Raw genomic sequence first — 230,686 nt, 5'->3', positions numbered from 1 at the left:
TTTTCAAAACCACTGCGGGTCATAAACACTTCACCGCGCACTTCCAGCCTGGCCGGATAACCTGCGCCTCTGAGCATTAAGGGTACATTGGCGATGGTTTTTACATTAGCGCTGATATTCTCGCCGGTACGCCCATCTCCACGGGTGGCACCGCGCACCAGTTGGCCATGTTCATACAGTAGACTGACCGCCAGTCCGTCTAACTTGGGTTCGCAGCAAAAGCCGCCTTGTAAATCACGTTTTAATCTGTCGCCCATGCGTTTTACAAAGGCATGAAACTCATCATCGTCAAAGGCATTATCCAGCGACAGCATCGGCACTTCGTGTGCCACTTCACCAAAGGCTGACACAGGTTCACCGCCAACCTTCTGGCTGGGTGAATCAGGGGTAATCAGATCCGGATGCTGGCTTTCCAGCGCCTTGAGTTCCTGCATCAGCCTGTCGTATTCGGCGTCGGGAACCGTAGGGGCATCCAGTACATAATACTGGTAGTTATATTCGTTCAAACCGGCCCTGAGTGTGGCCAGTCGTTCAATAATAGCGGATTGGGTCATGCTTCTACTACGCCTTGCGAATCATGCGCTTTCGCTCGAATTCGCGAATTTTCTCTACATATTGCTGCAAACTTTGCTTAGTTAACACCGCGCGGCGTCCATCCAGTACCTGCGCACCGAATTCATCTGCCAGCTTTCGCGCCGCGTTATGCATCATATTAAAAACCTGATGGGGATCCCCTTCGATAGGCAGGATCATAAACAGTGACAAGCCCTGAGTGGAGAAGGTTTCCAGATTGTCGACGTCGAACACGCCCGGCTTAAACATATTGGCCAGACTGAATAGCACCGGGCCTTTACCATTGCTGTTTACATGTCGATGGAAGATATCCTGGTCGCCAAATTTAAACCCCAAGGTCAGCAAAGCCGGTAACAGGGCAGCACCGGAAATCGGTTTATTATCAGGCGACTTGATATTCAGCACTAACACTTCCTGGCCAACCGCTTTGTTGCTGTCTTTAGTTTCCTTGGGGGCCTGCGGTGCTGGCGTTTCCAGCTTAGGTTCGTCGTCAAAATCAATGCGCATTTGATCTTCACGCACTTTACTGCCACGCATTTGTGGCTCACGGCGTTTGGGAGCATCCGGCTTTTTGCCCATCACCAGATTTCTTGCCTGCTCCGCCAGACCAGGGCGAGGTTCAGGTTGAAGCGACGCGTTCGCTGTTGGTGTCGCCTGCTGATTCGGCACCTCATCTAAGCTTGGTTCCCGTCTGACAGGCTGAGCAGCAGGCGCTGTTGGCGCAGAATCTGTCGATTCGGCATGTTGACTGCTCTGCGCGGATTCAGGTGGCATATCTTTACGCAATAAGGAAGCCGGAGGCTCGGGAACAACAGCGCTGACATCGCGTTGCTCTTCACGTTTTTCCGGGCTTTTCCCTTGCGGCTCACAAACCGCGGGTTCAATATACGTTTCGCTTGAATCGGCAGAAAGTGACGGCTCATCAGCCTTTTTACTCTGGTTTTTAACCACCCGAACCGGTCCCAGGCCCAATTCATCAAAATCATTAAATTGCGGTTCATTGCGCTTGTGCGGGGCAAAATCAGAATCATCTTCATCCACCTGGTCCTGTGACTGCTGCTGGCGATGATTCAGATAGGCGGGCTTGCTTTGCCGTTTTTTGCTGTTCTTCTTACGCACGGTCCAAAGGCCATGTACCAGGATCCCTGCAATGGCCAGGGCACCAAAAATGAGAAAAGTCAGACGTAATTCTTCCATCTTATCTTTTTATAATTCTGCAAGAGCGACGGCTTCGTCCACATCCACAGCGACCATGCGCGAAACACCAGGTTCAGCCATGGTCACGCCGGTGAGGTGGGTTGCCATTTCCATCGCGATCTTGTTATGGGTGATATAAATAAACTGCACTGTCTTGGACATTTCTGATACCAACTTACAAAACCGGCCAACGTTGGCATCGTCCAGAGGTGCATCCACTTCATCCAGCAAGCAAAAAGGCGCCGGATTCAGCCTGAAAATTGCGAACACCAATGATAAAGCGGTCAGGGCTTTTTCTCCACCGCTAAGCAGATGAATGGTACTATTTTTCTTGCCGGGTGGCCGGGCCATGATGGTGACGCCGGTTTCCAGCAGGTCATCATCGGTGAGCTCCAGATATGCCGCCCCCCCGCCGAAGACTTTAGGAAACAACATTTTCAGGTCATCGTTGACCTTGTCAAAGGTATCGCGAAAGCGACTGCGGGTTTCCTTGTCTATCTTACGAATGGCGCTTTCCAGGGTGTCCAGGGCACCCACCAGATCTTCATGCTGTTCATCAAGGTGCTGCTTACGCTCAGCCTGAATATCGTACTCTTCCACCGCAGTCAGGTTCACCGCCCCCAGACGCGATACTGCGGCCTGAGTTTTATCCAGCTCCTGCTGCCACAGATTTTCCTCGGCCTGTTCGTCCAGACTCTCCAGCACTGGCTTCAAGGGCTGATTCATGTCCTGCAACTGCTCAAGTACGGCGCTGGCTCTGACCTTGGCCCCTTCGGCTTCCAGTTTCAGGCTTTGCTGCAGGTCGCGCATCTTTTGAATCTGCTCCTGAATACCTTGCTGTCCTTTGTGACTTTGTCGAAGTTGCTCTTCAGCGTCATGCAACTGGCTATGGATCAGACTTTGCTGTTCCTCCAGCAATAAACGCTGGGCCAACAGTTCCTGCAGTTGCTCCCCCTGTTCCTCTATGGGTGATTGCCATTGCCCTTGTTCCTGCTGAAGCTGCAGATAACGTTCTTTCAGGCTATGCAGCGACTGTTGCAGACGTTGCAGATGCTGACTACCAGCATGCACCTGATTCTGCAGGTTTTGTACTTGTAAGGCCATTTGATGACAGCGATTGCGCAGGGCATCATGCTGGGCGCGCTTGCTGCTAAGGTCTTGTTGTAATGACTCTCGCTGGCTCTGAATAGATTGCATGGCGTCGCTCTCATCATCCAGACGCATCTGCAATTCTTCCAGCTCGCCAGCCAGCTCCTCGCGACGCAACTGATCTTCTTCCACCTGTTGGCGCTGCTGGTCAACTTGGGTCTGCAATCTGTCAATCTGTTGCATTTGTTGTTGTTGCTGCTGCTGAAGGGCAAGAACCTGCTGCTGATACTCTATACACAGTCTGTCCAACTGCCTGACATCCTCTCCAGCCTGTTGCCAGGCATGATCGGCCGTCGCCAGGGCGTGCTGGTCAGCAGCGATTTGTTCAGCTAATTGGTTCAGTTCCTCATCAAGCACCTGGCATTGCCCACTCAGGTCGTTTATCTGTCTGGCTCTGTCAAGTACACCGCTTTGACCGGATTGACTGCCTAAACAGGCCCAACCCCGTCCCAGCCAATGACCTTGCCGGTTAATCAGGCTTTCCCCCTCTGCTAATCCATCAAGCTGTGGTGCCAGCGCCATATTCTCATCGCTGAGCCTTATTCTGGTCAGCCAATCTGGTACCTTGTCGGCATTGACCTTGGTGGCCAGGGTACCGACAGGTTTTTCGCTTGTCATATGCTCAGCCAGCAACCAGAGCGTGCCGTCAATCAGTGGATACTCACCAGACTCAAGCACCAGTGCCGCCAACCAGTCGGACATCGCGGTTTCAACCGCCTTTTCCCATTCAGGGTCGACATTGAGCCACTGCCAGGCAGACTTAGGTGGCACAGTTTGTTGTGCCAGCCATTGCTGGGTAGCGCTGGCTCTGTCTGAGCTGTTTTCCTGCAACTGACTGAGCGCCTGCAGGCTGGCTTGCGCCTGGTGCAAACGACCTTTTAGTTGCAACTGCTGCTGCTGGCGGTTTTCCAGAGCGAGCCGGGCGTTTTCCAACGTGGTTTTGGCCAGGTCCTGCTTTTCTTTACTTTGTTCAAGTTCAGTTTGCTTGCTTGCCAGCACTTCCTGCATTTGCACCAATTGCTGGTGAAGGCTTTGATTGTTAAGGGCCTGCAGCTCCTGTACCGTTTGCTCCAGTCGCAAACTGTCCCGTTCCAGCATGGTCTGTAACGACTGAATCTGGCTTTGTCTGTCTTGCACCTGCTGTTTTAACTGATACAGGCCCTGCTCCTGATGCCGCCAGTGATCCTGCTGGTCCTGCCACTGCTGTTCAGCACTAAGCAATAGAAAATTGGCTTGTTGTTGCTGCTCTTCGAGCATCGCCAGCTCTGGCTGTAGCTGGTCAAATTGCTCGGTCAACCTTTCCTGTCGCTGTGTTTCTTCACTCTGCTCGACTTCTAAGCTGGCCAGGTTTTCTTGCAGTTGCGCCAGTTCCTGTTCTATCTGTTGCTTACGCTGACGGGCATGAATTTGGGTTTGTTCCAGACGGCTGATCTGATTACCCACCTGAAAGTACTGATTCTGCAGGTCACTGGACTGCTGTTTTAAGTCATCCACTTGTTCCTGAAAGGCCAGCATGCCTCTCTCATCGCCCCGTTGGCGGGCGATAAATTCCTCTATCTCAGCCTCTTTGGCCGCAATACTTTGTTCCAGTTCGTTAATATGTTCAGAGTGCTTTAGCCAGCGCAGCGCGGCCAGTTCAGACTTGAGCTTACGTTCGCGGGCTTTTAATTCCTTATACCGCTTGGCGGCAGCGGCCTGGCGCTGCAGTTTTTCTAATTGTTGACCCAACTCACCGCGCACATCTTCAAGGCGTTCCAAGTTGTCACGGCAATGGCGAATGCGGTTTTCCGTTTCCCGACGTCGCTCTTTGTATTTGGAAATACCCGCCGCTTCTTCAATAAAAACTCTTAATTCCTGGGGCTTTGACTCAATCAATCTGGAAATCATGCCTTGTTCAATAATGGCATAGCTGCGTGGCCCAAGGCCGGTACCAAGAAACAGATCGGTGACGTCGCGGCGGCGACATTTACTGGCGTTCAGAAAATAGTTGGATTGGCCATCACGGGTAACCAAGCGCTTAATAGAGAGTTCATTGTACTTGGCATATTCACCCTGAATACGACCGCTGGAATTGTCAAATACCAGCTCAACACTGCATTGAGAAACCGGTTTTCGGGCAGTGGAGCCATTAAAAATAACGTCGGTCATGGCATCGCCACGCAGGTTTTTGGCTGAGCTTTCGCCCAGCACCCAGCGCACGGCATCAATCACATTGGACTTGCCACAGCCATTGGGACCCACAATGGCTGTCATATCGTCCGGGAAAGGGATACTGGTGGGATCCACGAAGGATTTGAAACCGGCCAGTTTAATTTTCTTTAAGCGCATGGGTCCTTGTTATAGTTGTCACGTCGTGGGCGCGAATCGACTGTACCAAAACTCAATAAGTGTAACAATTAAGGAATTTTCTCCCCAGGCACAATTACGTTACTCTGTGCTAAAACCCATATCTGCCTGGAGTGTCATGCAAGGCCAACAACCCAAAAGCGGTGCTGCTTATTTTTTTCAGGGATTTCAGTTAATCCAAACCAAAGGTCTGAAGCGGTTTGTGTTCATTCCGCTGATGGTGAATCTGATGCTGTTCGCTCTGGCCTTTTATTTTCTGTTGCAGGAAATTGACACCGCCATCTTGTGGCTGATGGATCAGGTGCCAGACTGGTTGTCATGGCTAAGAGACTGGTTAAGCTTCTTTTTGTGGCCACTGGCCGTGATTGTAATATTGGTCACCTTTTCCTTTATTTTCAGCAGTATCGCTAACTGGCTCGCAGCACCATTTAATGGCCTGCTGGCAGAAAAAGTAGAACAACACCTGACCGGACAACGCCTTGATGATGGCGGTATGTTGGCGGTCATCAAAGATATTCCCCGCACGCTGGGCCGCGAATGGACCAAGCTGGTTTACTATATTCCCCGTGCTTTGGGCTTCTTGATTGTGTTTTTTCTGCTACCGGTATTTGGTCAGGTTATCTGGTTTTTGTTTACCGCCTGGATGATGGCCATTCAATATTGCGACTACCCCTTTGACAACCACAAAGTGGCCTTTCCACTAATGCGCGAAAGACTGGGGCAAAACAAAGGCAGTGCCTTTAGTTTCGGCATTACTGTCACCCTGTTTGCCATGGTTCCTATTGTTAACTTTCTGGTTATGCCTGTAGCAATTTGTGGTGCCACGGCCATGTGGGTGGATAAGTATCGCTCAGAGTTTCGCCGCTGAGCTGTTCTGATTGGCCAGCAACCGCTCAAAGTCAGCGGCTGGCAAGGGTCGGCTGAAATGATAGCCCTGCATCAAATGACAGCCATTTTCTTGTAGAAACCTGACCTGATCTTCTCGTTCCACGCCCTGGGCCACCACACCAATGCCCAGGGTTTTAGACAATTGAATAATCGCCTTGATAATGATCTTGTCTCTGGGCTCGTCGTCCATATTGGACATATAGGAGCGATCTATCTTGAGTGTATCTACCGGCAATATTTTCAGTTGCCGTAACGATGAGTAGCCACTGCCAAATTCATCCAGCGCAATACTGAAACCAGCGGTTTTCACCCAGGCCAGGCGTTCCAGCAAATATTGACCGCTATCCATCAGTGAGCTTTCGGTAATTTCAGTTCTGAGCATATTAGCTGGCAGGCCCGAGTCTTTCAGCAAGTTAGACATCTGCTGAATATTCTGCTGATCGCAAAACTGATAACCGGAAATATTCACTGAAACCTGGATCTCCTTTTGGTACAGGCTTTTCCATAGATTGATATGGGCCAGCGCCTGTGCCAGTACCTGTAAAAACACTTCCTGTATCAGCCCTGAACGTTCTGCCACGGCAATAAATTGATCCGGTGGCACTATACCGCGTTTGGCATGTTTCCAGCGAGCCAGACATTCCACCCCGACAATGTCGCCACTGAGGCTGTCCACCTGCGGCTGGTAATACGGAATAAACTCGCCGCGTTTCAGACCATCTTTAATCTGTTGTTCGGTTTCCTTGTAGTACACCAGTTCCTGATTAAGATCCTCACAATAAAAGACAAACTGACTGTGTCCGTCTTTTTTGGCCCGGTACATAGCAATATCGGCCTGATGCAAGAGTTCTTCTGACTGTTCGCTGTTGTAAGGAAACAAACTGATACCGATACTGGCGCCAACTTCCACCGGGGTATTTTTAATCACAAAGGGTTCTTCCAGGCATTGCAGCAGTTTTTCGGCTACTCTGGCCATGGATTCAGGCCCCGAAGCATTACCCACCAAAATCACAAATTCATCACCGCCCAAGCGAGCCACGGTATCGCTGTTTCTCAGCACGTTGCAGAAGCGTTTGGCGACCAGACGCAGCAATTCATCACCTGCTTCATGGCCAAGGGTGTCGTTGACCTGCTTAAATTTATCCAGGTCCATAAACATCAGGCCAAAGCCATTATTATCGCGTCGGCACTGATTAATCTGATGGGGAATTAACTGCATTAACAGGGCGCGGTTAGGGAGCCCGGTTAGTTCATCCTGGTAAGCCATTTCCCGCAGTTTATGCAGACGGCTGTCCTGGGTGGCCATGTCGGTATAAACCCCAACGAAATAACAGGGGCGGCGATATTCATCCACAATGGCGCTTAACCGTACCTGACAGAGAAAATCCACGCCCTGCTTGTTCTTGTCCCACAACTCACCACTCCAGAAACCTTTTTCCATTAATTGCATGGTGATATCCAGAAAGAACTGATCATCCTGTTTATCTGAACGCAGAATTCGAATGTCGCTCCCCACCAATTCGCTGGTGTTGTAGCCGCTCATTTCACAAAAGGCCCGGTTGGCATAGGCAATTTGCTGATGTCTGTCGGTAATAATCACCGCTTCGCTGGAAGAGTCGAAAACCTGTTGATAGAGTTGCAGTTGCAATGCCGCGCTGGGGCCAAACTCGTCCAGAATACGTAAACTGGCGTGCAGATAGTCGCCATCCGCCAACTGAATACGGGTGAAGTGACATTCAACATTAATCCAGTCTTCGCCATAGGTCAGCCACTCCCATTGCCCCTTCCCCTGGCCATGTTGTTCAAATTTTTTGAGGCTAAGGGCAATATCCATGTCGTCCGCAGAATTCTGGCACAGTTCGGTCAGGGCCATGTGTTGAAGTGCGGTATCGTTCTGATAACCAAGTGCTTTAATCAACGCCTGGTTAGCTTGCACCACCCGCCCTTCCCTTAGTAACAACATAGGTTCCGTAGAGCGGTGGATAAACTGCTGAAAATCAGAATGGAACGGAGAATTGGCTTGCATCAGAAACAACCTAATGATCTTGTCAGTCAGCAAACGCACAAAGTCGTCGCATGGATGCTTTCCGTAAGCATCGTTACCACCCGGGGCACATCCAATGCCCCATGATGAAAACTGCACATATCACCATTTGTTCAAAAAGAAGCCTACATGATCAACCTAAAGTTTGTCAGCTAATTATAGGTAAAAGTGTCTATACAATTATTTAATCGTGACACTGATATCTGCTTTGCATTTCTGCGTTCATATCTGACTTCCTTTTATGTGCGGTTAGGGTTAGCTTGATACCCTCTACTGACTGGTTAATTTAAGGACTCCCATGGCTGGACTCACCCTGGTTATCGGCAACAAAAATTACTCCTCCTGGTCTTTACGGCCCTGGTTGCTGATGAAGGTCAATGACATTGCTTTTGCTGAAGAACGCATCGCGTTGTACCAACCCAACAGTAAAGACGCGCTTTTGCAGCGCTCGCCTGCAGGCCTGGTGCCAGTACTGAAACAGGATAGCCTGCTGATATGGGATTCCCTGGCAATTATGGAATATCTGGCTGAAGCCTTCCCTGCGATTCATGCCTGGCCAGCAGACAAGGCTGCCAGAGCCAGGGCTCGCAGTATCAGTGCGGAAATGCACAGCGGCTTTTCGACGCTGCGCCAGTTAATGCCGATGAACTGCCGAAAAGTGGCGGTACATGTGGATATCACCGAAGCGCTGGCTGCCGACATCGAACGGGTGCAGGATATCTGGCAGAGCTGCCTTGAATGCCACGACGGCCCTTTCCTGTTCAACCAGTTCAGCATTGCCGATGCCATGTATGCACCGGTTGTCACCCGCTTTAAAACCTATGGCGTGGCACCCCGAAATGCCAGAATTAAACGCTATCAGGAACAGATACTGTCTCTGCATGCCATGCGACAATGGTACGAGGATGCACGGGCAGAAAACGAAGTCATAGAGGGTTCAGAGCGCTAAAGTGAGTGTTTGAGCAGACAGAAATCCGTGATTGCTTGAATCTGAACAGGAAATAATCAATTTTTGCGTAAATCTTTGTTGCTCTTAGTGGTTGTTTGCCTCAAACTAGAAATGAACCAAGTGGCAGGCAATGGTTGCCGGTCACGCGACATCGGGCGATTCTGGCTGTTGGCTCCCTTGATGGCGTAGATACTTAACAGCCGTGAGAAAACTTGCAATGAAACTATATGTTGGAAACTTGTCATATCAAATGACAGACGCTGATTTGGAAGCAGCTTTTGCTGCGTTCGGTGCCGTTAGCTCCGCCAAAATCATCACAGACCGTGAAACCAATCGCTCTAAAGGCTTTGGTTTTGTCGAGTTCGAAAATCGTGCTGAGGCTGAAGCTGCCATCGAGAGTCTGAACGGTAAAGAAGTTTCCGGTCGTGCCCTGGTAGTTAACGAAGCTCGTCCACCTAAGCCAAGAACTGGTGGTCACTCTAACAGCCGTGGTCGCTTCTAATACAAGGAAGTGAATCCCGAAACCCTGGTTTCGGGTAACTGCGTAAAATTAAGCCCCTGTTCGGGGCTTTTTTATTTTTTGCGGTATGGCGTCTTAGATGTTGAATCTAGACCGCATAAGCAGACTTCCGACTGAACACGCTACGTATATCATTCAGAATCAGATATAAACAAGGCACCAGCAGTAAGGTGATAACCGTGGCAAACAAGATCCCAAATGCCAGTGAAATCGCCATGGGAATCACAATCTGCGCCTGCAAACTGCGTTCAAACACGATAGGCATTAACCCCATAAAGGTCGTCAGTGAGGTCAGGACGATAGCACGGAAACGTTGAGTTCCAGCCTGAATGGCAGATTCCAGCAATGAGTGCCCTTCCGCTCTGGCGCGATTAACAAAGTCCACCATAATCAGGCTGTCGTTCACCACCACCCCAGACAAGGCAATAATGCCGCATAAAGATAAAACACTCACCGCATGCCCCAGTAACAAATGGCCAACGATGGCACCGACAATACCAAAAGGTATGACCGACATAATAATAAGTGGCTGCGAATAAGATTTAAGTGGTACGGCCATCAGGGCATAAATAGCAAACAAGGCGAAAATCGCGCCCTGAGCCAGGCTCATCAAGGCCTCGCCTTCTTCCTTGGAAGCGCCTTCCAGGCCAAAAGACACTGACGGGTAGCGTTCCAGCAATCCAGGCACATAGTGACTGGTAACCTCACTCACCACGTTACCTGGCTCAGTCACGGCTTTATTCACTTTTGCAGATACCGTAATTGAGCGCACGCCATTAATACGTACAATAGAACCATAGCCCTGCGCCAGTTCAATCTCTGCCACCTCAGAAAATGGCACCTCATGTCCATCTGGGGTGCGGATACGCATATTTTCCAAGTGCCCGATGGAGCTGCGTTCATCCTTTGGATAGCGCACCATTACCTTGACTTCCTCATCGCCCCGTTGAATACGTTGTGCTTCAGCACCATAAAAACCGTAGCGCACCTGCCGTGCCAGATTTTCCAGACTCAAGCCCATAGCCTCGGCCTGGGGCTTTATATGCAAACGGATCTCATCACTGCCGCCGGAAAAATCGTCCTGAATATCCACGACACCGTCATAGCTTGCCAGGTGTTGCTTGATTTCTTCAGTAGCGGCGCGCAGTTCGATGAGATTGGTGCCGCTGAATTGCAGTGAAATATCAGAGCCACCGCCCGGCCCTCCTGGGTCGCCCACATCGACGTTTTTAACCCCAGGCAGATCGGGAATAAATTGCCGCCATTTATCCTGAATCGCAAAGGCGTCCAGTTCCCGGGTTTCCCCTTTTGACAGCTCCACAAACACCTGGCCGCCCAAATTACCCTGGTCAAACGCCATGGAGTGCTTTACCACACCGGCACCATTTTGTTCAGCGACGGCTTTGTCCATATCATATAGGGCATCCAAAATTTTGCGGATGGCCAAGTCTCGTTGACTAATGGATGAACCAGGTTCCATTTGCACTGTGGCCGACATAAAGTCGCTTGGAATGGTGGGAAAGAATACAAACCTGACCAGTCCACTGCCAAACAGCCCCACGGTTAAAATCAGCGCGGCAATAAAGCAAGCCAGCGTGGTATACCTGTTGCGCACGGCCTTTTCCAACAAGGGCTGATAGCGATGCTGTACAAAACCTTTAATACCTTCGGCAAAAAAGTCGCGGAATCGTTGAAAACGATTGGCCTTGGCCGGGTCATATGGGGTGGTTTTCATATGCACCAAGTGAGCAGGCAGAATTAGCTTGGATTCAATTAAAGAAAACAACAGGCAAAGAATCACCACCCAACCAATAGTTTTCCAAATCACCCCAAAGGTGCCAGGCACCATTAACATCGGCGTAAAAGCCGCAACAGTGGTTAGCACACCGAAGGTTGCAGGCATCGCGACTTTTTTCACACCGGCAATCACATTGCCGGCATTGTGTCCTTTGCGATCAATCTCTGAGTAGGCCGACTCCCCCATCACAATAGCATCGTCAACCACTATGCCCAGCACCAGAATAAAGCCGAACAAGCTGATCATGTTAATAGACAGGTCAAAGAATGCGGATGGCATTAACAGCAGCGTGCCCAGAAAACACACCGGCAGACCCACAATGACCCAAAAGGCCAGGCGAATCTTTAAGAACAAAGACAACACCAAAAACACCAGCAACGCCCCCATGGCCATATTGCTCAGCATCATATTGAGGCGATCAGCCAGGTAAAAAGAGCTGTCACCCCAGGTATCTGCACTGATACCGGGCGGCCATTTGTCTTTTTGCTCTGTTAAATACGCATTAACGGTTTCCGAAATCTTCAGGGCATTCTGATCACCTATGGCATTAACCCTGACATTCACCGCTGATTTACCATCAAACTCAGCAAAATTAGGATCTTCCACAAAACCGTCGCGAATCGTCGCAATATCGCCCAGGGTTAAACGGGTACCATCCGGGCGGGTTAACAGCACAATTTCGGCAAAGTCCCGACCATTGTAGGCCTGGCCTTTCGCCCGCAGCAGAATGTCACCATCTTCAGAGCGAATACTGCCACCGGGTAAATCAATTGATGTGCGGCGCACCGCATTGACTAACTCTGTGAACGTCAGACCGTATTGCTGTAGTTGCAACTCTGATATTTCCACTGACACTTCGTAATTGCGGGCTCCTACCACCTGAACATTTGTCACACCGGGCAAATTGGCAATATTGTCACGTAGCCCCTTGGCCAGCTCTTTTAATATGGTTTCGGATGTATCACCGTACAAAGCCACCCACAGCACTGTCTGGGTGGATTTTTGCCGGTAAATAACAGGTTTTTCTATGTTCTCTGGAAAGCTGGGAATGGCATCTACTTGAACTTTGACCTCATCCAACACCAGCAGCGGATCGTAATCTTCTTCCACTTCAATACTGACTGTGCCCATCCCTTCGGTGGCGGTGGCGGTAATCTTTTTAATGCCTTCGATATCCTTGATGGCTTCTTCAATCTTAATCAACACCCCTTCTTCCACTTCCTGTGGCGCAGCACCAAGATAAGGCACACGAACATTGACAATGTTAAATTCAAAGGTGGGGAAAACCTGTTTACGGATGCTGAACGCCCCCATTAATCCGCCAATGATGATAATCAGCATCAACAGATTGGCAGCCACAGAATTGCGTGCAAACCAGGCAATAACCCCTTTATGGGTGTCGATACGACTCATTGCCCGTCTCCACCAGGCGCCGTGCTATCTTCCGCCTGAGATCCTTTATCGCTGTTCAATCTGACCGGCATGCCATTGACCGGGTTGGGCACAGCACTCACGGTGACCTTTTCACCTTCCTGCAACCCGTTGTCGATATACACATGGCGTTCGTCTGCACGTACTATGTTAACCGGTCGTATTTGCAGCTTAAGCTCTTGGTCCACCACCAGAACCGTGCCGTCAAGCCGTAAAACATGACGTGGCAATACCACCAGGTCTCTGGCATGGTTTCCGCGAATGGTGGCCGAGACAAAACGCCCGAATTTAAGCGCTGCAGCATGCTGTTCTTGTTTTCTAAGGTAGGGATCGCTGACTTCAGCCACTGCGTAAATAACCCGACTTTGCGGGTCTAATACCCCTTCACTGCGCACCAGCTTTGCCTCCCAGCTAAGTGGCTGTCCGGCGACGACAGATGTCAAACTCACTTCTGATACGTCCTGATGTGAAGGTAACGCCAGATAGGCCAGGTCATTGTCACTCAGGGGTAAACGGACTTCGGCAACATCAGTGCCATAAATCACCCCTAATTGGGTACCCACACCAACAAACTGGCCAATATCCACCGTTTTACTTTTTACCAGGCCATCATAAGGTGCGCGTATTAATGTTCTTTCAAGATTGCGTTGGGCCCGCTCTAATTGTGCTTCAGCAGCCAGGACATTAGCCTTTTCTTTCTGCAACTGTGGCTTTCTGAGGCCTAATTCCGGTGCGATACTGTTTTTAACAGTTTTCCAATCCTCCGCTGCCACCTTGCCCCTGGCTTGTTCTTCCTGCAACGCTGCCTTAGCACTGGCCAGCTGTGCTTCGGCAGATTTGAGTTCCGTGAGGTGGTCGGCTTGTTCCAACTTGATCAGCACATCACCTTTGTTGAACAAGCCACCTTCAATAAAGTCAGCAGATAATTCCACAATCTTGCCACTGACCTGGCTACTCAACATAGTTTGGGTTCTGGGGATGACGGTGCCCTGCGATTTAACCTGAAAATCCACATCCCTTTTGCTGACTTGTATCACCTCTACCAGAAACGCCTGCGTTTCATGTGCCACTTTTGCCGGTGGTTTACGGCTGAAGATCATAATGGCTGCCACAACCCCGGCCAGCAGAATAATACCAATAGGTAACACCACCTTTTTCAAGCGACTACTCATGGACAACCCTTTGTAATAAGTCACGATACAAACGCTAGTTTAATTGCTTAATAACGCGAATGCGCTATTGATTTTGTTAAGTTTTCAGCTTCGCCATTATTGACTGTCAGCTATGTGCACGACGTTAAGTATATAGCCATCAGTTTTAACCTTATTCATTCTAAATTGCTGTAATTTCGCTCAACTCTGGTATAGATGATAAGGATACAGCAAACAAATGTAATTTTATTACAAAGAAAGGAGCATCCGCGATGAGTTTTAAAAAGCAATATCTCAAATCCAAACCTGTATGCAAAGTTACCTTTAAGCTGTCCAAAGAAGAAGCCCAACATGCTGACAGGGTTCGGTTATTGGGTGACTTTAACGCCTGGAACACCAGTGCTGAGCCCATGAAAAAGCTGAAGAACGGTGACTTTACCACTACTCTTGATTTGCCTAAGGACAGTCAATATCAGTTTCGCTATCTGCTGGATGACAAAACATGGGAGAACGACTGGGATGCCGACACCTATGTGCCCTCGCCGCTATCTTTGGAAGATAACTCTGTGATTTCAGTATGAATTAAGTGTTTCCCCACCAGGGCTGCAATCCCGTAGCCCTTCCTGTTATTTTATTTTCTGCACAACATATCAGGCAAAGTTTCGACAAGTAGGTCGATTCGGGTTATTGTAATTAAATTACAAAATAGACGGGATGACCCGCTTAATCTGCAACAAGTTGGAGGACCGCATGTCAGCGCCAATCGATCATCAGTTGATGGAAACTGTCAGAGAACTAGGCAGTATTCTGGGTGAAACCATCGAAGCCCAATTGGGCAAAACCTGGTTAGACAGGATCGAAACAATTCGCAAGCAAGGGCGCAGTTCGTCTCAGGGCGATGAGCAGGCCCGACATGAATTGCAGTCGCTGTTCAGCGAGCTTGAAGACACAGATTTACTCACTGTTGGCCGTGCTTTCGCCCAATTTCTGAACCTGGCCAATATTGCCGAGCAGGAATTTAACAGCTCCCAGCCGTCGGAAGACCCACTGGATCAGCTTAGCAGCAAACTAAAAGGCACCAGCATGGCGGGGCGCAGTTTCCAGCAAGCGCTGGCCCAACTGCGAATAGATTTAGTACTAACCGCGCACCCCACAGAAGTGACGCGACGCACCCTGATTCACAAATACAGTGAACTGGCCAACTGTCTGGCCACTATTCATGGTTATGATCTGAACAGCGAGGACCGCGCCAAACTGTTGAAAAGAATCTCAGCACTGATTTGTCAGGCCTGGCATACCGAAGAAATCCGCTCGGTACGACCTACCCCGGTAGATGAAGCACAATGGGGATTTTCGGTTATAGAAAACTCCCTGTGGGACGCTGTTCCGCAGTTTTTGCGCGAAATGGATGATAAGTTTCGTGCCGAGTTTGACCAGCCCATGCCGTTGGATGCTTGCCCGGTAAGGTTCTCATCCTGGATGGGCGGTGACAGAGATGGTAATCCCTTTGTCACGGCCAAAGTGACCGAACAGGTGTTGTTGCTGGCCAGAAAACGCGCAGCCAGGTTGTTTTTCAATGATCTGAATAAGCTCCAGGCTGAATTGTCAATGAGCCACGGCACACCGGCATTGATGGAAGCTGCCGAGCATCACAGGGAGCCTTATCGTCATATCCTACGCAAGTTGCGCGATAAACTGGAGGCAACCCATGATGGTATTGATGCCTTTATTAACGATCAGGGCGGCTCACCTGCCACTTGGGTAAACAGTCAGGCGGAGCTGATTGAGCCATTGCTGCTATGTTATCAGTCGCTGGTGGACACCGGCCTGGCCAGTATTGCCAACGCTGAGCTGCTGGATACTATTCGCCGAGCCCACTGTTTTGGTATTCACTTGCTAAAACTGGATGTCCGTCAACATTCAGAACGCCACAGTCAGGTATTAAGTGAACTGACCCGCTACCTTGGCATCGGCGATTATTTAAGTTGGAGTGAGGAAGACAAGCAATCCTTCCTGTTACGGGAATTGTCGTCGCGTCGCCCACTGTTGCCACGCAAATGGCAACCAAGTAAAGAAGTGCAGGAAGTGCTGGATACCTGTGCGGTTATCGCATCGCAAAGCAAAGATGGTTTTGGCATTTACATTATTTCCATGGCCAGTCAGCCCTCCGACGTATTGGCAGTGCAATTGCTACTACAAGAAGCGGGTATCAACTGGCCAATGCCGGTGGCACCTTTGTTTGAAACCCTGGATGACCTGAATAACGCCGCAGACGTTACAGGTAAGCTACTGGATATTGACTGGTATCGCGGTTATATCCAGGGTCGACAGTACATAATGATTGGCTACTCGGATTCAGCCAAAGATGCCGGAGCGCTAGCCGCTGGCTGGGGGCAGTACCAGTCTCAGGAGCAATTGGTGGCGCTGGCCGATAGCAAAGGCATTGAACTGACCTTATTCCATGGTCGGGGCGGTACTATCGGTCGGGGCGGCCTGCCGGCTCATGCAGCGATTTTGTCCCAACCGCCAGGTTCACTAAAAGGCGGTTTTCGGGTCACCGAACAGGGCGAGACCATTCGCTACAAGTTTGGCATGCCAGCGCTGGCCAACCGCAGTCTGAAACTTTATGCCAGCGCCATTCTGGAAGCCATGTTGTTGCCGCCGCCAGCGCCAAAAGCTGAATGGCGCAACCTGATGAACGAGATGGCCGCACAAGGCTGTGATAACTACCGTGCAGTAGTGCGTGAAGACGCCAATTTTGTGCCCTACTTTCGCGCGGCCACCCCTGAAGAGGAATTAGGCAAGCTGCCACTTGGCAGTCGTCCGTCCAAGCGTAAACCCGACGGTGGGGTGGAAAGCCTGCGCGCTATTCCCTGGATATTTGCCTGGGCACAAAATCGTCTGGTGCTGCCTTCATGGTTAGGTGTAATGAAAGCGGTAAAATATGCGCTGGACAATGGCACACAGCAGAAAATACTGGATGAGATGATCAGCGACTGGCCCTTTTTCAAAACCCGTCTGTCGATGCTCGACATGGTGTTTGCTAAGGCGGATGCTCGCATCAGCGCTGAGTATGACAAACGCCTGGTACCCGAATCGCTGCAGTACTTCGGCAAAGCGCTACGCGAAGAGCTTGAGCAAAGTCAGGCGATGATCTTTAAACTGATGAAACAAAGCAGTGCGCTGGAGCAGGACCCACAAGGCAAGGAATCCATGCAAATCCGTGCTGCCTATCTGGAGCCATTACACCTGTTGCAAATAGAATTACTGGACCGGGTGCGTAAGCAGCAAGGTGAAAACCCAACCCTGGAACGGGCAATGATGGTGGCTATTGCCGGTATCGCTGTGGGAATGCGTAACACTGGGTAACAGGTAGCGGACCGGTGCTAAGCCGGTCTGCTTTTCCCCTACCTTATAACACTCGAATGGCACAAAAGAGTCGGCTAAACTGCTGCCACTTTTATTTCGCAATATCTAACTATGAAGCACAGGGAAAAGAAAAGCAGGACTTGATCAAGCTCCTTAACGCTGCCATTGCCAGCGTACAAACCAGCCATGATTATGCGAGCATCTTAGCTGAATATGAAAGTAAGCTGACAGGCAAACAACGCATCGGCTTTTATGATAAAAATCCACCGCCCTACCCCGACTTTCTGGATAATATGCTCAGCCACAGCCTGACCGAATATCAGCGGGCAAAGTTTGACTGATCTTAACGAATTGCTAATCAACTTAAAAAGAAGCCGGGTACATGATGTTTTGTTATACCAACACCTGCTGCAACAGGCTAAGGTTAAAATACAGCCCTGACAATCAGCGCAGACAGGTAGAGTCCGGCACCAAATACCAGGTGGGTTATCAGGCTTTTCACTCTGGCCAGCATGGGATTAGGGGTTTTGGCTGCCGCAATCCCCATACCCAGCGCAGGCTGCATCACCAAGTAAGGAATCAACACCGTGATCGCGCCAAATACCAAAGCGGGAAGCAGGGTTGGCGCATTCAGCCAATCCGGCACGCCTGTCAATACCAACGCAAAGGCAACGCCGATAACATAGTGGGCAGTCCACCCCACCGCACATTCGCCACTCTTCGGTGCTGAGCGTGCAATTCCCTGATGGTAGAATTGCCCATCTGGTATATGGCATAGCCAACGCCCGACCATACAGAAGTTCAACGATGCGACATTAAATCCGCGTTTTAACAGCAGCGCCCACAAATCCATTACCAGGGTAGCGCCAATGCCAATCAGTAACACATCAACTATATACTGCATTTTTCATTATCCCTGCACTTAGGCCATGTGTTCCTGACGAATAACCATACCGACCAGACGCCTTACCAGTGGTGTCACCAAATTAATGGTGGGCAGCGCCACCGCAAAGGCAAACAACCAGGCTTTTAGCCACATCAGCAGCAAACCGTCGACGGCACCCACGTTAAAGACGGTAATCACCAATGACATAATGCAGGACATCAGCAATGCCATGAAGAAGGAGAACACGTATTGGGTATATTTGGGATGAATCATCGATACGCTCCAGAGACGGTTGATATTCCCGGCAATGCCACCTAAAACTGGCCTTGCCGAATTAAGTTGCTGCATCATAATTCACCTGCCAAAATAAAAACATAAGCACTTTTTCAATCTTAAATTGCATATTTGAAATCATGTTCGATGACATTCGCTTATTTGTGCACATTGTGCAGCAAGGGGGGCTTTCTGGCGCGGCCCAGTTTATGGGACTACCTGCCGCAACCGTAACCAGACGATTGCAAAAACTGGAACAACAGTTAGGCAGCCAGTTATTGCATCGTTCTGCCAGGCAATGCGTATTGAGCCAGGAAGGGGAAATCTACTATCAAGCCTACGCTGATTTGGTCAGCCAATTTGAACAGACACAACAGCAGTTGAGCGAATCGCATAAATTGCTGCACGGCAAACTCAAGGTGCTGGCGCCCATCAATATATCCCACGGCTTTCTGCGCCCTATGTGGTTGGGATTTAGCCGGCAGTTTCCACAGATTCAGCTTGAATTGATACTGGCTAATCAGCGCGAGGATTTAATTAACAGCAAGGCTGAGCTTGCACTGCGGGTAGGACCGCAGCCCGACTCTCTGCTATACCAGCAGAAACTGGGGCAAATCCCCAAACTGCTGGTAGCTTCCCCTGACTATCTGGCTGAAAACGGCATACCCGAACATCCAGGACAACTTAAAGAGCACCGACTCGTTGGCACTACCTTGTGGAGCAAATGGCAACTTGTCCACCAGTCTGGCACTGTGCAGGAGCTATTCCCGCGCTTTAACGCCACATTCAATGACACCGAGATGATGAAACATTTAGCCTGTGATCATCAGGGAATCAGCCTGTTACCCCTGACCGAAGTGCAGCCACAACTGGAAAACGGTGAGTTGGTAAGAGTCCTGCCACAGTGGCAAGGGGACAAACGTGATATTTATCTGGTATGGCCAAGTGGCAGATTATTGAGTGAACGGGCGAAATGTCTTAGGGACTTTATAGCCGACTATATTGAAAAGAATATGCCGAGACTGCAATAACCCCGGCGAATGCTCCTGCAACGCCGACATACCATCCATCCCTGGATATAAAAAGCCGGTCAGAAGACCGGCTTTTTGTCATGCAAGGTAGTTAGGCCACAGATTTGTCTTTCTGCGTGTGTGCCTTATGTCCTTCCAGCACGCCGGGCGCGAAGCTGTCCACACTCAGGGCTTCTTTGCGCAACACATCCGTACGCTTAAGCTGTTCAGCTTCGTGCTCGGAGATAATACCCTCCTTAAGAGCCAGCTCCAGCATGGTCGCAAAAGGCAACTTACGTGGAATTACTTTTTGTTTTTGCGCCTTGAGAATTTTCTTCTCAATTGGCACGACATCATGCATGGCAATAAAGGCGTTTTCGACGATTCCAACCGGATCATCAGCTTTTTCACCGATATAGCACAGGTGGGTCAGGCGGTCACGCATCACACCAGGCTGCATCAGGCTGTCACTCACTTGCTGAGTAATATCGTCATGCGGCATGCGATAGTTGATCCCCCAGGGGAACACCACACGTTTAAGCATCACAGCTACCAGTCGATTGGGGAAGTTCTGGAAGAAACCGTTAAAGGCTACGCCGATACGCTGCAAACAACGTTGCACGGCATAATGCACAAAGGGTAAGTCGGCCACCTGACGACCATCAGATTCATAGCGACGCAGCACAGCCGAGGCAATGTACAACTGACTGAGCACATCGCCAAGACGGGCCGAAATCATCTCCTTACGTTTAAGATCACCGCCCAGGATCAGCATGGAAAAGTCTGCACAGAGTGCCAGCCCTTTGGACATACGTGAAAGCTGCTGATAATACTCACCCGTTTCACCTGATACCGGGGCACGATTAAAGGCACCGGCCGTAAGCCCTTGCCACAACGCGCCAAAGAAATTGCCGGTAGCAAAAGCCACATGCTTAACCAGCAACTGGTCAAAGTCCTTCAGGCCTTGCTCAGTATCGGGATTGGCCGCCGCTTCCATTTCGTCAAACACATAAGGGTGACAACGGGTTGCGCCCTGACCAAATATCATCAGATTACGGGTCAGGATATTGGCGCCTTCCACGGTAATTGCCACAGGGGTACCGAAATACTGATGCGCTAGGTAGTTTTTAGGACCAAGCTGTACACCCTTACCAGCATGAATGTCCATGGCATCGTTAATGATTTCGCGTGACATTTCCGTCATATGGTATTTGGCAATCGCTGTCACTACTGACGGGCTTTCACCCAAGTCAATGGCGCCAGCCGTCATGGTACGCATGGCTTCTAACGTGTAAGTCAGACCACCGATACGCCCCATGGCTTCCTGAATACCCTCAAACTTACCGATAGATAAACCAAACTGTTTACGCACCGCCGCATAAGCACCCGTGGTGCGAGCCGACAGATGACCATTGGCCGTTGCCAGGGCCGGCAATGAGATCCCCCGTCCTGCCGATAAGCATTCCACCAACATGCGCCAGCCACGCCCAGCGTAATCCGGGCCACCGATGATCCAATCAAGGGGGATAAACACCTCTTCACCCGTGGTGGTGCCGTTCATAAAGGCCATTGCCACTGGGAAGTGACGATCACCTACGTTAACACCAGGGTGGCTGGTGGGAATTAAGGCACAGGTAATACCAAGGTCTTTCTTGTCACCCAACAAAGCATCGGGATCGTACATCTTAAATGCCAGCCCCAATACGGTAGCAACAGGTGCCAAAGTAATATAGCGCTTGTCCCAACTTAGCTTAAGGCCTAGCACCTCTTTACCTTCGTGCACACCTTTACACACGATGCCGGTATCTGGAATAGCGCCAGCATCAGAGCCCGCTTCAGGACCGGTTAAGGCGAAACAGGGAATGTCAGTACCATCGGCCAGGCGCGGCAACCAGTAATTTTTCTGTTGCTCGGTGCCATAATGCATTAACAGCTCACCTGGGCCCAAAGAATTGGGTACCATCACGGTAACTGCCACGCTCAAGGAGCGGGTGGAGATGCGTGACACGATGGTGGAATTGGCAATCGCCGAAAATTCACGTCCGCCAAAAGATTTCGGAATAATCATGGCAAAGAAACCTTCTTTGCGCAGATATTCCCATACCGCTTTGGGCAGGTCTTTGTCTTCATGCACAATCTTGTGGTCATCCAGCATTTTCAGCAGGGTTTCCACCTGATTGTCCATAAAGGCTTGTTCTTCCTCGCTTAACGCAGGTTTTGCATAGCCGTGCAGCTTGTTCCAATCCGGTTTGCCGCAAAACAGCTCACCTTCCCACCAAATAGAGCCAGCTTCCATGGCTTCACGTTCGGTCGTGGACATGGGTGGCAGAATCTTCTTGAAGATCTGGAACACCGGTTTGGTGATCAGGTTACGCCTGATATCTGTCACGCCAAGCACAACGGCGAGAACTACCAGCAGAATCAATAAAATAGACATGACTACACCTTCTATTAAGCAATATCCATTAAAGGATGTGGGGAAACTTCGGTTCCGGGTGCACCAACACCTGCTGAGATGTAAGGCATCAGGCGGGCGATTATGCCCTCAACCGTCACTTCCTGATCATAATCAGCCAGGGCAATTTCACTTAGCGCCTTACTGGATGCCATGGTGAACACAAAAGTGCCGATGGCAAAATGCAGACGCCAGAAGATTTCCGCCGGCGATAACTGTGGAACGGCAAGATGCACAGCATGCACGAACGCACGCAGCACCGCTCCATAATGAAACGTGATATATTTGCGCAGGTGTCCTTGGGACTCTGAGTAACCACGGCCGAGCAAACGGACAAAAATTGCCGTACCATCCGGATGCACCAGATTAAGACTCAACAATGGCTTAACCAGGCAGGAAAATACCTGGCCCACATCAGGACTCGGCTGTCTTCTCAGCAAGTTTTGCAATTCATCATCCACGGCCGGCATCAACACGGTCAGGTAACGCTGCAATACCTCCTGAATAAGCTGCTTTTTGGAACCAAAATGGTAATTAACCGAGGCCAGATTAACTTTGGCCTGCGTGGTAATCGCCCGTAACGAGGTATCACCAAAACCGTGCTCAGCGAACAAACGCTCGGCGGCATCCAGAATTTGTACTTTGGTTTCTGCGCTCATATCAAACAACCAATTCAAACAACAGTTTGAAATCTATGTTTAAATCAGGGGAATTTCAAGTACTAGTTGCTACAGTGTTCCAGACACATGATTTTTAAAGAGATTTTTTAATGCGACGAATTGGGAACTTGCTTAGGTTTTGACAGTCAGAGTATATGAGAGTTTTGTTTCCCTTCTCCCTGGACCCGATTTCACTAGCGCTTTTTGAAACCGGGTCTTTTTTATTAGCTGCTCCTATGTTGTTCCCGCTAAATGTGTCTCAGGGTATCTTCTACCTGGCCGAACTCTTATAATGGAGAGACCCCGAAAACCAGCGATTCAATTAAGAATAAACGGGCCAACAACGAACAATAAAAGGGACAATCATGCCAAATAAACTTACCCTGTCTGCCATTATGGTAGGACTTTCTATGAGCCTGGCAGCCTGTCAGCAAGACCAGGCCGCTAGCAACCAAAGCCCGGCCAAGGTAGAACAAGCCGCCCCCCCCAGTGCGCAGGACGCCAGGGACTTTATCGAAAGTGCCCAGGCTGAAATGGAAAAACTGCAGTTTCCTGCCTCTCAGGCTGCCTGGGCCTATGCCACCTATATCAATCAGGATACCGCCGCAGTGTCTGCCTACCTGAGTGAAAAACTGTCAGTCCGCACTGCCGAACTGGCCAAGGAGGCAGCCAAATTCAACCATGTTGAGGTGGATGCAAATACCCGTCGTCAACTGGACTTATTGCTTAACTCCTTTGTCCTTGCCCCTCCGTCAGCGCCAGAGAAATCCGAGCGCTTGTCGCAGATATCCTCGGAACTGGACGGGATGTATGGCAAAGGTGAGTACTGTCGTAAGGACGGGGAATGTTGGGATCTGGGGCAGATGACCGCCAAGATGGCCAGAAGCCGGGATCACGAGTTGCTGCTGGAAATCTGGCAAGGGTGGCGACAAATCTCTGTGCCTATGAAGCCCCTGTACGAAGAAATGGTCACACTGGCCAATGAAGGCGCCAAAGAACTGGGCTTTGCCGATACCAGCGAACTATGGCGTGGCAAATATGATATGCCGGCCAAGGATTTTTCTGCAGAACTGGACCGTACCTGGGAACAGGTCAAACCTTTCTATGAAGCACTGCACTGCCATGTGCGCGCCAAGCTCGGTGATTACTACGGCACAGACGTTGTTCCGCAGGACAAGCCCATTCCCGCGCATTTGCTGGGAAATATGTGGGCACAAAGCTGGGGGAATATTTATGATTTAGTTAAGCCTGAGCAGAAAATGCAGGTGCCGGATGTCACGGCGGCACTGAAAAAGCATGGCTATGACGAAATAAAAATGGTCAAGCAAGCCGAATCATTTTTTACCTCGCTGGGATTTGAGCCCCTGCCTGAAACTTTCTGGGAACGTTCGCAATTCGTTAAGCCGCAGGACAGAGACGTTATCTGCCATGCATCTGCCTGGGATCTGGATGACAAAGACGATCTACGGATTAAAATGTGTATCCAGAAAACCGGTGAAGAGTTCAATGTTATCCACCATGAATTGGGACATAACTTTTACCAGCGTGCCTATAAAAACCAACCTTTGCTGTACCGCGGCTCCGCGAACGACGGCTTCCATGAAGCCATTGGCGATACGATTGCCTTGTCTATTACACCCAAGTACCTCAAGCAAATTGGCTTAATCAATGAGATCCCGGATGAATCCAATGACCTGGGTATGCTGTTACAGGTGGCACTGGATAAAATTGCGTTTGTGCCCTTTGGCCTGATGGTGGATCAGTGGCGCTGGAAGGTATTTTCCGGGGAAGTGACACCGGAAAATTACAACCAGGCCTGGTGGGAACTGCGTGAAAAATATCAGGGTGTGATGGCACCCGTAGCGCGGGATGCTAATGCCTTTGATCCAGGTGCAAAATACCACGTACCTGGCAATACACCTTATACCCGTTACTTCCTGGCCCATATTCTGCAATTCCAGTTCCATAAGGCCTTATGCGAAATTGCCGGTGATCAGGGGCCTGTGCATCGCTGCTCTATTTACGGCAGCAAAGAAGCAGGTAAAGCGCTGAATGATATGCTGGAAATGGGTATGAGCAAACCCTGGCAGGAAGCATTGCAAACCATGACGGGGTCAAACCAGATGGACGCCACAGCTATTCTTGATTACTTTGCTCCGTTGAAAACCTGGTTGGATCAGCAAAACCAGGGCCGTCAGTGCGGCTGGTAAGCTTGTCAAAAAAGCAGGCAGCGCATAGCGCTGCCTGCTCCTCTAAGCTATTGCTTTTGCGGAGCATCAATCCCTATTAAACGGGCCTGGCCATCTTGCAATGCTTGCCAGTCTTTCACCGGCCATTGCAACTGCACTCTGGCACCGGTCACAATATTGTCTACGGCTTGGCCTGTAGCCAGTTCCACCAATTCATTCAGACCTGGGTTATGGCCAAATAACCAAACACTTTGCCAACTGTTATCCAGCGCCAGTAGATAACGCATCAACCTGTCACCACTGGCCTCATAAAGCGCCCAGTCCAGATGCAGAAGTTCGAGTGGCATATCCCGGTTACGCAGATAAAACATGGCAGTGCTGTAGGTGCGAATCGAGGGTGAACACAAAATCTTATCCGGTAGCCGCCCTCGCAAGGTTTCTGCCATCACTGGCGCGTCCCGGTAACCCCTGGCATTCAAAGGGCGAAACTCATCGTCCACCACATGTTTCCAACTGGATTTGGCATGGCGTAATAAAAGCACTTGTTTCATCAATACCACTCGCACAACGATTTAATGCTGACTGACAATAATATTAACCCGATGTTGCAGCAGGAAAACAGGCCCCGTTAGCGGGCCTGTTTTGCAGCGTTTAGATTTGAATCATCGCCCTATCATCAGGCTATTCTGATTAAAACCTTGCCCGCAAAGTGACACCAAAGGTGCGTGGCTGATTGGTACGATACGCCAGCCTGGCACGCCCTCCCCGCTCCCGGTCAAAGGACAGATTGGCATTTTCATCCGTGACATTATTGATATACAACACCGCTTCCCAGGTATCGTAAACCAAACCTGCGCTGAGATTCAGGGTATTGTAGGCATCCAGTTCCAGATCCAAGGCCGTCAGCTCATTACCCGAGGCACCACCAAAGGGCAAGCCGGACACAAAGTTGCCCGCCCCCGCCACCTGATCACTGGGCTGAGTAATTCTGTCACCCACATATTGAAAGGATGCAGAAAGGTATGTGTCATTGGCACCCAATATGGCGGTATCAAAGTCATAGGTGCCTGCCAGGGCAAACTGAATCTCAGGCACCGATGCCAGACGATTGCCATCTTCTACCCCGCCTAGTACATTGCCGTCACCGTCACGCACGGTGGAGTCAAATTCGGCCTTTACAAAACTACCAGACAAGGTGACAAACAGATTATCGGTAGCACGGCGGGTGAGTTCATATTCCAATCCAACCGTATGCGCCTCTGGCACATTAAAGGAAATGCGCGAAGAACAAGAGCCGGCATCCAATGTCACCTGCAAATCACTGATATCAGTGTAGAACACAGCCATATTAGCGCTCCAGCGCCTGGCATTGGCCTTCATACCCACTTCATAGTTAACCAGCTTTTCATCATCGTAGTTCTGAAAGCTGCCGAAAGTTTGCAGATCTGAGCCCTGGCAAAGTGTTTCGTTCAATGGGTCATTGACCCCCCCCAAACGGAAGCCCTGCGATATCTGCGCATTCAGATTCACCGTCTCGTTTAGCTCATAATTGGCAATAAACCTTGATGTAAAACCATCTGATGAGGTGGCATCCACCTGGTCATCCGCGTTTGAAAATAACCCGCCGGTGGTAAAACGCCGCTCTTCTTCATAATCGTAAAAACGACTGCCAAGGACCAGATTGAGTTTATCGTTTACATCGTAAGTCAGCTCACCAAACACCGATTTTTGTGTCAGGTCGTAGGGTAAATCCGCGTTATACGGCGAATCCGGGCCAAAACCATTTGCAGCAGCGGCGGCTTGCCCCTCGCCTAATACAGCGTCGGTAAAAGCATCATAACCGGGAGTCGGCAAACGTTGACTGTACTGACGTTGGGTATCAGAGTAAAACACCCCAGCCAGCCACTGCAGTGCATGGTCAGTGTTCGAACTAAACCGCAGTTCCATGGTGTCCTGCTCAACTTCTGTGCGATCATGCAGGTTCGACGGCAACAATACTGCTTGCTCGGGGAAGCCCAGGTCCACGCTAACACTGCCGGACAGCGCACTGGCGTCGCGACTCACCAGAATGTCCCTGTCGGTGTAGCTATACACAAAGGTCATATCCACACTGTCTAACTGCCACTCTGCTGTGATATCGGCAATCAGTGTTTCGTCCTTAAAACCTTCATCCAGCAGCAAGTATTGTTCCCGCTCGCCTAACTGTATGGCCGGACGGGTCGTGGTATACGGATTGGCAAACAGATTAAAGACTTCCTGACGGTTAAACCCATCTACATCAATTTCCTGGTATACCACCCTTGGGGTGATGGTCAAATTGTCAGTCGCCCACCAGGTCAGAGCCAGTCGCCCGCCGGTGCGATTGCCACCATTTACATCCTGTTTGCGACTGCCATTTTCACCCAGTGCATCAATAAACCCGGCATATTCTGTTGTATAAACCACCGCGCGCATGGCCAGTTTGTCATCCACTAACGGCAGATTCACCATGCCTTTAACATGCCCGCCGGTATCGCCGTCGGTCAGAGTATTCAGGTTAAGCTCCAGACTGCCGGTCAATTCATCTGCTTCAGGTTGATTGGTTATGTAGCGGATAGTGCCACCAATAGAGCCTGAGCCAAACAAGGTGCCCTGTGGGCCACGTAAGGTCTCGACCCGGTTCAAATCATAAAGATCCAAATCCGGGGTAAACAGTGATAGTGAAATCACACTCTCATCCAGATATACCCCCACTTGTTCCTTGACCCCCGGTTGGTCACGCACCACCTGCCCGGCGGATACACCGCGAATAGCCACCTGACTTTGGCCAGGCCCCAGATTCTGAATCGATAACCCAGCCACATTCCTGGACAACTCTTCTAAATTTGTCGCCCCGGCCCTTTCAATATCCGCCTGGGATTGGGCATTAATGGAAAACGGCACTTCCTGCAAGGTAGAGGCGCGTTTGGTGGCGGTGACCATAATCACCTCTACGTCCTGCTCCTCCTGTTCCTGCTGATTCTGTTGTTGTTGCGCTATAGCCTGAGTCCCACCTAATGTCAGCATGCCGTAAAGTGCATATCGAATAGTGGTGACCAAGGGTTTTATCAGTGTGTCCATGATGCTTCTCCTATATTTTTATATAGGTCAATATGTCATCAAGTTGTATAAACCTGACTGCTCGATTGACCCTATCTAAAGCTAGAAGAGCCAGTTAAGGAATGCCAATTAGGCAAGATTGAATGTTTAGTTTATGAGCAGAGAATAAAAAAGGCCGCATTAAGCGGCCTGAGATTAAATTAACAAGTTAGAAATTATAGATGCCTCTGATGTAGTAGAAACCACCGTTAATTCCCATAGGTGCCGTGGTTGGGTAAGCTGAGCCAACCCAATCCGCTAACGGGTTATCGTCCGGAGTGTTGTCCAGGGCATTTTGGGCGCCAACCACCACACTCAAATTGTCGGTAAAGTTATAGGCCATTTCCACATCCAGCGTGGTCTCTGCTCCCGGGTAAATTCTGGCATCCGGCGTACCATCATCCACGTGATCTTCGAAGTAATCACCAAAGTAGTTGATTCTTGCCAGGAAGCGCCAATCACCGTTGGTATGATCGGCCGTCACACTGAAGCGGGTATCAGGCAGGTTATCCTCCAGCATCATAACCTTGTTGGCGCCAATGTTCCCTACGGTTCCATCAGGGCCGACATTTAACACTTCGGTATCCGTATAGTTGGCAGCCAGCGACAGCTTGGTGTCACCACCAAACATGTCCATACTGTAGTTCATCACCAAATCAACCCCTTGCGTGCGGGTATCGAAGTCATTGGTAAAGTAACGAATACTGGTGAAACTGGTAGCATCACGTTGCCCCAATGCCAATAATGCTTCGATATCTGCTGGCGTTAAGGTCAGGCTGGAAGTCTGGCTAATCCGGTCTGTGACTTTGATATTGAAATAATCAATCGTCATATACAGACCATTGTCAAACTCACCCACCAAACCAAAACTCAGGTTAACAGACTCTTCAGGCTCAAGTTGTTTACCGCCTTTTTGCAACGAAATAGGATGTGTGGGTGGTAAAGTAGCCTGATCTTGTAATCGTCCACCAACAAAGGCGGTGGTCACGTTGCGTACGTTACTCTGGCCAACAGATGGTGCACGGAAACCTGTACTGGCTGCGCCACGTAATGCCCAGTCATCGTTCAGTTGCCATCTGGCTGCCAGCTTACCGTTAAAAGTGGAACCAAAGTCGGTGTAGTCTTCATAACGGGCTGCAACCCCTACCATAAAGTTGTCACTCAGGTAGGCTTCCACATCCACATAAGCGGCCACGTTGCCACGACTCCAGGTACCAGCATCTTCGGGTTTAAATCCAGGGAATCCATTTGAACCAATGCCAAAACCCTGGGACTCCCCGGTGGCAGGATCATAGGCTAACAGTCCCACTTCATAGGAAGCCGGATTGCCAGGCTGAATCTCAAATGACTCACGCCGCCATTCCAAGCCACCGGCTATATTAATTGGCTCGTCCCAACCGTCTACCTCCATCGGATAAGACAGATCCAGGTTCAAGCCTTTTTCGGTCTGATTATATTGACCAGGACTGAAACTATTAGGCGTGTCTGGGCCGAGCGAGGGGTTGACGGTGTTGCTAATGGAAAACTCTACTTCACTGCGGGCAAACGAGGCGCTGACATCATACATAATACCATTGGACAGCTCGCCCTTAGTGCCCATCACAATAGAAGCATCGAATACCACCCCACCAAAACTAGGAGTAAAACCACCCGGGAACATCTCATTGAATGCCCAGCAGTTGGGGTCATTTGCTACCTGCTGATAAGCCGCTGACGTCAGGACGTTAGCAGTAATAGGTACAACAGGGCAATCAATACCATCATTAGGGGTCAAATCCCCCACCAGCAGTGTTTCACCACCATCGTTGGAATAGACTCCGCCACGGGTATGAGGGTGACGATAGTAAAAACCACCTTCAACTTCCCGCTCAGACCAGGATGTCCACATGTAGGCTTCCTTGTCATTGCCCAGATCCAATCCGGTATTCAGTAGCATCTTATAGTCATATTTAATTTCCGGGTTACCCCAGACTTGTGCCGGATTAGCAACAAACTCGTTACCCGCATCAGCAATAGCGGCAGCATCGGGACGCTGAATACTGCGGCTGGTGGGGTCGGCTTCACGGTATTCAAAACTCAGATTAGCAAAACCATCATCGGTGAGCGGCAGCCCCACATTGCCTGAGTACTGCATCATATCGCCGTCGCCCTCGTAATAAGAGCCGTAGCGCGCCTCAAACTGGCCACCATCACTGTCATTTTTCAGTGAAAAGTTAATCACCCCGGCAATGGCATCTGAGCCGTACTGTGCCGCAGCACCGTCTCGCAACACTTCTATCTGGCGCAGCGCAATGGCGGGAATAGTGGAAATATCCGGTCCCTGGGCACCATCCGATAAACTGCCGCCCAGGAAAGTAATGACAGCCGAGCGATTTTTACGTTTGCCATTGACCAGAATCAGCGTTTGGTCAGAAGCCAGACCTCGCAAGTTAGCCGGTCGAACCAAGGTAGAGGCATCATTGATCGGCTGTTCGTTTACGGTAAAAGACGGGACCGCCGACATCATCATTTTGTCGATGTCCGTAGCTCCTTGCCGGGCAAAATCGTCACCGCCGACAATATCCAGTGGTACCGCAGAATCCCCTACCGAACGGGGCGCTGCACGGGTACCGACAATAGCAATTTTTTCTACCGGCGCGTCGGTATCTGCGCCCTGAGATTGATCCTGAGCGTTAACACCAAAGGTGGTGACCACTGTCGCTGCTGATGTGAGTGCAATCCTGATACTTCTAGATAACTTATTGATATGGGTAGGCATTAACCTTCTCCAACTTGTTGTTATTTTTACTTGCTGCTTTCACCTCAAGGGTGAAAATCATGCACAGTTCCGTTGTTGCATCGCCTCTGGTGCACTGCTACACCAAAATAGCGATTTATTATTGAGCGTTGTTTGGATGATTCCTTGCCTGTTTGTTTTTTCTTGTGCTATCTCTTTCTAAAACTTAAGGAAAAGTAACAATCAAGAAAGCGGCATAAACTATGCTTCCAGACGGATTATCTCCGTCAATAAACGCATGAAATCACCCATCTAACGATACAAACATATAACCTGAACCGATATTTAACAAGTTGAAAAAACGGATAAACCTATCAAAGCGTATCCGTTACAAAAGACTTAAAGGGCGAAGAATGTCGCGCAGGTCCAAAGCAAGGCTGCCGCGCTGGCAGCCAGTCCAGCCGGAAACAACTGGGACTTGACATGGTCCATCAAATCGCAACCTGTGGTCATGGAACTGAGTATAGTAGAATCTGAAATTGGCGAGCATTGGTCACCATAAACACTGCCATTGAGTACGGTGGCAAAACAGATGGCCATATACAATTCGGGGTTGGCTAATTGTTGATCCTGGGTAATCATCCAGGCCAGCGGCATCGCCAGTGGAAAGGCAATGGCATAGGTGCCCCAACTGGTACCTGTCGAGAATGCAATCACCATAGTAATCAATTGCAAAATCACCGGCAGCGCCCAAAAGGGTATTGTTTCTCCCAATAAGTCAATCAGATACAGTCCGCCCCCAATCTGTTTACTGATCCCCCCTATGGTAATCGCCAGCATCAAAACCACCGAGGCGACCACCACGGATTTTAGGCCATCACCAAAACCATCCAGCAGGTTCTCTAGGCTCATGCCTTTGCATAAGGCGATGGCTGATGCCACCACCAGGGCTGTGCCAAACGCCCAGTTTACCTTAGGGCTGCCAAGCCACATAAAAGTGCCTACCGCAATGCCCAGCAAGAGTAACAGTGGTAACAAAAACTCCCACATATTGGCCTGATAATGGGCTGGCACTTGCACTTTATGTAGCTCGCCACTGCTCATGGGTCTGGCGGAGGGAGCATCAAGTTGTCCGGTCTTAGCTGCACGTTCATGGGCTTTTCTCAGACGTTTCCCCGAAAAAGTGAAAATATTTAAGCTCATCAACAAGGTACCCAGTACCGCTAAAATCGCGTAAAAGCTGAAAGGAATGCTGTCAAAGAAAAACGCAATGCGATCGGCCTCGGTGGCCAAAAAGGCCACGCCTGGCACAAAAATAAAAGCCTGCACGTAGGCGGGCCAGGCATTGAAAGCCAATACAACGGCGATAGGCGATGCGGTGGAGTCCACTACATAGCTCAATTCTTCGTGGCTGACCCCGGCCTTATCGGCAATCGGCCTGACGGTCGTGCCTACCAGCACGGTACTGATGGTGCCGCCCTGAAAAAACATCGCCCCCAACAACCAGGTAACTAATTTGGCAGAGCGCGGGCCTCTGACAAAGTGGCGAGTCATGGTTTGGGCAAACGCTTGTGCCGCGCCAGTTTTGGCCCAGATGCCGGTTAAGCCCCCCAGCAACCATAAGTACAAGACTAAAATGGCGGCCGCACTTTGTGTGCCCAGACTAGGAATTAACACCTTATCGACTATATCAAACTGACCGATTAAGAATGCACCTGTGACGATACCGGCTAATAGCGCCACTATGGGTTCGCGGCAGATCAGGCACAGGGCAATAGTGACAAAGGCGGGCAATAAGGACCAGATGCCATAATGAAAATCGGCCTGTAACAACATGATTTGGCCGTCTTGTTTTTCCACCCACTGACGCTTAACGGCAGGCTCTTCCTGCAACCTGTCCAGGTTGACTTGTCGCAGCGGTGAATCCTCATAAGCCACCAGGCCATCCACCGGCAGCACCTCACCTTGATAGCGGTACATCAGACGGCCTTCGGCGGTATAAAAGGTCTCATACAGGTAACTTTGCTCTTTCCATACCGGATGCTGGGCCTGATTGGCGTACAAGGCGGCCATCAGCGCCAGCAATAAAAATCCCCAGGTTGCAAGATTTCTGCTCAACACCTGCGCTCCTATTTACTCAAAAGTGCAAAAACTAACATTCAGCTAACAGCCTTGGCGAGCATCTAAGTTTATCTTCCCTATACCCTTTTGTTATCCAGGCGGCTTACTTGCCGCAGGCAGCTGTTTGCAGGTAGTCTGGTAGCAGAGATTAATTGCCGGACAGGCTATGCACGACCATCACCACCACCATCATGCCCATGGCAGTCAAGATAACATGGCTGTGGCGTTCTTTCTTAACCTTGGATTTGCCATTATTGAGTTTATTGGTGGTCTGCTGACCAACAGTACCGCCATTATGGCTGACGCTGTGCATGATCTGGGTGATGCCATGTCCATCGGATTTGGCTGGCTGATGGGTAATGTCTCAGGTCGCCCGGCCAACAGCAACTTTACATATGGTTTCCGGCGCCTGTCACTGTTGTCAGCCATGATTAACGGCCTGGTGCTGATAGCGGGCACCAGTTGGGTGTTGTATCAGTCTATCCCCCGTTTGTGGGACCCACAAATGCCCCATACCGCAGGTATGCTGGGTCTGGCGATATTGGGCATTGCCGTGAACGGTTATGCCGCCTGGCGTATGCAAGGGGGCAAAACCCTGAATGAGAAAGTACTGAACTGGCATCTGTTGGAAGATATGCTCGGCTGGGTCGCCGTACTGATTGTCAGTCTGGTGATGATGGTTGTGGAGCTGCCAATACTTGACCCGCTGCTGGCCATTTGTTTCAGCCTGTTTATTTTATTTAATGTGCTGCGCCATACCGCCAGCAGCCTGGGGCTGTTCCTGCAACGCAGTCCGGATGTCAAAATGCAGCAAGAGGTTGAACAGGCCTTGCTGTCTCTGCCGCAGATTACCGGATTTCATCATTTGCATTTCTGGTCACTGGACGGTGAAAAACATGTGCTGACCGTACACCTGGTCAGTGCCCAGATGTTATCAGCCACGCAATACCAAGCCCTGAAACAGGCAGTTAATGACCAGTTGAAACCTTTTGAGCTGGCCCATACCACCATTGAAATTGAACATCCTGAGGAAACCTGTCGGGACCAGGAGCCCACACCACACGACCATCATGGGCACTGCGAGCATTCACACTAACCCCGTCCGGGCCCGGAAATAAAACGGCGCCTGTGGGCGCCGTAGCATATTTCGGATCAGGCCTGCTGACTGGCCAGATATTCTTCGTAAGGACCCTGAAAATCGATGATTCTGTCAGCCTTGATATCCAGCACCCGGCTGGCCAGCGACGAAACAAATTCGCGGTCATGAGAGACAAAAATAAGGGTCCCCTCAAAGTGCTCCAGTGCCAGGTTAAGGGCTTCAATAGACTCCATATCCAGGTGGTTGGTGGGTTCGTCCATAATCAGAATATTGGGACGCTGATTAATCAGTTTGCCAAACAACATACGACCTTTTTCACCACCAGAGAGCGATTTTACTGACTTTTTAATGTCATCCTGTGAAAACAACATTCTGCCCAGTAAGCCACGCACGGTCTGTTCATCATCGCCCGGGTTTTTCCATTGGCTCATCCAGTCAAACAGCGTCATGTCTTTGGCAAAGTCACTGCTGTGATCCTGGGCATAATAACCAATACTGGCATTCTCCGACCATTTAACCGTACCGGTTTTAGCCGGTAACTCACCGACCAGAGTTTTCAGAAAGGTGGTTTTACCAATACCGTTGGCACCAATCACCGCCACTTTTTCACCCACTTCAAGGATCAGATTAAACTGCTTGAATAACAATTCGTCGTAGCCGTTGCCCAGATTTTCCAGTTCCAGGGCATTACGGAATAACTTCTTGTGCTGGGTAAAACGAATAAACGGGCTGACGCGGCTGGAGGCCTTAACTTCTGCCAGCTCGATCTTTTCAATCTGTTTGGCTCTGGAGGTGGCCTGTTTAGCCTTGGACGCGTTAGCCGAAAAGCGGCTGACGAAGGTCTGCAGTTCCGCGATCTGGGCCTTTTTCTTGGCGTTTTCATTGAGTAACAACTCACGGGCTTGGGTGGCGGCCGTCATATACTCGTCATAGTTACCAGGATACAAGCGCAGCTCACCGTAATCCAAATCTGCCATATGGGTACAGACCTTGTTCAGGAAATGCCGATCGTGGGAAATAATAATCATGGTCGCATTGCTTTGTGCCAGGGTGTCTTCCAGCCAGCGGATTGAGTTTATATCCAGGTTGTTGGTCGGCTCATCCAACAGCATGATATCCGGCTCGGCAAACAATACCTGGGCCAGTAAAACCCTCAATTTCCAGCCTGGTGCCACTTCGCTCATCAGGCCAAAGTGTTGTTCAACCGGAATGTCCAGCGCCAGCAATAACTCACCGGCCCGCGACTCCGCGGTGTAGCCATCCATTTCCGCGAACTGGGTTTCCAGCTCTGCTACCAGCATCCCATCTTCTTCGCTCATTTCAGGCAGGGAATAAATTCTGTCACGCTCCTTTTTCACTTCCCATAATTCCTTATGGCCCATGATCACGGTATCGATAACAGTAAAGTTTTCAAAAGCGAATTGATCCTGCCCCAATACGCCGACTCTGGCGTTCGGGTCGAGCATCACATTGCCTGCCGACGGCTCCAGCTTGTTGGCCAGAATCTTCATAAAGGTGGATTTGCCACAACCGTTGGCCCCAATCAGGCCATAGCGGTTACCGCCGCCAAACTTGATGGAAATATTTTCAAATAGCGGCTTGGCGCCGAACTGCATGGTGATATTGGCGGTAGCGATCATAGAAACCTGTTAGCAAATAGATAAAAGCCGAAAGGGCCGAACAAAAAAGCGGCGCAGTGTAGCTTACTTTTGCCTGAATGTATGCCGTTTTCACTGTTCTTCTACAGATAAATGCCCAAGGCCCAGGCATTTCTTATCCTTCAGCTATTGTGCCTTAAGAAAACCTTAAGTTAGCGCCTCTATGCTGAGCAAACAGGCAATATTTCAGCATGAATTGCAATGATCGAACTATCCGTCGTCGTACCCATAAAAAACGAACAAGACAACATCCATCCCCTTATTAGAGAGATCTGCCAGAATCTCGAAGGTCTAATCAGCTATGAGATCATTTACGTTGACGATGGCAGTGATGACCAATCTTTTCAGATATTGGAAAGCCTGCAGCAAACTGGCGATGTTGCGCTACGGATTTTAAGAAACCCGCACAGCAGAGGCCAAAGCACCGCAATTCATTTGGGTATTCACGCCGCCAAGGGCAGGTTAATTGCCACATTGGATGGCGATGGCCAGAATGATCCGGCCGATATTCCTGCCATGCTGACGCTGGCCAAAGATTTTGCACCAGAGCAGGATTTCCTGATTGCGGGCTATCGTAAAAACCGCCATGACAGTGCCTGGAAACTGCTCCAAAGTCGCATAGCCAATAAGATCCGCGCCACCCTGCTCGGCGACAACACCCCCGACACCGGCTGTGGCCTTAAACTGTTCCCACGCCAGACCTTTTTGAAACTGCCCTATTTTGATCATATGCATCGTTTCCTGCCTGCATTGGTACAACGATGCGGCGGGCAGGTAAAAATTTCGGTGGTTAATCACCGCGCCAGAATGGCCGGTATATCCAAATACGGCATGCTGAATCGCGCCTGGGTGGGTTTGGTTGACCTGTTTGGTGTGATGTGGCTACAGCGCCGCAATCGTCTGACTACCGAATGCAGGGAGTATCGGCATGACCAGTCAGGCGCATAGATGTTTACCTAAGAGCCTGCTTCCAGCCCTGCTATGGCTTGCCGCACTGCTTGCTGTTGGCTGGTTTGTCGGCAAGTCACAATGGCTGAGCGAATGGCAACCAGCACGCTTCGGCCAGTATTTAACTGGTAATCTGTATCTGGATGCCTGCCTGTTTGTGGCGTTGTTTGCCGGACTCAGTGCGGTCGGTTTACCCAGGCAAATACCGGCCTTTATCGGTGGTTACTATTTTGGTGTGCTGGCCGGTGTTGTATTGTCAACCTTGGCCGTTACCATCGGCGCGGGTATCACCTTGCTCACTATCCGGCTAATAGGTGATCACGTTATTCATAAACGCTTGCCGGGTCTGCGACTGCGTCAGTTTCTCTCGCATAATACCTTTAAGGCCACGATTGCGGTGAGGCTGTTTCCCATAGGCAACAACCTGGCGGTGAATCTGCTGGCCGGGTTGATTCGCCTGCCTTTATGGGCCTTTCTGACGGGGTCCTTTATCGGCTACTTACCGCAAATGCTGGTGTTTGCCCTCTCCGGCAGCGGACTAAAATTTAATGCCCAACTGCAAATCGTTGTTGGCGTGGTATTGCTGCTTATCTCCAGCGCACTGGGCGCCTGGCTTTACCGACGTAGCCGCATAGAACAGGAAATCGCCACGCAGCAGGACATTCATGCCCATGTTTAAGTTGTCGTTACGAGGTAATGAGGCCAGGCTCAAACTGGCGCTGCTGGCATTTGTGCTGCTTTTTACCGGTTTGGGACTGCGCGATCCCTGGCCTGCCGATGAACCGAGATTTGCTCAGATCGCTGTCGAAATGGTGGACTCAGGACAGTGGTTTTTCCCGATGCGTGGAGGTGAGCTGTATCCAGATAAACCGCCAGTATTTATGTGGAGTATTGCCCTGTTTTACTGGTTGTTGGGCAGCATTAAACTGGCCTTCATGCTTCCTTCAGCGCTAAGTGGCTTGCTTACCTTGTACTTAGTTTACGATCTGGGTAAGCGTTTGTGGAATGAACAGACCGGCATGCTGGCAGCGGCGTTATTGCTGTTAAGCTTTCAATTTACTCTGCAGGCCAAAACCGCCCAAATCGATGCGATGGTGTGCGCCTGGATCACGCTGGGTTGTTATGGCTTACTGCGCCATCTTCTGTGTAAAGACGGTTGGCATTGGTATTACCTGGGCTTTGCAGCCATGGGATTGGGAGTGATTACTAAAGGTGTTGGCTTTTTACCACTGCTGATGTTGATACCGTTTTTCCTGGCCAGGCACTTCCAGACTCAGCCTGATGAAATCCAGGGTAATTGGCGTTGGTGGACCGGCCCTCTAACCATGTTGTTGGTGATTGCGCTGTGGTTTGTGCCCATGCTGATACTAGTGGCAAACCAGGCCGATGGTGCTTATGAGGTTTACCGGGATAATATTCTGCTTAAACAAACTGCCAGACGCTATGCCGATTCCTGGCACCATATTAAACCATTCTGGTATTACCTCACCTCAGTGATCCCAGTGTTCTGGCTGCCCCTGAGTTTACTGTTGCCCTGGCTCATCCCCAATTGGTGGCGTGCCATTCAAGCTGGCGATAGACGCATTTTACTGCCTCTTGTCTGGATCGGGTTGGTGGTTTTGTTTTTCAGCCTGAGCCCAGGTAAGCGTGGTGTGTACATCTTACCTGCACTGCCGATGCTGGCGCTTATCAGTGCCCCTTTTGTACAAGGTATTCTGCAAAAGCGCTGGCCAAACCGCCTGATAATCGCCACTGTTGCCCTATTTACCCTGGTGTTTATCACATTAGCTATTGCCGGTCTGGCTGGCCTGGATAAGGTTCAGCAACTGGTGCTGGATTACCCTGTACAGCCCTGGTGGTTTTTACTTTGTATCGGCGTCTTCGGTCTGCTTAGCTTATTTGTCAGCCGACGCTGTCAGCACTTAAGTTGGCTGCTTTTTATGTCTTCGTTCTGGTTACTCTACAGTTCCTGGGGTTATGTGCTCTTGACGCCGGTTAAAACCCCTAAACTGGTAGTGGAAAACCTGCAATTGCATGTAACACGCGATACGCCGCTAGTAATGCTGGGCCTGAAAGAGCAGTTTCTACTGTTTTGGCCATATTCAATGGGGCATTTTGGTTATCACAGCCCCATGTCAGCACAGCAACAATCGGCCTGGCAGTGGCTGAGTGACCATCCTCAGGGCAAAATTCTGGTCGCCCGTCAGGAAGCACTAAGTTGTTTTGACCTGAACAAAGGGTTGGATCTGGGTTTTGCCCATCGTCAGGACTGGTTACTGCTGGACCAGTCAGCCAGAACAGCAGATTGTCAGATTACCTCACCAACCTTGCCGATTTTCTATCCGGGCCAGCAAAGGGGCGAATAGTCGCCCCTGTTTCAGCGCCGTTTAGCACGCCAAAGTAAACAGCCAACATCATCCCAAAAAAAATGCCCACCTTCAGACTTCCTTAAGGTTCAGGCAATAGTCTTAAAACAAGCCGTATTTTTCAGGAAATGCCATGCGTTCTAAATCCCAGTGCCGGGTGGCAATCCCCCTTAGTCTGAGCATTATACTGGCCTGTAGCGCCTCAATCGCCTGTGAGCAACCTACTGAGATTGAGCTCAATATTCACAGTATTTTTGATGAACAGGACCCGGATACCACCTGGCTACATAAACTGGCCAATAACCTGCATGTGGATACGCAACAAGCAACGCTAGAGAATGAACTGGCGTTTTTATCTCCTTGTGAGGCAGATCCGGACAAATTGTATGAGGTGGAAAGACACCTGCGTGCCCGTAACTATCTGCGTGATGCCAAAGTGCAGTTGGTTAAGAACGAACAACAATCCCGTATCCAAATCGACACCTGGGATACCTGGTCATTAATGCCGATCCTCGATTTTGGCCGAAAAGGCGGTAAAAACCATTTTGAACTGGGTTTAAAGGACCGCAATTTGCTCGGCCTGGGAGTGGATGCAGAGCTTGCCTATTTTTCCGATCCACAGCGCAGTGGATATAAGCTGGATACCGAGTTCCCGCTCTTTCTGGGTTACAACAGCAACGCCCGCATTCGCCTGATAGACAGCCCAGACGGCTATCAGCGCAGTGTATTTCTGGACAAACCCCTGGTCAGCGTGGATAGCAATTTTGGCGGCAGCGTGGGCTTTAACCGCGAAGATAGAGTAGATACGCTGTTCCACAATAGTCAGGATGAATTGCTGTTCAGACACAAGATTAATTACCAAACCCTGAACCTGGGTTGGAAAATCGGCAACTGGGATGATCAGCATCTGCGCATACTGGCGGGCTGGACCAAAGACGAACACATCTTTAGTGAGCCGCAATCCGACTACCTTCCCACCGATCGGCGATTTAACTATCCCTGGGTTGGCGTTGAGTGGTTAGAGGACGACTATGTTACGTTGCGCAATTTGCATCTTATCGAACAAAAAGAAGACATTAATCTTGGTTGGCATATACAGGCTAATCTGGGCCATAACCTGGTCAGCGGGCCGCAACAAGGTGCCTGGCTATGGAATATGTCGGCCAGCAAGGGACTGGCCTGGAATGCTGATACCTTGCTATTGGGGCGCTTTCAGGCCGGAGGATTTAACGGCGGTGCGCAAGATCACAGCTCCCTGACCGGGCGTTTCAGCGGTGAACTTATCCATCGCCTCAATCAACGTTTCGCCTGGTATGCCAGTGCAGCCTGGCAATTTTCAGATAATCCGACCCTGGATAACCCCGTAAATCTGGGCGGCGATACGGGTATGCGCGGCTATCCACTGCAGTATCAGTATGGCGAACAGAACCTGCTGCTCAGCACCGAGCTGCGTTATTACCCCGGCATTAACCTGTTCAAACTTTTCGAACTGGGCGGTGCGGTCTTTTATGACGTGGGCAAGAGCTTCGGCGACACCCCAAGAGCCAACGAAGATAGCGGTTTACTGCAAAGCGTGGGTATTGGTGCCCGCTTTTACTCCACTCATTCCAGTGACCGGCAGGTTATTCATATGGATCTCGTGCATCCTTTTTCAGATCAGGACGATGTTAGCGGCCTGGAGTTTCGCGTAGAGGTAAAACATGCATTCTGATATGTTTTCTGTACGAATCAGGCCATGGCAGAGCCAACTTTTATTGGTGTTTTTCCTGCTTATCAGCGCCAACTTAAGCTTTTTTGCTGAGTTAACCGCCCATTATCCTCTGCCGCAGCATTTGGGTTTTGTGCTCTCAGTGGCGTTGCTGCTTGGCTTTTTACTGCTTTTGATGATCCAGCTTCTAAGCATATTGATTACACCTCGCTGGTTGTACCCAATATTACTGTTGATAGCCGCCATTACCGGTTATTTCACCGATGAACTGGGTACTGTGTTTGATCGGATTATGCTCACTAATGTGCTGCAAACTAACCCTGACGAAGCGAAAGATTTACTCAGTGCCGGTTTAGTGTGGCGGATCATGTTATTGGCCGTGCTGCCTGGTTTGCTGCTTTCAGGCAGCAAAGGGCTGCAGCGCCCGGCTATAAAAGCGTCGGTTATTTCCCTATGCAGCATCTTCGCCCTGACGTTGCCAAGTATGCTGCCTTTTAGTGACCAATACGCCAGCTTTTTCCGTGAACATAAGTCGGTTCGCTATCACGCTAACCCTATTTACCCAATATATTCGGCGGTGGACCTTGTGGCCCGGCAGTTGCGAAACCCAGCCCATAAGCAATTGGTGAAGCTGACGGGTGAGCACCTCGCCCCCAAACCAACCGGCCACTCCGAACTGGTAATTGTGGTAGTGGGAGAAACCGCCAGGGCCGATCACTTCGCCTTAAATGGCTACAGCCGCCAGACCAATCCTATGCTGAGCAAACAGGCGAACCTTCTAAGCTATGCCAATGTGAGTTCATGCGGCACTTCTACCGCCGTCTCTGTCCCTTGTTTGTTTTCATTCAGTCACCGTGACGCTTTTGATTTGGATAGTGCCAAATACACCGAGAACGTGCTGGATGTATTGCATAAAGCCGGCGTAAACGTGCTTTGGCGGGATAATAATTCGGACTCCAAAGGCGTCGCTACCCGGCTGCCTTATGAAGATTTCCGCTCGCCAGACCACAACCCGGAGTGCGATAAAACCGAATGTCGGGACATCGGCATGCTGGCTGGATTGCAGGACTATATTAACCAACAGCAAGGCGACATTTTAATAGTGCTGCATCAAATGGGTAGCCATGGGCCAGCTTACCACAAACGCTATCCGGCAAATTTTGAACACTTTGTACCAGCCTGCAAAAGCCAGGAGTTGGCCGAGTGTTCTACACAGGAAATCATCAATGCCTATGACAATAGCATTCTTTACACCGATTATTTTCTCAATCAGGTCATAGAACTGCTCAAACGCAATACTCCCAAATTTGAAACCGCGATGCTGTACATGAGCGATCATGGTGAATCACTTGGGGAAAATGGCCTTTACCTGCACGGTATGCCTTACTTCTTAGCGCCCCGTTCCCAAACACATGTGCCTTTTCTGGTTTGGGTGGGTGAAAGCTCCGACATTCTGCTTGAGCCATCCAGAGGATTGACGCACCAGGCATATAGCCACGATGATTTCAGTTGCAGCTTATTGCAGTCATTTGAAATTGATAGCCACATCATTGGCAACACTCCTTGTGTTCCTTACTTCGTGTATCGTGATGAATAAGTGCTTAGCCCGCCATCTGCTGGTAACTTGCCTGGCCCTGATATTGTGCATCCTGATCTTTGAGCTGACCGCGTTGGATATGCAAATACAACAACTGTTGTATAACCAAGGCAGTCATCAATGGTGGTGGGACAAGCAGGAATTCTGGGCCAGATTATTGTTTTACGACGGCATCAAAGTGGTGCTGCTGGTGTTTTTTCTCAGCTTGCTACTGATGTTTGTTGTCAGTTTTATCAAACATGCCATCAAACCTTTACGGCCGGGTCTACTCATTGTCATGCTATCGATGCTGTCCGTCCCTGCCACTGTCGGTCTGCTTAAAGCCACCACTAATATGGCCTGTCCGGTGAATCTGCTGCAATTCGGCGGTAAGGTTGAACATGTGCCATTGTTTAGCGCTTATCCGGCGGACAAACGCCCGGCAGCACCGCAAAAGTGCTTTCCTGCTGGACATGCCAGCGGCGGATTCAGCTTGCTTGCCTTGATATTTTTGATGCCTACCGACCGAGCCAGGCAGTGGGCAATAGTAGGCGCATTGTCACTGGGCTGGTTGATGGGCGGCTATAAAATGCTGATTGGTGATCATTTTCTCAGCCACACCCTGGTGTCTATGTTGCTCAGTTGGGGCATATGCTGCCTCAATGCAGCATTGGTATACCGCTTTTATCCTGCCCCAACCAATTTGTGGAAACTTCCGGAGAGTAAAAGCATACAAAATGATGCGCCCCCGCTGCCTGCCAATTCATACCAAGCTTGATTTGGATCAGGTAGGGTGGGTAAACCTTTAACGTAAAATTTTATCGCAGTTTGTGGTGTTTTTATGCCGATTATCGTCACCAGATGGCGTTAAGTTTGCACAATATTCACCGCCGAAGAGCGCAGCCTAATCCCATTGTGTCTGAGTAAGTAAAAAGGAGCCTCGTTATGTCTGAGAAGTATCATCCGGTTAGCATCAGCCTGCATTGGCTGATGTTATTGTTGATCGTCGCGGTGTACGCCTGTATTGAGTTAAGAGAGCTCTACCCGAAAGGCAGTGATCCCCGTGAAGCACTCAAACAATGGCACTTTATGCTGGGGTTACTGGTTGGCATACTGGTTGTTTTGCGCCTTTACTGGCGACTGACAATACGCTCTCCGGCCATACAACCGCCACCTTCTGCGGTCCAGAGCAAGGTAGCAGGCCTGATGCATGTACTGCTGTATTTGCTGATGCTGGGCTTGCCACTGGCTGGTTGGCTGATATTAAGTGCGGCGGGCAAACCTGTGCCCTTTTTTTCGTTCAGTCTGCCGCCCCTGATCAGTGAGAATCGGGAATTGGCAGGCATGATTAAAGAATGGCACGAGAGCATTGGCAAGGCAGGTTATGGCCTAATTGGATTACACGCCTTGTCGGCCCTGTGGCACCACTATGTGAAAAGAGATAACACGCTTAAACGTATGCTGCCGGGAAAACCCTAGCTGGCCCAAACGACGGGCCGGGCTGTGGGTTCAAACTGCTAACCAGAGCCCTTGTCCCGTCTGCCCTTAAAACTCATACTCCAATACAAATCTGAGCGTATGATCTTTCGCGATGCCGCTGACTTCGGAAATAAAACCCAATTCCCATTTTAGCTGACGCTGGCCATCAAAGCGCTGCACCCCCATCAGAGCAGGTCCAATGCCAACAAAGTCTTCTCCCAGATACATTTCTAACGAGGGTTGCACCTGAGGCTTCCAGCGGAACCGGTATTGCAGGCGAAATTCACTTTCAAATTCATCGTGCAGCGCCTTACCCCATTCGTATACCAGGAACCAGTTCATGGTTAAGCTATTGCGGCCAAACTCCTTTTCCATCACCAGGCCGGAGGTGGCTTCCCACGCATCCTGCTTGTGCTGTTTTTCCAGCTCAAACACCAATCCCCAGTCGGCCCAGTATTTACCCTGGTCGGTGAGCATCCAGCGGCTTTCCAGCTCATATGCCTGCAAGCCAAAGTTATCCTCGTGATCGCGCTCCCCCACCACATAGGCTTCAAGAGTCACATATTCAGACAACGAGCGCCCATACCCGATACGCTGTGCCAGCACATTACGGTCATCCGTCTGGCGCGACATAAACCGCCATTCCAGGCGCTGCTCTCCAGGTAACACTATAGGGTGATAAACCTTGTCTACCACATAACCATCTGCCAGCACGTTGAGACTCAGCAATAAGCCTACAGTGGCAATAAGTGACTTTCTCATACCTCCCCCTTAACCGCGGGCGTCGGGTAAGCGTGACGATTCAGGCGGTACAGCCAGATAAATGGCAATAGCACAGCCAGCATATAAACAATAATTTGCAATAACCCCGGTGCGGCTTCATAACCCATTAATGAATTAAGCAGGTGTCCCAGCTCTGAATTATCGGCAATCCAGTCAGAGGTATCCCAAACAGGTCGCATAGGCGGCAGCAAATCAACCTGACTGAGTAAATTCAGGGAGTAACTTAGTTGCCCCGCTCCCCAGAGCAACATTAACAGTGCACACAGCAATGGATAACCGCTGGCCAGCCAATGCTGGCAGCCAATGTAAAGCAGTACGGCCAGACTCATGCAAACCGTACCACCAAGAATAGTGCCCATAACCAGGGCCATCGGGGTTTGCTCATGCGACCAGTAACTGAACAGATAAACCAGAAAATTGGCACCATCCAGGGTCAGCACCAACCCAACCATGAGCACAGCAGTGGCAACCCAGGCATTCTGATAACCTTTAAACTGGCAATGTAAATTTGTCAGCAGCAGCGCATAGATTATCAACTGACAGGTAAAGATAAACACCTCTACGCCCGCGCCTTCCAACCATTCGCTTAAATTGTCGACCTGATGGGTAAGCAACATACTGCCCGCCAGTCCCATTAGTAAAGCACCGCCCAGCCAATACCAGCGTCGTCCTGCAAAATTGGCAAAAGCCAGTAGCAGACTGATCAGAACGAATACCGGTAAGGCATCACGCAAAAACAGAATCACCGAATTAATCAGCACCATTGCCCTCCCTGTCGATGGCCACTACCTGGCCTCTGGCACTATTGGGATTAAACTCACCGAAAAACTCATATACACCGGGTTTTAATGGCCCGATATAGACAGTGGCCTTACGGTTAGGGAAGATGACTTTCTCACGGTTGAGATCAAAACTATCAAACTCTTCGGGGGTATCATCCTGATTATGAATAACCAGTTTAACTTTACGGCCAGCGGGTACTTCGAGTTTTGACGGATAAAACAAATGCGATTTCAGCACTAACTCAAATTCTTCCACCTCGGCTTTGCAGGGCAGAGCCAGTAACATCAGCACTGCCAGTTTAATGCTGGTTTTTGACATGCCCTCTCCCTTGCCTGCTGAATTCCACTTTGACACTGAGACCACCAAGATGCACGGCGCGGCCAAGACTGATGCTGGCATCGTACAGCTCAACAATATGCTTAACGATTGCCAGCCCTAAGCCACAACCGCTGACACCAGACTGGTGCCGGTCACCGCCGACCCGATAAAATCGTTCAAAAACCCTTTCATATTCAGACTCTTCCAATCCTGGGCCAGAATCTTCCACCAATAACACCACTTTTTCTGCCGATTGAGCAATGCTGACTTCAATCTGACTGTTTGGTGGACTGTACTTACTGGCATTTGAAATCAGGTTCTGCAACAACACATTCAATGAAAACGCATCGCCTGCCAACAGACAGGTTTCACCACTGAGACTGATTTCCTGCTGCCTGGCATGAATCTGCGGATAGAGACTGGCAATACATTGCTGGCAAAGAACGTAAAGATCCAAGGGTTTCATTTGCAAGCTGAAATGCTCAGGATTGGTGCGATTGAGCAGCAGAATCTGATCGACCACATGGCTCATTCGCTCGACGCCATCCTTGAGTAAGTTCAGATTGACAGATTCTTTGCCTAATTCCAGGGCCAGATTATGACTGTTGATTTTAAGCACACTCAAGGGCGTTCGAAGCTCATGCGCGGCATCTGAAGCAAAACGTTTCTCCCGGGAAAACGCCGCATCCAGCCTGGCCAGCAGGCGATTAATGGTAATGACCACCGCTTCCAGTTCTGCCGGGGTACGCTTCAGGCTGATGGGGCGCAAGTCGTCAGCACGTTTCTGGCGCAGTGCATCAGACAGTGACACCAATGGGCGTAAACCCTGCTTAACCGCCAGGGAAATCAGCAGCGCCAGAACCGGCAGGCTGAATACCAAAGGCTGCACTGCTGCCAGTACCAGCTCTTCGGTCAGTTCATAACGGTGGCTAAGGGGCTGGGCGAGCATCAGCCAGTGTCCGGATTGCGGGTAGTAACGTGCCAGGGTACGCCAGCGCTGTCCGGCAAGATTTTCATCACGAAATCCCTCAGACTGTAACGTAATAGGAGTAAGGGGACCATTGATCGAATGTAACAGCAATTCATCCTGATGCCAGATTTGCAAAATCATCTCGGCATCCTGATTCAACTGCCCGACGTTACCGGTAAGTTGCATCGATTCCAGAGTATCTGCCACGGTCACCAGTTGGCTGTCAAACAAACGGGTAGCACGCTCCATACTGCTTTTATAGCCCTTGATTGCAGCAAAAAACAGTACAATAGTTATCACCGATAACAGCAGTAGCACCAGATAACGTCGGATTGAACTCATTTGTTTACGGTGTAACCTACGCCACGAATGGTTTGTATAAAGCCCTGCGGCAGTTTTTTGCGCAGGTGATGAATATGCACTTCAATAGCATTACTGGCCACTTCTTCTCCCCATTCATATAAACGGGTTTCAAGTTGTTCGCGGGATTGTATCCGCCCCGCATTCTCCATCAATGCTTTGGCAAGCATATACTCCCGACGGGATAACGCCAGTTGTTCACCTTCCACCAGAATTTTATGCGCCAGCGTATCCAGCACTACGTCACCTATTTTAACTCTGGCGTCATCTGAGGTGCCAAGACGACGGGCAATCACCCGGATACGGGCGAGCAGTTCCTCAACCTCAAAGGGTTTGGCCAGATAATCGTCGGCGCCCAGATCCAGACCTTTAATTTTATCGGCGGTGCTGTCCCGGGCGGTCAGCACCAAAATAGGTATCCCCAGTCTCTGCTGCCTGGCAGTTTTTAGTATCTCAATGCCGTCCATATCCGGTAAGCCAAGATCTAAAATAGCCATATCGGCTTGCTTGGCCTGTAAGGCGGATAATCCCTGACGCCCACGATTAAGATGGTCGACTGCAAAACCTTCACTGCGCAACGCCAAAGACAAGGCACTGGCCAGTTGACTATCGTCTTCAATAAGTAAAAGTCTCATTGTTCCAATAACTTATTATTAATTTTTGTCAGCATGGTTGAGGCTTGCGTTATTTTCAAGTGGTGCGTTAAAGCGTTATTCATCGGCTCAGTATCTACCACCATTTGCAGGTATCGTCTGGCTTTGTCTGTTTGCCCCAGTTCAAGATAAAGCTGGCCGGCCACTAACAAAACACTAATGTTTTGCGGTGCAATCACTAATGCCTCTTCAAGCAATTGCCTGGCTTTATGTTTGTCGCCAAATGACAGCGGCCAGGAGGGCGTTTCAAGGTAAAGCTGGGCCAGATTTGCCAGGGCATCGCCCTGAGCCACACGGATGTCCAATCTTGCTGCTCTTGTCAATGCATTTTTGGCAAGCCGTGCCGCTTTCAACTGCGCCAGCCCACCACTTTTGCGAGCAATTTCATGCTCGATTCTTCCAAGAACATACCAATCGAATGGGCATTCAGAGCACTGGTATGTCAATTGCCGGGCTTCATGCTGTAAGGACGCAAGCTCTCTCAGTATTGTAGTGTTATCATGACTGGACAAAAGTATTGACAGCTTATTCAGCAAGGCCGACTCTGAAGACGGGTAGGCACATTGCTGGTAACCACCTGCAATGACGAGAATCAGAAAAACCGGCCACCTGAACATCAACCTTTCCTCTTTAAAATCTGCGATACAGAGTAGAGGAAAAGCCTTAAGAGAAACTTAACGCTGCTGGGCCGCTTGCATACGGCGCTCCTGTGCCATCGCCTCAACCAGTCCCTGATACAGGGCTATTACATCATCCGGCGCCTCATCCAGTATCATCACCGAGTACTGGGCCGATAAATTGACCCCCTGCCCTGACACCGTATCAAAAGTTGACTCAGTCAGCGCCAAATACAAGCGTTCAAGATGATTCTTGGCACGAACTTCGTCAATGTCATACAGGCAAACCAAAAATTCCTGACTGCCCATTCTGCCTATTACATCGCCAGCCTGACTGGCTTGCTGAAGTTTCTCGGCAACCTGCTGCAACACCACCTCGACGCTGCCGGGTCCGTATTCAGGATTAAGCGCCTGAATACCATCCACATTAAACAGGGCTAAGGCATGCACTCTCAGCACCGACGGCCGACCAAAGCGTTTGAGTCGCTCCACTGCCGCACTGCTGCTGAACAATCCCGTCAGGTGATCCCGCTTAAAATGACTACGCTGGCGACGGTATATAAGCCAGACCAATAGGCCGAGTAATGCCCCCACCAATGCCAACGCGAAGACCAGACGCATGGTCGCCAGAGCCTTCTCCTGCCGGGCCTTTTCAAGGTTTGATTCGAGCTCGACAATATCAGACAGCATTTGTGCTACACCCAATATTTTCGACGATGATTGCTGCATTTCAATTAAGTGTTTATTGACTCTGTCGTATTGATCAAACACTAATAGTGCATTTTCTGGCTGGTCCAGAAGGCGATAACTCTGAATCAATAAACGCAGGTATGCCAGATCTTCAGATTGTTCAAAGGGATGATCCTGTAACTCAAAGGTCAGATAATCCTTTAAACACCGTTCGTCTCGCTCATGCAGACAGGCTTGTGCCTGCATACGACGGTACATAGTATCCATATCCGGGTGGGAAAGATCAGGTAAAAAGACCGCCCATTTCACCAAACTGTCTTTAAGCAACTGAAAATTTCCCATATGCAGTGCATAAATAGCTTGTGCCTGCTGCACCCAGGCGTTGGTTAAGGGGGTGTTGACCTGAGCGTTTTGCTGAATGAGCTCGTCCATCGCGCTACGCGCCTGATCAATACGACCACTTTTGAGGTAAGCGGTCACGGCATTAAACAGTGGGGTCAGCAATGTCTCGCCAGTGTAATTACCTTGCGACATCTGATAGGACTTAAGGTACTGATCACCTGCCAGTTCATGCTGCCCCAGAATGGCGTAAAGGTTGCCGATATTATTGAATATATCGGAGCGAATCGCCTGATCTTCCACTGACGAATGCTTTTCCAACAAGGCATAGAGTTTAGCCAGACTCTTGTCGATGTTGTCCTCGTCGATATCACAGGTTGAGGTCAGTTCAAGTTGGGCCCCCAGCAAAATCGACGGGGCGTCGACGCGCAGCGCCTCCTGCTCTGCGGCCCGGTAATAATCACATCTGCGGGTTTGCTCGGCGTTACTGGTGACAATGCCCGCTAAATACAGGGCGTAGGCCAGATTTTCGCTATCATCTGATGGGTATGTCACGCTAAGAAGCGCATCCAAAATTTCTGCTGACTCTTCCAAACGCCCACCACAGGCCAGATACTGCGCCTTACGAACTTTTAGATAGAATGCCTGCTGAATCGGCAATGCCTGGCCAATAAATGAGTCAATCTGCCTGGCATGTTGGTCACTCGGACATTCATAACCCTCCGCTTTTAGAGAGCGGATCAGTTCGTCCACTGCCACCGGCTGGGCAGCGGTCACTACGGGTAAGCAAATGCCCCCCAACACACCAATAAGACGTAATACGCCTGTGGCCATCAATCTCTCGAGCCTGTTGCATCAATAAGGTCCCCATTGTAGCCACACAATCCTCAGATGAGAAGCAAGTACTTGATGGGATTAATATTTGTTCTCTGTATCGCGGTGTTCATGTGGTGTCTGGGAACCATCGGAATATGGGTGTTGTGGGTTCTGCTGCCATAAATCGCCAATTAGCGGGTCCTGGCTGTCTTCTTCATTTTCCCATTGATAGGTCTTCTCTTCTGGCTTGGGATCGCGGTGTTGAAACAACACCGATGCCACGCAACCGGCCACGGCACCGAAAAAGTGATACTCAAATGAGATTTGCGGTTCTCTGGGGAAAATGGTCATCAGCATGCCGCCATATAAAAAGAACCCCACCATCATCAGGGCGACGGATAATTTGTCCCGTCGCAGAATGCTGGACAGTAGCAGATAAAAAAACATGCCGTGCACCACGCCACTGACCCCCACGTGAGCAGCCTGTCTGGCAAATAACCACACTCCCAAACCTGACATTAGCCAAATTAGCAATAGTGCCGGTTTGCAGGAGCGCGGATACCCATAAAATAGTAAGGTGCCTAGCACCAGTACCGGCAAACTATTGCTGAATATATGCAAATACGATGCATGCACCAATGGCGCCGTGATAATACCCAGCAAACCACTAAGTTGCAGAGGGACCACTGCCAGATTGCTTAAATCCAGCCCCAGAAATGACTCTGCCAGCTTAACCCACCATAACAGGCATAAAAACAGGCAGGCCATCAACATAGATTGCCCTAAACCGGCAGATGGACGAGATGCAAACATGGGGCGTTCCAATAATCAGTTACTTACTGACTTATATTGGGTCCAATATTCAGGGTTAAATACCTATGGACAAGAATTCCTCTCGTAACAGGCCATATAAAGCAGAGTCGGACTTATGCCCGGCTATAATCCAGCGCTGACGCAAATAGCCTTCCTGTTTAAACCCCAGCCGTTCCAAGGCCTTGGCCGAGGCCTTATTGTCCGGATCAATCTCGGCTTCCAGTCGATTTAAATCAAGATGGTTAAAAGCAAACTGCAACAATGCCATTCCGGCTTCCTGTATATACCCTTGTCCCCAATAATCAGGACCGAGCCCAAAGCCGATTTCAGCCCGCCGGGATTGAGCGTCATAATGCCACAAAAGACATTTCCCCATTACTTCACCACTGTGGCGGTGTTCAATAGCAAAAGTAAAAGCCTTACCTTCATCCCAGGCGACCTGCTCGTCTGAAATATAATTCTGGGCATACTCAACGGATGGCCATGCCGGTGTGTGCCAATACGTCATAACCCGGGGATCGGAAAAAATGCCAAACAAGGCTTTAGCATCACGATGTTGCAAGCGTCTGAGCTTTAGTCTGTGGCTTTCAATTTCTGTGTTTGCTGGTTTCATGTCGCTTATCTCCCGATACAAACAGCCATTGATATGGGCGACCCGGTATTTAACAAGTAAGGCCTTAAATATTAAATATTTATGAACCTATTGCCTAAGCCTAAGCAGCTGTTAGCTTAGCTATTTATAGCTTGGCAATTGAGCGAGTTGGACAGCCATGACCAGCCGGCAAATGCACTTATGAAGCAGATGGATCTGGCCAGACTGTTGTCAGGCTTTACACGCTTGCAGACCCTCGATGCCAATGAAAGCGGCAAGGACTACTTTGTCGGTGATCTGGCGGGGCAATTCAGCCTGCTACAGCGGGCCATGCACAAAGCCGATTTTAATCCACAGCAGGACAGGCTTTTTTGTACTGGCAACCTGATTGACCACGGTCAGGAGAGCCTGGAGGTACTGGAATTGCTCAGTGAAAACTGGTTTTACCCGGTGCTGGGCTTGCATGAACTGATGATGCTGGATGCCCTTCAACGGGGACATTATCTGAACTGGTATGTGGCTGGCGGCCACTGGGCCTTTGATGAAGATATCAGGTTAAAATGGGATCTTGGCAAAGCCTGCAAAGCATTGGCTAAACTTCCTATTGCTATGATTGTCAGGCAGAAAAAGCACTCCCCCATTGGCTTAGTCAGTCGTTATCCCCTGGATGATTTCAGTCAGCAGGGATTTGAGCTGGCAAGCTTACGTGAACTGCTCGACTGCCTGCTCAACCCTTCTGTGCCTCACCGTAAAGGACGCCGATATGACCAGTTTGATTGTATTGTGACAGGCGGTGAGCCTGCCAGTAAGATATGGTCAAAAGGCAACGTTGTGGGGATTAACCTGGGCGGCGCCCTGCTTCCTAAGCACGGCAGCTTGGCGCTGTTTAAGCGTAAAAAGCTGCATAAAGCCATTGATAAAAGTATGCAATTTCACGCCCTAAACAAAGATTAAGGGGAAATCAGCGAAAAGCGATATTCCTTTTGCTCAGGATGGTGAAACAGACTGTATTTGCGAAAGTCTGTATTTTGCCAGGCAGGCGTATCCAACAGCGGGGCCATCTGATTGACATTATCCTTATGCATTAAGGCCAGGCTGAAAAGTGGGTTAGTTCCCTTAACGCTATCAGGCAGAGCTTTATGCAAATGGTCATAAACCATTACCATGGCCCAGGCGCCTATCATAAAATGACCACCAACGCTGGCAGTAAGCTGGCCGCTTTCAATAGCGCCAACCACTTCAGGTAACCAGTCAAATCCACCAATGCAAAAGGGCTGGCCTTCCCGCATCAGGGGAGCCAGGGTATCTGCCACACCCAACGCCATCCAGTCAGATGCAGACCAAATAACGCTGGTGTCCGGATAACGCCCCAGTAATGCCCTGATCTGCTGCTGAGCAACGTCACGCATCCACTTGGCATTGACGACTTGGTGCAACTCATAAACAGGGCTTCGATCCACAGCCTCAACCAGTCCAGCTTGCCTTTGCAGGGCTTCCTGACCATGCAGACCATTAATACCTACCACCCCGTGTCGTCCAGTCTGAGCCAGCTTGTCACAGCTCTGCAGCAGATAATGACTGAGTAATTCACTGGCGGCCTGATTATCAAAGGTGATTTCGGCGATCCAGTTGCTATATTGCTCACCAGGGCGTCCCACTTCCTCAGCCTCATGATTCAGCAATAAGTGCTCAAGGCTGATAACTTTAACTTTTGGGTATTTCTTCAGCAGATCAAACAGAGCCTTTCCAGATCCCGAATAGACTTGCACCAACAGATAATCAGGCTGTTCATTGGCCAGACGTTTTTCCAATTCTGCGTGCTGATAAATGCGGTGTGCATCGCCATACACAACGGTCAGATCTAACTGCAGACTCTGCGCCGCCAAACGGGTGAAAAGCTCAACCCGACTAAAGAAGGGATCATCAGCTGTAGAGGGCGAAACAAACATGACAGAGGTTGCCAGCGCCGGGAAACAGCAGGCATACAAAAGTACCAAGCTGACAGCCTTTTTTATCATCTCTATGCTCCAGATTTACTGCGGCGCTTAGGTAGCATCCAGACCAGTAAAGCAACCACAAAATCAAACACGGCGGCAAACAGAATGCCACAGGTCAGTCCCCAGATAATAGCAGTTAGGTTTAAAGGCACCCTGTAATCGTAGTAACTTTGTACTTCTGCAAATAGCTCAGAATCAGGTTGTAATAAAGCGTACCAGCCACGGACCAATGCATTGGCTTGCAGTTGTTCGGCCATTTGCTCCAGGTATATGACCCGCTGCTGCAACTGCTGAATACTGGCCGCACCATCCCGCACGGCCGCATCACTGTTTTGCTGATAGCGTTTTATCAGTGCCGTGACATCACCCTGAGTATGAATTCGGGCATCTCTTTCAAAAGGTGCCAACGCCAGTCTGGCTTCTGCCAGATGGGCTAACACCGCATCTTCATATTGCTGAACAAAACCTGGAAGCTGCACACCGGCCAGAAGTGCAGCCATAAACAGCATCAAACGGAGATACTCGTTACACTTCTTCAGCAACCCAACCAGAACAACCATTTTACCAGCGCCCTATGGCCAATCCGATACCCATTCCCGCACCGGCCAGCAGCATGGCGAATGTCATTGCCATGCCCAGCACCCTGAGTTTGAGGTTACGATTCGGAATGGCGTAAGCATGGATCAAGCGCCCGATCAGTAACAATCCCCCCAGGCCATGGATCACCCAAAATGCCAGATTAGCCTGCTCCAACATAAACAGTATCAGCAACGCCAGAGGCAGATATTCCAGCGCATTGCCATGGGCACGAATCGCCAGTTGCAGGTCTTTATGGCCACCGTCACCGATGGCAACCTGGTGCTGTCGTCGCAGACGAATCACCTTAACCGACAAGGTGACCACCAGTAGCACCAGCCATCCGGCATAGAACAGCGTAATCATATTGTTTCCCCACTTAATTTTTTAACAGCATTAACAAAAACACATTTTTTTACAACATGGATAACAACCATTTTCCTCTATGGCTCGACTTAGGCAGTGATTGTTCTTATGCCAAACTCAACGGGGAAACAACATGATGATTACTGATACCAGCGGCCAGGATGTCAGGCTAACGCCACGCAAAAGCCGCAAACCGCTTTATGTATTGGCGGCGGTGTTGTTGCTGACAACCACAGGCGCACTGCTGATGCCGACATTAAGCAACTGGTCCAGTGCGCAGGCTTCAGTGCCATTGCAGCGCTTAAGACTGGCACAGGTGACCCAGGGCGATTTCGTTCGCGATCTGTCAGTGCAGGCGCAGGTGGTCGCCGCCGTCAGTCCAAGGCTGTATAGCCCTGCTCAGGGCACCATTAGCTTTGCGGTAGACGCGGGTGCTCAGGTTCAGCAGCATCAGGTACTGGCCAGTATCGATAGTCCGGAACTGACCAATGAGCTGAAACAGGAGGAATCCAGTTTACAGAAACAGAAGATGGAACTGGACAGAAAGCGTATTCAGGCCAAGATCCAGCACCTTGAAAATCAGAAGTCAGTGGATATGGCCAAGGTCGCCCTGACGGCTGCTGACCGGGAAAAACGCCGTGCCGACAAAGCCTATCAAAGCAGTACTATCAGTCAGATAGACTATGAAAAAGCACAGGATGATTTACAGAATGCCAGGCTGGTCTATCAGCATGCCATTCAGGACGCAGAGCTGGATGAAGAAAGCCTGGCCTTTGATATTCAGTCACAGCAGTTGCAGGTAAACCGTCAAACCCTGTTGGTAGCGGAACTACAACGCAAAGTGGATGAACTGACCCTGCGCTCACCGGTGAACGGTATAGTCGGAAACCTGGCCGTACAGGATAAAAACCAGGTTACCCGTCATCAAGCCATCCTATCAGTGGTGGATCTCAGCCAGTTTGAACTGGAAGTGGCGATACCAGAAAGCTACGCCGATGATTTGGCCATCGGCATGGATGCCCAGGTCAGCTTTAATGGTGAAACGCACCCCGCAACCCTGGTCACCCTCTCCCCGGAAATTGAGAACAATCAGGTGACCGGGCGGGTGCGTTTTGCCACCACCGCCCCATCCGGCCTGCGCCAAAACCAGCGTCTGACCACCCGCATTCTGATGGAAAACAAACCTAATGTCCTGATGGTACAGCGGGGGCAGTTCCTGGAGAGTGGCAATGGCCGAATTGCCTATGTAGTCAAAGACGGCATGGCCAGACGACAACGTATAGAAACCGGGGCTCGCAGCCTATCCAACGTTGAGATATTGGCAGGCTTGAGTCCCGGCGACACCATCATTGTTTCGGGCACAGACCAGTTTGACGGGGCCCAGTGGGTGCAAATTACCCAATAGACGACACAAATTCGCCAGCCAATAACAGTAAAAAAACAGCAACGAGGATATCCCATGCTGACCATGCAAGAACTGACCAAAACCTATCGTACCGAACTGGTTCAAACCCACGCCCTAAGCAACTTTAACCTGCAAGTTGAAGAAGGCGACTTTGTCGCGGTGACCGGCCCTTCCGGCTCTGGCAAAACCACCTTTTTAAATATTGCCGGATTATTGGAGACCTTCGATCAGGGAACATACAACCTGGATGGCGAGAATGTGCGCGGCCTTAGCGATAAAGCACGCAGTAGATTACGCAATGAAAAAATCGGCTTTATCTTTCAGAGTTTCAACTTGATCCCCGACCTCGACCTTTTCGATAACGTCGATGTACCGTTGCGCTATCGCGGTTTTAACAGTGCCGAGCGCAAACGCCGCATCGAGCGTTGTCTGGAATTGGTCGGCCTGGCTAATCGAATGAAACACCTCCCCTCGCAATTATCCGGTGGGCAACAACAACGGGTCGCCATTGCCAGGGCACTGGCCGGTGAACCCCGGTTTTTGCTGGCTGACGAACCGACCGGCAATCTGGACAGTAAGATGGCCCATAGCGTGATGGAATTACTTAAAGACATAAACGACCGGGGCACCACCATCGTGATGGTCACCCACGACCCTTTGCTGGCCCAACAAGCCAAACGCAATATTTATGTCAAAGACGGCAAAGTCAGTGAGCTGCCATCCCTTACCACAGCCGCGATTTTCACCGCCCAAGCGGTAAATGCGGACTAGGGAGGCCGACATGTTTAGTTATTATCTGCGACTGGCTTATTTAAGTATCCGCCGTAATCCGATACTCAGCGCCTTGATGGTAGCGGCTATTGCGCTCGGCATAGGCGCCAGTATGACCACCATAACAGTGAACTATCTGATGTCGGCCAATCCGATTCCGCATAAAAGCCAACAACTTTTTTATGTACAAGTGGACAGTTGGGATCCTAATGAACCGGCCGAAGAACCCAATGAGCCCCCCGACCAACTGACCTGGACAGATGCCACCAACCTGATGGCCGCCCAAAAAGCACCGCGCCAAGCAGCCATGGCTTCCTCTGCTGCCGTGGTGGAGCCCCCGGATCAGGATGCAAAACCTTTTAACGCTGGTATCCGCCTTACTTTCAGTGACTTTTTCAGCATGTTTGATACGCCATTTTTGTATGGTGGACCCTGGGATGCTCAGCAGGATGCAAACAAAGAACAGGTTGTAATCTTAAGTCGCGAAACCAATGACAAGGTGTTTGGTGGTGAAAACCCGGTTGGTCGTTCACTGCGCATTGCCGGACGCCAATTTACTGTCGTCGGCGTACTGGCTGACTGGCAGCCGGTACCCAGGTTTTATGACGTCACCACCGGTGCGTTTCACGAAACGGAAGAATTGTTTATGCCCTTCTTACTCAAGCAAGCGTTGCAGCTACCCAATGGCGGCAATACCAGTTGCTGGAAAACCCCGGAAGAGGACAGTTTTGAAGGGTTTCTGCGTTCAGAATGCGTTAACTACCAAATGTGGGTAGAGCTACCAGATACCCAGACTAAACAGGATTATCTGACCTTTCTGACCCATTACGTCAATGAACAAAAAGCCCTGGGGCGCTTCCCCCGACCATTGAATAACCGCTTATCTGACGTGATGCAATGGATGGAAAACCAGCAAGTGGTAGCAGATGATGCCAAAGTCATGCTGTGGCTGAGCTTGATGTTTTTAACCGTGTGTCTGCTCAATACCATTGGTCTGCTGTTGGCGAAATTCAGCGGTAAATCATCGGAAATTGGTCTGCGCCGGGCCATAGGCGCGTCCAGAACAGCCTTGTTTTACCAACATTTGGTGGAAACCGCCTGTATTGGTTTAGCAGGAGGGATTGCCGGACTGTTGCTGGCGTTGTTGGGCCTGATGGGGATCAGCAGTTTGTATGGTGAGTTTGCCGACAATCTTACCAGCCTGGATTTGAATATGGTGGTATTTGCGCTGCTGCTGTCTTTGGTCTGCAGCATATTGGCCGGTCTCTACCCCACCTGGCGGGCCTGCAATATCGCCCCGGCCAGTCAACTGAAAAGCCAGTGAGGAACATGATTATGCAAGCATTCTCTTGTCTGGAAATAGGTCCCATTTTTCGTGCTTTAAGCCGCAATAAGGTCAGTGCTTTACTCATCGCCCTGCAAATTGCCGTGACACTGTGTATTGTGGTTAATGCAGTACATATTCTACTGGAACGACGAGCTCAGATGGCCAGGGACAGTGGTATAGACGAAGCCAACAGCTTCTATATCAGCAGTACCGGATTTGCCGCTGATTTTAATCAGCAAGTCACCATCCAAACCGATCTTGATGCTATCCGTGCCTTGCCTGGTGTTAAGGATGCCATGCAGATAAATGCCATACCCATTAGCGGTGGTGGCTGGTCGATGGGACTGCAAACCCAACCGGGTACTGAATTTGATGGTGTCGGTACCGCCGTTTACATGGTAGACGAGCACGTACTTCAGACGTTGGACCTTGAGCTGATTGCTGGTCAGCCCTTCCAGGACACCGATATTCGCTGGCGTCAGGGTACCCAGCGTGACTGGCCAGCGCAGACCATCGTCACCAAGGCCTTGGCGGAGAACCTGTTCCCCGATGCGCAATATCAGGATGTTGTTGGCAAAACCGTATATATCAACGACGACGAACCCATACTGATCCAGGGCATAGTGGATAAACTCCAGGCTCCCTGGGTGGGCTGGAACCGGGTTGAAAATGCCATGCTGTCTCCGGAAAAAACCTTGTTCAGTACCAGTACCTATATCATTCGTACCGAACCAGGACGCTTAGACGAACTGATGCCCAAAGTGGAACAACTGCTGGCTGACAGCAATAAAGGTCGGGTGGTAAGGGGCATGCGCAGCATGAATGAGACCCGGGAGCGCAGCTATCGTCGCGATCAGGCCATGATCAAAGTGCTTAGCACGGTAATGATAACCCTGACGCTGGTGACGGCCCTGGGAATTGTCGGTCTGGCCAGTTTCAGTGTAAATCGCCGACGTAAACAGATAGGTACCCGCCGTGCGCTGGGCGCCAGTCAGGGCAGCATTCTGCGTTACTTTATGCTGGAAAATTTCATCATCAGTTCAGTCGGTGTGCTGCTTGGTGCGTTACTCAGCCTTGGACTGAATGTTGTTCTGGTAGAGTCTCTCGGACTCACCCGTCTGCACTGGTACTTGCTGCCAATAGGTATGCTGGCCCTTTGCTTGGTAGGGTTACTGGCGGTATTGGGGCCGGCCAAGCGCGCCGCCGCTATCTCCCCTGCGATGGCCACCAGAACCGTTTAATCAGGCCTGCAGCCCGGCGTCGTGACCAGAAGCGGTTGGATTTGAACAAAACCTATACATGAAAGACAAACAGCCCCTAGCTTTTGTTTACCTGGCTTACCGGTTCTCAACCGGTAAGCTATCCAGCCATGTTTGATAATCTTGTTCAGAATAGCGATAACGCTCAAATAACTGCCTGATATCCGGGCGTGTCGCTAACAGCCGGATCTGCTGATCGATTCTGTGACTTAGGGCAACGGCGTCCGGGTTATCCAGGGGAGCGGCAAAACGAATATCCGTATGTTGCAATACCGGTAACAAAGGTTTGAGACATGACGATGAATTTGCCATTGCCGTCTTACAAAAATACCCCACAAAAGCTTCACCAAAAATCAGGTAATCCAGACGTCCACTGCTTAGCATCTGAAACAGATTGCCACGCTCACGAATCGCATAAATGTGTTTGAACCCTAATGCTCTGGCATGTTGCTCACTGACTGACTTGGCCGATACTCCGACTCTGGCGGTAGTAAAATCAATGTCTTCGACTTGGTTGATGATGTTCTCAGGGCCAGTAAAAACCCTGATTTTATCCTGCCCCAAGGGCAGGCTGAATTGCAGCCAGCTTTGACGTTCCTTGGTCTTTAATACCCCAAATATCATTTTGACTTTGCCGGCATGCAACCGATTTAATGCACCGGTCCATGAGCTTTCCTGCGGCAGAAGTACAATATCGGCTTGTTCAGCGGCCAGTTCCAGAATTTCCCAGGCAAGCCCATACCCTGTATGGGTTACCAGAAACTCACTATGCTCATCAAACACCGCAATCCTGACCCGCTCTTCGGCAATTACAGCCAGCGAAGTCAGCAATAAACATATTACCAGTAAGACATGATGCATCAGGCCGACCTTATTGATGGGCGCATACTGTCAATCTACTCATTTTCCCACTTAGTGCAAGAATCAACATTAGTGAGTTCAACGAATTATTAGTTTCATTGGCTAAATCCTGGCTATTACAGTTCCGAACAGAAGTATTAACCTTCTGTTTTTAAAAGTAAAAAATAGTGGTGTAAATATTGCTGGCAAATAACTCTGTGTAAACCTTAGTTTATACACCAATCTCGCACTGACGTTTCATAAGAAGGATTAAAAAATGGAAGGCCCGGAATTTGTATTGATTATTTTATTCTTGTTTGTTTTACCCATTGTGTTTACCGCGATGTGGATGGGACATAAGAAAGAAATGGCCAAGGCCAATGCTAAATTAGATAACTCAGAGAAGCAGGGCCTAAAAGAAGAACTGAACGGGGTTAAGAAACGCCTGGAAGTGTTGGAGGCCATAGTGACAGACAAAAAATATCAACTCAATGAAGAAATCGCCTCGCTTCGCGTGGTAGATAAGTAGGGCTGCTTGTGGCAGCCCTGTTTTATTTGTGCATGGGTTAAATAGTCCAGCTAGTCAAATTGACCGACCTGGTAGGAGCCCACCTCAGCCCCCAAACCCACGCAGAATCGATTCCAGCCATTAATGGCGTTAATGGCCAGGGTTAGATCCGCCATTTGTTTGTCGGAAAAGCACTGTTTTACCTCGTGATAGCAGGCATCACTCACCTCTGTTTGCGACAAATTCGTCAATACCTCGGCCCACTGCAGCGCGGCACGCTCCTGCTCGGTATAACAAGGGGATTCACGCCAGGCACTGAGCAAGTAAAGGCGCTGCTCGGTTTCACCAGCGGCACGACTATCTTTGCTGTGCATATCCACACAAAAGGCACAGCGGTTGAGCTGGGAGACCCGCATCTTAACCAGTTCCAATAAGGTTTTAGGTAGGCCCTGCGGTTGATCTGCAATAGTCGCCAGATACTTTTCCAATGCCATCATAGCCTGAACAGCACCCGGCGCCTGCTGATAATAATTTACGCGTAGTGACATCACATCTCTCCAATTTGCAGTTGATTCGCTATGCAGGCTAACCTGGGTTGGTTGAAAAAAATTGTATAAATTCGACCCGGTATTCTTTTGGCTGGCGGGGTGGTAAGGACTTAACCGGATCCAGTACACTGAGCTGACAACAAAGCCGGTACATCACTATGCATAACCTTGCCCATCTGGGCTTTAAACTTCATCCCCCCTGCCCACAGTTGCAGCCACATATCAGGTGTTACTGGACCATGCAGGCGCCCGCTGACCCGCATCCGACTCAAGCCGAATTTATGCATCCTGAGGGAGGCTGCGGTGTTATTTTCAATTTTGCCGATGCACTGCTGTTTGACGGCCAGCCCTACCATAGTCCCTGTCTGTTGACCGGACCTACCCGGCAGACCACCAGATTACATATAACCGGACAGGTGGATGCACTAGGCGTAAGATTTAATCCAGGTAAAGGCATGGCGCTATTTGGCTTACCGCTCAGTGATGTTCTGGATATTCAAGCTTCCGCACTGGACATTATTCCAAGCTTCCCGGGGCTGGCACTTGCAGAGCGTCTGGCGCCACTTTCTATTGCGCAACGAATCAAACGGTTGGATCAGGAACTGCTGCATTTACTCAGCATGGATCTGGGTGCACAACAGACATTCACTTACGCGCTGACCCGTATCCAGCAAAGCAACGGCTCGCAGAATATTCAGGCCATGACCCAGGACATGAATATCAGTCAGCGCCAGTTAGAGCGCCAGTTTGGTCGCTGGTTGGGACTTTCGCCAAAACAATACAGTAAACTTCAACGAATCCAACTGGCCAGACAGCTGATTAAAGCAGCAGGGCCAGCCAGTCTGACCGAACTGGCCTTGCAAGCCGGGTACTATGACCAGGCACACTTTATTCATGAGTTTAAGCAGGTGGTGGGGTTAACTCCAGGGCAATACCTGAAGCGTAAACGCAATGCCTGAATCACAAATAGTATTAACCCGGCATCAACGTGACACCGGGCTCATGCATATTACAAACGACCGCGAATACCCAATGTCCAGCGACGTTCATACACGTTTTGTGTGACTACGTTATCCTGCCACTGTGCATAGATATTCTCGAACTCTTCGGTAATATTACTGCCCTGTAGATATACGCTGAGGTTCTCTGAAATATCGTAGCTGGCTGACATATCCACATACAATGTGTCATCGGCCCACACCGGCAATACGCCCTCACCCACGGCAAAGCCCAGGCTGTCGAGACGATCGCTGCGGTAGTTAGCGGCGAGTCGGAACTGCAATCCGTCTTGGTCATACCATAAAATAGCGTTAGCGGAGCGCTCGGAGTTATCCTGAATCGGCAGTTCTCCACCATAGACATCAACGTTAGCACTGTCGCTTGGCGCATACGTCAGGTTTAGAGTAGTGCCAAAGCCACCCCACACGCCCGGCAAAAAGTCAAAGGCCTGGTGGTATGCCAGTTCCACACCGTCAATACTGCCGCCTTCACCATTGATTTCGGTGTTTACCGGTACTTCGCGGCGCACCACACCGTCGATATCCGGCAAGCCCATAATCACCTGACCACGTTCAATAAAGGATTCGATATCCATCTTAAACAAGCCCAGGCTGACCAGACTGGAATCGTCAAAGTACCATTCTGCCGACAGGTTATAGTTGCTGGCACGCCACGGCTCCAGATCCGGGTTACCATTGCGGCTACCGTTGATGGCCACCAGCAGATCCGGGCTGACACCCAGCTCAGCCGCCAGTACGTCCCCAGCGCGGGTGCGCCCGACACTGATACCGCCGGATAACTGGCTCATGTTCAGACTGGTCATGGTCTTGCCATAGGCAGCACGAATAAGGAAATCATCGGTAATATTAAAGGTAATATTTGCCGCAGGCAGGAAGTCAGAATAGCTACGCTCCAGCACTTCATAGCCGGTGCTATTGGCAGCGGTACAGAGCGAACAAGGTCGGCCATCGCCAATAATATACTGGCCAATATCCAATTCTGTTCTGATGTATTTGCCGCCCACATTGGCTTTGTATGGAATGCCCAATAGCATGCCGTCGAAGTTGGCCTGCAAATAGGCGGTCTGGGTCACTTCCTTGATATCAAATGAGCGAGAAGGTCTGGATAAGTGCTTATTGCCGGGGTAAAGGGCATTTTGGAAGGCAAAAGGATCATCCAGTACTTTGGGATTAATCATATAGAAGCTGTCGCCACTGGCTGGCCCGAATCCGTCTACCTTATGTACCCAGCCTTCGGGCAAATCGGTGAAGAAATTGGTGTTGCCAATGGTCAGATCGCCCTGCGACACATTTACCGTACCGTCGCCGTTAGTATCACCTAATGCGGCACTGGAATCTTTCCACATCACATCGGCGGTAAACTGCCCGCCGGTCATGGGGGCGACCAGAATATAAGTGTCGCGCTCAACATCACGTTTACCCCAGCGTACCCCGAACTCCACATTGGCCAGATGATCGCCCTGGAACTCATAGGTACCATCGGCGCGCAGCACATCCAGTGTCGCCTCTTCATCGAAGTTATTCTCTGAATAAGTTGATACCAGATTGTACTTGCTCACATCAGAGCCAAAGCCCTGATCATAACCAAGGGTGATGTACTCGCCAGTGCGGTCAAAGTCAACCTTGATGGGATCCGGGCCATAGCCATTAGGGTTGACCGGAGTCGCCGTACCAGTGTTATTGGTAAAGGCTGCGTGCTGGGCACCACTGGTCAGGTAGGAGTGCGCCACATTTTCGGTGTGTGAACGTTCCGCATCACCACGTAAATACCTTACCGAGCCGCTCAGCGGGCCATCACCCAAGTAATTCAACTGCAAATTGATATTCGTGGACTGACGGTCATTGGTCAGACTTTCAGAATACGAGCTGACCCTGCGGACTAACAGCTCGGCCTGGTTAACCGTATATATGTTGCCACCTAACGGGCCCGGGGCACGCTCAATAAAGTTATCGGAATAGGCCCAGATATTGCCACGGGCGTTGTCAATCATCAGCCCTTGCTGACGATCGGCATCATCCATATCGGTGTAGAACACATCGGCAATGAATTCCAGATTGTCACTGACTATCGCCTGAAAGCTGGCGCTTAAACCGAGGCGATCGCGTTCGGTTTGTTTGTCCATCATGCCGTGAAAACGCTGGCTCAGATAGCTGTCGTTATTGTCACCATCAGCATTGAAGTCACGCTTGTCACCGGTATTTTCGCCTTGCAGATCGAACGAGGTCAAAATTGTGCCATAGCGATAATTAGCCAGGGTATTAGTGTCGTATGAGGCGGTAAACATTAAACCCATATCGTCACCACGATAACCGGCAAAGGCCACCAGTTTGTGATCATTTTCCTTGGACAAACTGCCACGGGTGGTTTCCACCACGCCGTTCAGGGTCATTCCCTGCTCAAGGTCAAAAGGACGCAGCGTTTGCAAGTCCAGGGTACCGGAAATGCCACCGGCTAACAGACTGGCGGTAGGAGACTTATGCACAGCAATGGCCGACACTAAAGGTGCCGGGATATCACTGAAATCAGGTTGCACTGTGGTAATGGAGCCGGCACTTAGCAGTTGTTCACCATTTAACAGGGTTGTGACCTGTGGCATCCCCCTTACATTCACCGTTGAACCTTCACCGGCCGAGCGGCGAATCTGTACACCAGGGATACGCTGCAAGGTATCGGATATAGTCACGTCGGGTAACTTACCGATGTCTTCTGCAGTAATGGCGTCGGTAATACCGTCGCTAAAGCGCTTCTCGTTAAGATTACGCTTATGACTGGCTGCTATGCCACGTACTTCCAATATCTCCACATCGTCCGCCACCTGCTCCTGCGCCAGCGCGGCAGGCACAGCCATTCCGCTGAGGATCAGAGAAATATTGGCCGCCACCAGGTGTTGCTTAAACCTTTGTGGTCTCATTTGTTGGTCTCCTGTTTTTGTTTTGCTCACTTCTTGGGTTGACAAAGTTAGTAAGGATGATTAACTTTGCCTGGCGTGTTACTTTTTACCAATGCAATTTACAGAAGACAGGTATTTTTTAACATTGTTATCCCTACGCATGCAATGGTTATTTTTTAGCAAAACGCGAATGCTGGGATATCAAGGTTAAACAGACAGAGAGTTGCTGCATGAGTTTGTCATCCGAGACCGTTGCCGCCTTTACTAAAGGCACTGGCGACCATCAAAGCCTTGATCAGGGTTGGAGTATACTGGCCGAGCAAGTCAGCCTGCCAACAGCGGTATTAAGCCGTCAGGCCTTGCAAAATAACCAGGCCTGGATGACGGAGTATGCAGCCAGGACCGGTGTGCGTTTAGCTCCGCATGGTAAGACCAGCATGGCCCCTGAGCTGTTTTCCCTGCAGTTGCAGTCCGGCAGTTGGGCCATGAGCCTTGCCACCGCGCCGCAGGTCGTTGCGGCCAGCCTTGCTGGCGTGTCGCGCATTATTATGGCCAATCAACTGGTGGGTAAACACAACATGCAGTTGATTGCCGGGCAACTGCAAAAAGGCCTGGAATTCTATTGTTTCGTTGATTCCATCGACAATGCCAACGCCCTGAATCAATATTTCCAGGCGCACGGCTTACAACTCAACGTATTGCTGGAGATAGGCGTTAGCGGTGGCCGCTGCGGTGTTCGAGGAATAGTACAAGCCGATGCCCTCGCCGAGATAATAACAACCCTTCCGGCGCTGCGCCTGCGCGGTGTCGCTTTTTATGAAGGGGTTATCCATGGCATTGATGCCCCACAGCAAATTCGCCGTTTTGTTGGTGACATCCGCACCATGGCCTTAACCTGGCACAAGCAAAAACGCTTTGCTGAAGGCGAGGTTATTCTGACCGGTGCCGGCTCTGCCTGGTACGATCTGGTTGCTGAGCAAATGGATAGTAACAGTTTGCCGCAAGATATGGCGGTGGTGATCCGCCCTGGTTGTTACCTGATTCACGATACCGGTATTTATCAGGATGCCCAGGCCGGGGTAAAAAGCAGAAGTCGTATGGCCTGTGATATTCAGGGCGACCTTGTCAGCAGCCTGCAGGTATGGGCTTATGTACAATCAGTGCCCGAGCCAGGTATGGCCATTATTGGTCTTGGCAAACGTGATGCCGCCTTTGATGCCGGTCTGCCAACCCCGATGCTGCATTACCGTCCTGGCGATAAGGCTCCCGTGCCGACACCGGCCCATTGGCAACTGACCCGCATCATGGATCAGCACGCCATGCTTAAGATTTCTGCCGAAGATAAGTTAACTGTTGGCGATATCTTGTGTTTTTCCACTTCACATCCCTGCCTAACCATGGATAAATGGCGTTACCTGGGAATTGTCGATGCTGACTATCGCATCCGGCAATTGATTCAAACCTGCTTTTAACGCCTTAGGGAGTGAAGATTGGATATTGTATCTCGTATCAACAGCCGCCTGGCCCACCTTCGACCATCAGAACAGAAGGTCGCCCGCTACATTTTAAGCGATCTGAATTTTGCAGCCAGTGCTCCTATCAATGAACTGGCCGACAAGGCCGGGGTCAGCCATGCCAGTATTACCCGACTGGCCAGAGCGCTGGAATGCACTAATGTGCGAGAATTGAAACTGCTGCTGGCACAGTCCGCCGCTGTGGGTGAACGTTTTATTAATGACAAGCCGGTGCAGCGCACCGATATGCCAGCTATTTATCAGGCTATTCACGAAATTCTCGATCTGAATGCCGGTTTGATCCGCGATGAAGATATTGAGACCGCCAGCCAACTGGTTACCCAGGCCGATCATGTGTTGGTATTCGGTGTCGGTGGCGGCAGCACCGTGATGGCACAAGAATGTCACAACCGGCTGTTCCGCCTGGAAGTAAAAAGCAACGCCTATTCTGACCCGATGCTGATGCGCATGACCGCATCCACCGTCAATAAAGGCGATGTATTGATCTGTCTGTCGTTAAGCGGCGTCAGCCCGGATGTGCAAGCGGCGGCGAAAATTGCCAGAGAATATGAGGCCCATGTTGTGGCCATTTGTCCCCAGGGCCCGCTGGCTGCCGTGGCGGATATTCACCTGCCCATCCAGACCCGTGAAGCGGATTACATCTTCAACCCCAGTGCTTCCCGATACGTGATGCTGGCGGCCATTGACATGCTGGCTGGCGAAGTGGCAGTGAAAAACCAACGTAAGTGCCGTGAAAAACTGCGGCGTTTAAAACACCACCTTGATGAGCACCGCAAAGGCTCGGAACGATTACCCCTCGGAGATTAATTTGTCGCACGCCACGGATATATTGATTCGCAATGCCTGTTTGTATGACGGCACCCCAACCCCACCCAAGCAACAAGACGTTGCAATCCGTGGCGACAAGATTGAAGCAATAGGCACGCTGGACGCATGGTCGGCAGATGTCGTAATAGATGCCGAAGGATTGGCCCTGGCACCGGGCTTTATCGATGTACACACCCATGATGACATTGAGCTGATCCGTAACCCAGGCATGCTGAGCAAGCTCAGCCAGGGTATTACCACAGTAGTGGTCGGCAATTGCGGGATCAGCGCCGCGCCGGTGGCGGTCACTGACACTGTCCCGGACCCACTCAACCTGCTGGGCCGGGCCGATGAGTTTTGTTTTCCAACCCTTGCCGCCTACCGACAGGCGTTTGAAAAAGCTCAACCTGCGTTAAATGCCGCGTTTCTGGTCGGTCACACGGCGCTACGCGCCCAGGTAATGGACAGACTTGACCGCCCGGCCAGCAATAAAGAAATAGCGCAGATGCGCGATATGCTGACGCTGGCCCTCAAGCAAGGGGCAAAAGGCATGAGTACCGGCCTGGCCTATCAAAGCGCGTTTCATGCACCTTCACAGGAAATCGATGCATTATCGGCGCTATTGGCTGAATATGACGCCTTATATACTACCCACCTTCGCACCGAATTTGACGGCATTCTGGATGCCATGGATGAAGCCTTTGCCACGGGCAAAAAAGCCGGGGTGCCGGTGATTATTTCCCATCTGAAGTGTGCAGGTAAAGCCAACTGGGGGCGTTCCACCGAAGTGTTGGCGCATTTACAGTCCGCTCAGGCACATCAGCATGTGGGCTGTGATTGTTATCCTTACAGTGCCAGTTCCAGCACCCTGGACTTAGGACAGGTCACCACCGATTTCGAGATATTTATCACCTGGTCAGATCCGCATCCGCACATGGCAGGGCAAACGCTGCAGAGCATTGCTGACAGTTGGCAATGTTCACTGCTGGACGCGGCAGAAAGGTTGCAACCCGCTGGCGCGGTTTACCACGGCATGGATGAACAGGATGTGCAGAACATTATCCGCTTCCCTAAAAGTATGATTGGTTCAGACGGTTTGCCCTGTGATCCAAGCCCTCACCCCAGATTGTGGGGCAGTTTCCCCAGAGTGCTGGGCCACTACGCCAGAGACAAGGGGTTACTGCCAATGGCACTGGCGGTACACAAAATGACCGGATTATCCGCTCAGGAATTTATGCTGCACGGTCGCGGACAGGTTAAACCAGGCTACCAGGCTGATCTGGTGTTGTTTGATCCTGCCAGAATCCGCGACAAAGCCAGCTTTATTGAACCTAAACAAGCCAGTGACGGCATTCTCAAGGTATGGGTCAACGGCCAACTGAGCTACGAAAATTTTCAACAACCCACACTGACCGGGCTGCGGGCCGGCCAGTTTCTTCAACATACAGGTAAACAAGCATGACAATTAAGCGTTTTGGCATCAGTGGCGGCACAGGTACAGGCGGACAACATCTACCCTTTGCAAGAGCAGTGGAAGCCGGTGGTTGGCTGTATGTGTCCGGCCAAACTCCCATGCGCGACGGCGAGGTGGTAGAAGGCGGTATTATTGAGCAATCAAGGATCGCCATTGAAAACTGCCTGAACATTATGCAGGAAGCGGGCTATGGCCTGCAGGATGTCGTGCATGTTTCAGTGATTCTGACCGATGCCCGCTACTTCCAATCTTTTAATAAGGTTTTCAAGGAATTTTTCGGTGAGCATCCGCCTGCCCGTATCTGCGCCGTGGCCGATTTGGTGGTGGACTGTAAAGTAGAAGTGGACGTGACCTGCTACAAAGGCGCCTAAAACCGGGTACCGCCCGTTTTTCCGGCGGTGTCACAGCCGCCCCTGTTTTCTGAGGTATTCAACACCATGCAAATGACCTTTATGCTGGCCTTTGGCCTTTATCTGCTGGGTATGATTGCCCTGAGCTGGTTTGTTTCCAGAAAAAGTCAGGGCGGCGAAGATTTTCTGCTGGGCGGGCGCAGCCTGCCTCTGTTGCTGACCCTGGGCACCACCGTTGCCACTATGGTCGGCACCGGCAGTTCCATGGGCGCCGTGGGATTTGCCTATCAGAACGGTTGGGCCGGGACTTTATATGGTATTGGCGGTGCCATCGGCATTCTGTTACTGGCCTGGTGGTTTGCACCGGTACGCAAATTGCGGTTTATGACCATGAGTGAAGAGCTGTCTTATTATGTGGGTGCCAATCCGCTGATAAAAAATCTGATTGCTCTGGTCATTTTTATCGCCAGCATTGGCTGGCTGGGTGCCCATATTATTGGCGGCGGCATGTACCTGTCGTGGCTGACGGGTATGGATATTCAATGGGCCAAGGTACTGATTGCACTGAGCTTTGCCATATACGTGGTGATCGGGGGCTATACCGCCGTGGTGTGGACCGATTCGATTCAGGCGCTGATTCTGTTCAGCGGTTTTATTTTGATGGCGGTTTTTGCCTTGCATCAGGTAGGAGGCTGGGATGCGATGTTAGCTGCCCAGCCAGCAGGCAACCTTTCCTGGTTTGCCATAGACAACATTGGCCTGTTACCGGCTATCTCTCTGTCATTGGCGATTTTGGTAGGGATCCTGGCTACCCCTTCATTCCGCCAGCGAATTTACTCCGGCAGTGATGTGCGTTCCATACGCCGTTCATTTACGTATTCCGGCGTTCTGTATCTGATGTTTTCCTGTATTCCCGCCATTATCGGTATGGCAGCCTATGCAGCGGTAAAAGACTTAGACAATCCGTCGTTCGCCTTCCCGCATATTGCTCTGCACTTTATGCCACTTGGACTGGGGGTACTAATAATCATCGCCGGTATCTCCGCCACCTTATCCAGCGCCAGCTCTGACGCCATTGCTGCAGTGAGTGTGGTACTGCGCGATCTCTATGTACTGGTAACAGGTAAGATGCCCCAGGCACACAAGGTGGTGCTGCTATCACGTTTTGCCCTGGTGCTGACCATCAGCCTGGCGCTGGGTTTTGCCCTGACCTCCAACGATATCATTGCTTATATCACTAAAATGATCGCGATTCTGATGTCCGGCATGTGCGTATGCGGTTTACTCGGGCGTTTCTGGCCGCGTTACAACTGGCAAGGTGCGCTGGCCACCTTAGTGACAGGCACCGCTACAGCACTGTATATCAGCCTGACACCCACATTAAACAGCCTGTTTGGCAACCCGGTGCTGCCCTCACTGTTCGGCGCATTGACTGCCGGGGTCTTGGTCAGTCTGCTCACGCCGGCCTGCCAGATCAGCCGCGAGCAAGCCCTGGCTATATTAGATGCAGAACGGCAGAAGATGGAAAGCCCTGCTCCTGTGCTCAATAGCGCTGCGCAGGAGTCATAAATGCGCATAGTGTTTTTTGGTGAATGTATGCTGGAGCACTGTGACAGCGGTGCGTTTCGTTATGGCGGCGACACGCTCAACACGGCGCTGTATCTGGCCAGAATGGCCGAGCCTGGAAAACTACAGGTACGTTACGCTACTGCACTGGGTGATGATGCAGACAGCCAAACCTTACTGCAAAACTGGCAATTAGAAGGACTGGACACCGCGCTGGTATTGCAACTTGCCGACAAGCTCCCCGGACGCTACCGCATCTATACAGATGACAAAGGCCAGCGCCGCTTTCAGTATTGGCGCGATGACAGCGCCGCGCGTCACTACCTGCGTGAAGCGAACAATCCGCTGCTTAGTCTGCTAAAAGAGCAAGGCTGCGATTATGTCTATCTGAGCGGCATCAGCCTGGCCATTCTCAGCCCAGAGCACAGACAACGTTTGCTGGATGCACTGACTGAATTTTGCCGCAGCGGCGGCAAGTTGATTTTTGACAATAATTTTCGCCCGGTGCTGTGGCGTGATGACCCGTTACCCTGGTACGAAAAAGCCATGCAGTTGGCCTACCTGGCGCTGCTGACCGATGAGGATGAGTACGCACTGTATGGCGGTGATAGTGTCGATGCCATACTCGCCCGTACAGCCCATATTCCCTATGTACTGATCAAACGTGGCGCACAGCCCTGCATTATTCGCAGTCGTAAGGAGCTTAGCCATGTTGCCGGTCAGCGGGTAGCTAAGGTTGTGGATACCAGCGCTGCCGGAGATTCATTTGCCGCCGGTTTTCTGAGCGCCTGGCTGTGCGGTGTAGATGTTGAAACCGCGGTGACCACCGGCCATCGGTTAGCAGCAAGAGTGATTCAATACCCCGGTGCCATTATTGCCGCAGAGGCGATGCAAGACCTGATGCCCATCAAGGAGTAATATGATGAAAAACAAACTGATACTGGCGGCAATGCTCATTGCGGGCATAAGCCTGCCAGGTCTAGGGCAGACATCGCCATTGGCACTTATGCCCTACCCTGCTGAGTTAGAGCAACAGTCTGGTTACTTTCGCCTGCCCACTCAATTGCACTTAACAGTGCAAAACCTCAGTGAGAATAGAGCAGCAAAGCTGAAGCAACAGCTGCAGGCCAGCCTGGGTGTGACCTTTGGCCACAGCGACCAAAAGCTGCAGATTGAGATTGCGCAATCCACACCTGGCTACCCAGCACTGGGGGAAGATGAATCCTACCTGTTAGGTATCAGCGAGGATGGCATCCTGATACAAGCGCAAACCGAGCTCGGCGCGCTACGCGGCGCGCAAACCCTGCGCCAGTTGGCCTTTGACCATCAGGGTAAGTTACCTTTTGTGCACATTCAGGACAGTCCCAGATTTCCCTGGCGCGGACTGATGATCGACAGCGTCCGGCATTTTATGCCTCTTGAGGCCATTTACCGTCAATTGGACGGTATGGCCTCAGCCAAACTCAATGTGTTTCATTGGCATCTGACCGACGATCAGGGTTGGCGGCTGGAATCCACAGCCTATCCAAAGCTGCAGCAGCTGGCGTCAGACGGTTTGTATTACAGCCGCGAACAGATCCGCCAGGTGGTTAACTATGCCAACAGCCTGGGCATACGTGTGGTCCCGGAATTTGATGTACCTGGTCATGCAACGGCCATTGCGGTGGCCTACCCAGAGCTTATCAGCCAACCCGGTCCATATGCACTGGAACGCCACTGGGGGGTATTTGAACCTCTGCTGGATCCCAGCAATCCAGAGGTTTATCAATTTATTGATACCCTGGTGGCAGAAATCGCCGAACTTTTCCCTGATCCCTACCTGCATATAGGCGGCGATGAAATCAATCCAACGCAGTGGCAGCAAAGTCAAAAGATACAGGCCTATATGCAGGCACATGGGTTGGAAGACCACCATCAGTTGCATACCCATTTCAATGCCAAAGTGCAAAAAATCCTGGCCCGACACGGCAAGAAAATGATGGGCTGGGATGAGATATTCCATGCCGATTTACCCAAGGACATTATGATTCAGTCCTGGCAGGGACTGGATTCTTTAGCGCAAACCGCCATGGCGGGTTATCAGGGCTTGTTGTCCACCGGTTTTTATATCGATCAGCCGCAAAAAACCGCCTATCACTATCGTAATGAGCCGGTGCCTGCCAATGATTTTGTTGGGCCAGATTGGCATGCAAAGAGCCAATGGCAACACTGGCAGTTTAAGATGCCCAGACTCAAAGGCGCCGCTGTCAGCGGCGATTTAGTGCTGATTGAACAGCCCGATGGCCATCAACAAGGCTATGTGCGTCTGAACAAGCAGCAAACCCGTATGCTCAAGGACGTCACGAAACAAGGCAAACTGACGCGTTTCTGGCTGGATACGTGGATGGGTCCTATGCAGTTTGAAGTGGATCTCAGCGACAGCACCCAGCTCCAGGGGCGTATACTGATTGGCAACAGTCCCTATAAGATCACCGGAACACAGCTGGCGGCCGACCAGGGCAAGGCCAATACCCCGGTTGTCACGGCACCCAGCCACTTTGCCCCGGCCTTTGCAGAGAATATCCTGGGCGGGGAAGCCACCATCTGGTCCGAAATGATCACCGGCGACAACCTGGACTTACGCGTGTGGCCGAGACTGTACGCTATTGCAGAACGCCTGTGGTCGGTCAAGACGCTGACCGACGAACAGGCCATGTACCAGCGGCTAAAGGTGATGGATGATTTTGCCACTGTGGTGGGCCTGGCTCATCAGTCGCAACAGCGGGACGGTTTTCAGGCGCTGCTGGACCAACCGGGTGATATCCAGCCCCTGTATACCCTGGCGGATCTTCTGGAGCAGGCACAGTATTACACCCGTCATCATCTGAAATTTCAGGCCGATGCCTATCACCATGGCGAGCGGTTGGATCGCTTTGTCGACTATTTACCGACCGAAAGCCTGGCACTGGTTGCGCTGAATCAACTGATTGCTAAACAATCGCCAGGTCAGCGCAACTCATTGCAACAGGTTGAGCAAAAATTCCTTGCCTGGCAAAAGCAATTGCCGGCCGTTAGAGCGCTGATTGCTGAGCATAAAGCACTTAAGCCGCTTGCGGCACTGATAGAGGATATCGAACACAGTCTGACATTGGGCTTGGATATCACCAAACTGTGTCAGGCAGGCCCAATACCTAAGGAAAAAGCCGATACGTTACGCCAAATCTTATGGCAACTGGCTGAAGTTAAACAGGAAATGGTGATAGGTAGTGCACACAGCGCCAACTTATTGCTGGATCGCTGCTTAGCGTCCTGAGTCAGTAGAGCCCATTCGGCATAGCCGAATGGGCGGCTGGCGTTATTCTTCTATTTGATAATGGGCTTCACGAATACGGGTAAAGGCCCCCGTTTCAACACCATGGGCGATAACCTCGGCAAATTTGTCCTTAAGATAAAGCAGCCTGGAATTGGCGCTGATGGTGACATAATAGTCATTGTAATGGGTAGGTTGGTATCTGGCCTTAACCACCTCGTCCTTCAGACCCATTTTATCAAGCAGTGGCAGGGTGCTCTCCTGATAATGGATAAAGGTATCAATGCGGCCTTTCATCAATAGCTGGATTTTTTGCTTAAGGGTGGATACCCCCACCAGGGCAAAATCTTGTTTACGCTCAAAGTTGTCAAAATACTTGGCATAAATTGTCACCCCCACTTTCATATTACCCAGGTCATCCAGACTGGATAAACGTTGCTGATCTTTCTTGCGAACAAAAAAGGTGTGACGCAGTTGCTCGTAACTGGGGCTAAGGTAGATAAATTCATCCTGCTTTTCACTATCGCGGGTCACCCCCACCATAATGTCAATATCGCCATTTTTCAGCGCCAGTAAACGCCTGGCAAAGGGCATGGGGCTCAGATCCAGCTGCATATCCATCTGACTGGCAATATATTGCAGATACTTGGCATGCAGCCCCTGCATAAACTCAGGGGAAACCGATGAACGAATCACCTCTTTCGCCTCTACATGCATGTTCAGGCAAGAAAAAATAACAAACAGTACCGAAAGAAAACGCATAAACCACCTAGCATTCCGGGGCCGGAATCCCCTTCCAACCCATCCTTTTTCGGCGCGAGATCATATCATTGGTATCCATTGATGTGAGGAAAACTTTGCTTTTTTTATACCCAGCCCGTGTAAGCGCTTTACCCACATGGTAAATCTGAGCTAACATTCAAGCAAATGATAACCCTTATCATTTGTTTTATTTAATCCAAATATTTTCGAGGTAGTCTGACATGTCCACTCATCCCACTTTCCGCACTTTGCCAGTGACCGCTGCTGTGGCGTTTGCCCTGTTTGCCACGGCCCCCAAGGCAACAGCTCAGGAAGTTGAGGAAAAAGCAAGCGCCAGGGAAGACATTGAAAAAGTCCAGGTTGTCGGCTCTTACACCGTGGCCGAAGTGATAGATACCGCTACCGGCCTTGGCTTAACACTGCGCGAAACACCACAGTCGGTCAGCGTGATAACCTTGCAGCGTATCCAGGATCAGGCCCTGGATACCATTACCGATACGGTCATCAACGCCGTTGGCGTAGCCAGTAAAGAAATCGACAATGTGCGCAACACACTGCAAGCCAGAGGCTTTGATATCAGCAACTATCAGATTGACGGCGTGCCCTTGTCCTGGAGCTTAGCCGGTGATTCGGGTGAAACCATTGCCGATGTAGCAATCTATGAGCGGGTGGAATTTGTGCGCGGTGCCACAGGCTTGTTAACCGGCGCGGGCGACCCATCCGCGTCTATCAATCTGGTGCGTAAGCATGCTAATGCGGTGGATTTCAGCGGCTATGTGAATGCTGCGATAGGCAGCAGAAACAACCGCGAACTGAGCACGGATCTGGCTTCAGGCCTTAACCAGAGCGGTACGTTGCGCGGCAGGCTGGTGGCCAAATATGAAGAAGGTGACGGCCATGAAGACAGATTTGAGACCCAAAGCAGCGTGCTGTATGGCGTAATAGAAGGTGATCTGACTAGCAACACATTAGTGCGCCTGGGCGCCAGCTATCAAAACAACGATCCGACCTCCCCCACCTGGGGCGCCCTGCCAAGCTTCTTCAGTGACGGCACAGCAACAGACTGGCACAGGTCTGTTTCCACCTCGGCGGACTGGACTAAATGGGAAACCACCAATACTAACCTGTTCGCAAACGTCCATCATTTGTTATCCAATGGCTGGGAACTGGTGGCAAATTACAACAGGTTGAAGTACGAGCAGGACACTAAGCTGGTATACATTTCCGGGGTGTTGGAAAAAGACAGCGGTGCGGGCTTAACCACCTGGTCCTACAAAAGCAGTGGCGAAAGCATACAGGACAGCTTTGATATTCAGCTCAAAGGCCAGTATGGCCTGCTGGGGCAAACCCATGACTTTGTATTAGGTTACTTGTACAGCGAACAGGACGCCGACACATACTCCTTTGATGTGCTACCAGGTGCTATTGCCCCTATTGATAACTTCTATGAGTGGGATGGCAGCTTTGCCGAGCCACAATGGGGAACAACACCCAGCGTGGCTCAGGCCATGGACACTGAACAAAAAGGCTTGTACGGCGCAACCCGTTTGTCGGTCAGTGACAATTTCAAACTGATTGCCGGTGCACGGCTGGCCAGTTGGCAACGCACCGGTGTCAGTTACGGCACAGCCACCGACTTTGGTAACGATGATGTGCTGATCCCTTATGCCGGCGCGCTGTACGATATAACCGATCAGCATCGCCTGTATACCAGCTACACAGAGATCTTCCAGCCACAGAATCTGCAGGATAAAAATGGCGAATTTTTAAAGGAAGTAGAAGGGAAAAGCTACGAAATAGGACTAAAAAGCAGCTTTCTTGCTGATGCGCTAAATACCACAGTGGCACTGTTTCGGATTGAGCAGGACAACCTCGGTCAGGTCGACCCTGGCCAGTTTATTCATGGCGATCCAACCAAGCAGGCTTATGTTGCTGCGCAGGGCGTCACCAGTAAAGGCTTTGAGCTGGAAATGGTGGGTCGTCCGCTAGCAGGCTGGAATATCCATGCCGGTTATTCTCAGTTTGATGCAGAGGATGCCGCGGGTGCAGACGTTAACACCGACCACCCGCGTAAACAGCTTAAGCTCTTTACCACTTATCAGTTTGTTGACAGTTTGCCACAACTGACCGTGGGTGGTGGTGCCAACTGGCAGGACAAAACCTACTCCATCAACGGTCCGGTTGAGTTACGTCAGGGTGCCTACACCCTGGTTAATCTGATGGCCAAGTATCAGTTGCTGGACAGCACCTACTTACAGTTGAACGTGGATAACCTGCTGGATGAAACCTACTACAGTCAGATTGGCTTTTTCAGTCAGTATCGTTATGGCGCCCCTCGCAGTGTCAACCTGAGTCTGCATCATAGCTTCTAATGGCACATCCGCGGCAAATTCATGTTGACTGAAGCCTTAGTGGTATAGTCCCAGGCGGTCAGAAGAGGTATAACATCTCCTCTGACCGCAAAAAGATAATGCCGTGTTTAACGTTGTCAGAGCCATCTAGGACGGAAAGTAAAAACCCTGCGGATAACTGTGATAACCGTCAAAGTCCCCCTTGCCGACTTCAACACCTTTTGTCCTGGCGATGGCATATACCATGCTGATATGAAAAAAGAAGTTTGGCAGGATATAGTGATAAATAAACTCGGGCTGCGGTAAACTCAGCAGGGTAAATCCAGCCTTATCATCATGCAGAATTTCGTTGTCCAGCACTGGCGCGTCAGGTAGCTGCTCAAGACAAGCCAGCGTTTGCGCCACTTGCCGTTCAATGGCCTGTCGCTCGATACTGTCACGATCAAAGGTTACCACCGGCTTACCAACTAATGGGCAATACCCCCGCAAGGCAAAGTTACTTGCCACCCTGGCATGTACGCCCAGAGGCAACATGCCCGCGGCCAAGCTTTCAGCAAACAGATTGTCCGGCACTTTGTGCAAAATTCCCTGTAGTTGCTCAAGATAGCGGACAAAAGGCGATTTAATCGGGCAACGCATAATACGTCCTTGATAAGATTCGGCGGCTTATCATAACCACCTATAGGCAGCGGGCATATGATAATTTGGTGAAATAGGGGCGCTTAGGCGCCCCACATCAGGCTATTTGCAGTGCGTCGATGCACAAGCCGGTAAAGTGCCGGAAGCACCAGTAACGTCAGCAAAGTAGAACTGATGATCCCGCCAATTACCACCGTCGCCAGCGGCCTTTGTACTTCAGCCCCTGTGCCGGTATTTAGCGCCATGGGCACAAACCCGAGACTGGCCACCAGTGCTGTCATCAATACCGGTCGTAAACGCTGGCTGGCGCCCTGCCAAATGGCGTCATAGATGCTCTTACCTTCATCCTTAAGCTGACGAATAAAGGTCAGCATCACCACACCATTTAGCACCGCCACACCGGATAAGGCAATAAAACCCACCGCGGCGGATATCGATAAAGGCATACCGCGCAGGCTGAGCGCCAGCACGCCGCCGGTCAGGGCCAGCGGCACACCGCTGAAAACAATCAGCGCATCGCGCAGCGAGCCAAATGCGCTAAACAGCAGGCCCAGAATCAACAACAAGGTCACTGGCACCACCAGGCTTAATCTTTGACTGGCAGACTGCAACTGCTCAAAGGTGCCGCCATATTCCAGCCAGTATCCCGGCTCAAGGCCTAATTCGCTGTTCATCAAGGTGCGGACCTCGGCAATAAAACCACCTAAATCCCGGCCCTCGACATTGGCGGTGACCACCACATTGCGTTTACCGTTTTGCCGATTGACCTGATTTGGCCCTAATGCCAACGAAATGTCAGCCACCTCCCCCAATGGCACATAGGCCAGCTCAGCATTCTGGCTGGCATTTAGGGTGACCGGAATTTGCTTTAAGCGCTGGACATCCAATGCCAGGTCTTTATCCATTCTGACCAGCAATTTAAAACGTCGGTCTCCTTCGTAGATAAGCCCGGTTTGCACCCCTCCTACTGCCACGGCAACGGCCTGTTGAATATCAGCGACAGTCAAGCCCAACAGTGCCATATGGTCGCGTTGCGGAATAACCGACAAGGTCGGCAAGCCAGACAACTGCTCAAGGCGGACATCGGTTGCACCGCTGACCTTTTTCAACAGCGTCTCGGCGCGCTGACCGCTGTCTTTCAGCACCTCAAGATCATCACCATAGATGCGCAGCGCCACATCGGCTCTGACCCCGGCAATCAGTTCGTTAAAGCGCATTTCAATGGGCTGGGTAAACTCGTAGTTATTGCCGGGTACATCCTCTACCCGTTCGCGTATACGCTGCACCAGTTCGGCTTTGCTGAGGCTGGCATCAGGCCACTGCGCTTTTGGCTTAAGCATAATAAAGGTATCGGCCACATTGGGCAGCATCGGATCACTGGCCACATCCGGGGTACCAATCTTGGAAAACACCTCTTTAACTTCATCAAACTCGCCGATGGCCTGCTCTACCTGTAATTGCATTGCTACAGATTGCTGCATACCGGTACCGGGGATCCGCAAGGCGTGCATGGCAATATCCCCTTCATCCAGTTGAGGTAAAAATTCGCTGCCAAGCCGGCTGGCCTGCCAGATACTGAATGCCATTAACACCAGCGCCATCAACACCAGTTTCAGGGGATGTTTTAAGGATAATCTCAACAGCGGCAGATACAGCTTACGCGCCCCGGCCATCAGAGGATTTTCCTGCTCCACCACTTTACCGCGCACAAATACCGCCAAGGCGGCCGGTACAAAAGTAATGGCGAACACCAGCGCCCCCAGCAGAGCAGCGACCACGGTAAAGGCCATAGGGTGGAACATCTTGCCTTCCACACCACTTAAGGCAAAGATGGGCAAATACACCAGCATAATGATCATCACCCCGAAAACCGCGGGATTAAACACTTCCCTGGTACTTAAGTACACTTCCTGCAACCGCTCCTGCAGGCTTAGCAATCTGCCGGCCCGATGCTGGGCCAGGCCCAGGCGGCGCAGGGCATTTTCCACCACAATCACCGCACCATCGACAATAATGCCAAAATCAATGGCGCCCAGGCTCATCAGATTGCCAGACACCCGGTTAGCAGCCATGCCGGTGATGGCAAACAACATACTCAGCGGGATCACTAAAGCGGTAATCAGGGCGGCCGTAATATTACCCAGCAGCAGAAACAGCACCACGATAACCAGCACCGCCCCTTCAAACAGGTTGGTTTGCACCGTTTTGATGGTTTTATCCACCAAACTGGTTCGATCGTACACGGCTTGAACCTTGACGCCCGTCGGCAGACTCTGCTGCACCTCAACTAATTTATCGGCTACCCGCCGGGCAACGATGCGGCTGTTTTCGCCCAGCAGCATCATGGCCGTGCCCAGCACCGCTTCCTGGCCATTATGGCTGGCTGCCCCGCTGCGCAGTTCCCGGCCCAGACTAACCCTGGCCACATCCTTGATACGCACCGGCGCATCATCGCGTTTAGCCACCACTAACTGTTCAATGTCGGCTATGCTCTTGAGCTGCCCGGGTGAGCGCACCAGATACTGCTCCCCCAATCGCTCGATATAACCGGCACCACTGTTGAGGTTATTTCGTTGCAGCGCGTCGATGACATCGACAATACCCAACTTGAATGCCAATAACTTGCCGGGGATCGGCGCGACCTGGTACTGGCGTTCAAAGCCACCAATACTGTTGATCTCAGTAATGCCACTGACCTTGAGCAATTGCGGCCGGATCACCCAGTCCTGTAAGGTACGCAAATCCTCAGCACTATAGGGTTGACCATCATCGCGCAATGCCCCTGGTTCGGCCTCCACCACATAGGTAAAGATTTCGCCTAATCCGCTGGCAATGGGACCAAGAGCGGCCTCAACATTGTCCGGCAATTCGGCACTGACACTTTGCAGGCGCTCGCCTATTTGTTGCCTGGCCCAGTAAATATCCGTACCTTCTTCAAACACCACGGTCACCTGCGACAGTCCGTAGCGGGATAAAGAGCGGGTATAGTCCAGGCGGGGAATGCCAGCCATGGCGGTTTCCACCAGATAGGTCACCCGCTGTTCAACTTCCAGCGGGGTAAAACCATCGGCCTTGGTGTTAATTTGCACTTGCACATTGGTAATATCCGGCACCGCATCAATGGGTAAACGCAGGGTGTTATAGACTCCATATCCTGCCACCAACAAGGTCAGCGCCAGCACCAGAAAACGTCGCTCAATGGCGAACTTGATCATTGCATCAACCATAGTTCACCTCAATGCGCATGGCTTGCGCCGGCTTTTTGAATATCGGCCTTAAGTACAAAGCCATTGCGGGTCACATACTGCATTCCCGGTCTAAGACCAGACAGTACCTCTACCTGCTGACCGTCATTTTCGCCCAGCACCAGGGGCCTTGCTTCAAACTGATTGCCAACCCGCACAAAGGCCACAGGGCGGCTTTCCAGGTCCACCAGGGCGTCGCTGCTGATAACCACCTCCGCCTCGCGACTCCCGGTAATAACATCGGCTTTTACATGCATGCCTGGTCGCCAGTGTCCATCCTGGTTGTCTATCAGCAATCGCGCCCTGGCGATATGCCCGCCTGACATCATCGGGGCAATGTAAAAGACCTGCCCTTCGGCCTGCAGATGCTGGTGCAGGTCCTGCACCAGGGCGCGCTGACCAACCTGCATTTTTTCAATGTTTTCTGGAAAGGCCGATAATTCCACCCACACCTTCGTCAAATCTGCCACTTCCATCAGGACCTGAGCTGCCGCTAACTGCCCGAGGCTGACAAACTGTTCGGTGACCACGCCCGTGGCCGGGCTGGGTAAATGGTAGCTTTGCAAGGTCTGGCTGTTGCGAATACGCAGCAATGGCTGACCTTTTTCCACTTTGTCCCCCACCTGTACCAATAAAGCCTCCACCACGCCGGGATACGGCGCCATCAGGGAAAAACGCCGGTCAATAGTGGGACTGATCACACCAAACAAGCTTTCCTTGAAATTCAGTATTCCTGATTCGGCCACATCGGTCTGTATATCGGCTACCTGGATGGCCCGGTCTGACAATTCGGTACGATCGCTAACGCTGTCGTAATGCCATTGATAGTCTTTACCTTCGAAGCGGGCTTTGACCTCCACCTCAAAAGAATGGGGTTCAGCAACCTTTTGTTTACTCACTAAATAGCGCCCCTCAACAATAAAATCGAGGCTGTCTATGGGTTCCCCCAGTCTGTGCAGTTGTACCTCAAGGGTTAGCTCCTGCACCGCCAGCGGCTTGCCTTGCCAGTAGGCAAATATGCGCATTTCGGGGGGCAGCCCATTTTCATATATCAGTACTTCCAGGGCCAGCGGGCCGTCTTCCAACCAACGCCCCCCATTAGGCCCGGTGTTGTTTGGTGCTTCTTGTTGCGGCCCGTGACCGTGGTCATCAGACGCCATACTGGCCGGGATCCATAACATAGCCAATGCCAGACAAATCGCGGCGAGTCGTTGCATAATCAGATTGTTCATTTTACGTTTCCGCTAAGTTGCTGCTGAATTGCAGCGTCTGAGACAAGAGCAAGGGTTGGCGTATCAATAAGCGGCTGGCCGCTTAAACGCTGCATTGCCAGTAAAAGTTCAAACACCTCAAGTTGGGCGTCTAGTCGCTGCCGCTCGGCACCGAACAACACTTCCTGGGCATCAAGCAGTTGCAGCACAGAGATTTGCCCATGTTGATAGCCTGCCCGGCTTGCCTGTAAAAGTTGTTGGGCCTGTGGCAGCAGTCTGGTTTGCAGTTCCGCCAGGCGTTTTTCGCTGCTTTTAGCCTGACTTAACAACAGTTGTAACTGCGTGCGCAGTCTCTGGCGGCGCTGCGCCTGCTGCATGTTCAGGCCATCCATTGTGGCCAGAGCGGCGTCGATATTGCCTTGGTTTGGGTTTTGCCAGTTAAGCGGCATGGACAGGCCAAATACCAGCCCTGTATCGGCATTGGCACGATTGTGCCGCACACCAGCATTCAGTGTGATATCTGCCTGACCATTGGCTTGCTCAAGATTGAGCCGGGCTTGCTGCACAAGGTATTGTTGTTGCAATAGCCGCAATTCAGGGGCACTGTTGACCGCCTGGTCCAGCGCGATCTGCGTTGGCAACGCCGGTAAACGCGCCATATCCCCTGCAACCTCAGTAAATGTCGGTGCTTGCAGCCACAACTGACTCAGGGCAAAACGTGCCTCCTGCCATTGACTGTCCAGACGGCCCTGCTCCAGCTCCACTTCGGCCAGACGATAGGCCATACGTGATACATCAGCATCGGACACCGCCCCCGCCCCCGCACGCTGGCGTATTACGTTCAGTGAATCGGCAATTTGCTCAATACGGCGGCGATTCCACAATCGCAACTGCTGGTATCTGAGTACCTGGTAGAATTTTTCCGCCGTGTCGGCCAGTACCTCCAGACGATCCCATTCATAACGCAGCGTGGTACTTTGTTGTTGCCGGTCTTGCAGGGCCAGCCGCATGTCACGCTTGTCGCCCATTTCAACCAACTGGCTGAATGTCAGGGTCAACTCAGCCCCCGCTAAACCGCGGCTGTCGCCGCTACCCAGCACATTTTCCAGTTCGACACTGACATTGGGGTTAGGCGTCAATCCTGCCTGCAGGCGTTCGGCCTCCATGGCCCGTATTTCATAGGGGTATTGGCTAAGGGTCGGGTGATATTTCAAACTGGCTTGCAGGGCATCCTTCAGTGACAACGCACTTTGTCCCAGAGCGGCAGTAGCAGGCCTGGCCAGCAGACACAATAATCCCACCACCGCAATACGGGCGCGGAAATTCTCAAAATTCATAATTTGCTCTCTTATTTCAATACATTATCTGAGCCCAAAAGGCCCGGTTAAATGGATTTCAGAGCAAATAATTGGGGGGCGGTACCGGCGGTTGGTAATACAGATTGAGATAATGTCTGGGTGAGTACAGCGCATTTCCCGCCGCATAAACCGGGAAGTTCAGCGCCGTCTCATAGCCACTGTGACAGGACAAATGTACGTGAATTTGGTGTTGATGGTCAGTACCGGGGTCATCGGCGCCAGGTTGGTGATAGTCCGGCGCCTCCATATGACTTAAGTGGGTATAGCCCGGATGTTCAGGATCCGGCACGTGAAAAGGCGACGCCACACAGCTAAAAAAGCTGTGTGTCATTATCAGCAGTAACGCGTAGATAATTTGTTTCGCCTTCATCCTTGCCTCTTACACCTGACAACAGGTTGCTTTACTTTGTGCGCTGATCTGCCTGGCGTCTTTGATTACCCTGGATGCTGAAAGCATAATAGTCAGAGCAATCAGGCTGCCTATCAGCCAATCCGGCCAAGCTTTACCCAGCCAGGTCACCAGCGCGGCTGACAGTAACACACCACCATTGGCCAGCATATCATTACGTGAACAAATCCAACTGGCTCGCAGGTTAATATCGCCACTGCGATGCTGATACAGCAATGAAAAACACAGTACGTTCACCATCAACGCCAGAAACGCGACAGAATACATCAGGTTCACATTCGGGCTGGCGTCGAGCCAGATGTTTTTTACCACATCCACCAACACCAGGCCACCCAGAATCAATTGCAGCGTACCATTTAACATGGCTGCCCTGGCTTTATAGCTCATGGCTTTGCCCACCGCATACAGGCTGACCCCGTAAACCAGCGCATCCGCCAGCATATCCAGAGAGTCAGCCATCAGACCACTGGAGCTGGCCAGCCAACCAGCGATAAATTCCACTACAAACATCAGTGCATTGAGTACCAGCACCAGCCATAAAAGTTTACGTTGTTGATCATCTGCAGCATTCGGGGCACAACAGCCTGCCATAAGGGTTCCTTTGTAAAACATAAAAGTCCATGTACCCTAGAATAAAGGTTCCAGCAACTGGAAGGTCAAGATGCAAATTAATCAATTGGCTAAACAAGCTGACGTACCGGCCAAAACCATTCGTTATTATGAAGATATTGGCTTGCTTAATCCGCCGGTACGTGCCGCCAATGGCTACCGTCAATACAAATCTGACGATGTGCACCGGCTGGTGTTTATCCGCCGCTGCCGAGATTTACAAATTTCACTGGACGACATCAGACAGATGCTGGCGGTGCAGGCAGATAACAGCGCGCCCTGCGCGCAGGTAGACCAGATTATTCAGCAGCAATTAACGCGGGTTCAGGTGGCACGACAGGAGCTGGAAAAGCTGGAGCACAGCCTGACGACGCTTGCCAATAGCTGCAAACGCAACAGAATTGATGAATGCGGGATTTTACACAGATTAACCGAGGAATAAGTTTTCAGTGGCATGCCAAACCTTTGGCGGGTTGCTGCCGGACTTAAGTTCTGCAGACCTGAATATGCTGTGCTGACAGACAAAAAAGCCGGGCATCCCCGGCTACGGTTCAAATTTGTGCCAACCTATTCTTCGTCACTGCTAAAAATACAGTGCTTGGTGAAATCTTTGGCTTCATTGGCTGTCCAGTCACCTTTGGGTTTTTCTTTCATATTCTCACACCAGTCTTTGCTACCCACTTCCGGGGCACAAGCCGTTAACATGGCGCTGCAAGCCAGTAATATTGCCACTTTTTTCATCGTTATCTCCGTTACCGGGCCAGAACTGCCCACAAGTGAAAGTGATTGGCCTAAGAGCATATCGTTAATTGTGCAGGCATGGTATCAAAAAGCCGTGTGACGACCTGTCGCATTTATTCAATACCCGCCCACTGAAAAGCAGGAAGATGGCAGAAAAACAGGAGCAAAAATATGATTTTCCGATACACCATCCTATATGTTGAGAATGTGGCCGACACGCTGGGGTTTTATCAGCAGGCATTTAACCTGAAAACAGGTTTTCTGCATGAAAGCGGCGATTACGGCGAACTGCAAACCGGTGACACCAAACTGGCCTTTTCCTCTCAGCAATTGATGCGTAGCCTGGGTAAGAACCCGCAACAGCCCGATCCGCAAAGACCGGTGTTTGAAATCGCACTGGAAACCGACAATGTGCCAGAGGCCCTGTCTCGCGCCCTTAAGGCAGGCGCCATATTAGTGCAGGACGCCAGACAGGAACCCTGGGGACAAACCACCGCCTATGTGCGCGATCCCAACGGTTATCTGGTGGAAATATGTTCGCCGGTCCAGTTGCCTAACCCGGCATGAGAAAGCATCGCCAGCACCTCCGGTGATTGTTTTAGCTGGTTTGGGGTTTTACCAAACCAGCGCTTAAAGTCACGGGTCATATGGGCCTGATCACTGTATTCAAACTCAGCAGCCAAGTCAGTGATGGACGAGCTGCTATTGAGCCTGGCAGCGGCACGCCTGGCCCGGCCAAGTAACCGCCAGTATTCAGGCGTTGGCAGTGCGGCCCGCTTGAAATATCGCTGAAAAGTGCGTTCAGTCACACCGGTCTGCAACGCCACCTGACGAACCGAATATCGCCCACTGCTTAGCGCATCAATGGCGCCTAGAAGGTCCCAGTCAGGTTTAAGCAGGCCAGGTATGGCGCCGTGTAAATCGGTAGTTTCGTGCTCAATACTTTGCAGTGCCTGATGCTCTAATACCAGACCGGGACGCAGCCGGTAGCCGAAAAACTGCTGACCCGCCGCAACGCAAACCTGTCTGGGGCAAAAATCCCAGTCACTAAAAAACCACCTGTCTGCTTTGCCATTTTGGCGAACCACAATCAGATCCCGACAACCGTCAGGCAATACCAAAGTGCTGGCATCTTCGTTTACCGCAAAAGACCAGCGGCTATATAACACGGTCATACTCCATACTGACGTTACCAGAGCAATTTTGTTCAATACAGCGCGTCTTGTCTGTCACAGACTAACGCCACCCCAATCAATACGTTTTTTACCATGTCATTTTCACTGATTCTACCTATGATGGCCTTTGCCCTGGCCGCGTCGATTTCCCCCGGTCCGGTCAATCTGGTCTGTCTTAGCAGCGGTACCCGTCATCCCATCGCCACTGGGCTGATTTTTGTCAGCGGTGCCACCCTTGGCTTCATATTGCTGTTTATTGCCATCGGCCTGGGGCTTTACTCTGTGTTAAGCCTGCTCCCTGGCCTAAACAGCGCCTTAAAATGGCTGGGCATCGCCTTTTTGCTCTATCTCAGTTTCCAGCTTTTCAAAGATAACGGTCAGCTTACGCAAGAACAGGACAGCAACAGACCGGGCTTTATGACAGGGGCGATAATGCAGTGGCTAAACCCCAAAGCCTGGTTGGCGTCGGCTTCCGGTATCGGCGCTTACACCAACAACGACCTGCAGCATATCCTGCTGTTTGCTGCGATTTATCTGCCAGTATGCTGGTTGTCTTTGAGTTGCTGGGTTTATGCCGGGGCCTATTTAAGACGTTTTATGCAAACACCCGGCACGCTGATTATCATCAACCGCAGCCTGGCCATATTACTTGCGCTCAGCACCCTGTATCTGCTGATTGACTAAGCTCTGCTGATATTGCCGGGGCGTGGCGGCCAGCAGTTTTTTAAAGGTACGCTGAAAATGCGGCTGGTCAGCAAACCCGGCCTGTAAAGCCGTTTCAGCAATAGGCTGGCCCTGCTTCAGGGCCTGCTGGCCAAGTTGGATACGACAATTAACTAAATAGGCATGCGGCGTCAGTCCGAAGTACAGCTTGAATGCCCGCACTAAATGGCCAGGACTATAACCTGAACGTTCACACAGCCCGTCCAGGGAAATCTCCTCATCAGCATGCGCAGCAATATAGTCAGCCAGTTCCTGCATATTTTCCGGCGCAGCAGCAACCAAAGGCATCTGATTATCAGCTAATTCACACAGTAAGGCGGTCAGATACTCAATTACCGCGACCTGCTTATCCAGTAGCGCACTATCTGTATCCAGCAAACAGTCAGCTAATTGGCAATAGCCTGCATACCACTTGGGGTCGGTGATGACCGAGGTAGAAATATCCTGCCACTGCGGAGTAGCCAGCAGCCCGGCTTCATGGCGTAGCTGGGTCAGCCACTTAGTATCCACATACAGCATCAGATAAGCCCAGGGATGCTGGTCAATTGGGTTGCAGGCATGTACCCAGTTGGGATTCATCATCACTAAGGTACCGGCACTGACCTGCTGCTGTGTATCCCGGTATACAAAGGTGCTGCATCCCTCTGTAATAGCCCCCAACGACCATTGGGTGTGACTATGAGGCGCATAGCAGACTTTACGCCCCTCCCTTACCACCCTGAGCTCAAGAAAAGGCATACGTGGATCGCGCCAGAAAATCGGCCCTTGCGTTTCCTTCATCTCCATTCCCTAAACTTATTGATGTGCTAACACATTAATCAGCGTGCCAAACGGGTCACGAATATAAAACCTTGTTACCCCCCAGGGTTCCGACACTGGTCCATATTCAATGGTAATCCCCGCCGCTTTTACCCGGCTTAGGACAAGGTCCAGATTATCCACCTCGATAGACAGATCCGGTACGTCAGTTCCCGACCCACCTTCAGATGCAACACTCAGCTGTGTGGTCATACTTTGCCCGCTACTCAGGGTCTTGATCCAACCATGGTCCATCGCCAGGTCAAGCTCAAAGATAGCGGCGTAAAAGGCGCTGGCCACATTAGGATCTTCAGCACGAATATTGGCGACGATTCGTTTGACTGTCATCAGTAACTTCCTTTACCAACATGAGAATCTTAGGTTAACACAGTCTTTTAGATGGATGCGCCATCTAGCAGCAATGTGTCTCTGAATTTGGCGTACTGTTCAAGCGCCAGCGGCAGGAAGATATGCGGATTCTGTACATGCACAGCGCCCTCACTATAGCTGTATCCCCATAATCTAAGAGGCGGTATCGGGTTGTTTTACAGGCCCTGATTCAGGTTTAGTATTGGCCCAGTTTCGTATCAGCCTGGCGGCTGGCATCTCAAAATACCGATAACAAAGTGATGCTACCAGCAAACTCAGCGCAACAGACACCACCAACTTCAGTTCAATCGCCAATTCATACAGGTTTACCTTGGCAATAATCGGCATATGTAAGAGATACAGGGAAAAGGATATTTGACCGACATAATCCCCAAACTTATTGGCCAGCAAGATATTGTTGTTTGGTACCAGAAACACCACACAGAAGAACACCGCACTCATAACCAGCAGGACTTCATAGCTTAACCACATCCTGGTCTTGGCATCGGACGCAATGGGGGAAAACGCCGGGAACATCAGCGGAATCAACACTAACACCAACACAAAGCCATGCTTTTGCAGATAATCCGGCACCTTGATGTGCTTGTAGTGCATACCAAACAGCATACCCACAAAGAAATATGGCAGGCTTCTCAATACCTGGAACAGGTTGTATGGCACACCATAGAACTCGCTAACCCAACGCGGGAAGTTAGCAAAAAACAGCGCGATTAAAACCGCCACCACTAAAACATAAATGTATCCCGCCCTTTTGGCCGCCAAAGCCCAGAACCCCACAAACAGCAGATAAAACTGTACTTCAGGTGAAATCGTCCAAAGCACGCTTTCACCGCTTAGAAACAGCAGATGCGAAATAAGTGCGTCAGCACTGTTAATGGCATACAGCCCTTCTGTACCGTTAATTGATAGCAGGTAGGAGGCGCATACCACCAGTAGATACAGTGGCAAAATCCTTGCCATCCGGGCCAGAATATAACCTTGGATATTTTGCAGGTTAAATCCTCTGTCAAAATACAAGTGGGACATCAAAAATCCACTGAGCAGAAAAAACAGCATCACACCATATTGGCCCGCAGCACCGCCCAACTTGCCGCCCAGCCAACCAGTAATATCGCTAAAGTGGGTAATAAAGACGATTAGCGCGGCCAAACCGCGCAGGCTATTTAACTTTCTGATTTGCAAAACAACATCCTTCAACTGACAGCGCAGATAGTTATTTTGCCGCAGTATTACCCGGCTGCGCGTCAACAACCTTGATGGTATGGGTCAACAGTTCCTGGCCGCCGGGCAAACCATGGCCGGGGATCACGGTCTCTGCATCTGGGTAACGGGTCAGAATCTTTGCTACCGACACCGGCCACTGGGCAAGATCGGCATGCGAGGTATTGCCGGCATTGTGACGCGCCAGTTCATGCACCGCACAGCCGCCAAACAGAACCTTTGCCTTAGGTACATAGACAGCCAGATTATCCGGTGCATGACCATGTCCCGGATAGAAGATCTCTACCGGGCCGAAAGATAGCGCATCTCCAGCGGCAACAAGAGCCTGCAAGCTATATTCGGGGATTTCATTGCCCTCAGCCTCGGCCAGTTGACGGGTTAGCGCACTGGCATAGGTTTGCACTCCGGCTTGTTTAAGCACCTCCACACCTTCCACCCTGTCATCATGAAAATGGGTGGAAACAGCACGAGTGACCGGTAATCCAATCTGCGCTTTTATCTCATGCAACAAAGCACGGGTATTGTCTGCGCCCCAGGCGGTGTCAATTAACAGCAGTTCGTCGCCGTCTTTGACGATTAAACCATTGGAAGGAAATAACACCCCATTAAAATCATGGGTGGCAATATGGCTCCAAACGCCTTCTGCCACCTTAAACAGACGCACCTGCCCTTCGGGAATATCTGCCGCCTTAGGGTAGTTTTGCCAATTTTGCACTGTATCAGCTGTCACCGCCAGACTCGTGCCCAGCACAGATAATAAGCTGATGGTGGATAAGAATTTTGCATAAGCCATAAAAACATCCTCGGCCATATCATACGAACAACCCACGTTGACCTTTTGGAATAGCCAAACGCCGCTTAGTTTTTGCAAGTTAACGCTATTCCTGCCTAACGCAACTAAGCCATTAAAGCATATTTGGGCCACAGATTCTGTACATCCCAGCAAACATTGCTAAGGTATTCATAGCCTTGAGACGTTTAGCTAACAATCTTGCAAAGGAATTGCGCTTACCTTGTTTTGCCCTCCCTTGCATTCCTGTTACTGAAAATTTGCCATGTTAAGGTGATGATATTCCGTCATTGAGGCAAACGATGCGTAGGTACATCGACAATTTTTATATACGGAGATTTTATGTCTACATTATTTGGCACAGTTAAGTGGTTTAACGAAGAAAAAGGCTTTGGTTTTATTGCCCCTGAAGACGGTAGCCAGGATGTTTTTGTGCATTTCAATGCCATTACCGGTGATAGCTTCAGAACCCTGACAGAAGGTCAGCGGGTTTCGTACGAAGTTGAGCAAGGCATCAAAGGTCCGCAGGCCAAAAATGTAACACGCCTGTAAGCCCCCGAAAATAACCAAGGCGGCCAATTGACCGCCTTGGTTAAACTTGTCGCTTAGTGCTTATGCACCCAGTGCAGGGTTTCGGCCTTGGCTTCCAGGCTCTGCTGGGTTTGCTCAGGCATACTTTGTACATTTAAACGTTCAAAGAAAAACGCCTTACGTTTGGTTTTGCTACCCACTTCATTCATGGTTTTCACATCATAGATGCGGCCGTTGAGTACGGTGTAATCAACATACTCTGAACGTTGCAGGTTATTTAGTACATCACCGTCAATCACCACCATATCGGCCAGCTTACCTACTTCCAGGCTACCAATATCCTTATCCATGCCCAGATGTTTAGCGCCGTCTATAGTGCCGCCGCGAATCGCCTCCCAAGGCGTAAAACCGCCCTGCTGCATATGCCATAATTCCCAGTGTGCACCCAGGCCAGGACGCTGACCATGCGCGCCGATATGCACCGTAACGCCGTTGTCACGTAGCTTCTTGGCATAGGCGGCTACATCAAAGTGGTGGTATTGCTCATCTGGCGCGGTGGGCCGGCGAATGGCGCGGCTATCCAGCATATAATGCGGGGTATAGCGCAGCAGCCGTTCGTTCTTCCACACCTCGGTTTTATCGTACCAATATTCCTCACCCATAATAGTGCCCATGGTCACCACAAAGGTCGGGGTATAGCCGGATTGCGAGGCGGCCCATAACTGGGTCACATCGGAATAGCCGTGGGATAAGGGAATGGAATGCTCCAGCCCGGTGTGACCATCAACCACCATGGTCAGGTCATACAAGAAACGCCCTGCGCCTTCCGGTACCACCATCATGCCAAGTTCTTTACCCGCTGCAATAATCTGCTGACGGACGTCACGGCGTGGCTGGTTATAACTTTTCACCGAAATAGCCCCCACGTCCTTTAAGCGTTGCAGATGGAATCTGGCCGAGTCGGCATCATCAAAGATGGCTTTATAGGACGGCGAATTGGCGCCGTATAAGATGGTGCCGGTGGAGTAAATACGCGGGGCGATAATCTCTCCGGCTTTTTGCAATTCGGCTGCCGAGAAGATCTCTGAGGTATCATTGGACGGGTCATGAATGGTGGTTACGCCAAAGGATACATCGGCAAAGTTACGCCAGTTCTGACGCGGAATAATTTCATCACTGCCTTGCGAGCCATGGGCATGGGCATCAATCAGACCTGGGATCACGGTTTTGCCGCTGATATCCAGCACCTCGGCGCTGCGCGGTATTGTCACTTCGCCTTGCTTACCTATGGCCTTGATGCGGTTGTTTTCAATCAGTACCACACCGTTTTCTATCACCTCCTGGCGATTATCGGCATCACGCATGGTGACTAACCGGCCGCCCACCAGCGCTTTCATACCACCAGGCTTATCGGCTTTATGCTTAAACGACAGATCCAGTCCTTCACTCAAGGGCTCTGGCAGGGTTTCAGGGGCACCGTTGATAAAGGCGAAGGCGTCTTTCAGTTCACGTTCAAACAGCAGCGCGCCATGGTGCCAGCTCAAAGCCTGATTGTCGGCCCGCCAGGTCAGAAACTCCCCGGCGCGGCTGGATACCTTTGTCACCGGCAGTGAACTCATGGTTGGGCCCACGGTTAACAGCTTGCCGGTTTCAGCATAAGGCGCAATATAGGCATTGTACTGATAAACAAAAGCCAGCCATTGACGGTCATGCGACAAACGGAATTCCACCGCCTGATCCCCGCCATCCAAATGTTCACGCCGGTCTTTGCCGTTTAGATCGACGCTGACCAGCTTGGTATTGGTAGAAGACGGCTCAGTAAAGTACACGCGGCTGTCATCACCGGCAAAATGCGGGGCAACGCCACTATTTACCAGTTTGCGATTTTCGCCGCTTTTTATATCCGCCAGATAAATGCCAGGCTCCAGCGACCATTCCGGAGACAGCAGGTAACCACCGGTAAACTTGCGGTACACCACCTTACTGCCATCCAGGCTAAAGCTGGGTTCGGCATAGTGCCCGGGCTGCGAGCTGACCACCTTACTACGCCCGCCTTTGGCGGAAATCACCCTGACCTCGCCCAGTTTGTCGTCGTTCCAGGTGGTATAAACGATGGACTTTCCGTCATTGGAAAAACGCGGATAGAACTCATCGTGCTCATCCTGGCTGGTCAGGCGTTTCAGCTTGCCTGTTTTAATGTCTTTGATGTAAAGCTTACCCAGCGCCTGGAACAAGGCGGTTTTACCGTCCGGCGATTTTTGTGCCCAGCGGATCATTTTCACATCAAATTCATCCGGCGCTACATCCACAGGGAAGCGCAGCGCCTTGGCAATCTGCTTATCTACCTTAACCTCAACCCCGACCTTGGCCACTTCTTTACCTGCCATATCTATTTGATGGAAGGTGCCGCCGGTCCAATACAGAATCTGCTTGCTGTCGGGCGTCCAGTCGAAATAGGCAAAGTACCCTTCCGACCCAAAACCTTCCTGCATATCCCGCTCCAGCTTATCGGTTAGCAGGGTTTCGCGGCCCGAGGCCAGATCCATGACAAATAAGCCGGTGTTTTCCCGCACCCGGCGTACAAAGGCCAGCTGTTTACCGTCCGGGGATGGAGTTGGCACCACCGCACCGCCTACACCACTTACCAGGGTAATGTCTTCGCCGGTTTGTCTGTCATAGCGGCGAATGGCGAACACACTTTTTAATGGGTCGCGGTTATATTCAAAGTAGCCACCCGCACTCATATCCTTGGTGTAATAGATATAGCGGCCGTCGGGTGAAAAGGCCGGATCGGCCTGATTCTGCTGCTCGGTTTTACCGTTATCCCGCTCTTTAACCGGCAGGCCGGTGCCGCCGCTATGGTGGAATAACCAGATTTCCCCGGCCGGAATACTGCGGGTTGAGACTTTACCGATAGTCACGGCAATATACTGGCCGTCCGGACTCCATTTGGGCGAATGCACCAGGTCGCTTTTTACCTTGGTGATTTGCTTAAGGTCCGAGCCGTCCCGTTGCATGGTCCAGACATTGGTATTGCCGTCTCGATCAGAGATAAATGCTATGCGTTTGCCATCCGGGCTGATGGCCGGATGAAAGTTAAATGCCATATCATTGGTCAGTGGCTTGGCACTGCCGCCTTTGATATCGCTGACGTACAGGTCGCCCAGCATATCAAACACAAATTGTTTGCCATCGGGGCTGATATCCAGGCTGGACCAGGTGGTTTCGCTGGTATTGATGCTGACACTGGTCATCTCCAGCGGCGGATTCAGCACATCCCACTTTTGCTCTTTATCCGGTTTTTTACTGGTGTCTGCCTTGTCGTCCTGGGCCAGCAAGGATGTACTGCCCAGCCCTAAAACCAGGGCCAGGGCGATGGGGGTGAGTTTGCCTGTTGTCACTGTGTTGCCTCTTATTGTTATCTGTTGTTTTATTTTGCGTCCATGATGCCAGACCGGGTCGATCATAGCCAAACTGCCTTTGTGCCATAAAAATAGCCAAGGGGCACAGCCACACACGGCCAAATTACGGGGAAATGCGGTCAATTTTTCGGGAAGCATTATTCAACGCTGAGACGCTAAGAACACAGGCATAGCGCAGAGATTTATGCGGGTTCGTATTAACAGACCTTGTTACTGGCTTCTCTCGTTTTCCCTGTTGTGCCAAACCCGCAAAATATAAATGTGGTCATTCTGAATGAAGTAGCGGAGGGTATAGGCTTTTACATAGAGATCACGAATCTTTTCCGGGTCGCTGGCCTTTAAAACGGGCAAGCCTATTTCTGGAAACTTTTTTAACCGATCTACCGCTTCCTGAAGATCAATAGCCATTCTGCGTGCTGCATATGGATTCTTGCTTTCAATAAATTCAACCACGCGCTGCAGGTCATCCATCGACTCAGGCGAATATTTTACTTTCATTTTTGCGGTTTAGACTGCCTGCTTGCTGTTCCCCAGGAATTGAGCCAGGCGTTGACATCGTCCTCGTCAAGCGATTTGCCTGCTTGTATCGACGCCATCGCTTCCAACGTGTCCTGCCAGCGCGACTCTTCCAGCGACTGTTTGGCAAGAAACTCCCTAATTGCCTGATTGATAAGATAGTTTTTGCTTCTGTCGAGTTTCTTAGCCAAAGACTCTAAAGGCTTATCGACATCTTTATTAAGCCTGATACTGGTAATGCTCATATCTTCACCGATAGCTGTAGCACGTTGTATTACATAGTAGTATTGTGCACTAAGGTTGACCAGAGGATTTTACCGACTTAGATGGCGTTACCTTTAGTAACACTTGAGCGGTTATTTTGTAGTATCTGAATGTTAAGCTGGTGCGACTGAACAATATAGCTATTCATGCATGCGCAACCATCATCTGAGTATCAGCAAGGCAGAAGGCGACGATATTCGCTTTGAGGCGCGCTTGCAGGACACCGCTTTTACTCCCCATCGCCATGACTATTACACCCTGGCCCTCACCTTAAAAGGGGTGCAGAGTTTCAACTACCGCGGCGCCCGCCAACAATCCCTGCCGGGAGAAGCCGTAATTTTGCACCCCGATGAGCTACATGATGGTAAAACCGTGACCGAAGAGGGGTTTATTTACCGCTCCATCAGTATTGACCCTCACCAGATGCAACAATGCCTGGGCGGAACGCCACTGCCCTTTATTGAAGGTGGAATCTGCCGCGATACCTTGTTGCTGCAAACCCTGCACCGCGGTTTGGCAGACCTGTCCAGGCCTTTGGAAAAACTGGAACATCAGGATATCGTCTTCGATTTAAGCCAGGCACTCAGACAAGCCGCAGGGCAACGGGAAAAAGCCAGCCCGGTGGATAGTCAGGCCACCTTCAGAGCCAGGGAATATATTCTTGCAAACTGGCAATACAACCTGAAACTGGAAGAACTGGAACAGGTATCGGGACAGGATCGTTTTAAACTGAGTCGTGATTTTCGCAAACTCTTGGGCACTAGCCCTTATCGATTTGTGATTCAGCGTCGTTTGCAGAAGTCGCTGACGATGCTGTCTCAGGGGCGCTCACTGGCCGATACCGCGCTGGATTGTGCCTTTGCCGACCAAAGTCATTTCACCCGCCAGTTCCGACAAGCGTTCGGTATGACCCCCAGGCAATGGCAGAAGGCGCTGTTGCAGTAACAGATATTTAATCAGCTTGCACAATCGTTCTATAACGGCGCCGTTGGGCTGCATATCATCGCCCTTCACTACATGATAAGAGCGTTTTCCATGCTATCTGCTGACAAATCCCTGGCCCTGAAAGAAGTCATTGGCTTCGGTTGCCTGGTGGTGATATCTAAACTGCTGGTCGACCCGCTAACCTGGAAATTTTCCGGCCCCATTACCCTGATCGGCTCCATGCTGATACTGGCCATTTATTTACACCGTCGTGGTGAAGGACTAGCCGGGATTGGCTTTGCCGTGCCTGGCGGGTTGAAATCCAGGCTGATGATCCTACCCAAATGCTTGCTGACCGCTGCGGCCATTATTCTTACCGGTGTGACCGTGGCGAAAACCGGTGAACTGCTGGGCCTGGATCTGGTGAAAGACAATGCGGGCATTGCCGAGCGTCTGGCCGACGTACCTGGCAACCTGAATATGTATCTGCTGTGGCTTGGATTGATCTGGGTAAGCTCAGGGCTGTGTGAAGAAATGTTTTTTCGTGGCTTTCTTATTACCCGTATGTTGACCCTTTTCAACGGGGTCAAGTTTCAGCGCACCTTGTCTGTGTTTTTCCCGGCGCTGTCTTTCGGTTTAGTACATGTCTACTATCAGGGCCTGCAAGGTTTGATTATTACCGGCTTTATCGGCCTGACTCTAGGGACTTTATTTCTGCTCTTCAAACGCAATCTATGGCCTTTGGTAATTGGCCATGGCCTGGTAAACAGTCTGAGCCTGACTGCCGTTTACCAGCAGTGGGATATTTGAGTAAACTGCCGGGCTCCGCCCGGCTTTCCTTTCACAGTTAACTGAACACGTAGCAGCGGAAACCACAGGACAAACCTGTTGAACAAGTTATCAATAATCACTATCATTTGCACTAACTTATAATTCAGACTGCAGTTTCGGCATCGTGTTTACGTAAATAGCGTGCCTACGCAGTGGGAAACAGGCTCTGACACAATGAATGTATATTGGCAAAGCGGTCTCGCCTTAGTGTTAAGCCTATTGTCAGCCCTGCTGCTCTATCTTGGCAGCCCCAACCAACAATGGTTTAAAAAGCGTTATATCAAGTTTTACCCTGCACTCTTGCTAAGTCTGATATTGCTATGCGCCGCCTGGTGGCTATTGCGCTCTCACCTCTCCGGCCTCTCCGCCGTATTTACTATTTTCACTGCCCTGATGTTGCTGCTCGGACTATTGCCCTTTACCGCCAAGCTGAGCAAACCCAGTACCAAAGGTGGGAAGTCCACCTTAGTCAGAAGCAAAAGCTATGCGGAGTACCAGACCAAATGGTGGAGCAGAGTTTTGGGGGCACTGGTGCTGGGTTTTCCCCTGGCGCTGTTCACCAGCAGTCTGATAGGGCTGACCTACGACGTCAGTGAAGCGGCAGATGTAAGAGCGCAGTTTATTATGTGGATGATCACGCCACTTTGGCTGATGCCTTTGTGCTTTATCTTTTTTACCCATAAGCCGTGGCGGGTATTTTTAAGCTTGTTGATTTTGAGCGCTTGTTTATATGGGGTGCTCGGGCAAGTTGGTATTGGAGGCTAAGTTATGCGTTTGGAATTCTATAAAAGCTATCAGCAAGTGCATATCTGGACAGGGATCATTTCTGGATTATTGCTCTATATCTGCTTCATTGCAGGAGCCCTGACCATGTTTAAAGCCCCACTAAACCAATGGGCCTTACAACAAGAGGCCCGGCTGCCCCAAATAGACATGACCCAATACGACGCTCTGCTGCAAAAAGTGCTGCTTGCCTATCCTGATGCAGCAAAAGATCTGACCGTCTATTTACCCTCCACACAACCACAGCACGCACCAGTTAGCTGGGTAGTTGAAGATAGCATCAGCCACGCTGCCAGCCTCTGGCATGCCAGTCTGGACAGTCATGGTGAACTGATCACCTCCCAAACCCAGGTTTCAGCTATCGGTGACTTCCTTGACACCTTACATCGTACCGCCGGTATTCCTGGCGGCGACGATCACGATGCCTACGGCATTTTTGTTATGGGACTGGTCTGTATCTTGTATGTCGTAGCCATAGTCTCGGGTCTGATCATTTTTTTGCCAAGCTGGTTTAAAGACCTGCTGGCAATCAGAAAAGAAAAAAATACCCGACGTTTCTGGGTGGACTTCCACAATGTGCTTGGCATTACGGCCCTGCCTTTTCACCTGATCATCGCCCTGACCACCATTGTTTTCGCGTACCATGATTTGCTGTACGCCTCAATGCAGCAGTGGGTTTACAAGGACACCCCGATATTTTCCCGCCCTGCTCCCAGTCAGAGTGACCGCAACATAGCGTCATTAGCCAGTATCCAGCAATTAGAACAATCGGTGCGAGCCATTGAACCTGAGTTTCAACCTGCGGTGCTGAACTTTGCCGCCTTGGGTACACCTGCTGCCAGAGTGCTGATTGGTGGTGAACTAGCGGGACAATGGGTCAGAGGACCTAAATACGCGTATGTACTGAGCGATCCCTACAATGCCGAGCCGGGATATACCGCAATGCTGCCCAGTGTTTCGGGCATTATGGGTAAAGTGGTCAATGGCTTTTTCACCTTGCATTTCGGCGGTTTTGGCGGTGGTCTGGTGCACTGGCTGTATTTTGGCCTTGGCCTGTCAGGCGCTTTGCTGTTTTTAACCGGGAATATCATCTGGATAGAGTCCAGGCGTAAAAAACAGCAGCAAACCGAAGGACAAACACAGCAAAATCGTTCTGTAAAAGTTATGGCGCGCCTGACTGTGGGTGTGACACTTGGCACTCTTATCGGTGTAGCAATGTCACTGCTATGTGCTAAATGGCTACCCCGCGAACATTTGGATATCAGTACATGGCAACAAGCGGGCTATTATCTGGGGTTCTTGTCCTGTCTACTGCTGGCTTTTTTCCTAAAGCCAATTGTCGCTGCTAAACATCTGCTGGCGATCTTATGCGCTTTGTTGACACTGCTAGTGCTATCCACTCTTTGGTGGCTAGACGGCAGTCAAACCGCTGGGGTGGATTTTACCTTCTGTATGGTCTGTAGCTTACTAGCGGTAGCCTGCATGGCGACCTGGCGGCATTTGTGCAACAGGCAGGCGCAGATCCCACAAGACAATGTATGGGCATAATTCACACTGATTATTTTTGCATGGAAGAGCCAAGGGGAATAAGCGCAGAGCGGCGAATTTTTCCTAAGATGAAGGCCATTGATTTACGGCCCGAACACGGATGTCAAACACCGGCAAATTGCCAAACGCAATGTTCTTAAACTACTCAAGGGATACACACCATGTTCAGACTTGGTAACAAGCAATGCCTGTCGCTGGCTGCGGCGATTGCAGCCTGCTTCGCCAGCCCAATGGCAAGCGCCGCAGAGACGCCGGACAAAGCCGATAAGAAACTTGAAACTATTGTTGTTATCGGTGAGAAAACCAATCGCCCCCTGAAAGACACCACCTCGTCGGTTTCAGTATTATCAGAAGAAGCATTAAACAGTACACAATTTAAGTCTATCACCGAAGCCATTTCCGACATTCCCAATATCGTCGCACCTTCGGGCGCCGTGCCGGATATTCGCGGCGTATCGGGCAACGGCGCGGCTGGTGGGTTTAATTCTATCTCTGGCGGCGCCAAAGGCCGTGTATCGACTCTGATTGACGGCGTAGCAGAACCCTTTGTCGCTGATCTGACCGGAGACTCAGGGATCTGGGACGTGGAACAGATTGAAATCTATCGCGGGCCGCAATCCACCAGTAATGGCCGCAACAGTATTGGCGGTTCAATCTATATCAAGACCAAAGATCCCAGTGAGGTATGGGAAGGCGCAGTACGCGTTGGTTACCGCAATCAGGACAGCTATGTTGATACCTCTGCGGTCATATCCGGGCCACTGATTGAAGATACCCTGGCGTTTCGTGTCAGTGCCCAAATGCTGGACGCCAATACCATTACCGATGATACCGGTTATGTCGGTAATCCCCCAGATTATGACCTGAATGAGATCAAAACCCGCCGCTTCAGAGGCAAGTTACAGTGGACGGTACAGGATGATTTAACCTTTTTGTTATCTCATTCCACCAATAATGAAAAGGGCGACACCGGCCGCGTATATTACAAGGCGGACGATCTGTCGAAGTTCAGTCGCTTGTACTTCAGGAATATCGAGACGGATGTAGCGACAACCAGCCTCAGAGCTGACTATAAGATCAATCAAAATATGTCACTGGATGTACTGCTGGCATATATGGACTACGAATGGGGTTTTGACGGCTATGAGCCTACGCCAGAGGCACAGCAGCAACTGTCGTTTGACGAGCACAACTTAACCCTGGATGCCAAACTCAACTTTGGTCTGCAAAGTGACAACCTCAGTGGCTTTATTGGCTTGGCGTACTTTGAGCGGGATCACGATGTCGTTAGTACCGGTGCCTACTTGTATCAGGGTGATGACAAGAGTGATTCACTAGCGCTATACGGTGAGGTGGACTTCGCTTTATCTGAACGTCTGGATTTGATTCTCGGCGCCAGACTAGAGCGCGAGTCTCAGGTACGTAACTTTGTTTACGGCCCCATTGATTCAGATCTGGACAATGACACCAATATCTTCCTGCCCAAACTGGTCCTGCAGTATCAGGCTGCACAACACACGACCATCGCCCTGAGTGCGCGAAAAGGCTATAACGCAGCAGGTGGTGCACTCAATTTCACGGCACAGGAGTACTATTACTTCGGTGAAGAAAAGGTCAATACTTTTGAATTCAGCACCCGTAGCAGTTTTGCCGACGGACACGTATTTTTGCGCAGCAATCTGTTCTACAACGATTATGAAGGTTATCAGGCGCTCAGCTCCAACCGCTTTATTGTCAACATGAAGGATGTTGCCACGTACGGTGCCGAGCTGGAACTGTCGGCCAACCTAACACCAGAGCTTGAGATTAGTGCCGGTCTGGGTTTACTGCGAACAGATATCAAAGATGCCGGTGAAGACTATCCCGACGTAGATGGCAATGAGCTGAATTCCGCACCAAAGCTCACCGCCAACATTGGTGCCAAATACTGGCTAACCAATGCCTTGAACGTCGGTGTATCGGCCAGTCATGTGGATAAGTACTATGGTGACTTCGCCAATACGCAAGAACGCATAGCCGGTGACTATAACCTGGTTCGTCTGTACGCCAGCTACCAGAATAGCAACTGGCTGATATCGGCCTTCGTTAATAATGTCTTGGACGAAGAAGCATTTCTGAGCCAGGAACCCGCCAGCGGCAGATATCCAACAGGCTATGTGTCTGTAGTAGATCCGCGTAATGTCGGTGTTTCTGCTACCTACAGCTTCTAAACAGCAGGCGGGCCTGTCAATGATACGGGCCCGCGAATAAATTGACATTAATGCGGGCAATCAGAATCAAGCCATAATCAACCAAGGCATTGCTTAGCGGGCAAATAGCTGGCCAATATCCTTAAACGCTTTGAATTCCAGCGCGTTCCCGCAAGGATCAAACAGGAACATGGTAGCCTGTTCCCCAACCTGCCCTTTAAAGCGAATATAAGGTTCAATCACAAACGCAACACCTTGTTGTTGCAAACGTTCCGCCAGCCTTTGCCAGTCCTGCCAGGGCAATACCACACCAAAATGCGGTACCGGTACATTATGCCCGTCCACGGCATTGGTATGCGCCTGCTGTTGTGACTCGGTTTGCGGGTGCAGATGGATCACCAGTTGATGGCCGAAGAAATTAAAATCCACCCATTGCTCGCTGCTACGGCCTTCTTCAAGCGCCAGGATGTCGCGGTAAAACAGCCTGGCTTTGGCCAGATCATAGACTGGAATGGCTAAATGAAAGGGTGATAGTGACATAGACGATCCTTAGTTATTGCTGTATATCCATGTCTTTTATGCCATGTTCGCCATGGATGCCAGTATCATCTACAACCTTACTGCTAACTTTGTCCGCGTGTCAGCAGTGCTGACTTAACAAACCAAGCCATTAATTAGGGTGCCTGGTCCGAACATATCCCTTGGCAAAATTGGCGTAAACCATCTTGTAGTGCCTTCACCAAATATGGGTCAGACAGTATTCCATCCACATCTAATTTGCTGCCAAGCAAGGGAATAGAGACAAAAGCAGCATCAACAATCCGCGCAGACATAGTGATTAACACTTCTTTGAGCGCATCCTGAGCATGATGAGCTCTGGGAGAGGTGTTGATCAACATTGTCGGCTTGTTGGGAAACTCCTCTCCACTGACCAGCCAATCTAAGGCATTTTTCATTGGACCGCTGATACCATGAGCGTACTCTGGACTTGCCAGTATGATTCCATCAGCTTGTGCTACGGCAGATTTCAACCTCATTACCGCACCAAGCGGCTCACCTTCCAAATCGGGGTTAAACAATGGCAAGTCAGCGATCGATCCCAGTTCAATCTGTACCGAAGCAGGTGCCAGCCTTGTCAGGGCCAATAACGCGTCGGTATTATGAGACCCTTGGCGCAAACTGCCCGACAACGCCAACAACTGTAGAGCGTCACTCATAGCCAACCTTGTTATTATCTTTTACTTTGCAAACAACAAATACCCTTATCCCTGGCAAAAGTACAATAGCAAATTTGCATTTAGCTTAAGCAAGGCTTTTAAAAATCCCGTTGCTGCCACTTGTATATGCATTATTCGTATACCGTCAATATATTAAAAATCTCCACTGACAGCGCAGAGAAAGCATTATAAATTGACTCGGATAGTGCCCTGGCATCGTCAAAATCAGGGTCTGCAAGCATTAAAATTTCAAAGATTGACCATTCTGGCATTGCATCTTTGTTCACCCACTTAACACCCTGTAACTTTTTCCAGTAACTAATCTGAACATCCTTTGTTTGCCCAAGAAGCCAAAGTTCAAATTGCACCCGCTGATGGTTAAACACAATGGCTAATTTGAGTTTATGCTTTTTAAGATAATCGTTTTGTAGGTAAAAATATGTGAAATCAATATAACCGTGCAATACCTTTGCAACCGTAAATTGCCCTTTATACTTGTTATAAAATTCAGTTCTGAGACCTTGCACGACAGATACAAGGTCTTGGTACGTTCTCTGCAATTCACCACTTGCAAAGTGTAATTTGTAGGCAGGTATCCGCGCACTAAGGCTTTTGTAAGACATATTGTCCTTGGAATTTTAGGCATATAACAAATGATATGGACTCCCCTTCCCGGGGGTTTGCCACGTTTAAGTGGCAATTTATGAGGAGAACCATCCATGTCTGATTTTAACTATGTCTATGGCATTGATTTAGCCAAACTTAGTTTTAGTATCCATGGTGAAAACTGTTGTGGCAAGGTTTGAATGACATGCCCTCCTTGGCTTGCCATTCCCATTTACGGCATACCTGTTACCCTTTGGGCCAGCTTAAGCTGTTCAAGTTGGTTCCAGACCAAGCTTTTTTCCAAAATTTTATTCACCACAAAGGGCACGAAGAGCACGAAGGGCAATAGAGGTCATCGACACTTCGTGTTCTTCTGATCTTCGTGGTGGAAAGAGAATTAATTAAAAAGACCGGGATGGGTTTTGGTATCAGGCACACAACAATAAGCTTCTGATTATGCTCAAAGCAGCCGCGCGGCCTTATCACGTTGAGCTGCCTTGCCTTGCATGGATGCTTTGGCACAATATACCAATATTTGGTACAGGAGACTGCCAATGGCCAGAAATACCAGCATTACACTTGGTCCCCACTTTGACGAGTTTATAGCCACTCAGATTGAAAATGGTCGCTATGGTTCGGCGAGCGAGGTAGTAAGGGCCGGACTGCGTTTGCTTGAAGAAACGGAAAGTAAGCTCGAACGGCTCCGACGTCTCCTGGATAAAGGCGAGCAAAGTGGCATAGCAGACTATTCCCTTGAAAGCGTTATGGCGGAACTGGACAACGAAGTTAACTGATGCGTCCATATCTACTCACTGCCGCTGCCCGAAAATACGTTATCGATATAGGCCGTTTCACCACCGAAAAATGGGGGAAGTGCCAACGCGATAAATACCTCAGACAGCTTGACGATGCTTTTAAGCTGCTAGCTCGCCAACCTGATATTGGCCGCGATGCAGATACCATAAAACCACGCCACAGAAAATTCAGTCTGGGCAGCCATATCATTTTCTACCGAGCCGGTACAGAATCAAGGTTCGTTGTAATCCGCATCCTCTACAACAGTATGGATGTGGACCAGCACGTCTAAGCCTAACAAGGCTGCAGCCCCTCCAGTAGTAGCCACAACTGCACCTTCTCGCAGAGTCGCTGAGACTCAGAGCAATTACAAGTAGTGAATACCTCAGCGAGCTTTTCTCTGCGCCCCTGCGTCACGGCGAGAAGCATTTCAATATCGACCGAAGGCAGGTTCGCACCTTCTAGCAGCGCCCTGAACCGACCGGGAATTTTTTAGCGGGGTCAAAGCGGCTCGGCCGCTTAGGGCAAAAGCTTTGGCTCAGTTGACCACATCAATGAACCTGAACTTGTTGTTGCAAACGCTCAACCAGCCTTTGCCAAGTTATAGACTGGAATGGCTAAGTGGAAGGGTGATAGTGACATAGGTGATCCACTGGGCCTGTTGCCTTTTGTTTATAGACTTTGTTCAAATCCAGCCCGTTTTTATCTCGATGCCGGGCTGCAGATCTAGTGGGCCCTTTTACCGCATTTACGAAATATCTTCTTATATTTCAAGCTGTCTCTAGCTCCGCCAGACTCTAATAAGTACAAGCTCTTTAGCCTGCCTAAGGTAGACAACCCGAAATGGCGCATGAATCAATTCGCGAATATGCTTCAGGTTGAACTCAGGAACCATTCGGCCCGCATCAGGGTGAGTTTGCAGTATCTCACAATGCTCAAGGATAGCCGCGACGAAGTCATCACCAATATGCGCCAAGTCTTGCTCTGTGTAGTAAGCCTGAATAGCCTGTAGGTCCTCAAGAGCGGACTGCGCAATGCGTAATTCCATTTACTCGATACCGAGGGTTTTCTTGGCATCCTCTAAAGATAGGGTGTTGCCGTCGCGAACATCCAACAACCCCTGCACCACCGCCTTTACAAACCGCAATTCCTCAGCGGTTTTTTCGTAATCCTCAAGTCCCTGAACAACAGCGATGCCGCGGCCACGACTGGTCAGCAGGATAGGACGATGCGTTTCCTGTGCCCGACCAACAACTTTTCCGGGATTAATCTTTAAGTCAGACAGAGGGATTACGTCCTCTGAAAATTTCACTGGCATAGTGATTACCTAATCAACCATCAGGTGCCATTAATAGCACCTGTTAACAGGTGCGGTCAACAAGCATAACGAAGAGCAGAGATCCTGCACTTTGCGGAAAACTTTTTGGGATCGTCGGACAGATAAACGCAATTCCTTATTGGTATTGCTGGAGTTAATCTGTAAGCGTCCGGGGAGCACCGTCTAGCTTTTAGCGAAGTTCCATGGCAAGACAGTAATTGCTTAACGTACTTGTTGGATATGACACTTAGTCCCTTGCGAGCGTCCTGCCTGTTGCCCTGCGGGCCAGCTAAAGCTGTTCAATCTGGTTCCTGACCAGATTGTCTTTACCGGGCGATAATGAAACGAGACGCAAAGACCAAATCTTCAGGAAAAATTTGGGACAGCTTCACGCTGGTCCGAAGGAAAAGCTACAGGGACGTGACCTTCAAAGCGCGCCCGCTGGATTCCCAACAACGTTAGTCCAGAAATTTTAAGCGGGATTCAAAGCGGCTCGGGCCGCTTAGTGGCAAAGCTTTGGTTCAGTTGCCCCATTACCAATATCAATGTCACTGACCCCATTGATCCCTGACCCCATTGATCCCAGATCAAGCAGATCAAGCAGATCAAGCGTTTTGGCCGTACAAGCTCCAACTGTAAACTGGCAAAGCACGCATTATCCTTTAGCCGCATTTTTACGTTTAGAATATATCAACGAAACCTGATCCACTCTAGTAAGCTAGAATCCTTCAACACCATCAACTCGTCTTGATACCTCTCATTCGACCATTCCAATATTGGCTTTCCGCGCGATGGGCAATATGTGACTTGCCTGTATACATCTTCATCTCTATTGTAATCATATACAGTGTAGAGATAGTCTCTGCTATCTTCATCGTAACTCAAGTAGGCTAGATATCTGCCAGAAGGAGACCACTTCAAATAAAAATTGTAAATTCCTATACTTTTAATTTTTCTAATTAATTTAAAATCAGAAGAATCACATAGAATAATCTCGCCATCTTTGAATATTGAGTAAGCAATGATTTCGCCGCATGGGCGAGCGGCTATTGCCCCAAGGGACCAGGATCCAGTTTGAGACCATCTCTTTTCCAGCTCAAAGTTCCCAACCACTTTAAACTGGTCGTTATAAACAGAAATCTTATCGGACAAAACGTATATCTTTTTATTTGAATGATCAATCTGCAAATCTTGAAAACCATATATCTCATGCTTGCAAACTATTTCCTTGGCTCTCTTATCATATATTATTAATTTACTAAATTCTTTTGGTGTATACCAAGGGCTTTTTCTATATACGCACAAAAGCTCCATGTCATTCCAATTACACATTTGATCTACTGATATTCCAGATGCATCTCTATAAATTTCGGAAACATCCAAGATAGGATTAATTTTAGGTGAGGGCATTTGTTTAAAACAAACCTCACTCAGAAATACACTTCCCGCATTATTATGTATAAAACAGAATGAGTCTTTACCACTAAAAAAGGCTGATTCGAAGTCAAACTCAGAGATTTCTATTTTAATTGGACTTGATAGATTCTGAGAATAATACAGAGCTTTACCATTACCAAACACTATGTGATGACCGTCAGAAGAGACGCGTAAAAAGACAGTGGTATACGATTGCTCAGCGTCACCGACTAATCTCTTAATCGCCCGCCCATAATCTTTGCTCCATACATTCACAGCTAAATGACAATCACAACTAGTAAAGACTTTGTCGAAAACGCACTGCACGACATTAACACCATATCCTTGCCACCGATATAGACCGCTATTATTTTTTTCTGTATTTATAAATACACTTACCAGCTTTTCAAACTTGTTTTTTGCAAAAAATGGAATCTTAGCCACTGAAAACTCTTGAACCTTTCTTAAAGAGTGAGTTTTAAACAAGTTGCTTTTGTCACGCCCGGAAGATTCAAATATTGAGACTTTTTCTTCAGTATAAATTTTTTTGGATTTGTTATCCTGAATCATCTCCTTTTGTTCTAGGTCAGATCGCCCTCTTTGAATCCTGTAAGTCAAATATGCTAATGCGCAGCTTACTATTGTAGCAATTCCGGCTATCGTTTCTAAATTCACTCTGCCTCCATCATCAAAAACATCCTATTTTCGAGTGTCAATAAAGCAAAATACAATTGTGCGTAAAAAAACGTTTCTGCGTAACAAATAATATGGACTCCCCTTCGCGGGGTTTTACCAAACTTAACTGGCAACCATTGAGGAGAACCATCCATGTCTGATTACAACTATGTCTATGGCATTGATTTAGCCAAACTGAGTTTTAGTATCCATGGTGGTGGGTGTCATAGCAAGCATTTGAATACATGACTTCCTTAGTCTTATATGACGCACCATCTGTGGCGCGCCAGTCCCATTCGAGCATCCAGCCAGTTGCCCTACGGGCCGGCTAAAGCTGATCAATCTAGTTCCCGTCAGGACTTTTTCCCAAAATATGTTTCACCACGAAGAGCACGAAGGGCAATAGAGGTCGTCCACACTTCGTGCTCTTCTGATCTTCGTGGTGGAGAAAGCATTACGGAATGGGTTCTTTGTATCAGACAAGTAGTAATAGACGAATTATGCTTAGCGATGTCCCCCAAAGCACGTCTTCCACTCAATTTTCGCTCTGTAAACTACCCACCTTTTAGCAGCGCCCTGAACCGACCGGGAATTTTAAGCGGGAATCAAAGCGGCTCGGGCAGCTTAGTGGCAAAGCTTTGGCTCAGTTGACCCAATACAAATATCAATGTCACTGACCCCATTGATCCATATGAACTCCCCCTTTCCCAGGGTTATGCCACGTTTAAGTGGCAACTAATGAGGAGAACCGTCCATGTCTTATTTTAACTATGGCACTGTTTAGCCAAGTTGGGTTTTAGTATCCATGTAGAAGACCGCTATGGCAAGACAGAAGTTGCTTAACTTTTATACTGGGTAAGACACGCGATCCGCTGCGCGCCAGTCACTTGTATAACAGGCTAGTCATAGCGGCATAATCTGTACCCTGACCACCCAAGCTCTTCTCGCAGAGCCGCTGAGAACTCAGAGTGACTAAAAGCAGTTAATACCTCAGCGAGCTTTTCTTTGCGCCCCCAGCGTCACAGCGAGAAGCTTTCCAATTTCGACCGAACGCAGGCTCGGCCGCTTAGGGGCAAAGCTTTGGCTCAGTTGACACATTACCAATATCAATGTCACTGACCCCATTGATCCTGACCCCATTGATCCTGACCCCATCGATCCATTGATCGCCATTGATCATGCTCAGCGCTGTTTGACAAAACATTGCAACTTACGGATAGCTGCTATCAGGATTTCTGGCTTATTAAACTGATATAAACCTGTTTCAATATACCCACATTGCTGCTTTGATGATGCGTAATCCTCAATTGCTGCATCGAGTTTCCTGTTTTGCCGGTTCGAAAGCTTCCTACGCAATGGGATAAAGGAAGCATTATCGAGACTGTTCGCATCATTAGGAAACTGCCCTTTCTGAGCAGTCAAAGCTTGGTTCTCCAACCTCTCGTGCAGCGCATCGGCAATTTCGTTGTACTCCTTGCGCCGATCTCTCCCGATAGCCAGTCGATTTCCAACTAGCCCGCCTATCAAAATACCGACAATGCCTGCCGCCAACTCTGACAACATCAACTTCTCCGAATTAATGCATAACGCTTCACTCAGCGGACGCGTTAGCGTTCCGCTGCTGTGACTTGTTATACATTTTTTTTATATTTCCTGATTTTCTTTCTTATAGTTTCGTACCTCTCAATCTCTTCATTGAGATGAGAAGGCTCTGGCTTTTTGTAGGCATACTTGTCGCTATGGGTGTGCCCTTCCATATATCTACAACATTGAGCGAAACTATCAAGGAGTTCATTTATCAACGTCTCGTCAAAATAGACACTGGAAAGACTATCAACACTTACTCGTTCATTGTATCTCTGAACAACATTTTTGAATAAATCATTAATAACTAATACCTCATAGCAAGTACGTAAAGCGGTGAATCCACTTTTTACCAAAAACTCTCTTTGTTCGGGAGCGCATTCATCATTGTTTGCCCCAGTATAAAGTTTCTTTACAGGTTCAGCATTGCGGTAAACTTTTTCATAAGTTGGGGAATTTCTCAACCAAACTTGCCCAGGCTTTCCATTTCTATTTTCAATCCAGTGACATTCATGCAGAAGGCTCTTATCTGTAGAATAATTAATTAAACTGGAAACAAAGACTAAGTCATGCGTAAAAATGACAACCTGTTTTTTTTTGGAAATATAAACAAGCCGCTCAGCAATAACACTTTTCCTTTCTTCGTCAAGAGAGTTAACAGGATCGTCAAAAATGATTCCCTTATTGATTGGGGTGATATTGGTTTCTGCAATAAAATCGGCAAGTGCAATTACTTTTTGTTCTCCTTCGCTCAAAATTGCAGAAGGGTCTTTCCCTTTAAGAAAAAGTTGGCGGTTTGATTGCGCGTCTGAGCTTTTTGCATCTATTTCAATTCCGAACTTTCCGTTCAGTTTTTCGCATTCATCATTAAATGCGTTGATATAATCGGTGTTGAAATATTCTTTTGACAAACGCTTTTCTGTTTTGGTTGACTGTGACTTAAAGCTTTGTTTGTTGAATTGATTGGCTTTGTTTACCCAAACTAAGTTTTTATTTAGTTTTTCAATATCAGTATATCTGGCTTCTAGTTTCTCTTTATGAGCTAAATATGTTTTTTGTTTTAGCAGTTCTGCTAATTTTCTAGTTTGTTCATCTTCTTCAAACGCTTTAATGTCTTTATCAACCTCTACACTGATGACATCTAATAGACTTAAATCGAGTTGTACTTCTACTTGTGGTAAGTCTTTTTTTGCATTGATGTTTGAAATAAGCGCTTGGCTAATTGTTGCTTGATTTTTTAGTTCTTCTTTGAGCTTTGTTAAATCAGCTTCGAATTTTTCTTTTAACCAAACAGTCAGTGTGTCAGTCTCTGGAAACTGATTAAAGTCTAGCTTTTCGTAGCCATTTTTAAATTTAGCAAGCTTTTCGTTCGCTATTTTAGCTTCTTGTTCAGCCACACTTTTTATGTATTCCCAATAACTGCGTATCAGGTTTTTAGGTGTATCATCGCTGATTGATTGATGACATAACAAGCAGTTGTCTCCAATTTCAGGATATTCGCGTTCACCTTGAGTCGAAGCAAATTTTTCAGCCGCTTGAATGAATTGTTTCCATTCTGTAGAGCCGGTATTTTGAACTTTATCGGTTTTAAATTTTTCAATACCTTCTTTTTTGGCGCTGCTTTCTTTTGTTTTGCAATCAGTGATGGCTGATACTACCGCAGCTAACTGCGTTTGATTGAACCATAAATTTAGAGTTTCTAAATTCTTTTTTCGATCTGCTAATTGCGTTTTTATGCTTTGCAATTCTTTGAGTGCTTTATCTTTTTGAGCGAGAGCGACTTTTAAGTCGTCATATTGTTTGTCCAGTTGAGTTTTCTTTGCTTTTTCCTCATCCGTATAAGGCAAGTGTGCTTTTAACTCTTCCAGCTTTGAGTTATGAGAAAGCTGAGTTAAAAAAGATTTGATTTCAGATTCTCCCTGAAAAATATCATCATCGGCAAACGGGTTTGCTATACTTATTTTCTGAACATCGCTGTTAAGCTTTGCGTTTAATTTTTCTAAAGCTGCATTAAATTCATTGAACAACTGCAAGCCAGCAGGACGGAAACTAAAATCATTTCTTATACTAAGATGTTTCTTACCAACATCTCCATCAAAAACAGCAAATTGATTAAATATCCCGTTTCCAGTATCGCCAGGATATTTCAATGAAATACTAGTTCCATCTGTAGAAAAATTAAATGTTGCAGAAATTGGTTTGTGCCCTGATTCAATATTGATATTTTGAAGAATGTCTACCTTATCTTTTGAGTAAAAAACATTTTTCAAAAGTCGAACATACCCAGACTTTCCTGCGCCATTAGCTCCATAAATGATAGTTAGACTAGGTGTTAATTCAATGGTTTGGTTTTCGGTAAGTGCATTAACGCCTTCAACATTTGTCAGAGAAACAAAGTATAAATTTTCTTTAAAGTCATCAGAAGCATTTGGGTTGTAGGAAATGGAAATTTCGGCCTTGTCGGTTTCTTCTTTAAGACCCAATTTTTCAAGCAAATAAGAATACGAAGTATTTATTATGGTATCTGTAATTTCATTGCCTGCTAAGATTTCAGAACACAGATATTTTGCCCAATACGGTTGAGAATTAGCAAACTCTTTAACTTCTGTTTCAAGGGTTTTTACTTCTTCTATTATATTAGCTTCCATATCTTACCAGTTTCTCTGTATAACGCTCGCAGCACAGGCCGAAACCCGCGCAGCGGTTGAGGTCCAGGCCACGCAGTGGCCGATTGTGACTGCGCTTGTTAGGAGTCAAGGCTGTCACCATGCTGAAAATATATAATTTTGTCTTTAGTTAAATAATTTGTTGCCCAAGTAGGCGAGTTAATTGATGCAACCGTACCGTCCTTTGCAACCTTTGTGTTAGAGCGAGCAAATACGACGTACTCATGAATATCAGGTAAAGATACTAACTCTTCGTAAAGACCGATCGCAGTATAATTTTTAGCCTGAAGTGCATAGTGCTTCGCAATACCTGATGGTATCAAAAAGAACTCTTCGTCCTCATCCCAGTCAATAGCCTCGATATCCTTAAGATAAATTGTCCCATCTTTATCTTCCGTATACTCGGCAAAACCTACAGCAAAAGATTTAAACTCTTCATTCATCTCGAACGCTCTTTTGAGGTCTTCAAGTATATGATGGACTTTCAAATTGACTCCTAACAATATTATTAGACGGCGAAGCGCCGTGTTTAAACACGGCGTTTCGCCGTACTTTTACATAGTCATTTTTTAGCATGCTTATAACCCGTTGCCTAGCAAGAGTTTTTTAGGCTGCCCCAGGATGCTGCCGGGGCAAAGCGGACGTGTTCCGCGCCATTGCTGTCATTCGGCTCAGCATCCGGAACTTTATCAACACACAGCTTAAAGTCGTTATCACAAGGTGCCATATGCGCCGAAATCCTCGCACTTGTAGCGGTAAAAAGTTGGTTGGCTGTTGGAAGACCAATTGTCAGTTAAATAAACCGATGATGCCCCTTAAGCGGCCCGAGCCGCTTAGTGGCAAAGCTTTGGCTCAGTTGCCCAATTACCAATATCAATGTCACTGACCCTATTGATCAATGAGAGCAATTAACAATACAGACAATTCAAATGGCCAGGTTGGAGCCAGATAAACTTCCTGCATGAGTAGGGAAATAGCCACAAAGCCAAAGCTCTCCGAGAGGATAAGAATCACTAAGCCATGCAACCACAACTTCTCAGTTTGTTTTGAGGCAAAAGCGCCGAATACAAACACAGAAAAGAGCAACACTGGCAGATGCATGAACAGCATGTATTCCTGGACTCCGGAGCTACTCAGATTATCTGGGCCTGTAATGAGAGTAACCGCGGTACTAACAGCTACTTGTACCAGAAATAGAATTGCAGCGAACTTAAAGACCTTTCCGATGTTCAATTGCCACTCCATGCCACAGAACGCCTCGGCTCAGCTGCATTTGAGGCGATGCCTGCTTTTGCGGTAGCAAAAGTAGGTGGCAGGTTAAATGTCAGCTGCAGCGATTTGTTAGAAGCCATTCTGCACCAACCTTTCAGCCAACTGTCCCAAACGCTCCACCGGTAGACGCGGGAATAGCTCAGGCTCCAATTTGGCATGGAATGAAATCCCAGTCCCGCTCTTACAGACCTCGGATGCCTTAATGGCAACCCAAAATTCGGTTAATGCCTTATCCCGTGTGCAGAACGTGGCGGCTGGACTTTGAAACTGAAAAGTGCATAGAAGGAGTTCTAACGACCTCAAGTCTGATACTGCATTGTGCGCGTCAGCTGTTGCGTACTGTGGCTTTGGTTTGATAATGCTCCTTCCAATACTGGGCTGTTCTCCGCTCGCACTTTCGTATAGCGAAGAGAGTGCAGCTAACATTACAAATGGAGACGGCTTTGGATCTAATTTCGCGCATAATTCAAACAGTACACCTTCAACTTTTTCGAGCAAGCGCGATGCTGTGATGGCATGAAGGTGCTTAGAAACGCTCAACAAAAATGCAATGTCCGATTCATATCTTTGCTGGAGGCCGCGAACAATCCCATAGCTGGCTTGAAAGTGCTGCTCTTCAAAGTTCACCAGCTTCGCCTCAGGGAACGCCTCACCCAGAACTTTCTGCGCTTCGTTGAACTCAGCTACGAAGTGCTGGTAAGACGGCGCTCCACCCTTGCTACCCTCAATAGCACAAAGAATTGGGTTTAAGGTGTAGCGCTTGTTATTTACGAAGTTGAACCACCATTTATTCGCAGCGATATCGTGCCGCTCACTCCCGGACAAAATGCTTTTTGCTGTAGAGATGATGTTGCGATCTACAAGAATCATTGAGGCGGAGGCAAAGGCCAAAGGAAACCTGCCATCCCGCTGAAGGCAGTAAACGGTCATTGGCTGATGGAACTTTATGTCCATCGCGACCCTTACACTCTCGGGGAAATCTGTCATATGGCATCTAACGCTTTAAACAGCGGAAAACGCGAGCGTAGCGAGTGGTTTTCCGATGGTTTAACTTGTTATAAGTCTTATACATTGGCTATCAGCAAGCCCAACATTGCTATTAATATACAACTTAAACCAATGTAAGTGATTGAGTATATTGGTTTTATCCAATTGACAGCTACGTGGTCCTGCAAGTTACGAAAAACGAAACTGCCTTTAGCCAAAAGGTTAAGCGCACTGGTATCCGGTAACTTAAAAATGAATACCAGTGCCGTCGAGATTATGATGCACGTAAAGCCAACAAATAGTAGCGCCTGGAAAAATATTGGCATACCAACCTTAAGACTTATAACAGTTTAACGTTTTATCTGTCATGTCGTCCGTGACAGATAAACGTCTGTTGGACGGTCAGATAAATCTTATTCTTGGTCCGGTTGATGCTAATGGAAATTGTATTCTAAGGGAATGCTTTGTTTTTACACGATTTGTCACTACCGCCAGTGCAACGGAACAACAATATCAATGCCTGAAGACAAAGCCCTATACATCAACTGCTGTATCCCCTTAAGCGGCCCGAGCCGCTTTGCCCCCCGCTTAAAAATTCCCGGTCGGTTCAGGGCCCTGCTAAAAGGTGGGCAATTTGCTGGGAGAAAATTGAGTGGAAGACGCGTCTGGAACGTCGTTTTCACGACCGCCTTTTAGCAGCGCCCTGGACTGACGTAGTTGGGAATCCAGCGGGCGCCTTTTCTTTGCGTCTCGTTTCTTTGAGGCGTATCAAAGAAATGGGACTGGCGCGCCAAGGACGGCGTGTCATATAAGACAAGGAGGTCAGGTATCCAAGCCTTTCACAGGTGACCATTTAACCACCACGAACCACTCGAAGAAACACGAGAAACCTCACCGCAGAGCCACCGAGTCCACAGAGAAAAGCAGGAGCCAATTCAATCCATGCCTTTAAAAACTCTGCGCTCTCTGCGCCTCCACGGTAAATAGTAGTTTGATGGTTTTCCACAGCGTCACAGCGAGAAACCTTTTCGTGCCGTTCGTGTTTTTCGTGGTGATCTAGCCTCTAAACACACTTTGACCACGAACTGCACGAAAAAACACGAAACCTCTCACCGCAAAGATATCCAAATGATTCAAGCCCTTCTCCGTGCCCTCTGTGCCTCTGTGGTGAAAAAATCTGTCCCAAAACTCATAAATAACCACAGAGCCACAAAGAACACAGAGAATTTGGTTCGGGGCGCTGCTAAAGGCGGGCAATTTATTGGGAGCAAATGAGTAGAAAATGCGTCTTAAGAAAAGAGATGTCATGTTCCACCACGAAGCACACGAAGAACACAAAGAAGGTTTACTTATCTCCCTTCGTATTCTTCGTGCCCTTCGTGGTAAATAAGTATTCAGCGTAACAACCAGAAAAACGATACCTACCACTCCCCAGCCTTAACCCGATCAGAATCCCGAGCAGCCACCCAATGCGCCCCCTCGCTGGTATATTCCTTCTTCCAAAACGGAGCCCGGGTTTTCAGCTGGTCCATTAAAAACTCACAGGCAGCAAAGGCGCTGCCACGGTGTGTGCTGGTGACCCCGACAAACACAATCTGTTCACCCAGGCTCAGCTTACCCACCCGGTGAATCAGCCTGATTCGGCCCAATTGCCAACGCTGGCGCGCTTCGGCCACCAGTTCGGTGAGCGCCTTAGTGGTCATAGCCGGATAATGCTCCAGCTCCAAAGCTTGTATCTGGCGGCCCAGATTGTTATTCCGCACTAGGCCGACAAAATGCACCACCGCACCATCGCTTTGGTTAGCCTCGGTCAGCGCCTGGTATTCCAATGCCAGGTCAAAGTCCTGATTTTGCACCGCTATATGGTCTTGCTCTTGTAACTTAGCCACAGTAAACACCCATCTGTCGACTCATCTGTGCCCTTTCCCAATACCAAGCCCTGCCAGAGCTTATCAACCACCCGTGACAGGCGGGAAAAACGCCACTTCGTCACCGCTTTTAAGCCTTGCATCATCTGCCACCAGGGTTTGATTCAGCGCCGCCAGGGCCTTATCCGCAGCCAGAAATTCCTGCCAGTCCCTGCCCTTTTGCATCAGCGCTATGCGTAGCTCACCGACGCTGCTGACATTGGTATCCAGTTCCAGACTGGCACAATCCAGCACTTCGCGCAGCTGGGCAAAAAACAACACCTTAATCATGCCAGTTGCTCCGCCTGCCAGTGGCCGCTTTTGCCGCCCTGTTTATCCAGTACCCGGATCCCTTCAATACACATGGCCGGGTCCACCGCTTTGCACATATCAAATAAGGTCAGGGCCGCCACCGACACAGCGGTCAGGGCTTCCATTTCCACGCCGGTCTGACCGGCCAGCTTACATAAGCTGCTGACCCTGACCCGGCCATGCCGCGGCTGCAGGTCAAAGTCCACCTGCACTTTGGATAACATCAATGGATGGCATAAGGGGATCAGGTTGGCGGTTTGCTTGGCGGCCTGAATACCGGCAATACGTGCCACCGCAAATACGTCCCCCTTGGCATGTTCGCCGCGGCTAATCATTTGCAGGGTGGCATCTGACATGCAGATATAGCCTTCGGCCATGGCACTGCGCTGGGTCACGGCTTTGTTTGTAACATCCACCATACTGGCTTCACCGCGGCTATTAATATGACTAAGTCGACTCATGGTCGAATGGCTTCCTTCTCGGTTGGGGCGAACTGGCTGGTATAACCCTGCCAGTCTGTTGGGCAATTAATATTTTGCAATTGGCTGGGACGCTGGCACACCAGTTGAATGCCGCCGAAATGATCAAGCAGGGATTTGACTGAACCACCGCCTTCCTGTAATTCCTGATGCACTATGGCACAGGTGGTGGCACTGACCGGCAAATATAAAGGCAAATAGCAATGTTGATAGCAGCAGGGCCGCCCGCTGATGCGGCCAACTTCCACCAGCGCTTGCAATAAACCGGTGCTCAGGGCTGGCATATCCACCGGTACAATCAGCAGGCCACCACGGCTGGGAATTTGCTGCAGCACCGTATAGATACCACCCAGTGGCCCGGCTTCACAGACCAGATCCTGCACATAACCCGGCTGGTTACGACTGACCAGTACTTCGTCACAACCGGTGTGTTCCAGTAACATGGTGGCCCGGGCCAACAACGTTTGCCCGCCCAGTTCCATCATGGCTTTGTCCTGGCCCATGCGGCTTGAACGCCCGCCCGCCAGTACCATTCCTGTTAACATATCGTCCTCCGTTACCCGCCTAACATGGCAAGGTGACGGGTAGCGCCGGTATAACCTTGATCCAGCCAGTGGCTGGCTTCTTTATGGCCTAATAAGTCCATCAGTTGCTGTTGCAGCGCTGCCACGTCTCCCTGTTGAATCAACGCGCGTAAATCCAGCCCCTGTTCGGCAAACAAACATAAATGCAGTTTGCCCAGGGCTGATACGCGCAACCTGTTACAACTACTGCAAAAATCTTTACTGTAGGGCATGATTAGCCCAACTCGACCGGCATAGTCCGGATGGGAAAATTCCTGTGCAGGGCCGGCGGTATTATCGCGCAGTAACTGCACCCAGCCTTGCTCCAGCAATTGCTGTTTAATCGGCTGGCCGGACAGGTGATTGTGTTTAAAGTAAAGCTGATTATCACCGGTCTGCATTAATTCAATAAAACGCAGGGTCACCGGCATGGATTTAAGCCAGGCCATAAAGCTGTGCATTTGCCCTTCGCTATAGGGTTTCAGCAGCACCGCATTAACCTTAACCTCAAGTCCCAGCGCCAGCGCATCTTCCAACCCTGCAAGTATGTCTTGCAAACTGTTATGGCCGGTAATGGCGTTAAACTGGCGCGGATCCAGGCTGTCGATACTGAGGTTGAGCTTTGTCAGCCCGGCCTGTTGCCAACAGGCCACCTGCTGTTTGAGCTTAAAACCGTTGGTGGTCATGGCGACCTGCTCAATACCCGGTGTCTGTGCACAAAGTTCGATAATCTCTGACAAGTCTTTGCGTAGCGACGGCTCGCCACCGGTGATACGCACTTTACGGGTACCCAGGCCGGCGAAGGCGCTGACCAGGGTAGCAATTTCAGTTGGCCGAAGAAAATCCCGCTCGCTGTCGCACTGATAACCATCGGGCAAACAATAGCTGCACTTAAAATTGCAGACATCGGTAATCGACAGCCGCAGATAGCGAAACCTGCGCCCGTACCTGTCTATAAGAGCGTTGTTTTCTTGCATCTTACCTTTCCAAATATGGGAGGCTGGTCGATTTCTCTTGCAACCCTGGCAGGCCATGTTGACCTGCGGCCGTCACACCATACCTTTGGCTTAGGTGTAACGGCTCGGTAGTTAATATTGTCTGTTATCCTGACCGGGGTTTGGCGGTCATAGTTGCAAACGCCTTCAGCATAGCTGATCCCGCATCGGTTGATCTATGCATCCTGACTAATAAACCACGCTCATTTGCAACCAAAGTTTACTGGTATCCGTAGCAAAACCATCGGCCTGATAGCGGGCCAGTTTTAACAGAAACTGATAATGCCGTTTATACCAGACACTGGCCTGGGCGTCCCATTCCCGTCCATAGTCCAACCCACCATTGGCGGCACTAAAGCTATGATAGATCAATGAAAGCTCTATATCAGACAGCTTAGCTGCCAGTTTCAGCCATTGGTCGTCTATGCCCCCGGCCGGGGTAGACAAAAACTTATCGGCAAAGCCCTGAAACTTATGCAAGGTCGCCAGCGGAGTGATAAAACCCTGCATGGCATATCAATACCCCCTGTAGCCTGATAAGGCAGCGGCTTGATCCAGCAGCGCCGGACTGACCTTTACCCTGTGCCTGACGACCTCGCCCACCACAATCAGGGCAGGCCCTTGGAATTGTCTGGCCGCCACCTTAGCGGCAATATCACCAAGCTGGCCGGTTACCCTTTGCTGATTAAGCTGGCTGACGTTTTCCACCACCGCCACCGGCATATCCGCCACCATGCCATGCCCGGCCAATCGCTGGCAGATTAAATCAAGTCGGTTTAATCCCATATAAAACACCAGGGTTTCCCCCTCTTTGCTGCCCAGCACCAGATTGGCCCAGTTGGGTTCGCTTTGCGGACATTTCATTCTGGCGGTAATAAAGCGTACCGATTGCGCGCAGTCTCTGTGCGTCAGGGGGATACCACACCATGCCGACAAACCCGAAGCGGCGGTAATCCCCGGCACAATGGCAAAAGCGATTCCGGCGTTTTCCAGGGCCGCGCACTCCTCTGCGCTACGGGCAAACACAGCGGGATCGCCGCCTTTTAAACGAACAACGCATTTGCCTGCCTGCGCTTCGGTAACCAGCAACCGGCAGATCTGCTGCTGACTCAGGCTGTGGACGCCACAGCGTTTGCCCACATAACGTTTATCCAGTTTTGCCGGTAACATGGCCAGTAACTCGTCACTGACCAAATCGTCATACAACACCAAATCGGCCTGCTGTAACAATCGCCAGGCTTTGAGGGTGAGCAACTCGGCATCGCCAGGTCCGGCACCCACCAGGTAGACCCTGCCAGATTGTTGGCTTTTGCCAGGTAGCAGCATGCGAAAGCCCCAACGTCGGTGTATAGCCTGGGGTAAAAATGGCAGGGATTTAAACAACGACAACCTCATATAGCCTCCTGAAAGATAATCGCCGCTTGTGTATCCAGCGCCAAACGGCTGGCTGAGGCTGGCTGTTGACTGCTCAACAGCTTGGCCAGCTCTGGTTTACAGGAGCCGCAACCTGTGCCACAGCCAAGGTACCGGCCAAGCTTCTGCACACTGTTATGCCCATCACTTATGGCCTGGCAAATAGCCTGTTCATGCACCTTAAAACAGCTGCAGACTTGCCTGCCCTGCATAAAAGACGCGGGGGGCTGCGCCCTTAACCAGGCGGACAACTCAGAGTCATCCAACGCATCGTTATCCAGCATGCTTTGTAGCCAGGCGCTTGGCAGCACCGGCCAGGGCAATTCACTTATCTGCCAGGCCCAGTGCAGTGCCTGGCCGTGCAGGGCCACATAGCCGGTGTGCTGGCCGCTCAGCCCCAGTCCTTGTTCTGCGCCCAGCCAATCGCTCAACATGCCTTGCCAATCGGGCCGATCTTTACCGGCCAGCAAATAACATTGCCCACCAGCCAGGGGCAGGCGCAACCAGTATTGGCTCAACTGATTTAACTGCACGGCACTCAGAGTATTGCGACACAGCAGGATGGCGTATTGGCTGAAGTGCTGCGGCAATACCGCCACTGCCGCGTGTTTAAGTTCGGGTTGAAATGACAAAGGATCGCCAACCGCGGCAAACAGGGCGCCAATAGCGCCGTGGCTGCAATACTGTTGGTTCCAGTGCATGGGTGCAAACAATTCACCGCGCCGCTGGCTACTTTCCAGCTTAATTTGCAGCATCACCTGTGCCTCACCACTGCATTTTGACCTTAGCTTCACCAATTGCCCTTCCTGTAAACCCATGACGGCGGCGTCCTCGGGATGCATGGCCAGCCAGGGGCGATCCTGATGCTGCAGCAATTCGGGCGCGGTGCCGGTGCGGGTCATGCTATGCCACTGGTCACGCACTCTGCCGCTATTCAGCACCCATGGGAAAGCCTCGTTGGTCAGTTGCTTGGGCGGCTGGTATGTCAGTGGCACAAAATTGGCCCGGCCGCTTGGGGTGTAAAAATGCCCATCGCTGAACAAACGTTTGCAACCCTGCGGATTATGACTATTCACCGGCCATTGTATGGGAGACAGTTGTTCATACTGACGCTGCGTTAATCCCGCCAGGCCACTGATATCCAGCGCCCGCTGTCCCTGATTGGCAAGCCCGGTCAGCCGCGCATATTCAGCAAAAATGTCACTGGGGTGGGCGTAATCAAAACCACTAAAACCCATGGCCCTGGCAAACTCGCAGAGGATCTGCCAGTCGGGCTTGGCCTGACCGGCAGGCACTAAAAAGCTTCGCTGACGGGAGATACGTCGCTCGGAATTGGTTACCGTTCCGTCTTTTTCCGACCAGGGACACGCAGGAAGCGCAATATGGGCAAAGGCCAGGGTATCATTATTGGCCACAGCGTCTGATACCACCACCAGCTCGCACTGGCCTAGCGCCTGCGCCACCAGTTGACGGTCCGGCAGGCTGACCATGGGGTTAGTGCCCATAATCCACAGTGCTTTGATCTTGCCTTTGGCCATTTGGCTGAACAGTTGCAGCGCAGGTAAACCAGGGGCTTTGACCATGGCAGGGGACTGCCAGTACTGCTGTAAAAGCTGCCTGTCCTGTTCGGACTGAATATCCAGGTGCGCAGCCAGCATGGTGGCCAGCCCACCCACCTCACGGCCGCCCATGGCATTGGGCTGACCGGTAACAGAAAACGGGCCACTACCGGGTTTACCAATTTTGCCGCTGGCCAGATGGCAATTAATAATGGCATTGACCTTGTCGGTGCCGCTGCTGGACTGGTTTACCCCCATGGAAAAGAAGCTGAGCGCGCTTGGGCTGTTACAAAACCAGCGATAAAACAGGCGGATATCGCGGCTGTCCAGTTCACAAAGCTGCGCCACTTTTGCCACGGTCCAGTCACGGGCGCAGTCTAATGTGGCTGCAAAGCCCTGGGTATGCTGACGGATAAAGGCCTGATCCAGCCCCTGATGTTCGGCCAGATACGCCAGTAAACCATTAAACAGCGCCACATCGGTACCGGCTTTAATCGGCAGAAAAAGGTCCGCCTGTTCGGCAGTGGCGGTTTTTCTGGGGTCGATAACCACCAGTTTCAACGCCGGATTTATGGCCCTGGCCCGCTCCATGCGCTGATACAGCACCGGATGGGTCCAGGCAGCATTGGAGCCAATTAGCACCAGTAACTCGGTTTGTTCCAGATCGTCATAACAACATGGCATGGCATCGGCACCAAAGGCACGTTTGTAGCCTGCCACCGCCGAGGACATACAAAGCCTTGAATTGGTATCAATATTGGCGCTGCCGATATAGCCTTTCATTAGCTTATTGGCCAGGTAATAGTCTTCGGTCAGCAGTTGGCCCGAGACATACATGGCCACCGAATCCGGCCCGTATTTTTGTATGGCTTGAGTAAAACCCTGCGCCGCGGTGTCGATAGCTTGCTGCCAGCTGGTTGGCTGGCCATATATCGTCGGGCTGAGGAGTCTGCCCTGCAGGCCGTTTGTTTCCGGTAGCTTGCTACCCTTGATACATAGCCGACCATAATTGGCGGGGTGGTTCTGCGTGCCATGCACGCCATCCAAGTGTTTTTGCCCTTGTGCATCGGTACTTAGCTGCGCATCCACGCCGCAACCGACACCGCAATACGGACAGGTGGTGGCACAAAGGCGGGCGGCCGCTTGCATCAGCACACTCCTTTTGTCACAGGCTGAGACGGATTAGCAATCTGCACATCCTGACCGCTGAGCCTGACCGCAAACACCGGTAGCGCGATATTGTTGTCTTCAAGACACTGGCCACTGAGCAGCGAAAAATGCTGTTTATACAATGGCGAGGCCACCACCGGCTCCCCTGCGATACTGCCCACAATACCGCGACTGATCACATTGGCTTTACCAATAGGATCCCAGTTTCCCACCGCAAACAGCTGCTGCTTATCGCCATGCCTAAGGCTAAACAAAGCCAGTTGCCTGCCCTGCCCTTCAATATCGGGTAAATAGGCACATACGCCTGAATTGTCGATAAGGTCGTCGAGTTTACAAAGGGTTATCCACTGCATCATGCGCTCCTCAGGCATTTTGGGGTTCACTGCTTATCTGGCGGACATCAATAGCAGCGAAAGCGAGCTTTTCCTGTTCGCTGGCGGGGCGCCACTGGCCGCGCTCTTCAACAAACTGGATATTGCTGTCGGGCTTATCAGCATTCACAAACTGGCGGAAACGCTTAAGGTTCTGTTCAGAGCCGATAGCGGTTTTCCACTCACATTGGTAGCTGCCAATGATTTGCTGCATTTGTGCTTCAAGTGCTTCAGCCAGGCCCAAAGAATCGTCAATAATCACCTCTCGCAGGTAATCCAGGCCGCCTTCCAGGCTTTCCAGCCATACCGAGGTGCGTTGCAGGCGATCTGCGGTGCGCACATAGAACATTAAAAAGCGGTCGATATAGCGGATCAGGGTGTCGGTATCCAGGTCCTGGGCGAACAGGTCGGCATGGCGGGGCTTCATGCCACCATTGCCACACACATACAGATTCCAGCCTTTTTCGGTGGCGATCACCCCCACATCTTTACTCTGCGCCTCGGCACACTCCCTGGTACAACCGGATACCGCCATTTTGATTTTGTGCGGAGAGCGCAGCCCTTTATAACGGTTTTCTATATCAATGGCGGTACCAACACTGTCCTGCACCCCATAACGACACCAGGTACTGCCGACACAGGATTTCACCGTACGCAGCGACTTGCCGTAGGCATGGCCGGTTTCAAAGCCAGCTGCGATCAGTTCCCGCCAGATATCCGGCAGTTGTTCGACTCTGGCGCCAAACAGATCAATACGCTGACCGCCGGTGATTTTGGTGTAGAGCCGATACTTTTTCGCCACCTGGCCAATCACAATCAGCTTGTCCGGGGTAATCTCACCGGCCGGCACTCTGGGTACCACAGAATAGGTGCCGTCTTTTTGCATATTGGCCAAAAAGGTGTCGTTGGTGTCCTGCAGGCCCACATGCGGGGTGGCCAGCACAAACTCATTCCAGTTGGAGGCCAGAATCGACGCCGCTACCGGCTTACAGATATCGCAGCCCAATCCCTGACCGTGCTTATCCAGCAACGCCTCAAAGGTACGGATGTTTTCCACCTGCACCAGATGGAACAGTTCCTGGCGGCTATAGGCAAAGTGTTCGCAGATATCCTTTTTCACTTCCACGCCACGTTTGGCCAATTCACCGTCCACCAGGGTTTTCAGTAACCCGGCGCAGCCACCACAACCCGTGCTGGCCTTGGTGCAGCTTTTAATCGCGCCAAGTTCACAAGCGCCCGCATCCATGGCACTGAGAACATCGCCCTTGCTGACATTGTGGCAGGAACAAATAGTGGCCGTGATGGGGAGCGCATCGGCACCTAATGCGGGTTTGCTGCCCGCCGAGGGTAGAATCAGACTTTCCGGAAATTCCGGTAGATCCATACCGTTGAGCGCATATTGCAGCAAGGTATCGTAATCGGAGCTGTCACCCACCAGCACCGCACCCAGCAATCTTTGCTGACTGGCATCTACCACCAGTTTTTTGTAAATGCCCAGCGGCTGGTTCTGATACTGGTAAGACAAGGCCCCAGGGGTTTTCCCATGCGCATCGCCGATACTGGCCACCTCAACCCCGAGTAATTTGAGCTTGGTGCTCATATCTGCGCCCTGGAAACACAGCTCCCCGGCGCTGATATGGCTGGCAGCCACACGGGCCATCTGATAACCGGGGGCCACCAGACCAAAAATCCTGCCCTGCCACAGCGCGCATTCACCAATGGCGTAAATATCGGGATCTGAGGTGCGGCACTGGTCATCGATAATAATGCCGCCGCGTTCGCCTGTTTGTAGCTCTGCCTGACGTGCCAGCGAATCCTGCGGGCGAATACCGGCGGAAAACAATATCAGATCGGCCTCCAGTGCCTCGCCATCTTTAAACTGCAACTGATAGCGGCAGTGCTTACCTGCCACAATTTGCTGCGTGGCCTTATCTGTGTGTACCTTGACACCCAGCGCTTCAATTTTGCTGCGCAGTTGTTTACCGCCGCCTTCATCCAGTTGCACCGCCATTAGCTGGGGGGCAAACTCCACCACATGGGCTTGCAGCCCGGCTTGCTTCAGGGCATTGGCGGCTTCCAGCCCCAATAGCCCGCCGCCTATCACCACGCCGACGCGACTTTGCGCTGCCGACGCCTGAATGGCCTCAAGATCTTCGATAGTGCGATACACCAGGCAATGGGGCTGATCATTGCCAGGAATGGGCGGCACAAAAGGATAAGATCCGGTGGCCAAAACCAGCTTGTCGTACACCAGATGGCGCCCGTCTTTCAGCCAAACCTGCTTGGCCTGGCGGTCAATTCTCTCCACCCAGGCATTGCAAAAAAAGTGAACTCCCAGTTGCTGATAGCGGGATTCGCTGGTCAGCATCAGATCCTCTACGCTTTTACCGGCAAAAAATTCCGACAGATGCACTCTGTCATACGCCAGTCTGGGTTCACCGCTTAGCACCGTAATCTCTGCGCCCGGACAGGCACCGACCAGTTGTTCAACAAAATGGTGGCCAACCATACCGTTGCCTACCACCAGTATTTTCTTTGTGTTGCTCATGCTCAACTCCATGGGTTTTGGCCCAAAATAAAAAAGCCCACAGACCGTCCATCCCTGATGGGATGCGTATCTGTGGGCTTCGTTGCCCGGCCCGGCAGCAGACTTCATCGTCTGTGCGGGTCGTATGACAAATTGTATTAACGCGGCGACGACCTGTTATACACCGGCTTTAGAGGCCGGGTGGATCTAACTGTCCGTGGACGGCCAAGCGTCCGGGCCTTAGCGCTGAAAACCATTAAGCAGACATAATGCCAACTTATTAACTCCATAATTATCAACGCATTACAAGAAACCAGCGGGCCTGAACAAGGTCATCGCAAACCACTTGGGTGCAAGTCTGCACTTCACTGGTGCAGCACCCTACGTTTTTCCTCAAAAATGCCTTATATCAGCCACTGGCAAACCAGCAATAGCGCCAATAGCACCGACACCGCCTGCCAGAATCGCACAGGTTGCCGCTCCAGCAGGGACAAGCTGGATTGTCTGGCCAATAGTCGGCCACTGGGCTGAGTCAGGTCCTGTGCAAATTCAGACAGAGCGGCATAACGCTGGCGCGGTTCAAAGCGGGTGGCTTTTTGCAGGACTAAATCCAGCCAGGCAGGCAGATCCGGCCGGTGTGCCGTCAGGCTGTGATAACGTCGCGACGTGACTTTGTCCTGGCTGCTACGAGACAGTGCGGGGGCGGAAAAAGGCAGCTTGCCGCTAAACAGTTCATAAAGCAGTACCGCCAGCGAGAATTGATCGCTATACATGCTCGCCTGCTGCCCCAATAAGCATTCGGGTGCGCTGTATTCCATCGCGCCCCGCGGCTCGTCCGCTCGCACAGCGGCTCCGGCTTCCTGCCAGCCCGCCACTTGCACAGCCCCAAAGTCCAGCAGGGTTAACTGGCCTTGCACACCGATGATGATATTGTCCGGGCGTAAATCCCGGTGCACCATCCCCTGTCTTTGCAAGACTCTGAGCACGTCTACCAGTTGCGTAAATATTGGTCTGATTTGCCCTAAGGTCGGACTGGGATGGTCTTGCATCCACTGGCGCAGTGTCTGCCCCGGCAGATATTCGCAAAGATGGTAAAGAAAACGACTGGGCGGTGCGGGGTACATTTTCATAATGCCTTTGTGCTGCAGCCTTGTCGCCACCCATTGTTCTTTGATAAAGCTATCCAGATAGACGGCATCGTCGTCATGGTTAAGTGCCGGCGCTTTAAGCACCAAAGGGCAAGGCCAGTCTTTATGGCTGACCAGATAAACATGACTGCGCATACCATGATGCAAAACCTGGCGCACCACAAAACCATCCAGCGTCATGCCCTTTTGTAACACCGGCGGAATAACCTTCGAGGTGAGTTGAGACAATATTTCCTGCTCATCTTGCTGTGGCAGACTGTTAATCCGCAGCAACAGCGCACTGATATTATCCGCACTGCCGGCCGTCAGCGCGGCGTCCACTATGCTCTGCGCCCCGGCTTCCAGATCACTTTGCAGATTGCCAAGCAGCGCTTTAAGGCGCACATCCGGCAAGACATCATGCACCCCATCGGTGCATAGCAGGAATACGTCACCTGGCTTAAGATCGGTCTGGCGATAGTCCACTTCCACATAGTTGTCCATGCCCAGCGCCCTGCACAGCGGCATAGGTGGCCGGTTCAGCCGGTGGTCAATTGTCAGCAGCTCAAGCTCCGCACCCCGGTAGCGGTAAATACGGCTGTCTCCCACATGCAGCATATGTGCGGTATTGGACTTACAAATCAGGGCGCTGAAAGTGGTTAACATGCCCATCTGACCTGGTGCCTGGCGACCATGATGATACAGCCAGTTATTCAGTGATGTCAGAATACGGGCGGCACTGGTTTTAACCGGCCAGCTGTCGGGCGTGCTCAAATAGTCCTGAATAAAATGCTGCACACTTAACTGTGCCGCTTGCTGGCCCTGCCCGGTATGGCTGGCCCCGTCGGCAATGCAGGCCACCCCACCTTTGATTTGCAGCAACCAGCCACTGGGTAAATGGGCGGCAAAGGCATCGTCGTTGATGACTTTCTGCCCGGCTAGGCTGGCACCACCAAAACACAAGTCCAACTTGCCAGTTGTATTAGCCTGGCTCTCGGGGTTAGCCAGGCTCACTGCAGGTGCGTTGCTCATGACAGGGTGATCAACTCTACCGAACCATCTTCACGAACTTCGGCCATATGTCCTTTAGGTTCATCCATCAGCAGCAGTACCATAAACCCCAATACTGCCGTGGCCGCAATCACCATAAAGAAACTGGCATAATCCACCAGCGACAACACAGTTAAGTAGGTAACCGCGCCGACATTACCATAGGCACCTGTCATACCGGCTATCTGGCCGGTCAGGCGGCGCTTAATCAGCGGCACAACAGCAAACACCGCGCCTTCGCCAGATTGCACAAAGAAAGAGCAAAGCATAACCGCCAGAATGGCCCAGTGCAGCCGCCAACTGCTATCGACCTGGCTCATCATAAGGTAACCCAGCGCCAGTCCGCCGGTGAGGATCAGCAAGACGGATTTTCGGCCAAAACGATCTGACAACCAACCGCCGGCAGGTCGGGACATCAAATTCATAAAGGCATAAGCCGATGCCACCATACCTGCCACTAACGGCGCCAAGGCAAAGGTTTCGGCAAAAAACAACGGCAACATGGACACCACTGCCAGCTCCGAGCCGAAGGTGGCAAAGTACAGGATGTTCAACACTGCCACCTGTTTAAAGGAATAACGGTGCAATTCCGGCACTGGGGTTGAAAACACCGACTTATTCACCCGCCAGACTTGCTGCACTTCGATGCCATACAATACCCCCAGCCCCAGATAAGCCAGCAGGCAAAAACTGTCAGGCAGCAGGCCAACACCGCTGGCAGAGAGTTTCCAGATCAAAAGAGCCAATGCGCCATACATAGGTAGCTTCATAATCAGCAGCAGAAAAAAATCCTGCCGACTGGTCACTTCCATGGCCCCACTTTGGCGTGACTTAAAATACGTTGCCCCCTTGGGGGTATCAGAGACATTGGCATAATACACAAAGGCAAAAACCAGACTCAGCAGGCCGGTCAGGCCGATGGCATAACGCCAGCCTGCATCGCCGCCAAACAGCAAGGCCAACGCGGGTAAACTGAAAGCAGCGGCGGCCGACCCAAAGTTACCCCAACCGCCATACACCCCTTCGGCTGTGCCTAACTCATGGCTGGGAAACCATTCACTGACCATGCGAATGCCAATAACAAAACCGGCGCCAATAAAGCCCAGCAAAAATCTGGCAATGGCGGCCTGAATAAAATTGTCTGCCAGGGCAAAGGCCAGACAAGGTAACGAACAGACCGCCAGCAATACAGAGTACACCCGTCTTGGCCCATACCTGTCGGTCAGCATGCCTATCACGACTCTGGCTGGGATGGTCAGCGCCACATTCAGGATCAACAAGGTTTTAATCTGCTGACTGTCCAGCCCCAGGTCGACAGCAATGGCCTGTAACAAGGGCGCATGGTTGAACCACACTAAGAAGGTAATAAAAAAAGCCATCCAGGACAGATGTAATATCTTCATCCTGCCCTTGAACGACAATAAGTTAAATGTGTCTGCTGATGTCATTTTTCACTCCCGCATCCCGCCATACCCAGGCTGCCCGGCTATATTGAGTTCAAAAAAAAGCCCAGAGGCCGTGCTATGCACAGCGCTCCGGGCTTCGTTGCCTTGTCGGTGGCAGGCGTCATTGCCAAACGACCGACTCACTAAGTTGTTAAACCAACAGACCTGGGCCTGATTGGCGGTGGCGGTATCTTATTGTTATTGGGCCTGGCGGCTCTGATTATTATTGTTGCCGTTGCAGCGTCTTTGCCGCGATACCAGTGCCATGTCCGGCAATTCCCATTGGCGGAGTTGTACCGTTCCACTTGTTGCCTGACAGCTAATGCAGATTGAATGCCAGAATATTTTTTGTATATTTATCATAAAGTTATAATAATTCACTGTCACAGGTTAGGGAGCAACTTGTCGGTTTGAGTGCAACCTTGCCCCGCGTCAGTGCAATCAAGCGTTCAGCTTGTCGGCAAATACTCCTTGATAGAGATCGGCCCGGTACACCTCGGCCGCAATATTCTGACCGGCAATATTCTGTTGCAGCTGTCCAGATGACTGCATATGAGACAAAAACCACTCTGCATAGCCAGGGTTGGGACAATTGTCCGGCGTCTCGCCAGAGCTAGCAAACCGGTTGTAGGCCGGTATATACCTGGGCGCCACCGACTCCTGCACCAAACAACTGCCCAGTAAAGCGGGTGCCACGACATCCAGATCGGCATGCAGGTATGCCTCATCACACAGTATTCGCGCAGCTTCGAAGCGATTGGGCACTAATGCCAGCCAACGACAGGCCATATCCAATGCCTGTAACAAGGCCTGGCAACTGTCGGGATTATGTGTTTGCCAGCTTTGCAGCATCCCCAACACTTTTTCTGGCATATCCGGCCAGATATCACAGGACGTGACCACCGTGACCCCCAACCCTACCCTGACGGCCTTGGCATTCCATGGACCACCGACACAGTAACCATCGACACTGCCTTCATGCAAAGCAGCCACCATACTGGTGGGCGGGATCACCTGAATGTCCACATCCTGCCCAGGTACAATTTGCCCGCTGCGCAGCCAGTCGCAAAGCTGATAGAAATGACAACTAAAGGGAAAAACCGTGGCAAAACGCAGTTTACTCTGCCCGGCTTTTTGCCGCTGACGGATCACGGCTCGCAAGCTTTCGGCTGGCAACGGCATAGCTGGGGCTCGGCAGGACATTGCATTCAGACTGGTAACCTGTTGATACAAGCGCTCGGACAGCGTAATACCATTGCCGTTGAAACTCAGCACAAACGGCGTGATAAATTGGCGTTGCGTGCCCCCCAACCCAAGCCGACTGGCAAGTGGCATCGGCGCAAGCATCTGTGCCGCATCCAGCACACCTGCATGCAACTTATCCCGCAAGGTCGCCCAGGAGTTTTGCCGCCTGAGGTTAACCTGTATGCCACATTGCGCAAAGAAACCCAGTTCCTTGGCGACGACCAATGGCGCACTGTCGGTTAAGGGCATAAAACCTATTTCAAGCGGCGCTTTGTCAGTTGTAGACATCTATTTAATCCAATGTGTTAAATAAAGAAATCAATGTTCTGGCGACATCTTCCATTTTTTGTCCGCTGTCCATGGCCATTTTGCGCAGGCTGCTGAATGCTTGCTGTTCGGTTAAGGACTTTTGTGTCATTAACAGGTGTTTGGCTTTGTCTATCAAACGGCGGGAGTCCAATTTACGCTTGGTTTCGTCCAACTCTTGTTTAAGATGCTGAAACTGGTTGAAGCGCGCGACCGCCGCATCCAGAATTGAGCGCACCCGGCTGCTACTGACATCTCCCACCACATAGGCACTGACGCCGGATTGCACAGACTGATTGATAAGTCCGGTGTCCTCCTGATCGCAGAACATCACCACTGGTTTGGGGTTGAAGTTGGATAAGGTGCTCAGGCTCTCCAGAATATCCCGATCCGGTGACTCAATATCGATCACAATAATATCGGGTTTCAGCCTGTCCACCTCTTTTAGCAAGGCGGTGCGGGAGCTGACCAGATGCGACACCTGATAACGTGATTTATCCAATGCGGAGCGAAAGGCGGCTGCCCTGTCCAAGTCATCGTCAATCAGCAGAATATCCAGTGGTTTTTCTAAACACGCATCGCTTGACGGCATTCAATATGATTAACTGAAAAATAGTAGTGAGGCCTTCGCAAAATGCGCACCACTTTGTTTTTAGTCTTTAAAATCATAGTGCTAAGGCAATTCTTCCACCAAAGTAACGCTATTAACGATAGATTCCATACGCTTTCGCACCAGTTCGGTGCACACAATGCCACCAATGCGACAAAAAGGGGATTTTCTCAATTAAAGCCCGGCATGCTTGGGAGGCGAATGTGGTATAACAACGCTCCGATATTTGACGATCTGCCCAAATGAGCCTGAACCACGAAATCCGCCAACTCGTTAAGCTAGCCTGGCCGCTGTTAATTGCCCAGGTCACCCAAACACTGATGGGGGTGTCGGATACCATTATGGCTGGCCGGGTGTCGGCGACCGATATGGCGGCAGTGGCCATTGCTGCTAGTGTGGTGATGCCCATTTTGTTCTTTTTGCAGGGTATTATTCTGGCCCTGCCACCTATTATTTCCAGGCTTAGAGGGGCCCGCAAACTGGATGAGATCCCGGAAAAAGGCCAGCAGACATTATGGCTGGCCCTGATGTTGTCCCTGCCACTGGCCTTGTCAGCGCCATTTGTGCCTAATTTGCAGGGGCAGTTGAATATGGAGCCACAGCTTCAGCGCATCACCCTGGAATACGTTCAGTATTTACTGGTGGGCGCACCCTTTTTTGCCGCCTATCAGGTATTCAGGCAATACTGTGAAGGTCTGTCTGTTACCCGCCCCAGCATGGTGATTATGGCCATTGGCCTCTTGGTCAATATTCCCGCCAACTATGTATTTATTTACGGCAAGTTAGGCGTGCCCGCATTTGGTGGGGCCGGTTGTGGTATCGCCACGTCTTTGGTGTTTGCCGCCATGATGCTAAGCACCTGGTTATATACGCACTATTCAGCGTCCATGCGCCGCTTCCATCTGTTTCAAACCTGGTATGCACCGCGTCTGGGGGAAATCAGCGAAATACTGAAATTGGGTGTGCCCATTGCGCTGACCATATTATTTGAAGTGTCACTGTTTGCGGTGGTTGCCCTGTTGCTGGCCCCCTATGGCGCTACGATGGTGGCAGCCCATCAGGTGGCGCTAAGCCTGTCCTCATTAATGTTTATGGCACCACTGAGTATTGGCCTTGCTTTAACCATCCGGGTCGGCTTCCTGCTGGGAGAGGAGCAGCCATTAAACGCCAAACGCGCGGTACAGGGTGCCTGGTTGGTGGGTATGTGCTCAGCGATACTCACAGCTTCCCTGTCGTTTTTCTTACGCTATGAAATTGCCGGTTTGTACAGTACCGACCGACAAGTAGTGGAAATGGCCGCCGATTTGATGTTCCTGGCCGCGGTTTTTCAGTTTTCAGATGCCATTCAGGTCATTTCAGGCTGTGCCCTGCGTGGCTATAAAGATGCCAAAGCCATGTTCTTAATCAGTTTTGTTTCTTACTGGGTGATTGGCCTTAGCACCGGCTGTATTCTGGGTCTGACAGACTGGTTGGTGCCGCATATGGCCGCCAGCGGTTTCTGGATTGGCTTTATTGTCGGTCTGACCTCGGCAGCGGTATTCTTAGGCTGGCGTCTGGCCTATATTCAACGGGAACAAAGGCCGGCGCTGGCATCAATGGGGTAAAACATGTACTACTTACTGATTTATCAGCTTTCTGACGACTACTTGCAGCGTCGCCCATTGTTTCGTGATGCCCATATTGCCCTGGCTAAAAAGGCCACCAGCAAGGGCCAGCTGCTGGCTGGCGGTGCGCTTGCTGAGCCAGTGGATCAGGCCGTGCTGCTATTTAAAAGTGATTCAGCTGAAGTGGCTGAGGCATTTGCCAGACAGGATCCCTATGTAGTCGCGGGATTGGTGACGTCCTGGCAAGTTCGACCATGGAACATTGCCATAGGTGCAGGACTGCCAGCCATCACCTTTCCCTGATGCTCAGGGGCCTGGGTCCCTGCCACTTCTTAACCATCCGGTCACTGAAATGCGACTGTTGGGAATGCCCGGCTGTACGCGGGATACCGCATGAGGTATCGGCACCTTAAACAGCGACAAACAATTTAGCTCGGGAGAAAATCGTTCGGTGACCTGCCCATCCTGGTCATAAAACTCCAGCATACCGCCCCAACTTTCCTGCCAGTTATCGGTCAGACTCAAGACAAAGGCTGCCACCCTGGCTTTTCCCTCTATCGCATCATCATGCAGCTCAAGAAAATGGCCACTGCGATAACAGGTCAATTGCGCATCGGCAAAACCTATGTCAGGGGCTTGTAAAAGCTCACGCATGTCGTTTAAGAAAGCATCACTATTGAGGCTACTGAATAACCGCGCCAGCTGCGGGGTCGCAGCTAACTGCCCGGCATGCCATTTGTCATACACCGGGTAGTTTTCAAATAAATAGGTAAAGCCTGGCTCCTCTGCCAGGCGTTGCTGAAACTCATGCAGTTGCGCTTGTGGCAGCATCTGCATAGCATTGGCATCCAAATCCAGATGTCGTCCCTGCATGCGGGTGACCAGATTCCAGTTGTTTATCCGGGCAATTTCCTGATGCAGGGCTGCTAAGTCCTGCTGTGTTAAGACAGCAGGTAACCGAACCCGCCCTAGCTTGTCCATATCGCTACGGGCTGCTGATACGTCACACTGTAACTGCATATTGCTGACGTCCTTGTGCTGTGCTTAAGGGTTTTTCACCACGTCAACAAAGTATTCTTCCTTGCCATTCACTTCTTCACGCACCAAGCCATGCACGTCGGTTTCAAAACCCGGGAAGCGACGATTGAATTCGCGCACAAACTTCAGGTAATTGACTATGGTCTTGTTGTAGCATTCACCGGGAATCAGCAGCGGAATACCCGGAGGATACGGCGTTACCAGCATGGCGGTAATACGCCCTTCCAACTCATCAATAGATACCCGCTCAACGTTACGATGGGCCATATGTGACCAGGCGTCGGCTGGGGTCATGGCCGGTATAAAGTCGGATAAGTACATATCCTTGGTGATCCTGGCTACATCAAATTCTTTATATACCTGATGGATTTGCTGGCACAGATCCTTCAACCCTACCCGTTCGTAGCGCGGATGTTTGGCGGCAAACTCCGGCATAACCCGCCAAAGTGGCAGGTTTTGGTCGTGATCGTCTTTGAACTGCTGCAATTCAGTGACCATCGAGTTCCACCTACCTTTGGTGATACCGATGGTAAACATAATAAAGAAGGAATACAGACCGGTCTTTTCAATAATAATGTTATGTTCGGCCAGATAGCGCGTTACGATGGCGGCCGGAATACCAATTTCATCAAAGCGCCCGTCCATATCCAGTCCGGGGGTAATAATAGTAGCCTTGATGGGGTCGAGCATATTAAAGCCGGTGGCAATATTACCAAAGCCATGCCATTCATCCGATTCCTTAATTACCCAGTCTTCCTGTTTGGGTACGCCGTCACCGGGCAGCTCATCTGGTCCCCACACTTTAAACCACCAGTCTTCGCCAAATTCGTCATCCACCTGACGCATGGCATGACGAAAATCGATGGCTTCGGTCAGGGATTCCTGCACTAATGTGCGCCCCCCTGGCGGTTCCATCATGGCCGCGGCCACATCACAAGAAGCAATAATGGCGTATTGCGGACTGGTAGAGGAGTGCATCAGATAGGATTCATTAAAACGGTGTTTATCCAGTTTACGGGTATCGCTGTCCTGCACCAGAATTTGTGATGCCTGGGAAAGACCTGCCAGCAACTTATGGGTGGATTGGGTGGCAAACACCAGCGGATCGCTGGAGCGCGGCCGGTCCTGAGCGATGGCATGCATATTGTGGTACAGCTCGTGGAACGCCGCATGGGGCAACCAGGCTTCGTCAAAATGCAGGGTATCGATACTGTCGCCCAGTACGTCTTTAATCTCTTCCACGTTATACACAATGCCGTCATAGGTACTTTGAGTGATGGTCAAAATACGCGGCTTTTTATTGGCGGCATTACGGGCAAAAGGGTTGGCGGCAATCTTTTTGGCAATGGTTTCAGGCAAAAACTCTGACTTGGGAATGGGTCCGATAATGCCGTAGTGGTTGCGGGTCGGCATTAAAAATACCGGAATGGCACCGGTCATAATAATGGAATGCAAAATCGATTTATGGCAGTTGCGGTCCACTACCACGATATCCCCCGGCGCCACCGTGCTGTGCCAGACAATCTTATTGGAAGTCGAGGTACCGTTGGTCACAAAGAACAGATGATCACAGCCAAAAATCCGCGCCGCATTCTGCTCACTGGCGGCCACCGGGCCGGTATGATCCAGCAACTGGCCAAGCTCATCCACCGAATTACAGACATCGGCACGCAACATATTCTCACCAAAGAACTGATGGAACATCTGCCCCACCGGGCTTTTCAAAAATGCCACGCCACCGGAATGACCTGGGCAGTGCCAGGAATAGGAGCTGTCGCTGGCGTATTCCATCAGGGCATTGAAAAATGGCGGCGCCAGGGCATTTAAGTATTTGCGCGCTTCGCGAATGATATGCCGGGCCACAAATTCCGGCGTATCTTCGAACATATGAATAAAGCCGTGCAGTTCGCGCAAAATATCATTGGAAAAATGCCTGGCGGTCTTGGTTTCACCATACAGAAAAATGGGAATATGCGCGTTGTGGCGACGTACTTCACGAATAAAGCCTTTAATCGCCATCAGTGCCTTGGCAACGGTTTCGTCTGTGCCGTCTTCAAATTCTTCATCGTCAATCGATACAATAAAGCAGGACGCGCGGCTGGACTGCTGAGCAAAAGAGGTTAAATCACCGTAGCTGGTAAATCCCACCACCTCCATGCCTTCTTTGTCGATGGCGGTCGCCAGATCGCGAATCGCCGAGCCGGAGATATTTTCAGAACGAAAGTCTTCATCAATGATAACGATGGGGAAACGAAACTTCATCGGCGCTCCAAAGCCAGGGAATTATGCTGCCCAGTATAGCGCTGTCTGCTGTAATTACAGAGAATTTGTAGGTAAGTATTTAAAATAGCTGCATAAAAAAGCGGAGCCTGGGCTCCGCCTTAGTTCCGCTGTCAGGATTTAGCAGAGCTCGACGGCCATGGCCGTGGCTTCGCCACCGCCTATGCACAACGAGGCCATACCGCGTTTCAGCCCACGATTTTTCAGGGCATGAATCAAGGTCACCAGAATACGGGCCCCGGAAGCGCCAATGGGGTGACCCAGCGCACAGGCACCACCGTTAACGTTCACTTTGGCCTCGTCTAATTGCAACTGGCGAACCGCCAGCATGGTCACCATGGCAAAGGCTTCGTTAATTTCGAACAGGTCCACATCACTCGCCTGCCAGCCCAGCTTATCCAGCAACGTTTGCATGGCGCCCACAGGGGCAACGGTAAAGTTTTCCGGTTCAATGGAATGAGTGCTATGGCCCAGAATGCGCGCCAAAGGGGTTAAGCCCAGCGACTGTGCCTTGGCTTCGCTCATCACCACCAATGCCGCTGCACCATCCGATATAGAGCTGGAGTTGGCAGCGGTAATCGTGCCGTCTTTTTTAAAAGCCGGCTTAAGGTTAGGAATTTTTTCCGGCATAGCGTTACCCGGGCCTTCGTCCTGACTCACCTCAATATCGCCTTTGCGGGTGCAGACAGTCACCGCACTGATTTCATGCAAAAAGGCACCTGACTCAATGGCCTGCTTGGCTTTGGATAATGACGACAAAGCAAAGGCGTCCATTTTTTCCCGGGTCAGATCTTCTTTGTCGGCGGTGTCCTGGGCAAAGCAGCCCATGGCCTTACCGTCATAGGCATTCTCCAGACCGTCCAGCATCATATGGTCTAACACCTGTCCGTGTCCCATGCGATAACCGCTTCTGGCCTTGGGCAGCAGGTAAGGGGCATTACTCATGCTTTCCATGCCACCGGCCACGGCAGTGCTAATGGAACCGGCTTTAATCAGGTCGTGCGCCAGCATCACCGCTTTCATGCCCGAGCCGCATACCTTGTTAATGGTGGTGACACCGGCAGACAGCGGTAATCCGGCCTTGATAGCCGCCTGACGGGCCGGTGACTGGCCAAGACCCGCTGGTAAAACGCAGCCCATAATCACTTCTTCCACATGCTCAGCGCCGACACCTTGAACGGCGCTAGCAATGGCATTGGCACCCAGTTCTGTAGCGCTTAGGGCTGACAGGCTGCCAAGAAATCCCCCCATAGGGGTGCGTTTAGCAGCAACGATAACGATTGAATCCTGGCTCATGTTTAATCCTCTTTTCTGCATAGCGGTGTATATCTGGCTCAGTTTACTGCACCGGCAGACGGGGCTGCCATAAGTCTAACGTACAGCTAACTGAACAATATCGTCTGGCGTCATCACCCCGATGATAGGCACGCGGTTGTTGACGCCTTGTTACTGTTACTTTACCTTTAGGTTAACTTACAGCTTACGTAAACGTAAAGTCGCATGACCACCAACCCGACATTCAGTATTGGCGAACTGGCAAAAGAATTTGACATTACGCCCCGCTCCATCCGTTTTTATGAAGAGCAAGGCCTGCTGGAACCCGACCGTAACGGCCAGGTACGCATCTATCAGAATAAAGACAGGGTGCGGCTTAAACTGATTCTGCGCGGTAAGCGTTTGGGCTTTTCCCTGGCAGAAACCAAAACCCTGTTTAACCTTTACGACAGTGATCAGAACTCTAAAGCGCAGAATCAGGTCATTCTGGAAATGATTACTGACAAACGCGCGGTATTGAATCAGCAACTGGAAGATATTCGTATGCTGATGAACGAACTGGATGATTTGGAAGAACGTTGCCGCGCCGAGCTGGAACAACAATTAAGAGGAAAACTCGCATGAATGCCCCCTACCCTACAATGAATTTTGGCCTGGGCGAAGACATCGATATGCTTCGCGATCACGTGTATGCCTTTGCACAGGGTGAAATTGCCCCATTGGCCACCCAGGCAGACGAAGACAATGCCTTCCCTAACGCGCTTTGGCCCAAGCTGGGTGACATGGGTTTACTGGGCGTCACCGTCTCTGAGCAATATGGTGGTGCCGACATGGGCTATCTGGCACATGTGGTGGCCATGGAAGAAATCAGCCGGGCCAGCGCCGGTATCGGCCTGAGCTACGGCGCTCACTCCAACTTGTGTGTTAACCAGATCTATAAAAACGGCAATGACACACAACGGCAAAAATACCTGCCTAAACTTATCAGTGGTGAACATATTGGCGCCTTGGCTATGAGCGAACCCAATGCCGGCTCGGACGTGGTGAGTATGAAACTGCGCGCCGAGAAAAAAGGTGATCGCTACATTCTTAACGGCAACAAAATGTGGATCACTAACGGACCTGATGCCCATACCTTTGTGATTTATGCCAAAACCGATGTCAGTGCCGGACCTAAAGGTATTACCGCCTTTATTGTGGAACGTGGCACACCAGGATTCAGCCAGGCTCAGAAGCTGGACAAGTTGGGCATGCGCTCTTCCAATACTTGTGAACTGGTGTTTGAGGACTGTGAAGTACCGGCAGAGAATATTCTGGGCCAGGAAGGCGGCGGCGTGCGGGTGCTGATGAGCGGCCTGGATTATGAGCGTTTGGTGCTGTCCGGTGGCCCCCTTGGCATTATGCAGGCTTGTATGGATCTGGTGGTGCCCTACATTCATGACCGCAAGCAATTCGGCCAGAGTATTGGTGAGTTCCAACTGGTGCAGGGCAAAATAGCCGATATGTACACTCAGATGAATGCGGCCCGCGCCTATGTCTACACGGTAGCCAAGGCCTGCGATCGGGGTGAAACCACCCGCAAAGATGCCGCAGGTGCTATTCTCTATTCGGCAGAGCTGGCCACTAAAATGGCGCTGGATGCCATTCAGTTGCTGGGCGGCAATGGTTACATCAATGAGTTTCCGGCGGGCCGGCTACTGCGCGATGCCAAGCTGTATGAAATCGGCGCCGGTACGTCCGAGATCCGTCGTATGTTGATTGGTCGCGAGCTGTTTAAAGAATCTATGTAGGTCGGAGGCCAACACCACAATATTGATTTGCTCATTTTTGCAACCTTTGCCGGTATGGGTTGGATTAACCTCCGGCTCGCAAGTGAATCATTGGCTGGCTGTCGGGTTAACCCCCGACCCACTGAGGGAGAGGCTACATGCCCAGGATAGAATCGAAAATAAACACAAAAAGCCAGGAATTTGCCGTTAATGCCGAGCATATGCAGGCTCAGGTAAACGAGCTGCGTGAAAAAATTGCACAAATCCGCCAGGGGGGTGGTGAACAGGCCAATAAGCGCCATACCGATCGCGGTAAGCTATTGCCCCGTGAACGTATTAATGCTTTGCTTGACCCCGGCGCGCCCTTTCTGGAGCTGTCACAACTGGCGGCGCTGGACGTCTATGAGGATTATGTCCCTGCCGCTGGCATTATTGCCGGAATTGGCCGGGTGTCTGGCACCGAATGTATGATTGTGGCCAATGATGCCACTGTAAAGGGCGGAACCTATTATCCGCTGACGGTGAAAAAGCACTTACGCGCCCAAAGCATTGCCGAACAAAACAACTTACCTTGTATTTACCTGGTGGATAGTGGCGGTGCCAACCTGCCACGCCAGGATGAGGTGTTCCCTGATAAAGACCATTTTGGCCGTATTTTCTATAACCAGGCCAACATGTCGGCGGCCAATATTCCGCAAATTGCCGTGGTGATGGGCTCCTGTACCGCAGGTGGTGCTTATGTACCTGCCATGGCGGATGAATCTATTATTGTCAAAGAGCAAGGCACTATCTTTCTGGGTGGACCACCACTCGTTCGTGCCGCTACGGGTGAAGTGGTGACGGCCGAAGAACTGGGCGGCGGCGACGTGCATTGCCGCACATCAGGGGTGGCGGATTATCTGGCTAACAACGATCATCATGCCCTGAAACTGGCCCGCGATGCGGTGGCCAGGCTGAACCGGGTCAAGCCAGTGAGCCTGAATCTGAGTCAGCCACAAGATCCCATTTATGACGCCAGAGACATCTACGGCATTATCCCCAAAGACAGTCGTCAGCAATATGATGTGCGCGAAATCATTGCCCGAATTGTCGATGGTTCAGAATTTGACGAATTTAAGGCCTTGTACGGCAGCACACTGATTTGTGGTTTTGCGCGCATCTTCGGCTATCCGGTAGGCATTGTCGCTAATAACGGGATACTTTTCAGTGAATCTGCACAAAAAGGTGCGCATTTTATTGAGCTCTGCGCCCAGCGCAAAATCCCCTTGGTGTTTTTACAAAATATCACCGGTTTTATGGTGGGGAAACAATACGAGGCAGGCGGTATCGCTAAACATGGTGCCAAGATGGTAACCGCGGTGGCCTGTGCCAAGGTGCCTAAATTCACCATCCTGATTGGCGGCAGTTTCGGTGCGGGTAACTACGGTATGTGTGGCCGTGCTTACGATCCTCGCTTCTTGTTTATGTGGCCCAATGCACGTATTTCGGTGATGGGTGGTGAACAGGCCGCAGGCGTATTGGCGCAGGTTAAACGCGATCAGAAAGAGCGCAATGGTGAAAGCTGGAGCAAAGAACAAGAACAAAGCTTCAAGCAACCCATTATTGATGATTATGAACATCAGGGTCACCCCTATTATGCGTCGGCCAGGCTTTGGGACGACGGCGTAATTGACCCGGCGGATACCCGCCAGGTGCTGGGCTTATGCCTGTCCGCTTCATTAAACAACCCCGTGGAGGACACCCGTTTCGGGGTGTTCCGTATGTAAGGAGGCTGATATGTCTGATGTACTCTACAATCTGGATGCCAAAGGGGTGGCTACCATTACCCTTAATCGTCCTGAAAAACACAATGCCTTTGACGATCAGCTGATTCACCACCTTACCCAGCTTTTTAAGCAGGCTGGCGACGATCCCAAGGTACGGGTGGTGGTACTGGCAGCCAACGGCAAAAGTTTTTGCGCCGGTGCCGACGCCAACTGGATGCAGCGCATGGCGTCCTACAGTTTTGAGGAAAACGTCGCCGACGCCAAAGCTTTGGCCATGATGCTACATACCCTGAATTTTTTGCCCAAGCCCACTATCGCCAAAGTACAAGGGGCAGCCTACGGCGGCGCGGTAGGCTTGATAGCCTGTTGTGATATGGCCATTGGCAGCAAACTCAGTAAGTTTTGTCTGAGTGAAGTAAAGCTTGGCTTAATTCCAGCCACGATTAGCCCTTATGTTATTGATGCCATGGGCAAACGGGTAGCCAGACGCTATTTCACCACCGCAGAAGTATTTTCGGCCCGTCGGGCCAGACGCCTTGGTCTTTTAAGCGAAGCGGTAACCGAAGAAGAACTGGATGAAACCGTGGATAACCTGGTTAGCCATATTCTGCATAACAGTCCCGATGCTGTGGCAGCCGCCAAACAGCTGATATTTGACGTTACCGAACCCAGTGACGATGAAGAACTGATGGAAAAAACCAGTCTGCGTATTGCCACCGTCAGAGTATCGGAACATGGACAGGAAGGGCTGCAGGCCTTTTTGCAAAAACGTCGGCCTAACTGGTATCAGGAGTGAATATGCTGATCAAACTTTTAATCGCGAACCGCGGTGAAATCAGCTGCCGCATTATCAAAACCGCTAAGCGCATGGGCATCCATACGGTGGCGGTTTACTCCGATGCCGATGCCGATGCCTTGCATGTACAAATGGCAGATGAAGCGGTGCATATCGGCCCTGCTCCCTCTAAGGACAGTTACTTGCAGGCCGAACGTATTATTGAAGTGGCCCGTAAGGTGGGCGCCGACATGATTCACCCGGGTTACGGCTTTTTGTCAGAAAATGCCGAGTTTGCCCGTTTGTGTGAAGACAACCAGATCATATTTGTCGGCCCGCCCGTGCCGGCCATTGATGCCATGGGCTCAAAATCCGCCGCTAAAAAGATCATGGAAGCGGCAGGTGTACCGCTGGTACCAGGCTATCATGGCGAGGATCAGTCCCCGGCGCTACTTAAACAGCATGCCGATAAGATGGGTTATCCGGTGCTGCTAAAAGCAGCCGCAGGGGGCGGTGGCAAAGGCATGCGCCAGGTTCATCGCGCCGAAGACTTTGATGATGCGCTGGCCGCCGCTAAGCGTGAAGCCATGGCCGGATTTGGCGACGAGCATATGCTGGTGGAAAAATACCTGACGCAGCCACGCCATGTGGAGATCCAGGTATTTTGTGATATGCACGGCAATGGCGTGTACTTGTTTGAGCGTGATTGCTCGGTACAGCGTCGCCATCAAAAAGTCATAGAGGAAGCCCCCGCACCGGGCATGACCGAAGCGCTGCGCACACACATGGGCGAAGCAGCGCTCAAAGCCGCTGCGGCCATTGGTTATGTGGGCGCGGGTACCGTCGAGTTTTTGCTGGATACCGATGGTCGTTTCTATTTTATGGAAATGAACACCCGTTTGCAGGTGGAACACCCGGTTACCGAAATGATTAGTGGCCAGGATCTGGTGGAATGGCAACTGCGGGTAGCCAGTGGTGAAGAGCTGCCCCTGAAGCAAAGCGAACTGCAGATTAACGGCCACGCCTTTGAAGCAAGAGTGTATGCAGAAGATCCGGACAACGAATTTTTGCCCGCCACGGGTTCACTAAACTTCTTACAGCCACCGGATGAATCTGACTATGTCAGAGTGGATACCGGGGTGCGCCAGGGTGACAAGGTATCGGTGTACTATGATCCGATGATTGCCAAGCTGATCGTCTGGGATGAAGATCGCCCCAAAGCGCTGCGGCGCCTGGTTAAGGCCTTATCTGAATACCGGGTCAGGGGCGTCACCACCAATATCGACTTTCTGTACAACCTGGCCAATACCAAAGCCTTTAAGCAGGCACAGTTGGATACCGGTTTTATTGATAAAAACCAGAGCGAAATCTTTATCAAAGATAAGGGCGACATTGCCAGCTTACTGCCTTTGGCGGCCCTGTATTTGGTGCTGAATCAGGAACATAGGCAACTGTCTTTGACGCAGAACAGCCAGGACCCTTTCAGTCCCTGGCAAAGTCTCAGTGCCTGGCGCGCCAACGAAAGCCATGAACAGCAACTGGATATTCAGATCCACGATACCTTGCACCAGGTTAAAGTTCTGCAGTTGAATACGGCTGCCCAGTCACTTTATCAAATCAGTGGTGAAGGCTTCTCGGTTCAGTGTCAGGGGCATATTGAAGGGGATATGCTGACCGCCATCATTGATGGGCACCGGCAAAAAGTCACCTTCAGCAGCCAGGGTGCCGACGACGAGGAAGGATGCTCATTGTACACCCAACACAGTGCGCTGCATTTTCGCCATATTTTGCCAGACCTGGGCTTACTGGACGGTGATGCCCATGGCACAGGTCTGACGGCGCCAATGAACGGCACTATTGTGAATCTGATGGTTAAGCCCGGTGAACAGGTGAGCAAGGGGCAGGTACTGGTGATTATGGAAGCCATGAAAATGGAACATAGCCTCAAAGCCCCTTCTGCCGGCAAGGTGGTGGAGTTTTTCTATCAGCCAGGCGAACTGGTGGATGGCGGTGCGGAGCTGGTTAATTTTGAGGCCAGTGAAAACTAATCACATGGCTGCTGACATCACAGAGATGCCGCATGCTCTTATGTGCCATCTCTGTGCGTTTGGATTACGGTGTATTAATAAACTGTTATGTACCCAAGAAAAGTTAAAATCGTAGATGTAGGGCCACGCGACGGCCTGCAAAATGAGAAAGGCACTATTGCCCTTGCTGATAAAATCCACCTGGTGGAGAGTCTGGCCGACTGTGGCCTGCCGATGGTAGAGACCGGTAGTTTTGTGTCACCTAAATGGGTGCCGCAGATGGCCGACAGTGCCCAGGTGTTTAAAGGAATTCGTCGCAAAACCGACGTGGTCTATTCCGCTTTAACCCCAAATATGCAGGGATTTAATGCGGCCCTTGAAGCGGGGGCGGATGAGGTGGCCATTTTTGCAGCTGCCTCCGAGCGTTTCAGCCAGAAGAATATCAACTGCAGCATTGAAGAAAGCTTGCAACGGTTTGCGCCGCTGATGGAGGCTGCCAGAGATAAAGGGCTCAGGGTACGGGGCTATGTATCCTGTGTGCTGGGTTGCCCTTATGAAGGCGATATTGATCCACTAAAAGTGTTAAACGTCAGCAAGCAGCTATTGGCGATGGGCTGCTACGAGGTATCGCTTGGCGATACTATCGGCGTAGGCACCCCACTAAAAACCGCCCGGCTATTGGAATTGCTGGTAAGGCAGATCCCGGTGGAGCAGTTGGCGGTGCATTTCCATGATACCTATGGCCAGGCTCTGGCCAATATTCTGATCGCCTTACAGCACGGCATTGCGGTACTGGACAGCTCGGTGGCCGGTCTGGGTGGATGCCCTTATGCCAAAGGCGCATCAGGCAATGTGGCAACCGAAGACGTAGTTTATATGTTGCAAGGTATGGGCATCGACACCGGCATTGATCTGGATAAGCTGGTTGACGCCGGGCACGCCATTACCCAGGCACTGGGCCGCGACAATCAATCTAAAGTTGCGCAGGCAATACTGGCCAAGCGAACTTAAAACAAAGCGGCTTTTACTCCTTAAGCCGCTTAAATCTGGCCAAAGGTGCCATTCTGGCCTTATTCAGGCTCAGGCTATCGCCACTGAGACTATAGTTGTCCACTTTTTCCAGCATTTGCATAAACTGCCCTTCCAGTGTCAACTGTGGGCAGGCCATCATAGTTGTAGCCAGATTACTAAAGCGGATTTGCATTCCCTGCCCTATTTCGGCACCACCAAACAGGCGGTTACAGCCAGCAAAACCACTTACCTTACCGTCGTCGTTAAACACCAAATGAGGTGGTACATCCAGGGTCACTTTCTGCCCGCTTAATTCGACCAGTTGCCATTTTCCAGAAAGTTGAGACTGTGAAGTCTCTGAATCCACCAGATTTGAGTTACTGCAAGCGCACAAGGTCAGGCACAAGGCTAAGGTTCTAATAATCAACTTATTTTTCTCCTATTGATTTAATCAAGTTACTTATACGGCGACATACTTAAAAAATGGCCTCAGTCAATCAAACTAAGAAAGTAACCCCTTCCATTCTAACGCATTTTCTTAAACACCGAATCGTTCAACTTTTAAACAAACATATTTAAGCAGAAATAATGATATAACTATTCCATCATCTTCCCAACCGAACCAAGCGCCTCTAAAGAACACCTATCTTTTTGATTTTATAAACCTTTTAAACCACCCATCATTTCGTATTAAATCCAGTCTCATATGTGAATAAATGTTGCTATTCACGCAGATACTGTTACTTTCTTACTCAATAGGGATGCCTTTTGGGCCATTCGGAGCAGGAATAAGGAACAGTGTTCGTTGGAGCAAAGCTTAACGTTCAACAAACTGTTTTACCGAATAAAAAATTAATGTTTTATTCATTTGGCCGATAAATATGACGCATCCCGGAATCCAGATTATTCCGCGGTGTGATAACAAACAGATAACCTTTAGGAATCACGAAAATGACTAAACTTCACGCAATAGCAAAAGGTTTGGGTGCAACTCTGTTATTGGCCAGTGCTAGCACTGCATTTGCAGAAACCGTAAACGTTCCTGCTACGCTGACAGTAGACAACACTATCGATTTTACCACCACCGGTACACTGGACTTCGGTACAGTACGTGCGACGCCAGATAACACTACCGCGGCCAACTGTGTTGGCCTGACTATGCCAGCCAACCCAGCACTGGCCCTGAATGCTACACTGGGTACAGCTGGCGCGGTCGCTTGTACCGCTGCAGGTACCTCTGTTCTGCAAGCAGTTGGTGGCACACCTACCCGCCCAGAATTCTCTATTGCCGGTGTCGCAGCATTTACCACCTTGACACTGACGCTGCCGACTACAGTAGATCTGACGACCACTGCCCCTGCTGGCTCTCCAATTTTCCGTCTGGTTGATTTTACCGCTTACAGAACCTCTGGCACACCTGCGGCTGTGACTACCACAGTGCAGGTTGATGGTTCAGGTAATGCGACATTCAATGTTGGCGCCACCCTGCTGACTGATCCAGGCACACCCACTACATCTGCCTATGAAAATGCCGCCTATACTGGCAACTTCGATGTTCAAGTAGCATTCTAAAGCTATTGCTTCGACCTGAGCGAAGGCTATCATTTGAGAGCCCTTCGTATCAGGTCGAAGGTATAACGAGCATCATGCTTTCACGTTTCTCGGGGCCGCTTTGGCTGCTTGTTTTTTTTAGCAGCGGTCTTAAGGCTGATTTGCTAACAGATGCCAATTTTTATTTTGGCCGTATCGCTATTACCAATAATTCCATTGTGAGCACAACAACAGTGCCCGTTAACGGAAATCAAACCTCAACCAATCATATTCTGGTCATAGAACCCGGCCAGCCGGGCGTTTATACCCTGACGGATTTACCACCATTTGCCAATGTCTCCGTATCTGCAGATGTGCCTGCATTTTCAAGTTCTCCTCTGCCAGGTACCGAGCAGTTTACTATCACGGCGGTGGACATACCTTCAACGCTTAAAGCAGACGCAACAGGCTCAGTGCAATTTAAAATGGGGGGGACAATTGCCACATCAGGAACAGGCGGAAGTTATGTCAGCCCGGCAGACTATATGATTGTAATAAATATAAATATTACTTATTAAGCAAAGGATTAGTGGATGAATTTCCTCAACACTCTCAGTAAGCTTGTGGTTCTGTTTTTCTGTCTGAGTAGCGCATTTACCAGCGAAGCCAACCTGCTTATTTATCCCACCAGAGTAACATTCGGTGAAAATGACAGAATTAAAGAAATTACCCTCACTAATACTTCCAAGACCACCAATACGTACAGGTTGGAATGGATGGAAAAACGCGCGAAACCTGAGGGTGGCTATGTGGACCTGACCGCAGAAGAAGCGTCATCATTTCCGATTGCCAGCAACATGTTACGTTACTCGCCACGCCAGGTCACATTGAAGCCAGGCGAGCGGCAAGTCGTCAAGCTTTCAATCCGCCGCCCAAGAGGCCTGGCGGATGGAGAGTTCCGCTCACATTTAAATTTTAAAGCCCTGCCCCCACCAACCACAGCAGAGAAAACAGGCCAAACCAGCATGAAAATAAATCTGGTAATGAGCTTTGCCATTCCTGTCACAGTTAAAATAGGCAAACTGGATGCCACCCTAAATGTCTCTGACGCAAAAATAAAACTTAACGCCAACAAAACCTCGGGAGAGGTGTTATTGCAACTGCAAAAGCAGGGAATACATTCAGTATTGGGCGAAATACATGCCTATTGGCAACCCCGTGGTGGCAAGGAAGAATTACTGGCCCGTGCCAGTGACTTCAGCATGTGGGCAGAATTAAGCCAACTTAATGTTAACCTGGGCTGGCAAAACAACGAATTCACAGCCGCTGACGGCACCCTTCGTATAGAATATAAAGGAGTACGTGAGTTTTCCGGGCAATCCTTTATCAATCAGAGCATAAACATTAAAAAAACAGATATTATTCAACTTACACAATGACGCTTACAGGCGTCTTTGTGTGAGGACAAACCGGCTAAGCCGCTACACTCGTTAAATTGCAGCACTATCTGATAACGCGCCAGTGAAAGAAGAAAGATAAAAAATGGCAAATCATGGGGAATCACTAAGAGCGGCCTTGCTAAGCGGCACCATTTTGATGTCACTGTGCTTACCTTCTGCTGCGATTGCCTTGCAAGCATCCGAACAGACCAAGCAATTGCTCAAACAATTGCGAAGCAAATACACAGCATATAAAACCAAAGCGCCAGGCGTAGAAACAGCCATACCAATAGATGAATTACCTCAGTCCACTGCCCTGGCTACCAATGGACAACAAAGCACAGAGCAAAGTCGATTCGCAGAAGGAGAGGAATTGCTGCTGTCGATGTCAGTTGAAGGTATTAATCTGACCGACGTGCTGGCCTATAAAAGTAAAACGGGTTACAAGTTGGGCCTGAGTGAATTTTGCCAGGTTGTTGACTTGGCAATTACCGTTGATGCCGAATCAGGTATTGCGCAAGGTTGGTATCCAACACAAGAGACAGCATTCAGAATTTCGCCATCTGAACAAGGTACTTTGCAAGTCTCCCTCAATAACCAAAGCCTATCCTTGAGTGAAGACGAATATATTGCCTTGTATGGGGATCTGTTTGTAGAACTTGAGAATCTGGCGAGGTGGTTTGATTTTAGTTATCAAATTAATGAGGGGCGATTAACGCTGGACCTGAATTCAAACCGCCCTTTCCCGATTGAACAGCGTCTGGCCAGACAAAATAGAGCCTTACCTCCTGGCCAGAGTGCCTTTGAGTCAGTTATGCCACTAAAGCCGTCAGGCTATCAGGTGTTTTCACCGCCACTATTGGATGTTCAGCTTTCCGCTAAGCGCGCGAATAGCGGTTCATCCGGCAGCTATTCCATATTGTCCAGCCAAGATCTGGCGTATTTCAACAGTCAGGTGTTTCTGGCTGGTGTGAATGGTGATTTATTAAAAGAAGCCAGGCTAAGGTTATCACGCCAATCCGATAAACAGGATTTACTCGGCCCGCTTCGCGCCAGTGAATATTCTTTCGGTGACATTACTCCAGTCAACATCGGTGTGGGGTCAACACAAGGGCTCAGTCGCGGTTTCAGCATGACCAATGCAGGTGAGGGCCAGTTAGCAGACAATCGCCGGGTAAATTTAACCGGAGAAATTCAGGTTGGATGGGATATCGAGCTTTATCGAAATGGTGTATTGATAGACAGAAGGCTGGCAGTAGACAGCGGAAGGTATGAGTTCAATGATGTCGAATTGTCATTCGGCAACAATGCCTTTGAATTGGTCTTTTATGGTCCGCAGGGACAAATAGAAACACGCACAGAGTCTTATACCGTTAATGCAAACTCGGTAGCCACCGGCCAGGGGCTTTACCAATTCTCGCTGGTTGACTCTAATCGAACTCTACTTGGCATTAATGATGTGATAAACGACCCCGGTCAATTGGGGGTAAATGCTAGTGCCGTTTTTGACTATGGTATCACCGACTGGTTATCGGCTGGTGCAGGGGTATCCTGGTTTCGCCCTGATGAAGGGCAGACACAGCAGCAGTTTACGTTGCGGGCAAATGTCGCGTTCCCGTCAATTGGCCTGTTAAACAGTATTATGCAAGTGGATGAAAACAATAGACAAAGTATGGCGCATACGTTTCGTACTCGCGTAGGCAGTACGGCATTAGATTTCGGCTTCAAACAGGACGGGGTCACGGATGAGAACGGCACTGATTTGGGCAATACCAATACTTACACGCTAAGAATGAGTGGCGAGCTGTTTAAACAAAGTAGCCTGCCAATAAGTTACGAAAACAGCTGGATAGATGCCCGTTATGCAAGTGGTAACAGTTTACAGACCATACAGAATTCTCTGGGGATCAACGGGCGGTTTGGTGCAATCTCACACGGCTTGATCTGGCAAAAATCTGACCTGGAAGATAGCTCATCAGATGTTGCCGACGATACAACCCTAACGGGCAACTTGGTTTATCGCAGAAATATTGGCCAACTTTTCACCCGCTTGTTTGCAAGTTACGGTATCAAACCCGACGCTGAGTTACAGTCGTACGGTGGTTCAGTCATTTACCCCTGGTCAACCTCCCTCAATTCAGAACTGCGTTATACCCATGACAAATTGTTCGACCGTTCGCAATATGATTTGCGTCTTAATTGGCGCAAAGCACTTTTTACATTAAGCAGTGCTGCCTCCTATTCAGATGCAGACAGTTGGTCTGTCAATATGACCGCCAGATTTAGTCTTGGTTACGACCCGGCAGAAGGCAACGTGTTTGGCTCGTCGCGGGCCATGGCGCAGTCCAGCGCGGTGGCTGTCAGAGTATTCGAAGATCTGGATCTGGATGAACAGTATGACGAAGGAGAACCGCTGCTTGAAAATGTGCGGGTAAAAGCGGCACAAGCCTATCGGCAAGGCGTGACCAATTCGTCGGGGGTCGCCATGCTTACATCCTTACCCAATAATCGCAGAACAGACATTGTAGTTGACAGGGGCAGCTTCTATCACCCGTCAATGCAACCCAGCAATACCGGCGTCGCGATTGCAACCAGGCGAGGATTTGTTCAACAAGTAGATATTCCCGTCTTCAAGGCCGGTGAATTAGACGGTATGGTATATCTGAAGGATACCGATGGCACTGAGCAACCCGCTGCACATATGCGTCTACAGTTGGTTAATCAGGAGGGTGATGTCGTAGCAAGCAGCAGAAGCGAATATGATGGTTACTACTTGTTTGAAGGAGTAAAACCAGGAACATACCGTATTCAGGTAGAGCAGGCGCTCCTCGACAGGCAAGGATTAAAGCAGGACCGAGGCAAATTAGTCAGATTTTCCAGTCGCGGTGACCTGATTTCAGGGGCTGATTTTGTTCTGGCCCCGCTTGAAACCGCCAGTGGCTACGTCGCCAGTGCGGGGCAGTTTCATTCACCCGGCATTCTCAAGCTTTACTACCAATTGCTGAAAAAGCGGCTGGGCGATGTCACCGGACAAGCCCCATTTTATATTAAATCACAGGACAGTGAACAATATGTACTCGGCCTGGCGTACCTGGAAGGCGACAAAGATGCGTCCACGCGTATCGCAACACTTTGCCAACAGGTTCAACAGTTGAGCATTCCCTGTCACGTGGAATACCACAATTTCACCTACTAACCCGGAGCAGGATAATGAAAATCAGGCCCAATAACTTATCTCTGCTGCCTTTGGTTGGCATATTTACCCTGATGGCCTGCCAGTCGGCCCCCAGTCCACACCCCGATGACGCCAATGCCGAGCAGGAACAGTTGAAAGCGGAACTTGCCATCCTCAAACAGAAACAACAGAAATACGATGCAGTGGTTGACGAATGGCAGGACATGCGAGAAGGCTTACAGAGGCTACTGGTTGTAGAAGAGGAACTGGGTCTGCTCATTGAGCAATTGGACAGAATGACGATGTCAGAAGATAACCAAGCGGCAAAACCACGCAGCGAACCAGTTCAGGTAGCCGCACAAAAAACATCCGACCAACAGGCATTAGAACAACGAGCGCCGCAAAGTGAATCGGCAGAGTCGTCCTCCGCTATACCAACTGCTGAAAAGTTTCGCCTGGAAAGTGATTTAACACCGCAATATGCCCTGCAGCTAACTGCTGTCACCTCTCCAAGCCGATTGAAAACCTTATGGCAGGATCTCCGCAATAAACATCCTATGCTGTTGGCCGAAATGCCAGCTAACTATGAACATGTGAAGGTTAAGAACACTGACTACTATAGGCTGAAGGTTGGTGCGTTTACTACCGAACAGGCAGCAACCAAGCATTGCACAGCGCTAAAAGCACAGGGGCTGAGCTGTATTGTTAACCAATACCACGCAGCTCCGCTGACTGGACTGGAACAGTGAATTACTGCAACTGCCCTAAATGACTGACCACAAAATAAGGGATCAAACCGCTCGCACTGGCTAACACAGCCTGGCTATTGTGTTCGAATACACGGGCATTCACTTCAATACCTGAAGGCCCGTAAATCAAGGTTCCGGATAAGACACAACAGTATTCAGCCTGGCGCACCTTGCGAGCGGTCCGGGAAAACACCAAATCACCTGTTTGCGTAATCATCACATTTCCCGTCGCTTTGCTCTCTGCGACAGGATAGCCTTGCTTGCGCATTTGTTGCATAAAGTTTTCAGCCAACTGATTACCCAGCATACTAGTGCTGCTCAGGCTGTCATCCAAATCGACAAATGAGGCAACCAATATGTTGCCCTCCAATGCCGCCAGTGCATGCTGGTCCATATCAAATACCATCTGTTCTACGTAGTCGGCCAAGCGCTTATGATGATAAGGGGGAACAAAACGCTTCCCCTCTGTCTGCCACTGTTCGTGAGTCATGTCAGCCACCGCATCCGCCATCGCATGGCATGCAGTCAGAGCCAGTAAGCAAGGTAAAAGCCGTTTCATAGATACCTCCTCGTTATGCTAACACTCAAAGCATGTCGTTAGCGGTTTGGCTGGGAAGCAGTGCATTGATCTGCGCAGCCGGAATAAGTGTCTGTCCTGCAGCCACCACATCCTTACCCGACATGTTCACTATACGGGCCTGTACCAATACCCCTTGCCGATGCTTGGTTAATGTACCGGCTAATACATATTGAGCCTGAACATTGGGATTTAACTCTTTGTAGTCTCTACTAAGTACCAAGTCCCCTTCGGCCGTCACCCTGATATAGTCAGTCATCTTATAGTCCAGCACTTTAATGCCAAACTGATGTAGCTCTGAAATAAAGCTTTGAGAAATCTGTTTGCCCAGTAACTCTGATTTGTCGTAGTGTCCGTCCACGAAAACAAAATCAGCCACCACTATCGTCGTATTTTCATTCACATCACGCATCGTCATGGCCATATCATTCATTAACAGTCGCACATGGTCATGCACCGTCTCCTGGGATGACGGGAGACGGTGAGTTGAAAAAGTAGCAGGCTGAAAATTCTCAACGCTCTTAGATTGCTCGGCCTGTGGTGGCATTCCTTCCATCATCTGGCAACCACTTGCCGCCAACACGGCAATGAAAAGACAGGATCTCATCACCCTTCTCCTAATAAGTTTTCCGGCTTATCAGCCATTCTGATGTCCTCTGAACAGCAGATCTTTTATCATTTACTACTTTCATCGGCCTCTATACTTGATAACACCATTGTGGCACTTCTGACTTGCTCACCGTCAATGCGTGATGCTATTAAGTTTAGTCATAGCAAATACTGAGCAAATTCCGCGCCACAAATATTTTAACCAGCAGCCACCAATCATATGGCATTAAAAATGCTAACTATCAGAGACAAAAGCACGGTCACTTTGAAAGTGGCAACCTATTGACTCCCGAATACACAAGGTTTAACCCCTTAGACTATGACTTCGACAAAACTCAGCATCATCCTGCCAATACTACTGACTGTGACTGCCTGTTCGACTTTGCAGCCAGAGTCAACCGCTGCCACAAGTGCTGAGGGACAACAAGCCGTTTTAATGACGGACGAAACACTTCGCCAATACGTTATGGAATGGCAGGAAGCCAAACCAGGCATAGACAGATTGAATATGTTGGAGTCAGACCTGGCCTTCCTGATCGAAGAAATCAACCGGCTTTCAGAACTTAATACTGCTCCTGAACCCTATGCAGAGCCAGTCGACAATCAAGTTCTGGTCGCCGATGTTGAGCCATACAGTGCACCTGAGCCTGTTGAACAAGGCATGGCCGTCAATAGCCTGCCTGACAGGGCTCCGGCTTCGCTGCATGACCAGCAAGCCCATCAAACTTATTCATCAGATGGGGAAATTAACAGTACAGCGGGAGCCAATACCGGGTTGCACCTGGCCTCATTTCTTAAACCGCAAAGTGCCCAGTTTGGCTGGTATCTGATTCAACGCCGCGATGGTAATCTGCTGGAGGGTTTGTCAGCCAGACTGGAAAAGATTGAGAAATCTCGTCAAATTCTATACAGCCTGAAGGTGGGTCCTTTCAACAGCGCCGAACAAGCACAAACGCTGTGCCAACGTTTGAAAGCACGACAGTACCTGTGCCAGGTGGGCGATTTCAACGGGCAAGCCCTTTAAAAAAGGGCTCTATCAGGAGTCAGTCAGCTTTACGCCCAAAGATTTTTGTGCAGCCTCTAATAGCTTCAGGGCTTCGCCCCTTGAGTTGATACTGACTTCAGCGCTCGATACCGAAAAGCTGTCCAGCCCCATAATGTGTGTGCGGCTAGTCTTTAAAAACGCCACCACGTCCTCTTGCGACACTTTGGCTTCCTTAAGTTGGGCTGCGTACTCGCGGGTATTGCCCCATTCATAAAACTCTGACAAACGGTTTAACTGATCCATACGCTTCTGCAGGCCCTGGTCGGCATCCAGGTATTGCTGCAGACGCTTTAATCCCGGCTCGGCATCCTCTGCATCGGCGCCTTCAACCTGCCATTTACCGTCCTGTAGCTTTATCTCAACGGACTGATTCACATCGAAGCGTTTGGCCAGGTCCTGCAACTGCTCTGCCACAGGTTTCATATGAAAAGAAATCATATTGTCGAGACTTTGCAAACTGACCGTGGTCTGCCCCTCTTCCATTTTTTTCAGGGTTTCATCCATTTGCTTGTCACTGGCATTATCCAGGCTGTTGTCTACCTCAAGCAGATCCTTGGCGAGGTTCTGCTTCTGAGACTGCACAGCTCTGTCCAACGCTTCCTGAGATTTGGCCGGATCATTAAGATAATCCATCAGGCTCAGGCCAGATTGAATTTGCATGCTTGACACTCCTGGTCAGAAAAAGGGCTCACCCCTTAAGTAACTTAACGCCTTCAGCGGGCTTGGCACTGTTTAACAACGCATTGGCCACATCAGCTGGCAAGAAGCCCTGCGCTGATCCCACCACCATCTTGGATTTCATACCCACCACCCTGGCATTAATCAGATACCCGCCCTGATGCCTTGCCAAGGTGCCGGTGATCACATATTGAACCGGCTGCTTAGGTGAGACTTCCAGATAATCGCGACTCAGGACAAAATCGCCCTGCTCTGTGACCCGGATAAAATCACTGGTCTTAATATCAATAAGCGGAATACCAAACTGATGGATCTCATGCATAAAACTCTCAGCAATCTGATTGCCCAACAAATCAGCCTGGTCAAAAGGGCCATCCAGGAAAACAAAACTGCTTACCGCCACTGGCGTTCTGGCACTGACAAACTGCAGGTTATTGACTAAATCCTGCATGATGCCGCGCACGTAGTGATTGATGTTGTGCAACTGCGGATCCCGCTTCTCGGTATTTTGCCCCGGTTGCTGCTGAAATTGCGGCCGATATTGCTGACCAAACCCCAAACTGGCCTGGTGTGCCTTTGACAGCGCTTGCTCCTGCTCGTTGTCAGCCAATGTCGTGCATCCACTCAGAAATAAGCTCAACGCCACAACTGGAATCAATGTTTTCATCATGCCCCCTAGTACTGGCCGCGGTAGATCATATTATTTCGATTGACGACCTTGCCCTGCGGCCAGGCCACATCATTGGGCAGGTAATCCGTGGCGGCGGCCACTACCCGTTTGGCTGGCAATTCAATCAGGCGCAGGTTAACCATCAGGCTATGTTGCTGCTGCGAGTAAGTACCGGTTAAAAAATACTGCAGGTCTACTTGCTCGCTGAGCGCTTCTACGTCACGGGACAACATCAGGTCCCGCCCGCTTTCGATATGCACCGCTGGCAAGGTTTTAAACTCGATCACACTCAGTCCGGCCTGCGTTGCAAAAGTAACCAGACTCTCTTGAATCTGCAGGCTCAGAGCGCGGTGCTCCGGCAAACTTTTGCCACCTTCCAACTGGGCGGGCAGAATCGTGCCGATGGCCAGTGGCGAGCCTGGATGTATGCGCCCGGCAGTGTCAAACATTTGTCGAATCATACGTTCCACGTGCAGATGCAGATTATCTTGCTGGTCTGCGTAACTCTGCGTGCTGAGTGCCGCTTTGTTAGCACAGCCCGCCAGCATAAAGAGGCTTAGGACAAGGCAACACATTGTGACTAGAGGTTTCATATAGGATATGACCAACGTTTTATTCGCTATCTCAGCTCAACAACGCAAATATCACGCCAACCCGTTACTTAAACCTGGCAGTTTAGTTGTACCTTGGTGCTGTGGTAATCCCCAATACTCCGACGTATAGTAACAAAGCCCTTATTTTTCATGTTGTTGCCTTATGTTTAGTATCTGGCTTCTGACCTTGCTAGCGGTAATCTACCTGGCCCTGCTGTTTGCGGTAGGATTCTGGGGCGACCGTTACCACAGTTCTGCGGGCCAAAGACAACGACCCGTTATCTACAGTCTGGCATTGGGGGTGCATTGCACATCCTGGGCCTTTTTCGGCACTACCGCCCAGTCGGCCACTTATGGCTGGGCCTTTACCCCAACTTATGTGGGTAGTGTGCTGGCTTTCGCCCTGGGCTACCCGTTGCTGGTGCGTATTATCCGATTATGTCAGCAGCACAATATCAGTTCGCTGGCCGATTTTATGGGCAGCCAGTATAAACATTCCCATTTTATTGCGGCCTTTGTCAGCCTGATTTGTCTTATCGGTGTGATGCCCTACACGGCATTGCAACTGGACGCCGTGACCACCAGTGTCAGCCTGCTGGCCAATGATCAAACCCAATGGCCTGGTGGCATCAGTTTTTATGTAGCACTGCTGATGGCTATCTTTGCCATTTTGTTTGGTACCCGCAGCCTGAGCCTGACGGAGAAACACCCAGGATTGATGCTGGCTATTGCGTTCGAATCCTTGGTAAAAGTGCTGGCTTTGGTGTTGGTAGGCCTGTTTGTTTGCTATCAGATGTTTGATGGCATACTGGATCTGCTCGGACAAGTACAAGTTAACCCGGACACCCGGCAGATCTTGTCCAGTACCCAGTCGGCCCCTCTGGTTTACCTGTGCCATATGCTGCTGGGCTTTTTATCCATGTTCTGCCTGCCACGGCAATTTCATGTGAACTTCATCGAAAACAATGGTGAATTAGAACTGCAACGCGCCAGATGGCTGTTCCCCTTGTATCTGCTGAGCATTAATCTGTTTGTGTTGCCCATTGCATTAGCGGGTAAGTTATTGCTGCCCGAAACCAATGCCGATACCTATGTACTGGCCTTGCCCATGCTGGCCAATAGCAGTTGGTCAGCGCTGGTGGCATTTATTGGTGGGCTGTCTGCCGCATCAAGTATGATCATTGTGGCAACTCTGGCCATGGGGGTCATGATCGCCAATAACCTGATTACCCCGCTGTGGCTGAAACTACACTTTCGCGCCGATCAGCACCAGGTACTGCGCCCCTCTGTGCTGCTGAATATTCGCCGTTTTACCGTAGTATTGGTAATAGGCTTATCTTACCTGTATTCCCAATATTTAAGTCAGGCCGCCCCACTGGTCAACAGCGGCATTATCGCCATGGCGCTGCTGGCTCAACTTGCCCCAGCCATGCTGTTTGCACTTTATTGGCAGAACAGCAGTCGTCTGGCGGCGCTTTGTGGCATCGTAACCGGATGCTGGGGCTGGGTCGTATGGCTGTTATGGCCAAGTATTAAAGCCAGCTATTACTTTGAGGCCGTGCCCAGCGATCACATGATGAGTCAGGGGGTGGTAGCTAGTCTCAGCATCAATCTCATCGCCTTTATGCTGGTAAATTGGCTGCGTGGCAGGTTTAAACAAACGAGCAGCATGCTTGAGGCATCGCAGCCTTCAGTGCCCACCATTCGCATTGGCACCTTACTGGCTGTGACACAGCGGATCCTGCCCAACACGCAGCAAACAACACTGCAGAAAAGCCTGGCTGATGCAGACAGACAAGCTTATGCCAGTGGCTTGCTGATTCAAAAAGTGGAGCGGGAACTGGCCGCTCAGGTTGGCAACGCCGGGGCGCGTATTTTACTGTCGGCGCTAACAGAGCAGCACAGTGTTCCGATCGATGAGCTGGTGGGATTGGTGGAAGAAGCCAGCCAGAGCTATCAATTTAACCATGAATTACTGCAGGCCTCTGTTGAGCATATTGAGCAGGGCATCAGTGTGGTCGACAGACACCTTAAACTGTTGGCCTGGAACAGCCGCTACATCAGCCTGTTTAACTACCCGCAAGGCTTTATTCATGCAGGCATGCCATTGGAGGATTTACTTAGGTTTAACGCTTCGCGCGGTATGCTCGGCGACACCGTAGATGTGGATGCCGAGGTAGGTAAACGCCTTGCACTTATTCGCCAGGGGAGCAGCTATAAATATTTGCGTAGCCAGCCCGATGGGCGGGTCATTGAACTTCAGGGTAATCCCATGTCGGGCGGTGGTTTTGTGACCACCTATGCCGATATTACCGATCACGTTGAAATTCAGCGTGCCTTGCAGGACGCCAAATCGGGCCTGGAACAACGGGTCGCAGAGCGCACTGTGCAATTACAGCAAGCAAAACTGGATGCAGACAGGGCCAACGAGAGCAAAACCAAATTTCTGGCCGCCGCGGGCCACGATCTGATGCAGCCTTTTAACGCAGCCACATTATTTGCCGGCATGATTGCTCAGCAAAGCAAGGGACAGCCCACTGAAGAACTGGCTCGTGGCTTGTTGCAATCATTGAACAGTGCGGAAGAGCTGCTGACTACCCTGCTGGATATGACACGGCTGGACTCTGGTGTGCTAAAAGTGAATCAGCAAACCTTTGCCCTGGCGGAAATACTTGATGCGCTGGTAGCGGAGTTTAGTCTGTTGGCCTCTCAAAAAGGGCTTACTTTACACTATCGGCCGACTCACTTAAGTGTCTGTTCCGATAAAAAACTACTGCGAAGGGTGATTCAGAATCTTATTTCCAATGCTGTACGTTATACCGATAAAGGCAAGATACTGGTTGGCGTCAGGCGCAAGCAGGGCCAGTTGGTATTGCAAGTTTGGGATACCGGACCGGGCATCGCCAAAGACCAGCAAGCGGAGATATTTGCCGAGTTTCATCAGTTACAAAGCCATAATCAACAAGGTCTTGGCCTGGGCTTAACCATAGTAGACAAGATCAGTCAGCTACTGGGACATACTCTGCATCTGGATTCACAGCCGGGTAAAGGCAGCTGTTTTGGTTTGCAAATTGCTATGGGGGAACGTCAGCCCATGCTACCCCGACAAATGACGCCTGAACAGCAAGATAACAGCCTGTGGTTGCAAGGTAAGAAAGTGTTGGTGGTAGATAATGAACAACAGATTTTGCAGGCCATGCAGCAGTTGTTCAGCCAATGGGGGGCTGACATTGAAGTGGCGGCCACTGCCGAACAGGCAAAACTAAAAACGCCTGATGCGCCGGATCTGTTGTTAATGGATTATCATCTGGACCAGGGTGAAATTGGTACTGAGGTTGCCCACCAGCTTTATCATCACTGGCGCAGCAAAGTTGTCACGATACTCAACTCCGCCAATCATGATGAAGAAATTCGCGCCAGCGCTATCGAGGCAGGCTTTAGCTTTCTGCATAAGCCGGTTAAGGCCGGTGCGCTAAAACGCCTGATTAAGACCTTGTTGGCCACGCAAAAAGCTGATTAATCGTATAGCTGGGGCTATTGCCAAGTGGGATATTCGAGCACAACCAGCTCGAACTCGTTAGCCAGTGCGTTAATGATTCTGGCCGCGCCGCTAATACTGCCAAATCGCTGATGCTGCCATTCACACTCCAGCACACTGGTACCTTTTCTTAACTTACAGTGCCAGCGCTCCGCGTCGGGTGAAAAGGCCTGATAAGCGTCGGTGATTTCCCAACCACTGTTCCGGTAGACCTGAATAATATGTTCAAATTGTTGTGCGCCAATAGCCTCAACAATACGCAGGTCATAGCGTCTGAACGTCAGTTCCACATACTTGCGGCGAATTAAGCTGATGAGATTCATTGTGTTCCAATCCGTGAATCAGGCGACATGGCATAGATGTTATCTCTACCACAGACTGGCTGGTTGGCAACCTGATGATTAATCGCATTCTCTGCATAGTAGCTGGAAAGCCTTTTTGCATCTGCCTGGTTAAAGGCTTCAACCCAATGTTCGACAATCTGTCTTGGTTGCATAACGCTCGCCACAATATTTGCCCCTATGCTCAGTGCCCATTACGGGCAATGGTGTTGACTAGCCTGTCGGTGCAGCCCCCAACAGCGGCAAATGCCGGATCTGTTGATAGGTTAAGGCAAGTTGAATGCAATGTTTGAGCGTATTTAGCGGTAATGGCGCTGTCAGCCCTAATACTATCGCCCGGTTGCCCTGATACGCCAAAACATCACCATACAATTCTCGGAAAGTATCCACCAGCTTGGTATTACAATTAAAAAACACGTAATACTCTTCAGGCGTTTTGGCTTTCCAATCGATCCGAATAGGGCTTCCTGATTTAACTTTATAACTGGCTTCGCCCCATTTCAGCGACTCTTCAACCTTCCCCAGTTTCAGCTCCTGTGCACATTGCAAAATTAAGCAACGAAGTTCACTAAGTTTCTGGCGAGCCAGTTCAGGGTAATCACTGAAACGCGCCTGCACTGCATTTTCCATTTCCAATTTCCTTCAAAGCTCCCTCAAGCAAATGGCTTATGTACGGCAAAAATCAATAGGTTTAACCAAATGAGCAATATCCCGCTTGTCAATTAACTGCATAAAGGCGTCACCTAATCTGTCTGACTCCAACAACACCTTTTGCCAGTAGGCAATGCGTTGTGGCGCAGGCATGCTTTCAAAATCCTTGCGATCCGGAATCTTAGCAAAGGGTAATGCGGCGACAAACTCAGCAGAAGGCACCAGCATCAACACCTTGTCATAACTGGCTGCTGCCGGTCTGCGAGATTTCAGGGATTTGTCAAACCAGCCAGGTACAGGTCTGGCGTTAAAGTGGGGATACAGAATCAGTCCCTTGGTTGGACCAAACTGTAAATCAAAGTGGTAGTCAATAATCCCCCCATCCCTGTACATACCAGGTGGCGCACCTGGGATATCTTTTACCCCCTCCAATACCAGCGGAATAGAGCCAGACGCCATTAGTGCACTGTGCAGATTCTCTGCACTCAGCGCAATTTGCTGACAAGACATTCCCCATGGATCCGCAATATGCAGGCCTGCATCCACTGCACCAAAGCTGAATCGCTGATAGAAACCCGCCAACCAGTTGCGCCGGATAAAGTTTGCACCGGCACTGGCCAGCAAACCAGTCATCTGCGCCATGCGACCTTCGCTGGCCAGCAGATGGCGGCAACGGGCAACAATAAAGTGTGCTTTGATCACCGGATTCTTGAGGATTTCATCCACGCCCGTTTCACCCAGCACGTAATCAAGCAATTGTCGGCCCTTATCACTGATTTCCCTGGCATCAGGTTTGGCAGAATAAACCGTTTGTGAATAGCGCTCTGCCAGGCGGTTCAGGGCAGACAGAGAATCATTTTGGGCAAAGCAAGCGAAACGAAAAGCACCGGCTGACGACCCTATCGCATGCAATGGCCGCCGCCGCTGTTTAAACAACTCCGGAAAGATCACTCTGTCCAGTCCGGCTAATACAAACCACTTGGGTCCACCCGATGCTCCTAACATGTAGTCAAACAGCTCAGAGTGCAGCCCCTCTTCCTGAATACGGCTTAGGGCCGATGGTCCGGCATACAGCTGCAACACAGACATTCTCAGTCCTTAGCAAGTGTTATTCACAGTTGGCCCCTTTTACGGGCAGAAATGATCGCCGTCAAGGGCAATTTCCGGCAAAATTTTCGTTGACATTGGTAAATTTAAGCACAATAAGCGCATTAATTAACCGCTGTAGAAATTCCGAACAGAATATCTTTTTTCTTTTATTTCATAAAGTTATGTCATTTATAACGAGAACTCAACAAGGTTATCCACAGATATAGTGGATAACCTTGTCAGGATCGACGGATCTGTTAACTTGCAGGTCTCACAGGCCTTACGCAGAATAGGCAACCATGGCATAAGCCGACATTCGTCAAAATACGTCCGCAAGGTAGATAAGATAAAGATGTGGAATATCCGCCGTTTTGTAATCCACGAGCAGCCCGAGGTATCACGCCTGCAACTGCCGGTATTGGCACCCGTGAGCGGCAGAGTCTGCCTGCTTGATGAAGTCCCCAGTCCGGCCTATGCCAATGGCCTTTTTGGTGCGGGTATTGCCATTGATCTCAGTGGCTACAAGATCCAGGCACCGTTCGATGGGGTATGGCTGGACCATTCTGTCACCGGCGAGTGCCTGCGGATTAAAAGCCGTCAGGGACTGGAATTGCTCATTCAAGTGGGCATAGACAGCCATAAATTAATGGGCCAAGGTTTTCGGTCCAAGTCGGCCAAAACTGGTAGTTTCAGTCAGGGAGATACCTTATTGGAATTTGACCTGAGGCTTTTGAAAAACCGGGCACGCTCAGCACATTGCCTGGTCCTGACCTCACAAACACAAAAACTCAGTGCTATTCAGGCACATTGCCACAGCGTGCTGGCCTGTCAGGAGCCCTGCATGACGCTGCACTTTCGATAACCAGTTCCATATTCCGGCAAACAAATGATATAGCAACCTCAACCGCGAACGGTTCAAACCAGTATGACTTTAAGCTAAGCTTGCAGCCCACTTTCACTCAGATAATAACGCCCATGACCAAGCTGTTTGGCATTAAAAATTGTGACACCATCAAAAAGGCCAGAACCTGGCTGGAGCAGCACAGTATTGCTTATGAATTTCATGACTACCGTGCAGATGGTCTGGATCCAACCTGGCTACATCAAGTGGCCAGCAGTCTGGGCTGGCAAGCACTGCTGAATACCCGCGGCACCACTTATCGTCAGTTAAGTGACGAACAAAAAGCCGATATGAATATGGACAAAGCCTTGAGCCTGATGTGCGAGTTTCCCGCCATGATTAAACGCCCCTTGCTTCAGCATAATCAACAATACCACCTTGGCTTTAAGGCCGATCAGTATGCGAGCCTGTTCCATGCAAAATGACGTACTGGCACTGGCCAAAGCCCTGATTGAACGGGATTCTGTTACCCCAGCCGATGCGGGTTGCCAAACCATGATGGCGGAATTTTTACGCCCACTTGGCTTTGATATCGAGATGCTACCGTTTGAAGACACCCTGAATATGTGGGCACGAAAAGGCAAGCAAGGGCCGCTGTTCTGCTTTGCCGGACATACCGATGTCGTTCCCCCGGGCCCCCTGGATAAATGGCAATTCCCCCCCTTTAAGCCTACCGAAAAAGACGGTTACTTATATGGTCGGGGCGCGGCCGATATGAAAGGCAGTCTGGCGGCCATGTTAGTCGCCACCCGGCGTTTCGTGGAAACGCATCCACAACATAATGGCTCCATCGCTTTTCTGATTACCAGTGATGAAGAAGGTCCCTTTATCAACGGTACCACCCGGGTTATTGACACCCTGGAAGCCCGTAACGAAAAGATCACCTGGTGTCTGGTGGGCGAACCTTCCAGCACCGCCAAGGTAGGCGATGTGGTAAAAAACGGCCGACGCGGCTCACTCACCGGCCATTTGCAGGTAAAAGGTATTCAGGGGCACGTGGCTTATCCGCACCTGGCTCGCAACCCTGTGCACCAGGCAGCCCCCGCATTGGCTGAATTGGCAGCGGTACAATGGGACAAAGGCAACGCGTCCTTTCCTCCCACCAGTTTTCAGATCTCCAACATCAGCGCCGGAACCGGCGCCGGTAATGTGATCCCAGGAGAGCTGGCGGTGCAATTTAACTTTAGGTTCAGCACCGAAGTCACTGACCAACAACTGATTGAACGCACCCGCAGCATATTGGATGCTCACCATCTTGAATATGAGCTGGACTGGACCTTTAACGGCCAACCCTTTTTAACCGACAGCGGCAAACTGGTGGATGCAACCCGTATCGCCATTCGCAAGGGCTGTGGGCTGGAAACCGAGTTATCCACCGCTGGCGGTACCTCAGACGGTCGTTTTATCGCTCCAACCGGTGCGCAGGTCATTGAGCTTGGACCGGTTAACGCCACTATTCATAAAGTGAACGAATGTGTCAAAATCGAGGATCTGTATAAACTGGCAGACACCTATGAAGCCTTGCTGGAAGGTTTGCTATGTTAACGGCGTTGCAGCTCACAGGACGGGATACCAGTCATCTGATTGAATGGCGTCCCGGCCATTGGCTGCAACCAGATGTAGCAAAAGCCCTGGAGAAAATGCAGAAGGCCGCCCAGGCCGATGGTGTGGGACTGGACTTAGTTAGCAGTTACCGGGACTGTCAGCGCCAGTTGGCCATCTGGAATGCAAAGTGGCTGGGGCAACGACCGGTGCTGGATATCAACAGCCAGGTGCTGCCAATGGAATCATTAAGCGATAAACAAAAGCTCTATGCCATTCTGACCTGGTCGGCCCTGCCCGGTGCCAGTCGCCACCACTGGGGTACAGATATGGATCTTTATGATAAAGCGTCCGTACAGCAAAGCGGCCGTACTTTTCAGTTGGTATCGCAAGAATATGCTGCTGAAGGCCCATGTTATGCGCTGTGCTGCTGGCTGGACAGCTATGCAGAAGACTTCGGTTTTTTCCGTCCTTATGCGAAATATCAAGGCGGTGTCGCGCCTGAGCCCTGGCATTTCAGCCACAAAGCATCGGCGAGATTAATGCAGCAACAGCTGAGTCTGACCTGCCTGAGCGATTGCATACAGGCCTTGAATATTGAGGGCAAAAGGGTGATCCTTGAGCATCTGCCGGACATTTACCGCCGATTCGTTCAACTGCCCGATGAGGAAAAAACATGAGCTGGACTGTCGCCCTGATCATTGCCCTGGTACTGGGGGTAATTGTCAGCAATCTGCTGTTGCTGAAACAAAGCGCCAAGCACAAACTGCCCAGCCTTAAGGACAAACAACAGCAGGGCAATAACCCAGATTGGGATAAAGACGATTAAGAAATGCGCATCAACCTCGATAGCGCACCGCAGTGCCGCTGATACTCACCATCAGCATACTGCCTTTGCTGCCCACTACCTGATAATCAATATCCACCGCCAGAACGGCATTCGCGCCTAACGCTCTGGCTTCAGCTTCCAGTTCAGCAAAGGCAATTTTACGGGCTTTGGTCAGTTCATCCTCATAGGAGCCACTGCGTCCACCCACTATGTCACGAATAGAGGCAAAAAGGTCACTAAACAGATTCGCCCCCATCACCGCTTCGCCAACCACAATGCCCAGGTAAGCCTCAACTTCCTTACCGTCCAGATGATGTGTCGTACTGATAATCATGCCTTGATGTCCTCTAATAATTCACTCATTGCCATTATTTCCTGCTGCGCTGTGGCCGCATCGTATCCTTTAGCGGGATATTTTCCCCACACAGGGGCAGGCCAGGCGATATCCTTTTTATACCTGGCAATATGGTGCAGGTGCAACTGTTCTACCACATTACCAAGAGCAGCAATATTCATCTTATCGGGCGCATAACGCTGCTGCATCACCCGGGTAAGTCGTGAGGATTCAAGCCAAAGTTGCTGTTGTTGAGCAATGGATAGATCCAGAATCTCTCTGGCTCCCTCTATCTTGGGTACCAGTATCATCCAGGGATACTGGTTGTCATTCATCATAAGTACCAGACATAAAGGCAGTTCGGTAACCAGATGGCAATCCTGATTAAGTCGGGGATCCAGTTGAAACATAGAATATAAGTAGCTAGCCTGAAGGTTGTAGTCACCAAAGATAACCTAAAGTTGTACAAACTGCCCAATCCATTTCCGATTTCACTTGCCGCTTGCCTGCTAATTGCGCTGGCTACATCACTCATGCCTTTGCAAAGCCGGGCATTGCCATTAAAGGTGGTAACGGAAATATCGCCCCCCGCACAGACCCTGGTCGACGGCCAGGTGTCAGGCGTGGTGACCGAACGGGTACGTAAAGTGTTAACCGATGCCAATCAAGCGGCTCAGATCCGGGCCTATCCCTGGGCTCGCGCCTACGACCTGGCCCTGAGCACTCCCAACACCCTTATCTATGCGATGGCCAGAACGCCTCAGCGTGAAGCGCTGTTTAAATGGATAGGTCCGGTAGGGCGTTATGCCCTTGGTTTTATGCAGCTTAGCCGCAATCAGCCGGTAAAAATCCAGACACTGCAAGACGCCAAAGCCTATATGATAGCCGTGCAACGTCAGGATGTGGCACTGGAAGTATTGAAACAACATGGTTTTGAAGAGGGCAAGCAATTACTGGTGACTGCAGATATTCAGCAATCCTGGACCCTTCTGCTGAAAAACAAAGTCGATCTGGTGATAGACGACCCAGACGCCATCGACGATATGCTGCAATCCATGCAACTTAAAACTTCCGATGTGCGCTTTGCTTATATGATCCCGGAGCTTGAGCAACTCACCTACCTGGCGGCCAGCTTAAACACTAATGACAGCCTGGTGGAGGCCCTGAGACAATCGTTGCAAAAACAGCAATTCCAATTGTCTCAACCATAATTGGCACAACCACAAAGTATCGATTGCACACCCAGTGCACTGTCGCCACAGACTGCGAACAATCTTTACAAACTGGTGGGAACAACCGTGAGCAACGCGCGCTGACCAATGGCGACCTTGGCATTAGGAAAAACGATGGCTTCACCTTGTTCCTGCACTTTGTATTGCACGCCCTCCTCCTCCGCTAATACATAATCAAGGGGAAAATCGGTAAAATTGGGAGCATCGTCAGCAAAGTTAAGGCGAAAATCTTCTTTAGTGCGATTGATCACCTGGTTGATTCTAAACACATGCAGTGCGTTTGGATCGTACCCGGGCAAAGCCACTTCGTCCTGACTGATCAGCGCCAACAGGGTTTCCCTGACCTGTGCAAAACGCGACATGTCATTTTCGCCAAAGGCCGCCACCTTACCCAGTTCGACGGTAAAGGCGTCGGCGCCAAATTCGTTGGAAGAGTAATAGCTAAAGGTCGTGGTGGGGCCATTTGACAACAAAAAAGTATTCACACCGCAGGCAAACAAAAACTGCAGTTGCGACTTTTTCCATGGCTGCCCGTGACGGTATGGGTAAACGGCAAACTTCTCATTCTTTGAACCACGGATGGCAGTATGCAGATCATAATGGCAGCGATAATTCTGCCCTATCCACTCGCCTTGCTGGTAGAAATCCGCCACGGCATCCTCAAGCTCTTTGGCTCTGACTCGCTCGGCGTTAACCAGACCCGGCCCTTTAGAATGGGCACCACTAAACAGTCGATTCATGTTCTCTTCGACAAAGCGCTCACCAATATCCATGGCCGGCAGGTTGCCAAATAAAAACAATACCCGATGACGCGCGCTAAACTGCCCTGTCAACAGACCTTGTACCAGTTCATCACATATTTCTATGGGGGCAGTTTCGTTACCATGCACCCCGCTGGAAAGCACAATATCCTTACCTTCAGGCTTACTTGGGGTAAAGCTGATAATACCTGGGGAGCGAATATACACTTGGGTGCCATCGTCCAGGCTAAATTCGATCGGGCTGGCAAAAAGGTTGGGCTGTTGGCGGCTTAAGGCCAGAAACTGGCCATGCTGACGCAATTGCTGTAGGGGCATAGAAATCCTGAGGAGTCTGCTTTTGGCCGCTATTCTAGCAGAAGCAGGCTGCGCGGTGCATCACCCTGTCCGGTTTCGATATGCCAGTGAATCCCCGACCATCAGGTCGGTATGGATCAGCTCGACCAAACGTTCAAACGGCACCGCTTTGGAAAACAAAAAACCCTGACCTTTATCTATGCCAATCTCACGTAGTGCATGCAGATGTTCCACTGACTCGATTCCTTCGGCAATCACTTTGCAGCCTAACGCACCGGCGATAAGTTGCGACGCCTGAATAATGGCCTTGTTGACCGGATTGCGATCCAGCCCCATCACAAAGGTTTTATCAATTTTAATGGTATCCAGCTCTATATCGCGAATATAGGCAAGATTAGAGTAACCCTTACCAAAATCGTCTACAGCGATGGACAAACCCAAGGCTTTTATTTGTCCCAACTGGCGTTTAACCAACAACGAATTCGACAATGCCACATCTTCGGTGAGTTCCAGTTCAATATTGGCCAGATTGACCCGATACAACCCGGCCAACCGTTTCACTTTGGCAACAAACTTTGAATCATAAAGCTGAGTGGGAGAAATATTCACAGAAACCTGAATATCCAGTCCCAGCCCCTCCAGCAGCATGGCGCTATAAAAGGCCCTTTCCAGCACCCAGTATCCGACTTCGTTCATCATATTGTACGACTCAGCAGCTTCAATAAAGCTACCAGGCACAATGATGCCGTCCAGGGGATGATTCCAGCGTAACAGGCATTCAGCACCAACTATCTTGAAACTGTGCAAATCCACCTTGGGCTGAAAATATAACTCCAGTTCATCATTGGCAAAGGCGCGTTTAAGGTCGGCTTTCAGGGCAAGTGACCGGCCGGTCTCAGGTTTTTCCTGCAGTCGAATGACCTGGAAATTGTCGTACTTATTCTGCTTAGCCTGTTTAAGCGCCATCTCAGCGCCGGAAAACAGTCGACTGGGGTCGCGATTGTCCGGCAGGTTGGCTACCGCACCGACATTAAAGTCGGCCACAAACGCATTATCGTCAAAACTGATGGGTGTCTTAAAGTGTTCAACCAGATGACTGTAAAAACCGCGCAGTTGGGTATCGCCATGGCATCCGGGTAGCATCAGACCGAAAATATCGCCGCTGATACGCCCCAGCAGGCATTGCTTACCGAACAAGGCTTTAATGCGCCGGGCCACTTCTTCGAGGATCATATCTCCGACCTTGTAGCCAAAACTGCTACTGACGTCGGAAAAACGCACCACATCAATAAACAGCAGCGACAACTCAGGCGATTCGCTAACAGCCTGCTCAATACGTTCAAAAAACGCATAGCGATTGGGAATGGTGGCCAGGGACTGGTAAAAAACACTCATTGAGTACTGCAACACCTCTGCTTACCGTGCAAAGTTTATCCTGTTTGCGCGATAAAAAAAAAGCCCAAATGGGGGCTTTAGACCGCCCACGTATTTGGGTGGCGTATTCCTGTCAAAAAGCTAAGCCCGGCCTACCCTGGCCGTAGCGGGCGCTAGTCTACCGTGCAAGGCGATAGTCGCCAAATTTTTTCAACATAATCCAGAATAGAACGATCGGAATTGAATTTGCCCATTCTGGCAGTGTTGAAAATGGCTTTTCTGGCCCAGCCAGCCTTGTCCCGGTAAGCTTTATCGGCTTTTTTCTGAGCCTGTGAATAGGCATCAAAGTCAGCCAGTACCATATAGGGGTCGCCCCCATCCAGTAAACTCTGCTTTACAGAAACCAGTTCACCTGGCTTGCCTGGCGTAAAGTAGTCCGTTTCCAGCCAGTCTAGAATGGCTTTGATTTCGCGGCTGGTATCATAGTAGTCATAGGGGTTGTAGCCAGCCTTTTGCATTTTGTGCACTTGTTCCACTGTCAGACCGAAAATAAAGATATTTTCCTCGCCAACTTCTTCGGCAATCTCAATATTCGCGCCATCCAGGGTGCCAACGGTGACCGCCCCATTTAAGGCCAGTTTCATATTGCCGGTGCCGGAGGCCTCTTTACCGGCCGTAGAGATTTGCTCGGAAATATCCGCAGCCGGGATCATTTTTTCCGCCAGGCTGACCCGGTAATTAGGTAGGAACACAACGCGTAGTTTGTGATTCACCCGCTTATCGTTGTTGATCTTATCTGCCACTTTGTTAATGGCATAGATAATATCCTTGGCCAGTTTATAACCGGGTGCCGCCTTGGCACCAAACAGAAACGCACGGGGATGCATATCATAATCCGGATCTTCCAGCAGTCGGCGATATAAAGCCATAATATGCAGCAAATTCAGATGCTGGCGCTTATATTCATGCAAACGCTTAATCTGCACATCAAAAATCATATTGGCATCTAATTCCACGCCGGTCAGCAGTTTCACCTCCGCCGCCAGATCCAACTTATTCTGATGCTTAATCTGCATAAACTGGCTCTGAAATTCTTTGTCATCCGCATAATTCGCCAGCCCTTGCAGTTTATCCAGATGCACCGGCCAGTCATCGCCGATCTTGCTGCTGATCAGTGTTGCCAAACGCGGATTACAGGCCTTCAGCCAGCGTCTTGGCGTGATGCCGTTTGTCACATTAGTCAGTTTACCCGGCCACAGTTGATCAAATTCAGGAAACAACTGCTCCTTAACCAGCTTGGAATGAATGGCAGCCACACCGTTAACGGCAAAAGAGCTGATCACCGACAGATTGCCCATGCGGATCATTTTCTCGCTGCCTTCTTCAATAATCGACAGCTTGCGTTTAATGCTGTCATTGGCAGGCCAGGTTTTGTCTACCAACTCCATAAACCTATGATTAATTTCATAGATGATTTCTAAATGGCGGGGCAGGATCTTTTCCAGCATTCTTGCCGGCCAGCGCTCCAGTGCTTCGGGTAACAAGGTATGGTTGGTGTAGGCAAAGGTGTTAGTACAAATGGCCCAGGCCTTGTCCCAATCCATTTCGGCTCTGTCCACCAAAATACGCATCAGCTCAGGAATAGCAATGGCCGGGTGGGTATCATTAAGTTGGATCACCACCTGGTCGGCAAAACGACTCCAGTCATCACCGTGCGCCCGCTTGTAGCGGCGAATAATGTCTTTCAAAGAACAGGCACAGAAAAAGTACTGCTGAATCAGACGCAGCTCTTTGCCGGCTTCGGTTTCGTCATTGGGATAAAGCACCTTGGAAATGGTTTCGGCCTGCACGTTTTCCCGCTGGGCATCCAGATAGCCGCCCGCGTTGAATACATCCCAGTTGAAGTAATTTGATGCCCGGCTTTCCCATAATCGCAGGACGTTAACGGTTTTACCGCCAAAACCGACCACCGGAATATCCCATGGAATGCCCTTTACAATGGAGCCAGGGTGCCACTCTTTGCGCATCTGGCCTTTTTCACCGTATTTGGTTTCCACATAACCATACAGTGGAATTTCCTGAATGGATTCAGGGCGGCAAATTTCCCATGGGTTACCGTAGTCTCGCCAGGTATCCGGACGTTCTATCTGCGCGCCATTTTGAATTTCCTGGCGGAACAAGCCATGTTCGTAGTGCAAGCCATAACCAATTGCCGGCATCTGCAGTGTTGCCAGTGAATCGATGAAACAGGCAGCCAGTCGTCCCAGACCGCCATTGCCCAGCGCCATATCTGGCTCTTCTTCCATCACATCGGCAATATCGACACCTAATTCCAGCAGCGCCTGACTGGCTTTCTCGTACAAGCCTAAATTCTGCAAATTGTTAGACATCAGCCTTCCCATCAGAAACTCGGCTGAAAAATAGTGCACCGCCCGGGTGTCATTCATATAGTGGGTTTTTTGCGTGGTACGCAGCCGTTCCATCACCTGTTCCTGCACTGCCGCGCAGGTTGCCTTCCACCAGGCATGGTTATTGGCCTTGTTTTCGTCTGTCCCCAAAGTGCAATGTAAGTGCCGGATAATGGCTTGTTTAATGTCGTTTTTGTCCAGATCCGTCACAGATTTTTGCGTTAGCAATGGCGCTTTCACAGCCTTATTCATTTTTAAGCCCTCCGGGTGCCCACCGCATCTGTATGCCGCATGGGCCTACTCAAAGTCAAAATTTGTCGCCGTTCCTGGCCATCCGCTTATCTACCCTGATTCACCCTGATGAGTGGAACCGACTCAAAGAGTCTAGTCGAACTGTTTCCACATGGCGCATTTTGTAATTTAATTACAAAGCAAATTTGAGTTTACTGTTTTTACCCGGAATTAAAATGGTATTTTTGTTGTTTTTTCGTTAACAAATAAAAAAGCCCGGCATAACCGGGCATTTTTCAATCATCATGTAACATAATTACAACATCAAAAGATCACAAATAGATCATTCCGCTTCAAACACCTGCTGAACCAGACTTTGTGCTTCGTTAATCAATGACGAAAGATGGTCATCTCCGTTAAAGCTTTCTGCATATATCTTGTACACAGATTCCGTGCCAGATGGCCGTGCCGCAAACCAACCGTTCTCGGTACTGACTTTTAACCCGCCAATGGCAGCATTATTGCCGGGCGCCCGGGTCAGAATAGTGTCGATATTTTCCCCGGCAAGCTGAGTGGATTTAACAACATCAGGTGTCATGCTGGATAGTCGTTTCTTCTGTATCGCAGTAGCAGGCACATCAATACGCTTATAGCTGGGGGCCCCGAACTTCTGAGTCAGGCCCTGGTAAGCCTGGCCGGGATCCTGACCTGTTACGGCAAGTATTTCTGCCGCCAGCAAACACAGAATGATGCCATCTTTATCCGTTGCCCAGGCACTGCCGTCACGACGCAGGAAAATGCCTCCGGCACTTTCTTCTCCTGCAAAGCCCATACTGCCATCCAGCATATGCGGTACAAACCATTTGAACCCAACCGGCATCTCGGCCAGTGGCCGATTCAGGGCATGCGCCACTCTGTCTATCATGCTGGACGAGACCAGGGTTTTACCGATTTTGAGCTTATCGTTCCACTGCGGACGGTGACGATAGAGATAATCAATGGCCACAGCCAGGTAGTGATTAGGGTTCATCAAACCAGACGATTTGCACACAATACCGTGTCGATCAAAATCGGCGTCGTTGCCAAAGGCCAGGTCAAACTTATCTTTCATGGCAATCAGACCTGCCATGGCATAAGGTGAGGAGCAATCCATACGGATTTTGCCGTCTTTATCCAGGTGCATAAAGGAAAAGGCCGGGTCAACACGGCGATTGACCACTTCAATATCCAGCTTATACCGCTCGGCGATTCTATCCCAATATGCCAGACCTGCGCCCCCTAGCGGATCGGTCCCCAACTTTAATCCGGCAGCGGCAATGGCCTGCATATCCACCACCTTATCCAGCTCTTCCACATAGTCCTGAGCAAAATCGCGTTCATGCACATAGCCACTGCGCAATGCCAGGGCAAAGTCCATGCGTTTAACACCCAGCAGGTCTTTGGCAATCAGGTCATTGGCACGGGTCTGAATCTGATCGGTCACCTGGGTGTCGGCCGGACCACCATGAGGAGGGTTGTATTTAAAACCACCATCTTCGGGCGGATTATGGGAAGGAGTGATGACTATGCCATCGGCAAACCCACTGCTACGCCCGACATTGTGTCTGAGAATGGCCAGGGAAATAGCCGGGGTGGGTGTATAGCCACGATTTGCTTCCACCACCAGTTGCACCTGATTGGCACTGAGTACCTCTACAGCGGTAATAAAGGCGGGTTCAGACAGGGCATGGGTGTCCATTCCCATAAACAACGGACCATCTATTTTATTGGCCAGGCGGTATTCAGCCAGCGCCTGACAGATAGCAGCAATATGTGCATCGTTGAAGGTGCATAACAAAGCGCTCCCTCTGTGCCCGGATGTGCCAAAAGATACGGCATGAGCGGGATCAGCCTTATCCGGCTTATTGCTGTAATAGGCTGCCACCAGCCTGGGGATATTTGCCAGTTTGTCAAGGTCGGCTGGTTGTCCTGCCTGGGGATGAAGTGCCATCGATTCTCCTTTTTCTCAAAACCTGTTAATCAAAGTTACTCAGTGTCGCCGACAAATTCAGGATCCAGATACTTAGCCAGCCTGGTCGCATCCTCATTGCTGTATCCCAGTAAATTGGCCACTTCCAGAACCATTGTCAGTTTTTTACGGGTGTTGTTGTTGGTCACGACCCAATAGCAACTGCCTGGCAACATTTTGGGATTGGTGCTGCTACCTGCCGCCAGCAACGCCTCTTTAGTGGTGGCGAAATAGGTGCGATTACGCCCTTTCAGTTCCAGCACTTTGGCAAATTCTTTACCCTGAAAACGTGCCAGGGCCGCCAGCACTTCAATAAAACGCTCAACCGCGCTGCCCATGTCACTGACGCCAGACTGTTCAAGGTAATCAAATAGGGCACCTTCCTGAACCGGTAACACCGATTTGGCAACCTGTTCTTTTTTCTTCTCTTGCTTTGCAACCGGTTGCGCTTCTATGGCAATGCCAGCCTGGCTAAATAGCAATCGACGCAGGATTTGCGAAGCACTCTCGCCGATATGTTGAGTTTGTGCGGCAATGTAACGATACAGCTCTTCATCAATTTCAATAGTTTTCATTTTTAGTACTGCTGATTATTCACCTGGGCATCATTATACTTTTCCAGGCTGCCGGGTACAGTGCCATAATCCAATTGCCATTTTAATGACACATTTGTTATAACGGCGCCCATTAAAAACTGGGCAAATCTCAACACTTATGAATTTGAATTATCAAATCAGTGGACAAGGACAGCCTCTGGTCCTGCTACATGGCCTGTTTGGCAGCCTGGAAAATCTGGGCGGCATCAGACGGGAGCTGGAAGACCAATATCAGATTATTGCTGTGGATCTGCCTGACCATGGTCGCTCTGCGCATAGCCAGACGTTCAGCTACCAGGCTTACAGTGATCAAATCCTGGCCTTATGTAAGCAACTGGGCCTAGAACAGGTCATTCTGCTTGGCCATTCCATGGGTGGCAAAGTGGCCATGACCATAGCGTTGCACCACCCTGCCCTGGTTAGCCGCCTGATCGTGGCAGACATTGCACCTGTGGCGTACAACGACCGTCACAGCCAGGTGTTCGCCGGACTGAATGCCGTCAATTTGCCCAATCTCACTGACAGACGCCAGGCTGACGCCCAGATGGCAACCCATATCAACGAAGCCGGGGTTCGCCAGTTTCTGCTTAAAAGCTTGACGTATGAACAAGATACCTGGCAGTGGCGATTTAACCTGGCACTGCTGCAACAATGCTACGGCGATATAATAGACTGGCCATTTAAAGGCCTGAGCTATAATGGCCCTACACTTTTTATTAAAGGTGGTCGTTCGGACTATCTACAGGCGGCATATAGGGATACAATCGCGGCGCAGTTTCCAAGCAGCCAGGGCCGCATCATTGCAGATGTGGGACATTGGTTGCATGCAGAGAAGCCCGCCGCCTTTGGTAAAATTGTTCGCGACTTTATTCGCACAGATGAGACTCATTAGCATTTGAGGCGTCGGTATGCTATAGTCCGCGCCGTTTTTGAGAGGTATCAGAGCCATGTTGAGTCAGTATTACGAGCAGATTGAAACTATTGTCCTCAACCTGACCCTGGTGGCCCTGTTCCTGCTAATGGGTTTTGCAGTGCACGATGTGCTGAAGAAAAACAATGTTCCCATGGCTGGTCGGGCTGTGGTTTATCTGGTGTTGTTTCTCGGCGCAGCAGGTTTCCTGGCAAAAGGGCTGATTCAAGTATTCTGGCAATCATCCGGCGTGGGTGGCTAACCGCGTCAAACAGAGGTATCAAAACATATGGCAAGTGTGGGACTATTTTTCGGTAGCGACACAGGCAACACCGAACATGTTGCCAAGATGATTCAAAAAGAATTGGGCAAAAACCTGATAGATGTTCAGGATATCGCCAAAAGCAGCAAAGAAGACATTGCCAACTTTGACCTGCTGATGTTCGGTATTCCCACCTGGTATTACGGTGAAGCACAGTGTGACTGGGATGACTTTTTCCCGGAACTGGAAGAAATCGACTTTACCGATAAGCTAGTCGCTATTTTCGGCTGTGGTGACCAGGAAGATTACGCAGAATACTTTCTTGATGCCATGGGCATGATCCGTGACATAGTGGAAGCCCGTGGCGCCATTATCGTGGGGCACTGGCCCACCGAAAGCTATCACTTTGAAGCCAGTAAAGGCATGGCCGATGATAAGCACTTTGTTGGCTTAGGCATCGATGAAGACCGCCAGCCAGAATTGACTGAGCAGCGCGTTAAAGCCTGGTGCAAACAGATACATGAAGAGATGTGTCTGGCGGAACTGGAATGATATTTCGCAATCGATAAAAAAGGGAGTGTGTACTCCCTTTTTTAATGTCTCTGCATGGTGAATGACTGGCGCAATCCGCCACCTGTATCAACGTCGCCATAAATCTGTAACAACTTCGCACTATTGTTCGCATCCCATGCTCAGTTGTGTATGCATAATGAACAAGGCAGAGCCCTGCCCCGATAACCTGTTGCTAAATCCAGCAGCCCCATCAACCTCATTGCAAAAGGTGCGGCAAACCCGATTGATTGAGCAGCTCTACCATAGTTGCTGGTCATCGCTGTGTACGCGGCTGCGTAAACTCTACGGCAATGGCCCGCCAGATCCTCAGGATATTGCCCAGGATGCCTTTACCAAGCTATCGCAAATGGACAGCCTGCAGCACGTTCAGAACCCTAAAGCCTTTTTATACAAAGTGGCCATTAATCTGGGGTTGCGCTCCATCAGCCACGTGATAAAAACCCGCGAGTTTCTGGCCGAACAACTGGATGATCCGGATGTTGCCATGCACAACATCAGTCCGGAAAGCCAGTTGCTGCAACAACAGCAGTTGCACGCCTTGCAGCAGGCCATGACAGCCCTGACAGATAAGCAGCGTGACATTCTGATTCGCTGTCGCATTCAAGGCCAAACCTACGCCAACATTGCCACACAAACAGGTTGGAGCCTGGCGGATATCAGCCGTCAGTTAAACAGCGCATTGGCGCACCTGGCTAGCAGCCAGCAACAGGACTAATCATTGTGACAGAACAACAAAAACGTCTCGACACCGAAGCCAGAGAATGGCTGATACGTTTACAGGAAGCAGCACCTGATGCACCGTTAAAGGCTCAATTCAGCCGCTGGTTAAATCAGTCAGATGCGCACAAACAGGCCTTTTCCCGCATTGACAGATTGTGGCGTCAATTAGGGCTGCTGGACAATCTTGAGGCCCTCACCGCAAATCAGCCTGCCGCGAAACCGCTGAAGCAGCCCGGTGTTGCCCTGGCCACCTGGCTTGGTATGGCCGCGGCGCTGCTTATTGTGGTGTTAGGCTGGCAGCGCTTGCCTTTTTCCGCCCCTGTGACGGTTGCGCAAGTTCAGCATTTTGCCACTCCGGCAAAGATGAACACCACACTGACGCTGGAGGATGGCAGTCAGGTGATATCGGCGGGCAGCGCCAGATTCAGTTACCTGCAGGACACACAGCAACGCCTGCTACAAATGCACCAAGGCACTTTGTATTTTGATGTTGCCCACAATGCTGAACTGCCCTTTGTGATTACCAGCGGCGGTTCACGTGTACAAGTGCTGGGTACCGCATTTGAAATCAGCCTGACACACAATCAGTTGCGCTTGTCGGTACAGCGAGGCCGGGTTGAAATGACCGCGCTGGACAAGGGTAAAGTTGTGCAAAAGGCACAACTTACCGCCGGTCAACAGCTTGTGGCTGATGCAGCGGGGCATTTTCTGGGTAACGTGCAAACTTTTGATAGCCGACAAGCGCTGTCCTGGTTACAAGGCAGGCTGGAGTACGACGGCACACCTCTGGCAGACGTGGTTCAGGAGTTAAATCGTTACCTGAGCCAGCCCGTCGAAATCGACGCAGACAATCTGAATACCTTGCTGATCACCGCTTCGGGTCGTATTGACCAGGCCGAGCAGATCCTGCAGGGATTGTTACTGGCCAACGACTTGCAACTGGAGAAGCGTCAGGCCCGGTTATTGATTAAACCGCTTGAATAATCAGCAGTTATATGAAGTTTCCATGACAATTGACGATTCTCTGGAAAATCTGAAACGCACCAGGCTCCTTGGCATGACACACAACGTCAGATAACCCCAATGGAGTACCTTTAGATGAAAACCAAACCGGTGTTTTTTAAACGCACTTTGTGCCAGCTAGTCGTGGCTTCGGCATTACTCGCCAGTCACAGCAACTATGCCAGGGCTGACACCGACGATTTAGCCGGTCAACCGCTGGGACAGGCGCTGAATCAATTATCCCGGCAATTGGATATTGTGATTATCGCCCCCACCCGTCTGGTCAGAGACAAACTTGCCGCCCCCGTTCAACAGGGCGCGTCAACCCTTGATGCAATCAGGCAGATGCTGAAAGGGTCAGGCCTTGAAGCCTACCAGGACCAAAACGGCGCCTTAGTCATCAGAGCCGTTAAAGCAGCGAAGGATAAGCAAAGCAGCGCCACATTAAATTCCATGGATGAAATCGTCGTTACCGCCATGAAACGTGAAAGTACCCTGCAGGATACCCCGGTGGCATTGTCAGTGCTGGGCAGTCAGGCCATTCGCGATAAAGGCATCAACAATTTTACCGATTTGGTCGACAGCCTGTCCGGCATATCCATTAACTCGGCTTTTGGCGGGCCACAGAACAGTTTTATTACCATTCGGGGGATTGGCGGGGCGGATGACTACAAACCCAACGGCAACCCCTCGGTAGCCTTGCATATTGATGGCATTTATCAGACGTCCAATGCTTATCTGGGTATGCCATTGTTTGACCTGGAACGCATCGAAGTAGTGAAAGGACCGCAAGGCACATTATATGGCCGCAATACTACGGCCGGTGCCATCAACGCCATTACCAAGGGACCCACCGAGGAATTAGAAGGCTATGCGACAGTTGAGTATGGCTCCTATGACCATGTGAAAGGCACGTTTGCGGCAGGCGGCCCGTTGTCAGATAAACTGGGCGCCAGGCTGGCGGTCACCATGCAACAAGGCGGCGGCTTTATGGACGGCCAGGGAGCTGGCAACTTTACCGGCTTTGTACCAGCAGGATTCGAAGGGGTGATCCCGCCTGTCGCCGATCCGGGTAAACGCGATGGCTTTGGCGATGCAGACTTATTCGCCCTGCGCGGTACCTTGAACTATAGCTTTGCCCCCACAACCGAGCTGACCCTGCGCTATTTTATGAGTCAGGACAATGGCGATACCCGCCAGTATGACCGTATTGCCCTGAATGAAGACAGCCCGGCGCTGAATGCCGGTGAAGACAGTGATCCGCTGAAATTTTACGCCTCTGAGTACTATTCCCATCAAATTGATGTAAGCGGTTTGCATGGTGAATTCTCTCATCAGCTATCCAATGCTTTGAATCTGGATATATTGATGGGGTATCAAAAGAGCGAACGGGACGTATCCGGCAATGGCGACGGCACATCTTTTCCCAAATTTCGTTATGATTTTGACGAGGCCCTGGAACAAAGTTCGTTGGAAATGCGCCTGAGCAATAACAGTGGCAGCGATGTAGACTGGCTGGCTGGCGTATTTATGGTCAGCGATTCGGTGGATTTTGTCAGCGATTGGACCAGCTACGCGGTGATGTCCCAGTACAGCTCGCCTTACAACCAGCGCCGTAATAGTGTCGCCCTGTTTGCTAACGCCGAGTGGTATCTGAGTAACGATTTCAGCCTTGGCGGCGGGCTGCGCTATACCACGGACAAAGTAAAATTCCGCGGCAGCAATATTGACCACAACCCCTGGGGTGTCTCCACCTACGAAAGCTACTTTAAATCCCCCTCCAACTTTGCCTGGGACAGGGAATTCAGCGACAACAATCTGTCGGGTAAGCTGTCTGCCAAATATTATGTCAATGACCAGTTAAATCTGTTTGCCTCCATTGGCACGGCTTACCGTGGTGGCGGCTTTGACGGCACTTCTATATTTACCCTGGAAGAAACCCAGCCCTTTGATTCTGAAGAGGTGCTGGCCTATGAAGCAGGGCTACGCTACGTAAATGAAAATGGCTTGAACCTGAGCCTGGATCTGTTCGCTTACGAGTTTGAGGAATTGCAGGCCACCGCGCGTCTGGCCAATGACACCAACGGCCGCACTAATGTGGGTAAAGCTGAGGTCAAAGGTGTGGAAGGTGCACTGAGTCTGCCGTTATGGCAAGCTGACAGCAGCGTCATCAGTCTGGATACATCAATCACCTATCTGGATTCAGAGATTACCGAGTTTCACTCCAATCGGGTCAATGACGTACAAAACACCCTGGGCGATCCCCTGCCCGGCTCACCCAAGTTAAGTGGTAATGCGGCCCTGCAATATCAGCAACAGCTGGCCAACAGCCATTTCAGAGCCCGACTGGATTACAGCTACCATGATGAAGAGTCAAATCGTCTGAATGCCGGTGAGGGTAATATGACACCGTCATATTCTCTACTGGGCCTGCGTCTGGAGCTGGCCTTACACAGCGGCCTGACCCTGTATGCTTATGGGCGCAATATTCTGGATAAGGTGTATTTTCTGGAATTGAATGCCGGAGCCAGACTGGTAGGCGCACCAGCCACTTATGGCGCAGGGCTGACCTACAGTTTTTAAGCACAATGGGGCGCTGTCCGGCGCCCCTTTTTCTGTGCCTAAAGTTTAAAACGCGATACCGCTTTACTCAGTTGTCGCATTAATTGACCTACCTCAGCAATAGCATCACCTGACTGGCGGGTGGAATCACCGCTTTGCTCAGCCAGTTCTACAATACGCTGCAAACTGTGCGTCACTTCTTCAAGTAACGCATCCTGTTCCTCGGTGTCCTGGACAATGGCCGTATTAATGGCCGCCAGTTCTTCCACCACCAGACGGATGGCGCTGATTTCTTCGTTCACCTTGGCAATTAAACCCACACTTCCCTGCGCTTGTTTCTGACCCGTTTCAATCGCGACGACCGCTTGTTTGGCATCGGACTGCAAACTGGCAATCATCTGCTCGATTTCCTCGGTGGACTGATGAGTGCGGTTAGCCAGAGTTCTGACTTCATCGGCTACCACCGCAAACCCACGGCCCTGCTCGCCGGCTCTGGCCGCTTCAATGGCAGCATTAAGTGCCAGCAGGTTAGTTTGTTCGGCAATGGTCTTAATCACATCCAGAATGCCGCCGATGTTGCGACTGTTATCGTCCAGTCGGTTGATAATTTGTCCGGAGCGCTCAGCCTGCTCGGCCTGAGCCTGAATCTGACGACGCGACTCGCTGACCAGATCTCCGGCGCTGGCGGATTGTTGCAATACCTGGTCAAGCTGCCTGGAGCTGGCCTGCACCTGTGACAGGTTACTTTTACTGGTGTGTCTGACCTGTTCGGTATTGTCCGCGGTGTGGCGCACCTGCGAGGTTTGCTGCTGCACTTGCTTAAGGGTCTTTTGCGCGAGTCCCTCGCTGGTACGAGTCGCCTCCTCCAGTAAGGTTTCCTGGCGGGTAATCTGTTCCACCACCGCATGTAAGCTATTACAGAGTTGGTTCACATCGGCGGCCAGTGCGGCAAATTCATCCGAGCCGTTACTGTCGGCCTTATGGGTAAGGTCGCCGCTGCTGATAATACTCAGGCTGGCGCGAATCTTTTCCATCGGCCGGGAAATACTGCGCGCCGCTGCCACACCGATAAAGCCGACCAGTACCAGGGCCAGTAACAGTATCACCAGGCTTTTGACAATATTGCTTTGTACCGCATCCAAAATGGCATTCTGACCATCCAGCGTATCGGTATTCACCTTGGCAAACAGCGCGGCAAGGTGTTGTCTGGCGGTATTCAGTTGCTGTTCCGCATTTTGCATATGGGCATCAGCCTGTTTTACCAGTTCGATACGCTGTCGCTGGCTTTCAAGCACCCCGCCCGGGCCCTGAAACTGCCTGACAAACTCCTGATACTGGCTGTTAAAGGCGTCCATCAAGCCGTCGGTTTCAAGCCCTTCGGCCAGTCTGTTGATATATTCAACATTGTTGGTCAAGTCCCCCATGGTCAGTACCAGATTTTCTTCAATATTGACGCTCAGCTCGGCGTCGGTGACGGCGATATATTCTTTAGCAGCGTTGAGCAGGGTAATAATAATATTATCGACCCTGGCACCCGCACCAACCACAGACGCCAGACGCCCTTCTTCTGCACCATCCAGTTCGGCCATATCCAGTAAATTAGCCCCGGCATCGCCTCCGGCAAACTGCCATTCACGATAGAGTGCGCTAATTTTTCCGCGGGCGGTCAGAGACTGGCTTCTGGCGGCATACATGGCACCAGACTCATCCAGATAGCCTTTTGAAGCCTCAATGGCCTGACTCAACATTTGTTTGTCACCTTCCAGGAGTGGCAATTTGGCGACATCATCCAGTTGTTGCCTGAATTGCGTGGAAAGCTGCTTGAACTCCTCAGTGTTGCCAGCCAACGAATCAGCCTGATTGAGGAAATAGCCCTGCAAAGACACTTTTGCCAGGGTCAGGATTTGGGTTTGCACAGCCAGCATCCTGGCCTGCACCGGCATTTTCTCTTTGGCAACCAGTAGCGCCGAGTCGCGGATACTGGATAGTCCCCAATAGGACAGTACATTAGTGCAAAGCAACAGTAAGCCGAATAGCACAAACCCGGCGACAATCTTGCCAACAACCGTTATTCGCATGGATAACTACCTGAATATATGAGGATTCACGTCCTCTTTTTTAATTATTTTATATAGCCCATGAAGCAGCAAATAACGAATGACTAACAGACTGTTTAGGCTTCTTCCTGGTCTGACCAGAATGGTAACAGGCTGTTTACATCTTGCCAACGTGGAATCGGCAAACTTTAGCGGTGTAAACAGGCACGCCGAATTGTTGTACATTTACCACGGAATGGCTTTTCATCTTGCCCGACTTCCCTATAATGAGACCACCGAGAATAATGTTGGCACATGTTGCATGGATCAAAACCAAGAATTGAAAAAAGCTGGCCTGAAGGTCACTTTGCCCCGTATCAAAATCCTGGAGATACTGCAGGATCCCCGGAACCAGCACATTAGTGCCGAAGACGTGTATAAGATCCTGCTGGACCAGGGCGAGGAAATTGGCCTGGCTACCGTATACCGGGTGCTGAACCAGTTTGACGACGCCGGGTTATTGGATCGTCACCACTTTGAAGGCGGCAAGTCGGTATTCGAAATTGGCCATAAAAAACACCACGACCACCTGGTATGCCTGAAATGTGGCAAAGTGGTTGAATTTGAAGACGAGATCATCGAGCAGCGTCAGGCCGAGGTGGCCAAGAAGAACAACATCAAGCTGACGCATCACAGTTTGTACTTATATGGCTATTGCGAGCCACAGTGCAATCCTGACGACATGTAACCATTAGATTTTTCGATGGTTGGTATGTTGTAAAACAGCCGCATCTCAATAAAAAAAGCTGCCGTGGCAGCTTTTTTTATTTAAGCAGTCTGATAGCCATTAAAAATCGTATTTATGTGCACTGAATAATGCCTGTACTTCAGACCATAAAGGACCAATCCCACCCCGTCCGACCGGCTTGCCATCCAATTCAATAACCGGCGCCACTTCTTTACTTGAGCTGGTCAGCCATATTTCATCGGCGCACAGCACTTCGGCCCGGCTGATGCTACGTTCCTGCACATCAAAGCGGCTATGCCTGCGCAGCACCTCAAGCAGGATATAGCGGGTAATGCCAGGCAAAATCTGATGGTCCAGCAGTGGCGTGGCTATCACCCCGTCTTTTACTACAAACACATTACAGGATGCGGCTTCGGTTAATTGCTGCTGTTCATTAAACAGCAGTACCTCATCGGCGCCCTGCTGCTGGCCTTGATGATAATGCATTATATTACCCAGCAAAGCGGTGGACTTAATATGGCAGCGACGCCAACGTCGGTCCTGCTCGGTCACAGCTTTGAAGGTGCGGGCTTGGGTAGGGTCGGCGCTTGGTGCATGACCAATCTCAAAGGTAAAAGCAAATACGGTCGGCGTCACATCCGACGGATAAGCATGGACACGTCGCATCTGTGTACCGCGGCTGACATGCAGGTACACCCCCAGATTGCCGCCGCCATTGGCCGACAAGAGTTGCGCAACAATGTCCTGCCATTGGGCGTCTGAAAAGTGCTGTGCAATGCCCAGCTCGGTCAGCCCCTGCTGCATGCGCTGCATATGCAGCTTAAACCCTACAGGCTTACCGGCGAAACAGGGTACAACCTCATAAATACCATCGCCGAATAAAAATCCGCGATCCATAGGCGAAATACGGGCGTCTTGCATCGGCATCAGTTGCCCGTTCAAGTACACAATGCTCATTATGGCTCCGTCACTGCATCAAGGCTGGGGATAATAGCGAAAATCCGCGATGACGCCTAATCACATTCATTTGCCAACAATAGACATAGCGAATGCATCGCTGCGGTAACGAGCCAACAGATGCTGAATGTCTTTGTCATAGTCCAGCAAGCCGCGTTGTTGCAGATATTGGGGGTTGTAAAGCTTGGATGCAGAGCGCTCCCCCAAATCACAGGCAAAAGTGACGATACGCTTACCCGGCCCCGATGTGACAGCCGCAGCCAACGCACCGGCTACATTTAGGGCACTGCTGCTGCCCAGCACTATACCGTCTTTATTGCGCACAAAACGGGACAACGTCAGCAGATCCCGATCCGGCAGATTTATCGCTCTGTCGACTTTGGCCTGACGAAAGTTTTCCACCAAACGCATGATCCCGATACCTTCGGTCATTGAACTGCCGTGATTAGCAAACTCACCGTTTTTCAGATACTGGTACAAACCTGAACCATCCGGGTCCACCAGCCAGACCTGCAGACCAGCATGTTGCTTTTTAAGGTAAACAGAGGTCCCCGCAATAGTGCCGCCGGTACCGGCAGATGCCACCAAAATGTCCACCTTGTGCTGCATCTGTTGCCAAATTTCCGGCCCGGTATGCAGATAATGGGCGCGCATATTGCTGGTATTTTCAAACTGGTTGGCCCACCAGTGGTCTTTGTGCTGCGCCGCCAGCTTGCACGCCTTGTGATAAAAATGATTGGGGTTACTGAAGGGGCAAGGATCCACCGTCATCAGCTTGGCGCCATACAGTTCCAGTACCCGTTCTTTTTCCTTGGCCTGGTCATTGGGCATTACCGCCAGCATTTGCAAACCAAATGACTTTGCCACCAACGCCAATCCTATCCCGGTATTGCCAGCCGTGCCCTCCACTATGGTCATGCCACGCTTTAACTGACCGCTTTGCATAGCGTCCTGCACCATCTGCAGCGCGGCCCGGTCTTTTATGGAACCGCCGGGATTCTGGTATTCGCACTTAATAAAAATCTCACAGCCGGTCAGCTGTGACAATGAATCGATGCGCAGCAAATCCGTATTTCCAATCAGGTCAGCCTGATGGGCAGCAACAGTCATAATCAAGTCCAGGGTAGATGAGTCGTTGCCTAATTGTCCGCCACCACAGCAAAAATTCAAGGTGACAGCAAATAAGATAAGGAACTGTCCCGCCCACCGAAATGGCGGTAGGCATGACATAAAAACAGCTCTGCGGTGGCCAGCGCATCCTCCAGCGCCGCATGGGCCGGATGAGAGTCCAGGCCATAACGTGACCGGCATTTATCCAGGGTTAAACCTTCGAACTGCGGGTGTTTACCCTGGCGCGTCAGCAGACGTTTTTCCAGCCGCAGTGTGTCAACAATGCGCGGGACGCAAAATTCTATATCACAGGCCGCACAAGCTTTTTGAATAAAGGCCATGTCCAGTGCGCTGTGATGCAGTATCCAGATATTGTCACTGTGCTGGCGGGACGCCTCCAACAACTGTAACAACGCCTGTTTTAAGCCTATACCTTTGGCCAGCTCCTGTTGGGTCAGGCCATGAATAACCGGACTCTGGCCGAGATCGCCAGAGTTTTTGATAAGCAGTTCCATCCCCTGCCCCTGGCAAATCTGCGGTGGTTTAACCGGTAGCCAGCCAATGGATAAGATTTGCCCCTGATTAGGATCCAGACTGGATAACTCCAGATCCACCGCCAGATAACGATATTCACGCCAATCCTCCAGTCTCGGCTTAGGTTTCAGCCAATCCTGCAGGCGTCTGGCCACGGCTTTCAAAATGCGCCCCTGGAAAATTTAAGTGCCAGGCCTTCCTGCGCATCCTTAATTAACCTGAACGCCGTTTTAAGTTGGCGCCTGGCCAATGAGTCCAGTGCGTCTGGAGCAATCAGGTTATCCGGCTCGGCCTGTCCCAACTGATGCTGCAACCTTAACTGCACTAAAAAGCGCCAGGCCGCCAATAAATCCAGGCAATCCTTGTTATTCATAGCCGGATTGTCAGCCAGAACTTGCAATCGCTGCGGCGTACTGCAGGGCCTGATTTCATTGTGCAGGGCATGAATACGTACAATGTCGTTGATAATGGCAATGGCACTTTTTTTAATATCCAGCACCTCCCGATGCTCACCGATGCGATGGGTGCGAAAGCGGTTAAATAAACCGATAGGCACGGCCAAATCGGCGGCATTGGCGGCCAGATTGGCGAGGAAAATCTGATTAGTGGCCAGGTGCGCAATCTGCTTGTCGAATTGTTCAAATAGCCGCTTGTCCCCATACAGCATACGCCGGTCAAAAAAGATATTGCTGCGCAGCAGTGCCTGCGGCTCTGGCTCTAAAGTCCAATGCTGAAACTTCTTCAACCAGGCACCCAAAGGCAGGCGCAGTTCGGGATTGCTGGCCATAATATTGCCTTTGCACAGACTCAGGCCACAAGCGGCCAGCCCCTGACAGACAAAGTCTGCCATATCGGCAAACCACTGCATCGCTGAATCATCAGCGCTGTCATCCACCAGCAGGCCATTGTCCTGATCTGAGCTTAGGGACTGGTCACGCCGGGCCTGCGAGCCAAAGGTCAGCCATACAAATGCACATGGCGCCGGGCCCTGTTCACGTAAATACAAGCGGATTAGCTGGATATTAAACGCATCCGTAAAGGTGGCCAGCATGTCCCCCACCAGACGCACATCCACCACCCGGTTGGCAAACTGATTCAGATGTTCAGGTACCTGCTTGGCAATGGCAGCCAGTTGCTCTGCACTCTCGGCTTTGCGGATAAGGTTAATCAAAAACAGCGGTTCACTGCGCTGCTGGCGCATTAAGTCAGTGGCGGTGATCACACCTAAAGGGCGATTACCGCTCACCACAGCCACATGATGCACATTATGGCTGGTCATGAGCTGCATCGCGTCAAACAACGGTGCCTGGCTATCAATATTGATAACCGGCGAGGTCATAAACTGGCGCACAGGTAAGTCGAATGATTGGCGAGCCGCCACCACCCGGCTGCGAATATCGCGGTCGGTGACAATCCCCACCAGTTCTTCCTGCTCACAAATCAGCAGGCAGGACACTTTTTGCTCTGTCATCAGTAATGCCGCATCGGCCATGCTTTGCTGACCATCGAGGCTGATCAGCGGCCTTTCGATAATGTCGGCAATGGCAAGCTGGGTCCAGTCCGTGCTGATGTCCCGGCGGGTTTCTGTCAGTAATCTGTCGCCCAGCGCCCTGGCAAAGTAATCCGCAAACTGACGGTCCTGCTGGCAAAGATAGTCGAACTCAGCCTGACCTAAGGCAAACAGAAAACCGTCCTGCAGCACTTTAAGGCTGTTGGTTATGGCACGTTTGGTCATTAACGACGGGTAGCCAAACAAGTCCCCTGGCTCCAGACGTTCTATCAGTTGGCCATTGCTGCCGGTTAAATCAAATACGCCCTGCTTAATAATGTACAACTGGGGTTTATCACGGGGCACCACATCCAGCACATTGTCCTGACATAAATAGTGCAAGCTAAGATGACGCTGACAATACTGCAGCAGCGCTTCAGGGAGTTGGTCAAATGGCGCACAGCGGCGCAAAAATCCCAGAGTTGAATCGGTCATAGTGATTCCGTGCAGAGGATCCTCAGTAATGCGTCGTCAGTTGGCAACGGTATCCAGTTTGGCTCAATTTCGGCACTCTCGCCGTCGCCGGGTAAGGTGTCGGTAAAACTGGCCATGGCCCGACGTTCACAGCTTACCACCTGCGAAACCCGTTTTGCCGCCATCCGCCGTTCAAACAGGTAAAGGTCAACTAAAAATAGGGTCTGGTCCAGCTCATTCACCGCCGCATTATTGGTATCCACTGCCATAAAACGCACGGTTTGCGGCCAGATAAAGCTCCAGGGACGGTACCAGGCCTGTTCATCCACTTTACGCACCACCTGCACGCCATCAGGTAGCAAGCCCTTCTGATGACTATACCAGTTGTACTCAGCCTGCACCTGAAAGCCCAGCATGCCCAGGGCTGCAAATACCGGTATCAGCCACTTGGGTGATTTGTTTCTGCTGAGTTTTCGGATCATCAGCGCGATACCTGCCGCACCTACACCGGCCACCAGCGTTGCCACCAATTCCCACATCATAGGCTATTCCTTCTACTTCATCGAAAAGGCGGGTCATCAGACCCGCCACCTGGGTTTTATCAAGCCCGCTTAGTGATCTACCGCCGTACCTGCACCGCGTGGATAGCGCACGCTTTCCACCAGGTCCTGAATACCTTCTGGCGGCTCTTCGGTCACAGCAGATACCGCAAAGGCCACTGCAAAGTTGATCAACGCTCCGATTGCACCAAACGACAGGGGCGATATACCCAGCAACCAGTTGTCAGGTGTATTCGGCAAAGAGTTGGTGCCAGGGATAAAGAACCAGCCCAGATACATAAAGATATATACCAGCGTTGATCCCAGTCCGGACAACATACCGGCAATCACCCCTTTATTGTTGATACGTTTGGAGAATATCCCCATCATCAGTGCCGGGAAGATAGATGCGGCGGCAATACCAAAGGCCAGCGCCACCACCTGCGCGGCAAAGCCGGGCGGGTTCATGCCCAGATAGGTCGCTACGACAATGGCAACGGCCATGGATATCCGTGCCGCCAACAGTTCCTTCTTCTCGCTGATTTGCGGATTGATTGAGCCTTTAATCAGGTCATGACTCACCGCCGACGATATGGCCAGTAACAGTCCAGCCGCCGTGGACAGCGCCGCCGCCAGACCACCAGCCGCAATCAGGCCAACCACCCAGCCGGGTAAATTAGCGATTTCGGGGTTAGCCAGCACCAGAATGTCGTTGTTTACGGTTAGCTCGTTACCTTTCCAACCCCGCGCTTCGGCGGTCGCGGCAAAGCTTGGCGATTCTTTGTAAAGCTGAATACGGCCATCCCCATTTTTGTCCTCAAACTTAATCAGGCCGGTCTGCTCCCAGGTTTGTACCCAGTTAGGCCGCTCTTCATATTTGATTGCATCAGCAGTAGGACCGGCAGGATAAATAGTGTTGAGCAGATTCAGGCGTGCCATGGATGCCACGGCAGGCGCCGTCAGATACAACAATGCAATAAACACCAGCGCCCAACCAGCAGACCAGCGCGCATCCGCTACTTTAGGCACGGTGAAAAAGCGGATGATGACATGGGGCAAACCAGCAGTACCAATCATCAGTGACAAGGTAAACAGCACCATATTCAGCTTGTTGGACACATCGGCGGTATAGTCGGTAAAGCCCAGCTCTCTGACCACCATATCCAGCTTGGCTAACAGCGGCAGTCCGGATTCAGTATGAGTAGAGAACAGTCCCAGTGCCGGAATCGGGTTACCGGTTAATTGCAAGGAGATAAACACGGCCGGGATAGTGTAGGCAATGATCAGCACCACATACTGTGCCACCTGCGTATAAGTAATCCCCTTCATGCCGCCCAATACGGCATACAAGAACACCACCACCGCGGCTATCATCAGACCGGTATTACTGTCGACTTCCAAAAAGCGGCTGAACGCCACACCGGCGCCGGTCATCTGGCCGATAACATAGGTTACAGAGGCGATAATCAGACAGGCCACGGCCACTAAGCGGGCACCGGAGCTGTAAAAACGATCGCCTATAAAATCCGGCACAGTAAATTTACCGAATTTACGCAGGTAAGGTGCCAGTAACATGGCTAACAGCACGTAGCCGCCGGTCCAACCCATCAAAAAGGTCGAGTTGGCGTAACCACCGGCGGCAATCAATCCCGCCATGGAAATAAAAGACGCCGCCGACATCCAGTCAGCGGCAGTGGCCATACCATTCATCACAGGGTGCACACCGCCCCCCGCTACGTAGAAATCTTTAGTCGAACCAGCCCTTGCCCATATGGCGATGCCAATATACAGAGCAAACGACGCGCCGACGAAGATCAGGTTAATTGCAAATTGACTCATTTGCCTTACTCCTCATGCACGCCGAATTTGTTGTCTAATTGATTCATCTTCCAGGCATAGAAGAAGATCAATGCAATAAAGGTCAGAATTGAGCCCTGCTGGGCAAACCAAAACCCCAGATCTGTTCCGCCTACGCTGATCCCCGCTAATAAGGGGCGTAGCAAGATACCGAATCCATAGGACGCCAGTGCCCATACAACCAGGCAGCCGGCGATCAAACGTAAATTGGCCTGCCAGTAGGCTTGAGCCATATTCTTGTCGTCCGCCATTTGTTTACTCCTATCGTTCTTGTTGTAAAACAGTTGTTAATTTAGCAGCGACAATACGGCTTGTTAGCCCGACTTTAGTCGAACACCGACCTTGGTCGAATAACAGGGACCAACCCTGCTGACCATGCTAGAGTTGCAAAAAAGCAATCAAGACCGTAGTGACTCATGACAATATTTTGGATCCTGGCCGCCCTTGCCTATGTAGGACTGTTGTTCTGGCTGGCGCAAAAAGGAGACAAATCCGGCTCAAAGGCAAACAGCCTGGCGCGCCAGCCGGTGATCTACAGTCTGGCACTGGGTATTTATTGCACGTCATGGACCTACTACGGCGCGGTCGGCCAGGCGGCTAAATCCCAGTGGCAGTATCTGCCGATTCTGCTTGGCCCGATTTTGCTGTTTCTGTTTGGTTACCCCATGCTGCAAAAAATGCTGCTGGTCAGTAAAAAGCAGAATATCACCTCGGTTTCCGACTTTATTTCTTCCAGATATGGCAAAAAACGCAGTATAGCAGTGGTGGTTACCCTATTGATGACCCTGGCCACCATTCCCTATATCGCCTTGCAGCTTAAAGCGGTGGATGCCAGTTTTAGTGTGTTTGCCAGCCTCAGTGCCGATGGTGAAGGCAACTACAAAGCCCTGGCAGCCACCTTGATTATGGCGGTTTTTGCGGTCATTTTTGGTACGCGCCATTCAGACATTACCCAGTACCGCTCGGGGCTGATGCTGGCGATAGGCGCGGAATCATTAGTTAAATTATTCGGCCTTTGCTGCGCTGCCCTTTTCGCTTTTGCCTTACTGACCGGCCCGGACGTATCGACCCAGGGCGTGTCGGCACAAATGGCCCAGTGGCACGATTGGCAGGGCTCAGCCTTTGATTTTGTGGTTCAGGCCCTGATGGCGGCGGCGGCCATATTCTGTCTACCCAGGCAGTTCCATGTGATGGTGGTCGACAACCATAAGATGTCGCATCTGGCCATGGCGCGCTGGCTGTTCCCGCTGTATTTGCTGTTAACGGCCGTGGCCATTGTGCCGGTGGCCATCGCCGGTAATTTATTGTTTGCTGGCAGCGGCGTGGATCAGGACACTTTTTTAATGCAATTGCCGCTGGCACAGGGGCAACACTTACTCAGTTTATTGATTTTCCTGGGTGGAATTTCTGCGGCCACCGCCATGATCGTGGTTTCCAGTCTGGCCCTGTCCACCATGCTGACCAACGATGTGATTGTGCCGCTGCTGCTGCGCAAACAGCCTCAGCGTTGGCTGAAAGATAAAACCTACAAGCAGAAACTGCTGAATATTCGCCGTCTGGTGATCTTTTTGATCCTGCTGCTAGCCTATGCCTACTTTGGCAACTGGGCTGATCAAAGCGCCTTGTCCAGCATGGGATTGCTGGCATTTTCGCTGGTCGTGCAACTGATGCCAGCGATTCTCGGCGGGCTGTATTGGCGTCAGGGCCATGCCAGCGGAGTTCTGGCCGGATTGGCGCTGGGGATCGGCTGCTGGGTGCTGTTTGTGATGTTCCCGCTGGCGGAGCAGCACAGCGGCGACAGCAGTATCAGTATTATCACCCAGGGGGTGGTCATCAGTTGGCTGGCCAATCTGGCCGGCTACCTGCTGTTTTCCTTAAGTGCCGGTCACAGTTTACTGGAACGTATGCAAGCCAGTGCCTTTGTTACCCCCAATGCGCTGCCGCCAGCAACCCGGCGCGTGACTGCGCAAAGTAAAATCCGGGTGGCAGATTTGAAGGAGCTGCTGAATACCTTTATCGGCCAAAGCCGAACGGCACAACTGATGGAACGCTATGCCAGGGATCATCAGGAACCACTGGATGGTGGCAGTCTGCCCAGTGACGATTTTATTCAGTTCTGTGAACGCTCCTTAGCCGGAGTGCTGGGGGGCAGTTCGTCCCGCACCCTGATTAAAGTGCTGGTATCTGGTCAGCAAATGGATGTGGAAGAAGTCTTCACCTTTTTTGAAGACACCACCGAAGCCCTGAAGACCAATCAGGCTATCTTGTTTTCCAGTATCGAAAATATCAGCCAGGGCATCAGTGTGGTGGATAAAGATCTGAAACTGGTAGCCTGGAATAAAGCCTATCTGGACTTGTTTAACTATCCGCCGGGCATGGTGGAAATTGGTCAGCCCATCGAGAATCTGGTGCGTTTTAATGCCGTCAATGGCGAATGTGGTCCCGGTGATATCGACGAGTTGGTGGCAAAGCGTATTGACCATATGCAGCAGGGCTCACCTCATCGCTTTATCCGTCGGCGCTCTGATGGTCGGGTGATTGAAATGAATGGTAACCCCTTACCAGGTGGCGGCTTCGTCACCAGCTTTAATGACATTACCGAGCACGTAGAAATCCAGAAAGCCCTGGAAGACGCCAATATTGATCTGGAAAAACGCATTGATCATCGTACCCGGCAGATCCGGGAAATTAATGACGAGCTAAAACGTGCCAAGCAAACCGCCGAACAGGCCAATCAGTCAAAAACCCGTTTTCTGGCGCTGGCCAGCCACGATATTCTGCAGCCGCTAAACGCCGCTCGCTTATATCTGTCGTCACTGGATGAGGAGCAACTGTCTGAGCACAATCAACAGATCGTGCATAAACTCAGTTCTTCGCTAACCTCCAGCGAGCAGTTGATTTCCACCTTGCTGGAAATCGCCAAGCTCGAGCAAGGTGCCTTAACCCCCACCCTGTCACATATCAGCCTGATGGAATTAATTCGGCCGCTGGAACAGGAGTTTCGTATGCAGGCCGAGCTTAATCAGGTTAGCCTGCGGATTCGCCCTTGTGCAGCGGTGGTGTACAGCGACCCCACCTATTTACGCCGTATTTTGCAGAACCTGATTTCCAATGCCATTAAATACAGCCCTAAAGGCCGGGTGCTGGTGGGCTGTCGTAAGCGTGGCATGCATTTGCTGGTTCAGGTCTGGGATAACGGCTTTGGCATCAGTGAAGCCGAACAGGCCGACGTATTTAGCGATTTTTACCGCGCCCATCGCGGTGAGATAAAAGGCGTGGGATTGGGCCTGAGTGTCGTGAAAAAAATGAGCGAACAGCTTCACCACCCTATTCAACTACAATCCGAACCAGGCAAAGGCAGCTGTTTCAGTGTGATGGTGCCTTTGGGCAATAGCATGATGCTAAAAAGCCAGAGTCAGACAGACAATACCCAACAGCAATTCAATGGCACGGTGGCCCTGTGTGTGGACGATAACCCTACCAACCTGGATGCACTGCAAACACTGCTGGGTAAATGGGGCTGTCAGGGTGAATATTTACAGTCTGTGGACGACGCCCTGGCCCATGCCCAAAGCCACCCGGCCCCGGATGTGCTGATTATTGATTATCAGTTGGATCAGGAGCACACCGACGGTCTGGTCCTGATTGAGAAGCTGCGCCATCAGTGGCAATCGCCCTTACCGGCCTTATTGGTCACAGCCGCCAAAGATGAAAGCCTGAAGATCCGGGCGCAAAACATGGGTGTGAGTTTTCTGGCCAAGCCCATTAAACCGGCGGCCCTTAAAGCCTGGCTGGAGCATCATAAACATTAGATGAAAATCCCTTTGAACTGGCGCGCAACTCTATGCGTTTCCAGACCTTCTCGTGGCAGTAAAATACCAGCGTGTTAACGGTGGGCTCAACTAGCGCCACCAGTCCACCCACTAACACATCGCCGGTTAGTAGATAAGTAATAGTAAAAGCCACGCTAAAGTGCAGTATGGCGAAGCTGATGGTTTTGCTCATGGTATTAGCCTCAGAATCTATATCTGAGCGAAGCGTAAGCCAGCCATGGCCCCCAATAAAACAATTAAAAAAGAACGATTCAATCTATTAATGTGATTAAAAGATAACTGGCATGTTCTACTAATCGTTTCATGCTGAACAAGGGCGATTTTAACTGCGTTAACTTGCCCTGATTTGGGGCAATATGGCAAAAATATTTCAGAAAAGACGCGCTTATGAAAGTTTGATCATCCAATCATCCGGAAATTCTCAATCAAGGCGTTTTTTGCGATACAAAACAAACAACTTGGCCTATGGGTGGTAAAATTAGCCAACCAGGCGAGATTTCATTGCGCTACCTGGTATTTCGTCTAAGAAATAATAAGCTGGCAATAAAAGCCCAAAAAAATACGCACACTAACCGGTAACCACAATGAACACACTGAACAAAGCCCTTGTGGCTATGGCCGTACAGGCCGCATTGATATCATCACCACTTCTGGCTCAGGAACAACAAGCCAAAAAAGAGGCGCAGGCACTGGAAAAAATCCAGGTCACGGCACAAAAGCGCACACAGAGTATTCAGGAAGTGCCTATCTCTATTGCCGCGCTAAGTGGCGAACGTTTTGACGCCATTTTTTCCGCCGGCGACGATGTACAGGCTCTGGCCAATCGTATTCCAGGCCTTTATGCCGAGTCGTCAAATGGCCGGGTGGCTCCGCGCTTTTACATTCGTGGTTTAGGTAACTCCGACTTCGATTTAGCCGCATCGCAACCCGTGTCCATTATTATGGACGATGTGGTTATGGAAAATGTGATCCTGAAAAGCTTCCCATTGTTTGATGTGCAACGGGTCGAAGTGATCCGTGGTCCGCAGGGCAGTCTGTTTGGTCGCAACACCACGGCAGGTATTGTTAAGTTCGATACCGCCAAGCCGGGCCAGAGTTTTGATGCCTATGTGAAAGGCGCCGGTGGCAGCTATGGCACCCTGAATCTGGAAGGTGCGGTAGGTAACGCCATTAACGATGAATGGTCATTCCGTCTGTCGGGTTTATCGCAAAACCGCGATGACTGGATTTCCAACGCCCATACCGGTGAAAAAGACGTTATGGGTGGCTTTCATGAAAATGCTGCGCGTCTGCAGTTAATGTACGAAAACAACGATTTTAGCGCCCTGTTTAATCTGCATACCCGGGATCTGGACGGTACTGCCTCTATCTTTCGCGCCAACGCCGTCAGCAAAGGCAGCAATAAGCTGAATGCCAACTATGACAGAGATACGGTGAGTTATGACAAAGGCGATAATAATTTCCAGAAATATCGCAGCCATGGTGCCTCACTGAAACTGGAAAAAGGCTTTGACGGCTTTAGCCTGACCTCGATTACCGCCTACGATACAGCGGATGGCCGTGGCAAAGGCGATATTGACGGTGGCGTTGCGGGAACTGGCCCTGGTTTTATCCCCTTTGATGCAGTGACCGAAGACAGACTGGAAGATCTAAAGCAATTTACCCAGGAACTGCGTATCGCCAGTGAAGGCACCCGCGGTTACGACTGGCAGTTTGGTGCTTTTTACTTTGACTCTTCTTTTGGCGTAACCAGCATCGATGGCCTGTATGGTGCCAGCACCGTTTATCATGACAACTACACCTGGGCAATATTTGGCCAGGGCTCATATGATTTATCTGACAAACTCAGCCTGACCGGTGGCTTACGCTACACCTATGACGAAAAAGACTTCAGGGTTGGCGCCCAAAACGTTGACGGTTTTTGCCTGATTGCCGACTTTAATGGTGACGGCATTATGGAATGTCAGATTCAGGATTATCAGGACATAAATGTGGATGATGGGCAGGTAAGCTGGGAGCTGGCCCTGAACTACAATCTGACCGATGACACAAGCCTATTCAGCCGGGTTGCCAGTGGCTTCAGGGCGCAGACCATTCAGGGCCGTAACGTGGCATTTGAAGGCGCCCCCACCACCGCGGATGCGGAAACCATCACCTCGTTTGAAGTGGGTATGAAATCTGATCTTCTTGACGATACACTGCGCCTGAATGTGGCGGTGTTCTACTATGAAATTGATGATATTCAAATATCTGCCATCGGTGGCGAAGCACAGGGCAACAGCTTGCTTAATGCCGATAAAGGCGTAGGTAAAGGCTTTGAGGTGGACTTGGAATTTCTGGCCACCGACAACCTGACCCTGACCGCGGGTTATGGTTTGAGCGATACCGAATTACAGGACGCTGACCAAACCGTCGCCCCTTGCGGTTCGGGCCAATGTACTGTGGTGGACAGGATGGTCAATGGTGAAGCACTGATTGACGGCAACCCTTTCCCGCAATCCCCCAAGCAGATTTTTAACTTCACCGCCCGTTACGCGGTGCCGATGGGCGATGACGGGGAATTCTTTGTCTTCACCGACTGGGCCTTCCAGGGCGAAACCAATCTGTTTCTGTATGACGCCGTTGAATTTCGCACTAAAGATAACTTTGAAGGCGGCCTGCGCATAGGTTATGAAAACTTCAGCCACGATTACAGTGTTGCCCTGTTTGGTCGCAATATCACCGATGAGGACAATATCAAAGGGGCAGTCGACTTTAACAACAATACCGTGTTTGTGAATGAACCGCGGATTGTTGGTGTAGAGTTTAAAATGAACTTCTATTAATAGTGTTGCCAGTCGTTTAGTGAGAAAGCCACACAGCTTGCTGTGTGGCTTTTTTGTATCAGGCCAGGCTGTAAAATGCCAAAGCGATTGTGAGCTTATTTGTCTGGCGAGCTTTGCCCTTCCAAACCTTTTTGCGCCCAGTTTCTGGCATGCTTAATCGGGCCGCGTATGCCCCTGTCCGGGTTGTCTGGCCGGTCATCCTGAATGCGTGGATGTTGTTCCAGTTGCTCAAGTACCAGCAGGACACGCTTGAGATCTGCGGTGTTAACCGCCGGGCGAATGCCGTCACGTACCGAGGCGATCAGAGTGAAATGCAGCGCGCTGGTTAAGGTCCACACCGTGTTTAAGCGAACACCGCAAAGGTTCTTGTCGGCCGCCAGTGACGCCAGACAATCTAGCAGTTGTGGCACAAATTGGGTGGGCCGCCGCTCCTTAAACATCACGGCGGCAGCGTAGAGCTGCTCCGGGCCGGAGCTGAGCAACAGGCCATCGGTGATCTGTTCCAGATTTTCCAGACCTTTCGCATAAGCTTTGAGTCGCTCGCGGGTTTCAGCCAGAGCACTGACCGGCGCATTGGGGTCAAACCCTTGCAGAATTTCCGCAAATACCTGGCGTTCCTGCTCCAGAGCGGTTTCCAGCCCACGGATTTCCTGCTTCTGCTCCGACACTTCCTGGCGCAGTTGTTCAAGTTCAACCTCAAAGTCACCAAACTTTAGTCGGTTTACCCGCTTCAGGAGATCCGGGCGAAACAGCACGGAAAGCACAATCAGCAGTGCGGCAATTTCCCACAGTGATACGTTTTCAACAAAGAGTTTTAGATAGTCAAAACTCGTGGGTGGATGTGCCATTGTCTGTTTTCCTTGGTTATTATTGTTTGCGCGCTTTAATTTGCCGTTGTTACGGGGCAGCTTGCCAGGTTGTGCTTGGCTTAAGGCCGATATCTGCACAAACGTCAGGTAGCATTGATGTAGTCAGCCCACCTGGCAAGCTAGTTAATGCGGGGGTTGCCAACTGTGCCTGCACAGTTTCCTCACCACTTGTGATTTTTTCAATCCAGGGTTTAAAAAAAGACACGCGGGAATACACTTCAACAACACCATACCGGCCCAATCCACCGCTTTCGAACCTGGAACTGATACCAAGTACATATGGCTTACCCTGATGAATCTGGTAGGCCGGACCACCGCTATCGCCACCACCGGAAACGCCTTCCAGGGGCAAAGCGGCAGCGCCGCTGTCGAACTTGAATTTTAGCCATGGTCCGCTGGCTTGCTCGACCTTATTCTGGGCTTTTCGCAGTATTCCGGCGTTTGCAAAATTATCCACTACTTGGCCTTTCAGGCCATCCCCGGTACCACCTATGCCCATAAACCAGATCTGCTTACCCTGTTCATCGGTTTGCTCATAAAGCCTTGCAGGCTCTATGTCATTCACTGGCTTAGCAAGTTTTATCAAGGCGATATCGTGGCTTTTGCCTGGTTGATAATCCTTATGTACAAACACTCGCTCAACTCTGTGATAGCCATTGGTTAGGGCTATATAACTGCCGGGATTAACACAGAATGTGGCATGCGCAGCGGTCACCACCCAGTCAGGTTTAACCAAGGTACCGTGAGCGCCGTCAATGTAGAAGGTAGCCAAAGGCGGGAAGTCGTCTGGTTCAGCAAGATAGGCCTTATCGGGCACATCATGGCGTACCACTATTGCTGATACCGATACACTGAAGACCACCAATACAACAGATAGAACTTTGCCCATCACTGTCCCTTGTAATATTTCCCGCCTATTTACCGGCCCCACTGATAAGTAACTTTAAACTTGCAGCGCCAAAAAACACCGCAAACACGCTTTCAAAGACCCGTTTGGATTTGAGGTAGATGCGTCTTACACCTGAATAGGAAAAAAGCACGGCATAGCCCAGAAATATCAGCGAACTTAGCGCGCCAACAACCAGGATGACCGACAGCAATGCCAACGGGCTGGCAGTTGGCGGCACCCCGATTGAATACAAGGCAGCGAAAAACAAAATAGCCTTGGGATTGGTTAAATGAATAAGCAAACCACTTAAGTAACAGCCCTTGGCTGTCATGGCTTGGTTGGCAGGCAGAGTAAGTGGAGCGGTGGAAAAGGCGCTACGCAGCGATTTCACCGCCAGATACAACAAGTAAAGCGCCCCGCAATATCTGAACACTTCAAAAAGCCAGACATTGGTGTGCAGTATGGCCGCCAGCCCAAAGGCGGCAGAGGTTGACCAAAACAATGAACCACTCAGCACTCCAAATGCCAGACAAACACCCGCACGGCGCCCCTGCTTCATCGAAGCTCCCGCTATCGCCAGGGTGGCCGGTCCCGGACTGGCTATTGCCGCCAGCGCCGATATCACAATTAATAAATAATTAATTTCTTCCATATGTTCCGATGTTCCCTATGAGGTGTTAGCGCTGCCTCCCCTGACTATACAAAAAATACTTAAGCCAGCCACGGGACAGAAAATGCAAGGCTCTCAACAATCCACTTTGAATCACTAACGCTAAATATCACTTCCCACATAGCACTTTACACTACCAAAGATATGGCTTCCCCTAAAACAAGCAGCCCGGTTACATTTCAGCTACCTCAAGCTGTTGCGACATTCAACTTCAGTCTGTTGAATGAATTCACGCCACGCTGCTGAATACTTCCAGGTACCGACCACTTGGGCTTGGTCTGATGCCTCAGCTATACCGTCAGGTAAACCAGGTAGTTCCCGATTTGGCCCTAGGTGACTGAAAAAATCCTGCTCATACCAGAGTTGAATTTCCCGCAGGTCATCAAGGGCCGTTGCCCGTTCATAAGATGTTGCATCAGCACACGCGGTAATAAACTCATAATATCTGCGGCTACGCTCAACATCCCATCGACGCAGGAGGAAATAAGCGTCGTCACAGCCAGATGGAAAGTATCTTCTCGCCAGTCCATTGATTGTTGTAATTTTGTCGTTAGAAAGAACCGCTTCGAGCTCAACTGTTCGAAATACGCTATCGCCAAACGCGCCCTCAGCAATGACTTCAATACAACCCGTCACAGCAGCAGCAAAACGGCAGGAAAGCCTATCCCACAAGGCTCGGGCTACCACACTAAGCGGATCATTTTGCGGGTAGTTTAGCTGTAAGTCGTGCAAAAACCGTCCGCCTTGCGTATCCTCCAGGCTAAATGCCAGCCCAAGTCCGCGAAACACATCAACTTCAAGACAAGCAAGCTTATCCCACCACATCGGGCCGTTAGGATCAGTCTCGTTGATTGGGACACTTGTCGGAACATCTTTGCCAGACCATAAAAGCGCTTTGTTATGCGGTGAGGATACATCCAGCAGTGAAATGGTATGTTGCAAGCTCGCTATCTGCTGATCAGTCAATTGCGGCCCTGGTGTAGCGGCACGCAAACGCGCTTGTTCAAGACGAGACTTCCAGGTCAGGCCAAAATCGCGTCGAACCTTTGCTTTTTGCACATTGGCCTCTCAATAAAAATCTATTGGTAGATAAAAATTGTTTTCTAGAAATCGAAAGAGCCTGTGATTACCTTACCTCAATGGAAGAACATAAATCATTCATTTTTTCCGGTTTCATACCATCATGCAGAAAAGGGCTTTGGGTTGAAATTTTTTTCCTAATTAAGTCACTATCCGCTGAAATGACATCTTGTATCCAGCTTTTATATGATGAAACACGAGTATAAAGCTCTGTAACGCCGTATTCTCCTACACCATAAAACCATGAGTCGGTGCGTGAACTGATACCGAGTAATTCATATTTATCTCCGTTTTTTTTATAGGCAGGGCCGCCACTATCACCATTACCTGAAACGCCTTCCAGTGCTTCTGCGGCAGAGCCTTCCTCAAATTTAAACACTATATCCGTATCTGTTGTTCTAACGACCTTATTTTGAGCTTTTCTTAACTTCCCATTATTTTCTTTATAGCCAACTGTCTGCCCTTTAGTACCAGTTCCTGTGCCGCCGATACCTATAAACCAAACGACAGCACCTTTTTCGTCGTTGTTGTTATACATTTCTGCAGGTTCAATTTCTTTAATACTGGATTCAAGTTTAATTAAAGCTATGTCGTGTTCACCTCCCAAGTGATATTCAGGGTGACTATACCGATTAGAAACAGATACTATTTCTTCACCAACTTTAATTTTTTGCCCGGGGTTCATGCAAAAAACAGCATGGGCCGCGGTGACAACCCATTGAGGGTGAATCAATGTACCGTGAACCCCGATATTATATAAGGTTGCTAAGGGAGGGAAGTCAGATGGAACAGCGGAATATTTTTCATCGGAAACATCATGCCGAATGACTATTGCATTAGCTAAGGATGTAAAAAGCCCTATTGATAAAAATAAAAATTGCGAGAACTTCATATGATCTTCTGTCTGAGTTGCGCTAAAAAATAATATGGACTCCCTTATTTCCGGAGTTTTTCCAAACCTAATTGGAAACTGTTGGGGAGAACTGCCCATGTCAGGTTTTAACTATTCCTATGGCATTGTTTAGCCAAATTCGGTTTTAGTATCCACGGCGAAGTGCACCATGGCAAGGTTTGAATAACATGACCTCCTTCTCTTTTATTACACACCCTCCATGGAGTACCATTCGAGCGTCCTGTCTGTTGTTCACTATTATTCCCATCATCACCACGAAGAACACAAAGTACACGAAGGACACGAAGGACACGAAGGACACGAAGGACACGAAGGACAATAGAGATTGTTGATTCTTGGTGCTCTTCTGATCTTCGTGGTGAAAAAATCACTACTCGATAAAACCGGATATGGGGTTTGCCGTCAGATTCGTAAAAATAGACTTATAATTCCGGGCAAGGTCACCCGAAACACATATTCCACTCAATCAACTCCCAGCAAACTGCCCCCCTTTTAGCCGCGCGCTGAACTAACCGGGAATTTTTAAGCGGAGGGCACAAAGCGGCTCGGGTCGCTTAGGGGCAAAGCTTTGGCTCAGTTGACCCCTTTATTGATGTTTCAACAATACAGCCTACTGGATCCGGTTCATCACGACTTCCACCTTTTCTTGCTTAAAGATCAATGACTGGCCATCGTCTTTGAAGGTAAAGGTAATAGCAGGTGAGTAAGACTGATCAAACAGAAAATCGGTGCCACCGGTATAAAGCAAAGGCTCCTCAAATTCGCCACCAATCACCAATATCAGTTGATCATCTTTTACTTTAAACTCGGCAATATGTTCGGGATCTGTCGCTTCTTGAAATCGGCCGGTAAACTTGTTTAACAAAGCCTGTGAGGCTTTCTCATCCATACTGAAATAAGCGTAATAAATATCTTTGACAATATCCGGTAGCTCGCTAAAACTGCCATTTTCCAATATCGCGAGCGTCATACCCTGTTCAGGAATATGTAAAACCACAGAGTGAAATTCATCAACATGACCACGGTGGCCGTAACTGACTTTGCCGCCATAAGTTAATTTTTGGACTCCCAAGCCAAAGCTATAATTAATCGCCAGCATCTTATCTAAGGTGCTGGCCTTTAAAATATTACCGGCAAATAGCGCATCAAACAATTTAGCTAAATCCAAAGTCGTCGATATCACCCCACCGGCACCAAGCATCACCGAACCATCTGCTTCTATGGCTTTCTCATAGCCATTTTCATTTATGTAGGAGTATGCCTCCCCTTTTTCAACATCAATTTTCTGTCCGTAGTATGTGTCTTTTAGCCCTAATGGTGTTGCTATTTTCTCGCTAATCAGTTGCGCATAGGTTGCTTGATAAAGTCTCTCTAAAATAAAGGTAAGCAGAATATAATTAGAGTTGCTATAACGCTCTTGTGTGCCTGGTTCAAATTCACTATCAAAGTTGCTAATTAGTGAGACCAACTCTTGCTTTGAAACTCCGCTATACATCATCGTTTGCATAGCAGGTATACTGTTGTAGTTTTTTACACCGCTGCTGTGATTTAACAACATCGCTATGGTAATTTTATTGGCATTTGCAATTTCCGGATAAAACAAATCTAGTGTTTGATCCAGTGTTAGCTTGCCTTCCTCATATGCCATAAGTATTAGCAGGGCAGTAAAGGATTTGGTTATCGAACCAATTCGATAACGTGTTTCAGGTGTTGATAGCGTGTTGTTCTCAACGTTACTATAGCCTGATGCATAGCTGTAAACCGGCTTTCCAGACTGATAAATTGCCACGCTACCCATAAAATGCTGAGAGTCTTTATATCGGTTTAGCACATTGTCTAGCGCGCTCTTTTCAAGCTTTGGCGCAGCGGGGCTATTTACACCTTGAGTTGCTGTTGTCGGCGCTTGCGTACAGCTGCTAATAAACATGGTGAAGCACAATGCTGCAAACAGTTTGCTCATTAATGGTCCCTAATTAAAGACATTAAAATCAAAGACTTCAGACTCTACAAAAGATCACTGTTATGCAACTTATAGGTTGTAACAAAGTGTCTTTGCATATGAATTCCCCCTCCCCCGGAGTTTGGCCACGCTTCACTGGTAACCATTGAGGATACCGTCCATGTCTGTTTTAAAACTGCTTCTTTGGTTTGGATTAAGCTAATCCGAATTTCAGTATCTATGGTGAAGACAGCCGAGGGTATACAGGAATTTCTTAACGTTCATGTTGGATATAATGCCGAGCGCAGAGAGTGTTAATGCGGGTATCCAAACTAAAAGTGCCAACCTTTGTAGTATGACGCCTATAGGATTGAACCACTTTGATTGGTAGACGTACGGTGGTTGGATTGCATCCATGTAGCGAGGAAATTTACCTTTAAATTCTTCTTTTACAAACAGTGGCATCAACATCGGAGCAAACACACCGCAAAAGCATAAAAAAAGAATCAATAAAGTGCCTAAAATAATTTCAACTGTATCCATACTTACCTGAAAACAAAACGAATGAAATGGACTCCCCTATTTCCGGAGTTTTGCCAAACTTAAGTGACAACTATTGGGGAGAACTGTCCATGTCAGGATTTAACTATAACTATGGCATTGATTAACCAAATTGCGGTTTTAGTATCCATGGCGAAGACCGCTATGGCAAGGTCTTGAATGCATGACCTCCTTGTCCTTTATGACACGCAATCCCTTGCGCGCCAGTCACTTTTACAACAGACATCCTGCCTGTTGCCTTTCAGGCCAGCTAAAGCTGTTCAATCTGGTTCCAGATCAGATTGTCTTTACAGAGCAAATCAAAGTAACCAAAAGACAAAATCTTAGGGAAAGATTTTGGACAGCTTTACGCTGGTCCGAAGGAAAAGCTACAGGGAGGTAGCTTTCAAACAAGCCCGCTGGATTCCCAACAACGTCAGTCCAGGGCACTACTAAAAGGCGGTGTGAAAAAGTTTTGATTTACGGCTTCCTGCCTTCAATCAAAAGTCCACTTCGGGCATCCTCTGCCCTCTCGATAGCATCTGAATTTGCTGCGCGCTCTCGCAGATTCCGGGCGATGCCATCCCAGACGCGTCTTCCACTCAATTTTCTCCCAGCAAATTGCCCACCTTTTAAGCAGCGCCCTGAACCGACCGGGAATTTTTTAGCGGGGGTTGAACGCTTTGTTAAGCGTTTTACTCCGGTGACCATTCATACTCTTGTGCGTTACTTAATGGCACAAACGAAGCAAACCCCGAAATTTGATAAATAGCGCGTTGCTCGGTCGCCTTGGCATAAACATAAAATGCACTTTTTGGCGCCTGGAATGTGCGGGAACAACTGCTGCTAAGTTTATTTATGATAGTAACTTTTCCGCTGACATTACCTTTATAGGATTTGATGACGGTAAACGTTGCTACTTGCTCCATTGCCTCTTCGTCTATCTCTTCAGAATCCAGGCTGCCAAAAAAAACTATATTTGATTCCTCAAGGAATCTTTCATGCTCCATAGTAACTCGCTTAAATGGGCTGATAGGACAAGATTCACTAGCCAGCGAGAAAGCCAAGAGCAATGACGTTAGCACTAACTTCACCATACGCTTAACGCCGTAATTTGGGGCTGGCTTGGAGCGCAGCGTAAAGCCAGTCCAAAGCGTGTTTTTCAGCGCGTAATAACATTACCTGGTTAAGCTTTTTGCCACTGAAAATAACCAACCCATTTAGGATCATTTTCGCCGTAACACTGTACTTCATAGTTTGGATATTTTTCGATTGCTTGTTTATGTGCATTTTCTATACCCGAAGCATTTTGGATATAAAAGACAAACTCTTTGAATGTGCCAGTAGTTATAGCCAATACTTGAATGGAAGGGCCAGTTAGCAAAACCAAACTTGTAATTCCATCCTCAATTTCCGCAAATTTCTCATTCTCTTCTGGGTCTGGCATACCATCGGGATTCGGATTTTTTAAAGGAATTGCAAACCCGACACGAATATTTAAATCTGGATGCTTTGCCCACTCCTTAGCCGATTCATTCAACCGGATTATAATGGGCCCAGTTTCTCCAGAGGCTTCCAATACTGACCATGAATGATCATCAGAATTTAAATCTTCAATTGATTTTTGGTTTTTCTTTTTAAATGGCCACATTCTCGATTCCTTAAAAGCTTAACGCTTTGCTTTGCGGCGCGCGTTAGCGCGTCCGGTGGACGCCACGCTTTTTGTGGCCGTAACGAATAACAACAACTTGTTATATGTCATCGCGAACCCTAGCCAAAATCCTTCCTAGTTTATTTTTGCCAGTCCCATCTTGACCGCAACCCCAGTAATAATCACCCGGCGCATTCTCAACGATGTCTTGAGCTCCTGTGGACTTAAGTAACTCGGCGAGCTTAGGATGGGTTTGGAATTTTTTCAGGACTGCTTCATACATAATGTTATCCTAACCTGTTCCCAATCAGTTCTTATGGCTACTTTCCGGCTCCTGCCAAGTTCAGCAGCAATTTTAGAGGTATGGGCTGTTCTGATTTTTTTCTCGGTATTCTTTATCTTCAAATTTTTGAGCCTGAAAGTAGTGTTCTACAGTAGGCCACCAAACCCCGTCCATCTCAACACCGAACTTTGAGAAGTTACTGAATTCGCCAAACTCATCTGTCTTTGTATAGAAAAAGATCGTCATGCGGACCTATGAAATATAACGCCCGCCACAAACGCGAGCAACGTGTAGCGAGTCGAGCGCCCAAAGGGCGTGTTTTTGATGGCACTTGTTAGGCATTTCGCCATTGCCGTGCGTTACGATCAAAAGCATTAAGAAATGCACCAAAAGCCACAAAAACCATTATGATAGCAACGTAAGTATGCCAACTTTGCATTTCCCCTAAGCTGGCCCACACTCCTGCGACAACCAGTAGAAAAATTCCTAGTGCTAGATCCGGCCACGAGATAAATACTGCCGGTCTAGATGAGTCATTGGCATATTGCTGCGCAAGCAACCCAAGCACATATTGCTCTGCCTGCTTTGTAGTTTCATGGCCTTCACCAAACGCTACTTTCAACTTCTCCAGAATCTCTAGATCCGACTTGATCTTGTCTCGTAGCGCAACCGACCGATTCTGGTACGTCCAAGAAAATATTGCCCATGCAAGACTAAGCATCGTGGCCGCGAATGCTAGATGCTCCTTCGACAGATTGAGAGAATAATCTGACATAGGATTGTGTCTCCTTGAAATGCCTAATAGTTTAGCGTTTTATCTGTCATGTCGTCCGTGACAGATAAACGTCTGTTGGACGGTCTGATAGATCTTGTTCTTGGTCCGGTTGATGCTAATGGAAATTGTATTCTAATGGAATGCTTTGTTTTTACACGATTTGTCACTACCGCCAGTGCAACTGAACAACAATATCAATGCCTGATACATCAACTGTTGTATCCCCCTAAGCGGCCCGAGCCGCTTTGACTCCCGCTAAAAAATTCCCAGTCGGTTCAGGGGGCTGCTAAAAGGCGGGCAATTTGCTGGGAGAAAATTGAGTGGAAGACGCGTCTGGGATGGCATCGCCCGGAATCTGCGAGAGCGCGCAGCAAATTCAGATGCTATCGAGAGGGCAGAGGATGCCCGAAGTGGACTTTTGATTGAAGGCAGGAAGCCGTAAATCAAAACTTTTTCACACCGCCTTTTAGTAGTGCCCTGGACTGACGTAGTTGGGAATCCAGCGGGCGCGCTTTCTTTGCGTCTCGTTTATTTACCGCGCAGTAAAGAAATGGGACTGGCACGCCACGGACGACGTGTCATATAAGACAAGGACGTCAGGTATCCAAGCCTTTCACAGGTGACTATCGCTCTACCACGAAGATCAGAAGAATACTGTTACCAACAATGCAAAACTGATCCACTCCAACAATTGAAATCTGATCCACTTGTTTTCACTATGACTCCTTTTCAGGGGGCGCTTTGACCCCCGCTAAAAAATTCCCGGTCGGTCGAACTACAAAAAGAAGCACAAACCAACCTTCGGCCGATTTAGGAATACCTCTCGCGGTGACGCAGGGACCGCAGAGAAAGGCTCGCCGAGGTATTTAGTGTTTTTAATGCCTCTGAGTTCTCAGCGGCTCTGCGAGAAAAGTTTCCTGTTGGTGAAACTATTTAGATTGAACAGCTTCACCTGGCGCGCCACGAACGGCGTTTCATATATGACAGGGGCGTAAGGTATCCAAGCCTTTCACAGGTGACTATCGCTCTACCACGAAGATCAGAAGAACACGAAGAGTGGGCGATCTCCATCGCCCTTCGTTTTAATAAAATGGACGACCACCAACTACACGAAAAGACACAAGCCAACCTTCGGCCGATGTTGGAATACCTCTCACGGTGACGCAGAGGGCGCAGAGAAAAGCTCGCCGAGGTATTTAGTGCTTTTAATGCCTCTGGGTTCTCAGCGGCTCTGCGAGAAAAGTTTCCTGTTGGTGAAACTTTTAGATTGAACAGCGTCAGTTGACCCGCAGCCCAACAAAACGATAATAACCACAGAGGCACAAAGAACACAGAGTTAAAAGCCTCAAAAAGCCCTGCTCCGTGCCCTCTGTGCCTCTGTGGTTTTCCATTAATGCTATTAAAATCTCAGCGCTCACAGCGCCGCAGCGGTAAAAAACAAAAAAACCCGCCGAAGCGGGTTTTTGACTTTTAGCTTGAAGCTCGCATCTAGCGGCCCGAAGCGCGTAACTGCTGTTTACCAGCCAGTACGCTCGCGCAGCGCTTTACCGATATCGGCCAAAGAACGCACGGTAGTCACACCAGCGTCTTGCAGGGCTTTGAATTTCTCATCCGCCGTGCCTTTACCACCAGAGATGATGGCACCGGCGTGGCCCATACGCTTGCCTGGAGGTGCAGTGACACCGGCAATGTAGGAAACCACTGGCTTAGTGACGTTTTCTTTGATGAATGCCGCCGCTTCTTCTTCAGCCGTGCCGCCGATTTCACCGATCATGATGATGGCTTCGGTTTGCGGATCTTCCTGGAACAACTTCAGGATATCGATGAAGTTAGAACCTGGGATAGGGTCACCACCAATGCCCACACAAGTGGACTGGCCGAAGCCTTCATCAGTGGTTTGTTTAACCGCTTCATAGGTCAGCGTACCTGAACGGGATACGATACCCACTTTACCCGGCTTGTGAATGTGACCAGGCATGATACCAATCTTACACTCTCCAGGGGTGATCACACCTGGGCAGTTTGGACCGATCATACGTACACCTTTCTGCGTGATGTACTCCTTCACAAACAGCATATCGATAGTGGGGATACCTTCGGTGATACACACAATCAGCTCAATACCGGCATCTGCCGCTTCAACGATAGAGTCTTTACAGAAAGGCGCAGGTACGTAGATAACAGACGCCGTGGCGCCAGTGGCAGCAACCGCTTCTTTAACGGTATCAAATACCGGCAGACCCAGGTGCGTAGTACCGCCTTTACCAGGCGTAACACCGCCCACCATTTGCGTACCATAGGCAATGGCTTGCTCAGAGTGGAATGTGCCCTGACCGCCAGTAAAGCCTTGGCAGATGACTTTAGTGTCTTTGTTAATCAAAACGCTCATTTTGCACCCCCGGCTGCGGCTACCACTTTTTGCGCTGCATCAGTCAGGCTGGCAGCAGCAATGATGTTCAGTTCACATTCTTCCAGTTTCTTGGCGCCCAGCTCGGCGTTGTTGCCTTCCAGACGCACAACAACAGGTACGTTTACGCCGACTTCTTCCACGGCACCGATGATACCTTCGGCAATCATGTCACAACGAACGATACCGCCGAAGATGTTCACCAGCACGGCTTGTACGTTGCTGTCAGACAGGATGATCTTGAATGCTTCGGTGACGCGCTCTTTGGTGGCGCCGCCGCCCACATCCAGGAAGTTCGCGGGTGCGCCGCCGTGCAGCTTAACGATGTCCATGGTACCCATGGCCAGACCTGCACCGTTCACCATACAACCGATGTTACCGTCCAGTGCAACGTAGTTCAGCTCCCACTTGGCAGCTTGCGCTTCACGGGCATCTTCCTGAGATGGATCGTGCATGTCGCGCAGTTTAGGCTGACGGTACATGGCGTTGGAGTCGATCACCACTTTGGCATCCAGACAGTGCAGGTTGCCGTCAGTCTTGATAACCAGCGGGTTAACTTCGAGCAGCGCAATGTCCAGGTCAACGAACATCTTGGCCAGACCCAGGAAGATATTGGTGAATTGCTTGATCTGTACGCCTTGCAGGCCCAGTTTGAAGGCAATTTCACGGGCCTGGAACGGCTGTGCGCCTACCAGTGGATCGATTTCGGCCTTGAGAATTTTCTCAGGGGTTTCTTCGGCCACTTTCTCGATTTCCACACCGCCCTCGGTAGAAGCCATAAACACGATACGACGGGTAGCACGGTCAACTACCGCACCTAAATACAGCTCCTGTTCGATATCGGTACAAGACTCAACCAGGATCTTGTTTACCGGCTGACCATGCTCGTCAGTCTGGTATGTCACCAGGTTCTTACCTAACCAGTTTTGGGCGAAGTTACGGATTTCGTCTTTGGTCTTAACCAGCTTTACACCACCGGCCTTGCCGCGGCCACCGGCGTGGACCTGACACTTGACCACCCACTCGGAGCCGCCAATGCGCTCGGCAGCTTCTACTGCTGCCTGTGGGGTGTCGGCAGCATACCCTTCAGATACGGGTAAGCCATACTCGGCAAATAGCTGTTTGCCCTGATATTCATGCAAGTTCATGGTGTTCTTTCCGTTTTTTGAGAAAAAACTGCTTTTGCAGTACGAATTCGCCGGAACCTGAGTTCCGACCGCTTATCCGGCAATCAGCTTGCCGGAGGCATTTGCGGCAAAGCCCCTGCAACGGGACACTGCCAAAAGGACTGAGTCACCCCAATCCACGTTCCAGAAGCGCCAAGGTGAGGACGCCTCGCGGCCCCCTCACCTCTTATACTTCAAACCTGACTGGCGCTTACACGTCCAGTAACAGGCGTGTCGGGTCTTCCAACAGTTCCTTCACAGTCACCAGGAAGCCAACAGACTCTTTGCCATCAATGATACGGTGATCATAAGACAGGGCCAGGTACATCATTGGCAGGATTTCCACCTTGCCATCTACCGCCATAGGACGGTCCTGGATTTTGTGCATGCCCAGAATCGCGCTTTGCGGTGGATTGATAATCGGCGTAGACATCAGTGAACCAAACACACCACCGTTGGTGATGGTGAAGTTACCACCTTGCAGGTCGGCCATAGACAGCTTACCGTCACGACCTTTCAGAGCCAGATCTTTAATACCTTTTTCCACATCCGCCACAGACAGTTGATCGCAGTCGCGCAGTACCGGCGTAACCAGACCACGTGGGGTAGACACAGCAATGCTGATATCAAAATAGTTGTGGTAGCAGATATCGTCACCGTCAATAGAGGCATTCACCTCAGGGAAACGTTTCAGAGCTTCGGTTACGGCTTTTACATAGAAAGACATAAAGCCCAGACGAATACCGTGACGCTTCTCGAACACGTCCTGATATTGCTTACGCAAGTCCATAATCGGCTTCATGTTGACTTCGTTGAACGTCGTCAGCATGGCCGTGGAGTTTTTCGCTTCCAGCAGGCGATTCGCAATAGTCTTACGCAGACGGGTCATAGGTACACGTTTTTCGGTGCGCTCACCCAAAGGAGCGGCGGCAGGTGCTTCGGCACTTTGCGCTTTTGCAGCAGGCGCATCGCCAGCTTTCAGGAATTGCTCAACATCTTCTTTGGTGATACGACCATTTTTACCCGTACCTTTTATCTTGGCGGCGTCCACACCTTTTTCGGCCAGCAGACGACGTACAGACGGGCTTAATGCGTCATTGTCATCTTCGGCTTCTGCTTTGGCTTCTTCGGCCTTAGCCGGGGCCGCGGCGGCACCAGCCACAAACTTGGCAATCACCTGCTCAGCGGTCACGGTGTCACCTTCCTGGGCCAGGATTTCGCTCAGAGAGCCATCAGCCGGGGCAACGACTTCAAGCACAACTTTGTCAGTCTCGATATCAACCAGGTTTTGATCGCGTGATACCGCTTCACCTGGCTGCACATGCCAGGTCGCAATGGTGGCATCGGCCACCGACTCTGGCAGTACGGGTACTTTTATTTCCACAGATTCACCTTTGGCACTTTCACTGGAGGAGGTTTTTTGTTGTTTGCTGTCATCACCGGCTGGTTTTGCGGCAGCCTTACCACCTTCCTCCAGCTTGGCAATAACCTGTTCCGCCAATACCGTGCTGCCTTCTTCCTCAAGAATGTCAGCCAACACGCCATCGGCCGGGGCCACGACTTCGAGTACGACTTTATCAGTCTCAATATCCACCAGGTTCTGGTCGCGAGATACCTTATCGCCGGGCTTAACGTGCCAGGTAGCGATAGTGGCGTCTGCCACAGACTCGGGCAATACCGGTACTTTAATTTCAATGCTCATACGGGTCCCTTATTTAATCGATAATGCGTCATCAACCAGGGCTTTTTGCTGCTGGTTGTGTACAGAAACATAGCCCACGGCGGGCGAAGCAGATGCAGCGCGGCCAGCATAGCTCAGCTTGGCGCCATCTGGAATGGCTTGCCAGAAATGGTGCTGACTGCAATACCAGGCACCCTGGTTTTGCGGCTCTTCCTGACACCATACCCAATCCTGCACATGACTGTATGGCTTGAGTACTTCAGCCAGTTCATCATGGGGGAACGGATACAACTGTTCAATGCGCACAATGGCCACGTCGGTTTGTTCACTCTTACGACGCTGATCCAGCAAGTCGAAATACACCTTACCGGAACACAACACCACACGCTTAACATTGGCCGGGTTAATGTCATCAATCTCGCCAATTACGTTTTTAAAGGTGCCATCGGCCAACTCTTCCAGACTGGATGTGGCCAGCGGATGACGCAGCAAGGATTTAGGTGACATGACGATAAGCGGTTTACGCATAGGGCGTACCACCTGTCGGCGCAGCATATTAAATACCTGCGCCGGGGTTGAAGGCACACACACCTGCCAGTTGTGGTCAGCACAGAGTTGCAGGAAGCGCTCCAGACGGGCTGAGCTGTGCTCAGGTCCCTGTCCTTCATAGCCATGCGGCAGCAGCAGGGTCAGGCCACACAGACGCCCCCACTTGGCTTCACCTGAACTTAAAAACTGGTCAATCACCACCTGCGCACCGTTGGCGAAATCACCAAACTGTGCTTCCCAGATATTCAGACAGCCCGGCTCAGCAGTGGAATAACCATATTCAAAGGCCATGGCCGCTTCTTCTGACAATACCGAGTCATAAATTTCAATCGGGCCCTGACTTTCGCCCACATGCTCAAGGGGCATATAGGTAGAGCCATCGCCTTGACTATGCAAAACCGCATGACGATGGAAAAAAGTGCCACGGCCGGAATCCTGACCTGTCATACGAATACGGGTACCGGCTTCGACAATACTGGCATAGGCAAGTAGCTCGGCAAACCCCCAATCCAGTGGTTTGTCACCGGCAATCATGGCCTTACGATCTTCATACAGCTTGTTGACCCGGCTTTGCAGCTTAACGCTATCCGGATAGCTGCACAGCTTATCACCCAGTTCGCGTAGCTTATCCACGGTCAGGCTGCCATCGTAGGGCACGGTCCAGTCATGACCAAGATAAGTGGACCAATCCACTGAATGTTCGGTCATAGGGCGCCATTCTTCCACCACACAGGCACCGTGATCCAATGCCGCGCGATAGTCACTGATCAGTTTTTCCACTTCGTGGCTCTGAATCGCACCTTCAGCGGTCAGTTGGTCGGCATAAATTTCACGCGGTACCGGATGCTTTCTAATTTTCTGGTACATCAACGGCTGCGTTACCATCGGCTCGTCGGCTTCGTTGTGTCCATGACGACGATAACAGACCAGGTCAATCACCACATCACGCTTAAAGGTATTGCGGTAATCCATGGCAAGCTTGGTAACAAACACCACGGCTTCCGGATCATCGGAATTCACATGGAATATTGGTGCCTGCACCATTTTGGCGATATCGGTACAGTACTGGGTGGAGCGGGTATCTTCGGTTTTAGAGGTAGTGAAACCCACCTGGTTGTTGATCACGATACGTACCGTACCACCCACCTTAAAGCCGCGGGTCTGCGACATATTAAAGGTTTCCTGCACTACCCCCTGACCAGCAATGGCCGAGTCACCATGAATGGTCACCGGTACCACCGAGGAACCGTCTTTACAGCCACGGCGATCTAAACGCGCCCTGACCGAGCCCATCACCACCGGGTTGACGATTTCCAGATGCGACGGGTTAAATGCCAGCGCCAGGTGCACATTGCCACCGGGGGTGGCGAAATCAGATGAATACCCAGCATGGTATTTTACGTCACCGGCGCCGAGTGACTCGTCATGCTTACCGGCAAACTCGTCAAACAGCACAGAAGGGTTTTTACCCAGTACGTTAACCAGTACATTCAAACGACCACGGTGCGCCATACCAATGACCACTTCCTTGGCACCGTTGCTACCAGCGTGGGTGATCAGTTGCTTGAGCATGGGGATCAGCGCATCGCCACCTTCCAGCGAGAAGCGCTTGGCACCGGGGAATTTGGAGCCCAGGTATTTTTCCATACCATCTGCTGCCACCAGGCCTTTCAGAATATTAACCTTGGTGTCACGGTCAAATTCAGGCTTGGCCTGCACCGATTCAAAACGCTGTTGAATCCAACGCTTTTGTTCGGTGTTGGTAATGTGCATATATTCTGCACCAATGCTGCCGCAATAGGTGCGATTAAGGGACTTGAACAACTCGCCAAGCGGCATGCTGTCCTGACCGATAGCATAAGAACCCACTTTGTAAGTGGTCTCAAAATCCGCTTCAGACAACTCGTGATGAGACAATTCCAAATCGCGCACCCGTTCCTGTTGCCACAGGCCGAGAGGATCCAGATTAGCATGTTGATGGCCACGGAAACGGAAGGCATTGATAAGTTGCAATACTCTGACTTGTTTCTCGTCACCGCCACTGGCAGCCGATACGGCCTTGGCGACACGCCCCATCGGGCCTAGCTTGGCAAGATGGCGAAACTGGTCGCGGATCTGGCTGTGTTTGGCTTCCAGCTCAACGCCGTTTACCTTGGGCAGTTGGTCAAAAATCGCGCGCCACTCTTCCGATACGCTTTGCGCATCGTCAAGATATGCTTCGTATATCTCTTCTACGTAAGCAGCGTTTCCACCAGCCATGTGGGAAGATTCCCACCATGCTTTCATCACGCTTTCTAGCATTTTTGTCCCTTAATCAAAAAGACCGGAATTAAATTACAACACTGGCACCCTTGTGCCAGCCAAAGGTCCGTCACTACTGACGGCGGTACAGTTTGCGACAAACTGCTATCGTCCCTGAGTTTACATGTCTCTTCCCGAGACGTTGGCCCGATCTCTTGCTGCAAACCGCGCCAAACAAAAAATAGCCATCCCTGACGGATGGCTATTTAGCTTCCACACAACCGAACTCCTGTCAGCAGGAAATCGGTCTAACTAAACAGCCCGTTGCAATAGCATGGATTTAATCTGACCAATGGCCTTGGTCGGATTTAATCCTTTGGGGCATACACTCACACAGTTCATAATGCCGTGGCAGCGGAATACACTGAAGGCATCATCTAAGTCATTCAAACGCTCTTCGGTAGCCGTGTCGCGACTATCGGCCAGGAAGCGGTAGGCATGCAGCAAACCAGCCGGGCCGATGAATTTGTCAGGATTCCACCAGAACGACGGACAGGATGTTGAGCAGCAGGCACACAAAATACATTCGTACAGACCGTCAAGCTTTTCACGCTCTTCGGGACTCTGCAGGAATTCACGGGCCGGTGGCTGCTTATCGTCATTGATTAAAAACGGCTTAATCTTCTCGTACTGTGTGTAAAACTGGCTCATATCAACCACCAGGTCACGCACAACGGGCAGACCAGGCAATGGACGCAGTACCAGCTTGCCTTTACCCAGTGCAGACAATGGCGTAATACAGGCCAGGCCGTTCTTACCGTTCATATTCAGGCCGTCTGAACCGCAGACCCCTTCACGGCAAGAGCGACGGAATGCAAGAGTTGGGTCCTGCTCTTTAAGCTGGATAAGTGCATCCAGCACCATCATATCCCGACCTTCTTCCACTTCCAGTTGGTAATCCTGCATCCGAGGTGCATTGTCCACATCAGGATTGTAACGATAAATTGAGAAATTCAATTTCATCTACTTCATGCTCCTCTTAGTAAGTCCTGGCTTTAGGCGGGAAGGCTTCACGTAGCTTAGGCGACATGTTCACTTCACGCTTGCTCATGGACTCTGTGTCTGGACGATAGATGGAATGGCACAACCAGTTCTCATCATCGCGGTCCGGGAAGTCGAAGCGGCTATGGGCACCACGGCTCTCGGTACGGAAGTTGGCGGCAACTGCGGTGGCATAGGCCGTTTCCATCAGGTTGTCCAACTCCAGACACTCGATACGCTGGGTATTAAAGTCGCTGCTCTTGTCATCCAGACGAGCATGTTGCAGACGCTCCCTGATTTCCTTCAGTTCAACCAGACCCTGAGCCATGGCATCCCCTTCACGGAATACAGAGAAGTTCAATTGCATGCACTTCTGCATGTCTTTACGAATTTGTACTGGATCTTCGCCTTTACCGGCTTCAGAACTTTCCCAACGATTGAAACGTGCCAGCGACGCATCCAGATCAGTTTGAGAAGCTTCACGGCTGGGGGCAATCTCATCCAGCGCTTTACCCAGGTGCAGACCGGTTGCACGACCAAATACCACCAAGTCTAGCAGTGAATTACCGCCCAGACGGTTAGCACCGTGTACGGATACACAAGCGATTTCACCACAGGCAAACAAACCGTTGACCAGTTTTTCGTTGCCATTGGCATCCAGGGTAATAGCCTGACCATCAACATTGGTGGGAATACCACCCATCATATAGTGACAGGTTGGAATAACCGGAATCGGCTCTTTAACCGGGTCGACGTGAGCAAAGGTACGGGACAGCTCCAAAATACCTGGCAGGCGTGACTCAAGCACTTCTTTACCCAGGTGATCCAGCTTAAGTTTGATATGCACACCCCAGGGACCATCACAACCGCGACCTTCGCGGATTTCGGTCATCATGGAACGGGCAACCACGTCACGGCCAGCCAGGTCTTTGGCGTTTGGCGCATAACGTTCCATAAAACGTTCACCGTCTTTGTTCAGCAGGTAACCGCCTTCACCACGGCAACCTTCGGTAACCAATACACCAGCACCAGCGATACCGGTGGGGTGGAATTGCCACATTTCCATATCTTGCAGAGCAACACCAGCACGCAGGGCCATGCCCACGCCATCACCAGTATTGATATGGGCGTTCGTGGTAGAGGCGTAAATACGGCCCGCACCACCGGTGGCCAATACTACGGCTTTGGATTTGAAGTACACCACCTGGCCAGTTTCGATATCAATGGCGGTACAGCCCACCACATCACCGTCCTGGTTTTTCACCAGATCCAGGGCATACCATTCACTGAACACCTTGGTTTTGTTCTTTACGTTCTGCTGATACAGCAGGTGCAACAGAGCGTGACCGGTACGGTCAGCCGCTGCGGCCGTACGTGCGCCCTGCTCGCCACCAAAGTTTTTGGACTGGCCGCCGAACGGACGCTGATAAATCTTACCGTTTTCAAAACGTGAAAAAGGCAGACCCATATTTTCCAGCTCAATAATGGCTTCGGGGCCTGTCTTACACATATATTCGATGGCGTCCTGGTCACCGATATAATCGGAGCCTTTCACCGTGTCATACATATGCCATTCCCAGTTGTCATCATGGGCATTGCCCAGTGCAACCGTAATACCGCCCTGAGCGGACACGGTGTGGGAACGGGTTGGAAACACTTTGGACAGCAAGGCACAGGACTTGCCGGACTGGGAAATCTGCAGGGCGGCACGCATGCCTGCGCCACCGGCGCCGATTACCACTGCATCAAATTCATGTACTGGAATAGTCACTTACACACCCCACAATACGAACAGACCTACGGCAACGTAGGCAAAAGCCAACAAATTCAACAGGAACTGAATAGTACCGCGCAAGGCTGGAGCCTTAACGTAGTCGGTCAGAACCTGCCACAGGCCGATGCGTACGTGGATCATGATGGAAACCAGCGCCGCCAGGGTAAAGACCTTCATCCCCAGTCCGGCAAACAGGTTATGCCATACATCATAGGTAATCTGTGGCGTTGCAATAAAGAACCACGCCATATAAAGGAAGAACGCGGCAATAATAGCGGCGGTTGTGCGCAGGGAAAGATAATCCTGCACCCCGTTTCGTTTAAGACTTGCCTGATTGGTTACCATAGTACTACTCCCACCAAGATTGTCAGAACAATCCAAAGTGCAATCACCGCTTTAGCGCTGGCGTTACCGGATTGCAGTTCTTCCCAGTGCCCCATATCCATCACCACGTGGCGCAAGCCACCCAGAAGATGATAAATGAAGGCAGAAATAGTGCCGATGGCAATCAGCTTACCCAACACGCCATTCATGCATTCCACCACACAGTCGAAACCTTCTGCAGATGTCAGGGATACCGCCCAAGCCGAGATCACGAAAATCAGGGCAAAGAACATGGCAACACCTGTTACCCGATGCAAAATAGAAACAATGGCAGATGGAGGAAAACTAATCGTATTGAGTTGTAAATTTACTGGTCTTTGTTTTTTCACGATTTGTTGCCCGTTACACCCCCGGAAGGGTTGAGTTCTTCGTCGCTAATTCTGCCTTGCGCAAAATTAACCGTCTCAAGATTCAAGCTGTCTTTTTGTATGACGGGGTGTCGCACCAAATTTGTTAAAAAAATGCTACAAACACCGCTACTTAAACGTCGCAAAGTATATCCAGCCCGCGCCATAATTACAATTTTTGTTACGCCCTAACGTCTTGTTTGGATTTTGATTATTTCCTGTTCAATAGATTAATGCGGACTAAGTCATAGCCAATTAACCCAATGCCCAGGAAATCCACCCTGCAAGTTTTCAAGGGGCCTTTCAGACAAGCCACATGCCATCTCAGTACACTGGAACACCCCAGAGTTTTGCCACATAAAACAAACCCAATAGTTTGCCAACCAACCGCACTGGCGCATAAACTTGACTGGCGCTGCTGATATTCGAATGACGCCAACAGCGTTGCAGCTAGGTTATGGCGACAATCTGCCGATGACCACTAAACTTTAGTTGAATAGATATCGACCATAAACGCATTAAAATTGACTTGTCACGCTAATATCAGTACAAATAGCGGCACTTTTTAAACGCCTGTGTGAACTTTCCGCTCTTTAATCCGGCTGTCACCGTCCTGCGTATCAGTCAGGGAAAGTTCCAACACACCACCACAGAAGCAATCTGAAGGAGAGCATCTTATGGCAGATCAAAAGGCCATCTTGAAGGTAGGCGACAAGGAAATCGAACTCCCTATTCTATCCGGAACAGCAGGCCATGATGTGATCGATGTTCGGTCATTGGGCGCCAATGGTTACTTCACTTTTGACCCTGGTTTTATGGCAACCGGTTCTTGCGAATCGTCCATCACTTATATAGATGGCGAGAAAGGCGTCCTGTTGCACCGCGGTTATTCTATTGAAGACCTGGCACGTGATGCCGACTATCTGGAAGTCTGCTACATGCTGCTACACGGTGAAGCGCCAGATGCAGAGCAGTATGCTCAGTTCAAAAATACCATTACCCGTCACACTATGGTGCATGACCAGGTAAACAACTTCTTCCGCGGTTTCCGTCGCGACGCGCATCCTATGGCGATGTTGTGCGGTACCGTGGGTGCCATGTCGTCCTTCTACCATGACGACCTGGATATTTCCGATGCGGAACAACGTTTGCGTAGTGGTTATCGTCTGGTGGCCAAGATGCCGACCCTGGTAGCCATGTGCTACAAGTACAACATCGGTCAGCCCTTTGTTTATCCGCGCAATGACCTGTCGTTCGCGGCCAACTTCCTGAATATGATGTTCTCGGTTCCGGCCGAACCTTATCAGGCCAGTGCTGCCGTGGTACGCGCCATGGATCGTATTTTCACCTTGCATGCAGACCACGAACAAAATGCCTCCACCAGTACCGTGCGTCTGGCCGGTTCTTCTGGTGCCAACCCTTATGCTTGTATTGCAGCGGGTGTGGCCTCATTGTGGGGCCCTGCACATGGTGGAGCCAACGAAGCCTGCCTGACCATGCTGGAAGAAATCGGTTCAGTGGATCGAATTCCTGAGTTTATCGAGCGCGCCAAGGACAAGAACGATCCGTTCCGTCTGATGGGTTTCGGTCACCGCGTGTACAAAAATTACGACCCGCGTGCAACGGTTATGCGTGAAAGCTGCCACGAAGTACTGGCCGAGCTGAACATTCAGGATCCGTTGTTGGATGTGGCCATGGAACTGGAGCGCATTGCGCTGTCAGACCCTTACTTTAAAGACAAGAAGCTGTTCCCCAATGTGGACTTCTACTCTGGCATCATTTTGAAAGCCATTGGTATTCCAACCAACATGTTCACCTGTATTTTTGCCTTGGCGCGCACTGTGGGCTGGATCTCACACTGGCATGAAATGCTCAGCCAGCCAGGTCAGAAAATCGGTCGTCCACGTCAGTTGTACACCGGCCATGATGCCCGTAAATATCAGCCGCTGAAAAAATAATCAGTGCCTGACTTTAAAAAACCGCCATCCGGCGGTTTTTTTGTTATCTGAGCGGCCGCCAGTTAGTTTACTTGAGATTGGTGGCCTGCCGCTGTTGGGCTAAAGCCCAACCCACAGTGGGTCGGAATTCATTCCGACGTCCTTCTCGTCTCACGCCTCACGCCTCACGCCTCACGCCTCACGCCTCACGCCTCACGCCTCACGCCTCACGCCTCACGCCTCACGCCCATCAATTGTAACCAATCATCCCGGCAGATATTGCAACCTGTAACAAAGCATTAACAGCACAAGTTTTTATCGCAACAACCCGCAATTGGTCGCAACAGCCATAGCCTGAAACTAAGCAAGCTCTAGGCTTAGCGGAACACCTTGTCTTGCACCCGATAAAAACAATGAATCTGACCCGAACCAGCGTAAAAAATCCGGCAGCCGTGCTGGTACTGGCAGCCTTACTCTGCCTGTTTGGCCTGCTGGCTGCCCTAAAACTGCCCATACAGCTAACACCCGACATAGAACAGCCGCAAATCAGCATAGGCACGGGATGGCGCTCCGCCGCACCGGAAGAAATGGAATCGGTGATAATTGAACCTTTGGAAAACGCCGTCAAAAATGCGCCTGGGGTGATTGATGTGACCACCAGTGTCCAGCGCGGCTTTGGCAATATCACCTTAACCTACGATGTCGGTACAGATATGCAGCGGGCCATGCTGGAGGTGATCAACCGGCTTAATCAGGCACCGCCGCTGCCGTTGGATGCCTTTGAACCTGTTGTCTCAGCCGGTGGCGGGCAAAATGGTCCGAATGCCGCATCCTTACTGGTGCGCACGGCACCAGGCAATGACGCCGAAGATATCTCCCAGTACCAGCAGTTTATTGAAGATGTGGTAGAGCCGCGTCTGGCCCGCATTCCCGGCGTCGCCCAGGTAAATCTTAACAGTCAACGTCCCAGGGAGCTGCGTATCAGCTTTGATCCCTACAAAGCGGCAGCACTGGGGATTGCCATAGGCGATATTAGTCGGGCCGTGGCCCGCTCCACCGATGTGTCTGGTGGTTTTGCTGATGTGGGAAGACGCCAGTACACCATACGTTTTGCCGGTCAGTATCAGGTCAGCGACTTAGGTAACATGATCCTGGCCTATCGTAATGAACGGCCGGTCTATCTAAGTGATATTGCCAGCATCGAAGACACCCTGGTAGACAGGTTTGGCTTTACGCTTAGAAACGGCGCGCCAGCCTACTATATCACTATCAGCCGAGACAGCGATGCCAACACGGTCGCGCTACTGGACAATATCAATCTGGCCATTGATGAACTCAATGCTGGCCCGTTGGCCGAGCAGGGATTGATGATCGATCTGAGTTTTGACTCCTCAGTACATATTCGCAATGCTCTGATTCTGGTCAAGAGCAATCTCGGCCTTGGGGTTTTGTTGGCTTTGGCAATACTTTGGTATTTCCTGCGCGGCTGGCGGGCCACCCTGATCATTGCCCTGACTATCCCGTTTTCCATTATGGTGGCGTTTCTGGCCCTTGGTCTGCTGAATCGCTCTTTAAACGTAATATCCCTGGCAGGCATTGCTTTTGCGGTGGGGCTGGTTTTAGATGCCGCCATCATAGTGCAGGAAAATATTGTCAGGCTGCGCACCGAAGGCCTGGACAGTAAAAAGGCGGTACTGCGCGGCGCCGGGCAAGTCACCGGCGCGCTGTTTGCCTCCACAGCCACCAGCGTGGCCATCTTTCTGCCTATCCTGTTTATGCAGGGAGTGGAAGGACAATTGTTTTCCGACCTGGCCCTGACCTTGTCGGTATCTGTGATGGCCTCCATGCTGGGGGCTATCACAGTGCTTCCGCTGGCCAGCCACTACCTGCTTCGCGATTTGCCAGCGCAGGATAACCTGGCAAATTTGTGGCAGAAACTAAGCAACATGGTCATGCGTCTTACCAGCCATCAGGGCAAGCGACTAGCCTGGATTGGCGGCTTACTGGGCGTATCACTGGTGATAACGCTAAGTTTGCTCCCCAGAACCGACTTTATGCCACGCGCTCCCATTGATGGTTTCTTCTACGCCTTTAACCTGCCACCGGGCGGCAGTCTGAGTTTTCTGGAGGAAGAGCTGGCCAACCGGGTTAAACAGCGCCTGGCACCTTATCTGCAAGGAAGCAAACAACCCAAAATAAAGAGCTATAACTTCTATACCTTTGGCCCCAGCGCCAGTGGTGGTTTTGTGTATGCCGACGACCCAACTCAGGTAGAAGAACTGATGCAGGTGGTCAGAACCCAGGTGCTTAACGATTTACCCGATACCCAGGTATTTATGTTCCGTGGTTCGATGATTAACGTGCAGGGTGGCGGTAACGGCCGTTCAATAAATATCGATCTGCAGGGACCGGATGTGGAAGCCCTGATGAACGCGGCCCAGACCGGCCTTGCCGTCATCAATCAACATATGCCTGGGGTGAGTGCCCAGCCGGTGCCAGGTTTAATGCTGGCGGAACCCGAACTGCGCCTGCTACCGGATGACCGGCGTATTGCGCAGGCCGGGCTGGATCGCGGTGATGTGGCCAACATGGTCAGAGCCTTAAGCGGTGGATTGTTTATCGCTGAGTATTTCGACGGCAACGACAGGATGAACCTTATTTTGCGGGGTGACAAATGGCAGACACCAGACGAGTTATCAGCCATGCCAGTACACACGCCAAGAGCCGGGCTGCAAACCCTGGGCGAACTGGCGCAGGTACAAAGAACGGTCGGACCGACACAACTGCGTCGGGTAAATGGCAAGCGTACCGTCAGTATTATTCTGAATCCGCCGGAGAATCTGTCTCTGCAAGACGCCATGCAGCAACTGGACGAACATGTGTTGCCCGTTATTCGTCAGGCACTGCCACTGGATGCCAGCATACAGATCAGCGGCAATGCCAATGATATGCAGCAGGCCATCGCGGATATGGGCAAAAATTTCCTGCTCGCCATAGTGATCCTGTTCCTGCTGATGACCGCATTATTCCGCTCGGCTTATGACAGCCTGCTGGTACTGACGGTCATGCCGCTGGCAGTGGCGGGCGGGGTACTGGCACTGTGGCTGCTGAATCTGTTCACCTTCCAGTCATTGGATCTGCTGACCATGATTGGCTTTATTATTCTGCTCGGTCTGGTGGTCAATAATGCCATCTTACTGGTAGATCAGACCCGTTATGGTCAGCGTCAGGGCCTGCCCCTGACCGATGCAGTAGCGCAGGCCGTGCAAATCCGCGCTCGCCCGGTGTACATGAGTACCTTAACCAGCTTATTCGGCATGCTGCCATTGATGCTGGTGCCCGGGGTCGGCTCGGAGATTTACCGGGGCCTCGCCACTGTTATCGTCGGCGGCATGGCCTTTAGTGCCCTGTTTACTCTGATTTTACTGCCGGCATTACTGCAACTTGGACAGGGGCAGCGCCAATCCCAACTTGACACCGTACAGCTTATTCAGGAGTCCTGATATGAAATTCCAGTCCACCTTAGTTACCCTTGTCCTGCTGAGCTGCCAAGGCGCCTTCGCTAATGAGCCACCACCGAGCCCGGTCAGGGTTGATGAGGTTAAGCAAAGTGAATTTGCTCCAACCGTGGAATTGGTTGGCAGTATTTTCAGCCGCCACAATGTCAAACTGACCGCCGGGGTGGCAGGTCGCCTGGAATGGGTGGCAGAACCTGGCAGCGTATTGGCCAAGGGCGAAACGGTCGCGCAGATCGATCCCCTGCCCTTACGCTTGCAACAGGCCGAACAACAAGCGCAAATCAAACGCGCCACAATTAACCTGCATTACCTGCAGCGTGAACTGCAGCGTCTTCAGGAGCTACGTCAGACCAATAGCGCGTCGGCCTTTCAATTGGATCAAACTCAGTCCCAGTTCGAATTGGCTCAGGCTGACCTGGAAATTGCCAAACTACGCCTGGCGCAGATTGACGATCAGTTGTCCCGCACTAAAGTACCCGCGCCTTTTCAGGGGGTAGTCACAGACAGGCTGCGTGAAGCCGGTGGTGATGTCAATCGCAGCGAAGAACTGGTGACCATGCTGGATACCGAAAACCTGGAAGCGCGTATTTTTGTACCGGTTAAATACCTGGCATTTTTGCGCCAGAGTAAGTCGATTGTGCTCAAAGCCGGTGAACAACAGGTGGAAGCCTGGGTTAAGGCCATTATTCCCGCTGCTGATATGCAATCGCAGTCCTTTGAGTTACGCGTCAGTTTACCGGAACAAGCCAGTGAAACCTGGACCGCCGGACAACTGGTGACCGCCACCGTCCCCATACAATCACCCAGCCTGGCCCTTACCGTGCACCGCGACGCCCTGATCCTGCGTCGGGATGGCACTTATGTGGTGCGTATCGATAAAGAAAACCGTGCGCACCGGGAAAAGATCGAAGTTGGTCAGGGCCAGAAAGAATGGGTCAGTATCAAACAGGGGCAACTAAAAGCCGGGGATAAAGTAGCCATACGCGGCGCAGAGCGCCTGCGCGACGGACAGCAGGTGCAAATCACCCAATCCTGATTCTCAAGGCTGGCTATTTTGCGCTAAGCTAATGGCCTTTGTGCGCAGTAAAACAGGGACTTGATGAAAACGGCGCTGAATGTTGTTGTCTGGACATTATTGGCACTGCTTGTCTGTGTGGCGGGACTTTGGTGGTTTCGCCAGCCTTTGGCCTTACAGCTGGCCAATCACTATCTGGCCCCCCATAAAGTACAGCTAAGCTGCCTGCAATGGGATTTACACCTGCAAACCAATCTGGATTGGCAGGTTTCGGCCCGCAGTGTATGTGTTCAAGGTCCGGGCTTTCGCGCCGAAGCGGCAAATGCACTATTCGATTTGTCTCAGTTGCAGGTGGCCAGCCTGCAACTTGTGCACCAGCCAGACAATGCCGCCACCCACAGTAAGGAAAATCAACCTGTCAGCTGGCAGCTCCCTGACTTGCCAGCGATTAGCATCGATAAGTTACAACTGCAAAGCCCGTTGCTTCGCCAACCTTTGGAAATGGCCGTTCGCTATCAACAGGGCAATCTGCAATTAAACGGCCCATGGCAGGCAGATATTGCCCTTAAAGACAACCAAGCCGAGTTACAACTGAATTGGAAACTGGCAGATTTAGCCAACTATTTACGCTTACCAGAAGCGCTGCCCGCAGCGCTGCTCGACAGTCCCATACACACACAGGCCAGTTTTGATGGCCAGAACCTGGTTGCCACCAACCAAATAGCAACGCAGTTCTCCTACCCTATAGAGGCGTTGGAATGTCAGATGCCAATTACTGTAACGGGTGAACTGGCCTTACGCCTGGATACCACGATTCTGCAAGCCGATGTGGACCTCAGTGCCCTGCCAATTAAGCTGGATTTAAAGCACTGCCCAATACCCAATCCAGCGGCAGAACTGTATAAGCCTGCACAAATAACAATTAACTTGCCAGACATCGCCAAAGTTAGCCTGCAAAGCCTGAAGCTAGCCAGTGCAGAGGTGCAATTCACCGGTAAAACGCAGGGCCTGCTGACGTTAAATCATATTGATTGGCAGACAGGTAAGCCGCTGACCGCCAGTTATCAGCTTAACAGCATACTGGTACCGGCCCAGCCCTCAGAGCAGTGGTTCCCGCTGGCCCTGCAGGGTATAGGGCAAATTCACCTGAGCGTGGATAGCCAGACACCAGACTATCAGCTGTCAGGACAGGAATGGCAACTGAGTGCAGATAGTTGGCGTGTCGCGGATTGGCAGGCCGACAAGCTTCAGCTCAACAGCCAATTCACGCTGGATAGCAAGGCGGGCCTGCAGGCCGAACTGAAGGTTAAGGCGGCACAGGCTTTGAATAAAGATATCCGGCTGGGCGCAATAAAAACCACAATTAGTCTGGCATCACAAGATCTCAAAAATGTCACAGGCAAAACGGATTTGAGTCTGGATAATCTGGCAAGCCCAGATGGCAAAATTACTGGCCTGATGCACCAGCATCAGTTCAATGTTCAGCAAGGGCTGGTCACAATCCTTGGTAACACTAATCTGAAAAAACTGGATGTCCAAAAATGGCAGCTTAATGAGCTGGCTTTCAAACATGAATTGTTCATGCCTTTAAGCGAGCCGTTGCAGGGCCGCTCAGTACATCAATGGCAACTGCCCTCGGGTCTGCATGGCCAGGTTAATCAGGAGCAGAACAGGTTTAATCTGACCCTGCCTGCGCAAAGCAGCAATAAATTCACCCCGTTGCTTAAACCGCTGCTGCCACAATTGGCCTTGACGGCCGGTCAATTGGCCGCCAGCGCCGAGTATGCGCTGGACACAGGTAAACTGAATGCCAATATTGACGTTTCAACCTTATCACTTAGCTATCAGGACTATCAGGTTGAAAATATCAGTGTTAACAGCGACATCAGTTGGTATTCAGGTAACCTTCATCTGGCCCCCGCTACTCTGAGCATCAAGTCGGTAAATGTGGGCCTGCCCATTACAGATATCAGCACCCAACTTGGCACAGATGCCAATGGACCGGTGCTAAGCGGATTAAATGGCAAATTGCTAAGTGGCGAATTTTCCCTGCCGCAGCTGCGCCTGGATAACAAGCCACAGCAAATGACACTGGCGCTACGCCATCTTGATGCCGGTGAACTGGCTAAACTGGGCAAAGATTCAGGCATAGAAGTGCGTGGCAAGGTGGGAGCTGATGTCCCCATCAAACTGGATGGCAAACTGGTAGAAGTAAAAGACGGCAAGCTATATAACGAAGGTCCGGCTAAATTGCTGATTTATGACAACGCAGCCTTTGACAGCCTGCTGGCCAGTCAGCCCAACCTGGCCCCCAGTTTATCGGCATTGAAGAACATGGATATTTCGTCACTGACCAGTACAGTGAACCTGAAACCTGATGGTTGGTTACTTTTAGATATGAAGATAAAGGGCCACAATCCTGGCAAGAAACAGGATGTAAATTTTAACTATACCCATGAAGAGAACCTCTTTACCCTGTTAAGGGCCCTGCAGTTAGGGGATGAGGTACAGAAAAAAGTGCAAGAAAAAGTCAAATGAGGAAAACGCTGTGAGAAGCCTATTGTTACTGTCAGCCTTGCTATCACTTGGCGCCTGCACCCACAGGGTACAGGTGGAAACCAAGGAACCTATTACCATCAATCTTAATGTCAAGGTCGACCATGAGATCCGCGTTAAGGTTGATAAAGAGCTGGACAGCCTGTTCAGCGAAGACAGCGAATTATTCTAAGGAGATTCTGATGAAAAACAGACTATTATCTGCCCTGTTCGCGCTGCCCCTGTTGCTGAGCTTACCAGCCCTGGCCATAGAGCTGGACGAAGCTAAAGACAAGGGCCTGGTGGGTGAACAAACCGACGGCTACCTGGGAATAGTCAAAAGTGCCCCGCAAGTGCCTGAGCTGGTGCAGGATGTCAACAGCAAACGCAAAGCCAAGTATCAGGAGCTGGCGCAAAAAAATGGCATTGCCCTTTCACAAGTGGAAGCCCTGGCCGGTAAAAAAGCCGTTGAAAAAACTCAACCTGGGCATTACATATTGCTTGATGGTCAATGGGTTAAGAAATAATCCAAGACATTTTTCCTAACGCCACGTCAGCCCGGCCAGTTATACTGGCCGTGTTTTTTTGCAGGAGCCACTATGTTTGAATGGATCGCCAGCCCCGAAGCCTGGATTGCCCTGGGCACCCTGATGGCCCTGGAAATCGTCCTTGGCATCGACAATATCATTTTTATTTCCATTCTGGTCGGCAGATTACCCCCAGAGCAACGAGACAAAGCACGTAAGCTGGGCATCGCCCTGGCAATGCTGACCCGCCTGGCGCTGCTGTTTTCCATTACCTGGGTGATGGGCCTGACCAACGCCTGGTTCAGTGTTCTGGGCAATGAGATTTCCGGACGGGATGTGATTTTAATTTTAGGTGGCCTGTTCCTGCTGGCAAAATCCACCCATGAAATTCACAACAGTCTGGAAGGGGATGCACAAGAGGGACAAGGCAGTGCCGCTGCCAGTTTTGGCGCCATTTTGGTACAAATTGCCATTTTGGATCTGGTGTTTTCGCTGGACTCGGTGATCACCGCCGTGGGCCTGGTGTCTCACCTGTCCATTATGGTGATTGCCGTGGTGGCCTCGGTTTTGGTCATGTTGTTTGCTGCCAAATCCATCGGTGAGTTTGTCGACGCCCACCCCACCATTAAAATGCTGGCACTCTCTTTCCTGATAATGGTGGGCTTTACCCTGGTTATCGAAGGATTCGATGTGCATGTGCCAAAAGGGTATATCTACTTCGCCATGGCATTTTCGGTGGCAGTGGAAGTGCTGAATATTCGGATACGCAAGCGCCAGCAGGCTAACAAAGTAAAACTTAATAAATCAATCAGCTAACGGGAAGCCGATGCAAACCAAATTTTTAATACTGTTGTTGTTACTGGTGCTGTTTTTTGTCAGCCGCGCCGGTATTCAGTTATTTATCCAAAAAGTGGTGGAAATGAAAGATGCCCCACTGACCCGCAAGGCCATGATTAAGAAGTTTCTGAACACCGCTCATCTGGCGGTGTTCCTGTTTGCAGCGTTGGTGACCATGGGCATTGATTATGCCAATCTGATGGTGTTTTTATCCTCCACCTTCGCCATCCTGGGCGTGGCGCTGGTTGCCCAGTGGTCGATTCTGGCCAATATCACCGCCGGCATTCTGATCTTCTTCAATTTCCCCTATCGGGTTGGCGACCGCATTATGATCGTCAATAAAGATTTTGATATGTCGGGCGTAATTGAGGAAATTACCACCTTTCATGTACTGATTCGCCGCGACCAGGGTGAGCTGATTACCTACCCCAACAGCCTGATTTTACAAACCCCGGTGATTAAACTGCCCGAACACGCCAAATCTTTACCGCAAAAAGCCGAGCAACTGGAGTCTGATTAATGTCAATCGTTCTGAAAACCCCGGAACAACTTGAACTGATGCGCCACTCTGGCCAGCTTCTGGCGGGCGTATTTGCGATGCTGGATGATTATGTGCAGGCCGGGATCAGTACCATGGACATCAACAATAAAGTCGAAGACTTTATTATTAATGAACTAAAGGCACGCCCGGCCAGTAAAGGCCAGTATGACTATCCCTATGTTCTGAACTGCTCTATCAATGAGGTCGTTTGCCATGGTATGCCCAAGGCCACGCAGAAGCTGAAAAAGGGCGACATTGTTAATCTGGATATCACCCTGGAGAAAAATGGTTTTGTGGCCGATTCCAGTAAGATGTATATGATTGGTCAGGTTACCCCATTGGCAAAGCGTTTGGTGGAAACCACCTATCAGGCCATGTGGGCCGGTATTCACACTGTCAAACCCGGTGCGACTCTGGGCGATGTTGGTCACGCCATTCAGAAAACAGCCGAAGCGGCAGGTTATTCCGTGGTGCGGGACTATTGTGGCCATGGCATTGGCGAAGAAATGCATGAAGGACCACAGGTGCTGCATTATGGCGAGCCTGGAACCGGGGTTGAATTGGTGCCGGGCATGACCTTTACCATTGAGCCGATGATCAATCAGGGCGGTTATCGCACCAAAACCAAAAAAGATGGCTGGACGGTGGTGACCCGTGACGGCAAGTTGTCTGCCCAGTGGGAGCATACTGTAGCCGTCACCGACAGCGGCGTGGAAATACTAACCTTGCGAGCGGAGGAACAACCATGAGTCTGGAAAACCGGCTGGAACTGGCCACCCTGCCTACCCCACTTCAGCCCATGCAGAATCTGTCTGACAAGTTAGGCGGGCCTGAACTTTGGATCAAGCGTGATGATCTTACCGGTCTGGCGCTGGGCGGCAATAAGACCCGCAAGCTGGAGTACATGCTGTTTGAAGCGCTGCAACAAGGTGCGGATTGCATTATCACAGCAGGCGCCATTCAGTCCAATCACTGCCGACAAACCGCCGCCGCGGCAGCGATGCTGGAGCTGGAATGTCATCTGGTGCTGGGCGGCCATGAACCTGGCTCCTGTAACGGCAATCTGCTGCTGGATAAATTGCTGGGCGCCCAAATTCACTGGGCAGGTGATCATCGTAAAGGTGAAGATATTCCGTTGTTGGTGGAAAAACTTCAGGCCCAGGGCAAAAAGCCTTATGTCGTGCCTTACGGCGGTTCCAATCTGCTGGGTGCCCTGGGCTATGCCAATGCCGTACTGGAGTTGGTAAAACAAAGCGAAACCCGTTTTACCCATATTGTCTTCGCTTCCGCGTCCGGCGGCACCCACGCCGGGATTTTGGCTGGCGCCCGGTTGGTAGGCTTAACGGCTCAGGTGCTGGGTATTCGTATTGATAAACTGGACGCCCCGGACCAGCCATTTGCTGACAAGGTCTTGAAGCTGGCCAATGAGGTTGCGGCGGATTTGGCCCTGGAAGCTTTTAGCAAAGAGGATGTGTTGTTAAGTGAGGATTATCTGGGGGGCGGCTATGCGGTCATTGGTGATGCTGAACGTCAGGCCATTACCACCTTAGCGAAAAATGAAGCCATATTGCTGGACCCGGTTTACACAGGACGCGCCATGGCGGGATTGCTGGATTTAATTAACAAAGGGTACTTCCACGCAGACGACAAAGTGTTGTTCTGGCATACCGGTGGGGCACCAGCCCTATTCGCATACGCCGATGCACTTTAGCCGTTTTGTCGAACTGAAGTTCGACCTACTGTGTTTGCTAACATAACGGTGTGCTGGTGATTATTGTAAGGGAGCGCGAATAAACGCGACTCCCTTTGTATGCTCTTGCGGCTTCACAAACCCAACAAATACTGCCATACGGCTTGTTCAATGGTCACTAACGCCTGGGCAGAGGCATCACCTTCAAGATCACCGCCAGTGGTTAAAATCACCAGGGCAATATCGTTTTGTAAATCACCGATGATTTCCGTTGATACCCCAGGGTCGCCGCCACTATGACGAATGTAGCTGCCGTCCACTTCCCAGAATAAGCCGTGTTGCCCAAACAAGGCCGGGTTATCTGTTAGTGCTGATTTCACGGCATTGGCATTCAGTACTTGCTGCTCCCCCAATTTGCCCTGATGCATCATAGCATCGAGATAACGACTAAGATCCCGTGCAGATGAGCGCAACTCGCCATCGGCACTGGTCACACCGCTATATTGTGGAATAGGCTCATTCACACCGTCGCCATCCAGATCACCATAAAGCGTCGCCTGATCAGGCAAAGCCGGATCCCAACTGGTATTATGCATGCCTAACGGCGTGAACAAACGCTGCTGAGTATAATCAAAATAGTCCACATAGCCCTGTTGGTGTAAAAAGTGTCCAAAGGCATAGGAAGCCAATCCGGTTGCCAGGTTACTGTACTCACTGAACATGCCAGGCTCAAAA

Annotated in this window: 201 protein-coding genes and 1 riboswitch (2 of these 202 running past the window's edge); of the genes, 82 read left to right on the top strand and 119 right to left on the bottom strand. The window is 50.4% G+C overall.

The features are described 5' to 3' along the window. The 3 genes in view from ligA to smc are tightly spaced (at most 9 nt apart) and all read right to left on the bottom strand, a layout consistent with a single transcriptional unit that may run on beyond the window. Nucleotides 1-554 carry the start of an NAD-dependent DNA ligase LigA gene (gene ligA / locus CSR04_RS05330; RefSeq protein ID WP_102795219.1) on the bottom strand. The gene continues 1,471 nt to the left of window position 1, outside the view, so 554 of the gene's 2,025 nt are visible here — the first part of the coding sequence; the start codon lies at nucleotides 552-554; its stop codon lies beyond the left edge, outside the window. Nucleotides 555-561: 7 nt separating this feature from the next. Further along, nucleotides 562-1,770, bottom strand: a complete 1,209-nt coding sequence (gene zipA, locus CSR04_RS05325; RefSeq protein WP_102795218.1) for a cell division protein ZipA — start codon at nucleotides 1,768-1,770, stop codon at nucleotides 562-564. A gap of 9 nt (nucleotides 1,771-1,779) precedes the next feature. Next, nucleotides 1,780-5,247 (bottom strand): chromosome segregation protein SMC, encoded by a 3,468-nt coding sequence (smc, locus tag CSR04_RS05320; RefSeq protein WP_102795217.1) that lies wholly within the window; start codon nucleotides 5,245-5,247, stop codon nucleotides 1,780-1,782. A gap of 136 nt (nucleotides 5,248-5,383) precedes the next feature. On the opposite strand from smc, the gene cysZ reads away from it, so the two are divergent. Continuing rightward, a complete protein-coding gene (cysZ, locus tag CSR04_RS05315; RefSeq protein WP_102795216.1) occupies nucleotides 5,384-6,133 on the top strand; it encodes a sulfate transporter CysZ in 750 nt (249 codons plus the stop codon). Here the strand turns inward: cysZ and CSR04_RS05310 are convergent. After that, nucleotides 6,116-8,179 (bottom strand): putative bifunctional diguanylate cyclase/phosphodiesterase, encoded by a 2,064-nt coding sequence (locus CSR04_RS05310; protein ID WP_146027105.1) that lies wholly within the window; start codon nucleotides 8,177-8,179, stop codon nucleotides 6,116-6,118. The two genes, cysZ and CSR04_RS05310, sit on opposite strands and share 18 nt — an antisense overlap. A gap of 316 nt (nucleotides 8,180-8,495) precedes the next feature. On the opposite strand from CSR04_RS05310, the gene CSR04_RS05305 reads away from it, so the two are divergent. Beyond that, complete coding sequence (locus tag CSR04_RS05305) at nucleotides 8,496-9,146, top strand: glutathione S-transferase family protein (RefSeq protein WP_102795214.1); 651 nt, start codon at nucleotides 8,496-8,498, stop codon at nucleotides 9,144-9,146. 217 nt (nucleotides 9,147-9,363) lie between these two features. Then, nucleotides 9,364-9,648, top strand: coding sequence for an RNA recognition motif domain-containing protein (locus CSR04_RS05300; protein ID WP_102795213.1), 285 nt, complete (start codon nucleotides 9,364-9,366; stop codon nucleotides 9,646-9,648). 106 nt (nucleotides 9,649-9,754) lie between these two features. On the opposite strand, the gene CSR04_RS05295 is transcribed toward CSR04_RS05300, so the two are convergent. Together CSR04_RS05295 and CSR04_RS05290 are read right to left on the bottom strand one after the other, a co-directional pair. After that, nucleotides 9,755-12,877, bottom strand: coding sequence for an efflux RND transporter permease subunit (locus CSR04_RS05295; RefSeq protein ID WP_102795212.1), 3,123 nt, complete (start codon nucleotides 12,875-12,877; stop codon nucleotides 9,755-9,757). Next, on the bottom strand, nucleotides 12,874-14,067 hold the full coding sequence (locus CSR04_RS05290; protein ID WP_102795211.1) for an efflux RND transporter periplasmic adaptor subunit: 1,194 nt from the start codon (nucleotides 14,065-14,067) through the stop codon (nucleotides 12,874-12,876). The genes CSR04_RS05295 and CSR04_RS05290 overlap by 4 nt, the downstream gene beginning before the upstream one ends. A 251-nt stretch (nucleotides 14,068-14,318) precedes the next feature. Here CSR04_RS05290 and CSR04_RS05285 point away from each other — a divergent pair, with 251 nt between their 5' ends. The 3 genes from CSR04_RS05285 to CSR04_RS05275 all read left to right on the top strand — a co-directional run bounded on the left by CSR04_RS05285 (nucleotide 14,319) and on the right by CSR04_RS05275 (nucleotide 17,756). Beyond that, a complete protein-coding gene (locus CSR04_RS05285) occupies nucleotides 14,319-14,627 on the top strand; it encodes an isoamylase early set domain-containing protein (RefSeq protein WP_102795210.1) in 309 nt (102 codons plus the stop codon). Between the two features lie 169 nt (nucleotides 14,628-14,796). Beyond that, a complete protein-coding gene (gene ppc, locus CSR04_RS05280; RefSeq protein WP_102795209.1) occupies nucleotides 14,797-17,415 on the top strand; it encodes a phosphoenolpyruvate carboxylase in 2,619 nt (872 codons plus the stop codon). A 140-nt stretch (nucleotides 17,416-17,555) separates the two neighbouring features. Continuing rightward, complete coding sequence (locus CSR04_RS05275) at nucleotides 17,556-17,756, top strand: hypothetical protein (RefSeq protein ID WP_146027104.1); 201 nt, start codon at nucleotides 17,556-17,558, stop codon at nucleotides 17,754-17,756. Between the two features lie 83 nt (nucleotides 17,757-17,839). On the opposite strand, the gene CSR04_RS05270 is transcribed toward CSR04_RS05275, so the two are convergent. Beyond that, the gene (locus CSR04_RS05270; protein ID WP_102795207.1) at nucleotides 17,840-18,319 is read right to left on the bottom strand and encodes a DUF2938 domain-containing protein; all 480 of its coding nucleotides are present in this window, start codon (nucleotides 18,317-18,319) and stop codon (nucleotides 17,840-17,842) included. Between the two features lie 18 nt (nucleotides 18,320-18,337). Beyond that, nucleotides 18,338-18,652 (bottom strand): DUF2798 domain-containing protein, encoded by a 315-nt coding sequence (locus CSR04_RS05265; protein WP_245921384.1) that lies wholly within the window; start codon nucleotides 18,650-18,652, stop codon nucleotides 18,338-18,340. Between the two features lie 62 nt (nucleotides 18,653-18,714). Between CSR04_RS05265 and CSR04_RS05260 the strand changes: the two genes are divergently transcribed. Next, nucleotides 18,715-19,605 (top strand): LysR family transcriptional regulator, encoded by an 891-nt coding sequence (locus tag CSR04_RS05260; protein WP_102795205.1) that lies wholly within the window; start codon nucleotides 18,715-18,717, stop codon nucleotides 19,603-19,605. Nucleotides 19,606-19,696: 91 nt separating this feature from the next. Here the strand turns inward: CSR04_RS05260 and CSR04_RS05255 are convergent, their stop codons facing one another. Together CSR04_RS05255 and psrA are read right to left on the bottom strand one after the other, a co-directional pair. Next, the gene (locus CSR04_RS05255) at nucleotides 19,697-22,021 is read right to left on the bottom strand and encodes an acyl-CoA dehydrogenase (protein WP_102795204.1); all 2,325 of its coding nucleotides are present in this window, start codon (nucleotides 22,019-22,021) and stop codon (nucleotides 19,697-19,699) included. Nucleotides 22,022-22,035: 14 nt separating this feature from the next. Continuing rightward, nucleotides 22,036-22,698 carry a TetR family transcriptional repressor PsrA gene (gene psrA, locus CSR04_RS05250; protein WP_102795203.1) on the bottom strand — a complete coding sequence of 221 codons (663 nt, stop codon included), beginning with the start codon at nucleotides 22,696-22,698 and terminating at the stop codon, nucleotides 22,036-22,038. Nucleotides 22,699-23,063: 365 nt separating this feature from the next. Between psrA and CSR04_RS05245 the strand changes: the two genes are divergently transcribed. After that, on the top strand, nucleotides 23,064-24,908 hold the full coding sequence (locus tag CSR04_RS05245) for a M2 family metallopeptidase (protein ID WP_102795202.1): 1,845 nt from the start codon (nucleotides 23,064-23,066) through the stop codon (nucleotides 24,906-24,908). 47 nt (nucleotides 24,909-24,955) lie between these two features. On the opposite strand, the gene CSR04_RS05240 is transcribed toward CSR04_RS05245, so the two are convergent. The 4 genes from CSR04_RS05240 to CSR04_RS05225 form a co-directional block, all read right to left on the bottom strand. Next, entirely contained in the window at nucleotides 24,956-25,438 is a 483-nt protein-coding gene (locus CSR04_RS05240; protein ID WP_102795201.1) for a SixA phosphatase family protein, read from the bottom strand. A gap of 139 nt (nucleotides 25,439-25,577) precedes the next feature. Next, on the bottom strand, nucleotides 25,578-27,932 hold the full coding sequence (locus tag CSR04_RS05235) for a TonB-dependent receptor (protein ID WP_102795494.1): 2,355 nt from the start codon (nucleotides 27,930-27,932) through the stop codon (nucleotides 25,578-25,580). A 241-nt stretch (nucleotides 27,933-28,173) separates the two neighbouring features. Continuing rightward, on the bottom strand, nucleotides 28,174-30,762 hold the full coding sequence (locus tag CSR04_RS05230) for a TonB-dependent receptor plug domain-containing protein (protein ID WP_102795200.1): 2,589 nt from the start codon (nucleotides 30,760-30,762) through the stop codon (nucleotides 28,174-28,176). A 357-nt stretch (nucleotides 30,763-31,119) separates the two neighbouring features. Next, complete coding sequence (locus tag CSR04_RS05225) at nucleotides 31,120-32,841, bottom strand: Na+/H+ antiporter NhaC family protein (RefSeq protein ID WP_245921382.1); 1,722 nt, start codon at nucleotides 32,839-32,841, stop codon at nucleotides 31,120-31,122. 166 nt (nucleotides 32,842-33,007) lie between these two features. On the opposite strand from CSR04_RS05225, the gene CSR04_RS05220 reads away from it, so the two are divergent. Further along, nucleotides 33,008-33,937, top strand: a complete 930-nt coding sequence (locus tag CSR04_RS05220; RefSeq protein WP_102795199.1) for a cation diffusion facilitator family transporter — start codon at nucleotides 33,008-33,010, stop codon at nucleotides 33,935-33,937. A 56-nt stretch (nucleotides 33,938-33,993) separates the two neighbouring features. Here the strand turns inward: CSR04_RS05220 and CSR04_RS05215 are convergent, their stop codons facing one another. Then, nucleotides 33,994-35,580 (bottom strand): ABC-F family ATPase, encoded by a 1,587-nt coding sequence (locus CSR04_RS05215; RefSeq protein WP_102795198.1) that lies wholly within the window; start codon nucleotides 35,578-35,580, stop codon nucleotides 33,994-33,996. 219 nt (nucleotides 35,581-35,799) lie between these two features. Here CSR04_RS05215 and CSR04_RS05210 point away from each other — a divergent pair, with 219 nt between their 5' ends. The 7 genes from CSR04_RS05210 (at nucleotide 35,800) to CSR04_RS05180 (ending at nucleotide 43,675) form a co-directional block, all read left to right on the top strand. Next, entirely contained in the window at nucleotides 35,800-36,546 is a 747-nt protein-coding gene (locus tag CSR04_RS05210) for a glycosyltransferase family 2 protein (RefSeq protein WP_102795197.1), read from the top strand. After that, nucleotides 36,527-37,225: a TVP38/TMEM64 family protein gene (locus tag CSR04_RS05205; protein WP_102795196.1), complete on the top strand. Its 699-nt coding sequence runs from the start codon at nucleotides 36,527-36,529 to the stop codon at nucleotides 37,223-37,225. Before CSR04_RS05210 ends, CSR04_RS05205 begins: the two co-directional genes overlap by 20 nt. Next, a complete protein-coding gene (locus CSR04_RS05200; protein WP_245921379.1) occupies nucleotides 37,218-38,912 on the top strand; it encodes an ArnT family glycosyltransferase in 1,695 nt (564 codons plus the stop codon). Before CSR04_RS05205 ends, CSR04_RS05200 begins: the two co-directional genes overlap by 8 nt. Before the next feature lie 133 nt (nucleotides 38,913-39,045). After that, complete coding sequence (locus CSR04_RS05195) at nucleotides 39,046-40,623, top strand: ShlB/FhaC/HecB family hemolysin secretion/activation protein (protein WP_102795194.1); 1,578 nt, start codon at nucleotides 39,046-39,048, stop codon at nucleotides 40,621-40,623. Further along, entirely contained in the window at nucleotides 40,613-42,217 is a 1,605-nt protein-coding gene (locus tag CSR04_RS05190; protein WP_216362509.1) for a phosphoethanolamine transferase, read from the top strand. The genes CSR04_RS05195 and CSR04_RS05190 overlap by 11 nt, the downstream gene beginning before the upstream one ends. After that, nucleotides 42,210-42,974, top strand: a complete 765-nt coding sequence (locus tag CSR04_RS05185; protein WP_172449239.1) for a phosphatase PAP2 family protein — start codon at nucleotides 42,210-42,212, stop codon at nucleotides 42,972-42,974. Before CSR04_RS05190 ends, CSR04_RS05185 begins: the two co-directional genes overlap by 8 nt. A 167-nt stretch (nucleotides 42,975-43,141) precedes the next feature. After that, nucleotides 43,142-43,675: a cytochrome b gene (locus tag CSR04_RS05180; RefSeq protein WP_102795191.1), complete on the top strand. Its 534-nt coding sequence runs from the start codon at nucleotides 43,142-43,144 to the stop codon at nucleotides 43,673-43,675. A gap of 66 nt (nucleotides 43,676-43,741) precedes the next feature. Here the strand turns inward: CSR04_RS05180 and CSR04_RS05175 are convergent, their stop codons facing one another. From CSR04_RS05175 to CSR04_RS05135, 9 genes are all read right to left on the bottom strand, one after another. Next, a complete protein-coding gene (locus CSR04_RS05175) occupies nucleotides 43,742-44,437 on the bottom strand; it encodes a hypothetical protein (protein ID WP_102795190.1) in 696 nt (231 codons plus the stop codon). Beyond that, nucleotides 44,434-45,222, bottom strand: coding sequence for a hypothetical protein (locus CSR04_RS05170; RefSeq protein WP_102795189.1), 789 nt, complete (start codon nucleotides 45,220-45,222; stop codon nucleotides 44,434-44,436). Before CSR04_RS05170 ends, CSR04_RS05175 begins: the two co-directional genes overlap by 4 nt. Further along, nucleotides 45,209-45,559: a cupredoxin domain-containing protein gene (locus tag CSR04_RS05165; RefSeq protein ID WP_102795188.1), complete on the bottom strand. Its 351-nt coding sequence runs from the start codon at nucleotides 45,557-45,559 to the stop codon at nucleotides 45,209-45,211. The genes CSR04_RS05170 and CSR04_RS05165 overlap by 14 nt, the downstream gene beginning before the upstream one ends. Continuing rightward, entirely contained in the window at nucleotides 45,540-46,871 is a 1,332-nt protein-coding gene (locus tag CSR04_RS05160; protein WP_102795187.1) for an ATP-binding protein, read from the bottom strand. The genes CSR04_RS05165 and CSR04_RS05160 overlap by 20 nt, the downstream gene beginning before the upstream one ends. After that, nucleotides 46,868-47,524, bottom strand: a complete 657-nt coding sequence (locus CSR04_RS05155; protein ID WP_102795186.1) for a response regulator — start codon at nucleotides 47,522-47,524, stop codon at nucleotides 46,868-46,870. Before CSR04_RS05155 ends, CSR04_RS05160 begins: the two co-directional genes overlap by 4 nt. Further along, the gene (locus CSR04_RS05150) at nucleotides 47,521-48,159 is read right to left on the bottom strand and encodes a tetratricopeptide repeat protein (RefSeq protein ID WP_102795185.1); all 639 of its coding nucleotides are present in this window, start codon (nucleotides 48,157-48,159) and stop codon (nucleotides 47,521-47,523) included. Before CSR04_RS05150 ends, CSR04_RS05155 begins: the two co-directional genes overlap by 4 nt. A gap of 57 nt (nucleotides 48,160-48,216) precedes the next feature. Next, nucleotides 48,217-50,022, bottom strand: a complete 1,806-nt coding sequence (locus CSR04_RS05145) for a GGDEF domain-containing protein (protein WP_102795184.1) — start codon at nucleotides 50,020-50,022, stop codon at nucleotides 48,217-48,219. An 81-nt stretch (nucleotides 50,023-50,103) separates the two neighbouring features. Then, nucleotides 50,104-50,817 (bottom strand): rhomboid family intramembrane serine protease, encoded by a 714-nt coding sequence (locus tag CSR04_RS05140; RefSeq protein ID WP_102795183.1) that lies wholly within the window; start codon nucleotides 50,815-50,817, stop codon nucleotides 50,104-50,106. A gap of 55 nt (nucleotides 50,818-50,872) precedes the next feature. Beyond that, nucleotides 50,873-51,430: a GNAT family N-acetyltransferase gene (locus CSR04_RS05135; RefSeq protein WP_102795182.1), complete on the bottom strand. Its 558-nt coding sequence runs from the start codon at nucleotides 51,428-51,430 to the stop codon at nucleotides 50,873-50,875. Between the two features lie 180 nt (nucleotides 51,431-51,610). Here CSR04_RS05135 and CSR04_RS05130 point away from each other — a divergent pair, with 180 nt between their 5' ends. Beyond that, complete coding sequence (locus CSR04_RS05130) at nucleotides 51,611-52,363, top strand: metallophosphoesterase (RefSeq protein WP_146027103.1); 753 nt, start codon at nucleotides 51,611-51,613, stop codon at nucleotides 52,361-52,363. Here CSR04_RS05130 and CSR04_RS05125 read toward each other — a convergent pair. Genes CSR04_RS05125 through CSR04_RS05115 form a run of 3 tightly spaced genes read right to left on the bottom strand, consistent with a single transcriptional unit; the run spans nucleotide 52,360 to nucleotide 54,348 of the window. Next, on the bottom strand, nucleotides 52,360-53,427 hold the full coding sequence (locus CSR04_RS05125) for an ABC transporter substrate-binding protein (protein WP_102795180.1): 1,068 nt from the start codon (nucleotides 53,425-53,427) through the stop codon (nucleotides 52,360-52,362). The two genes, CSR04_RS05130 and CSR04_RS05125, sit on opposite strands and share 4 nt — an antisense overlap. A 2-nt stretch (nucleotides 53,428-53,429) precedes the next feature. Then, the gene (locus CSR04_RS05120) at nucleotides 53,430-53,966 is read right to left on the bottom strand and encodes a DUF2937 family protein (RefSeq protein WP_102795179.1); all 537 of its coding nucleotides are present in this window, start codon (nucleotides 53,964-53,966) and stop codon (nucleotides 53,430-53,432) included. A gap of 1 nt (nucleotide 53,967) precedes the next feature. Continuing rightward, nucleotides 53,968-54,348 carry an MAPEG family protein gene (locus CSR04_RS05115; protein ID WP_102795178.1) on the bottom strand — a complete coding sequence of 127 codons (381 nt, stop codon included), beginning with the start codon at nucleotides 54,346-54,348 and terminating at the stop codon, nucleotides 53,968-53,970. 133 nt (nucleotides 54,349-54,481) lie between these two features. On the opposite strand from CSR04_RS05115, the gene CSR04_RS05110 reads away from it, so the two are divergent. The 4 genes from CSR04_RS05110 to CSR04_RS05095 are packed head-to-tail and all read left to right on the top strand — an operon-like array spanning nucleotide 54,482 to nucleotide 59,092. Then, complete coding sequence (locus tag CSR04_RS05110) at nucleotides 54,482-55,753, top strand: efflux RND transporter periplasmic adaptor subunit (RefSeq protein ID WP_102795177.1); 1,272 nt, start codon at nucleotides 54,482-54,484, stop codon at nucleotides 55,751-55,753. Nucleotides 55,754-55,807: 54 nt separating this feature from the next. Continuing rightward, nucleotides 55,808-56,524 carry an ABC transporter ATP-binding protein gene (locus tag CSR04_RS05105; protein WP_102795176.1) on the top strand — a complete coding sequence of 239 codons (717 nt, stop codon included), beginning with the start codon at nucleotides 55,808-55,810 and terminating at the stop codon, nucleotides 56,522-56,524. 10 nt (nucleotides 56,525-56,534) lie between these two features. Beyond that, entirely contained in the window at nucleotides 56,535-57,848 is a 1,314-nt protein-coding gene (locus tag CSR04_RS05100) for an ABC transporter permease (RefSeq protein ID WP_102795175.1), read from the top strand. An 11-nt stretch (nucleotides 57,849-57,859) separates the two neighbouring features. Next, nucleotides 57,860-59,092 (top strand): ABC transporter permease, encoded by a 1,233-nt coding sequence (locus CSR04_RS05095; protein WP_245921375.1) that lies wholly within the window; start codon nucleotides 57,860-57,862, stop codon nucleotides 59,090-59,092. A gap of 96 nt (nucleotides 59,093-59,188) precedes the next feature. Here the strand turns inward: CSR04_RS05095 and CSR04_RS05090 are convergent, their stop codons facing one another. Beyond that, nucleotides 59,189-59,971 (bottom strand): substrate-binding periplasmic protein, encoded by a 783-nt coding sequence (locus CSR04_RS05090; protein ID WP_102795173.1) that lies wholly within the window; start codon nucleotides 59,969-59,971, stop codon nucleotides 59,189-59,191. 256 nt (nucleotides 59,972-60,227) lie between these two features. Here CSR04_RS05090 and CSR04_RS05085 point away from each other — a divergent pair, with 256 nt between their 5' ends. Further along, nucleotides 60,228-60,479, top strand: coding sequence for a hypothetical protein (locus CSR04_RS05085; protein ID WP_102795172.1), 252 nt, complete (start codon nucleotides 60,228-60,230; stop codon nucleotides 60,477-60,479). A gap of 50 nt (nucleotides 60,480-60,529) precedes the next feature. Here CSR04_RS05085 and CSR04_RS05080 read toward each other — a convergent pair whose 3' ends face one another. Further along, on the bottom strand, nucleotides 60,530-61,006 hold the full coding sequence (locus CSR04_RS05080; protein ID WP_102795171.1) for a carboxymuconolactone decarboxylase family protein: 477 nt from the start codon (nucleotides 61,004-61,006) through the stop codon (nucleotides 60,530-60,532). A 158-nt stretch (nucleotides 61,007-61,164) separates the two neighbouring features. Between CSR04_RS05080 and CSR04_RS05075 the strand changes: the two genes are divergently transcribed. Beyond that, nucleotides 61,165-61,965: a helix-turn-helix domain-containing protein gene (locus tag CSR04_RS05075; protein ID WP_102795170.1), complete on the top strand. Its 801-nt coding sequence runs from the start codon at nucleotides 61,165-61,167 to the stop codon at nucleotides 61,963-61,965. A 50-nt stretch (nucleotides 61,966-62,015) separates the two neighbouring features. Here the strand turns inward: CSR04_RS05075 and CSR04_RS05070 are convergent, their stop codons facing one another. Beyond that, a complete protein-coding gene (locus tag CSR04_RS05070) occupies nucleotides 62,016-64,937 on the bottom strand; it encodes a TonB-dependent receptor (protein WP_102795169.1) in 2,922 nt (973 codons plus the stop codon). Nucleotides 64,938-65,146: 209 nt separating this feature from the next. Between CSR04_RS05070 and CSR04_RS05065 the strand changes: the two genes are divergently transcribed. From CSR04_RS05065 to CSR04_RS05035, 7 genes are all read left to right on the top strand, one after another. Continuing rightward, the gene (locus tag CSR04_RS05065; protein WP_102795168.1) at nucleotides 65,147-66,388 is read left to right on the top strand and encodes an amino acid deaminase; all 1,242 of its coding nucleotides are present in this window, start codon (nucleotides 65,147-65,149) and stop codon (nucleotides 66,386-66,388) included. 18 nt (nucleotides 66,389-66,406) lie between these two features. Further along, nucleotides 66,407-67,258: a MurR/RpiR family transcriptional regulator gene (locus CSR04_RS05060; RefSeq protein WP_102795167.1), complete on the top strand. Its 852-nt coding sequence runs from the start codon at nucleotides 66,407-66,409 to the stop codon at nucleotides 67,256-67,258. 1 nt (nucleotide 67,259) lies between these two features. Further along, nucleotides 67,260-68,720: an N-acyl-D-amino-acid deacylase family protein gene (locus CSR04_RS05055; RefSeq protein ID WP_245921372.1), complete on the top strand. Its 1,461-nt coding sequence runs from the start codon at nucleotides 67,260-67,262 to the stop codon at nucleotides 68,718-68,720. Then, a complete protein-coding gene (locus tag CSR04_RS05050; RefSeq protein WP_102795165.1) occupies nucleotides 68,717-69,103 on the top strand; it encodes a RidA family protein in 387 nt (128 codons plus the stop codon). Before CSR04_RS05055 ends, CSR04_RS05050 begins: the two co-directional genes overlap by 4 nt. A 66-nt stretch (nucleotides 69,104-69,169) precedes the next feature. After that, complete coding sequence (locus CSR04_RS05045) at nucleotides 69,170-70,651, top strand: sodium:solute symporter family protein (RefSeq protein ID WP_102795492.1); 1,482 nt, start codon at nucleotides 69,170-69,172, stop codon at nucleotides 70,649-70,651. Then, entirely contained in the window at nucleotides 70,652-71,566 is a 915-nt protein-coding gene (locus CSR04_RS05040; RefSeq protein WP_102795164.1) for a sugar kinase, read from the top strand. A gap of 1 nt (nucleotide 71,567) precedes the next feature. Further along, a complete protein-coding gene (locus tag CSR04_RS05035; protein WP_102795163.1) occupies nucleotides 71,568-73,940 on the top strand; it encodes a family 20 glycosylhydrolase in 2,373 nt (790 codons plus the stop codon). A 42-nt stretch (nucleotides 73,941-73,982) separates the two neighbouring features. On the opposite strand, the gene CSR04_RS05030 is transcribed toward CSR04_RS05035, so the two are convergent. Further along, nucleotides 73,983-74,699 (bottom strand): substrate-binding periplasmic protein, encoded by a 717-nt coding sequence (locus tag CSR04_RS05030; protein ID WP_102795162.1) that lies wholly within the window; start codon nucleotides 74,697-74,699, stop codon nucleotides 73,983-73,985. Between the two features lie 221 nt (nucleotides 74,700-74,920). On the opposite strand from CSR04_RS05030, the gene CSR04_RS05025 reads away from it, so the two are divergent. Continuing rightward, nucleotides 74,921-77,071 carry a TonB-dependent siderophore receptor gene (locus CSR04_RS05025; protein ID WP_102795161.1) on the top strand — a complete coding sequence of 717 codons (2,151 nt, stop codon included), beginning with the start codon at nucleotides 74,921-74,923 and terminating at the stop codon, nucleotides 77,069-77,071. 126 nt (nucleotides 77,072-77,197) lie between these two features. Here CSR04_RS05025 and CSR04_RS05020 read toward each other — a convergent pair whose 3' ends face one another. The 6 genes from CSR04_RS05020 to CSR04_RS04995 all read right to left on the bottom strand — a co-directional run bounded on the left by CSR04_RS05020 (nucleotide 77,198) and on the right by CSR04_RS04995 (nucleotide 84,503). Further along, on the bottom strand, nucleotides 77,198-77,689 hold the full coding sequence (locus tag CSR04_RS05020; RefSeq protein ID WP_102795160.1) for a DUF1993 family protein: 492 nt from the start codon (nucleotides 77,687-77,689) through the stop codon (nucleotides 77,198-77,200). Between the two features lie 83 nt (nucleotides 77,690-77,772). Beyond that, nucleotides 77,773-80,916 (bottom strand): efflux RND transporter permease subunit, encoded by a 3,144-nt coding sequence (locus tag CSR04_RS05015; protein ID WP_102795159.1) that lies wholly within the window; start codon nucleotides 80,914-80,916, stop codon nucleotides 77,773-77,775. Between the two features lie 8 nt (nucleotides 80,917-80,924). Further along, nucleotides 80,925-82,166, bottom strand: coding sequence for an efflux RND transporter periplasmic adaptor subunit (locus CSR04_RS05010; RefSeq protein WP_102795158.1), 1,242 nt, complete (start codon nucleotides 82,164-82,166; stop codon nucleotides 80,925-80,927). After that, nucleotides 82,163-83,482, bottom strand: coding sequence for a TolC family protein (locus CSR04_RS05005; RefSeq protein ID WP_102795157.1), 1,320 nt, complete (start codon nucleotides 83,480-83,482; stop codon nucleotides 82,163-82,165). The genes CSR04_RS05010 and CSR04_RS05005 overlap by 4 nt, the downstream gene beginning before the upstream one ends. A 58-nt stretch (nucleotides 83,483-83,540) precedes the next feature. Beyond that, nucleotides 83,541-83,873: a hypothetical protein gene (locus CSR04_RS05000; RefSeq protein WP_102795156.1), complete on the bottom strand. Its 333-nt coding sequence runs from the start codon at nucleotides 83,871-83,873 to the stop codon at nucleotides 83,541-83,543. Nucleotides 83,874-83,882: 9 nt separating this feature from the next. Continuing rightward, nucleotides 83,883-84,503: a cation efflux transmembrane domain-containing protein gene (locus CSR04_RS04995; RefSeq protein ID WP_102795155.1), complete on the bottom strand. Its 621-nt coding sequence runs from the start codon at nucleotides 84,501-84,503 to the stop codon at nucleotides 83,883-83,885. A 70-nt stretch (nucleotides 84,504-84,573) separates the two neighbouring features. On the opposite strand from CSR04_RS04995, the gene CSR04_RS04990 reads away from it, so the two are divergent. Then, nucleotides 84,574-84,963 (top strand): MerR family transcriptional regulator, encoded by a 390-nt coding sequence (locus CSR04_RS04990; protein ID WP_102795154.1) that lies wholly within the window; start codon nucleotides 84,574-84,576, stop codon nucleotides 84,961-84,963. Between the two features lie 125 nt (nucleotides 84,964-85,088). Here the strand turns inward: CSR04_RS04990 and CSR04_RS04985 are convergent, their stop codons facing one another. Continuing rightward, nucleotides 85,089-85,262: a DUF3012 domain-containing protein gene (locus tag CSR04_RS04985; RefSeq protein ID WP_102795153.1), complete on the bottom strand. Its 174-nt coding sequence runs from the start codon at nucleotides 85,260-85,262 to the stop codon at nucleotides 85,089-85,091. Nucleotides 85,263-85,433: 171 nt separating this feature from the next. Between CSR04_RS04985 and CSR04_RS04980 the strand changes: the two genes are divergently transcribed. Continuing rightward, complete coding sequence (locus CSR04_RS04980) at nucleotides 85,434-85,829, top strand: VOC family protein (RefSeq protein ID WP_102795152.1); 396 nt, start codon at nucleotides 85,434-85,436, stop codon at nucleotides 85,827-85,829. Here the strand turns inward: CSR04_RS04980 and CSR04_RS04975 are convergent. Further along, on the bottom strand, nucleotides 85,781-86,473 hold the full coding sequence (locus CSR04_RS04975; protein ID WP_146027102.1) for a helix-turn-helix domain-containing protein: 693 nt from the start codon (nucleotides 86,471-86,473) through the stop codon (nucleotides 85,781-85,783). The two genes, CSR04_RS04980 and CSR04_RS04975, sit on opposite strands and share 49 nt — an antisense overlap. A 57-nt stretch (nucleotides 86,474-86,530) precedes the next feature. On the opposite strand from CSR04_RS04975, the gene CSR04_RS04970 reads away from it, so the two are divergent. After that, on the top strand, nucleotides 86,531-87,121 hold the full coding sequence (locus CSR04_RS04970) for a LysE family translocator (RefSeq protein WP_102795150.1): 591 nt from the start codon (nucleotides 86,531-86,533) through the stop codon (nucleotides 87,119-87,121). Here CSR04_RS04970 and CSR04_RS04965 read toward each other — a convergent pair. The 4 genes from CSR04_RS04965 to bla all read right to left on the bottom strand — a co-directional run bounded on the left by CSR04_RS04965 (nucleotide 87,083) and on the right by bla (nucleotide 90,362). Then, nucleotides 87,083-87,940, bottom strand: a complete 858-nt coding sequence (locus CSR04_RS04965; RefSeq protein WP_102795149.1) for an AraC family transcriptional regulator — start codon at nucleotides 87,938-87,940, stop codon at nucleotides 87,083-87,085. The genes CSR04_RS04970 and CSR04_RS04965 overlap by 39 nt on opposite strands. A gap of 15 nt (nucleotides 87,941-87,955) precedes the next feature. Continuing rightward, the gene (locus tag CSR04_RS04960) at nucleotides 87,956-88,306 is read right to left on the bottom strand and encodes a VOC family protein (RefSeq protein ID WP_102795148.1); all 351 of its coding nucleotides are present in this window, start codon (nucleotides 88,304-88,306) and stop codon (nucleotides 87,956-87,958) included. 174 nt (nucleotides 88,307-88,480) lie between these two features. After that, nucleotides 88,481-89,530: an acyltransferase family protein gene (locus CSR04_RS04955; protein WP_102795491.1), complete on the bottom strand. Its 1,050-nt coding sequence runs from the start codon at nucleotides 89,528-89,530 to the stop codon at nucleotides 88,481-88,483. Nucleotides 89,531-89,561: 31 nt separating this feature from the next. Continuing rightward, a complete protein-coding gene (gene bla, locus CSR04_RS04950; RefSeq protein WP_102795490.1) occupies nucleotides 89,562-90,362 on the bottom strand; it encodes a subclass B1 metallo-beta-lactamase in 801 nt (266 codons plus the stop codon). 339 nt (nucleotides 90,363-90,701) lie between these two features. Here bla and cspE point away from each other — a divergent pair, with 339 nt between their 5' ends. Then, nucleotides 90,702-90,911: a transcription antiterminator/RNA stability regulator CspE gene (gene cspE, locus CSR04_RS04945; protein ID WP_102795147.1), complete on the top strand. Its 210-nt coding sequence runs from the start codon at nucleotides 90,702-90,704 to the stop codon at nucleotides 90,909-90,911. A gap of 53 nt (nucleotides 90,912-90,964) precedes the next feature. Here the strand turns inward: cspE and CSR04_RS04940 are convergent, their stop codons facing one another. The 3 genes from CSR04_RS04940 to CSR04_RS04930 form a co-directional block, all read right to left on the bottom strand. Continuing rightward, nucleotides 90,965-94,291, bottom strand: a complete 3,327-nt coding sequence (locus CSR04_RS04940) for an amidohydrolase family protein (protein WP_245921369.1) — start codon at nucleotides 94,289-94,291, stop codon at nucleotides 90,965-90,967. Between the two features lie 231 nt (nucleotides 94,292-94,522). Beyond that, the gene (locus CSR04_RS04935) at nucleotides 94,523-94,810 is read right to left on the bottom strand and encodes a type II toxin-antitoxin system RelE/ParE family toxin (protein ID WP_102795146.1); all 288 of its coding nucleotides are present in this window, start codon (nucleotides 94,808-94,810) and stop codon (nucleotides 94,523-94,525) included. Beyond that, a complete protein-coding gene (locus tag CSR04_RS04930) occupies nucleotides 94,807-95,073 on the bottom strand; it encodes a CopG family ribbon-helix-helix protein (protein WP_102795145.1) in 267 nt (88 codons plus the stop codon). The genes CSR04_RS04935 and CSR04_RS04930 overlap by 4 nt, the downstream gene beginning before the upstream one ends. A gap of 169 nt (nucleotides 95,074-95,242) precedes the next feature. Here CSR04_RS04930 and CSR04_RS04925 point away from each other — a divergent pair, with 169 nt between their 5' ends. The 5 genes from CSR04_RS04925 (at nucleotide 95,243) to CSR04_RS04905 (ending at nucleotide 101,388) form a co-directional block, all read left to right on the top strand. Then, nucleotides 95,243-96,037 carry a helix-turn-helix domain-containing protein gene (locus CSR04_RS04925; RefSeq protein WP_102795144.1) on the top strand — a complete coding sequence of 265 codons (795 nt, stop codon included), beginning with the start codon at nucleotides 95,243-95,245 and terminating at the stop codon, nucleotides 96,035-96,037. 90 nt (nucleotides 96,038-96,127) lie between these two features. Next, nucleotides 96,128-96,826 (top strand): CPBP family intramembrane glutamic endopeptidase, encoded by a 699-nt coding sequence (locus tag CSR04_RS04920; RefSeq protein ID WP_172449236.1) that lies wholly within the window; start codon nucleotides 96,128-96,130, stop codon nucleotides 96,824-96,826. A 195-nt stretch (nucleotides 96,827-97,021) separates the two neighbouring features. Further along, a complete protein-coding gene (locus tag CSR04_RS04915; RefSeq protein ID WP_102795142.1) occupies nucleotides 97,022-97,612 on the top strand; it encodes a hypothetical protein in 591 nt (196 codons plus the stop codon). 3 nt (nucleotides 97,613-97,615) lie between these two features. Continuing rightward, nucleotides 97,616-99,178 (top strand): PepSY-associated TM helix domain-containing protein, encoded by a 1,563-nt coding sequence (locus tag CSR04_RS04910; RefSeq protein ID WP_102795141.1) that lies wholly within the window; start codon nucleotides 97,616-97,618, stop codon nucleotides 99,176-99,178. A gap of 161 nt (nucleotides 99,179-99,339) precedes the next feature. Then, nucleotides 99,340-101,388, top strand: a complete 2,049-nt coding sequence (locus CSR04_RS04905; RefSeq protein ID WP_102795140.1) for a TonB-dependent receptor — start codon at nucleotides 99,340-99,342, stop codon at nucleotides 101,386-101,388. A gap of 93 nt (nucleotides 101,389-101,481) precedes the next feature. Here the strand turns inward: CSR04_RS04905 and CSR04_RS04900 are convergent, their stop codons facing one another. From CSR04_RS04900 to CSR04_RS04890, 3 genes are all read right to left on the bottom strand, one after another. Further along, nucleotides 101,482-101,907, bottom strand: a complete 426-nt coding sequence (locus tag CSR04_RS04900; RefSeq protein ID WP_102795139.1) for a VOC family protein — start codon at nucleotides 101,905-101,907, stop codon at nucleotides 101,482-101,484. Between the two features lie 134 nt (nucleotides 101,908-102,041). Next, nucleotides 102,042-102,584 (bottom strand): NADPH-dependent FMN reductase, encoded by a 543-nt coding sequence (locus CSR04_RS04895; RefSeq protein ID WP_102795138.1) that lies wholly within the window; start codon nucleotides 102,582-102,584, stop codon nucleotides 102,042-102,044. A gap of 131 nt (nucleotides 102,585-102,715) precedes the next feature. Next, nucleotides 102,716-103,207, bottom strand: coding sequence for a DUF7000 family protein (locus CSR04_RS04890; RefSeq protein WP_102795137.1), 492 nt, complete (start codon nucleotides 103,205-103,207; stop codon nucleotides 102,716-102,718). Between the two features lie 537 nt (nucleotides 103,208-103,744). Here CSR04_RS04890 and CSR04_RS04885 point away from each other — a divergent pair. Next, entirely contained in the window at nucleotides 103,745-103,984 is a 240-nt protein-coding gene (locus CSR04_RS04885; RefSeq protein WP_102795136.1) for a type II toxin-antitoxin system ParD family antitoxin, read from the top strand. Beyond that, nucleotides 103,984-104,277, top strand: coding sequence for a type II toxin-antitoxin system RelE/ParE family toxin (locus tag CSR04_RS04880; RefSeq protein WP_102795135.1), 294 nt, complete (start codon nucleotides 103,984-103,986; stop codon nucleotides 104,275-104,277). The genes CSR04_RS04885 and CSR04_RS04880 overlap by 1 nt, the downstream gene beginning before the upstream one ends. A 489-nt stretch (nucleotides 104,278-104,766) precedes the next feature. Here the strand turns inward: CSR04_RS04880 and CSR04_RS04875 are convergent, their stop codons facing one another. The 22 genes from CSR04_RS04875 to CSR04_RS04765 form a co-directional block, all read right to left on the bottom strand. Beyond that, nucleotides 104,767-105,033 (bottom strand): type II toxin-antitoxin system RelE/ParE family toxin, encoded by a 267-nt coding sequence (locus tag CSR04_RS04875; protein WP_102795134.1) that lies wholly within the window; start codon nucleotides 105,031-105,033, stop codon nucleotides 104,767-104,769. Beyond that, nucleotides 105,034-105,303: a type II toxin-antitoxin system Phd/YefM family antitoxin gene (locus CSR04_RS04870; protein WP_102795133.1), complete on the bottom strand. Its 270-nt coding sequence runs from the start codon at nucleotides 105,301-105,303 to the stop codon at nucleotides 105,034-105,036. A gap of 690 nt (nucleotides 105,304-105,993) precedes the next feature. Continuing rightward, on the bottom strand, nucleotides 105,994-107,394 hold the full coding sequence (locus CSR04_RS04865; protein ID WP_102795132.1) for a hypothetical protein: 1,401 nt from the start codon (nucleotides 107,392-107,394) through the stop codon (nucleotides 105,994-105,996). A gap of 1,182 nt (nucleotides 107,395-108,576) precedes the next feature. After that, nucleotides 108,577-108,957 (bottom strand): hypothetical protein, encoded by a 381-nt coding sequence (locus CSR04_RS04860; protein WP_102795131.1) that lies wholly within the window; start codon nucleotides 108,955-108,957, stop codon nucleotides 108,577-108,579. A 68-nt stretch (nucleotides 108,958-109,025) separates the two neighbouring features. After that, the gene (locus tag CSR04_RS04855) at nucleotides 109,026-111,626 is read right to left on the bottom strand and encodes an AAA family ATPase (protein WP_102795130.1); all 2,601 of its coding nucleotides are present in this window, start codon (nucleotides 111,624-111,626) and stop codon (nucleotides 109,026-109,028) included. Nucleotides 111,627-111,724: 98 nt separating this feature from the next. Continuing rightward, complete coding sequence (locus CSR04_RS04850; RefSeq protein WP_102795129.1) at nucleotides 111,725-112,132, bottom strand: hypothetical protein; 408 nt, start codon at nucleotides 112,130-112,132, stop codon at nucleotides 111,725-111,727. A 400-nt stretch (nucleotides 112,133-112,532) separates the two neighbouring features. Beyond that, complete coding sequence (locus CSR04_RS04845; RefSeq protein ID WP_102795128.1) at nucleotides 112,533-112,889, bottom strand: hypothetical protein; 357 nt, start codon at nucleotides 112,887-112,889, stop codon at nucleotides 112,533-112,535. Between the two features lie 96 nt (nucleotides 112,890-112,985). Further along, the gene (locus tag CSR04_RS04840; protein ID WP_102795127.1) at nucleotides 112,986-113,903 is read right to left on the bottom strand and encodes a hypothetical protein; all 918 of its coding nucleotides are present in this window, start codon (nucleotides 113,901-113,903) and stop codon (nucleotides 112,986-112,988) included. Nucleotides 113,904-115,324: 1,421 nt separating this feature from the next. Beyond that, nucleotides 115,325-115,792, bottom strand: a complete 468-nt coding sequence (moaE, locus tag CSR04_RS04830; RefSeq protein ID WP_216362507.1) for a molybdopterin synthase catalytic subunit MoaE — start codon at nucleotides 115,790-115,792, stop codon at nucleotides 115,325-115,327. Nucleotides 115,793-115,855: 63 nt separating this feature from the next. Further along, nucleotides 115,856-116,101: a molybdopterin synthase sulfur carrier subunit gene (gene moaD, locus CSR04_RS04825; RefSeq protein WP_102795125.1), complete on the bottom strand. Its 246-nt coding sequence runs from the start codon at nucleotides 116,099-116,101 to the stop codon at nucleotides 115,856-115,858. Next, nucleotides 116,098-116,583: a cyclic pyranopterin monophosphate synthase MoaC gene (gene moaC, locus CSR04_RS04820; protein WP_102795124.1), complete on the bottom strand. Its 486-nt coding sequence runs from the start codon at nucleotides 116,581-116,583 to the stop codon at nucleotides 116,098-116,100. The genes moaD and moaC overlap by 4 nt, the downstream gene beginning before the upstream one ends. Continuing rightward, nucleotides 116,580-117,146 (bottom strand): molybdenum cofactor guanylyltransferase, encoded by a 567-nt coding sequence (gene mobA, locus CSR04_RS04815; RefSeq protein ID WP_102795123.1) that lies wholly within the window; start codon nucleotides 117,144-117,146, stop codon nucleotides 116,580-116,582. The genes moaC and mobA overlap by 4 nt, the downstream gene beginning before the upstream one ends. A gap of 11 nt (nucleotides 117,147-117,157) precedes the next feature. After that, a complete protein-coding gene (gene moaA, locus CSR04_RS04810) occupies nucleotides 117,158-118,141 on the bottom strand; it encodes a GTP 3',8-cyclase MoaA (RefSeq protein WP_102795122.1) in 984 nt (327 codons plus the stop codon). Beyond that, a riboswitch (molybdenum cofactor riboswitch) is annotated at nucleotides 118,128-118,263 on the bottom strand. (Overlaps the previous gene by 14 nt.) Before the next feature lie 85 nt (nucleotides 118,264-118,348). Next, nucleotides 118,349-118,669: a hypothetical protein gene (locus CSR04_RS04805; RefSeq protein WP_102795121.1), complete on the bottom strand. Its 321-nt coding sequence runs from the start codon at nucleotides 118,667-118,669 to the stop codon at nucleotides 118,349-118,351. Nucleotides 118,670-118,675: 6 nt separating this feature from the next. Then, the gene (gene cobA / locus CSR04_RS04800; RefSeq protein WP_102795120.1) at nucleotides 118,676-119,554 is read right to left on the bottom strand and encodes a uroporphyrinogen-III C-methyltransferase; all 879 of its coding nucleotides are present in this window, start codon (nucleotides 119,552-119,554) and stop codon (nucleotides 118,676-118,678) included. Beyond that, the gene (locus CSR04_RS04795) at nucleotides 119,551-122,280 is read right to left on the bottom strand and encodes a nitrate reductase (RefSeq protein ID WP_245921365.1); all 2,730 of its coding nucleotides are present in this window, start codon (nucleotides 122,278-122,280) and stop codon (nucleotides 119,551-119,553) included. Before CSR04_RS04795 ends, cobA begins: the two co-directional genes overlap by 4 nt. Beyond that, nucleotides 122,280-122,657 carry a nitrite reductase small subunit NirD gene (gene nirD / locus CSR04_RS04790; RefSeq protein WP_172449235.1) on the bottom strand — a complete coding sequence of 126 codons (378 nt, stop codon included), beginning with the start codon at nucleotides 122,655-122,657 and terminating at the stop codon, nucleotides 122,280-122,282. Before nirD ends, CSR04_RS04795 begins: the two co-directional genes overlap by 1 nt. Before the next feature lie 7 nt (nucleotides 122,658-122,664). Continuing rightward, entirely contained in the window at nucleotides 122,665-125,220 is a 2,556-nt protein-coding gene (gene nirB, locus CSR04_RS04785) for a nitrite reductase large subunit NirB (protein ID WP_102795119.1), read from the bottom strand. Nucleotides 125,221-125,603: 383 nt separating this feature from the next. Further along, nucleotides 125,604-127,358 carry a bifunctional protein-serine/threonine kinase/phosphatase gene (locus tag CSR04_RS04780; protein WP_102795118.1) on the bottom strand — a complete coding sequence of 585 codons (1,755 nt, stop codon included), beginning with the start codon at nucleotides 127,356-127,358 and terminating at the stop codon, nucleotides 125,604-125,606. Continuing rightward, on the bottom strand, nucleotides 127,355-128,824 hold the full coding sequence (locus CSR04_RS04775; protein ID WP_102795117.1) for a NarK family nitrate/nitrite MFS transporter: 1,470 nt from the start codon (nucleotides 128,822-128,824) through the stop codon (nucleotides 127,355-127,357). The genes CSR04_RS04780 and CSR04_RS04775 overlap by 4 nt, the downstream gene beginning before the upstream one ends. A 438-nt stretch (nucleotides 128,825-129,262) precedes the next feature. Further along, nucleotides 129,263-130,354 (bottom strand): CmpA/NrtA family ABC transporter substrate-binding protein, encoded by a 1,092-nt coding sequence (locus tag CSR04_RS04770; RefSeq protein WP_102795116.1) that lies wholly within the window; start codon nucleotides 130,352-130,354, stop codon nucleotides 129,263-129,265. A 4-nt stretch (nucleotides 130,355-130,358) separates the two neighbouring features. Next, entirely contained in the window at nucleotides 130,359-130,964 is a 606-nt protein-coding gene (locus CSR04_RS04765) for an ANTAR domain-containing response regulator (protein WP_102795115.1), read from the bottom strand. A gap of 260 nt (nucleotides 130,965-131,224) precedes the next feature. Between CSR04_RS04765 and CSR04_RS04755 the strand changes: the two genes are divergently transcribed. Together CSR04_RS04755 and CSR04_RS04750 are read left to right on the top strand one after the other, a co-directional pair. Further along, the gene (locus CSR04_RS04755) at nucleotides 131,225-132,586 is read left to right on the top strand and encodes an MATE family efflux transporter (protein WP_102795113.1); all 1,362 of its coding nucleotides are present in this window, start codon (nucleotides 131,225-131,227) and stop codon (nucleotides 132,584-132,586) included. A 3-nt stretch (nucleotides 132,587-132,589) separates the two neighbouring features. Next, a complete protein-coding gene (locus tag CSR04_RS04750) occupies nucleotides 132,590-132,889 on the top strand; it encodes a YciI-like protein (protein ID WP_102795112.1) in 300 nt (99 codons plus the stop codon). Between the two features lie 3 nt (nucleotides 132,890-132,892). On the opposite strand, the gene CSR04_RS04745 is transcribed toward CSR04_RS04750, so the two are convergent. The 3 genes from CSR04_RS04745 to CSR04_RS04735 all read right to left on the bottom strand — a co-directional run bounded on the left by CSR04_RS04745 (nucleotide 132,893) and on the right by CSR04_RS04735 (nucleotide 137,200). Further along, on the bottom strand, nucleotides 132,893-133,606 hold the full coding sequence (locus tag CSR04_RS04745; RefSeq protein WP_102795111.1) for a 2OG-Fe(II) oxygenase: 714 nt from the start codon (nucleotides 133,604-133,606) through the stop codon (nucleotides 132,893-132,895). Between the two features lie 24 nt (nucleotides 133,607-133,630). After that, nucleotides 133,631-135,886: an arginine/lysine/ornithine decarboxylase gene (locus CSR04_RS04740; RefSeq protein ID WP_102795110.1), complete on the bottom strand. Its 2,256-nt coding sequence runs from the start codon at nucleotides 135,884-135,886 to the stop codon at nucleotides 133,631-133,633. A 138-nt stretch (nucleotides 135,887-136,024) separates the two neighbouring features. Then, complete coding sequence (locus CSR04_RS04735) at nucleotides 136,025-137,200, bottom strand: acetyl-CoA C-acyltransferase (RefSeq protein WP_102795109.1); 1,176 nt, start codon at nucleotides 137,198-137,200, stop codon at nucleotides 136,025-136,027. Nucleotides 137,201-137,404: 204 nt separating this feature from the next. Between CSR04_RS04735 and CSR04_RS04730 the strand changes: the two genes are divergently transcribed. The 6 genes from CSR04_RS04730 to CSR04_RS04705 all read left to right on the top strand — a co-directional run bounded on the left by CSR04_RS04730 (nucleotide 137,405) and on the right by CSR04_RS04705 (nucleotide 144,527). Further along, on the top strand, nucleotides 137,405-137,803 hold the full coding sequence (locus tag CSR04_RS04730; RefSeq protein WP_102795108.1) for a MerR family transcriptional regulator: 399 nt from the start codon (nucleotides 137,405-137,407) through the stop codon (nucleotides 137,801-137,803). Continuing rightward, on the top strand, nucleotides 137,800-138,969 hold the full coding sequence (locus tag CSR04_RS04725; RefSeq protein WP_102795107.1) for an isovaleryl-CoA dehydrogenase: 1,170 nt from the start codon (nucleotides 137,800-137,802) through the stop codon (nucleotides 138,967-138,969). The genes CSR04_RS04730 and CSR04_RS04725 overlap by 4 nt, the downstream gene beginning before the upstream one ends. 137 nt (nucleotides 138,970-139,106) lie before the next feature. Continuing rightward, nucleotides 139,107-140,714 carry a carboxyl transferase domain-containing protein gene (locus CSR04_RS04720; protein ID WP_102795106.1) on the top strand — a complete coding sequence of 536 codons (1,608 nt, stop codon included), beginning with the start codon at nucleotides 139,107-139,109 and terminating at the stop codon, nucleotides 140,712-140,714. A gap of 10 nt (nucleotides 140,715-140,724) precedes the next feature. Then, nucleotides 140,725-141,510 carry an enoyl-CoA hydratase/isomerase family protein gene (locus CSR04_RS04715; RefSeq protein ID WP_102795105.1) on the top strand — a complete coding sequence of 262 codons (786 nt, stop codon included), beginning with the start codon at nucleotides 140,725-140,727 and terminating at the stop codon, nucleotides 141,508-141,510. Between the two features lie 2 nt (nucleotides 141,511-141,512). Next, nucleotides 141,513-143,537: an acetyl-CoA carboxylase biotin carboxylase subunit gene (locus CSR04_RS04710; protein WP_102795104.1), complete on the top strand. Its 2,025-nt coding sequence runs from the start codon at nucleotides 141,513-141,515 to the stop codon at nucleotides 143,535-143,537. A gap of 87 nt (nucleotides 143,538-143,624) precedes the next feature. Next, the gene (locus tag CSR04_RS04705; RefSeq protein ID WP_102795103.1) at nucleotides 143,625-144,527 is read left to right on the top strand and encodes a hydroxymethylglutaryl-CoA lyase; all 903 of its coding nucleotides are present in this window, start codon (nucleotides 143,625-143,627) and stop codon (nucleotides 144,525-144,527) included. Between the two features lie 13 nt (nucleotides 144,528-144,540). Here CSR04_RS04705 and CSR04_RS04700 read toward each other — a convergent pair whose 3' ends face one another. After that, complete coding sequence (locus CSR04_RS04700; RefSeq protein WP_102795102.1) at nucleotides 144,541-144,954, bottom strand: META domain-containing protein; 414 nt, start codon at nucleotides 144,952-144,954, stop codon at nucleotides 144,541-144,543. A gap of 524 nt (nucleotides 144,955-145,478) precedes the next feature. On the opposite strand from CSR04_RS04700, the gene CSR04_RS04695 reads away from it, so the two are divergent. From CSR04_RS04695 to CSR04_RS04675, 5 genes are all read left to right on the top strand, one after another. Further along, the gene (locus CSR04_RS04695) at nucleotides 145,479-146,099 is read left to right on the top strand and encodes a DUF4402 domain-containing protein (protein WP_102795101.1); all 621 of its coding nucleotides are present in this window, start codon (nucleotides 145,479-145,481) and stop codon (nucleotides 146,097-146,099) included. A gap of 74 nt (nucleotides 146,100-146,173) precedes the next feature. Continuing rightward, nucleotides 146,174-146,635, top strand: a complete 462-nt coding sequence (locus CSR04_RS04690) for a hypothetical protein (RefSeq protein WP_102795100.1) — start codon at nucleotides 146,174-146,176, stop codon at nucleotides 146,633-146,635. Between the two features lie 15 nt (nucleotides 146,636-146,650). Further along, the gene (locus CSR04_RS04685) at nucleotides 146,651-147,496 is read left to right on the top strand and encodes a fimbrial biogenesis chaperone (protein WP_102795099.1); all 846 of its coding nucleotides are present in this window, start codon (nucleotides 146,651-146,653) and stop codon (nucleotides 147,494-147,496) included. A gap of 103 nt (nucleotides 147,497-147,599) precedes the next feature. Next, entirely contained in the window at nucleotides 147,600-150,692 is a 3,093-nt protein-coding gene (locus tag CSR04_RS04680; protein WP_102795098.1) for a carboxypeptidase-like regulatory domain-containing protein, read from the top strand. A gap of 14 nt (nucleotides 150,693-150,706) precedes the next feature. Beyond that, on the top strand, nucleotides 150,707-151,420 hold the full coding sequence (locus CSR04_RS04675; protein ID WP_102795097.1) for an SPOR domain-containing protein: 714 nt from the start codon (nucleotides 150,707-150,709) through the stop codon (nucleotides 151,418-151,420). 1 nt (nucleotide 151,421) lies between these two features. Here the strand turns inward: CSR04_RS04675 and CSR04_RS04670 are convergent, their stop codons facing one another. Both CSR04_RS04670 and CSR04_RS04665 read right to left on the bottom strand, forming a co-directional pair. Then, nucleotides 151,422-151,979 carry a FlgO family outer membrane protein gene (locus CSR04_RS04670; protein WP_102795096.1) on the bottom strand — a complete coding sequence of 186 codons (558 nt, stop codon included), beginning with the start codon at nucleotides 151,977-151,979 and terminating at the stop codon, nucleotides 151,422-151,424. A 25-nt stretch (nucleotides 151,980-152,004) separates the two neighbouring features. Continuing rightward, on the bottom strand, nucleotides 152,005-152,604 hold the full coding sequence (locus tag CSR04_RS04665) for a FlgO family outer membrane protein (protein ID WP_146027101.1): 600 nt from the start codon (nucleotides 152,602-152,604) through the stop codon (nucleotides 152,005-152,007). A gap of 438 nt (nucleotides 152,605-153,042) precedes the next feature. Between CSR04_RS04665 and CSR04_RS04660 the strand changes: the two genes are divergently transcribed. Further along, nucleotides 153,043-153,630 carry an SPOR domain-containing protein gene (locus CSR04_RS04660; RefSeq protein ID WP_102795094.1) on the top strand — a complete coding sequence of 196 codons (588 nt, stop codon included), beginning with the start codon at nucleotides 153,043-153,045 and terminating at the stop codon, nucleotides 153,628-153,630. Nucleotides 153,631-153,642: 12 nt separating this feature from the next. On the opposite strand, the gene CSR04_RS04655 is transcribed toward CSR04_RS04660, so the two are convergent. Genes CSR04_RS04655 through CSR04_RS04645 form a run of 3 tightly spaced genes read right to left on the bottom strand, consistent with a single transcriptional unit; the run spans nucleotide 153,643 to nucleotide 155,547 of the window. Continuing rightward, complete coding sequence (locus CSR04_RS04655) at nucleotides 153,643-154,311, bottom strand: hypothetical protein (RefSeq protein ID WP_102795093.1); 669 nt, start codon at nucleotides 154,309-154,311, stop codon at nucleotides 153,643-153,645. Between the two features lie 28 nt (nucleotides 154,312-154,339). After that, nucleotides 154,340-154,996, bottom strand: a complete 657-nt coding sequence (locus CSR04_RS04650) for a FlgO family outer membrane protein (RefSeq protein WP_425427673.1) — start codon at nucleotides 154,994-154,996, stop codon at nucleotides 154,340-154,342. 8 nt (nucleotides 154,997-155,004) lie between these two features. After that, on the bottom strand, nucleotides 155,005-155,547 hold the full coding sequence (locus tag CSR04_RS04645) for a FlgO family outer membrane protein (protein WP_102795091.1): 543 nt from the start codon (nucleotides 155,545-155,547) through the stop codon (nucleotides 155,005-155,007). Nucleotides 155,548-155,755: 208 nt separating this feature from the next. Between CSR04_RS04645 and CSR04_RS04640 the strand changes: the two genes are divergently transcribed. Beyond that, nucleotides 155,756-159,112 (top strand): PAS domain-containing hybrid sensor histidine kinase/response regulator, encoded by a 3,357-nt coding sequence (locus tag CSR04_RS04640; RefSeq protein ID WP_102795090.1) that lies wholly within the window; start codon nucleotides 155,756-155,758, stop codon nucleotides 159,110-159,112. Nucleotides 159,113-159,126: 14 nt separating this feature from the next. Here the strand turns inward: CSR04_RS04640 and CSR04_RS04635 are convergent, their stop codons facing one another. Genes CSR04_RS04635 through CSR04_RS04625 form a run of 4 tightly spaced genes read right to left on the bottom strand, consistent with a single transcriptional unit; the run spans nucleotide 159,127 to nucleotide 161,211 of the window. Continuing rightward, nucleotides 159,127-159,453 carry a hypothetical protein gene (locus tag CSR04_RS04635; protein ID WP_102795089.1) on the bottom strand — a complete coding sequence of 109 codons (327 nt, stop codon included), beginning with the start codon at nucleotides 159,451-159,453 and terminating at the stop codon, nucleotides 159,127-159,129. After that, a complete protein-coding gene (locus CSR04_RS24875; protein ID WP_172449234.1) occupies nucleotides 159,450-159,626 on the bottom strand; it encodes a YybH family protein in 177 nt (58 codons plus the stop codon). The genes CSR04_RS04635 and CSR04_RS24875 overlap by 4 nt, the downstream gene beginning before the upstream one ends. 58 nt (nucleotides 159,627-159,684) lie before the next feature. Further along, nucleotides 159,685-160,101 (bottom strand): DUF1801 domain-containing protein, encoded by a 417-nt coding sequence (locus CSR04_RS04630; RefSeq protein WP_102795088.1) that lies wholly within the window; start codon nucleotides 160,099-160,101, stop codon nucleotides 159,685-159,687. A 36-nt stretch (nucleotides 160,102-160,137) separates the two neighbouring features. Continuing rightward, complete coding sequence (locus CSR04_RS04625) at nucleotides 160,138-161,211, bottom strand: hypothetical protein (RefSeq protein ID WP_102795087.1); 1,074 nt, start codon at nucleotides 161,209-161,211, stop codon at nucleotides 160,138-160,140. Nucleotides 161,212-161,563: 352 nt separating this feature from the next. Here CSR04_RS04625 and CSR04_RS04620 point away from each other — a divergent pair, with 352 nt between their 5' ends. The 5 genes from CSR04_RS04620 (at nucleotide 161,564) to CSR04_RS04600 (ending at nucleotide 164,483) form a co-directional block, all read left to right on the top strand. Beyond that, complete coding sequence (locus tag CSR04_RS04620; RefSeq protein ID WP_102795086.1) at nucleotides 161,564-162,073, top strand: PTS sugar transporter subunit IIA; 510 nt, start codon at nucleotides 161,564-161,566, stop codon at nucleotides 162,071-162,073. Nucleotides 162,074-162,186: 113 nt separating this feature from the next. After that, the gene (locus CSR04_RS04615) at nucleotides 162,187-162,537 is read left to right on the top strand and encodes an ArsC family reductase (protein WP_102795085.1); all 351 of its coding nucleotides are present in this window, start codon (nucleotides 162,187-162,189) and stop codon (nucleotides 162,535-162,537) included. Then, complete coding sequence (dapE, locus tag CSR04_RS04610) at nucleotides 162,527-163,657, top strand: succinyl-diaminopimelate desuccinylase (protein ID WP_102795084.1); 1,131 nt, start codon at nucleotides 162,527-162,529, stop codon at nucleotides 163,655-163,657. The genes CSR04_RS04615 and dapE overlap by 11 nt, the downstream gene beginning before the upstream one ends. Then, a complete protein-coding gene (locus CSR04_RS04605) occupies nucleotides 163,651-164,334 on the top strand; it encodes a M15 family metallopeptidase (RefSeq protein ID WP_102795083.1) in 684 nt (227 codons plus the stop codon). The genes dapE and CSR04_RS04605 overlap by 7 nt, the downstream gene beginning before the upstream one ends. Further along, nucleotides 164,331-164,483, top strand: a complete 153-nt coding sequence (locus tag CSR04_RS04600) for a DUF2897 family protein (RefSeq protein WP_102795082.1) — start codon at nucleotides 164,331-164,333, stop codon at nucleotides 164,481-164,483. The genes CSR04_RS04605 and CSR04_RS04600 overlap by 4 nt, the downstream gene beginning before the upstream one ends. A gap of 10 nt (nucleotides 164,484-164,493) precedes the next feature. On the opposite strand, the gene CSR04_RS04595 is transcribed toward CSR04_RS04600, so the two are convergent. Further along, the gene (locus tag CSR04_RS04595) at nucleotides 164,494-164,817 is read right to left on the bottom strand and encodes a heavy metal-binding domain-containing protein (protein ID WP_102795081.1); all 324 of its coding nucleotides are present in this window, start codon (nucleotides 164,815-164,817) and stop codon (nucleotides 164,494-164,496) included. Further along, on the bottom strand, nucleotides 164,814-165,227 hold the full coding sequence (locus CSR04_RS04590) for an HIT domain-containing protein (protein ID WP_102795080.1): 414 nt from the start codon (nucleotides 165,225-165,227) through the stop codon (nucleotides 164,814-164,816). Before CSR04_RS04590 ends, CSR04_RS04595 begins: the two co-directional genes overlap by 4 nt. Nucleotides 165,228-165,278: 51 nt before the next feature. On the opposite strand from CSR04_RS04590, the gene CSR04_RS04585 reads away from it, so the two are divergent. Next, nucleotides 165,279-166,028, top strand: a complete 750-nt coding sequence (locus CSR04_RS04585; protein WP_146027099.1) for a substrate-binding periplasmic protein — start codon at nucleotides 165,279-165,281, stop codon at nucleotides 166,026-166,028. Between the two features lie 65 nt (nucleotides 166,029-166,093). Here the strand turns inward: CSR04_RS04585 and astE are convergent, their stop codons facing one another. The 5 genes from astE to CSR04_RS04560 all read right to left on the bottom strand — a co-directional run bounded on the left by astE (nucleotide 166,094) and on the right by CSR04_RS04560 (nucleotide 173,700). After that, nucleotides 166,094-167,125, bottom strand: a complete 1,032-nt coding sequence (gene astE / locus CSR04_RS04580) for a succinylglutamate desuccinylase (RefSeq protein WP_102795078.1) — start codon at nucleotides 167,123-167,125, stop codon at nucleotides 166,094-166,096. A gap of 60 nt (nucleotides 167,126-167,185) precedes the next feature. After that, nucleotides 167,186-168,499 carry a putative bifunctional diguanylate cyclase/phosphodiesterase gene (locus tag CSR04_RS04575; protein ID WP_102795077.1) on the bottom strand — a complete coding sequence of 438 codons (1,314 nt, stop codon included), beginning with the start codon at nucleotides 168,497-168,499 and terminating at the stop codon, nucleotides 167,186-167,188. A gap of 152 nt (nucleotides 168,500-168,651) precedes the next feature. Next, nucleotides 168,652-171,138 (bottom strand): glycogen/starch/alpha-glucan phosphorylase, encoded by a 2,487-nt coding sequence (locus CSR04_RS04570; protein ID WP_102795076.1) that lies wholly within the window; start codon nucleotides 171,136-171,138, stop codon nucleotides 168,652-168,654. A gap of 322 nt (nucleotides 171,139-171,460) precedes the next feature. Beyond that, nucleotides 171,461-173,107 carry a phosphoglucomutase (alpha-D-glucose-1,6-bisphosphate-dependent) gene (gene pgm / locus CSR04_RS04565; protein ID WP_102795075.1) on the bottom strand — a complete coding sequence of 549 codons (1,647 nt, stop codon included), beginning with the start codon at nucleotides 173,105-173,107 and terminating at the stop codon, nucleotides 171,461-171,463. 35 nt (nucleotides 173,108-173,142) lie between these two features. Further along, nucleotides 173,143-173,700, bottom strand: coding sequence for a hypothetical protein (locus tag CSR04_RS04560; RefSeq protein WP_102795074.1), 558 nt, complete (start codon nucleotides 173,698-173,700; stop codon nucleotides 173,143-173,145). Nucleotides 173,701-173,839: 139 nt separating this feature from the next. Here CSR04_RS04560 and CSR04_RS04555 point away from each other — a divergent pair, with 139 nt between their 5' ends. From CSR04_RS04555 to CSR04_RS04530, 6 genes are all read left to right on the top strand, one after another. After that, nucleotides 173,840-174,613, top strand: coding sequence for an alpha/beta fold hydrolase (locus CSR04_RS04555; protein WP_102795073.1), 774 nt, complete (start codon nucleotides 173,840-173,842; stop codon nucleotides 174,611-174,613). Between the two features lie 55 nt (nucleotides 174,614-174,668). Then, nucleotides 174,669-174,893 (top strand): DUF2788 domain-containing protein, encoded by a 225-nt coding sequence (locus CSR04_RS04550; RefSeq protein ID WP_102795072.1) that lies wholly within the window; start codon nucleotides 174,669-174,671, stop codon nucleotides 174,891-174,893. A gap of 27 nt (nucleotides 174,894-174,920) precedes the next feature. After that, nucleotides 174,921-175,445: a flavodoxin FldA gene (gene fldA, locus CSR04_RS04545; protein ID WP_102795071.1), complete on the top strand. Its 525-nt coding sequence runs from the start codon at nucleotides 174,921-174,923 to the stop codon at nucleotides 175,443-175,445. Nucleotides 175,446-175,602: 157 nt separating this feature from the next. Continuing rightward, a complete protein-coding gene (locus CSR04_RS04540; RefSeq protein WP_172449233.1) occupies nucleotides 175,603-176,181 on the top strand; it encodes an RNA polymerase sigma factor in 579 nt (192 codons plus the stop codon). A gap of 5 nt (nucleotides 176,182-176,186) precedes the next feature. Beyond that, a complete protein-coding gene (locus CSR04_RS04535; protein ID WP_102795069.1) occupies nucleotides 176,187-177,170 on the top strand; it encodes a FecR family protein in 984 nt (327 codons plus the stop codon). Nucleotides 177,171-177,284: 114 nt separating this feature from the next. Further along, a complete protein-coding gene (locus CSR04_RS04530) occupies nucleotides 177,285-179,771 on the top strand; it encodes a TonB-dependent receptor (protein WP_102795068.1) in 2,487 nt (828 codons plus the stop codon). A 38-nt stretch (nucleotides 179,772-179,809) separates the two neighbouring features. Here the strand turns inward: CSR04_RS04530 and CSR04_RS04525 are convergent, their stop codons facing one another. Further along, the gene (locus CSR04_RS04525; RefSeq protein WP_102795067.1) at nucleotides 179,810-181,828 is read right to left on the bottom strand and encodes a methyl-accepting chemotaxis protein; all 2,019 of its coding nucleotides are present in this window, start codon (nucleotides 181,826-181,828) and stop codon (nucleotides 179,810-179,812) included. 280 nt (nucleotides 181,829-182,108) lie between these two features. Between CSR04_RS04525 and fur the strand changes: the two genes are divergently transcribed. Then, nucleotides 182,109-182,534, top strand: a complete 426-nt coding sequence (fur, locus tag CSR04_RS04520; protein ID WP_102795485.1) for a ferric iron uptake transcriptional regulator — start codon at nucleotides 182,109-182,111, stop codon at nucleotides 182,532-182,534. A 99-nt stretch (nucleotides 182,535-182,633) separates the two neighbouring features. Here the strand turns inward: fur and CSR04_RS04515 are convergent, their stop codons facing one another. The 7 genes from CSR04_RS04515 to CSR04_RS04485 all read right to left on the bottom strand — a co-directional run bounded on the left by CSR04_RS04515 (nucleotide 182,634) and on the right by CSR04_RS04485 (nucleotide 189,745). Then, complete coding sequence (locus CSR04_RS04515; RefSeq protein WP_102795066.1) at nucleotides 182,634-183,491, bottom strand: aminotransferase class IV; 858 nt, start codon at nucleotides 183,489-183,491, stop codon at nucleotides 182,634-182,636. 66 nt (nucleotides 183,492-183,557) lie between these two features. After that, complete coding sequence (locus CSR04_RS04510) at nucleotides 183,558-184,601, bottom strand: cysteine synthase A (RefSeq protein ID WP_102795065.1); 1,044 nt, start codon at nucleotides 184,599-184,601, stop codon at nucleotides 183,558-183,560. Between the two features lie 56 nt (nucleotides 184,602-184,657). Then, a complete protein-coding gene (locus CSR04_RS04505; RefSeq protein WP_245921419.1) occupies nucleotides 184,658-185,290 on the bottom strand; it encodes a 3'-5' exonuclease in 633 nt (210 codons plus the stop codon). Nucleotides 185,291-185,295: 5 nt separating this feature from the next. Continuing rightward, complete coding sequence (locus tag CSR04_RS04500; RefSeq protein WP_102795063.1) at nucleotides 185,296-187,119, bottom strand: putative nucleotidyltransferase substrate binding domain-containing protein; 1,824 nt, start codon at nucleotides 187,117-187,119, stop codon at nucleotides 185,296-185,298. Further along, nucleotides 187,116-187,640 carry a hypothetical protein gene (locus CSR04_RS04495; protein WP_102795062.1) on the bottom strand — a complete coding sequence of 175 codons (525 nt, stop codon included), beginning with the start codon at nucleotides 187,638-187,640 and terminating at the stop codon, nucleotides 187,116-187,118. Before CSR04_RS04495 ends, CSR04_RS04500 begins: the two co-directional genes overlap by 4 nt. Before the next feature lie 69 nt (nucleotides 187,641-187,709). Further along, nucleotides 187,710-189,476 (bottom strand): sodium:solute symporter family protein, encoded by a 1,767-nt coding sequence (locus CSR04_RS04490; RefSeq protein WP_102795061.1) that lies wholly within the window; start codon nucleotides 189,474-189,476, stop codon nucleotides 187,710-187,712. Nucleotides 189,477-189,481: 5 nt separating this feature from the next. After that, nucleotides 189,482-189,745, bottom strand: a complete 264-nt coding sequence (locus CSR04_RS04485) for a DUF4212 domain-containing protein (RefSeq protein WP_102795060.1) — start codon at nucleotides 189,743-189,745, stop codon at nucleotides 189,482-189,484. Nucleotides 189,746-189,910: 165 nt separating this feature from the next. Between CSR04_RS04485 and CSR04_RS04480 the strand changes: the two genes are divergently transcribed. Continuing rightward, on the top strand, nucleotides 189,911-193,306 hold the full coding sequence (locus CSR04_RS04480) for a hybrid sensor histidine kinase/response regulator (protein ID WP_102795059.1): 3,396 nt from the start codon (nucleotides 189,911-189,913) through the stop codon (nucleotides 193,304-193,306). On the opposite strand, the gene CSR04_RS04475 is transcribed toward CSR04_RS04480, so the two are convergent. Continuing rightward, nucleotides 193,275-193,499, bottom strand: coding sequence for a DUF2061 domain-containing protein (locus tag CSR04_RS04475; protein WP_102795058.1), 225 nt, complete (start codon nucleotides 193,497-193,499; stop codon nucleotides 193,275-193,277). The genes CSR04_RS04480 and CSR04_RS04475 overlap by 32 nt on opposite strands. Before the next feature lie 412 nt (nucleotides 193,500-193,911). On the opposite strand from CSR04_RS04475, the gene CSR04_RS04470 reads away from it, so the two are divergent. Then, entirely contained in the window at nucleotides 193,912-196,152 is a 2,241-nt protein-coding gene (locus tag CSR04_RS04470) for a TonB-dependent receptor (RefSeq protein ID WP_102795057.1), read from the top strand. 95 nt (nucleotides 196,153-196,247) lie between these two features. On the opposite strand, the gene CSR04_RS04465 is transcribed toward CSR04_RS04470, so the two are convergent. From CSR04_RS04465 to sdhC, 18 genes are all read right to left on the bottom strand, one after another. Next, nucleotides 196,248-197,000, bottom strand: coding sequence for a hypothetical protein (locus CSR04_RS04465; RefSeq protein WP_102795056.1), 753 nt, complete (start codon nucleotides 196,998-197,000; stop codon nucleotides 196,248-196,250). Nucleotides 197,001-197,049: 49 nt separating this feature from the next. Then, a complete protein-coding gene (locus tag CSR04_RS04460; RefSeq protein WP_102795055.1) occupies nucleotides 197,050-197,910 on the bottom strand; it encodes a trypsin-like serine protease in 861 nt (286 codons plus the stop codon). Between the two features lie 25 nt (nucleotides 197,911-197,935). Next, on the bottom strand, nucleotides 197,936-198,562 hold the full coding sequence (locus CSR04_RS04455; RefSeq protein ID WP_102795054.1) for a LysE family translocator: 627 nt from the start codon (nucleotides 198,560-198,562) through the stop codon (nucleotides 197,936-197,938). Nucleotides 198,563-198,763: 201 nt separating this feature from the next. After that, nucleotides 198,764-199,639, bottom strand: coding sequence for a hypothetical protein (locus CSR04_RS04450; protein ID WP_146027098.1), 876 nt, complete (start codon nucleotides 199,637-199,639; stop codon nucleotides 198,764-198,766). Nucleotides 199,640-199,706: 67 nt separating this feature from the next. Continuing rightward, entirely contained in the window at nucleotides 199,707-200,552 is an 846-nt protein-coding gene (locus tag CSR04_RS04445) for a S1 family peptidase (protein ID WP_102795484.1), read from the bottom strand. 631 nt (nucleotides 200,553-201,183) lie between these two features. Then, nucleotides 201,184-202,533, bottom strand: coding sequence for a serine hydrolase domain-containing protein (locus CSR04_RS04440; RefSeq protein ID WP_102795052.1), 1,350 nt, complete (start codon nucleotides 202,531-202,533; stop codon nucleotides 201,184-201,186). Nucleotides 202,534-203,747: 1,214 nt separating this feature from the next. Next, on the bottom strand, nucleotides 203,748-204,149 hold the full coding sequence (locus CSR04_RS04430; protein ID WP_146027097.1) for a hypothetical protein: 402 nt from the start codon (nucleotides 204,147-204,149) through the stop codon (nucleotides 203,748-203,750). Nucleotides 204,150-204,238: 89 nt separating this feature from the next. Beyond that, on the bottom strand, nucleotides 204,239-204,703 hold the full coding sequence (locus CSR04_RS04425; protein ID WP_102795049.1) for a DUF695 domain-containing protein: 465 nt from the start codon (nucleotides 204,701-204,703) through the stop codon (nucleotides 204,239-204,241). 100 nt (nucleotides 204,704-204,803) lie between these two features. Next, nucleotides 204,804-204,986, bottom strand: a complete 183-nt coding sequence (locus CSR04_RS25175; protein WP_245921361.1) for an NADAR family protein — start codon at nucleotides 204,984-204,986, stop codon at nucleotides 204,804-204,806. A 334-nt stretch (nucleotides 204,987-205,320) separates the two neighbouring features. Then, nucleotides 205,321-205,761 (bottom strand): hypothetical protein, encoded by a 441-nt coding sequence (locus CSR04_RS04415; RefSeq protein ID WP_102795048.1) that lies wholly within the window; start codon nucleotides 205,759-205,761, stop codon nucleotides 205,321-205,323. 1,516 nt (nucleotides 205,762-207,277) lie between these two features. After that, nucleotides 207,278-208,150: a succinate--CoA ligase subunit alpha gene (gene sucD, locus CSR04_RS04410; RefSeq protein WP_102795047.1), complete on the bottom strand. Its 873-nt coding sequence runs from the start codon at nucleotides 208,148-208,150 to the stop codon at nucleotides 207,278-207,280. Continuing rightward, a complete protein-coding gene (sucC, locus tag CSR04_RS04405) occupies nucleotides 208,147-209,316 on the bottom strand; it encodes an ADP-forming succinate--CoA ligase subunit beta (RefSeq protein ID WP_102795046.1) in 1,170 nt (389 codons plus the stop codon). The genes sucD and sucC overlap by 4 nt, the downstream gene beginning before the upstream one ends. Nucleotides 209,317-209,545: 229 nt before the next feature. Further along, entirely contained in the window at nucleotides 209,546-211,036 is a 1,491-nt protein-coding gene (gene odhB / locus CSR04_RS04400; RefSeq protein ID WP_102795045.1) for a 2-oxoglutarate dehydrogenase complex dihydrolipoyllysine-residue succinyltransferase, read from the bottom strand. Nucleotides 211,037-211,045: 9 nt separating this feature from the next. Next, nucleotides 211,046-213,865 (bottom strand): 2-oxoglutarate dehydrogenase E1 component, encoded by a 2,820-nt coding sequence (locus CSR04_RS04395; protein WP_102795044.1) that lies wholly within the window; start codon nucleotides 213,863-213,865, stop codon nucleotides 211,046-211,048. Nucleotides 213,866-214,117: 252 nt separating this feature from the next. After that, nucleotides 214,118-214,828 carry a succinate dehydrogenase iron-sulfur subunit gene (locus tag CSR04_RS04390; protein ID WP_102795043.1) on the bottom strand — a complete coding sequence of 237 codons (711 nt, stop codon included), beginning with the start codon at nucleotides 214,826-214,828 and terminating at the stop codon, nucleotides 214,118-214,120. Nucleotides 214,829-214,844: 16 nt separating this feature from the next. Continuing rightward, nucleotides 214,845-216,617 (bottom strand): succinate dehydrogenase flavoprotein subunit, encoded by a 1,773-nt coding sequence (sdhA, locus tag CSR04_RS04385; RefSeq protein ID WP_102795042.1) that lies wholly within the window; start codon nucleotides 216,615-216,617, stop codon nucleotides 214,845-214,847. Then, nucleotides 216,618-216,965 (bottom strand): succinate dehydrogenase, hydrophobic membrane anchor protein, encoded by a 348-nt coding sequence (gene sdhD / locus CSR04_RS04380; RefSeq protein ID WP_102795041.1) that lies wholly within the window; start codon nucleotides 216,963-216,965, stop codon nucleotides 216,618-216,620. It lies immediately after the preceding gene. After that, complete coding sequence (gene sdhC / locus CSR04_RS04375; RefSeq protein ID WP_102795040.1) at nucleotides 216,959-217,333, bottom strand: succinate dehydrogenase, cytochrome b556 subunit; 375 nt, start codon at nucleotides 217,331-217,333, stop codon at nucleotides 216,959-216,961. Before sdhC ends, sdhD begins: the two co-directional genes overlap by 7 nt. A gap of 695 nt (nucleotides 217,334-218,028) precedes the next feature. On the opposite strand from sdhC, the gene CSR04_RS04370 reads away from it, so the two are divergent. The 10 genes from CSR04_RS04370 (at nucleotide 218,029) to CSR04_RS04325 (ending at nucleotide 229,972) form a co-directional block, all read left to right on the top strand. Further along, a complete protein-coding gene (locus tag CSR04_RS04370; protein WP_102795039.1) occupies nucleotides 218,029-219,309 on the top strand; it encodes a citrate synthase in 1,281 nt (426 codons plus the stop codon). 392 nt (nucleotides 219,310-219,701) lie between these two features. After that, complete coding sequence (locus CSR04_RS04365) at nucleotides 219,702-222,791, top strand: efflux RND transporter permease subunit (protein ID WP_102795038.1); 3,090 nt, start codon at nucleotides 219,702-219,704, stop codon at nucleotides 222,789-222,791. Between the two features lies 1 nt (nucleotide 222,792). Then, entirely contained in the window at nucleotides 222,793-223,842 is a 1,050-nt protein-coding gene (locus CSR04_RS04360) for an efflux RND transporter periplasmic adaptor subunit (protein ID WP_102795037.1), read from the top strand. A 63-nt stretch (nucleotides 223,843-223,905) separates the two neighbouring features. Then, on the top strand, nucleotides 223,906-226,359 hold the full coding sequence (locus CSR04_RS04355) for an intermembrane phospholipid transport YdbH family protein (RefSeq protein ID WP_102795036.1): 2,454 nt from the start codon (nucleotides 223,906-223,908) through the stop codon (nucleotides 226,357-226,359). A gap of 10 nt (nucleotides 226,360-226,369) precedes the next feature. After that, nucleotides 226,370-226,549 carry a YnbE family lipoprotein gene (locus tag CSR04_RS04350; RefSeq protein ID WP_102795035.1) on the top strand — a complete coding sequence of 60 codons (180 nt, stop codon included), beginning with the start codon at nucleotides 226,370-226,372 and terminating at the stop codon, nucleotides 226,547-226,549. Between the two features lie 10 nt (nucleotides 226,550-226,559). Further along, nucleotides 226,560-226,883 carry a YdbL family probable chaperone protein gene (locus tag CSR04_RS04345; RefSeq protein WP_102795034.1) on the top strand — a complete coding sequence of 108 codons (324 nt, stop codon included), beginning with the start codon at nucleotides 226,560-226,562 and terminating at the stop codon, nucleotides 226,881-226,883. A gap of 72 nt (nucleotides 226,884-226,955) precedes the next feature. After that, nucleotides 226,956-227,699, top strand: a complete 744-nt coding sequence (locus CSR04_RS04340; protein WP_102795033.1) for a TerC family protein — start codon at nucleotides 226,956-226,958, stop codon at nucleotides 227,697-227,699. A gap of 10 nt (nucleotides 227,700-227,709) precedes the next feature. Continuing rightward, entirely contained in the window at nucleotides 227,710-228,240 is a 531-nt protein-coding gene (locus tag CSR04_RS04335) for a mechanosensitive ion channel domain-containing protein (RefSeq protein ID WP_102795032.1), read from the top strand. Further along, nucleotides 228,240-229,010 (top strand): type I methionyl aminopeptidase, encoded by a 771-nt coding sequence (gene map / locus CSR04_RS04330; protein ID WP_102795031.1) that lies wholly within the window; start codon nucleotides 228,240-228,242, stop codon nucleotides 229,008-229,010. Before CSR04_RS04335 ends, map begins: the two co-directional genes overlap by 1 nt. Then, on the top strand, nucleotides 229,007-229,972 hold the full coding sequence (locus CSR04_RS04325; protein ID WP_102795030.1) for a D-cysteine desulfhydrase family protein: 966 nt from the start codon (nucleotides 229,007-229,009) through the stop codon (nucleotides 229,970-229,972). Before map ends, CSR04_RS04325 begins: the two co-directional genes overlap by 4 nt. Before the next feature lie 113 nt (nucleotides 229,973-230,085). Here the strand turns inward: CSR04_RS04325 and CSR04_RS04320 are convergent, their stop codons facing one another. Beyond that, on the bottom strand, nucleotides 230,086-230,686 hold the final stretch of the coding sequence (locus tag CSR04_RS04320; RefSeq protein WP_172449230.1) for a serine hydrolase. 1,955 nt of this gene lie beyond the right edge of the window; 601 of the gene's 2,556 nt are visible here — the last part of the coding sequence; its start codon lies off the right edge, out of view; its stop codon occupies nucleotides 230,086-230,088.

This window comes from Bowmanella denitrificans (assembly GCF_002887595.1).
In the GTDB taxonomy this organism is placed as follows: domain Bacteria; phylum Pseudomonadota; class Gammaproteobacteria; order Enterobacterales; family Alteromonadaceae; genus Bowmanella; species Bowmanella denitrificans.
Note: the sequence above shows the minus strand (reverse complement) of the source record. Positions and strands in the feature narration are given on the sequence as shown.

Coding starts and splice junctions, on each gene's coding strand:
- CSR04_RS04470 (WP_102795057.1), top strand. CDS start 193,912: ATGAACACACTGAACAAAGCCCTTGTGGCTATGGCCGTACAGGCCGCA.
- CSR04_RS04425 (WP_102795049.1), bottom strand. CDS start 204,703: ATGTGGCCATTTAAAAAGAAAAACCAAAAATCAATTGAAGATTTAAAT.
- CSR04_RS05045 (WP_102795492.1), top strand. CDS start 69,170: ATGCAAATGACCTTTATGCTGGCCTTTGGCCTTTATCTGCTGGGTATG.
- cobA (WP_102795120.1), bottom strand. CDS start 119,554: ATGAGGTTGTCGTTGTTTAAATCCCTGCCATTTTTACCCCAGGCTATA.
- CSR04_RS04465 (WP_102795056.1), bottom strand. CDS start 197,000: ATGGCACATCCACCCACGAGTTTTGACTATCTAAAACTCTTTGTTGAA.
- CSR04_RS04440 (WP_102795052.1), bottom strand. CDS start 202,533: ATGAGCAAACTGTTTGCAGCATTGTGCTTCACCATGTTTATTAGCAGC.
- CSR04_RS04355 (WP_102795036.1), top strand. CDS start 223,906: ATGAAAACGGCGCTGAATGTTGTTGTCTGGACATTATTGGCACTGCTT.
- CSR04_RS04480 (WP_102795059.1), top strand. CDS start 189,911: ATGACAATATTTTGGATCCTGGCCGCCCTTGCCTATGTAGGACTGTTG.
- astE (WP_102795078.1), bottom strand. CDS start 167,125: ATGCCCCTACAGCAATTGCGTCAGCATGGCCAGTTTCTGGCCTTAAGC.
- CSR04_RS04935 (WP_102795146.1), bottom strand. CDS start 94,810: ATGAAAGTAAAATATTCGCCTGAGTCGATGGATGACCTGCAGCGCGTG.
- CSR04_RS04930 (WP_102795145.1), bottom strand. CDS start 95,073: ATGAGCATTACCAGTATCAGGCTTAATAAAGATGTCGATAAGCCTTTA.
- CSR04_RS04590 (WP_102795080.1), bottom strand. CDS start 165,227: ATGTTTCAACTGGATCCCCGACTTAATCAGGATTGCCATCTGGTTACC.
- CSR04_RS04680 (WP_102795098.1), top strand. CDS start 147,600: ATGGCAAATCATGGGGAATCACTAAGAGCGGCCTTGCTAAGCGGCACC.
- CSR04_RS04925 (WP_102795144.1), top strand. CDS start 95,243: ATGCGCAACCATCATCTGAGTATCAGCAAGGCAGAAGGCGACGATATT.
- CSR04_RS04730 (WP_102795108.1), top strand. CDS start 137,405: ATGACCACCAACCCGACATTCAGTATTGGCGAACTGGCAAAAGAATTT.
- CSR04_RS04515 (WP_102795066.1), bottom strand. CDS start 183,491: ATGAGCATTGTGTACTTGAACGGGCAACTGATGCCGATGCAAGACGCC.
- CSR04_RS04415 (WP_102795048.1), bottom strand. CDS start 205,761: ATGTCAGATTATTCTCTCAATCTGTCGAAGGAGCATCTAGCATTCGCG.
- CSR04_RS04360 (WP_102795037.1), top strand. CDS start 222,793: ATGAAATTCCAGTCCACCTTAGTTACCCTTGTCCTGCTGAGCTGCCAA.
- CSR04_RS04780 (WP_102795118.1), bottom strand. CDS start 127,358: ATGAGCAACGCACCTGCAGTGAGCCTGGCTAACCCCGAGAGCCAGGCT.
- CSR04_RS05170 (WP_102795189.1), bottom strand. CDS start 45,222: ATGGTGCTGATTAATTCGGTGATTCTGTTTTTGCGTGATGCCTTACCG.
- CSR04_RS04625 (WP_102795087.1), bottom strand. CDS start 161,211: ATGTCTGTGTTGCAGCTGTATGCCGGACCATCGGCCCTAAGCCGTATT.
- CSR04_RS05230 (WP_102795200.1), bottom strand. CDS start 30,762: ATGCCTACCCATATCAATAAGTTATCTAGAAGTATCAGGATTGCACTC.
- CSR04_RS04690 (WP_102795100.1), top strand. CDS start 146,174: ATGCTTTCACGTTTCTCGGGGCCGCTTTGGCTGCTTGTTTTTTTTAGC.
- CSR04_RS04915 (WP_102795142.1), top strand. CDS start 97,022: ATGAATGTATATTGGCAAAGCGGTCTCGCCTTAGTGTTAAGCCTATTG.
- CSR04_RS04885 (WP_102795136.1), top strand. CDS start 103,745: ATGGCCAGAAATACCAGCATTACACTTGGTCCCCACTTTGACGAGTTT.
- CSR04_RS05090 (WP_102795173.1), bottom strand. CDS start 59,971: ATGCATCATGTCTTACTGGTAATATGTTTATTGCTGACTTCGCTGGCT.
- CSR04_RS04770 (WP_102795116.1), bottom strand. CDS start 130,354: ATGTCTACAACTGACAAAGCGCCGCTTGAAATAGGTTTTATGCCCTTA.
- CSR04_RS05135 (WP_102795182.1), bottom strand. CDS start 51,430: ATGAAACCAGCAAACACAGAAATTGAAAGCCACAGACTAAAGCTCAGA.
- CSR04_RS05290 (WP_102795211.1), bottom strand. CDS start 14,067: ATGAGTAGTCGCTTGAAAAAGGTGGTGTTACCTATTGGTATTATTCTG.
- CSR04_RS04645 (WP_102795091.1), bottom strand. CDS start 155,547: ATGCTGGCGGGCTGTGCTAACAAAGCGGCACTCAGCACGCAGAGTTAC.
- CSR04_RS05160 (WP_102795187.1), bottom strand. CDS start 46,871: ATGAGTTCAATCCGACGTTATCTGGTGCTACTGCTGTTATCGGTGATA.
- CSR04_RS04600 (WP_102795082.1), top strand. CDS start 164,331: ATGAGCTGGACTGTCGCCCTGATCATTGCCCTGGTACTGGGGGTAATT.
- CSR04_RS04905 (WP_102795140.1), top strand. CDS start 99,340: ATGTTCAGACTTGGTAACAAGCAATGCCTGTCGCTGGCTGCGGCGATT.
- CSR04_RS04445 (WP_102795484.1), bottom strand. CDS start 200,552: ATGAAGTTCTCGCAATTTTTATTTTTATCAATAGGGCTTTTTACATCC.
- CSR04_RS05015 (WP_102795159.1), bottom strand. CDS start 80,916: ATGGTTGATGCAATGATCAAGTTCGCCATTGAGCGACGTTTTCTGGTG.
- CSR04_RS05100 (WP_102795175.1), top strand. CDS start 56,535: ATGTTTAGTTATTATCTGCGACTGGCTTATTTAAGTATCCGCCGTAAT.
- CSR04_RS05025 (WP_102795161.1), top strand. CDS start 74,921: ATGTCCACTCATCCCACTTTCCGCACTTTGCCAGTGACCGCTGCTGTG.
- CSR04_RS04970 (WP_102795150.1), top strand. CDS start 86,531: ATGTCATTTTCACTGATTCTACCTATGATGGCCTTTGCCCTGGCCGCG.
- CSR04_RS05145 (WP_102795184.1), bottom strand. CDS start 50,022: ATGGCCACAGGCGTATTACGTCTTATTGGTGTGTTGGGGGGCATTTGC.
- moaC (WP_102795124.1), bottom strand. CDS start 116,583: ATGAGTCGACTTAGTCATATTAATAGCCGCGGTGAAGCCAGTATGGTG.
- CSR04_RS04990 (WP_102795154.1), top strand. CDS start 84,574: ATGCAAATTAATCAATTGGCTAAACAAGCTGACGTACCGGCCAAAACC.
- CSR04_RS04630 (WP_102795088.1), bottom strand. CDS start 160,101: ATGGAAAATGCAGTGCAGGCGCGTTTCAGTGATTACCCTGAACTGGCT.
- CSR04_RS05190 (WP_216362509.1), top strand. CDS start 40,613: ATGCATTCTGATATGTTTTCTGTACGAATCAGGCCATGGCAGAGCCAA.
- CSR04_RS04805 (WP_102795121.1), bottom strand. CDS start 118,669: ATGCAGGGTTTTATCACTCCGCTGGCGACCTTGCATAAGTTTCAGGGC.
- zipA (WP_102795218.1), bottom strand. CDS start 1,770: ATGGAAGAATTACGTCTGACTTTTCTCATTTTTGGTGCCCTGGCCATT.
- CSR04_RS04860 (WP_102795131.1), bottom strand. CDS start 108,957: ATGTTGTCAGAGTTGGCGGCAGGCATTGTCGGTATTTTGATAGGCGGG.
- CSR04_RS04715 (WP_102795105.1), top strand. CDS start 140,725: ATGTCTGATGTACTCTACAATCTGGATGCCAAAGGGGTGGCTACCATT.
- map (WP_102795031.1), top strand. CDS start 228,240: ATGTCAATCGTTCTGAAAACCCCGGAACAACTTGAACTGATGCGCCAC.
- CSR04_RS24875 (WP_172449234.1), bottom strand. CDS start 159,626: ATGCAACCAAGACAGATTGTCGAACATTGGGTTGAAGCCTTTAACCAG.
- CSR04_RS04495 (WP_102795062.1), bottom strand. CDS start 187,640: ATGATGTGGGAATTGGTGGCAACGCTGGTGGCCGGTGTAGGTGCGGCA.
- CSR04_RS05035 (WP_102795163.1), top strand. CDS start 71,568: ATGATGAAAAACAAACTGATACTGGCGGCAATGCTCATTGCGGGCATA.
- CSR04_RS04555 (WP_102795073.1), top strand. CDS start 173,840: ATGAATTTGAATTATCAAATCAGTGGACAAGGACAGCCTCTGGTCCTG.
- CSR04_RS05270 (WP_102795207.1), bottom strand. CDS start 18,319: ATGCAGTATATAGTTGATGTGTTACTGATTGGCATTGGCGCTACCCTG.
- CSR04_RS04745 (WP_102795111.1), bottom strand. CDS start 133,606: ATGCAGTTACAGTGTGACGTATCAGCAGCCCGTAGCGATATGGACAAG.
- CSR04_RS04995 (WP_102795155.1), bottom strand. CDS start 84,503: ATGGCAGGCTGTTGTGCCCCGAATGCTGCAGATGATCAACAACGTAAA.
- CSR04_RS04365 (WP_102795038.1), top strand. CDS start 219,702: ATGAATCTGACCCGAACCAGCGTAAAAAATCCGGCAGCCGTGCTGGTA.
- CSR04_RS04985 (WP_102795153.1), bottom strand. CDS start 85,262: ATGAAAAAAGTGGCAATATTACTGGCTTGCAGCGCCATGTTAACGGCT.
- CSR04_RS04455 (WP_102795054.1), bottom strand. CDS start 198,562: ATGGAAGAAATTAATTATTTATTAATTGTGATATCGGCGCTGGCGGCA.
- nirD (WP_172449235.1), bottom strand. CDS start 122,657: ATGATGCAGTGGATAACCCTTTGTAAACTCGACGACCTTATCGACAAT.
- CSR04_RS04675 (WP_102795097.1), top strand. CDS start 150,707: ATGAAAATCAGGCCCAATAACTTATCTCTGCTGCCTTTGGTTGGCATA.
- CSR04_RS05245 (WP_102795202.1), top strand. CDS start 23,064: ATGCCAAATAAACTTACCCTGTCTGCCATTATGGTAGGACTTTCTATG.
- CSR04_RS04710 (WP_102795104.1), top strand. CDS start 141,513: ATGCTGATCAAACTTTTAATCGCGAACCGCGGTGAAATCAGCTGCCGC.
- CSR04_RS04870 (WP_102795133.1), bottom strand. CDS start 105,303: ATGCCAGTGAAATTTTCAGAGGACGTAATCCCTCTGTCTGACTTAAAG.
- CSR04_RS04640 (WP_102795090.1), top strand. CDS start 155,756: ATGTTTAGTATCTGGCTTCTGACCTTGCTAGCGGTAATCTACCTGGCC.
- CSR04_RS04655 (WP_102795093.1), bottom strand. CDS start 154,311: ATGCAAATTCAATCTGGCCTGAGCCTGATGGATTATCTTAATGATCCG.
- bla (WP_102795490.1), bottom strand. CDS start 90,362: ATGGCTTATGCAAAATTCTTATCCACCATCAGCTTATTATCTGTGCTG.
- CSR04_RS05165 (WP_102795188.1), bottom strand. CDS start 45,559: ATGTCAAAAACCAGCATTAAACTGGCAGTGCTGATGTTACTGGCTCTG.
- CSR04_RS05065 (WP_102795168.1), top strand. CDS start 65,147: ATGAGTTTGTCATCCGAGACCGTTGCCGCCTTTACTAAAGGCACTGGC.
- ppc (WP_102795209.1), top strand. CDS start 14,797: ATGTCAGCGCCAATCGATCATCAGTTGATGGAAACTGTCAGAGAACTA.
- CSR04_RS05260 (WP_102795205.1), top strand. CDS start 18,715: ATGTTCGATGACATTCGCTTATTTGTGCACATTGTGCAGCAAGGGGGG.
- CSR04_RS04875 (WP_102795134.1), bottom strand. CDS start 105,033: ATGGAATTACGCATTGCGCAGTCCGCTCTTGAGGACCTACAGGCTATT.
- CSR04_RS05155 (WP_102795186.1), bottom strand. CDS start 47,524: ATGAGACTTTTACTTATTGAAGACGATAGTCAACTGGCCAGTGCCTTG.
- CSR04_RS05110 (WP_102795177.1), top strand. CDS start 54,482: ATGATGATTACTGATACCAGCGGCCAGGATGTCAGGCTAACGCCACGC.
- cysZ (WP_102795216.1), top strand. CDS start 5,384: ATGCAAGGCCAACAACCCAAAAGCGGTGCTGCTTATTTTTTTCAGGGA.
- CSR04_RS05120 (WP_102795179.1), bottom strand. CDS start 53,966: ATGGTTGTTCTGGTTGGGTTGCTGAAGAAGTGTAACGAGTATCTCCGT.
- CSR04_RS05205 (WP_102795196.1), top strand. CDS start 36,527: ATGACCAGTCAGGCGCATAGATGTTTACCTAAGAGCCTGCTTCCAGCC.
- CSR04_RS04525 (WP_102795067.1), bottom strand. CDS start 181,828: ATGCGAATAACGGTTGTTGGCAAGATTGTCGCCGGGTTTGTGCTATTC.
- CSR04_RS05080 (WP_102795171.1), bottom strand. CDS start 61,006: ATGTCACTACGCGTAAATTATTATCAGCAGGCGCCGGGTGCTGTTCAG.
- CSR04_RS05010 (WP_102795158.1), bottom strand. CDS start 82,166: ATGAACAATCTGATTATGCAACGACTCGCCGCGATTTGTCTGGCATTG.
- CSR04_RS04895 (WP_102795138.1), bottom strand. CDS start 102,584: ATGAGTGACGCTCTACAGTTGTTGGCGTTGTCGGGCAGTTTGCGCCAA.
- CSR04_RS04670 (WP_102795096.1), bottom strand. CDS start 151,979: ATGAAACGGCTTTTACCTTGCTTACTGGCTCTGACTGCATGCCATGCG.
- sucD (WP_102795047.1), bottom strand. CDS start 208,150: ATGAGCGTTTTGATTAACAAAGACACTAAAGTCATCTGCCAAGGCTTT.
- CSR04_RS05095 (WP_245921375.1), top strand. CDS start 57,860: ATGCAAGCATTCTCTTGTCTGGAAATAGGTCCCATTTTTCGTGCTTTA.
- CSR04_RS04845 (WP_102795128.1), bottom strand. CDS start 112,889: ATGGAGTGGCAATTGAACATCGGAAAGGTCTTTAAGTTCGCTGCAATT.
- CSR04_RS04430 (WP_146027097.1), bottom strand. CDS start 204,149: ATGGTGAAGTTAGTGCTAACGTCATTGCTCTTGGCTTTCTCGCTGGCT.
- CSR04_RS04570 (WP_102795076.1), bottom strand. CDS start 171,138: ATGAATAAGGCTGTGAAAGCGCCATTGCTAACGCAAAAATCTGTGACG.
- CSR04_RS04620 (WP_102795086.1), top strand. CDS start 161,564: ATGTGGAATATCCGCCGTTTTGTAATCCACGAGCAGCCCGAGGTATCA.
- CSR04_RS04490 (WP_102795061.1), bottom strand. CDS start 189,476: ATGAGTCAATTTGCAATTAACCTGATCTTCGTCGGCGCGTCGTTTGCT.
- CSR04_RS04755 (WP_102795113.1), top strand. CDS start 131,225: ATGAGCCTGAACCACGAAATCCGCCAACTCGTTAAGCTAGCCTGGCCG.
- CSR04_RS05140 (WP_102795183.1), bottom strand. CDS start 50,817: ATGTTTGCATCTCGTCCATCTGCCGGTTTAGGGCAATCTATGTTGATG.
- CSR04_RS05305 (WP_102795214.1), top strand. CDS start 8,496: ATGGCTGGACTCACCCTGGTTATCGGCAACAAAAATTACTCCTCCTGG.
- CSR04_RS05220 (WP_102795199.1), top strand. CDS start 33,008: ATGCACGACCATCACCACCACCATCATGCCCATGGCAGTCAAGATAAC.
- CSR04_RS05295 (WP_102795212.1), bottom strand. CDS start 12,877: ATGAGTCGTATCGACACCCATAAAGGGGTTATTGCCTGGTTTGCACGC.
- CSR04_RS04635 (WP_102795089.1), bottom strand. CDS start 159,453: ATGAATCTCATCAGCTTAATTCGCCGCAAGTATGTGGAACTGACGTTC.
- CSR04_RS04550 (WP_102795072.1), top strand. CDS start 174,669: ATGTTGAGTCAGTATTACGAGCAGATTGAAACTATTGTCCTCAACCTG.
- CSR04_RS05300 (WP_102795213.1), top strand. CDS start 9,364: ATGAAACTATATGTTGGAAACTTGTCATATCAAATGACAGACGCTGAT.
- CSR04_RS04390 (WP_102795043.1), bottom strand. CDS start 214,828: ATGAAATTGAATTTCTCAATTTATCGTTACAATCCTGATGTGGACAAT.
- CSR04_RS04920 (WP_172449236.1), top strand. CDS start 96,128: ATGCTATCTGCTGACAAATCCCTGGCCCTGAAAGAAGTCATTGGCTTC.
- CSR04_RS05255 (WP_102795204.1), bottom strand. CDS start 22,021: ATGTCTATTTTATTGATTCTGCTGGTAGTTCTCGCCGTTGTGCTTGGC.
- CSR04_RS04965 (WP_102795149.1), bottom strand. CDS start 87,940: ATGAAGGAAACGCAAGGGCCGATTTTCTGGCGCGATCCACGTATGCCT.
- CSR04_RS05235 (WP_102795494.1), bottom strand. CDS start 27,932: ATGCTGACATTAGGTGGGACTCAGGCTATAGCGCAACAACAACAGAAT.
- CSR04_RS04685 (WP_102795099.1), top strand. CDS start 146,651: ATGAATTTCCTCAACACTCTCAGTAAGCTTGTGGTTCTGTTTTTCTGT.
- CSR04_RS04475 (WP_102795058.1), bottom strand. CDS start 193,499: ATGAGCAAAACCATCAGCTTCGCCATACTGCACTTTAGCGTGGCTTTT.
- CSR04_RS05180 (WP_102795191.1), top strand. CDS start 43,142: ATGTCTGAGAAGTATCATCCGGTTAGCATCAGCCTGCATTGGCTGATG.
- CSR04_RS05185 (WP_172449239.1), top strand. CDS start 42,210: ATGAATAAGTGCTTAGCCCGCCATCTGCTGGTAACTTGCCTGGCCCTG.
- CSR04_RS05210 (WP_102795197.1), top strand. CDS start 35,800: ATGATCGAACTATCCGTCGTCGTACCCATAAAAAACGAACAAGACAAC.
- moaA (WP_102795122.1), bottom strand. CDS start 118,141: ATGCAAGAAAACAACGCTCTTATAGACAGGTACGGGCGCAGGTTTCGC.
- CSR04_RS05215 (WP_102795198.1), bottom strand. CDS start 35,580: ATGATCGCTACCGCCAATATCACCATGCAGTTCGGCGCCAAGCCGCTA.
- CSR04_RS04695 (WP_102795101.1), top strand. CDS start 145,479: ATGACTAAACTTCACGCAATAGCAAAAGGTTTGGGTGCAACTCTGTTA.
- CSR04_RS05040 (WP_102795164.1), top strand. CDS start 70,652: ATGCGCATAGTGTTTTTTGGTGAATGTATGCTGGAGCACTGTGACAGC.
- CSR04_RS04460 (WP_102795055.1), bottom strand. CDS start 197,910: ATGGGCAAAGTTCTATCTGTTGTATTGGTGGTCTTCAGTGTATCGGTA.
- mobA (WP_102795123.1), bottom strand. CDS start 117,146: ATGTTAACAGGAATGGTACTGGCGGGCGGGCGTTCAAGCCGCATGGGC.
- CSR04_RS04890 (WP_102795137.1), bottom strand. CDS start 103,207: ATGTCTTACAAAAGCCTTAGTGCGCGGATACCTGCCTACAAATTACAC.
- CSR04_RS05240 (WP_102795201.1), bottom strand. CDS start 25,438: ATGAAACAAGTGCTTTTATTACGCCATGCCAAATCCAGTTGGAAACAT.
- CSR04_RS05105 (WP_102795176.1), top strand. CDS start 55,808: ATGCTGACCATGCAAGAACTGACCAAAACCTATCGTACCGAACTGGTT.
- CSR04_RS04880 (WP_102795135.1), top strand. CDS start 103,984: ATGCGTCCATATCTACTCACTGCCGCTGCCCGAAAATACGTTATCGAT.
- CSR04_RS04325 (WP_102795030.1), top strand. CDS start 229,007: ATGAGTCTGGAAAACCGGCTGGAACTGGCCACCCTGCCTACCCCACTT.
- CSR04_RS04335 (WP_102795032.1), top strand. CDS start 227,710: ATGCAAACCAAATTTTTAATACTGTTGTTGTTACTGGTGCTGTTTTTT.
- CSR04_RS05050 (WP_102795165.1), top strand. CDS start 68,717: ATGACAATTAAGCGTTTTGGCATCAGTGGCGGCACAGGTACAGGCGGA.
- CSR04_RS04340 (WP_102795033.1), top strand. CDS start 226,956: ATGTTTGAATGGATCGCCAGCCCCGAAGCCTGGATTGCCCTGGGCACC.
- CSR04_RS04960 (WP_102795148.1), bottom strand. CDS start 88,306: ATGACAGTCAAACGAATCGTCGCCAATATTCGTGCTGAAGATCCTAAT.
- CSR04_RS04660 (WP_102795094.1), top strand. CDS start 153,043: ATGACGGACGAAACACTTCGCCAATACGTTATGGAATGGCAGGAAGCC.
- CSR04_RS05265 (WP_245921384.1), bottom strand. CDS start 18,652: ATGATGCAGCAACTTAATTCGGCAAGGCCAGTTTTAGGTGGCATTGCC.
- CSR04_RS05030 (WP_102795162.1), bottom strand. CDS start 74,699: ATGCGTTTTCTTTCGGTACTGTTTGTTATTTTTTCTTGCCTGAACATG.
- CSR04_RS05175 (WP_102795190.1), bottom strand. CDS start 44,437: ATGAGAAAGTCACTTATTGCCACTGTAGGCTTATTGCTGAGTCTCAAC.
- CSR04_RS04725 (WP_102795107.1), top strand. CDS start 137,800: ATGAATGCCCCCTACCCTACAATGAATTTTGGCCTGGGCGAAGACATC.
- CSR04_RS04575 (WP_102795077.1), bottom strand. CDS start 168,499: ATGAGTGTTTTTTACCAGTCCCTGGCCACCATTCCCAATCGCTATGCG.
- fldA (WP_102795071.1), top strand. CDS start 174,921: ATGGCAAGTGTGGGACTATTTTTCGGTAGCGACACAGGCAACACCGAA.
- sucC (WP_102795046.1), bottom strand. CDS start 209,316: ATGAACTTGCATGAATATCAGGGCAAACAGCTATTTGCCGAGTATGGC.
- CSR04_RS05150 (WP_102795185.1), bottom strand. CDS start 48,159: ATGTTCAGGTGGCCGGTTTTTCTGATTCTCGTCATTGCAGGTGGTTAC.
- CSR04_RS04735 (WP_102795109.1), bottom strand. CDS start 137,200: ATGAGCCAGGATTCAATCGTTATCGTTGCTGCTAAACGCACCCCTATG.
- moaD (WP_102795125.1), bottom strand. CDS start 116,101: ATGATTAAGGTGTTGTTTTTTGCCCAGCTGCGCGAAGTGCTGGATTGT.
- CSR04_RS04605 (WP_102795083.1), top strand. CDS start 163,651: ATGTTAACGGCGTTGCAGCTCACAGGACGGGATACCAGTCATCTGATT.
- CSR04_RS04560 (WP_102795074.1), bottom strand. CDS start 173,700: ATGAAAACTATTGAAATTGATGAAGAGCTGTATCGTTACATTGCCGCA.
- CSR04_RS04650 (WP_425427673.1), bottom strand. CDS start 154,996: ATGAAAACATTGATTCCAGTTGTGGCGTTGAGCTTATTTCTGAGTGGA.
- CSR04_RS04765 (WP_102795115.1), bottom strand. CDS start 130,964: ATGCCGTCAAGCGATGCGTGTTTAGAAAAACCACTGGATATTCTGCTG.
- CSR04_RS04595 (WP_102795081.1), bottom strand. CDS start 164,817: ATGATTATCAGTACGACACATCATCTGGACGGTAAGGAAGTTGAGGCT.
- pgm (WP_102795075.1), bottom strand. CDS start 173,107: ATGGCACTTCATCCCCAGGCAGGACAACCAGCCGACCTTGACAAACTG.
- CSR04_RS04740 (WP_102795110.1), bottom strand. CDS start 135,886: ATGAAGTTTCGTTTCCCCATCGTTATCATTGATGAAGACTTTCGTTCT.
- CSR04_RS04750 (WP_102795112.1), top strand. CDS start 132,590: ATGTACTACTTACTGATTTATCAGCTTTCTGACGACTACTTGCAGCGT.
- CSR04_RS04485 (WP_102795060.1), bottom strand. CDS start 189,745: ATGGCGGACGACAAGAATATGGCTCAAGCCTACTGGCAGGCCAATTTA.
- CSR04_RS04370 (WP_102795039.1), top strand. CDS start 218,029: ATGGCAGATCAAAAGGCCATCTTGAAGGTAGGCGACAAGGAAATCGAA.
- dapE (WP_102795084.1), top strand. CDS start 162,527: ATGCAAAATGACGTACTGGCACTGGCCAAAGCCCTGATTGAACGGGAT.
- CSR04_RS04665 (WP_146027101.1), bottom strand. CDS start 152,604: ATGAGATCCTGTCTTTTCATTGCCGTGTTGGCGGCAAGTGGTTGCCAG.
- nirB (WP_102795119.1), bottom strand. CDS start 125,220: ATGAGCAACACAAAGAAAATACTGGTGGTAGGCAACGGTATGGTTGGC.
- CSR04_RS04900 (WP_102795139.1), bottom strand. CDS start 101,907: ATGTCACTATCACCCTTTCATTTAGCCATTCCAGTCTATGATCTGGCC.
- CSR04_RS04500 (WP_102795063.1), bottom strand. CDS start 187,119: ATGACCGATTCAACTCTGGGATTTTTGCGCCGCTGTGCGCCATTTGAC.
- CSR04_RS25175 (WP_245921361.1), bottom strand. CDS start 204,986: ATGTATGAAGCAGTCCTGAAAAAATTCCAAACCCATCCTAAGCTCGCC.
- CSR04_RS05005 (WP_102795157.1), bottom strand. CDS start 83,482: ATGAATTTTGAGAATTTCCGCGCCCGTATTGCGGTGGTGGGATTATTG.
- CSR04_RS04775 (WP_102795117.1), bottom strand. CDS start 128,824: ATGACATCAGCAGACACATTTAACTTATTGTCGTTCAAGGGCAGGATG.
- CSR04_RS05130 (WP_146027103.1), top strand. CDS start 51,611: ATGAAGCAGATGGATCTGGCCAGACTGTTGTCAGGCTTTACACGCTTG.
- CSR04_RS05115 (WP_102795178.1), bottom strand. CDS start 54,348: ATGATTACGCTGTTCTATGCCGGATGGCTGGTGCTACTGGTGGTCACC.
- CSR04_RS04540 (WP_172449233.1), top strand. CDS start 175,603: ATGAACAAGGCAGAGCCCTGCCCCGATAACCTGTTGCTAAATCCAGCA.
- CSR04_RS05200 (WP_245921379.1), top strand. CDS start 37,218: ATGTTTAAGTTGTCGTTACGAGGTAATGAGGCCAGGCTCAAACTGGCG.
- CSR04_RS05000 (WP_102795156.1), bottom strand. CDS start 83,873: ATGAAGGCGAAACAAATTATCTACGCGTTACTGCTGATAATGACACAC.
- cspE (WP_102795147.1), top strand. CDS start 90,702: ATGTCTACATTATTTGGCACAGTTAAGTGGTTTAACGAAGAAAAAGGC.
- CSR04_RS04530 (WP_102795068.1), top strand. CDS start 177,285: ATGAAAACCAAACCGGTGTTTTTTAAACGCACTTTGTGCCAGCTAGTC.
- CSR04_RS04855 (WP_102795130.1), bottom strand. CDS start 111,626: ATGGAAGCTAATATAATAGAAGAAGTAAAAACCCTTGAAACAGAAGTT.
- CSR04_RS05020 (WP_102795160.1), bottom strand. CDS start 77,689: ATGCGTTGCCCGATTAAATCGCCTTTTGTCCGCTATCTTGAGCAACTA.
- CSR04_RS05075 (WP_102795170.1), top strand. CDS start 61,165: ATGCATAACCTTGCCCATCTGGGCTTTAAACTTCATCCCCCCTGCCCA.
- CSR04_RS04395 (WP_102795044.1), bottom strand. CDS start 213,865: ATGCTAGAAAGCGTGATGAAAGCATGGTGGGAATCTTCCCACATGGCT.
- CSR04_RS05285 (WP_102795210.1), top strand. CDS start 14,319: ATGAGTTTTAAAAAGCAATATCTCAAATCCAAACCTGTATGCAAAGTT.
- CSR04_RS05195 (WP_102795194.1), top strand. CDS start 39,046: ATGCGTTCTAAATCCCAGTGCCGGGTGGCAATCCCCCTTAGTCTGAGC.
- odhB (WP_102795045.1), bottom strand. CDS start 211,036: ATGAGCATTGAAATTAAAGTACCGGTATTGCCCGAGTCTGTGGCAGAC.
- CSR04_RS05085 (WP_102795172.1), top strand. CDS start 60,228: ATGGAAGGCCCGGAATTTGTATTGATTATTTTATTCTTGTTTGTTTTA.
- fur (WP_102795485.1), top strand. CDS start 182,109: ATGGATCAAAACCAAGAATTGAAAAAAGCTGGCCTGAAGGTCACTTTG.
- CSR04_RS04705 (WP_102795103.1), top strand. CDS start 143,625: ATGTACCCAAGAAAAGTTAAAATCGTAGATGTAGGGCCACGCGACGGC.
- CSR04_RS04840 (WP_102795127.1), bottom strand. CDS start 113,903: ATGACAGATTTCCCCGAGAGTGTAAGGGTCGCGATGGACATAAAGTTC.
- CSR04_RS04720 (WP_102795106.1), top strand. CDS start 139,107: ATGCCCAGGATAGAATCGAAAATAAACACAAAAAGCCAGGAATTTGCC.
- CSR04_RS04980 (WP_102795152.1), top strand. CDS start 85,434: ATGATTTTCCGATACACCATCCTATATGTTGAGAATGTGGCCGACACG.
- sdhD (WP_102795041.1), bottom strand. CDS start 216,965: ATGGTAACCAATCAGGCAAGTCTTAAACGAAACGGGGTGCAGGATTAT.
- smc (WP_102795217.1), bottom strand. CDS start 5,247: ATGCGCTTAAAGAAAATTAAACTGGCCGGTTTCAAATCCTTCGTGGAT.
- CSR04_RS04345 (WP_102795034.1), top strand. CDS start 226,560: ATGAAAAACAGACTATTATCTGCCCTGTTCGCGCTGCCCCTGTTGCTG.
- CSR04_RS05070 (WP_102795169.1), bottom strand. CDS start 64,937: ATGAGACCACAAAGGTTTAAGCAACACCTGGTGGCGGCCAATATTTCT.
- CSR04_RS04615 (WP_102795085.1), top strand. CDS start 162,187: ATGACCAAGCTGTTTGGCATTAAAAATTGTGACACCATCAAAAAGGCC.
- CSR04_RS05310 (WP_146027105.1), bottom strand. CDS start 8,179: ATGCAAGCCAATTCTCCGTTCCATTCTGATTTTCAGCAGTTTATCCAC.
- CSR04_RS04510 (WP_102795065.1), bottom strand. CDS start 184,601: ATGACTGTTGCTGCCCATCAGGCTGACCTGATTGGAAATACGGATTTG.
- CSR04_RS05125 (WP_102795180.1), bottom strand. CDS start 53,427: ATGATAAAAAAGGCTGTCAGCTTGGTACTTTTGTATGCCTGCTGTTTC.
- psrA (WP_102795203.1), bottom strand. CDS start 22,698: ATGAGCGCAGAAACCAAAGTACAAATTCTGGATGCCGCCGAGCGTTTG.
- CSR04_RS04795 (WP_245921365.1), bottom strand. CDS start 122,280: ATGCAAGCGGCCGCCCGCCTTTGTGCCACCACCTGTCCGTATTGCGGT.
- CSR04_RS04910 (WP_102795141.1), top strand. CDS start 97,616: ATGCGTTTGGAATTCTATAAAAGCTATCAGCAAGTGCATATCTGGACA.